This window comes from Streptomyces spinoverrucosus (assembly GCF_015712165.1).
Taxonomy (GTDB): Bacteria; Actinomycetota; Actinomycetes; order Streptomycetales; family Streptomycetaceae; genus Streptomyces; species Streptomyces spinoverrucosus_A.
In genome coordinates this window covers 7,259,131-7,487,093 of the sequence record NZ_JADPZX010000001.1, presented here as the reverse complement: position 1 = coordinate 7,487,093, position 227,963 = coordinate 7,259,131, and the positions used below count along the sequence as shown (strand labels likewise).

The 227,963-nt window shown below is 71.2% G+C and carries 203 protein-coding genes, 8 tRNA genes and 5 pseudogenes (2 of these 216 only partly in view); 60 read left to right on the top strand and 156 right to left on the bottom strand.

What is annotated here, in order from left to right:
* From carB to pyrR, 6 genes are all read right to left on the bottom strand, one after another.
* Positions 1-2,028, bottom strand: the 5' portion of a protein-coding gene (gene carB, locus I2W78_RS34055; RefSeq protein ID WP_196464089.1) for a carbamoyl-phosphate synthase large subunit. Its footprint begins 1,281 nt before the window's first position; only the first 2,028 of its 3,309 coding nucleotides appear in the window; it begins with the start codon at positions 2,026-2,028; its stop codon lies off the left edge, out of view.
* Positions 2,021-3,163: a glutamine-hydrolyzing carbamoyl-phosphate synthase small subunit gene (carA, locus tag I2W78_RS34050; protein ID WP_196464088.1), complete on the bottom strand. Its 1,143-nt coding sequence runs from the start codon at positions 3,161-3,163 to the stop codon at positions 2,021-2,023. The genes carB and carA overlap by 8 nt, the downstream gene beginning before the upstream one ends.
* Positions 3,160-3,729 (bottom strand): PH-like domain-containing protein, encoded by a 570-nt coding sequence (locus I2W78_RS34045; RefSeq protein WP_196464087.1) that lies wholly within the window; start codon positions 3,727-3,729, stop codon positions 3,160-3,162. The genes carA and I2W78_RS34045 overlap by 4 nt, the downstream gene beginning before the upstream one ends.
* Positions 3,726-5,012, bottom strand: a complete 1,287-nt coding sequence (locus I2W78_RS34040; protein WP_196464086.1) for a dihydroorotase — start codon at positions 5,010-5,012, stop codon at positions 3,726-3,728. The genes I2W78_RS34045 and I2W78_RS34040 overlap by 4 nt, the downstream gene beginning before the upstream one ends.
* Before the next feature lie 5 nt (positions 5,013-5,017).
* A complete protein-coding gene (locus tag I2W78_RS34035) occupies positions 5,018-5,995 on the bottom strand; it encodes an aspartate carbamoyltransferase catalytic subunit (RefSeq protein ID WP_196464085.1) in 978 nt (325 codons plus the stop codon).
* A gap of 104 nt (positions 5,996-6,099) precedes the next feature.
* Positions 6,100-6,660, bottom strand: coding sequence for a bifunctional pyr operon transcriptional regulator/uracil phosphoribosyltransferase PyrR (gene pyrR, locus I2W78_RS34030; RefSeq protein WP_196464084.1), 561 nt, complete (start codon positions 6,658-6,660; stop codon positions 6,100-6,102).
* 276 nt (positions 6,661-6,936) lie between these two features.
* On the opposite strand from pyrR, the gene bldD reads away from it, so the two are divergent.
* Positions 6,937-7,440, top strand: coding sequence for a transcriptional regulator BldD (gene bldD, locus I2W78_RS34025; RefSeq protein WP_004990661.1), 504 nt, complete (start codon positions 6,937-6,939; stop codon positions 7,438-7,440).
* A 180-nt stretch (positions 7,441-7,620) separates the two neighbouring features.
* On the opposite strand, the gene nusB is transcribed toward bldD, so the two are convergent.
* The 13 genes and pseudogenes from nusB to I2W78_RS33960 form a co-directional block, all read right to left on the bottom strand.
* Complete coding sequence (gene nusB / locus I2W78_RS34020) at positions 7,621-8,058, bottom strand: transcription antitermination factor NusB (protein ID WP_196464083.1); 438 nt, start codon at positions 8,056-8,058, stop codon at positions 7,621-7,623.
* 2 nt (positions 8,059-8,060) lie between these two features.
* The gene (gene efp / locus I2W78_RS34015; RefSeq protein ID WP_196464082.1) at positions 8,061-8,627 is read right to left on the bottom strand and encodes an elongation factor P; all 567 of its coding nucleotides are present in this window, start codon (positions 8,625-8,627) and stop codon (positions 8,061-8,063) included.
* Between the two features lie 51 nt (positions 8,628-8,678).
* The gene (locus I2W78_RS34010; RefSeq protein WP_196464081.1) at positions 8,679-9,785 is read right to left on the bottom strand and encodes an aminopeptidase P family protein; all 1,107 of its coding nucleotides are present in this window, start codon (positions 9,783-9,785) and stop codon (positions 8,679-8,681) included.
* A gap of 190 nt (positions 9,786-9,975) precedes the next feature.
* Positions 9,976-10,878, bottom strand: a complete 903-nt coding sequence (locus I2W78_RS34005) for a Pro-rich N-terminal domain-containing protein (RefSeq protein ID WP_196464080.1) — start codon at positions 10,876-10,878, stop codon at positions 9,976-9,978.
* A 190-nt stretch (positions 10,879-11,068) separates the two neighbouring features.
* Positions 11,069-12,160 carry a 3-dehydroquinate synthase gene (aroB, locus tag I2W78_RS34000; RefSeq protein WP_196464079.1) on the bottom strand — a complete coding sequence of 364 codons (1,092 nt, stop codon included), beginning with the start codon at positions 12,158-12,160 and terminating at the stop codon, positions 11,069-11,071.
* Positions 12,157-12,672, bottom strand: coding sequence for a shikimate kinase (locus I2W78_RS33995; protein ID WP_196464078.1), 516 nt, complete (start codon positions 12,670-12,672; stop codon positions 12,157-12,159). Before I2W78_RS33995 ends, aroB begins: the two co-directional genes overlap by 4 nt.
* A complete protein-coding gene (aroC, locus tag I2W78_RS33990; protein WP_196464077.1) occupies positions 12,669-13,853 on the bottom strand; it encodes a chorismate synthase in 1,185 nt (394 codons plus the stop codon). The genes I2W78_RS33995 and aroC overlap by 4 nt, the downstream gene beginning before the upstream one ends.
* Positions 13,854-14,029: 176 nt before the next feature.
* Entirely contained in the window at positions 14,030-14,869 is an 840-nt protein-coding gene (locus I2W78_RS33985) for a shikimate dehydrogenase (protein ID WP_196464076.1), read from the bottom strand.
* Positions 14,850-16,538: an endolytic transglycosylase MltG gene (gene mltG, locus I2W78_RS33980; protein WP_196464075.1), complete on the bottom strand. Its 1,689-nt coding sequence runs from the start codon at positions 16,536-16,538 to the stop codon at positions 14,850-14,852. Before mltG ends, I2W78_RS33985 begins: the two co-directional genes overlap by 20 nt.
* A 121-nt stretch (positions 16,539-16,659) precedes the next feature.
* Positions 16,660-17,124 (bottom strand): Holliday junction resolvase RuvX, encoded by a 465-nt coding sequence (ruvX, locus tag I2W78_RS33975; RefSeq protein WP_196464074.1) that lies wholly within the window; start codon positions 17,122-17,124, stop codon positions 16,660-16,662.
* Positions 17,124-19,795: pseudogene (alaS, locus tag I2W78_RS33970) on the bottom strand (alanine--tRNA ligase). Before alaS ends, ruvX begins: the two are co-directional and overlap by 1 nt.
* On the bottom strand, positions 19,795-20,145 hold the full coding sequence (locus tag I2W78_RS33965) for a hypothetical protein (RefSeq protein WP_196464073.1): 351 nt from the start codon (positions 20,143-20,145) through the stop codon (positions 19,795-19,797). The pseudogene alaS and the gene I2W78_RS33965 overlap by 1 nt, the downstream one beginning before the upstream one ends.
* An 8-nt stretch (positions 20,146-20,153) precedes the next feature.
* Entirely contained in the window at positions 20,154-20,588 is a 435-nt protein-coding gene (locus I2W78_RS33960; protein WP_196464072.1) for a DUF948 domain-containing protein, read from the bottom strand.
* 159 nt (positions 20,589-20,747) lie between these two features.
* On the opposite strand from I2W78_RS33960, the pseudogene I2W78_RS33955 reads away from it, so the two are divergent.
* Positions 20,748-22,906, top strand: a pseudogene (locus tag I2W78_RS33955) (ATP-binding protein).
* Between the two features lie 24 nt (positions 22,907-22,930).
* On the opposite strand, the gene rpsD reads toward I2W78_RS33955, so the two are convergent.
* The 5 genes from rpsD to I2W78_RS33930 form a co-directional block, all read right to left on the bottom strand.
* Positions 22,931-23,545, bottom strand: a complete 615-nt coding sequence (rpsD, locus tag I2W78_RS33950; protein WP_129796831.1) for a 30S ribosomal protein S4 — start codon at positions 23,543-23,545, stop codon at positions 22,931-22,933.
* 303 nt (positions 23,546-23,848) lie between these two features.
* Positions 23,849-25,204, bottom strand: a complete 1,356-nt coding sequence (locus tag I2W78_RS33945) for a replication-associated recombination protein A (protein ID WP_196464071.1) — start codon at positions 25,202-25,204, stop codon at positions 23,849-23,851.
* 47 nt (positions 25,205-25,251) lie between these two features.
* The gene (locus I2W78_RS33940; protein WP_196464070.1) at positions 25,252-25,920 is read right to left on the bottom strand and encodes a vitamin K epoxide reductase family protein; all 669 of its coding nucleotides are present in this window, start codon (positions 25,918-25,920) and stop codon (positions 25,252-25,254) included.
* Positions 25,921-26,095: 175 nt separating this feature from the next.
* Positions 26,096-27,358, bottom strand: a complete 1,263-nt coding sequence (hisS, locus tag I2W78_RS33935) for a histidine--tRNA ligase (protein ID WP_196464069.1) — start codon at positions 27,356-27,358, stop codon at positions 26,096-26,098.
* An 11-nt stretch (positions 27,359-27,369) separates the two neighbouring features.
* Positions 27,370-28,077 carry an MBL fold metallo-hydrolase gene (locus I2W78_RS33930; protein WP_196464068.1) on the bottom strand — a complete coding sequence of 236 codons (708 nt, stop codon included), beginning with the start codon at positions 28,075-28,077 and terminating at the stop codon, positions 27,370-27,372.
* A gap of 179 nt (positions 28,078-28,256) precedes the next feature.
* Here I2W78_RS33930 and I2W78_RS33925 point away from each other — a divergent pair, with 179 nt between their 5' ends.
* Together I2W78_RS33925 and I2W78_RS33920 are read left to right on the top strand one after the other, a co-directional pair.
* Positions 28,257-29,072: a peptidylprolyl isomerase gene (locus tag I2W78_RS33925; protein WP_196464067.1), complete on the top strand. Its 816-nt coding sequence runs from the start codon at positions 28,257-28,259 to the stop codon at positions 29,070-29,072.
* Between the two features lie 135 nt (positions 29,073-29,207).
* Entirely contained in the window at positions 29,208-30,437 is a 1,230-nt protein-coding gene (locus tag I2W78_RS33920; protein WP_196464066.1) for a DUF349 domain-containing protein, read from the top strand.
* A 64-nt stretch (positions 30,438-30,501) separates the two neighbouring features.
* On the opposite strand, the gene I2W78_RS33915 is transcribed toward I2W78_RS33920, so the two are convergent.
* The 15 genes from I2W78_RS33915 to pgsA all read right to left on the bottom strand — a co-directional run bounded on the left by I2W78_RS33915 (position 30,502) and on the right by pgsA (position 45,914).
* Positions 30,502-33,033, bottom strand: coding sequence for a RelA/SpoT family protein (locus tag I2W78_RS33915; RefSeq protein WP_196464065.1), 2,532 nt, complete (start codon positions 33,031-33,033; stop codon positions 30,502-30,504).
* A 299-nt stretch (positions 33,034-33,332) separates the two neighbouring features.
* Positions 33,333-33,872: an adenine phosphoribosyltransferase gene (locus I2W78_RS33910; protein WP_196464064.1), complete on the bottom strand. Its 540-nt coding sequence runs from the start codon at positions 33,870-33,872 to the stop codon at positions 33,333-33,335.
* On the bottom strand, positions 33,869-34,984 hold the full coding sequence (gene secF / locus I2W78_RS33905) for a protein translocase subunit SecF (protein ID WP_196464063.1): 1,116 nt from the start codon (positions 34,982-34,984) through the stop codon (positions 33,869-33,871). Before secF ends, I2W78_RS33910 begins: the two co-directional genes overlap by 4 nt.
* Position 34,985: 1 nt before the next feature.
* On the bottom strand, positions 34,986-36,746 hold the full coding sequence (gene secD, locus I2W78_RS33900) for a protein translocase subunit SecD (RefSeq protein ID WP_196464062.1): 1,761 nt from the start codon (positions 36,744-36,746) through the stop codon (positions 34,986-34,988).
* Positions 36,747-36,877: 131 nt separating this feature from the next.
* On the bottom strand, positions 36,878-37,369 hold the full coding sequence (gene yajC, locus I2W78_RS33895; RefSeq protein WP_307783905.1) for a preprotein translocase subunit YajC: 492 nt from the start codon (positions 37,367-37,369) through the stop codon (positions 36,878-36,880).
* A gap of 174 nt (positions 37,370-37,543) precedes the next feature.
* Positions 37,544-38,614 carry a Holliday junction branch migration DNA helicase RuvB gene (ruvB, locus tag I2W78_RS33890; protein ID WP_196464060.1) on the bottom strand — a complete coding sequence of 357 codons (1,071 nt, stop codon included), beginning with the start codon at positions 38,612-38,614 and terminating at the stop codon, positions 37,544-37,546.
* Positions 38,615-38,799: 185 nt separating this feature from the next.
* Positions 38,800-39,405, bottom strand: coding sequence for a Holliday junction branch migration protein RuvA (ruvA, locus tag I2W78_RS33885; RefSeq protein ID WP_196464059.1), 606 nt, complete (start codon positions 39,403-39,405; stop codon positions 38,800-38,802).
* Positions 39,402-39,947: a crossover junction endodeoxyribonuclease RuvC gene (gene ruvC / locus I2W78_RS33880; RefSeq protein WP_196464058.1), complete on the bottom strand. Its 546-nt coding sequence runs from the start codon at positions 39,945-39,947 to the stop codon at positions 39,402-39,404. Before ruvC ends, ruvA begins: the two co-directional genes overlap by 4 nt.
* Before the next feature lie 136 nt (positions 39,948-40,083).
* Positions 40,084-40,836, bottom strand: coding sequence for a YebC/PmpR family DNA-binding transcriptional regulator (locus tag I2W78_RS33875; protein ID WP_196464057.1), 753 nt, complete (start codon positions 40,834-40,836; stop codon positions 40,084-40,086).
* A gap of 49 nt (positions 40,837-40,885) precedes the next feature.
* On the bottom strand, positions 40,886-41,494 hold the full coding sequence (gene pdxT, locus I2W78_RS33870) for a pyridoxal 5'-phosphate synthase glutaminase subunit PdxT (protein ID WP_196464056.1): 609 nt from the start codon (positions 41,492-41,494) through the stop codon (positions 40,886-40,888).
* 5 nt (positions 41,495-41,499) lie between these two features.
* On the bottom strand, positions 41,500-42,411 hold the full coding sequence (gene pdxS, locus I2W78_RS33865) for a pyridoxal 5'-phosphate synthase lyase subunit PdxS (protein ID WP_196464055.1): 912 nt from the start codon (positions 42,409-42,411) through the stop codon (positions 41,500-41,502).
* Between the two features lie 114 nt (positions 42,412-42,525).
* A complete protein-coding gene (locus tag I2W78_RS33860; protein ID WP_196464054.1) occupies positions 42,526-43,068 on the bottom strand; it encodes a hypothetical protein in 543 nt (180 codons plus the stop codon).
* A 40-nt stretch (positions 43,069-43,108) separates the two neighbouring features.
* On the bottom strand, positions 43,109-44,272 hold the full coding sequence (locus I2W78_RS33855; protein ID WP_196464053.1) for a glycosyltransferase family 4 protein: 1,164 nt from the start codon (positions 44,270-44,272) through the stop codon (positions 43,109-43,111).
* Entirely contained in the window at positions 44,269-45,177 is a 909-nt protein-coding gene (locus I2W78_RS33850; protein WP_196464052.1) for a phosphatidylinositol mannoside acyltransferase, read from the bottom strand. Before I2W78_RS33850 ends, I2W78_RS33855 begins: the two co-directional genes overlap by 4 nt.
* Positions 45,174-45,914 (bottom strand): phosphatidylinositol phosphate synthase, encoded by a 741-nt coding sequence (gene pgsA / locus I2W78_RS33845; RefSeq protein WP_196464051.1) that lies wholly within the window; start codon positions 45,912-45,914, stop codon positions 45,174-45,176. Before pgsA ends, I2W78_RS33850 begins: the two co-directional genes overlap by 4 nt.
* A gap of 225 nt (positions 45,915-46,139) precedes the next feature.
* On the opposite strand from pgsA, the gene I2W78_RS33840 reads away from it, so the two are divergent.
* Both I2W78_RS33840 and I2W78_RS33835 read left to right on the top strand, forming a co-directional pair.
* Positions 46,140-48,338 carry an elongation factor G-like protein EF-G2 gene (locus I2W78_RS33840; protein WP_196464050.1) on the top strand — a complete coding sequence of 733 codons (2,199 nt, stop codon included), beginning with the start codon at positions 46,140-46,142 and terminating at the stop codon, positions 48,336-48,338.
* A 215-nt stretch (positions 48,339-48,553) separates the two neighbouring features.
* A complete protein-coding gene (locus I2W78_RS33835; protein WP_196464049.1) occupies positions 48,554-50,215 on the top strand; it encodes a hypothetical protein in 1,662 nt (553 codons plus the stop codon).
* Positions 50,216-50,254: 39 nt separating this feature from the next.
* On the opposite strand, the gene I2W78_RS33830 is transcribed toward I2W78_RS33835, so the two are convergent.
* Positions 50,255-50,815: an HIT family protein gene (locus I2W78_RS33830; protein ID WP_196464048.1), complete on the bottom strand. Its 561-nt coding sequence runs from the start codon at positions 50,813-50,815 to the stop codon at positions 50,255-50,257.
* 67 nt (positions 50,816-50,882) lie between these two features.
* Here I2W78_RS33830 and I2W78_RS33825 point away from each other — a divergent pair, with 67 nt between their 5' ends.
* Positions 50,883-51,539: a potassium channel family protein gene (locus I2W78_RS33825; RefSeq protein WP_196464047.1), complete on the top strand. Its 657-nt coding sequence runs from the start codon at positions 50,883-50,885 to the stop codon at positions 51,537-51,539.
* A gap of 29 nt (positions 51,540-51,568) precedes the next feature.
* Here I2W78_RS33825 and thrS read toward each other — a convergent pair whose 3' ends face one another.
* The 3 genes from thrS to I2W78_RS33810 all read right to left on the bottom strand — a co-directional run bounded on the left by thrS (position 51,569) and on the right by I2W78_RS33810 (position 55,424).
* Entirely contained in the window at positions 51,569-53,545 is a 1,977-nt protein-coding gene (thrS, locus tag I2W78_RS33820; RefSeq protein WP_196464046.1) for a threonine--tRNA ligase, read from the bottom strand.
* Between the two features lie 98 nt (positions 53,546-53,643).
* A complete protein-coding gene (locus I2W78_RS33815) occupies positions 53,644-54,861 on the bottom strand; it encodes a hypothetical protein (RefSeq protein WP_196464045.1) in 1,218 nt (405 codons plus the stop codon).
* Positions 54,858-55,424 (bottom strand): DUF4365 domain-containing protein, encoded by a 567-nt coding sequence (locus I2W78_RS33810; protein ID WP_196464044.1) that lies wholly within the window; start codon positions 55,422-55,424, stop codon positions 54,858-54,860. Before I2W78_RS33810 ends, I2W78_RS33815 begins: the two co-directional genes overlap by 4 nt.
* 188 nt (positions 55,425-55,612) lie before the next feature.
* Here I2W78_RS33810 and I2W78_RS33805 point away from each other — a divergent pair, with 188 nt between their 5' ends.
* Entirely contained in the window at positions 55,613-56,338 is a 726-nt protein-coding gene (locus tag I2W78_RS33805; protein WP_196464043.1) for a 3'-5' exonuclease, read from the top strand.
* Positions 56,339-56,383: 45 nt separating this feature from the next.
* On the opposite strand, the gene I2W78_RS33800 is transcribed toward I2W78_RS33805, so the two are convergent.
* The 9 genes and pseudogenes from I2W78_RS33800 to I2W78_RS33760 form a co-directional block, all read right to left on the bottom strand.
* Positions 56,384-56,455 (bottom strand) — tRNA-Val (locus I2W78_RS33800).
* A 39-nt stretch (positions 56,456-56,494) separates the two neighbouring features.
* Complete coding sequence (locus I2W78_RS33795; protein ID WP_196464042.1) at positions 56,495-56,953, bottom strand: SRPBCC family protein; 459 nt, start codon at positions 56,951-56,953, stop codon at positions 56,495-56,497.
* A gap of 145 nt (positions 56,954-57,098) precedes the next feature.
* A complete protein-coding gene (locus I2W78_RS33790) occupies positions 57,099-59,837 on the bottom strand; it encodes an exo-rhamnogalacturonan lyase family protein (protein WP_196464041.1) in 2,739 nt (912 codons plus the stop codon).
* A gap of 94 nt (positions 59,838-59,931) precedes the next feature.
* A complete protein-coding gene (locus I2W78_RS33785) occupies positions 59,932-60,522 on the bottom strand; it encodes a hypothetical protein (RefSeq protein ID WP_196464040.1) in 591 nt (196 codons plus the stop codon).
* A gap of 7 nt (positions 60,523-60,529) precedes the next feature.
* Positions 60,530-61,399: a carbohydrate ABC transporter permease gene (locus I2W78_RS33780; RefSeq protein WP_196464039.1), complete on the bottom strand. Its 870-nt coding sequence runs from the start codon at positions 61,397-61,399 to the stop codon at positions 60,530-60,532.
* Positions 61,396-62,366, bottom strand: a pseudogene (locus I2W78_RS33775) (carbohydrate ABC transporter permease). Before I2W78_RS33775 ends, I2W78_RS33780 begins: the two are co-directional and overlap by 4 nt.
* Positions 62,366-63,652, bottom strand: a complete 1,287-nt coding sequence (locus I2W78_RS33770) for an extracellular solute-binding protein (RefSeq protein ID WP_196464038.1) — start codon at positions 63,650-63,652, stop codon at positions 62,366-62,368. Before I2W78_RS33770 ends, I2W78_RS33775 begins: the two are co-directional and overlap by 1 nt.
* A gap of 529 nt (positions 63,653-64,181) precedes the next feature.
* Positions 64,182-64,253: transfer RNA gene (locus I2W78_RS33765), tRNA-Val, on the bottom strand.
* 76 nt (positions 64,254-64,329) lie between these two features.
* On the bottom strand, positions 64,330-64,782 hold the full coding sequence (locus I2W78_RS33760; protein WP_196464037.1) for a TIGR02611 family protein: 453 nt from the start codon (positions 64,780-64,782) through the stop codon (positions 64,330-64,332).
* 191 nt (positions 64,783-64,973) lie between these two features.
* On the opposite strand from I2W78_RS33760, the gene I2W78_RS33755 reads away from it, so the two are divergent.
* The gene (locus I2W78_RS33755) at positions 64,974-65,387 is read left to right on the top strand and encodes an SsgA family sporulation/cell division regulator (RefSeq protein WP_004002642.1); all 414 of its coding nucleotides are present in this window, start codon (positions 64,974-64,976) and stop codon (positions 65,385-65,387) included.
* Between the two features lie 400 nt (positions 65,388-65,787).
* Positions 65,788-66,348 carry a CGNR zinc finger domain-containing protein gene (locus I2W78_RS33750; RefSeq protein ID WP_196464036.1) on the top strand — a complete coding sequence of 187 codons (561 nt, stop codon included), beginning with the start codon at positions 65,788-65,790 and terminating at the stop codon, positions 66,346-66,348.
* An 88-nt stretch (positions 66,349-66,436) separates the two neighbouring features.
* On the opposite strand, the gene I2W78_RS33745 is transcribed toward I2W78_RS33750, so the two are convergent.
* Positions 66,437-66,589: a hypothetical protein gene (locus tag I2W78_RS33745; protein ID WP_196464035.1), complete on the bottom strand. Its 153-nt coding sequence runs from the start codon at positions 66,587-66,589 to the stop codon at positions 66,437-66,439.
* A 160-nt stretch (positions 66,590-66,749) separates the two neighbouring features.
* Positions 66,750-67,196 carry a hypothetical protein gene (locus I2W78_RS33740; protein ID WP_196464034.1) on the bottom strand — a complete coding sequence of 149 codons (447 nt, stop codon included), beginning with the start codon at positions 67,194-67,196 and terminating at the stop codon, positions 66,750-66,752.
* A 204-nt stretch (positions 67,197-67,400) separates the two neighbouring features.
* Here I2W78_RS33740 and I2W78_RS33735 point away from each other — a divergent pair, with 204 nt between their 5' ends.
* Positions 67,401-67,919 (top strand): DsbA family protein, encoded by a 519-nt coding sequence (locus I2W78_RS33735; protein WP_196464033.1) that lies wholly within the window; start codon positions 67,401-67,403, stop codon positions 67,917-67,919.
* A 12-nt stretch (positions 67,920-67,931) separates the two neighbouring features.
* Here I2W78_RS33735 and I2W78_RS33730 read toward each other — a convergent pair whose 3' ends face one another.
* Genes I2W78_RS33730 through I2W78_RS33720 form a run of 3 tightly spaced genes read right to left on the bottom strand, consistent with a single transcriptional unit; the run spans position 67,932 to position 70,694 of the window.
* The gene (locus I2W78_RS33730; RefSeq protein WP_196464032.1) at positions 67,932-68,756 is read right to left on the bottom strand and encodes a GNAT family N-acetyltransferase; all 825 of its coding nucleotides are present in this window, start codon (positions 68,754-68,756) and stop codon (positions 67,932-67,934) included.
* A 55-nt stretch (positions 68,757-68,811) separates the two neighbouring features.
* Complete coding sequence (locus I2W78_RS33725; protein ID WP_196464031.1) at positions 68,812-69,633, bottom strand: aminotransferase class IV; 822 nt, start codon at positions 69,631-69,633, stop codon at positions 68,812-68,814.
* Positions 69,630-70,694 carry a chorismate-binding protein gene (locus I2W78_RS33720; RefSeq protein ID WP_196464030.1) on the bottom strand — a complete coding sequence of 355 codons (1,065 nt, stop codon included), beginning with the start codon at positions 70,692-70,694 and terminating at the stop codon, positions 69,630-69,632. The genes I2W78_RS33725 and I2W78_RS33720 overlap by 4 nt, the downstream gene beginning before the upstream one ends.
* A gap of 178 nt (positions 70,695-70,872) precedes the next feature.
* Between I2W78_RS33720 and I2W78_RS33715 the strand changes: the two genes are divergently transcribed.
* The 5 genes from I2W78_RS33715 (at position 70,873) to I2W78_RS33695 (ending at position 71,360) form a co-directional block, all read left to right on the top strand.
* A tRNA-Gly gene (locus I2W78_RS33715) sits at positions 70,873-70,945 on the top strand.
* Positions 70,946-70,983: 38 nt separating this feature from the next.
* Positions 70,984-71,057 (top strand) — tRNA-Cys (locus I2W78_RS33710).
* A 1-nt stretch (position 71,058) separates the two neighbouring features.
* A tRNA-Val gene (locus tag I2W78_RS33705) sits at positions 71,059-71,130 on the top strand.
* A 40-nt stretch (positions 71,131-71,170) separates the two neighbouring features.
* Positions 71,171-71,242: transfer RNA gene (locus I2W78_RS33700), tRNA-Val, on the top strand.
* 46 nt (positions 71,243-71,288) lie between these two features.
* Positions 71,289-71,360 (top strand) — tRNA-Val (locus tag I2W78_RS33695).
* 97 nt (positions 71,361-71,457) lie between these two features.
* Here the strand turns inward: I2W78_RS33695 and I2W78_RS33690 are convergent.
* The 4 genes from I2W78_RS33690 to I2W78_RS33675 form a co-directional block, all read right to left on the bottom strand.
* The gene (locus tag I2W78_RS33690; RefSeq protein ID WP_196464029.1) at positions 71,458-71,748 is read right to left on the bottom strand and encodes a TFIIB-type zinc ribbon-containing protein; all 291 of its coding nucleotides are present in this window, start codon (positions 71,746-71,748) and stop codon (positions 71,458-71,460) included.
* A gap of 80 nt (positions 71,749-71,828) precedes the next feature.
* Positions 71,829-72,764, bottom strand: a complete 936-nt coding sequence (locus I2W78_RS33685; RefSeq protein WP_196464028.1) for a phosphotransferase family protein — start codon at positions 72,762-72,764, stop codon at positions 71,829-71,831.
* Positions 72,765-73,855: 1,091 nt separating this feature from the next.
* Positions 73,856-74,062, bottom strand: a complete 207-nt coding sequence (locus tag I2W78_RS33680) for a hypothetical protein (RefSeq protein ID WP_196464027.1) — start codon at positions 74,060-74,062, stop codon at positions 73,856-73,858.
* Positions 74,063-74,267: 205 nt separating this feature from the next.
* On the bottom strand, positions 74,268-74,537 hold the full coding sequence (locus tag I2W78_RS33675) for a hypothetical protein (protein ID WP_196464026.1): 270 nt from the start codon (positions 74,535-74,537) through the stop codon (positions 74,268-74,270).
* Between the two features lie 196 nt (positions 74,538-74,733).
* Here I2W78_RS33675 and I2W78_RS33670 point away from each other — a divergent pair, with 196 nt between their 5' ends.
* Positions 74,734-76,131: a serine/threonine-protein kinase gene (locus I2W78_RS33670; protein WP_196464817.1), complete on the top strand. Its 1,398-nt coding sequence runs from the start codon at positions 74,734-74,736 to the stop codon at positions 76,129-76,131.
* Between the two features lie 22 nt (positions 76,132-76,153).
* Here I2W78_RS33670 and I2W78_RS33665 read toward each other — a convergent pair whose 3' ends face one another.
* The 9 genes from I2W78_RS33665 to I2W78_RS33625 all read right to left on the bottom strand — a co-directional run bounded on the left by I2W78_RS33665 (position 76,154) and on the right by I2W78_RS33625 (position 88,214).
* Positions 76,154-76,972 (bottom strand): TrmH family RNA methyltransferase, encoded by an 819-nt coding sequence (locus I2W78_RS33665; protein WP_196464025.1) that lies wholly within the window; start codon positions 76,970-76,972, stop codon positions 76,154-76,156.
* A gap of 64 nt (positions 76,973-77,036) precedes the next feature.
* Positions 77,037-78,269: a uroporphyrinogen-III C-methyltransferase gene (cobA, locus tag I2W78_RS33660; RefSeq protein WP_196464024.1), complete on the bottom strand. Its 1,233-nt coding sequence runs from the start codon at positions 78,267-78,269 to the stop codon at positions 77,037-77,039.
* A gap of 146 nt (positions 78,270-78,415) precedes the next feature.
* Positions 78,416-82,117: a nicotinate-nucleotide--dimethylbenzimidazole phosphoribosyltransferase gene (gene cobT / locus I2W78_RS33655; RefSeq protein WP_196464023.1), complete on the bottom strand. Its 3,702-nt coding sequence runs from the start codon at positions 82,115-82,117 to the stop codon at positions 78,416-78,418.
* A gap of 365 nt (positions 82,118-82,482) precedes the next feature.
* A complete protein-coding gene (cbiE, locus tag I2W78_RS33650) occupies positions 82,483-83,694 on the bottom strand; it encodes a precorrin-6y C5,15-methyltransferase (decarboxylating) subunit CbiE (RefSeq protein ID WP_196464022.1) in 1,212 nt (403 codons plus the stop codon).
* 115 nt (positions 83,695-83,809) lie between these two features.
* Positions 83,810-84,448 carry a GNAT family N-acetyltransferase gene (locus I2W78_RS33645; RefSeq protein WP_196464021.1) on the bottom strand — a complete coding sequence of 213 codons (639 nt, stop codon included), beginning with the start codon at positions 84,446-84,448 and terminating at the stop codon, positions 83,810-83,812.
* Between the two features lie 134 nt (positions 84,449-84,582).
* The gene (locus tag I2W78_RS33640; protein ID WP_196464020.1) at positions 84,583-85,410 is read right to left on the bottom strand and encodes a MetQ/NlpA family ABC transporter substrate-binding protein; all 828 of its coding nucleotides are present in this window, start codon (positions 85,408-85,410) and stop codon (positions 84,583-84,585) included.
* A gap of 65 nt (positions 85,411-85,475) precedes the next feature.
* Entirely contained in the window at positions 85,476-86,213 is a 738-nt protein-coding gene (locus I2W78_RS33635; RefSeq protein ID WP_196464019.1) for a methionine ABC transporter permease, read from the bottom strand.
* Entirely contained in the window at positions 86,210-87,244 is a 1,035-nt protein-coding gene (locus tag I2W78_RS33630) for a methionine ABC transporter ATP-binding protein (RefSeq protein WP_196464018.1), read from the bottom strand. The genes I2W78_RS33635 and I2W78_RS33630 overlap by 4 nt, the downstream gene beginning before the upstream one ends.
* A gap of 319 nt (positions 87,245-87,563) precedes the next feature.
* Positions 87,564-88,214: an HAD family hydrolase gene (locus tag I2W78_RS33625; protein WP_196464017.1), complete on the bottom strand. Its 651-nt coding sequence runs from the start codon at positions 88,212-88,214 to the stop codon at positions 87,564-87,566.
* Positions 88,215-88,283: 69 nt separating this feature from the next.
* On the opposite strand from I2W78_RS33625, the gene I2W78_RS33620 reads away from it, so the two are divergent.
* Positions 88,284-88,643, top strand: coding sequence for a hypothetical protein (locus tag I2W78_RS33620; protein ID WP_196464016.1), 360 nt, complete (start codon positions 88,284-88,286; stop codon positions 88,641-88,643).
* Positions 88,624-89,067 (top strand): hypothetical protein, encoded by a 444-nt coding sequence (locus I2W78_RS33615; RefSeq protein ID WP_196464015.1) that lies wholly within the window; start codon positions 88,624-88,626, stop codon positions 89,065-89,067. The genes I2W78_RS33620 and I2W78_RS33615 overlap by 20 nt, the downstream gene beginning before the upstream one ends.
* A 69-nt stretch (positions 89,068-89,136) precedes the next feature.
* On the opposite strand, the gene I2W78_RS33610 is transcribed toward I2W78_RS33615, so the two are convergent.
* From I2W78_RS33610 to I2W78_RS33600, 3 genes are all read right to left on the bottom strand, one after another.
* The gene (locus I2W78_RS33610; RefSeq protein ID WP_196464014.1) at positions 89,137-89,634 is read right to left on the bottom strand and encodes a GNAT family N-acetyltransferase; all 498 of its coding nucleotides are present in this window, start codon (positions 89,632-89,634) and stop codon (positions 89,137-89,139) included.
* Positions 89,635-89,678: 44 nt separating this feature from the next.
* Complete coding sequence (locus I2W78_RS33605; protein ID WP_196464013.1) at positions 89,679-90,185, bottom strand: RNA polymerase sigma factor; 507 nt, start codon at positions 90,183-90,185, stop codon at positions 89,679-89,681.
* 75 nt (positions 90,186-90,260) lie between these two features.
* Entirely contained in the window at positions 90,261-91,433 is a 1,173-nt protein-coding gene (locus tag I2W78_RS33600) for a glycerophosphodiester phosphodiesterase (protein ID WP_196464012.1), read from the bottom strand.
* A gap of 385 nt (positions 91,434-91,818) precedes the next feature.
* Here I2W78_RS33600 and I2W78_RS33595 point away from each other — a divergent pair, with 385 nt between their 5' ends.
* Positions 91,819-92,493, top strand: coding sequence for a lysophospholipid acyltransferase family protein (locus I2W78_RS33595; RefSeq protein ID WP_196464011.1), 675 nt, complete (start codon positions 91,819-91,821; stop codon positions 92,491-92,493).
* Between the two features lie 134 nt (positions 92,494-92,627).
* On the opposite strand, the gene I2W78_RS33590 is transcribed toward I2W78_RS33595, so the two are convergent.
* From I2W78_RS33590 to I2W78_RS33570, 5 genes are all read right to left on the bottom strand, one after another.
* Positions 92,628-94,157, bottom strand: a complete 1,530-nt coding sequence (locus I2W78_RS33590) for an MFS transporter (RefSeq protein WP_196464010.1) — start codon at positions 94,155-94,157, stop codon at positions 92,628-92,630.
* Complete coding sequence (locus I2W78_RS33585) at positions 94,154-94,705, bottom strand: TetR/AcrR family transcriptional regulator (RefSeq protein WP_196464009.1); 552 nt, start codon at positions 94,703-94,705, stop codon at positions 94,154-94,156. The genes I2W78_RS33590 and I2W78_RS33585 overlap by 4 nt, the downstream gene beginning before the upstream one ends.
* A gap of 89 nt (positions 94,706-94,794) precedes the next feature.
* Positions 94,795-95,766 (bottom strand): aldo/keto reductase, encoded by a 972-nt coding sequence (locus I2W78_RS33580; RefSeq protein WP_196464008.1) that lies wholly within the window; start codon positions 95,764-95,766, stop codon positions 94,795-94,797.
* A 153-nt stretch (positions 95,767-95,919) separates the two neighbouring features.
* Positions 95,920-97,347, bottom strand: coding sequence for an argininosuccinate lyase (gene argH / locus I2W78_RS33575; RefSeq protein WP_196464007.1), 1,428 nt, complete (start codon positions 97,345-97,347; stop codon positions 95,920-95,922).
* A 112-nt stretch (positions 97,348-97,459) separates the two neighbouring features.
* The gene (locus I2W78_RS33570) at positions 97,460-98,653 is read right to left on the bottom strand and encodes an argininosuccinate synthase (protein ID WP_196464006.1); all 1,194 of its coding nucleotides are present in this window, start codon (positions 98,651-98,653) and stop codon (positions 97,460-97,462) included.
* 174 nt (positions 98,654-98,827) lie between these two features.
* Between I2W78_RS33570 and I2W78_RS33565 the strand changes: the two genes are divergently transcribed.
* From I2W78_RS33565 to I2W78_RS33535, 7 genes are all read left to right on the top strand, one after another.
* Positions 98,828-99,682, top strand: coding sequence for a hypothetical protein (locus I2W78_RS33565; protein WP_196464005.1), 855 nt, complete (start codon positions 98,828-98,830; stop codon positions 99,680-99,682).
* 112 nt (positions 99,683-99,794) lie between these two features.
* Entirely contained in the window at positions 99,795-100,397 is a 603-nt protein-coding gene (locus tag I2W78_RS33560; RefSeq protein ID WP_196464004.1) for a pyridoxamine 5'-phosphate oxidase family protein, read from the top strand.
* 129 nt (positions 100,398-100,526) lie between these two features.
* Positions 100,527-102,206 carry a peroxidase family protein gene (locus I2W78_RS33555; RefSeq protein WP_196464003.1) on the top strand — a complete coding sequence of 560 codons (1,680 nt, stop codon included), beginning with the start codon at positions 100,527-100,529 and terminating at the stop codon, positions 102,204-102,206.
* A 65-nt stretch (positions 102,207-102,271) separates the two neighbouring features.
* Positions 102,272-102,973 (top strand): L,D-transpeptidase family protein, encoded by a 702-nt coding sequence (locus I2W78_RS33550; protein WP_196464002.1) that lies wholly within the window; start codon positions 102,272-102,274, stop codon positions 102,971-102,973.
* An 80-nt stretch (positions 102,974-103,053) separates the two neighbouring features.
* Positions 103,054-104,436 carry a ferredoxin reductase family protein gene (locus tag I2W78_RS33545; RefSeq protein WP_196464001.1) on the top strand — a complete coding sequence of 461 codons (1,383 nt, stop codon included), beginning with the start codon at positions 103,054-103,056 and terminating at the stop codon, positions 104,434-104,436.
* Between the two features lie 27 nt (positions 104,437-104,463).
* A complete protein-coding gene (locus I2W78_RS33540) occupies positions 104,464-105,228 on the top strand; it encodes an FMN-binding protein (RefSeq protein WP_196464000.1) in 765 nt (254 codons plus the stop codon).
* A gap of 55 nt (positions 105,229-105,283) precedes the next feature.
* On the top strand, positions 105,284-106,021 hold the full coding sequence (locus tag I2W78_RS33535) for an FAD:protein FMN transferase (RefSeq protein WP_230885677.1): 738 nt from the start codon (positions 105,284-105,286) through the stop codon (positions 106,019-106,021).
* Positions 106,022-106,075: 54 nt separating this feature from the next.
* On the opposite strand, the gene I2W78_RS33530 is transcribed toward I2W78_RS33535, so the two are convergent.
* Complete coding sequence (locus I2W78_RS33530; RefSeq protein ID WP_196463999.1) at positions 106,076-106,912, bottom strand: class I SAM-dependent methyltransferase; 837 nt, start codon at positions 106,910-106,912, stop codon at positions 106,076-106,078.
* A gap of 75 nt (positions 106,913-106,987) precedes the next feature.
* Here I2W78_RS33530 and I2W78_RS33525 point away from each other — a divergent pair, with 75 nt between their 5' ends.
* Entirely contained in the window at positions 106,988-107,491 is a 504-nt protein-coding gene (locus I2W78_RS33525; RefSeq protein WP_307783901.1) for a helix-turn-helix domain-containing protein, read from the top strand.
* On the opposite strand, the gene I2W78_RS33520 is transcribed toward I2W78_RS33525, so the two are convergent.
* The 6 genes from I2W78_RS33520 to I2W78_RS33495 form a co-directional block, all read right to left on the bottom strand.
* The gene (locus I2W78_RS33520) at positions 107,421-107,966 is read right to left on the bottom strand and encodes an arginine repressor (protein ID WP_196463998.1); all 546 of its coding nucleotides are present in this window, start codon (positions 107,964-107,966) and stop codon (positions 107,421-107,423) included. The two genes, I2W78_RS33525 and I2W78_RS33520, sit on opposite strands and share 71 nt — an antisense overlap.
* 7 nt (positions 107,967-107,973) lie before the next feature.
* Entirely contained in the window at positions 107,974-109,173 is a 1,200-nt protein-coding gene (locus I2W78_RS33515; RefSeq protein ID WP_196463997.1) for an acetylornithine transaminase, read from the bottom strand.
* On the bottom strand, positions 109,170-110,078 hold the full coding sequence (gene argB / locus I2W78_RS33510; protein ID WP_196463996.1) for an acetylglutamate kinase: 909 nt from the start codon (positions 110,076-110,078) through the stop codon (positions 109,170-109,172). Before argB ends, I2W78_RS33515 begins: the two co-directional genes overlap by 4 nt.
* Entirely contained in the window at positions 110,075-111,226 is a 1,152-nt protein-coding gene (gene argJ / locus I2W78_RS33505) for a bifunctional glutamate N-acetyltransferase/amino-acid acetyltransferase ArgJ (protein WP_196463995.1), read from the bottom strand. Before argJ ends, argB begins: the two co-directional genes overlap by 4 nt.
* Positions 111,223-112,251, bottom strand: coding sequence for an N-acetyl-gamma-glutamyl-phosphate reductase (gene argC / locus I2W78_RS33500; RefSeq protein ID WP_196463994.1), 1,029 nt, complete (start codon positions 112,249-112,251; stop codon positions 111,223-111,225). The genes argJ and argC overlap by 4 nt, the downstream gene beginning before the upstream one ends.
* A 210-nt stretch (positions 112,252-112,461) precedes the next feature.
* Complete coding sequence (locus I2W78_RS33495; protein ID WP_196463993.1) at positions 112,462-114,936, bottom strand: alpha-L-arabinofuranosidase C-terminal domain-containing protein; 2,475 nt, start codon at positions 114,934-114,936, stop codon at positions 112,462-112,464.
* Between the two features lie 164 nt (positions 114,937-115,100).
* On the opposite strand from I2W78_RS33495, the gene I2W78_RS33490 reads away from it, so the two are divergent.
* Positions 115,101-115,565: a DUF6314 family protein gene (locus tag I2W78_RS33490; protein ID WP_196463992.1), complete on the top strand. Its 465-nt coding sequence runs from the start codon at positions 115,101-115,103 to the stop codon at positions 115,563-115,565.
* On the opposite strand, the gene I2W78_RS33485 is transcribed toward I2W78_RS33490, so the two are convergent.
* The 3 genes from I2W78_RS33485 to I2W78_RS33475 all read right to left on the bottom strand — a co-directional run bounded on the left by I2W78_RS33485 (position 115,547) and on the right by I2W78_RS33475 (position 118,159).
* The gene (locus tag I2W78_RS33485; protein ID WP_196463991.1) at positions 115,547-116,140 is read right to left on the bottom strand and encodes a histidine phosphatase family protein; all 594 of its coding nucleotides are present in this window, start codon (positions 116,138-116,140) and stop codon (positions 115,547-115,549) included. The two genes, I2W78_RS33490 and I2W78_RS33485, sit on opposite strands and share 19 nt — an antisense overlap.
* A 103-nt stretch (positions 116,141-116,243) precedes the next feature.
* Positions 116,244-116,681 (bottom strand): GNAT family N-acetyltransferase, encoded by a 438-nt coding sequence (locus I2W78_RS33480; protein ID WP_196463990.1) that lies wholly within the window; start codon positions 116,679-116,681, stop codon positions 116,244-116,246.
* A 41-nt stretch (positions 116,682-116,722) separates the two neighbouring features.
* Positions 116,723-118,159 carry an aminotransferase-like domain-containing protein gene (locus I2W78_RS33475; RefSeq protein ID WP_196463989.1) on the bottom strand — a complete coding sequence of 479 codons (1,437 nt, stop codon included), beginning with the start codon at positions 118,157-118,159 and terminating at the stop codon, positions 116,723-116,725.
* Between I2W78_RS33475 and I2W78_RS33470 the strand changes: the two genes are divergently transcribed.
* The gene (locus tag I2W78_RS33470) at positions 118,158-119,072 is read left to right on the top strand and encodes a DMT family transporter (RefSeq protein ID WP_196463988.1); all 915 of its coding nucleotides are present in this window, start codon (positions 118,158-118,160) and stop codon (positions 119,070-119,072) included. The two genes, I2W78_RS33475 and I2W78_RS33470, sit on opposite strands and share 2 nt — an antisense overlap.
* Before the next feature lie 89 nt (positions 119,073-119,161).
* Entirely contained in the window at positions 119,162-119,362 is a 201-nt protein-coding gene (locus I2W78_RS33465) for a DUF1918 domain-containing protein (protein WP_141309290.1), read from the top strand.
* A gap of 1 nt (position 119,363) precedes the next feature.
* Here I2W78_RS33465 and I2W78_RS33460 read toward each other — a convergent pair whose 3' ends face one another.
* A complete protein-coding gene (locus I2W78_RS33460; protein ID WP_196463987.1) occupies positions 119,364-120,587 on the bottom strand; it encodes a glycoside hydrolase family 10 protein in 1,224 nt (407 codons plus the stop codon).
* Between the two features lie 172 nt (positions 120,588-120,759).
* Here I2W78_RS33460 and I2W78_RS33455 point away from each other — a divergent pair, with 172 nt between their 5' ends.
* Entirely contained in the window at positions 120,760-121,635 is an 876-nt protein-coding gene (locus I2W78_RS33455; RefSeq protein ID WP_307783900.1) for a 3-hydroxybutyryl-CoA dehydrogenase, read from the top strand.
* Between the two features lie 193 nt (positions 121,636-121,828).
* Positions 121,829-122,086 carry a hypothetical protein gene (locus I2W78_RS33450; RefSeq protein WP_196463986.1) on the top strand — a complete coding sequence of 86 codons (258 nt, stop codon included), beginning with the start codon at positions 121,829-121,831 and terminating at the stop codon, positions 122,084-122,086.
* Here I2W78_RS33450 and I2W78_RS33445 read toward each other — a convergent pair.
* The 10 genes and pseudogenes from I2W78_RS33445 to infC all read right to left on the bottom strand — a co-directional run bounded on the left by I2W78_RS33445 (position 122,083) and on the right by infC (position 132,709).
* Entirely contained in the window at positions 122,083-122,640 is a 558-nt protein-coding gene (locus I2W78_RS33445; protein ID WP_196463985.1) for an NUDIX hydrolase, read from the bottom strand. The two genes, I2W78_RS33450 and I2W78_RS33445, sit on opposite strands and share 4 nt — an antisense overlap.
* Before the next feature lie 70 nt (positions 122,641-122,710).
* Positions 122,711-124,051, bottom strand: a complete 1,341-nt coding sequence (locus I2W78_RS33440) for a transcriptional regulator (RefSeq protein WP_196463984.1) — start codon at positions 124,049-124,051, stop codon at positions 122,711-122,713.
* Positions 124,052-124,249: 198 nt separating this feature from the next.
* Positions 124,250-125,119: pseudogene (locus I2W78_RS33435) on the bottom strand (PP2C family protein-serine/threonine phosphatase); the annotation flags it as partial.
* A gap of 174 nt (positions 125,120-125,293) precedes the next feature.
* Complete coding sequence (gene pheT / locus I2W78_RS33430) at positions 125,294-127,807, bottom strand: phenylalanine--tRNA ligase subunit beta (RefSeq protein ID WP_196463982.1); 2,514 nt, start codon at positions 127,805-127,807, stop codon at positions 125,294-125,296.
* Entirely contained in the window at positions 127,807-128,928 is a 1,122-nt protein-coding gene (pheS, locus tag I2W78_RS33425) for a phenylalanine--tRNA ligase subunit alpha (RefSeq protein ID WP_196463981.1), read from the bottom strand. Before pheS ends, pheT begins: the two co-directional genes overlap by 1 nt.
* A 128-nt stretch (positions 128,929-129,056) precedes the next feature.
* Positions 129,057-130,193 carry a sensor histidine kinase gene (locus tag I2W78_RS33420; protein WP_196463980.1) on the bottom strand — a complete coding sequence of 379 codons (1,137 nt, stop codon included), beginning with the start codon at positions 130,191-130,193 and terminating at the stop codon, positions 129,057-129,059.
* A gap of 53 nt (positions 130,194-130,246) precedes the next feature.
* Positions 130,247-131,095 (bottom strand): TrmH family RNA methyltransferase, encoded by an 849-nt coding sequence (locus I2W78_RS33415; protein WP_196463979.1) that lies wholly within the window; start codon positions 131,093-131,095, stop codon positions 130,247-130,249.
* Positions 131,096-131,257: 162 nt separating this feature from the next.
* On the bottom strand, positions 131,258-131,641 hold the full coding sequence (rplT, locus tag I2W78_RS33410) for a 50S ribosomal protein L20 (protein ID WP_196463978.1): 384 nt from the start codon (positions 131,639-131,641) through the stop codon (positions 131,258-131,260).
* A 101-nt stretch (positions 131,642-131,742) separates the two neighbouring features.
* A complete protein-coding gene (rpmI, locus tag I2W78_RS33405) occupies positions 131,743-131,937 on the bottom strand; it encodes a 50S ribosomal protein L35 (protein WP_007829094.1) in 195 nt (64 codons plus the stop codon).
* Positions 131,938-132,046: 109 nt separating this feature from the next.
* A complete protein-coding gene (infC, locus tag I2W78_RS33400) occupies positions 132,047-132,709 on the bottom strand; it encodes a translation initiation factor IF-3 (RefSeq protein WP_189699607.1) in 663 nt (220 codons plus the stop codon).
* A gap of 363 nt (positions 132,710-133,072) precedes the next feature.
* Between infC and I2W78_RS33395 the strand changes: the two genes are divergently transcribed.
* Positions 133,073-133,420, top strand: a complete 348-nt coding sequence (locus tag I2W78_RS33395; RefSeq protein WP_230885675.1) for a DUF1844 domain-containing protein — start codon at positions 133,073-133,075, stop codon at positions 133,418-133,420.
* Here I2W78_RS33395 and I2W78_RS33390 read toward each other — a convergent pair.
* Positions 133,417-134,160 (bottom strand): SseB family protein, encoded by a 744-nt coding sequence (locus I2W78_RS33390; protein WP_196463976.1) that lies wholly within the window; start codon positions 134,158-134,160, stop codon positions 133,417-133,419. The two genes, I2W78_RS33395 and I2W78_RS33390, sit on opposite strands and share 4 nt — an antisense overlap.
* Positions 134,161-134,309: 149 nt before the next feature.
* Here I2W78_RS33390 and I2W78_RS33385 point away from each other — a divergent pair, with 149 nt between their 5' ends.
* Positions 134,310-135,266, top strand: coding sequence for a serine hydrolase (locus I2W78_RS33385; RefSeq protein WP_196463975.1), 957 nt, complete (start codon positions 134,310-134,312; stop codon positions 135,264-135,266).
* Between the two features lie 213 nt (positions 135,267-135,479).
* Here the strand turns inward: I2W78_RS33385 and mycP are convergent, their stop codons facing one another.
* Positions 135,480-136,652, bottom strand: coding sequence for a type VII secretion-associated serine protease mycosin (mycP, locus tag I2W78_RS33380; protein WP_196463974.1), 1,173 nt, complete (start codon positions 136,650-136,652; stop codon positions 135,480-135,482).
* Positions 136,649-137,656, bottom strand: a complete 1,008-nt coding sequence (locus I2W78_RS33375) for a hypothetical protein (RefSeq protein WP_307783899.1) — start codon at positions 137,654-137,656, stop codon at positions 136,649-136,651. The genes mycP and I2W78_RS33375 overlap by 4 nt, the downstream gene beginning before the upstream one ends.
* Positions 137,657-138,571: 915 nt before the next feature.
* On the opposite strand from I2W78_RS33375, the gene I2W78_RS33370 reads away from it, so the two are divergent.
* Complete coding sequence (locus tag I2W78_RS33370) at positions 138,572-139,774, top strand: amino acid deaminase/aldolase (protein ID WP_196463973.1); 1,203 nt, start codon at positions 138,572-138,574, stop codon at positions 139,772-139,774.
* Positions 139,775-139,785: 11 nt separating this feature from the next.
* Here I2W78_RS33370 and I2W78_RS33365 read toward each other — a convergent pair whose 3' ends face one another.
* Genes I2W78_RS33365 through I2W78_RS33350 form a run of 4 tightly spaced genes read right to left on the bottom strand, consistent with a single transcriptional unit; the run spans position 139,786 to position 144,250 of the window.
* Positions 139,786-140,682, bottom strand: coding sequence for a DUF2510 domain-containing protein (locus tag I2W78_RS33365; RefSeq protein ID WP_196464812.1), 897 nt, complete (start codon positions 140,680-140,682; stop codon positions 139,786-139,788).
* A 27-nt stretch (positions 140,683-140,709) separates the two neighbouring features.
* Entirely contained in the window at positions 140,710-141,501 is a 792-nt protein-coding gene (locus tag I2W78_RS33360; RefSeq protein ID WP_196463972.1) for a 3-oxoacyl-ACP reductase, read from the bottom strand.
* Positions 141,498-142,883 (bottom strand): aldehyde dehydrogenase family protein, encoded by a 1,386-nt coding sequence (locus tag I2W78_RS33355; protein WP_230885673.1) that lies wholly within the window; start codon positions 142,881-142,883, stop codon positions 141,498-141,500. The genes I2W78_RS33360 and I2W78_RS33355 overlap by 4 nt, the downstream gene beginning before the upstream one ends.
* Positions 142,884-142,891: 8 nt before the next feature.
* Complete coding sequence (locus I2W78_RS33350; RefSeq protein WP_196463970.1) at positions 142,892-144,250, bottom strand: glutamine synthetase family protein; 1,359 nt, start codon at positions 144,248-144,250, stop codon at positions 142,892-142,894.
* A gap of 98 nt (positions 144,251-144,348) precedes the next feature.
* Here I2W78_RS33350 and I2W78_RS33345 point away from each other — a divergent pair, with 98 nt between their 5' ends.
* A complete protein-coding gene (locus I2W78_RS33345; protein ID WP_196463969.1) occupies positions 144,349-145,083 on the top strand; it encodes a FadR/GntR family transcriptional regulator in 735 nt (244 codons plus the stop codon).
* Positions 145,084-145,156: 73 nt separating this feature from the next.
* Positions 145,157-145,840 (top strand): gamma-glutamyl-gamma-aminobutyrate hydrolase family protein, encoded by a 684-nt coding sequence (locus tag I2W78_RS33340; protein ID WP_196463968.1) that lies wholly within the window; start codon positions 145,157-145,159, stop codon positions 145,838-145,840.
* Between the two features lie 122 nt (positions 145,841-145,962).
* On the opposite strand, the gene I2W78_RS33335 is transcribed toward I2W78_RS33340, so the two are convergent.
* A complete protein-coding gene (locus I2W78_RS33335; RefSeq protein WP_196463967.1) occupies positions 145,963-146,916 on the bottom strand; it encodes a LysR family transcriptional regulator in 954 nt (317 codons plus the stop codon).
* A gap of 70 nt (positions 146,917-146,986) precedes the next feature.
* Between I2W78_RS33335 and I2W78_RS33330 the strand changes: the two genes are divergently transcribed.
* On the top strand, positions 146,987-148,126 hold the full coding sequence (locus I2W78_RS33330; protein ID WP_196463966.1) for a TDT family transporter: 1,140 nt from the start codon (positions 146,987-146,989) through the stop codon (positions 148,124-148,126).
* On the opposite strand, the gene I2W78_RS33325 is transcribed toward I2W78_RS33330, so the two are convergent.
* From I2W78_RS33325 to I2W78_RS33310, 4 genes are all read right to left on the bottom strand, one after another.
* Positions 148,038-148,757: a helical backbone metal receptor gene (locus tag I2W78_RS33325; protein ID WP_196463965.1), complete on the bottom strand. Its 720-nt coding sequence runs from the start codon at positions 148,755-148,757 to the stop codon at positions 148,038-148,040. The two genes, I2W78_RS33330 and I2W78_RS33325, sit on opposite strands and share 89 nt — an antisense overlap.
* Before the next feature lie 2 nt (positions 148,758-148,759).
* A complete protein-coding gene (locus I2W78_RS33320; RefSeq protein WP_196463964.1) occupies positions 148,760-149,326 on the bottom strand; it encodes a helix-turn-helix domain-containing protein in 567 nt (188 codons plus the stop codon).
* Between the two features lie 580 nt (positions 149,327-149,906).
* Positions 149,907-151,727: an ABC transporter permease/substrate binding protein gene (locus tag I2W78_RS33315; protein ID WP_196463963.1), complete on the bottom strand. Its 1,821-nt coding sequence runs from the start codon at positions 151,725-151,727 to the stop codon at positions 149,907-149,909.
* The gene (locus I2W78_RS33310) at positions 151,720-152,796 is read right to left on the bottom strand and encodes a quaternary amine ABC transporter ATP-binding protein (RefSeq protein WP_196463962.1); all 1,077 of its coding nucleotides are present in this window, start codon (positions 152,794-152,796) and stop codon (positions 151,720-151,722) included. Before I2W78_RS33310 ends, I2W78_RS33315 begins: the two co-directional genes overlap by 8 nt.
* Before the next feature lie 176 nt (positions 152,797-152,972).
* On the opposite strand from I2W78_RS33310, the gene I2W78_RS33305 reads away from it, so the two are divergent.
* The 4 genes from I2W78_RS33305 (at position 152,973) to I2W78_RS33290 (ending at position 156,312) form a co-directional block, all read left to right on the top strand.
* Entirely contained in the window at positions 152,973-153,917 is a 945-nt protein-coding gene (locus I2W78_RS33305; protein ID WP_196464811.1) for a 5'-3' exonuclease, read from the top strand.
* A gap of 125 nt (positions 153,918-154,042) precedes the next feature.
* Positions 154,043-154,945, top strand: a complete 903-nt coding sequence (locus tag I2W78_RS33300) for a siderophore-interacting protein (protein WP_196463961.1) — start codon at positions 154,043-154,045, stop codon at positions 154,943-154,945.
* A 126-nt stretch (positions 154,946-155,071) separates the two neighbouring features.
* On the top strand, positions 155,072-155,293 hold the full coding sequence (locus tag I2W78_RS33295; protein WP_196463960.1) for a hypothetical protein: 222 nt from the start codon (positions 155,072-155,074) through the stop codon (positions 155,291-155,293).
* Positions 155,294-155,364: 71 nt separating this feature from the next.
* Positions 155,365-156,312 carry an RluA family pseudouridine synthase gene (locus I2W78_RS33290; protein ID WP_196463959.1) on the top strand — a complete coding sequence of 316 codons (948 nt, stop codon included), beginning with the start codon at positions 155,365-155,367 and terminating at the stop codon, positions 156,310-156,312.
* On the opposite strand, the gene I2W78_RS33285 is transcribed toward I2W78_RS33290, so the two are convergent.
* From I2W78_RS33285 to I2W78_RS33205, 17 genes are all read right to left on the bottom strand, one after another.
* A complete protein-coding gene (locus I2W78_RS33285) occupies positions 156,306-157,835 on the bottom strand; it encodes a cytochrome P450 (protein ID WP_196463958.1) in 1,530 nt (509 codons plus the stop codon). The genes I2W78_RS33290 and I2W78_RS33285 overlap by 7 nt on opposite strands.
* A gap of 70 nt (positions 157,836-157,905) precedes the next feature.
* A complete protein-coding gene (locus I2W78_RS33280; RefSeq protein ID WP_196463957.1) occupies positions 157,906-158,526 on the bottom strand; it encodes a GTP-binding protein in 621 nt (206 codons plus the stop codon).
* Complete coding sequence (locus tag I2W78_RS33275; RefSeq protein ID WP_196463956.1) at positions 158,507-158,956, bottom strand: DUF742 domain-containing protein; 450 nt, start codon at positions 158,954-158,956, stop codon at positions 158,507-158,509. The genes I2W78_RS33280 and I2W78_RS33275 overlap by 20 nt, the downstream gene beginning before the upstream one ends.
* A complete protein-coding gene (locus I2W78_RS33270; RefSeq protein WP_141309447.1) occupies positions 158,953-159,360 on the bottom strand; it encodes a roadblock/LC7 domain-containing protein in 408 nt (135 codons plus the stop codon). Before I2W78_RS33270 ends, I2W78_RS33275 begins: the two co-directional genes overlap by 4 nt.
* Positions 159,357-160,958: a sensor histidine kinase gene (locus I2W78_RS33265; protein WP_196463955.1), complete on the bottom strand. Its 1,602-nt coding sequence runs from the start codon at positions 160,956-160,958 to the stop codon at positions 159,357-159,359. Before I2W78_RS33265 ends, I2W78_RS33270 begins: the two co-directional genes overlap by 4 nt.
* 416 nt (positions 160,959-161,374) lie before the next feature.
* The gene (locus I2W78_RS33260) at positions 161,375-164,224 is read right to left on the bottom strand and encodes a DEAD/DEAH box helicase (RefSeq protein WP_196463954.1); all 2,850 of its coding nucleotides are present in this window, start codon (positions 164,222-164,224) and stop codon (positions 161,375-161,377) included.
* A gap of 40 nt (positions 164,225-164,264) precedes the next feature.
* Positions 164,265-165,278 carry a diacylglycerol kinase gene (locus I2W78_RS33255; protein WP_307783897.1) on the bottom strand — a complete coding sequence of 338 codons (1,014 nt, stop codon included), beginning with the start codon at positions 165,276-165,278 and terminating at the stop codon, positions 164,265-164,267.
* 58 nt (positions 165,279-165,336) lie between these two features.
* Positions 165,337-166,299: a twin-arginine translocase subunit TatC gene (gene tatC / locus I2W78_RS33250; protein WP_196463953.1), complete on the bottom strand. Its 963-nt coding sequence runs from the start codon at positions 166,297-166,299 to the stop codon at positions 165,337-165,339.
* Positions 166,300-166,346: 47 nt separating this feature from the next.
* A complete protein-coding gene (gene tatA, locus I2W78_RS33245; protein WP_196463952.1) occupies positions 166,347-166,634 on the bottom strand; it encodes a Sec-independent protein translocase subunit TatA in 288 nt (95 codons plus the stop codon).
* 260 nt (positions 166,635-166,894) lie between these two features.
* Positions 166,895-167,089, bottom strand: coding sequence for a hypothetical protein (locus I2W78_RS33240; RefSeq protein WP_196463951.1), 195 nt, complete (start codon positions 167,087-167,089; stop codon positions 166,895-166,897).
* Positions 167,090-167,165: 76 nt separating this feature from the next.
* Complete coding sequence (locus I2W78_RS33235) at positions 167,166-167,456, bottom strand: hypothetical protein (protein WP_196463950.1); 291 nt, start codon at positions 167,454-167,456, stop codon at positions 167,166-167,168.
* Complete coding sequence (locus I2W78_RS33230) at positions 167,453-168,502, bottom strand: helix-turn-helix transcriptional regulator (protein ID WP_196463949.1); 1,050 nt, start codon at positions 168,500-168,502, stop codon at positions 167,453-167,455. Before I2W78_RS33230 ends, I2W78_RS33235 begins: the two co-directional genes overlap by 4 nt.
* A 19-nt stretch (positions 168,503-168,521) precedes the next feature.
* Positions 168,522-169,475 carry a helix-turn-helix transcriptional regulator gene (locus I2W78_RS33225; protein ID WP_196463948.1) on the bottom strand — a complete coding sequence of 318 codons (954 nt, stop codon included), beginning with the start codon at positions 169,473-169,475 and terminating at the stop codon, positions 168,522-168,524.
* A gap of 129 nt (positions 169,476-169,604) precedes the next feature.
* On the bottom strand, positions 169,605-169,976 hold the full coding sequence (locus I2W78_RS33220) for an FKBP-type peptidyl-prolyl cis-trans isomerase (protein WP_196463947.1): 372 nt from the start codon (positions 169,974-169,976) through the stop codon (positions 169,605-169,607).
* A gap of 61 nt (positions 169,977-170,037) precedes the next feature.
* Positions 170,038-171,039, bottom strand: coding sequence for an FKBP-type peptidyl-prolyl cis-trans isomerase (locus tag I2W78_RS33215; RefSeq protein WP_196463946.1), 1,002 nt, complete (start codon positions 171,037-171,039; stop codon positions 170,038-170,040).
* A gap of 126 nt (positions 171,040-171,165) precedes the next feature.
* On the bottom strand, positions 171,166-172,527 hold the full coding sequence (gene pafA / locus I2W78_RS33210) for a Pup--protein ligase (protein WP_196463945.1): 1,362 nt from the start codon (positions 172,525-172,527) through the stop codon (positions 171,166-171,168).
* Between the two features lie 9 nt (positions 172,528-172,536).
* On the bottom strand, positions 172,537-173,796 hold the full coding sequence (locus tag I2W78_RS33205; RefSeq protein ID WP_196463944.1) for an MFS transporter: 1,260 nt from the start codon (positions 173,794-173,796) through the stop codon (positions 172,537-172,539).
* A gap of 118 nt (positions 173,797-173,914) precedes the next feature.
* Between I2W78_RS33205 and I2W78_RS33200 the strand changes: the two genes are divergently transcribed.
* Entirely contained in the window at positions 173,915-174,925 is a 1,011-nt protein-coding gene (locus I2W78_RS33200; RefSeq protein WP_196463943.1) for a LacI family DNA-binding transcriptional regulator, read from the top strand.
* 57 nt (positions 174,926-174,982) lie between these two features.
* On the opposite strand, the gene prcA is transcribed toward I2W78_RS33200, so the two are convergent.
* From prcA to arc, 6 genes and pseudogenes are all read right to left on the bottom strand, one after another.
* Positions 174,983-175,732 (bottom strand): proteasome subunit alpha, encoded by a 750-nt coding sequence (prcA, locus tag I2W78_RS33195; protein ID WP_196463942.1) that lies wholly within the window; start codon positions 175,730-175,732, stop codon positions 174,983-174,985.
* Between the two features lie 61 nt (positions 175,733-175,793).
* Positions 175,794-176,639 (bottom strand): proteasome subunit beta, encoded by an 846-nt coding sequence (prcB, locus tag I2W78_RS33190; RefSeq protein WP_196463941.1) that lies wholly within the window; start codon positions 176,637-176,639, stop codon positions 175,794-175,796.
* Positions 176,591-176,794: pseudogene (locus tag I2W78_RS33185) on the bottom strand (endonuclease domain-containing protein); the annotation flags it as partial. The gene prcB and the pseudogene I2W78_RS33185, both read right to left, overlap by 49 nt.
* A 124-nt stretch (positions 176,795-176,918) precedes the next feature.
* Positions 176,919-177,137 carry a ubiquitin-like protein Pup gene (locus I2W78_RS33180; RefSeq protein WP_141309446.1) on the bottom strand — a complete coding sequence of 73 codons (219 nt, stop codon included), beginning with the start codon at positions 177,135-177,137 and terminating at the stop codon, positions 176,919-176,921.
* Positions 177,138-177,306: 169 nt separating this feature from the next.
* Positions 177,307-178,818: a depupylase/deamidase Dop gene (gene dop / locus I2W78_RS33175; protein ID WP_374222712.1), complete on the bottom strand. Its 1,512-nt coding sequence runs from the start codon at positions 178,816-178,818 to the stop codon at positions 177,307-177,309.
* Positions 178,819-179,052: 234 nt separating this feature from the next.
* Positions 179,053-180,819, bottom strand: coding sequence for a proteasome ATPase (arc, locus tag I2W78_RS33170; RefSeq protein WP_196463940.1), 1,767 nt, complete (start codon positions 180,817-180,819; stop codon positions 179,053-179,055).
* Positions 180,820-181,062: 243 nt separating this feature from the next.
* Between arc and I2W78_RS33165 the strand changes: the two genes are divergently transcribed.
* On the top strand, positions 181,063-181,368 hold the full coding sequence (locus I2W78_RS33165; protein ID WP_196463939.1) for a ferredoxin: 306 nt from the start codon (positions 181,063-181,065) through the stop codon (positions 181,366-181,368).
* A gap of 58 nt (positions 181,369-181,426) precedes the next feature.
* On the opposite strand, the gene I2W78_RS33160 is transcribed toward I2W78_RS33165, so the two are convergent.
* The 3 genes from I2W78_RS33160 to I2W78_RS33150 form a co-directional block, all read right to left on the bottom strand.
* A complete protein-coding gene (locus tag I2W78_RS33160) occupies positions 181,427-181,996 on the bottom strand; it encodes a hypothetical protein (protein WP_196463938.1) in 570 nt (189 codons plus the stop codon).
* A gap of 204 nt (positions 181,997-182,200) precedes the next feature.
* Positions 182,201-183,103 (bottom strand): tRNA (adenine-N1)-methyltransferase, encoded by a 903-nt coding sequence (locus tag I2W78_RS33155; RefSeq protein ID WP_196463937.1) that lies wholly within the window; start codon positions 183,101-183,103, stop codon positions 182,201-182,203.
* A 38-nt stretch (positions 183,104-183,141) separates the two neighbouring features.
* Complete coding sequence (locus I2W78_RS33150) at positions 183,142-184,596, bottom strand: site-2 protease family protein (protein WP_196463936.1); 1,455 nt, start codon at positions 184,594-184,596, stop codon at positions 183,142-183,144.
* A 172-nt stretch (positions 184,597-184,768) separates the two neighbouring features.
* Between I2W78_RS33150 and I2W78_RS33145 the strand changes: the two genes are divergently transcribed.
* A complete protein-coding gene (locus I2W78_RS33145; protein WP_196463935.1) occupies positions 184,769-185,845 on the top strand; it encodes a RecB family exonuclease in 1,077 nt (358 codons plus the stop codon).
* A gap of 52 nt (positions 185,846-185,897) precedes the next feature.
* Positions 185,898-186,569, top strand: coding sequence for a response regulator (locus I2W78_RS33140; protein WP_196463934.1), 672 nt, complete (start codon positions 185,898-185,900; stop codon positions 186,567-186,569).
* An 89-nt stretch (positions 186,570-186,658) separates the two neighbouring features.
* Here I2W78_RS33140 and I2W78_RS33135 read toward each other — a convergent pair whose 3' ends face one another.
* The 4 genes from I2W78_RS33135 to metH form a co-directional block, all read right to left on the bottom strand.
* Complete coding sequence (locus I2W78_RS33135) at positions 186,659-188,239, bottom strand: ABC transporter substrate-binding protein (RefSeq protein WP_196463933.1); 1,581 nt, start codon at positions 188,237-188,239, stop codon at positions 186,659-186,661.
* 69 nt (positions 188,240-188,308) lie between these two features.
* Entirely contained in the window at positions 188,309-189,907 is a 1,599-nt protein-coding gene (locus tag I2W78_RS33130) for an ABC transporter substrate-binding protein (protein WP_196463932.1), read from the bottom strand.
* A gap of 428 nt (positions 189,908-190,335) precedes the next feature.
* A complete protein-coding gene (locus tag I2W78_RS33125; protein ID WP_196463931.1) occupies positions 190,336-191,028 on the bottom strand; it encodes an HAD family hydrolase in 693 nt (230 codons plus the stop codon).
* 129 nt (positions 191,029-191,157) lie between these two features.
* Complete coding sequence (metH, locus tag I2W78_RS33120; RefSeq protein WP_196463930.1) at positions 191,158-194,670, bottom strand: methionine synthase; 3,513 nt, start codon at positions 194,668-194,670, stop codon at positions 191,158-191,160.
* 329 nt (positions 194,671-194,999) lie between these two features.
* Here metH and I2W78_RS33115 point away from each other — a divergent pair, with 329 nt between their 5' ends.
* The 6 genes from I2W78_RS33115 (at position 195,000) to I2W78_RS33090 (ending at position 202,166) form a co-directional block, all read left to right on the top strand.
* Complete coding sequence (locus tag I2W78_RS33115; protein ID WP_196463929.1) at positions 195,000-195,764, top strand: IclR family transcriptional regulator; 765 nt, start codon at positions 195,000-195,002, stop codon at positions 195,762-195,764.
* A 321-nt stretch (positions 195,765-196,085) separates the two neighbouring features.
* The gene (locus I2W78_RS33110) at positions 196,086-196,871 is read left to right on the top strand and encodes an MIP/aquaporin family protein (protein ID WP_196463928.1); all 786 of its coding nucleotides are present in this window, start codon (positions 196,086-196,088) and stop codon (positions 196,869-196,871) included.
* 78 nt (positions 196,872-196,949) lie between these two features.
* Positions 196,950-198,491 carry a glycerol kinase GlpK gene (glpK, locus tag I2W78_RS33105; protein ID WP_196463927.1) on the top strand — a complete coding sequence of 514 codons (1,542 nt, stop codon included), beginning with the start codon at positions 196,950-196,952 and terminating at the stop codon, positions 198,489-198,491.
* 49 nt (positions 198,492-198,540) lie between these two features.
* Positions 198,541-200,157, top strand: coding sequence for a glycerol-3-phosphate dehydrogenase/oxidase (locus I2W78_RS33100; protein WP_196463926.1), 1,617 nt, complete (start codon positions 198,541-198,543; stop codon positions 200,155-200,157).
* Positions 200,158-200,343: 186 nt separating this feature from the next.
* A complete protein-coding gene (locus I2W78_RS33095; RefSeq protein WP_196463925.1) occupies positions 200,344-201,015 on the top strand; it encodes a FadR/GntR family transcriptional regulator in 672 nt (223 codons plus the stop codon).
* 176 nt (positions 201,016-201,191) lie between these two features.
* On the top strand, positions 201,192-202,166 hold the full coding sequence (locus tag I2W78_RS33090) for a PAC2 family protein (protein ID WP_196463924.1): 975 nt from the start codon (positions 201,192-201,194) through the stop codon (positions 202,164-202,166).
* Positions 202,167-202,233: 67 nt separating this feature from the next.
* On the opposite strand, the gene mshC is transcribed toward I2W78_RS33090, so the two are convergent.
* From mshC to I2W78_RS33070, 4 genes are all read right to left on the bottom strand, one after another.
* On the bottom strand, positions 202,234-203,463 hold the full coding sequence (mshC, locus tag I2W78_RS33085) for a cysteine--1-D-myo-inosityl 2-amino-2-deoxy-alpha-D-glucopyranoside ligase (RefSeq protein WP_196463923.1): 1,230 nt from the start codon (positions 203,461-203,463) through the stop codon (positions 202,234-202,236).
* Positions 203,464-203,558: 95 nt separating this feature from the next.
* A complete protein-coding gene (locus tag I2W78_RS33080) occupies positions 203,559-204,377 on the bottom strand; it encodes an SCO1664 family protein (RefSeq protein ID WP_196463922.1) in 819 nt (272 codons plus the stop codon).
* Positions 204,341-204,931 carry a DUF3090 domain-containing protein gene (locus tag I2W78_RS33075; protein ID WP_196463921.1) on the bottom strand — a complete coding sequence of 197 codons (591 nt, stop codon included), beginning with the start codon at positions 204,929-204,931 and terminating at the stop codon, positions 204,341-204,343. Before I2W78_RS33075 ends, I2W78_RS33080 begins: the two co-directional genes overlap by 37 nt.
* Before the next feature lie 121 nt (positions 204,932-205,052).
* A complete protein-coding gene (locus tag I2W78_RS33070; RefSeq protein ID WP_196463920.1) occupies positions 205,053-205,739 on the bottom strand; it encodes a histidine phosphatase family protein in 687 nt (228 codons plus the stop codon).
* 62 nt (positions 205,740-205,801) lie between these two features.
* Here I2W78_RS33070 and corA point away from each other — a divergent pair, with 62 nt between their 5' ends.
* Positions 205,802-206,797: a magnesium/cobalt transporter CorA gene (gene corA, locus I2W78_RS33065; RefSeq protein WP_196463919.1), complete on the top strand. Its 996-nt coding sequence runs from the start codon at positions 205,802-205,804 to the stop codon at positions 206,795-206,797.
* A gap of 12 nt (positions 206,798-206,809) precedes the next feature.
* On the opposite strand, the gene I2W78_RS33060 is transcribed toward corA, so the two are convergent.
* A complete protein-coding gene (locus I2W78_RS33060; RefSeq protein WP_196463918.1) occupies positions 206,810-207,598 on the bottom strand; it encodes a ferritin-like domain-containing protein in 789 nt (262 codons plus the stop codon).
* 228 nt (positions 207,599-207,826) lie between these two features.
* Positions 207,827-208,882, bottom strand: a complete 1,056-nt coding sequence (locus I2W78_RS33055; RefSeq protein WP_196463917.1) for an LLM class F420-dependent oxidoreductase — start codon at positions 208,880-208,882, stop codon at positions 207,827-207,829.
* Positions 208,883-209,098: 216 nt separating this feature from the next.
* Between I2W78_RS33055 and I2W78_RS33050 the strand changes: the two genes are divergently transcribed.
* Together I2W78_RS33050 and I2W78_RS33045 are read left to right on the top strand one after the other, a co-directional pair.
* Entirely contained in the window at positions 209,099-210,085 is a 987-nt protein-coding gene (locus tag I2W78_RS33050) for an aldo/keto reductase (protein WP_196463916.1), read from the top strand.
* Positions 210,082-212,292 (top strand): helix-hairpin-helix domain-containing protein, encoded by a 2,211-nt coding sequence (locus I2W78_RS33045; RefSeq protein WP_307783895.1) that lies wholly within the window; start codon positions 210,082-210,084, stop codon positions 212,290-212,292. Before I2W78_RS33050 ends, I2W78_RS33045 begins: the two co-directional genes overlap by 4 nt.
* Before the next feature lie 428 nt (positions 212,293-212,720).
* Here I2W78_RS33045 and I2W78_RS33040 read toward each other — a convergent pair whose 3' ends face one another.
* Complete coding sequence (locus I2W78_RS33040; protein WP_196463915.1) at positions 212,721-213,431, bottom strand: hypothetical protein; 711 nt, start codon at positions 213,429-213,431, stop codon at positions 212,721-212,723.
* Between the two features lie 47 nt (positions 213,432-213,478).
* On the opposite strand from I2W78_RS33040, the gene I2W78_RS33035 reads away from it, so the two are divergent.
* Positions 213,479-213,667 (top strand): DUF5703 family protein, encoded by a 189-nt coding sequence (locus I2W78_RS33035; protein ID WP_043499282.1) that lies wholly within the window; start codon positions 213,479-213,481, stop codon positions 213,665-213,667.
* A gap of 102 nt (positions 213,668-213,769) precedes the next feature.
* On the opposite strand, the gene I2W78_RS41500 is transcribed toward I2W78_RS33035, so the two are convergent.
* The 3 genes from I2W78_RS41500 to I2W78_RS33020 all read right to left on the bottom strand — a co-directional run bounded on the left by I2W78_RS41500 (position 213,770) and on the right by I2W78_RS33020 (position 216,444).
* The gene (locus I2W78_RS41500) at positions 213,770-214,615 is read right to left on the bottom strand and encodes a chaplin (RefSeq protein WP_196463914.1); all 846 of its coding nucleotides are present in this window, start codon (positions 214,613-214,615) and stop codon (positions 213,770-213,772) included.
* Positions 214,616-214,727: 112 nt separating this feature from the next.
* Positions 214,728-214,961 (bottom strand): chaplin ChpH, encoded by a 234-nt coding sequence (gene chpH / locus I2W78_RS33025; RefSeq protein WP_196463913.1) that lies wholly within the window; start codon positions 214,959-214,961, stop codon positions 214,728-214,730.
* Positions 214,962-215,118: 157 nt separating this feature from the next.
* Positions 215,119-216,444, bottom strand: coding sequence for a M20/M25/M40 family metallo-hydrolase (locus I2W78_RS33020; protein WP_196463912.1), 1,326 nt, complete (start codon positions 216,442-216,444; stop codon positions 215,119-215,121).
* A 203-nt stretch (positions 216,445-216,647) separates the two neighbouring features.
* Here I2W78_RS33020 and I2W78_RS33015 point away from each other — a divergent pair.
* The 3 genes from I2W78_RS33015 to I2W78_RS33005 all read left to right on the top strand — a co-directional run bounded on the left by I2W78_RS33015 (position 216,648) and on the right by I2W78_RS33005 (position 222,499).
* Positions 216,648-216,735: transfer RNA gene (locus I2W78_RS33015), tRNA-Leu, on the top strand.
* Between the two features lie 467 nt (positions 216,736-217,202).
* Positions 217,203-221,069: a Pls/PosA family non-ribosomal peptide synthetase gene (locus I2W78_RS33010; protein WP_196463911.1), complete on the top strand. Its 3,867-nt coding sequence runs from the start codon at positions 217,203-217,205 to the stop codon at positions 221,067-221,069.
* Between the two features lie 59 nt (positions 221,070-221,128).
* Positions 221,129-222,499, top strand: a complete 1,371-nt coding sequence (locus I2W78_RS33005; RefSeq protein WP_196463910.1) for a M1 family metallopeptidase — start codon at positions 221,129-221,131, stop codon at positions 222,497-222,499.
* 11 nt (positions 222,500-222,510) lie between these two features.
* On the opposite strand, the gene I2W78_RS33000 is transcribed toward I2W78_RS33005, so the two are convergent.
* From I2W78_RS33000 to I2W78_RS32980, 5 genes are all read right to left on the bottom strand, one after another.
* Positions 222,511-223,122: a TetR/AcrR family transcriptional regulator gene (locus I2W78_RS33000; RefSeq protein WP_196463909.1), complete on the bottom strand. Its 612-nt coding sequence runs from the start codon at positions 223,120-223,122 to the stop codon at positions 222,511-222,513.
* 124 nt (positions 223,123-223,246) lie between these two features.
* Complete coding sequence (locus I2W78_RS32995) at positions 223,247-224,131, bottom strand: peptidoglycan-binding protein (protein ID WP_196463908.1); 885 nt, start codon at positions 224,129-224,131, stop codon at positions 223,247-223,249.
* The gene (locus I2W78_RS32990) at positions 224,131-225,660 is read right to left on the bottom strand and encodes a DUF6519 domain-containing protein (protein ID WP_196463907.1); all 1,530 of its coding nucleotides are present in this window, start codon (positions 225,658-225,660) and stop codon (positions 224,131-224,133) included. The genes I2W78_RS32995 and I2W78_RS32990 overlap by 1 nt, the downstream gene beginning before the upstream one ends.
* Positions 225,661-225,714: 54 nt before the next feature.
* Positions 225,715-227,961 (bottom strand): hypothetical protein, encoded by a 2,247-nt coding sequence (locus tag I2W78_RS32985; RefSeq protein WP_196463906.1) that lies wholly within the window; start codon positions 227,959-227,961, stop codon positions 225,715-225,717.
* Positions 227,961-227,963, bottom strand: partial view of a putative baseplate assembly protein gene (locus I2W78_RS32980; RefSeq protein ID WP_196463905.1) — the end only. The gene runs 3,828 nt beyond the window's last position; 3 of the gene's 3,831 nt are visible here — the last part of the coding sequence; its start codon lies beyond the right edge, outside the window — the gene reads right to left on this strand; it ends in the stop codon at positions 227,961-227,963. Before I2W78_RS32980 ends, I2W78_RS32985 begins: the two co-directional genes overlap by 1 nt.

Here is a 227,963-nt window from a genome sequence, read left to right as displayed (position 1 = left end):
CTCGGCGGCGTGGATGGCCTCCGGGGACGTACCGACGATCGGTACGCCGTTGTCCTTCAGCGCCTGCGCCAGGCCCAGCGGGGTCTGGCCGCCGAGCTGCACGACGACTCCCGCGATCGGGCCGGCCTGCTGCTCGGCGTGCACGATCTCCAGCACGTCCTCCAGCGTCAGCGGCTCGAAGTACAGGCGGTCGGACGTGTCGTAGTCCGTGGAGACCGTCTCCGGGTTGCAGTTGACCATCACGGTCTCGAACCCGGCGTCGCTCAGCGCGAAGGAAGCGTGGACGCAGGAGTAGTCGAACTCGATGCCCTGGCCGATGCGGTTGGGGCCGGAGCCCAGGATGATGACGGCCGGCTTCTCGCGCGGGGCGACCTCGGTCTCCTCGTCGTAGGAGGAGTAGAAGTACGGCGTCTTCGCGGCGAACTCGGCGGCGCAGGTGTCGACCGTCTTGTACACCGGGCGGAGGCCGAGTGCGTGCCGCACCTCGCGGACGACGTCCTCGCGCAGGCCGCGGATCTCACCGATCTGCTGGTCGGAGAAGCCGTGCCGCTTGGCCTCGGCGAGCAGGTCGGCGGTCAGCTCGGGCGCCTGGGCCAGCTCGTCGGCGATCTCCTTGATGAGGAAGAGCTGGTCGACGAACCAGGGGTCGATCTTCGTGTACTCGAAGACCTCCTCGGGCGTGGCGCCCGCGCGGATGGCCCGCATGACGGTGTTGATCCGGCCGTCGGTCGGGCGGACGGCCGCGCGCAGCAGCTCGGCCTTGTCGCCGGGCTCGCCCACGAACGTGAACTGGCTGCCCTTCTTCTCCAGCGAGCGCAGCGCCTTCTGGAAGGCCTCGGTGAAGTTGCGGCCGATGGCCATGGCCTCGCCGACCGACTTCATGGTGGTGGTCAGCGTGGAGTCGGCCTGCGGGAACTTCTCGAAGGCGAAGCGGGGCGCCTTGACGACGACGTAGTCCAGGGTCGGCTCGAAGGACGCCGGGGTCTCCTGGGTGATGTCGTTGGGGATCTCGTCCAGGGTGTAGCCGACGGCGAGCTTGGCGGCGATCTTCGCGATCGGGAAGCCGGTCGCCTTGGAGGCGAGCGCCGAGGACCGCGACACGCGCGGGTTCATCTCGATGACGATCACCCGGCCGTCCACCGGGTTCACCGCGAACTGGATGTTGCAGCCGCCGGTGTCGACGCCGACCTCGCGGATCACGGCGATGCCGATGTCCCGCAAAACCTGGTACTCGCGGTCGGTGAGCGTCATGGCGGGCGCGACCGTGATCGAGTCGCCGGTGTGCACACCCATCGGGTCGAAGTTCTCGATGGAGCAGACGACCACGACGTTGTCGTGCTTGTCGCGCATCAGCTCCAGCTCGTACTCCTTCCAGCCGAGGATGGACTCCTCCAGGAGCACCTCGGTGGTCGGGGAGAGCGTCAGGCCCTGGCCGGCGATGCGGCGCAGCTCCTCCTCGTTGTGCGCGAAGCCGGAGCCGGCGCCGCCCATGGTGAAGGAGGGGCGGACGACGACCGGGTAGCCGCCGAGCTCCTCGACGCCTTTGAGGACGTCGTCCATGGAATGGCAGATGTAGGACCGGGCGGACTCGCCGTGGCCGATCTTCTTGCGGACCTCCTCCACGACCTCCTTGAACTGGTCGCGGTCCTCGCCCTTGTGGATCGCCGCCACGTTGGCGCCGATCAGCTCGACGCCGTACTTCTCCAGCACCCCGTTCTCGTGCAGTGAGATCGCGGTGTTGAGCGCCGTCTGGCCGCCCAGGGTGGGCAGCAGGGCGTTGGGCTGCTCCTTGGCGATGATCTTCTCGACGAACTCGGGGGTGATCGGCTCGACGTAGGTGGCGTCGGCGATCTCCGGGTCGGTCATGATCGTCGCAGGGTTGGAGTTCACGAGGACGACCCGGAGGCCCTCGGACTTCAGGACGCGGCACGCCTGGGTGCCGGAGTAGTCGAACTCGGCGGCCTGGCCGATGACGATCGGGCCGGAGCCGATGACCAGGACGGACTGGATATCGGTGCGCTTAGGCACGCTGGCCCTCCATCAGGGAAACGAAGCGGTCGAACAGGTAGGCGGCGTCGTGCGGGCCCGCTGCCGCTTCAGGGTGGTACTGGACGCTGAAGGCCGGCCTGTCGAGGAGCTGGAGGCCTTCCACCACGTTGTCGTTGAGGCAGACGTGGGAGACCTCGGCGCGGCCGAAGGGGGTCTCGGAGACCTTGTCGAGGGGGGCGTCGACGGCGAAGCCGTGGTTGTGCGCGGTGACCTCGACCTTGCCGGTCGTACGGTCCTGCACCGGCTGGTTGATGCCCCGGTGGCCGTACTTCAGCTTGTAGGTGCCGAAGCCGAGGGCGCGGCCGAGGATCTGGTTGCCGAAGCAGATGCCGAACAGCGGCGTGCCGCGCTCCAGCACGCCCTGCATGACCGAGACGGCGTGGTCGGCGGTGGCGGGGTCGCCGGGGCCGTTGGAGAAGAACACGCCGTCCGGGTTCACGGCGTACACATCGTCGACGCTCGCCGTGGCGGGCAGCACGTGCACCTCGATGCCGCGCTCGGCCATCCGGTGCGGGGTCATGCCCTTGATGCCGAGGTCGACGGCGGCGACGGTGAACTTCTTCGCACCGATCGCGGGCACGACGTACGGCTCGGTGGTGGCGACCTCGGCGGAGAGGTTCGCGCCCTTCATCTCGGGGGCCTGGCGCACCTCGGCGAGCATGGTGCCCTCGTCCGGCAGCGCGTTGCCGGAGAAGATGCCGACGCGCATGGCGCCCCGCTCACGCAGGTGCCGCGTCAGCGCGCGGGTGTCGATGCCGGAGATGCCGACGACGCCCTGCTTGCGCAGTTCCTCGTCCAGCGAGCGCCGGGAGCGCCAGTTGGAGGGCACGCGCGCGGGGTCGCGTACGACGTAGCCCGCGACCCAGATCTTCTTGGACTCGGGGTCCTCGTCGTTGACGCCGGTGTTGCCGACGTGCGGGGCGGTCATCACGACGACCTGGCGGTGGTACGACGGGTCGGTGAGGGTCTCCTGGTAGCCGGTCATGCCGGTGGAGAACACGGCTTCGCCGAAGGTCTCCCCCACCGCCCCGTAGGCTCGGCCGCGGAAGATCCGGCCGTCCTCCAGGACGAGTACGGCGGGGACCTTCGTGGTTACCCCTGTGGAGGTCGTCATCGTTCGGCGCCTTCCGTGGTGCTGGTCTTGATCATGGAGTTGATTGCTTCGACCCACTCGTTGTGCTCGGCCGCGCGGTCGGAGCGGAAACCGGAGTCGATCAGCCGTTCGCCGTGCGCCCAGGTCACGACGAGCAGTCCGCCCTCGGTGAGGACCTTGCCGGCGATGCCCTTGTCGAGCCGCGCCTCGCGCAGGACCGCCGCGGGGACGAAGAAGTCGCTCGCTCCGGGGCGTACGACGTCCAGTCCCGCGTCCGTCAGGGTGAGCTCGACCCGGCTGCGGGTACCCAGGCCGTGCGCCACGATGCGGTCCAGCCACTGACCGGCGGTGGTGGAGCCGTGGTAGCGACCGGTCATCGTCAGTTTCGCCGCGCCGGGCTCGTCCGGCGCGCTGGGCAGCTCCGGGAGGTCGCCCTGGAGGGTGCCGCGCCACTTCCAGCCCTCGCGCATCAGCCAGTAGACGAGCGCGACGAACAGGGCGAGGCCGACGACCCAGCCGATGCGGGCGGCCCAGTCGGTCACTTCCGCCGATTCCTTATCGGCGGCCAGCAGGATTACAGGTGTCACGTGAGCTTCCCGTCGACGAGCGTGGCCTTGCCCCGGAGCCACGTGTGCGTGACACGGCCCGGCAGCTCACGACCCTCGTACGGGGTGTTGCGGCTGCGCGAGGCGAAGCCCGCGGGGTCCACGGGCCCACGGTATGCCGTGTCGACGAGGGTGAGGTTGGCGGGCTCACCTGCCGAGACGGGCCGTCCGTGCCCCGTGGCCTGCCCGATCCGGGCCGGCGCGAAGGACATACGGTCCGCCACGTCGGCCCAGCCGAGCAGCCCTGTGTCGACCATGGTCTCCTGGACCACTGACAACGCGGTCTCCAGGCCGACCATCCCCATCGCGGCGGCGGCCCACTCGCAGTCCTTGTCCTCGTGCGGGTGCGGGGCGTGGTCGGTGGCGACGATGTCGATCGTGCCGTCGGCGAGCGCCTCGCGCAGCGCCAGCACGTCCCGCTCGGTGCGCAGCGGCGGGTTCACCTTGTAGACCGGGTTGTACGTCCGTACCAGCTCGTCGGTGAGGAGGAGGTGGTGCGGGGTGACCTCGGCGGTGACCCGGATGCCGCGGGACTTGGCCCAGCGCACGATCTCCACGGACCCGGCGGTCGACAGATGGCAGATGTGCACGCGGGAGCCGACGTGCTCGGCGAGCAGCACGTCCCGGGCGATGATCGACTCCTCGGCCACCGCGGGCCAGCCGCCGAGGCCCAGCTCCGCGGAGACGACGCCCTCGTTCATCTGGGCGCCCTCGGTCAGCCGCGGCTCCTGCGCGTGCTGGGCGACGACCCCGCCGAAGGCCTTCACGTACTCCAGCGCCCGGCGCATGATCACGGCGTCGTCGACGCACTTGCCGTCGTCGGAGAAGACGGTGACGCCGGCCGCCGACTCGTGCATGGCGCCCAGCTCGGCGAGCTTCCTGCCCTCCAGGCCCACGGTGACGGCGCCGATCGGCTGCACATCGCAGTAGCCGTGCTCCCGGCCCAGTCGCCAGACCTGTTCGACGACACCGGCGGTGTCCGCGACCGGGAAGGTGTTGGCCATGGCGAACACGGCGGTGTAGCCGCCGGAGGCGGCCGCGCGCGTGCCGGTGAGTACGGTCTCGGAGTCCTCGCGGCCGGGCTCGCGCAGATGGGTGTGCAGGTCGACCAGGCCCGGGAGCAGCACCTTGCCGCCCGCCTCGACGACCTCGGCGCCCTCGTCCGGCAGGCCGTGGCCCACGGCGGCGATGCGGGAGCTCTCGATCAGCACGTCCTGCGGCTCGCCGCCGAGCACCTTCGCACCACGGATCAGGATCTTGCTCATCTGTCTTACTTCTCCTCGGTACGGGTGTTCGTGACGGCGGGTTCGTTTCCACCGAGCAGCAGATACAGAACGGCCATCCGGATGGAGACTCCGTTTGCGACCTGCTCGATGGCGGTGCAGCGTTCGGAGTCGGCGACCTCGGCGGTGATCTCCATGCCGCGGACCATCGGGCCGGGGTGCATCACGATGGCGTGCTCGGGCATCTTCGCCATCCGGTCGCCGTCCAGGCCGTAGCGCCGCGAGTACTCGCGCTCGGTCGGGAAGAACGCGGCGTTCATGCGCTCGCGCTGCACGCGCAGCATCATCACCGCGTCGGACTTGGTCAGCGTGCTGTCGAGGTCGTACGACACCTCGCAGGGCCAGGTCCCGACGCCGACCGGCAGCAGGGTGGGCGGGGCGACGAGGGTGACCTCGGCGCCGAGGGTGTGCAGCAGGTCGACGTTGGAGCGGGCGACCCGGCTGTGCAGGACGTCGCCGACGATGGTGACGCGCTTGCCGGACAGGTCGTGGCCGAGCCCGGCGTCCCGGCCGACGAGGCGGCGGCGCATGGTGAACGCGTCGAGCAGTGCCTGGGTGGGGTGCTGGTGGGTGCCGTCGCCGGCGTTGATGACGGCCGCGTCGATCCAGCCGGAGTTGGCGAGCCGGTACGGGGCTCCGGAGGCGCCGTGCCGGATGACGACGGCGTCGACGCCCATGGCTTCCAGGGTCTGGGCGGTGTCCTTCAGGGACTCGCCCTTGGACACCGAAGACCCCTTCGCGGAGAAGTTGATGACATCCGCGGACAGCCGCTTCTCGGCGGCCTCGAAGGAGATCCGGGTGCGGGTCGAGTCCTCGAAGAAGAGGTTCACCACGGTGCGGCCGCGCAGGGTCGGCAGCTTCTTGATCGGCCGGTCGGCGACCCGGGACATCTCCTCGGCGGTGTCGAGGATCAGGACGGCGTCGTCGCGGGTGAGGTCGGCGGCCGAGATGAGATGGCGCTGCATCTTTCAGGCTCCGTAAGGCAGTTCATTCGGGAGATTTCGGGCAACCGTGCGCGTGCTGGAACGCGCCGAGCCGGCGCACGGCAGCGGCCGTACGCCTTCGGTTGCTACTGGGCGGTCTGCTTCACACCGAGCAGCACGGTGTCGCGACCGTCCTCCTCGGCGAGCTGGACCTTGACCGTCTCCCGCAGCGACGTGGGGAGGTTCTTGCCGACGTAGTCGGCGCGGATGGGCAGTTCGCGGTGGCCGCGGTCGACGAGGACCGCGAGCTGGACCGCGCGCGGGCGCCCGATGTCGTTCAGGGCGTCGAGGGCGGCGCGGATGGTGCGGCCGGAGAAGAGGACATCGTCGACGAGGACGACGAGCCTGCCGTCGATGCCGTCACCGGGGATCTCGGTGCGGGCCAGCGCACGCGGCGGGTGCATGCGCAGGTCGTCGCGGTACATCGTGATGTCCAGCGAACCGCACGGGACTTTGCGCTCGGTGATCTGCTCGAGCTTGACGGCGAGCCGCTGGGCGAGGAAGACGCCTCGGGTCGGAATGCCGAGGAGCACCACGTCGTCGGCGCCCTTGGCGCGCTCGACGATCTCGTGGGCGATGCGGGTCAGAACCCGCGCGATGTCGGGGCCCTCGAGAACGGGCCTCGCATCGGACGCTTGTGTGTCCATACGAAACGGACCTCCTTCTCCGCCTCACGGGACGGACCTTAAAGGACGTCGGGATTGCGCCATCCACCGTAGCAGGCCGCCACGACACCCCGGATCACCCCCCTCGGGGTCACTGGATCACCCGCTCGGCGTAGTCGGCGGCCGATACCACGGAAGAGTCGGTGCGGACCATTCGGCTTGACGCGGGAGAGTAACGCTGCGTAACCTCACAGTGAGTTACCAGCCGCGCGGCGTGGAACCACTCCAGTCGCGTCGACACAGTGTCCGGGGAGCCATATGTCCAGCGAATACGCCAAACAGCTCGGGGCCAAGCTCCGGGCCATCCGCACCCAGCAGGGCCTTTCCCTCCACGGTGTCGAGGAGAAGTCCCAGGGACGCTGGAAGGCGGTCGTGGTCGGGTCGTACGAGCGCGGCGACCGCGCCGTGACCGTGCAGCGCCTTGCCGAGCTGGCGGACTTCTACGGCGTTCCCGTGCAGGAGCTCCTTCCGGGCACCACCCCGGGCGGCGCCGCCGAGCCGCCGCCGAAGCTGGTCCTGGACCTGGAGCGGCTGGCCACGGTGCCGGCCGAGAAGGCCGGCCCCCTGCAGCGGTACGCGGCGACGATCCAGTCGCAGCGCGGTGACTACAACGGCAAGGTGCTCTCGATCCGCCAGGACGACCTGCGCACGCTCGCCGTCATCTACGACCAGTCGCCCTCGGTCCTCACCGAGCAGCTGATCAGCTGGGGCGTGCTGGACGCGGACGCGCGCCGCGCGGTGGCCTCGCACGAGGAGAGCTGAGCACTCCACCACCTCAGCAGAAACGTGCCGCCGGGGTGGCCGGAACTTCACGGTTCCGGCCACCCCGGCGGCTTTGTGAGCGCCTCCGGCGCCACGCACGTATCCGAGGGCGCCACGGGACGCGAGAACGCCGGAGGGCCGCAGCACGCACGCTGCGGCCCTCCGGCGTTCTCGGGTGTCTCAGTCCTCGGTGGTCCGTCGCAGCGAGGGCTTCAGGTCCTTGAGCCGGCCGAGCAGACCGTTGACGAACGAGGGCGACTCGTCCGTGGAGAACTCCTTCGCCAGCTGCACCATCTCGTCCAGCACGACGGCGTCCGGGGTCTCGTCGACCCAGATCAGCTCGTAGGCGCCGAGACGCAGGATGTTGCGGTCGACGACCGGCATCCGGTCGAGCGTCCAACCGACCGAGTACTGGGCGATCAGCTCGTCGATCCGCGTCGCGTGCTCCGCGTAGCCCTCGACGAGCTGCATCGTGTACTCGCTCACCGGCGGCTGCCGGGTGTCGGTCCGCGAGAGCCGGATCCAGTCCGCGAGGACCGTCAGGACGTCGGCGCCGCGCTGGTCGCCCTCGAAGAGGATCTGGAAGGCGCGCTTGCGGGCCGTGTTACGGGCAGCCACGGTTAGCTGCTCACCCGGCCGAGGTAGTCGCTGGTGCGCGTGTCGACCTTGATCTTCTCACCGGTGGTGATGAAGAGCGGGACCTGGATCTGGTGACCGGTCTCCAGCGTGGCGGGCTTGGTGCCGCCGGTGGAGCGGTCGCCCTGGACGCCCGGCTCGGTCTCCTGGATGGTCAGCTCGACGGCGGCGGGCAGCTCGACGAAGAGCACCTCGCCCTCGTGCTGGGCGACGGTGGCCATGAAGCCCTCGATGAGGAAGTTCGCGGCGTCGCCGACGGCCTTGCGGTCGACCATGAGCTGGTCGTAGGTCTCCATGTCCATGAAGACGAAGTACTCGCCGTCCATGTAGGAGAACTGCATGTCCCGCTTGTCGACGGTGGCCGTCTCGACCTTCACGCCGGCGTTGAAGGTCTTGTCGACGACCTTCCCGGAGAGCACGTTCTTGAGCTTGGTGCGCACGAAGGCCGGGCCCTTGCCGGGCTTGACGTGCTGGAACTCGACGACGGACCAGAGCTGGCCGCCTTCGAGCTTGAGCACCATGCCGTTCTTGAGGTCGTTCGTGGAAGCCACGGTTGCGGAATCTCCTGGACTGACGTGGACGACCCCGGCGCGCGCACCTGCCTAGAGGGCGAGCAGCTCCTTGGTCGTGATGGTGAGTAGCTCGGGTCCGCCGTCCGCCTCGGGGCGTACGACGAGCGTGTCATCGATCCGGACACCGCCCCGGCCCGGGAGGTGGACCCCCGGTTCGACGGTGACCGGCACGCAAGCGTCCAGTTTACCCATGGCCGTGGGGGCCAGCTGAGGGTCCTCGTCGATTTCTAGTCCCACACCGTGGCCGATGAGCCCCGGGAGGCCCTCGCCGTACCCGGCGGAGTCCAGCACGTGGCGTGCGGCGCGGTCCACGTCGCGGTAGGCGGCACCGGGGGCGAGCATCTCGCGGCCGGCCCGCTGGGCCGCGAAGACCAGGTCGTACAGCTCGATCTGCCAGTCCGCGGGTGAGGTGCCGATGACGAAGGTACGGCCGATCTCGCAGCGGTAGCCGCGGTAGGAGGCACCCAGGCAGACGGACAGGAAGTCGCCCTCCTCGACGCGGCGGTCGGTGGGGCGGTGTCCGCGTCTGCCGGCGTTCGCCCCGGTGGCGACGGACGTGGGGAAGGCGGGGCCGTCGGCGCCGTGGTCGACGAGGCGGCGTTCGAGTTCCAGGGCGAGGTGGCGCTCGGTGCGGCCCACCAGGATGGACTCCAGGAGCTCACCGAGGGCCTGGTCGGCGATCTCGGCGCCGATGCGCAGGCAGGAGATCTCCTCCTCGTCCTTGACGACTCTGAGCTGCTCGACCGCGTTGCCGAGGTCGGCGAGGCGGAGGGCGGGGGTGACGGAGCCGATGGCTCGGTGGCGGGAGACGGTGAGGTGGTGTTCCTCGACGGCGAGGGAGTCGGCGCCCTGGGCCGTGGCGAGGTCGGCTGCGGCGACGGCGGGGTCGCCGCCGGGGGTGGGGAGGGTGTGCAGGCGCAGGGTCTCGTCGGGGCGGCCCTCGGTGGGGCGGTCGTCCGGTGGACCGGCACAGACCAGCAGGTCCTCGCGCTTGCCCAGCAGCAGTACGGCACCGTGGGGCGCCGCGCCCGCGAGGTAGCGCACGTTGGCGGGCCGGGAGATCAGCGCCGCCGCGCTGCCGCCCGCGTTGCAGCGCTCCCGTAGCCGGGTTCGGCGGGTCGCGTACACCTCTGACATGTGCCGAGCGTACGAGCTTCGCTGGGTTTGTGCCGGTTGAGGGGGGCTGAGTGGGCGTTGTCTGGATTGTGAGGGTGGGGAGGGTGCCCGTTTTGGGGGGTGCCACCGGTTGTTGTGTGCCGTCTGCGGGTCTGTGGGGGCTTGGCGCGCAGTTCCTCGCGCCCCATTGGGGTTGGGTCAGCCCCCTGCGTTACCAGTTCGGGGGGCTTGCTATCGACCTTGCCAGGACCTCGTCCAGGACTCGGGCCGTGCCGGGGACGTCGAGCTGGGAGTTGTCGATGATGGGCAGGCCCGAGCCGTACCAGCCGGCCATGCGGCCGTGGATGCGGGCCACCTCCTCGTCGGTGAGGCGGCGGTTGCCCGTGCGTTCCGCGTTGCGTTCCAGGACGATGTCGAGGCCGGGGAGGAGGACGACGGGCAGGAGGCCGGGGCCCACGTGGCGCTTCCAGCCGCCGAGGCCCACGACGGGACGGTCGGGGAAGACCGCGTCGTCGAGGATGCACGAGATGCCGTTGGCCAGGAAGTTGCGGGCGGCGAAGCCGCAGGTGCGGCGGGCCAGGCGGTACTGGGCCTCGGAGTTGTCGTTCCAGCCGGACTGGGGGTCGGCGAAGCCCGAGCGGACCCATTCACGTACGTCGTCGAGGCTGATGTGGGCCGTGGGGACCCTGCGATGGTCCGCCCAGTACTTCGCCACGCTGGTCTTGCCCGCGCCCGCCGGGCCGATGAGCAGCACCGCGAGGGTGGTGGTCGCCGGGTCGGGGGCGGTGGTGGTGGCGGGTGCGGGGGGCATCGTCACCGGGCCGCCGGGTGGCAGTGGGACGTGGCCCGTGGTGTCCGGGGGCGGCGGGGGTGTCATCGGGGCGTGGCGCGGGGCCGATGGCGGGGCTCCGGTGAAGCCCGGGGGCGGCGGCACAGGGGCGGAGCCCTGCGGCACGGGCGGCGGGGGCACGGGGGCGGAACCCTGGGGCACGGGCGGGGGTCCCTGGTGGTGCGGACCCGGACCCGGGTGGTGTGCGGCCGGCGACCAGCCGGCGGCCGGTCCGTGCCCCGGCTGGTGGGGCGGCGGCAGCGGAGACCCCACTGCGTGCTGCATCCGGTGCCACTCCGTCTCGTCTTACTCGGCAGGCAATTGGCGCTGGCAGCGGGCGCGACCCGCTGCTACCGAACGGTACCGTCCCCCGCCGCCGTTTGGTGAACGGCGGGGGACGGCCCGAAGTGCCCGGCGGAGCACGGGGAATCGGACGGAAAGGACCTCGGGGAACGTACCGGGCCCCCGATGGGACCTACTGCCCGACCTCGCCGTACGCCGCCAGCAGCATCGCCGGGTCGGGTCCCTCCAGGACCGTCGGCTTGGCCAGGCCGTCCAGGACGATGAAGCGCAGCATGTCGCCGCGGGACTTCTTGTCGACCTTCATCGTCTGCAGCAGCTTGGGCCACTGGTCGTAGCGGTAGTGCAGCGGCAGCCCGACCGACTCCAGGATCGTGCGGTGGCGGTCGGCCGTGACGTCGTCCAACCGTCCGGCCAGGCGGCCGAGTTCGGCGGCGAAGTGCATCCCCACGGCGACCGCCGCGCCGTGCCGCCACTTGTAGCGCTCGTTCTTCTCGATGGCGTGGCCGAGGGTGTGGCCGTAGTTGAGGATCTCCCGCAGACCCGACTCCTTGAGGTCGGAGGAGACCACCTCGGCCTTGACGCGGATGGAGCGCTCGATGAGCTCGGCCGTGTGCGGGCCCGCCGGGGTGCGCGCGGCCTGCGGGTCGGACTCGATGAGCTCCAGGATCACCGGGTCGGCGATGAAGCCGGCCTTGATGACCTCGGCGAGCCCCGAGACGTAGTCGTTGACCGGGAGCGAGTCCAGCGCGGCGAGGTCGCACAGGACGCCCGCGGGCGGGTGGAAGGCGCCCACCAGGTTCTTGCCCTCGGCCGTGTTGATGCCGGTCTTGCCGCCGACGGCCGCGTCGACCATGGCCAGGACGGTGGTGGGAATCGCGATCCAGCGCACCCCGCGCAGCCAGGTCGCCGCCACGAAGCCCGCGAGGTCGGTGGTCGCGCCGCCACCGACGCCCACCACCACGTCGGTGCGGGTGAAGCCGGACTGGCCGAGCGCCTTCCAGCAGTACGCGGCGACCTCGGCCGTCTTGGCCTCCTCCGCGTTGGGCACCTGGATGGCGACCGCCTCGTAGCCCTGCTCGGCCAGGTCGGCACGGAGCGCCTCGCCGGTCTCGGCGAGCGCCTCGGGGTGGATGACGGCGACCCGCCTGGCCTTGTCGCCCACCAGAGCGCCGAGTTCCCCGAGCAGTTGACGGCCGACCAGGACCTCGTACGGCTCACTGCCCGCGGTGCCGCCGACCTGGATCCGCGTCACTGACTCGCTCATGCTTCCTTCAACTCCACAGCGTTCAGGACCTCTTGGGTGACCTCTTCGGGCGTACGGTCGTCGGTGGCCACGACCGAGCGGGCCACCTCGACGTACAGGTGCCGTCGGGCCTCCATCAGCTCCCGCCACTGCTTGCGCGGGTTGATGGCGAGCAGCGGCCGGGCGGTGTTCAGGCCGGTGCGCCGGGCCGCCTCGTCGACGTCCATGGACAGGTACACGACGTGGTGCCCGGCGAGCAGCCCACGGGTGTCGGCGTCGAGGATCGCGCCGCCGCCGAGCGCCAGCACCCCGGTGTGCTCGGCCAGCGCCGTGTGCACCGCCTGCTTCTCGATCGCACGGAAGGCGGACTCGCCGTCCTCCACGAAGATGTCGGCGATGGTGCGGCCCTGTTCGGCCACGATGTCCTCGTCGGTGTCCCGGAAGCCGACGCCGAGCCGCTCGGCGAGCAGCCGGCCCACGGTGGACTTGCCGACCCCCATGGGGCCGACCAGCACGACCAGGGGCCCGCTCATCGGATCGCCAGGTTGTCGAGGTAGGACCGCACGTTGCGGGCGGTCTCGGTCACGCTGTCGCCGCCGAACTTCTCCGCGACCGCGTCCGCGAGGACCAGCGCGACCATCGCCTCGGCGACGATGCCGGCGGCCGGCACGGCACACACGTCGGAGCGCTGGTGGTGGGCCTGGGCGGCCTCACCGGTGGACACGTCGACCGTCTGCAGCGCGCGCGGCACGGTCGCGATCGGCTTCATCGCCGCCCGCACCCGCAGCAGCTCACCGGTGGTCAGTCCGCCCTCGGTGCCGCCGGAGCGGCCGGTGGCGCGCCGGATGCCCTCGTCGGTGGTGACGATCTCGTCGTGCGCCTTCGAGCCCGGCACCCGCGCCAGCTCGAAGCCGTCGCCGACCTCGACGCCCTTGATCGCCTGGATGCCCATCAGGGCGGCGGCCAGCCGGGCGTCCAGCCGGCGGTCCCAGTGCACGTGCGAGCCGAGGCCGACCGGCACGCCGTACGCGAGCACCTCGACCACGCCGCCGAGCGTGTCACCGTCCTTGTGGGCCTGGTCGATCTCCGCGACCATCGCCTTCGACGCGTCGGCATCCAGGCAGCGCACGGGGTCGGCGTCGAGCTTCTCCACGTCGGCCGGGGTCGGGTAGACGCCGTAGGGGGCCTTCGCCGCCGCCAGCTCCACGACATGGCTGACGATCTCGATGCCGGCGGTCTCCTTCAGGTACGACCGCGCCACCGCGCCCAGTGCCACGCGGGCCGCGGTCTCCCGCGCGGAGGCCCGCTCCAGGATCGGTCGGGCCTCGTCGAAGCCGTACTTCTGCATGCCCGCGAGGTCGGCGTGACCGGGCCGGGGCCGGGTCAGCGGCGCGTTGCGGGCCAGCTCGGCCAGCTCGGCCGGGTCGACGGGGTCGGCCGCCATGACCTTCTCCCACTTCGGCCACTCGGTGTTGCCGACCATGATGGCGACCGGCGAGCCGAGGGTCAGCCCGTGCCGGACACCGCCGAGGAAGGTGACCTGGTCCTGCTCGAACTTCATGCGCGCACCGCGTCCATAGCCGAGCCGCCGCCTCGCCAGGTGGTCCGCCACCATCTCCGTGGTGATCGGCACGCCGGCGGGAAGGCCCTCCAGCGTCGCGACGAGTGCGGGACCGTGGGACTCCCCCGCGGTCAGCCAGCGCAACCTGCTCAACGGTGCTCCTCAGTGCTCGCGCCCCGGTACTGCCCTGCCGACGCGCGTCCTCGCGTACGGCGGCGGCGCGACCGGGGTGCGCGGCCCTGGCCCGCCATGTCCGATCCTCCCACGTTCCGACCGCTGGTCAGCCCGCCGGTCCAGCAGGCGGACGCCGCCGTGGGCCGGACAGGGGCCTAATGACCGGCGAGGGCGTGCTCCCCGGCCTTGCGCATCGCGTCCAGCGGCGCGGGCGCGCGGCCCGTCATCTGTTCCACCTGGAGCACGGCCTGATGCACCAGCAGGTCGAGCCCGCTGACGACGGCCCCGCCGTACGCCGACCAGCGCGCCGCGAGCGTGGTGGGCCACGGGTCGTACAGCACGTCGAAGAGCGTCGCGGGCCGCTCCGGTACGGCGGAGGCGAGCGCGTCGGTCGTCCCCGCCGGGGTGGTGGCGACGACCAGCGGGTGGCGCAGCGCCTCGGCCGCGTCCGTCCAGTCCGCGATCCGTACGTCGACGTCCAGCCGCTCGCCCCACTGACGCATCTCGGCGGCCCGGGCCGCGCTGCGGACGTACACGACGATCTCGCCGGTGCAGATCCGGGCCAGCGCGGCGAGCGCCGAGGACGCGGTGGCGCCGGCGCCGAGGATCGCGGCCGAGTCGGCCTGCTCGATGCCGTGCTCGCGCAGGGCCGCGACCATGCCGGGGATGTCGGTGTTGTCGCCGACGCGGCGGCCGTCGTCGGCGCAGACGACCGTGTTGACCGCCTCGACCGAGGCGGCGGTGTCGCTGATCTCGTCCAGCAGCGGGATCACGGCCCGCTTCAGGGGCATGGTCAGCGACAGCCCGGCCCACTCCGGGCCGAGCTTCGCGAAGAAGCCCGGCAGCCCCGCCTCGTCGACCTCGAAGCGGTCGTACGTCCAGCCCGTCAGCCCCAGTTCCTGGTACGCCGCCCGGTGCAGCACCGGGGACAGGGAGTGGGCGATGGGCGAACCGAGCACGGCGGCCCGGCGGGCTTCAGTTGCCCGAGCTTTCATTGAACTTGGCCTTCAGATCGAGGAATTCGTCGTGCGTCCGGGCGAACTCGGTCTTGTTGCGGCCGTCGGTCGCCACGAAGTACAGCCAGCCCTCGTCAGTCGGGTTCAGCGCCGCCTTCAGCGCCTCCGCACCGGGGTTGCCGATCGGTCCGGGCGGCAGACCCTTCTGGGTGTACGTGTTGTAGGGGTCCTGGTTGCTGTTGATCTCGTCTTCGCTGATGTTGATGTTGCTCTCGCCCTTCAGGTAGTTGAAGGTCGAGTCGAACTGGAGCAGCTGGTAGGTCTCCGTGTTGTCGGGCGCGAGACGGTTGTAGACCACCTCGGCCATCTTGCGGAAGTCGTCCTCCGTCTTGCCCTCGGCCTGGACGAGGCTGGCGACCGTGATGACCTGCAGCGGGTTCTTCAGGTCCAGCGCCTCGGCCTTGGCGGCGAGGTCGTACTGGCCGTACTGCCGGTTGGCCTGCGTGACCATTTCCTTGAGGACCGCCTCGGGCTTCATGCCCTTGGCCGCGGGATAGGTGCCCGGGAAGAGGAACCCTTCCAGCGGGTCCTTGATGTCGCCGTTGTTGTTCGCCCAGCTGGGCAGGCCGAGGCTCTTGTACTTCTTCTCGGCGACGTCCTCGGTGGTGCCGGCTTCCAGGCCCAGCTTCTCGTCGATGGCGTTGTAGACCCGCACGTTGCGCTGGCCAGGGGTGACCATCACGTTGTTCTGGCTCTTCGGGTCGAGCATCATCTCGACCGCGCTCGCCGCGGACATCTGCTTCTTCAGCAGATAGGCGCCGGCCTGGATCGAGTCCCCGTCGGGGTTCTGCGACTGCGCGGCCACGAACGCGTCGACGCTCTTGACGACGCCGGCCGCCTTCAGCCGTCGGCCGATCTCGGCCCCGCTGGCGCCCTTGGGGACCTCGACGGTCACCTGCTCGCTCGTGCCCTCGCCCGCGAAGTCCGGGGCCACGCCGAAACGATCCTGGTAGAACTGGTAGCCGAAGTAGCCGACCCCGGCCAGACCGCCGCCGAAGACCAGGGCCACCACCAGGCAGGCGCAGCCGTTGCGGCTCTTCTTGCTCTTGCCGCCGCGGCCGCGCCGCTCGCCGCGCCCGCGCCGGTCCCCCGGCTCGTCGTCGTCATCGTCCCCGCCCGAGAAGAAGGCCTGCTCGCCCTGGTCGGGTCCGGGATCCCAGTCGGTCTTCGGCTCCGGCTCGGCGCGCCGGCGGCTGGGCGGCTCGGGCGGCGGATAGGCGTCGGGCGTGCCGTAGAGGTCGGGCTGATCCCCGCCGAAGGCCGCCGCCTGCTGCGGGTACGGGTCCGTCGGGTCGCCGGTGTACGGCAGCTGCGGCTGTGCACCGGTGGCCCAGGTGCCGGTGTCGTACTGCTGCTGGGCGTCGTACTGCTGCTGGGCGTCGTACGGCTGCTGCGCCTGACCGGCGTACTGCTGCTGGTCGTACTGCTGCTGGTACTGCTGCTGCGCCTGACCGTATCCGGGCTGCTCGCCGGTGCCCCAGTCGCCGTAGTGCGGCTGCTGCGGCTGCTCTGGATAGTGCTGCGGCTGGCCGCCGTAGGGGGACTGCTGACCCGTCTGGGCCTGCTGTCCTCCCCATCCGCCGTCCCCGTACAACGGGTCCTCCGGATGCCACGGTTCGGAGCCTTGGCCCCGGCCATACTCAGTCATCGATCCCCTAGAGCCGCGAGGCGGCGGTCGCGTGGCTTCCGGCTCTGCTCCCGTCCCACCTCTTGCTGTGCGGCGGCTGTTCGAATGCCGCCGCATCGCGCGGAACGTTACCGTATCGCGATCAGATGACCACTTCGACGCCCTCGCCCGGGGCTTTACCTGACACCCGTTCGGATTCCAGTGCCTGCTGCAGGATGATGACAGCGGCGGCCTGATCGATGACCGAGCGGCCCTTCTTGGATTTCATCCCCGAGGCGCGAAGGCCTTGTCCGGCGGTCACGGTCGTCATCCGTTCGTCCACGAGCCGGACCGGGACCGGGGCGATGCCTCTGGCCAGCTCCTGGGCGAAGCCGCGGACCTTGACCGCGGCCGGGCCCTCGCCCCCCTTGAGGGAGCGAGGGAGACCGACGACGACCTCGATCGGTTCGTACTCCTCGACCAGTTGCTTCAGCCTGCGCTGGGCGGCGGGGACGTCCCGGCCGGGCACGGTCTCCACCGGCGTGGCGAGGATGCCGTCGGGGTCGCAGGACGCGACCCCGATGCGGGCGTCCCCGACGTCGATGGCCAGCCGACGTCCTGTGCGCATTACTTGGCCGTCTCCGCGACCAGGCGCTCGACGGCGTCCACGGCCTCACCGATGGCGGCCGGGTTCTGGCCGCCGCCCTGGGCGACGTCCGGCTTGCCGCCACCGCCGCCGCCGAGCGTCTTGGCGGCCGTACGGACCAGGTCACCGGCCTTCAGACCGCGCTCGCGGGCGGCCTCGTTGGTGGCGATGACCGTGAGCGGCTTGCCGCCCACCGTGGTGAACAGGGCCACGACGGCGGCCCGGCCGCCCTGGATGCGGCCGCGCACGTCGAGCACCAGCTTGCGCAGGTCGTCGGCGGTCGTGCCGTCCGGGACCTGGCCGGTGACGAGCGCCACACCGCGTACGTCCTTGGCGGACTCGGCGAGACCGGCGGCGGCCTGCAGCACCTTCTCGGCGCGGAACTTCTCGATCTCCTTCTCGGCGTCCTTCAGCTTGGCGAGCATGCCGGCGACCTTCTCCGGCAGCTCGTGCGAACGGCCCTTGAGCAGTTCGGTCAGCTGGTTGACGACCGTGTGCTCGCGGGCGAGGAAGTTGTAGGCGTCCACGCCGACCAGGGCCTCGATACGGCGCACACCGGAGCCGATGGAGGACTCGCCGAGCAGCTTCACCAGGCCCAGCTGGGCGGTGTTGTGCACGTGGGTGCCGCCGCACAGCTCCTTGGAGAAGTCGCCGATGGTGACCACGCGCACCCGGTCGCCGTACTTCTCGCCGAACTCGGCGATGGCGCCCTGCTTCCTGGCCTCGTCGATGCCCATGACCTCGGCGTGCACGTCGAGGTCGCGGGCCAGCACCTCGTTGATCTTCTGCTCGACGTCGGTCATCACGGCCGTCGGGACGGCGGACGGCGAGCCGAAGTCGAAGCGGAAGCGGCCGGGCTGGTTCTCGGAACCGGCCTGGGCGGCCGTCGGGCCGAGGGCGTCGCGCAGGGCCTGGTGGGTGAGGTGGGTGGCCGAGTGGGCGCGGGCGATGGCCGTGCGGCGGCGGGCGTCGATCGAGGCATGGGCCTTGGCGCCGACCGTCACCTCGCCGACCTGGACGACGCCCTTGTGCACGTACACGCCCGGGACCGGCTTCTGGCAGTCGCGGATCTCGATGACGGCGCCGGTGTCGACCTTGATGCGGCCGGTGTCGCCGATCTGGCCGCCGCCCTCGGCGTAGAACGGGGTGCGGTCCAGGACGATCTCGACCTCGTCGCCCTCGGTGGCGGCGGGCGACGAGACACCGTCGACGAGGATGCCGACGACCGTGGTCTCGCCCTCGGTGTCGGTGTACCCGATGAAGTCGGTGGCCCCGGCCCGGTCGGCGATCTCGCGGTAGGCGCCCATGTCGGCGTGGCCGGTCTTCTTGGCCTGGGCGTCGGCCTTGGCGCGCTCCCGCTGCTCCTTCATCAGGCGCCGGAAGCCGTCCTCGTCCACGGACAGGCCCTGCTCGGCGGCCATCTCCAGGGTGAGGTCGATCGGGAAGCCCCAGGTGTCGTGGAGCAGGAAGGCCTTGTCGCCGGGCAGCACGGTGGAGCCCGCGGCCTTGGTGTCGCTGACGGCCGTGTCCAGAATGTTGGTGCCGGCCTTCAGCGTCTTGAGGAAGGCGTTCTCCTCGGCGAGGGCAACCTTCTCGATGCGCTCGCGGTCGGTGATGAGCTCGGGGTACTGCTGGCCCATCATGCCGATCACGACGTCGATGAGGTCCTTGACGACCGGGCCGGTGGCGCCGAGCAGGCGCATGTTGCGGATGGCGCGGCGCATGATGCGGCGCAGCACGTAGCCGCGGCCCTCGTTGCCCGGGGTGACACCGTCGCCGATGAGCATCACGGACGTGCGCATGTGGTCGGTGACCACGCGAAGGGAGACGTCCGAGGCGTGGGCGTCGCCGTAGCGGACGCCGGTCAGCTCGGTGGCCTTGTTGATGACGGCCATCGAGGTGTCGATCTCGTACATGTTCTGCACGCCCTGCAGAATCATGGCGAGCCGCTCGAGGCCGAGGCCGGTGTCGATGTTCTTGCTGGGCAGGTCGCCGAGGATCTCGAAGTTGTCCTTGCCGGTGCCCTCGCCGCGCTCGTACTGCATGAAGACGAGGTTCCAGATCTCCACGTACCGCTCGTCGTTGACGGCGGGGCCGCCCTCGACGCCGAACTCGGGGCCGCGGTCGTAGTTGATCTCGGAGCAGGGGCCGCACGGGCCGGGGACGCCCATGGACCAGTAGTTGTCCTTCATGCCGAGGCGCTGGATGCGCTCCTTGGGCACGCCGACGACCTCGTGCCAGATGCGCTCGGCCTCGTCGTCGTCCTTGTAGACGGTGATCCAGAGCTTCTCCGGCTCCAGGCCGTAACCGCCCTTGTCCTGGGGGCTGGTGAGCAGCTCCCAGGCGAGCTTGATGGCGCCTTCCTTGAAGTAGTCGCCGAAGGAGAAGTTGCCGCACATCTGGAAGAACGTGCCGTGCCGGGTGGTCTTGCCGACCTCCTCGATGTCCGGCGTGCGCACGCACTTCTGCACGCTGGTGGCGCGGGCGAACGGCGGCTTCACCTCGCCCAGGAAGTAGGGCTTGAAGGGACCATGCCGGCCGGGACGAGGAGCAGAGTCGGGTCGTCCGCGATGAGCGACGCCGAAGGGACGACGGTGTGCCCGCGCTCCTCGAAGAAGCTCAGCCAGCGACGGCGAATCTCAGCCGACTCCATCAGTGGTCCTCATTCCGGTTGTACGAGTACGTCGTGTTGTCGATGACGTACGTCTTGGGCTTGTTGCGGTTGTCGATGGCGGCGTAACGCCGCGCGGGGGGCAGTTCCGGGTCCGCGTGCAGGCCCAGCGCGTCCTCGAGTTCGGCCTCCCGCTGGGCCATGTTGGCGCGGACGTCGAGGGCGAAGCCCACCGCCCGGTCCTTGACCCGGTGGCCCGCCTCGATCGCCTTGTTCGCCGCCGTGGCGGCGAGGCTCTCGGGGGTCAGCTGCTTCAGCTTGCGGTTGACCTTGGTGGTGGCCCACACGCCGGCGGCGACGCCCGTGGTGAACCAGAACGTACGGCGGAACATCGCTGGTCTCAGTCCTTCTTCCGCTTGGCCCGCCGCGCGGCCGGGACGGTCCGGCCCACGATCACGGTACGCCTCGACGACTTCGCGGGCACGTCGTCCTTTCGGCCGCCGAGGGCGCGGCGCACGCCGTACCCGAAGGCGGCGACCTTGACCAGCGGGCCGCCGAAGGTGGAGGCGACGGTCGTGGACAGCGCCGACGCGTTCGACGTGACCTCCTGGACGTCCGAGGCGATGGCGTCGACCCGGTCGATCTGGGTCTGCGCGGAGCGCACCGCCGCGGAGGCGTCCGCCAGCAGCGGGACGGCCTGGTCGGTCACGTCCGCCACGAGCTTGGTGGTCGCCCTGAGCGTCTGGGCCAGCCTCGCCAGGGCCACGGCGAGGAAGGAGACCAGGATCGCCCAGAAGACGGCCACCAGGATCCCGGCCACCTCTCCACCGGACACTGCGCACCCGCTCCCTAAACGTGCCTGAACATCGAAAAAGTCGTGCACCGAGCCTATCGCGCCGGGGCTTGCGCTCCGTACCGGATTACGGCGCGGCCGGGGCGGAGATACGGGAAGCGATTGTACGGACTGAACACGGTTCAGTACGCTCCGTGTCCCATGCGACCACCTCAGCGCGACGGCGGGCCCACGCACGGCAACCTTCCTCTGGAGCTGGACGCGTTCGTGGGGCGGGCGGCCGAACTGGCCGGGCTGAACCGGGCGCTGGGCGCCTGTCGGCTGGTGACCGTGACGGGGACCGGCGGGGTCGGCAAGTCGCGGCTCGCGGCGCGGGCGGCCGCCCGGTCCGTGCCGCCGGGCGGGGTGTGGTCGGTGGATCTGGCGCCGGTGCGCGATCCGGATTTCGTCGACTACGCCGTCGTGGAGGCCCTGGGGCTGACCGACCACACCACGCGGCTGCCGCGTGAGACGCTCCTCGCCCATCTCGCCGACCGCCAACTGCTGCTGCTCCTCGACGGGTTCGAGCATCTGGTGGACGCGGGTGCCGCGCTGGTGACCGACCTGCTGCGGCGGTTGCCGGGGCTGCGGGTGCTCGCGGTGGGGCGCAGGCCGCTGGGGTGGCGGGTGAGCGACTGTTCCCGCTGGCTCCGCTGGGCGAGGACGAGGCGGCCGAGCTGTTCGCCGACCGCGCCGCTCAGCAGGGGGTGGTGTGCGGTGACGACCGGACGGTACGGGAGCTGTGCCGGCGTCTGGACGGGATTCCGCTGGCGATCGAACTGGCGGCGGGGCGGCTACGGGCACTGTCCCCCGAGCAGTTGCTGGAGCGGCTCGACGACCGGTTCCAGTTGCTGACCGGCGGCGGGCGCGAGGCGCCGCACCGGCATCAGACGCTGCGCACGGCCATCGGCTGGAGCCACGAGCTGTGCACTCCCGAGGAACGGCTGCTGTGGGCGCGGCTGTCGGTGTTCGCCGGCGCGTTCGACCTGGAGGCCGCCGAGTATGTGTGCAGCGGCCGCGGACTGCCCGCCGACGACATCCTCGACGTCCTGACCGAGCTGATCGCGCAGTCCGTGGTGGCCCGCGAGGAGACCCCGGCCGGCCTGCGCTACCGCATGCTCGACACGGTCCGGGCGTACGGCGCCGACTGGCTGGCGGCGGCCGGGGACGCGGCCCGGCTGCGCAGGCGGCACCGTGACTGGTACGTGGGCCTGGCGACCTGGTGCGAGCTGGACTGGTTCTCGCCGCGCCAGGGCGAGGTGGCGGCGCGTATCGAGGCTGAGCTGCCGAATCTGCGCAGCGCCCTGGACTACTGCCTGACCGAGCCGGACGAGGCGCATCTGGGTCAGTACCTCGCGGGCTCGCTGTGGTTCTACTGGGTCGGCTGCGGGCGGCTGTCGGAGGGGCGGCACTGGCTGGAGCGGGGCCTGCACCTCGACTCCGGCAACGAGCAGTCCCGGCTGAAGGCCCTGTGGGTGCTCGGTTACGTCGCCGTCCTCCAGGGCGACGCGGTCCCGGCGCTGGCCGCGCTCCAGGAGTGCCGGGAGGAGGCCGAGCGGTCCCACAGCGCCACGGCGCTGGCGTACGCGGAGCACCGCACCGGCTGTCTGGCGCTGGTCACGGACGACATGCCGCGTGCAGAAACGCTGCTGCGCTCGGCGCTGGACCGCTACCGGGAGATCGGCGAGCTGAACAGCAACGTCCTGATGGGCCAGGTCGAGCTGGCGATGACGCGGGCGTTCCAGGGCGATCTGGCGGACGCGGTGAAGCTGTGCGAGGACGTGCGCCGGGTGTGCGAGGACCACGGCGAGCGCTGGGCCCGCGGCTACGCGCTGTTCGTCCTGGCGTACGCCGCCTGGACCGAGGGCGACCCGGCCCGCGCCCGCGCTCTGCTCACCGACTGCCTGTCCGGCGCGCACGCCTTCCACGATCTGCTCGGCTCGGTGCTGGCGATCGAGCTGCTGGCCCTGGTGACCACGGCGGACGGCGATCCGGCCGAGGCGGCGGTGCTGCAGGGGGCGGCGAGGCGGATGTGGCCCTCGGTGGGCCTGCCGCTGTTCGGCTCGGCGTACTACAACACCCCGCACGAGCTGTGCGAGGCGACGGCCCGGCAGCTGCTGGGCGACGAACGGTACGAGGAGTGCGTACGGCAGGGCGCGCGGCTCGGCCGGGAGGAGGCGGTGGGGCTGGCGCTCGGCCGGTCGGGGTCGGTGGCGGCGCTGCCGGAGCCGCGCGGGCCGGTGCGGCGGGGGCGGGGCGTCGCGCACATGCGGAAGCCCGCCGCCTCGCCCACCCGGAAGGGCGGGGAGACGACGGGCTGATGCGCTGGTGAGGCTACGTCCGGGTCAGCGGGCGTAGTACTCGACGACGAGCTGCTCGTCGCAGATCACCGGGATCTCCTTGCGGTTCGGCTCGCGGTCCAGGCGGAACGCCAGGGCCTTGAGGTTCACCTGGAGGTAGCGCGGGGTCTCGCCGTCGGGGGCGAAACCGCCCTCGCGGGCGATCGAGAACAGCGTCTTCTCACGGCTGCGCTCGCGGACCATCACGACGTCGTCCGGGCGGACGCGGAAGGACGGCTTGTCGACCTTCTGGCCGTTGACCTCGATGTGGCCGTGGACGACCATCTGGCGGGCCTGGTAGATCGTGCGGGCGATGCCCGAACGCAGGACCAGGGCGTCGAGACGACGCTCCAGCTCGATGATCAGGGCCTCACCGGTCTTGCCCTGGACCTTGGAGGCACGCTCGTAGGCGCGGACGAGCTGGCGCTCGGACACGTCGTACTGCGCGCGCAGACGCTGCTTCTCCAGCAGACGGACCTTGTAGTCCGAGTTCTGCTTGCGGCCACGGCCGTGCTCACCCGGCGGGTACGGACGGGCCTCGAAGTACTTGACGGCCTTCGGGGTCAGCGCGATGCCGAGGGCACGCGACTTCTTGACCTTGGGGCGGGACTGGTTCGCCACTTGTCTCTCATTTCCTGGTTTCGGCTTGTCAGCGTGTTGAGGGAGGTCGCATCCGCAGCCGGGGAATCCCGCCTCGTCCCTGCGGACGGGGTGGGCAGCCGCTCCCCTGGTCTGGGCACATACGTGCAGCACGCGAGTGGCCCACCGACCGTTCCCGGGATTCCGAGTGGTGGTGGGCTGCCCGCGACACCTTTCGACGGTGCGCGACGCTCCTGGAGCCACCCCACGAAGGAGTGGATCTCCGACTGGCTGTCCCGCTCTGACTGCACGGGACTCAGCACTTCTGCGAAGTCTACAGGGTGTTCAGGACCGCCTACGACCGAGGTGTTTCCTGGTCCACTCGACGGCGTCCGCGTACCGCGCCTCGGCGCCGTGCCGGGTCGGGGTGTAGTACTCGCGGTCCTTGAGGGCGTCCGGCGCGTACCGCTGCTCGGCGATGCCCTCGGGCAGGTCGTGCGGGTAGACGTACCCCTGTCCGTGACCGAGCTTGCCCGCGCCTTTGTAGTGGGAGTCGCGCAGGTGCGCCGGCACCGGCCCGGCCAGCCCCTTGCGTACGTCGTCCAGGGCCGCGCCGATCGCGGTCGTCGCGGCGTTGGACTTCGGTGCCAGGGCGAGGGCGATGGTGGCGTGGCTGAGGGTGAGGGCGGCCTCGGGGAAGCCGATCATGGCGACGGCCTGGGCGGCGGCGACCGCGATGGGCAGGGCGTTCGGGTCGGCGAGGCCGATGTCCTCGCTGGCGGAGATCATCAGGCGGCGGGCGATGAAGCGAGGGTCCTCGCCGGCCTCGATCATCCGGGCCAGATAGTGCAGGGCGGCGTCGACGTCGGAGCCGCGGATCGACTTGATGAGAGCGCTGGCCACGTCGTAGTGCTGGTCGCCGTCGCGGTCGTACTTCACGGCGGCGCGGTCGACGGTCTCTTCGAGTGTGGTGAGGCCGATCTCGGTCTCGCCCTTGTCCAGGGCGGCGCCCGCGGCGGCCTCCAGGGCGGTCAGGGCGCGGCGGGCGTCGCCGCCGGCGATCCGCAGGAGGTGGGCCTCGGTGTTCTCGGGGAGGGCGACGGCGCTGTTCAGGCCGCGTTCGTCGGTGAGGGCGCGCTGGATCAGGCCGCGCACGTCGTCGTCGGTGAGGGGCTCGAGGGTCAGCAGCAGGGAGCGGGAGAGCAACGGCGAGATCACCGAGAAGTACGGGTTCTCGGTGGTCGCCGCGATCAGCGTGACCCAGCGGTTCTCGACGGCGGGCAGGAGGGAGTCCTGCTGGGCCTTGCTGAAGCGGTGGATCTCGTCGAGGAAGAGGACGGTCTCCTTGCCGAAGCCGCCGGTGGCGCGGCGGGCGCCGTCGATGACCGCGCGGACCTCCTTGACGCCGGCGGTGATCGCGGACAGCTCCACGAACCGCTTGTTGGTCGCCTTGGAGACGACGTACGCCAGGGTCGTCTTGCCGGTGCCGGGCGGGCCCCAGAGGATCACCGAGGACGGGCCCGCCGGTCCCCCGGCGCCCTCGCCGACCAGTCGGCGCAGGGGTGAGCCGGGCTTCAGCAGGTGCTGCTGGCCCACCACCTCGTCGAGGGTGCGTGGGCGCATCCGCACCGCCAGGGGACTCGCGGTCGGGTCCTTCTCCTGGCGTTCTTCTGCGGCGGCGGTGAACAGGTCGGGCTCCACGCAAGAAACCCTAAATCACGGCACTGACAACGCCGCCGGGCCCTGGCTCAGGCCCAGAGCTGGCTGCCCCAGCGGGTCAGGATCAGCATGACGATGATGCCGATGTGCGTGACCGGCAGCACCCAGGTGAACTCGGCGAAGAACCGCTTGAGCCCGGCCGGCGCGGGCAGGAAGCCGTTGCGGATGTTGAACGAGGTCACGTACCAGAACATGACGATGGTGGCGACCCAGGCCAGCGAGCACCACAGGCACAGCGCGTTGATCCGGTACAGCGACTGGAACATCAGCCAGGCGCAGAAGACGACGCCGAAGAGCGTGCCGGCGTTGAAGGTGAGCCAGTACCAGCGGGGGAAGCGGGCCCGGGCGAGCAGGCTCATGCCGACGCAGATCACGATGCCGTAGGTGACCAGGCCGAGCATCGGGTTGGGGAACCCGAAGGCGGAGGCCTGGGCGCTCTCCATGACGCTGCCGCAGGAGACGATCGGGTTGAGGCTGCAGCTCGGCGTGAACGTCTCGCCCCGGGCCTTGGCTTCGAGGATCTTGAACTTGTCGAGCGTGATGACCCAGGCGGCGAGCAGTCCTGCCGCGCCCGTGATCACCAGCAGCAGGGCGAAGGCCCGGCTGCCGCCGACCGTGCGGGGCTCGGCGACCGCGCTCTGCGGCTCGGGCTCGGGCTCGGGCTCGGTGGAGACGTCCATGACTGTCGTCTTGCTCATCACGCCGATTCCGTCACTTGAGGGGAGACCTGCTTCCGGCAGGGGACATTGTGCCGCACGCGCGCGTAAGTCCACCGTTCGCTGCGCATAAGGACGTACGGCCCGCCGATCGGTTCCGGACATGCGTGAGGGCGCCGGATGCCCCGTGGGACCTCCGGCGCCCTCACGGACGTGATCAGCCCAGCCGGGCTTCGAGTTCGGCCACGATCTCGTTGACGCCGACGGCCGTCTGCTCGCCGGACTCCATGTCCTTGAGCTGGACCACGCCCTCGGCGAGGTCCCGTTCGCCGGCCACGATCGTGTAGCGGGCGCCGCTGCGGTTGGCGTTCTTCATGGCGCCCTTGAGGCCCTTGACGCCGTAGGAGAAGTCCGCGGCGACCCCGAGCTTGCGCAGCTCCGTGATCTTGGCGAACAGCACACGGCGGGCCTCCTCGCCGAGCGGCACCGCGAACACGCTGGTGGCCGCCGGGAGTTCGAGCTCGACGCCCTCCGCCTCCAGGGCGAGCACCGTGCGGTCGACGCCGAGGGCCCAGCCGACGGACGGCAGCGCGGGGCCGCCGATCATCTCGGACAGGCCGTCGTAGCGGCCGCCGCCGCCCACCGCGGACTGCGAGCCGAGGCCGTCGTGGACGAACTCGAAGGTGGTCCGCGTGTAGTAGTCCAGGCCGCGCACCAGCTTCGGGTCGTCCTCGAAGGCGACGCCCGCCGCGGTGATCAGCTCGCGGACCTCCTCGTGGTACGCCTTGCAGGCGTCGCAGAGGTAGTCGCGGAGCAGGGGGGCACCGGTCAGCTGCTTCTGGACCGACTCGCGCTTGTCGTCGAGGACGCGCAGCGGGTTGATCTCGGACCGGCGCAGGGTGTCCTCGTCGAGGTCCAGGCCCCGCAGGAAGTCCTGGAGCGCGGCCCGGTAGACGGGACGGCACTCCTTGTCGCCCAGGCTGTTGAGCAGGATGCGGAAGTTGCTCAGGCCCAGCGAGCGGTACGCCTGGTCGGCCAGGATGATCAACTCGGCGTCGAGGGCGGGGTCCTCCGCGCCGATCGCCTCGGCGCCGACCTGGGAGAAGTGACGGTAACGGCCCTTCTGGGGGCGCTCGTAGCGGTAGTACGAGCCCGAGTACCAGAGCTTGACCGGCAGGTTGCCCGCCTTGTGCAGGTTGGCCTCCAGCGCCGCGCGCAGCACGGACGCCGTGCCCTCGGGGCGCAGGGCGAGCCGGTCGCCGCCCTTGGTCTCGAAGGCGTACATCTCCTTGGTGACGATGTCGGTGGACTCGCCGACGCCGCGCGCGAACAGTTCGACGTTCTCGAAGCCGGGCGTCTCGATGTAGCCGTAGCCGGAGTTGCGCAGCGGGGCCGCGATCGCCTCGCGGACGGCCAGGTACTTGGCGCTGTCCGGCGGGATCAGGTCGTACGTGCCCTTGGGGGCCTTGAAGGTGCTCACGGAAGTTCTCGTCACATTCCTCGTCGGGGAGCCTCCTGGGCTCCCAGGCCGGCGGCCACCTGCCGCAGATAGGGGTTGGTGGCGCGCTCCTGGCCGATGGTGGTCTGGGGGCCGTGGCCGGACAGCACCACGGTCGAGTCGTCGAGCGGCAGGCACACGCGGGCCAGCGAGTCGAGCATCTCGGCCATGTCACCGCCGGGCAGGTCGGTGCGTCCGATGGAGCCGGCGAAGAGCAGATCCCCGGAGAAGAACACGGACGGGATGTCCGCGGCCTCGGGCATCCGGAAGGTCACCGACCCCTTGGTATGGCCCGGCGCGTGCGCGACGGAGAACTCCAGCCCCGCCAGTTCCAGCCCGACCCCGTCGGCCAGCTCCTTGACGTCGTCGGGCTCCCCCACGGTGAGCTCGCCCATGAGCGGCATCCCGATGGACCGCCCGAGGGCCTTCTCCGGGTCGCTCAGCATGTACCGGTCCTCGGGGTGGATCCAGGCCGGCACGTCGTGCGCTCCGCAGACCGGGACGACCGAGGCCACGTGGTCGATGTGGCCGTGGGTGAGGACGACGGCGACGGGCTTGAGCCGATGCTTCTTCAGCGTTTCCTCGACTCCTGGGGCCGCCTGGTGGCCCGGGTCGATGATCACGCACTCCTCACCGGCGGCGGGGGCGACGAGATAACAGTTCGTCCCCCAGGCCCCGGCGGGGAACCCGGCAATGAGCACGATCGTCCTTCGTTGTGTCGATACGGGCGGCCTCGGCGACGGCTGCGCCTGACGCCAAGAGCCTACCGGCGCTGCCGATTCCTCAGCGAACCCATATACGGTACGGGGCACACGCAGGCGGTCGGTCACGGGGCGCACGCGTACCGGTGGATGTTCGAGACGCATGAGGAGTAAATCCGGTGGTCAGCCAGGAACAGCGGCGGCGTCAGCTCGCCCGGGAGAAGTTCTTGCGGCAGCAGCAGCGGCGCACCGACGCCCGGCGCAAGGCGCGCACGCGCAACGCCGTGATCGCTTCGGCGCTCGGCGTGGTCCTGATCGGCAGCCTCGCGCTGTACACGACCGGCGTGCTCAAGGACGACGACAAGACCAACGCCGGCGCGGAAGTCACGGAGAGCGCCTCCCCGTCCAAGGCCCCGGACCCGTGCGACAAGCCGGCCGCCGGCAAGGTCGAGTCGCAGACCTGGAAGAAGGAGCCGGCGATGACCATCGACAAGTCGGCCGACTACACGATGAAGCTGGCGACGACCTGCGGTGACATAGACATCGCGCTGAAGACGTCGGCGGCCCCGCACACGGTGAACTCGTTCGACTTCCTGGCCGGCAAGGGCTACTTCGACCACACCAAGTGCCACCGGCTGACCACCAACGGCATCTACGTGCTCCAGTGCGGCGACCCGACGGGCAGCGGCAGCGGCGGTCCCGGCTACACGATTCCGGACGAGAACCTGAAGGACAAGAGCCTCAAGGACAACATCTACCCCGCGGGCACCGTCGCGATGGCGAACACCGGACAGCCGAACTCCGGCGGCAGCCAGTTCTTCCTCGTCTACCAGGACAGTCAGCTGCCGCCCAGCTACACACCGTTCGGTACCGTGTCCGAGTCCGGTATGACGGTGCTGAAGAAGATCGCCGACGCGGGTGAGAGCACGGGAGCCGGTGACGGGGCGCCCAACGCGACGGTCGTCATCAACAAGGCGACCGTCTCGAAATCCTGACCCCCAACTGCGAAATTTCGGTCGCGCGGGATGCGGACAGGCCACCCGCCGGTCGCCTATGTTGGCCGTGACGAAACTGTGGACGATGCCCGGGGGAGCTGAGGCCCCCCGCAGGCATCATGTGGAGGAGGCGCTGTGAGCAGCGACCCGTGGGGCCGCGTCGACGAGACGGGGACCGTGTACGTGCGTACGGCCGACGGCGAGCAGGTCGTCGGTTCCTGGCAGGCCGGCTCCCCCGAGGAAGCGTTGGCCTACTTCGAGCGCAAGTACGAGGGCCTGGTTGTCGAGATCGGCCTCCTCGAGAAGCGAGTGCAGACCACCGACCTGTCGGCGAAGGACGCGACGGCGGCCATCGACCATCTGCGCGAGCAGGTCGACGCGCACCACGCGGTCGGGGATCTGGACGCGCTGCGCGGCCGGCTGGACAAGCTCGTCCAGACCGTCGAGGCGCGCCGCGAGGAGCGCAAGGCGCAGCGGGCGCGGCAGACCGACGAGGCCCGGCACGCCAAGGAGGCGCTGGTCGCGGAGGCGGAGGAGCTGGCGCAGTCCGACCAGTGGCGGGCGGCCGGTGAGCGGCTGCGGGCCCTGGTGGACACCTGGAAGGGGCTGCCGCGGCTGGACCGCAAGTCGGACGACGAGCTGTGGCACCGCTTCTCGCACGCCCGTTCGGCGTTCTCCAAGCGCCGCAAGGCGCACTTCGCGCAGCTGGACGCGCAGCGCGAGGAGGCCCGCAAGACCAAGGAGCGGCTGGTCGCCGAGGCCGAGGAGCTGTCGAGCTCGACGGACTGGGGCCCGACGGCCGCGCGCTACCGCGAGCTGATGTCCGAGTGGAAGGCGGCCGGCCGCGCCCAGCGCGAGCACGAGGACGACCTGTGGAACCGCTTCCGCGGCGCCCAGGACGTCTTCTTCGCCGCCCGCAGCTCGGTCTTCGCCGAGCGGGACGCGGAGCAGGCGGAGAACCTCAAGCTCAAGGAGGAGCTGGCCGAGGAGGCCGAGAAGATCCTCCCGGTCACCGACCTGAAGGCGGCGCGTGCCGCCTTCCGCTCGGTCAACGAGCGCTGGGAGGCCATCGGCCATGTGCCGCGCGACGCCCGGCCGAAGGTCGAGGGCCGGATGCACGCCGTGGAGCGGGCCATCCAGGAGGCCGAGGAGGCCGAGTGGCGTCGGACGAACCCGGAGGCACGCGCGCGTGCCGAGGGTCTGACCGGTCAGCTCCAGGCCGCCGTGGACAAGCTCCAGAAGCAGATCGAGCAGGCGCGCACCCAGGGCAACACCGCCAAGGCCGACAAGCTGGAGCGTGAGCTGGAAGGCCGCCAGGCGCTGCTTGACCAGGCGCTGAAGGGCCTCCAGGAGTTCGGCGGCTGACCCCCGTCGGCCACACACGAAGGGGCTCCCGTGAGGGAGCCCCTTTTTCGTATCCGTACGGCCGTTACGACCGGCTGCGCGCCGACGTCACCCGGTACACGTCGTAGACGCCCTCGACGCCCCGGACCGCCTTCAGGACGTGGCCGAGGTGCTTCGGGTCGCCCATCTCGAAGGTGAAGCGGGAGGTGGCGACCCGGTCGCGGGAGGTCTGGACGGCCGCGGAGAGGATGTTGACGTGCTGGTCGGACAGCACACGCGTGACGTCCGACAGCAGCCGGGAGCGGTCCAGGGCCTCGACCTGGATGGCGACCAGGAAGACCGAGGACTGAGTGGGCGCCCACTCGACGTCGAGGATGCGCTCGGGCTCACGGGACAGTGACTCCACGTTCACACAGTCGCTGCGGTGAACCGATACGCCACTACCGCGCGTGACGAAACCGATGATCGGGTCGCCCGGGACCGGCGTACAGCAGCGGGCCAGCTTCACCCAGACGTCGTCGACGCCCTTGACGACCACGCCGGGGTCGGCGCTGGTCCGGCGTTTGCGGCCGCGTCCGCGCGCCGGCGGGACGCTCTCGTCGATCTCCTCGGTGGCCGCCTCCTCGCCGCCGAAGGCCTGGACGAGCTTCTGGACGACGTTCTGCGCGGAGACATGGCCCTCGCCGATCGCCGCGTACAGCGCGGAGATGTCCGGGTAGCGCATCTCGTGCGCGAGGGTGACGAGGGAGTCGCCGGTGAGGATGCGCTGGATCGGCAGGTTCTGCTTGCGCATCGCGCGGACGATCGCGTCCTTGCCCTGCTCGATCGCCTCGTCGCGGCGCTCCTTGGAGAACCACGCCCGGATCTTGTTGCGGGCGCGCGGCGACTTCACGAAGCCGAGCCAGTCGCGGGACGGGCCGGCGCCGGCGGCCTTGGAGGTGAAGACCTCCACCAGGTCGCCGTTGTCCAGGGTGGATTCGAGCGGTACGAGACGACCGTTGACCCGCGCCCCTATGGTGCGGTGACCGACCTCGGTGTGCACGGCGTACGCGAAGTCCACGGGCGTCGCCCCCGCCGGGAGCGCTATGACGTCGCCCTTCGGGGTGAAGACGAAGACCTCGTTGCGGGACAGGTCGAAGCGCAGCGACTCCAGGAACTCGCTGGGGTCCTCGGTCTCCTTCTGCCAGTCCAAAAGCTGCCGCAGCCACGCCATGTCGTTGATGGCGTCCTTGTCCTTGCCGGACGCCTTGGGTACGTCCGTGCGCACCTTGGAGGCACCGGCCACGGCCTCCTGCTTGTACTTCCAGTGCGCGGCGATGCCGTACTCGGCGCGGCGGTGCATGTCGAACGTACGGATCTGGAGTTCGACCGGCTTGCCGTTGGGGCCGATCACCGTCGTGTGCAGCGACTGGTACATGTTGAACTTGGGCATCGCGATGTAGTCCTTGAACCGGCCGGGGACCGGATTCCATCGCGCGTGCACGGTGCCGAGGGCGGCGTAACAGTCGCGGACCGTGTCGACAAGTACACGAATCCCCACCAGGTCGTAGATCTCCGCGAAGTCACGGCCGCGGACGATCATCTTCTGGTAGACGCTGTAGTAGTGCTTCGGGCGGCCGGTGACCGTCGCCTTGATGCGGGCGGCGCGCAGGTCCTGCTGCACCTCGTCGGTCACTATGGCCAGGTACTCGTCACGCTTCGGTGCCCGCTCGGCCACCAGCCGTACGATCTCGTCGTACATCTTGGGGTAGAGGATCGCGAAGGCGAGGTCCTCCAGTTCCCACTTGATGGTGTTCATGCCGAGGCGGTGGGCGAGCGGCGCGTAGATCTCCAGGGTCTCGCGCGCCTTCTTCTCCTGCTTCTCGCGCTTGAGGTAGCGCATGGTGCGCATGTTGTGCAGGCGGTCGGCGAGCTTGATGACCAGGACGCGCGGGTCCTTGGCCATGGCGACGACCATCTTGCGCACGGTCTCGGCCTGCGCGGCCTCGCCGAACTTGACCTTGTCCAGTTTGGTGACACCGTCGACGAGCAGGGCCACCACGTCGCCGAAGTCGCGGCGCAGGTCCTCCAGCCCGTACTCGGTGTCCTCGACCGTGTCGTGCAGCAGGCCCGCCATGAGGGTGGCCGGATCCATGCCCAGCTCGGCGAGGATCGTGGTCACCGCGAGGGGGTGCGTGATGTACGGGTCACCGCTCTTGCGCTTCTGCCCGCGGTGCCAGCGCTCGGCGACCTGGTAGGCCTTCTCGATCTGGCGCAGCGTCGACGTCTCGATCTTGGGGTCGTTGCTGCGGACTATCCGGAGCAGGGGCTCCAGGACCGGGTTGTACGGGTTGGCGCGCTGGACGCCGAGACGGGCCAGACGGGCGCGGACCCGGTTGGAGGAGCCGGACCGCGGCGTCTGGGGCGTGGCGGCGGGACGGATCGGGGCCGTGGACGCGGGGCGCTCGGGAGGGGCGGGCTTGGGGCGCGACTGCTCGGCGGCCTTCGCGACGGGCGCGGACTGGGCGTGCTCGACCGACCCGCGCGTGTCCTTCTTCGCGTGCTGCGCGGGCTGGGCCGCGGAGTCCGAGGCGCGCTCGGGCTTGGCGGCGGTCAGGTGCTGGGCCTCGTCTGGCAAGAGGGCTCCTCGTGCGCGATCCGGGTCCCCCGGTCAGGCTCCGGAGACCCCATGGTAGCGATCCTGAGCTCCAGGATCGCCTTCAGGCCGATGTGAGGGCCGTGTACCCGAGCAACGCCTGAGACGGGCACCGGATTCCTCCGCCCCCACTTCTACGGTGTCACACACTTTGCGCACACCTTGCCTGCGCCTTTCGCGCGGCTTGCGGGCGCCCTGGCGACGCCCCGCCGACGCCCTGAAAAGCAGCGAAGGCGCCCCTCGGACAGTGAGGGGCGCCTCCACAGGCAGGGTGCTGTCCGTCAGACGGTGAGCAGGGCCTCCAGCGGGGCTCCGGCCAGGGCCGGCTCCAGACGGGCGCGGCCGTTGAGGAAGGCCAGTTCCATCAGGACGGCCACGCCCGCGACCTCCGCTCCGGCCCGGCGGATGAGCTCCAGGGAGGCCTCCGCCGTGCCGCCGGTGGCGAGGACGTCGTCGACGACCAGGACGCGGTCGCCGCCGGTCAGGTCCTCGGCGTGCACCTCGATCTCCGCCGAGCCGTACTCCAGGTCGTACGCCTGGCGCAGCGTCGCTCCGGGGAGCTTGCCCGCCTTGCGGACGGGGATGAAGCCGACGCCGGCCCGCACGGCGACCGGGGCGCCGAGGATGAAGCCGCGGGCCTCCAGGCCGACGACCTTCGTGGCGCCGGTGCGCTCCACGATCTCGGCCAGCGCGTCCGTCAGCGCGGTGAACGCCGCCGGGTCCGCCAGGAGCGGGGTGATGTCCTTGAACATCACGCCCGGCTCCGGGTAGTCGGCCACGTCACGGATGCGGCTGAGGAGCAGCTCCTTGATGTCGGTCATCGACGCTTCCCCGAGGGTCGGCCGCGGCCGCGAGTGCGGGACGCGGGCTGGTTGCGCGGGCCGACCCCCGCGGGAGCGGCGTCCTCCGGCTCGTCGGCGAGCGGTTCGTCGGGGCCGTCGACGGCCACCGTCTCGCCCTGGTCGGCGCTCTGGGCCCGCTTGGCGAGGACCCGCTTCTTCAGTGCCTTCAGCTGCGGCTCGCGCTCCTTGAGGTCGGCGACGAGCGGTGTGGCGATGAAGATCGAGGAGTACGCACCGGCCGCGAGGCCGACGAACAACGACAGCGAGATGTCGTTGAGCATGCCGGCGCCGAGGACACCGCCACCGATGAACAGCAGGCCCGCCACGGGCAGCAGCGCGACCACCGTGGTGTTGATCGAGCGCACCAGGGTGCTGTTGATCGACCGGTTGGCGATGTCGCTGTAGGTCCAGCGGGTCTGTTTGGTGATGTCCTTCGTCTGTTCCTTGAGGCTGTCGAAGACGACGACCGTGTCGTACAAGGAGTAACCGAGGATCGTCAGCAGACCGATCACCGTGCCCGGTGTGACCTCGAAGCCCACGAGGGCGTAGATGCCGACCGTGATGGTGATGTCGTGGATCAGGGCGACGAACGCGGCGACCGCCATGCGCCATTCGAAGGCGATCGCCAGATAGATCACGACGAGGACCAGGAAGATCCCGAGGCCCTGCCAGGCCTTGTTGGCGATCTGCTCACCCCAGCTGGGGCCGACCAGTTCGGCGTTGATCTTCTCGGCGTCGACCTTCAGGTCCTCGGCCAGCGCCTCGTTGATCCGGTCAGACTGGCCCGTGTCGATGCCCGCGATCTGGATGCGGAGGCTGCCGTTGCCGAGCTGCTGGACGATCGCGTCGTGGCCGGAGGCCTCCTCCGCGTACTCCTCGGCCTGGGAGACCGAGACGGACGTCTTCGGCGTGGTGAAGACGGCTCCGCCCTGGAACTCGATGCCCATGTTCAGGCCGCGCACCGCCAGGCCGACGATGGCCGTGATGGTGATCAGGATGGAGATGCCGTACCAGATCTTGCGGTTGCCGACGAAGTCGTAACCGACCTCGCCTCGGTGCAGTCGGGCGCCGAGGTTGCCGAGCTTCGACATCTCACGCCTCCTTCGGTTCGACGGGGGCGGCGGGACGGCGGGTGCGGCGCAGCGGCGGACGGGCGCCGAGGCGCTTGGGGTCGAGGCCGGACCACGGGTGACCGCTGGCGAAGAACTTCCGGCGGGCCATGATCGTCAGCAGCGGCTTGGTGAAGAGGAAGACGACCACGACGTCGAGCAGGGTGGTCAGACCGAGCGTGAACGCGAAGCCCTGGACCTTGCCGACGGTGACGATGAAGAGCACCGCGGCGGCGAGGAACGACACGAAGTCGGAGACCAGGATGGTGCGCCGGGCGCGCGGCCAGGCCCGCTCGACGGCGGGCCGCAGCGAGCGGCCCTCGCGGATCTCGTCCCGGACCCGTTCGAAGTACACAATGAACGAGTCCGCCGTGATACCGATGGCGACGATGGCACCACAGACGGCCGGCAGGTTCAGCGCGAAGCCGATGGCCGGGCCGAGCAGCGACATGAGCACGTAGGTGAGGGCGGCGGAGACGAGCAGCGACAGGATCGCGATGAACGACAGGCCGCGGTAGTAGACCAGCAGGTAGATCACGACCAGGGCGAGACCGATGGCGCCCGCGATCAGACCGGCCTGCAGCTGGTCCCCGCCGAGCGCCGCGGTCACCGTGGTGACGCTCTCCTCGCGGAACGTCAGAGGCAGCGCGCCGTACGACAGCATGTTGGCGAGGCCCTGGGCCTCCTCCTGCGTGAAGCTGCCGGAGATCTCGGCGTTGCCGCCGCTGATCGACTGGTTGACGTACGGGCTGGAGACGACCTCGCCGTCGAGGACGATGCCGAACTGGTTCTGCGGGGACTGGTTCTGCGCGAGCCGGCCGGTGATGTCGGCGAACTTCTTGGCACCGGCGTTGGTGAAGTCCATCTGGACCTTCCAGCCGGCGCCGCTCTGCGTGTCGTAGACGGCCTGGGCGTTGTCGACCTCGGTGCCGTCGACGGCGGCCGGGCCGAGCAGGTACTTGTACCAGACGCCCTGGATCTCGCCGCAGCCCACGGTGGAGTCGGTGGGCTTGGCGCCCTCACCGGTGGTGGCGCGGACCGACTCCTTGCTGCAGTCCAGCGCCGCGTACTTGGCCTGGAGCTCGCTGTCGTCGCCGGTGGCGCTGCCGCTCGGGGAGGCGCTGGGAGAGGTGGAGCCGGACGGCGACGGGGTGGCGTCGGCCTTCAGGGCGTCCGTGACGGCGCGGCCCTGGGTGGTGGCGGTGGCCGAAGGGGTCGCGCTCTGGCTGGCGGAATCCGAGGCGGCGGGGCTCTGAGAGCCGGTGGCCTTGTCCTTGTCACCGGAGGGCGCGCTGGAGGAGGCGCTCGGCGAGGGGGTCGGCGCGGCGTTGCCGCCGGAGGGCTCGGTGGCCAGGACCGGGCGGAAGTAGAGCTTGGCGGTGGTGCCGACCTGTTCCCGGGCCTGCTGTGAGTTGGTGCCCTTGGGAATGTTGACGATGATGTTGCGATCGCCCTGCGTCTGGACCTCGGCCTCCGAGACACCCAGACCGTTGACGCGGCGCTCCATGATGTCGACCGCGGTGTTCATGTTGGTCGGGTTGATCGCGGACTCGTTGCCGTCCTCGGGCACAGCCCCGAGCGTGATGCTCGTACCACCGGCCAGGTCGATGCCGAGACGCGGAGTGGTGTGTCCGGAGGCGAACATTCCCCCGGTGAGCGCCACGATGGCGATCAGGATCAGGGCCAGCGAGCGCCATGGCTTGCTCTGGGCGCTCGAGCTCCGGCCCTTTTTAGGTGCTGCCACCTTCTCGTACTCCCTCTCGGGCCGCCTCACTCCGGGTCAGCGGGCGGGCGGCCATGACATGGTGTCGGGATCCCGTGCGGGATGCGTATGTCCCGGGCACGCGAGCCCGGCCCGCGCACTCCGGGACATGACTACTTCGCGTCGGCGTCGCCGTCGGTCTTCCTCGGCTCCTCGTCCCGCTTCGCCTCGGCGGCGTCGGCGGGCTCCTCGTCCGCGTCCTTCTTGCCGAGGTCGACGGACTTCTCGTCGGAGGGGGCGGCGTCGACGGGCTCGTCGGTCTCGGTGAGGGAGGAGGCGTCGTCCGGGACGGTGTCCGCGTCGGCCTTCAGGTCGTGCTCGATGCCGTGCACGATGCGGTTGTACTCGTCGTCGGAGAGCACGGCACCGATGGAGTTCTTGGCGAAGAGGAGGTCGACGCCCGGGCCGGCGTCGAGGAGGACCGTGTCCTCGTTGACTTCCTTGACCGTTGCGTACATGCCCCCGATGGTGCGGACTCCGGAACCGGGCTGCATCTGGTTCCGCATGTCAACGGCCTGCTGCTGCTTCTTCTTGGCCGAGCGGGTCATCAGGATCATGGCCCCGATGAGCACGATGAACGGGAGGAGGGTCACGAGGCTATTCACGGGACAGATTCCTTCGCACGACCGCGCAGATGGGCGGCCTGTTGGATGGGGGTATGTCAGCCGCCGGGAAAGGCGGCATCGGCGGAGTCTAAGCGAGTCCGCGCGCATGGAACAACGCTCAGCATGGCACCCGGGTTCCTGGTCCGGCCAATGCCCTCGCCGTCACGCCCGCCGTCACGCCCCGAACAAGTCCTGTTGTCCGTTTCCCACGCCGCCCGAGCGGGGCGGGGTGAGGCCGAGATGCGCCCAGGCGGCAGGCGTGGCGACCCGACCGCGCGGGGTGCGGGCCAGCAGGCCCTCCCGTACGAGGAACGGCTCGGCGACCTCCTCGACGGTCTCGCGCTCCTCCCCCACCGCCACGGCGAGCGTGGACAGGCCGACCGGTCCGCCGCCGAACAGCTTCAGCAGCGCTTCGAGCACGCCGCGGTCGAGGCGGTCCAGGCCACGGGCGTCGACCTCGTAGACCTCCAGCGCCGCCGCCGCGATCTCGCGCGTGATGATCCCGTCGGCCTTGACCTGCGCGTAGTCCCGGACGCGGCGCAGCAGCCGGTTGGCGATCCGGGGCGTGCCCCGGGAGCGGCCGGCGATCTCGGCGGCTCCGGCCGAGTCGATCTCGACGTCCAGCAGGTTGGCCGAGCGGTGGATGACGCGTTCCAGTTCGGCGGGTTCGTAGAACTCCATGTGCGCGGTGAAGCCGAAGCGGTCGCGCAGCGGGGGCGGCAGCAGGCCCGCGCGCGTGGTGGCGCCGACCAGGGTGAACGGGGGCAGCTCCAGGGGGATGGCCGTGGCGCCGGGGCCCTTGCCGACGATGACGTCGACCCGGAAGTCCTCCATCGCCATGTACAGCATCTCCTCGGCGGGCCTCGACATGCGGTGGATCTCGTCGAGGAAGAGGACCTCGCCCTCCTGAAGGGAGGACAGGATCGCGGCGAGGTCGCCGGCGTGCTGGATGGCGGGGCCGGAGGTGATGCGGATCGGGGCGCCCATCTCGGCCGCGATGATCATGGAGAGGGTGGTCTTGCCGAGGCCGGGGGCGCCGGAGAGCAGCACGTGGTCGGCGGTGGCGCCCCGCGCGCGTGCGGCGCGCAGGACGAGGTCGAGCTGTTCGCGGACCTTCTCCTGGCCGATGAACTCGCCCAGGTCCTTGGGCCGCAGCGCGGCCTCGACGGCCTGGTCCTCACGGTCGGCGGACGCGCCGACGAGCCGCTCGGGGGCGGAGGTGTCGGTCGAGTCGTCCCAGTTCATGGAGTGTGCCTCGGGTCGTGTCGCGGTCGGGTGTCGTATGAGGGTGGGGGCGCCCCTTTTCGAGGGTCGTTCCCGGCTCTCGGAGGGTGTTTCCCGCGTTCGGAGGGGTCGTTCCCGGCTTTCGGAGGGGTCGTTCCCGGCTTTCGGAGGTCGTTTTCCGGCCGTTCCGTGCCGGGTGCCCGGCGTCAGCGCGCTCTGTTGAGAGTCTGCAGGGCCGCCTTCAGCAACTGGCCCACCTGGGGTGTGCCCTCGGCGGCCTCGGCCTGGGGCGCGACCGCGGCGACCGCCTCGTCGGCCTCGCGGGTCGCGTACCCCAGGCCGATCAGGGCGGCGTGCAACTGGTCGCGCCAGCCGGTGCTGACCGGTGCGCCGACCGCGGGGGCGCCGATCGGCTCGCCCAGGCGGTCCCTCAGCTCCAGCAGCAGCTTCTGGGCGCCCTTCTTGCCGATGCCGGGGACGGCGGTGAGCGCCTTCTCGTCGCCCGTCGCCACGGCACGGCGCAGCGCGTCCGGGGTGTGCACGGCGAGCATGGCCTGGGCGAGCCGGGGGCCGACCCCGCTCGCGGTCTGGAGCAGCTCGAAGACCTGCCGCTCGTCGTCGTCCGCGAAGCCGTACAGCGTCAGGGAGTCCTCGCGTACGACGAGGGAGGTGGCGAGCTTGGCGGGCCGGCCGACGCGGAGCGTCGACAGTGTGTTGGGCGTGCACTGGACGGCCATGCCGACGCCGCCGACCTCGACCACCGCGGCGTCGGGAGCGAGGGCGGCGACCGTGCCGCTGACGAAGGCGATCATGCCGTACGGCCTTTCGATGCGGTTGCTCTTGCGGTGTGCAGGGCGACGGCCTGCTGGAGGCGGTTCTGGGCGGGGGCGCGCCAGATGTGGCAGATGGCGAGCGCGAGGGCGTCGGCGGCGTCGGCCGGTTTCGGCGGTGCGTCGAGCCGCAGCAGCCGGGTGACCATGGCGCCGACCTGCGCCTTGTCGGCGCGTCCGGTGCCGGTGACGGCGGCCTTGACCTCGCTGGGCGTGTGCAGGGCGACGGGGATGCCGCGGCGGGCCGCACAGAGCATGGCGACGGCGCTGGCCTGGGCCGTGCCCATCACCGTGCGCACGTTGTGCTGGCTGAACACCCGCTCCACGGCGACGAATTCGGGCCGGTGCTCGTCGAGCCACTGCTCGATGCCCTGCTCGATCGCGACCAGGCGATGGCCGAGGTCCGCGTCGACGGGCGTACGCACGACGCCGACGCCGAGCATCGTGAGCGGCCGCCCCGCGACCCCCTCCACGACGCCGACACCGCACCGGGTCAGTCCCGGGTCCACCCCCAGTACGCGCACCGGCCCCTCCCTTCGATCGCCAGTTTGTGCAGGCTATCGGGTGCCACCGACAACGCCTCGCACCAACGCCCGGCAAAGCGACGGGCCGACGGGATGTCCCGTCGGCCCGTGGAGCACGCTTGAGCCCGCGGCAGCGTTACGCCTCGACCTTCTCCATGATCTCGTCGGACACGTCGAAGTTGGCGAAGACGTTCTGCACGTCGTCGCTGTCCTCCAGCGCGTCGATCAGCTTGAAGATCTTCTTGGCGCCCTCCTCGTCGAGCTCGACCTGGACGGACGGCACGAAGCTGGAGTCGGCGGAGTCGTAGTCGATGCCGGCCTCCTGGAGGGCGGTGCGGACCGCGACCAGGTCGGTGGCCTCGCTGATGACCTCGAAGGACTCGCCAAGGTCGTTGACCTCCTCGGCACCGGCGTCCAGGACGGCGGTCAGGACGTCATCCTCGGTCAGCTCGCCCTTGGGGACGATGACGACGCCCTTGCGGCTGAACATGTATGACACCGAGCCCGGGTCGGCCATGGAGCCGCCGTTGCGGGTCATGGCGACGCGGACGTCGGAGGCGGCACGGTTGCGGTTGTCCGTGAGGCACTCGATGAGCACGGCAACGCCGTTGGGGCCGTAGCCCTCGTACATGATCGTCTCGTAGTCGGCGCCACCGGCTTCGAGGCCGCCACCGCGCTTGATCGCGGAGTCGATGTTCTTGTTCGGGACCGACTGCTTCTTGGCCTTCTGGACGGCGTCGTAGAGCGTCGGGTTGCCTTCGAGGTCCACGCCGCCCATCCGCGCCGCGACCTCGATGTTCTTGATCAGCTTCGCGAAGAGCTTGCCGCGCTTGGCATCGATCACGGCCTTCTTGTGCTTCGTCGTGGCCCATTTAGAGTGGCCGGACATCTGCCTGTCTCCTTCGCGTAACCCATCTCTGCAACGAACGCCAGAGATCCTACAAGGACTCCGCTGTCCGGTTGGCGCGCACCATGTCCACGAACAGGCCGTGCATGCGGTGGTCGCCGGTCAGTTCCGGGTGGAACGACGTGGCGAGCGCGTTGCCCTGGCGGACCGCGACGATGTGGCCGTCGTGCTCGGCGAGCACCTCGGCCTGGGCACCGACGGACTCGACCCAGGGGGCGCGGATGAAGACGCCCTCCACAGGATCGCCCGGGACGCCCTTGACGTCGACCGCCGCTTCGAAGGACTCGTTCTGACGCCCGAAGGCGTTGCGGCGCACGATCATGTCGATGCCGCCGACAGTCTCCTGGCCCGAACGCGGGTCGAGGATCTTGTCGGCCAGCATGATCATGCCCGCGCAGGTGCCGTAGACGGGCATGCCGTCCCGCACGCGCGCGCGGAGGGGCTCCATCACGCCGAACAGGATGGCCAGCTTGGAGATGGTGGTGGACTCGCCGCCGGGGATGACCAGGCCGTCGACCTCGGCGAGCTCCTCGAGGCGCCGCACCGGCCTGGCCACGGCGTCGGCCGCGGCCAGGGCGACGAGGTGCTCCCGTACGTCGCCCTGGAGGGCCAGGACGCCGATCACAGGTGCTTCCGTCATGGTGGTTACCAGCCGCGGTTGGCGTAGCGCTCGGTCTCGGGGAGGGTGTCGCAGTTGATGCCGACCATGGCCTCGCCGAGGTTGCGGGACGCGTCCGCGATGATCTTCGGGTCGTCGTAGAAGGTGGTGGCCTTCACGATGGCGGCGGCACGCTTGGCCGGGTCGCCGGACTTGAAGATGCCCGAGCCGACGAAGACGCCCTCGGCGCCGAGCTGGCGCATCAGCGCGGCGTCGGCCGGGGTGGCCACACCACCGGCGGAGAACAGCACGACCGGCAGCTTGCCGAGCTCGGCGACCTCCTTGACCAGCTCGTACGGGGCGCGCAGCTCCTTGGCGGCGGCGTACAGCTCGTGGTTGTCGTAGCCGCGCAGGCGGGCGATCTCGTTCTTGATCTGGCGCAGGTGGCGGACGGCCTCGACGACGTTGCCGGTGCCGGCCTCGCCCTTGGAGCGGATCATGGCCGCGCCCTCGGCGATCCGGCGCAGGGCCTCACCGAGGTTGGTGGCGCCGCAGACGAACGGGGTGGTGAAGGCCCACTTGTCGGAGTGGTTGACCTCGTCGGCCGGGGTGAGGACCTCGGACTCGTCGATGTAGTCGACGCCGAGCGACTGCAGGACCTGGGCCTCGACGAAGTGGCCGATGCGGGACTTGGCCATGACCGGGATCGAGACGGCCTCGATGATGCCCTCGATCATGTCCGGGTCGGACATCCGGGCCACGCCGCCGTCCTTGCGGATGTCGGCCGGGACCCGCTCCAGGGCCATGACGGCGACGGCGCCCGCGTCCTCGGCGATCTTGGCCTGTTCCGGCGTGACGACATCCATGATCACGCCACCCTTGAGCTGCTCGGCCATGCCGCGCTTCACGCGGGCGGTGCCGGTCTCGGGGGCCTGGTTCTCGGAGAGCGTGCTGGACACGGGTGACCTCACTGAAGTGAAAGAGGGTTTCTGCAAACACCGAGGAAACGGGAGGTGTGCAGGCCACAGCAAGGGCCAATGTGGAGCCGGTGGATCGTTTTCCGGTACGAGGGTCTACGCGGCCCGGTCCACCAGGGCCGTCGGTGGCTCGTCGTCCATCTCGAAGGCCAGGGGGAACGGGGCGTGGCCGGCCAGCCGGAACCAGCGCACCTTGCGGTGTTCGCGCAGCCTGCGGGCCGCCCCCACCGCGTCGTTGTGGAAGCGCCGGGCCATCGGCACCCGGCGCACCGCCTCGGTCAGCTCCCGGGCCGCCGCCTCTCCCCCGGGCGCCTCCCGGACCGCCTCGACCTGCTGCGGCTCGGCGAACACCGCGCGCAGGGCCTGGCTCAGCTCGCTCTCGGCGACCTCCCGCTGCTCCTCCTCGGCCTGCCGGGCCGCGTGCGCCGCCTCGTACAGCACGATCGAGGCCGCCGGGTCCAGCACCCCGGAGGTGGCCAGTTCCTGCGCCACGGAGGCGCGGCGCAGCAGCTGGGCGTCCAGGGCGGCACGGGTGGCGTCGATCCGGGCGTGCAGCCGGTCCAGACGGCCCGCCGTCCAGCTCAGGTACACGCCGATGGCGATGAGGGCGACGAGGATCCAGATGAGGGTTGCGGTCACGGGCGGCAAGGCTACCGGGGTGTCCCTCGGGCGTGATCAGTCAGTCGCGGGCCAGCCCGAACCGCCCCCACAGTCCCAGGGGACGGTCGTCGGCGGCGACCGCGGCGGTGCCGTCCGTCACCGTCTCGTACACCGACAGGATGTCCGCGCCGACGGTCGACCAGTCGAACCGGCGCACATGCGCGCTGCCGCGCTCGCGCAGCTTCTCCCGGCGCACCGGGTCGTCCAGCAGCCGCAGCGCCGCCTCGGCGAGCGCGTCCGCGTCCTCGTTGGCGAACAGCTCCCCCGCCGCGCCCTGGTCGAGTACCTGCGCGAAGGCGTCCAGGTCCGAGGCCAGCACCGGCGCGCCCGCCGACATCGCCTCGACCAGGATGATCCCGAAGCTCTCGCCGCCGGTGTTGGGTGCCACGTACACGTCGACGCTGCGCAGGAAGCGGGCCTTGTCCTCGTCGCTCACCATGCCGAGGAACTCCACCCTGGAGCGCAGCTCGGCGGGCAGCGACTCGACGGCCTGCTGTTCGTCCCCGCGGCCCGCGACCAGCAGCCGCGTCTGCGGCCGCTCGGCGAGGATCCTGGGCAGCGCCCGCATCAGCACCGGCAGGCCCTTGCGGGGCTCGTCGATCCGGCCGACGAAGCCGATGGTGTCGCCCTGCCAGTCGGGGTTGGGCTCGGCCCTGGCGAAGAAGTCGACGTCGACGCCGTTGGGGATCACCACGGCGTCCCCGCCGAGGTGCTCGACCAGGGTGCGGCGGGCGTACTCGCTGACCGCGATCCGGGCGCTGATCTTCTCCAGCGCGGCCTGGAGGATCGCGTACGCGGCGATCATCGCGCGCGAGCGGGGGTTGGAGGTGTGGAAGGTGGCGACGATCGGGCCCTGCGCGGCCCAGCAGGCCAGCAGGCCCAGGGACGGGGACGCCGGTTCGTGGATGTGGATCACGTCGAAGGCGCCGTCGTGCAGCCAGCGGCGTACCCGGGCCGCCGACAGGAAGCCGAAGTTCAGCCGGGCCACCGAGCCGTTGTACGGCACCGGCACCGCGCGGCCCGCCGAGACGACGTACGGCGGGAGCGGGGTGTCGTCGTCGGCGGGGGCGAGGACGGACACCTCGTGCCCGAGGCGGATGAAGTACTCGGCCAGGTCCCGGATGTGGAATTGGACGCCACCTGGCACATCCCAGGAGTACGGGCAGACGATGCCGATCCTCACGGGGTCCCCTTCGCGGGGTCGAGGTCCTTGAGCCACAACCGCTGCAGCATGTGCCAGTCCTCCGGATGGTCGGCGATCCCCGAGGCGAAGGCGTCCGCCAGGGCCTGTGTCATGACAGACGTCTTCTCGGCCCGGGTACCTGACTGGGGTACCTCGATCGGGGGGTGCACCCGGCCGCGCATGACGGGTGAGTCGTCGTACCAGAGCGTCACCGGCAGCAGCAGCGCGCCGGTCTGCTGGGCCAGCAGGGCCGGTCCGGCCGGCATCCGCGCGGTGTCGCCGAAGAACCGCACCTCGACGCCGGAGGCGGACAGGTCGCGGTCGGCGACCAGGCAGACCAGGCCGCCGTCGCGCAGCCGCCGGGCCAGGGTGCCGAAGGCGGAGCCGCCGTTGTGCGGGAGGACCTCCATGCCGAGGCCCGCGCGGTAGGCGACGAAACGGTCGTAGAGCGTCTCCGGCTTCAGGCGCTCGGCGACCGTGGTGAAGGGGATGCCCAGTTTGGTGGTGACCCAGGCGCCGGCCAGATCCCAGTTGGCCAGGTGCGGCAGCGCCAGGACGACGCCCTTGCCGGCGGCCAGGCCGTCGGTGAGGAAGTGCAGGTCCTTGGGGTCGAAGCCGCTCCTGACGCGCTCGGCGCTCCAGGCGGGGAGCCGGAAGGACTCCATCCAGTAGCGCAGATACGAGCGCATGCCCGCGCGCGAGAGCTCGGCGAGCCGCTCCGGGGTGGCGTCGGGCACCACGCGCGCGTAGTTGCTCTCCAGCCGCTGTACCCCCTTGCCGCGCTGTTTCCAGGACAGATCGGCCACGGTGTTCCCGAGCCGTGCGGCCACCGGCTCGGGGAGCTTCTTCACCGTGCTCCAGCCGAGCCCGTACAGGGCGTCCGTCAGCGTGTCCCGAGCGCTCATTTCGCCGTCTCCCTCCCCTGAGAGGCATTGTCGGCGTTCGGGCGCTCCGCCGCCTCCGCCTCGGCGGACTCCCGGCGGACCGTGACGACCCGCTGGATCAGCGTGATCAGGCTGCCCACGGCGACCAGCCACAGGGCGATCGGCAGCAGCACGTCGATGCCCGGCACGCCGAACGCGTGCAGCCCCGCGAGCCCCGCGGCGACCAGCGAGATCACCAGGCGCTCGGCGCGCTCGACGAGCCCGTTGACCGCGACCGGCAGTCCGATCGACTCGCCGCGCGCCTTGGTGTACGACACCACCTGGCCGCTGGCCAGGCAGAAGATCGAGACGGCGCACAGCACGAGGTCGTCCCCGCCACCGGCGTACCAGAGGGCGAACCCGCCGAAGATGGCGCCGTCGGCGACCCGGTCCAGGGTGGAGTCCAGGAAGGCGCCCCAGCGGCTCGTGCGGCCCAGCTGGCGGGCCATGTTGCCGTCGACGAGGTCGGAGAAGACGAACAGGGTGATGACGACCGTGCCCCAGAAGAACTCGCCCCGGGGGTAGAAGACCAGCGCGCCCGCCATCACGCCCGCGGTGCCGATCAGCGTGACCGTGTCCGGGCTCACGCCCCGGCGGATGAGAAACGCGGCGAACGGTGTGAGGACACGCGTGAAGAATGCACGCGCGTACTTGTTCAGCATGGCCTTCCCGAGGGTCGCTGGCGCCGCGCGGCCCCTGCTGGCCGTCGGCTGGCCCATCGTAGCCACGCACGCGTGCGGGCGACCGCCCGGCACCCGCGCCTGACCGCGGTCCGGCGCACGGCTTGCAACCGACGCCGGTTGGCGCCTTCGCGTCCTTTGTATGGACGCACCGTGACGAGAGTGGAAAGCTCGAAGAATCGCGGGCGTCGCCGGAGCCGCCCAGCACGCGGGTCCCGCGTGTCCGCGCCCACAGTGACCTCACCGTGCACGGGAGGCAGGATCATGGGCGACAAGACCAACGCACACCCCGGAGCCGCCGGCAGGGCAGTGGCGGCCGACCACCCCACGTCCGTACGGAATGTGGTGCTGGTCGGCCACTCCGGAGCGGGGAAGACAACACTGGTGGAAGCCCTCGCACTGACCGCTGGGGCGGTGAACCGGGCGGGCCGTGTGGAAGACGGCGGCACCGTCTCCGACTACGACGAGATCGAGCACCGGCAGCAGCGCTCGGTGCAGCTCTCCCTGGTGCCGGTCGAGTGGAACGGCATCAAGGTCAACGTTCTCGACACCCCCGGCTACGCGGACTTCGTCGGGGAACTGCGGGCCGGTCTGCGAGCGGCGGACGCGGCCCTCTTCGTCGTCTCGGCCTCGGACGGCGTGGACGGCTCGACTCGCATGGTGTGGGAGGAGTGCGCGGCCGTCGGCATGCCGCGCGCCATCGTCGTGACGCACCTGGAGGCCGCCCGCGCGGACTTCGAGGAGATGACGCGGGTCTGCGCGGAGGCCTTCGGCGCCGACGACCCCGACGCCGTCCTGCCGCTGTATCTGCCGCTGCACGGCCCGCAGGCGCCGGACGGGCACGCCCCCGTGACCGGGCTGATCGGGCTGCTGTCGCAGAAGCTGTTCGACTACTCGACCGGCGAGCGCAAGGAGTCCGAGCCGGGCGAGGACCAGCTGCCGCTGATCGAGGAGGCCCGCAACCGGCTGATCGAGGGGATCATCGCGGAGAGCGAGGACGAGACCCTCATGGACCGCTATCTCGGCGGGGAGCAGATCGACGTCAAGACGCTCGTGGACGACCTGGAGCGGGCTGTCGCGCGCGGGACGTTCTTCCCCGTCCTGGCCGCCGCCCCCGCCGCCGACGGCGCCCGGCAGGGCATCGGCACGGTCGAGCTGCTGGAGCTGGTCACCGGAGGGTTCCCGACCCCGCTGGAGCATGCCCAGCCCCAGGTCACCACCATCGACGGCAGGGCGCGGGAACTGAAACCCTGCGACCCCGACGGACCGCTGGTCGCGGAGGTCGTGCGGACCTCGTCCGACCCGTACGTCGGCCGTGTCTCGCTCGTGCGCGTCTTCTCCGGGACCCTGCGCCCGGACGAGACCGTCCATGTCTCCGGGCACGGACTGGCGGACCGGGGCCACGAGGACCACGACGTCGACGAACGCATCGGTGCCGTGTCCACGCCGTTCGGAAAGCAACAGCGTCCGGTGTCGCACTGCGTCGCGGGTGACCTCGCCTGCGTGGCGAAGCTGAACCGCGCGGAGACCGGCGACACCCTCTCCGCCAAGGACGACCCGCTCCTGATGGAGCCCTGGGACATGCCCGACCCACTGCTGCCGCTCGCCATCCAGGCGCACAGCAAACCGGACGAGGACAAGCTCTCCCAGGGCCTGGCCCGGCTGGTCGCCGAGGACCCGACCATGCGGCTGGAGCAGAACCAGGACACCCACCAGGTGGTCCTGTGGTGCCTGGGCGAGGCCCACGCGGACGTCGCCCTCGAACGGCTGCGCAGCCGGTACGGCGTCCAGGTCGACGTCGTTCCGCACAAGGTCTCCCTGCGGGAGACGTTCGCGACCAGGGCCGGCGGGCGCGGCCGGCATGTGAAGCAGTCCGGCGGGCACGGGCAGTACGCCATCTGCGAGATCGAGGTGGAGCCGCTGCCCGGCGGCTCGGGCATCGAGTTCGTCGACAAGGTCGTCGGCGGCGCGGTGCCACGGCAGTTCATCCCGTCGGTGGAGAAGGGCGTCCGCGCGCAGGCCGCGAAGGGAGTCGCCGCGGGGCACGCGCTGGTCGACGTGCGGGTCACGCTGCTGGACGGCAAGGCGCACTCCGTGGACTCCTCGGACGCCGCGTTCCAGACGGCGGGCGCGCTCGCGCTGCGGGAGGCCGCCGCCGACGCGAAGATCCATCTGCTGGAGCCGGTGGCCGAGGTGAGCGTGCTGGTCGGCGACGACTACGTGGGCGCGGTGATGAGCGACCTGTCGGGGCGGCGCGGCCGGGTGCTGGGCACCGAGCAGACGGCCGGCGGGCGCACCCTCGTACGCGCCGAGGTGCCCGAGATCGAGATCGGGCGGTACGCCGTCGATCTGCGCTCGCTGTCGCACGGGACGGCACGGTTCAACCGGCGCTACGCACGGCACGAGCCGATGCCCCCTCAAGTCGCCGAGCGCCTGAGGAAACAGGAGCAGGAGGCTTCCTGACAGGCGCACAAGAGGCGTGCGGCGCCCGGCAGTTGCGATCGGGCGCACGCATGTGGCTTGTGCGCGGCGGCTCCCTCCGGGTCGGCGGGCGGCTTCGACCGTCCGCCGACGCATGTCGGTGCCTGGGGATACGCTGATGACCTGATCAACAGGTGTGCGGAGCACGGAAGTCGGGAAGGCCGCAGGAGCGACAGTGGCGGCGATCGGGGGCGGGAATGACCGTTGACAGCGGTTACGCGGACATCTTCGGGCCACAGGTGCCGCGCACGGGCGACGAGGGGCAGACGGCGACGTTCGCGCTCGCCTCGGCGGCCTACCGGGACAACGAGGTCGAGGAGATACTCAAGGCCAACAACGAGTGGCACGAGTCGACCGTGAAGCCCGGTCAGAAGTGGGCGAAGATCTTCCGGCCCAACCTCGGGGAGGCGTTCTCCCGGGCGGTGGTCGACCGCATGCTCGGCGCCGGCCGGGCACCGCTGATCCAGTCGTTCGGCACGGAGCCGCAGGTCGTCGTCGAGCACTGCCTCGCGGCCCACCGGATCCGCCGGGAGCGCGACAACCTGCTCACGATCGTCATGGTCCTGTGCGGGCTGCTCTTCCTGCCCGGGCTGCTGGTGTGGCTGATGGTGTTCACGATCCGCACCACCATCGCCCGGCGCGAGGACAAGCGGGCCTCGACGCTCGCCACCACGCTGCTCGTCGCGGTCGGGGCGCTGGCCGTGATCTTCCTGATCCAGATGCCGTTCACCGGCTTCTGGGCCTGGTACGCGCGCGCGGCGGTCGTCATGCCGGTGATCGGCTGGTTCTGGGCCAAGCAGATCTGCGAGCGCACGGCGAAGGACCTGCGGGAGCGCTGGGACAGCCTGCTCTCCGGCAGCAGCGTCGGCGCGAAGGTGCCCGAGGCGGTGCCGAGCAGCCCCGGCGAGACCGCCGCCGAGCAGCTCCGCCAGTCCCTGGCCCGGCTCAGCGCGGAGCAGCAGTCCAACTCGGTCTTCTACGCCGGGCCCAAGGGCATACTCGGCATGGGCACCCGCTGGGGCAGCTGGCAGCTCGCGGAGGACCTCGCCCCGGCCGATCCCGACCGGGAGATCCACCCGTTCCGCAGCTGGGACGTCATACGGTCCATCCACGACCAGCTGCGCATGCTGGAGCGCGGCCCGCTGAACACGGGCGGCTTCACCAAGCCGTCGATACGGCACTGGATCGTGACGCCGATCGGCGAGAACGCCACGGCGGTGTCCCGGCCGGAGGGCACGGACGTCGAGGCGTACCAGGTCAAGTCGCACGCCATACAGGACATCTGCAACAAGCAGCAGTTCGGCGGCGGCGACCGGCACTACCTGGGCGTGCAGTGGACGCTCTGGGAGGGTCAGCTCGTGATCACCATGCTGATCACCGTGACCGTGCTCTACGAGACGCTGCGCATCGAGGTCACCGGCCACGCCCTGGGGCCCGTGCACCCGCTCTTCACCACCAAACCGGCGGCGAAGGAGAAGTCGGTGCAGAAGTCCCTGAAGCGGTGGGAGACGCGGACGGTGAAGCTTCCGCTGGTCGACACCGACGAGGTGGTACGACTGGCCGCCCGGGCCCCGCTGACCTGGTACCCGCCGCTGCTGAACTGGCTCGGCGGCTCACTGGCCCTGCCCGAGCCGTTCGGCCTGCGGCACGCCTGGGCCGCGAAGCCCTGGCGGCACCGGTTCATGGCCGACGACGCCCTGCGCGCCGCCACCCCGGTGCTCCGGGTGGTCCACTCGGCGGCGATCCGGGTGCTGGAGGAGAACGGCGTGGACACCGAGAAGTTCGGCAACCGCTCGGCGTTCCTCAGCACGGCGGTACAGGACCCCACGCCCCGCAAGGCGGACCTGTACGACGCGTAGGCCCACGGCGGCGGGCGGGGCGGCGGGAACGCCGCGCCGTCACGCCGTCGGCCAGGCCTCCGCGAGCATCTTGCGCGTGTCGGCCAGCAGCTGCGGCAGCACACGCGTGTGCCCCACGACCGGCATGAAGTTCGTGTCGCCGCCCCAGCGCGGCACGATGTGCTGGTGCAGGTGCGCGGCGATGCCCGCGCCGGCGACCGAGCCCTGGTTCATGCCGATGTTGAACCCATGGGCGCCCGACGCGGTGCGCAGTGCCGTCATCGCCTGCTTGGTCAGCGCGGCCAGCTCCGCGGTCTCGGGCTCGGTGAGGTCCGTGTAGTCGGCGACATGGCGGTAGGGCACGACCATGAGGTGGCCGCCGTTGTACGGATACAGGTTCAGCACCGCGTACACCTGCGCACCGCGCTGGACGACCAGTCCGTCCTCGTCGGACTTCGCCGGGATCGAGCAGAAGGGGCAGCCGTCGTCGGCCCCCGGACCGGTCGGCTTGTTCTCGCCCTGGATGTACGCCATCCGGTGGGGCGTCCACAGGCGCTGGAACGCGTCCTGCGTCCCCACTCCGATCTGCTGCTCCGGCTCACTCGTCATGCAAGGCAGCATATGGCTTCGCCCGTTCGCGGCGTGTCGCCGGGGCTCGTCGAAAAGCACCCGGGGACAAGCTGGGCCGATGGACGACGACAGCCTCCAGGCCCGCTGGGAGCGCCACACCGAGCTTCCCCTGACGCTCGCGTCACTGCTGTTCCTCGCCGCCTACGCGGTCCGCGTCCTCGGCCACCCGCTCCCCGCCGTCTGGTCCGACCTGTGCCTCGTCGTGCTGCTCGCCGCCTGGGCATTCTTCGCCGTCGACTACGCGGTCCGCTGGCGACTCAGCGGGCGCGGCCCGAGCTTCGTGCCGACGCACTGGCTCGACACCGTGGTCCTCGTCTTCCCGCTGCTGCGGCCGTTGCGGATCGTCAAGCTGTACGAGGCCGTGCGGCGGCGGGCCGGCCAGGCGCGGCTGACGCTGCACGCGCGCGTGATCTTCTACGCCGGGATGTCCTCCGTGCTGCTCGGCTTCACCGGGGCCCTCTCCGTCTATCACCACGAGCGCGGGGCGCCCGGCGCCACCATGCGGACCTTCGGGGACGCCGTGTGGTGGACCTGCTCGACCCTCGCGACGGTCGGCTACGGCGACATCGCACCGGTGACACCGATGGGCCGCCTGATCGCCGTCGGGGTCATGGTCTGCGGGCTGGCACTGCTGGGCGCGGTCACCGGGTCGTTCGCGTCGTGGCTGGTCCAGGTGTTCTCCCAGGAGGAGGACGAAAGGCCCCCGGGAGGCTGATCAGCCTCCCGGGGGCCTTTCTCGGTGCGTCAGACCTGCACCCGCTCCTCGACGACCTTCGCGATCTTGGCGATGGCCTCGTCGACGGGGATGCCGTTCTCCTGGGAGCCGTCGCGGTAGCGGAAGGAGACGGCGCCGTTGGCCATGTCCTCGTCGCCCGCGATGACCATGAAGGGGACCTTCTGCTTCTGGGCGTTGCGGATCTTCTTCTGCATCCGGTCGGAGGACGCGTCGACCTCGACCCGCAGACCCTTCTTCCTCGCCGCCGCGGCGAACTTCTCCAGGAACTCGACGTGCGCGTCACCGATCGGGATGCCGATCGCCTGGACGGGCGCGAGCCACGCCGGGAAGGCGCCCGCGTAGTGCTCCAGCAGCACGGCGAAGAACCGCTCGATCGAGCCGAACAGCGCGCGGTGGATCATGACCGGCCGCTGCTTGGAGCCGTCCGCCGATGTGTACTCCAGGTCGAACCGCTCCGGCAGGTTGAAGTCGAGCTGGATGGTCGACATCTGCCAGGTACGGCCGATGGCGTCCTTGGCCTGCACGGAGATCTTCGGCCCGTAGAAGGCGGCACCGCCGGGGTCGGGCACGAGGGGCAGCCCCTGCTTCTCGGCGACCTGGCGAAGGGTCTGAGTGGCCTCCTCCCAGGCCTCGTCCGAGCCGACGAACTTCTCCGGGTCCTTGGTGGACAGCTCAAGGTAGAAGTCGGTCAGGCCGTAGTCGCGCAGCAGGCCGAGGACGAAGGTGAGCGTCTTGTCCAGCTCCTCGGACATCTGCTCACGCGTGCAGTAGATGTGCGCGTCGTCCTGCGTGAAGCCGCGCGCTCGGGTCAGGCCGTGCACGACGCCCGACTTCTCGTACCGGTACACGGTCCCGAACTCGAACAGGCGCAGCGGCAGTTCACGGTAGGACCGGCCGCGCGCGTCGAAGATCAGGTTGTGCATCGGGCAGTTCATGGGCTTGAGGTAGTAGTCCACGCCCTCGTCGAGCTGCATGGGCGGGTACATGCCCTCGGCGTACCAGTCCAGGTGGCCCGACGTCTCGAAGAGCTTCCCCTTCGTCGCGTGCGGGGTGTAGACGAACTCGTAGCCCTCCTCCTCGTGGCGGCGCCGCGAGTAGTCCTCCATGACCCGGCGGATGATGCCGCCCTTGGGGTGGAAGACGGCGAGGCCGGAGCCGATCTGCTCCGGGATGGAGAACAGGTCGAGCTCGGAGCCCAGCTTGCGGTGGTCGCGCTTCTCGGCCTCGGCGAGGAAGTCCAGGTACGCCTTCAGCTCGTCCTTGGACGGCCAGGCGGTGCCGTAGATGCGCTGGAGCATCGGGTTCTTCTCGCTGCCGCGCCAGTAGGCGGCCGCGTTGCGCATCAGCTTGAACGCCGGGATGAGCCGGGTGGACGGCAGGTGCGGACCCCGGCAGAGGTCCTTCCAGCACAGCTCGCCGGTCTTGGCGTCCAGGTTGTCGTAGATCGTCAGCTCACCGGCGCCGACCTCGACGTCCGCGCCGTCCTCGGACGAGGCCGAGCCCTTGAGGCCGATCAGCTCCAGCTTGTACGGCTCGTTCGCCAGCTCCTCGCGGGCGGCCTCGTCGGTCACCGCACGGCGGGAGAACTTCTGCCCCCGCTTCTGGATCTCCTGCATCTTCTTCTCGATGGCCTTGAGATCCTCGGGCGTGAACGGCTTCTCGACGTCGAAGTCGTAGTAGAAGCCGTCCTTGACCGGCGGGCCGATGCCCAGCTTGGCCTCGGGGAACAGCTCCTGCACGGCCTGCGCCATGACGTGCGCGGTGGAGTGGCGCAGGATGTTCAGGCCGTCCTCGGAGGAGATCTCCACCGGCTCGACCTCGTCACCCTCGGCCACCGAGTACGCGAGGTCCTTGAGCTCGCCGCCCACGCGCGCGGCGATGATCGAGCGCTCGCCGGCGAAGAGGTCGGCGGCCGTAGTGCCCGTCGTCACCGTGCGCTCTTCCCGCTCGGAATCGCGTTGGATGATCACACGGACGTCTGACACCGGTCTCTCCTGACTGAAGGTGGGTGCGGCGCCATACCGAGAGCGCGCGCAATAAGGGATCGTACCGACCCCGGACCACCCCAGGCGAAATCGGACCCTCAGTCCTCCCCGCTGCACGCCTCCTCGAAGAAGTCGAGGTTTTCCTGCAGCGACTTCATCAGCTGATCCCGCTCCGCCTCGTCCACCTGCACCGGTACGACCCCGGAGGCGCCGGTCAGCCGCCGGAAGCCGCTCCGGCTCTCCAGCCTCCCGTGCACCCGCACCGGCAGCCCGACGAGGTGGGCCTGCCCGGCGATGCGGTAGTCCTCCTCGTCCAGCGTGAGCCGCACGTGCGGTATCTCGGCGCCGGCCAGCACCCGCAGCCGTACGGTGCCCTCGCCGCGCCGCTCCGACCTGCGCATCCGGACCACCTCGCCGGTGATCCGCACCGGCACGGACGGCTCCTCGCGCAGATAGCGGGCCCCGGCCTCACGCAGCACGGGCAGATCACCCGGCGAGAACTCGACCGCCTCGTCGCGGGCGGCCCCGCCCTCGGGCGGACCGGCGCCGGGCGCCCACTCGACGGCGATGCGCGCGCCCTCCGTACCCCGGACCAGGCAAATGAGGGCCTCGGTCAGCTCGCGGCTCACGCCCGCTTCCACGGCCCCGTCGAAGGCGTCCATGCCGCCGGTGGCGCGTTGGTAGTCGATGGCCTCGCGGACGGCGTACAGCGCCTGGTGGAGGCGGAGGGCGAGCGGGCGGGCCGGGGCGACGGGCACGAAGGCCGTGAGGCCGCGGCCGCCGGTCGCGGCGCCGACCAGGACGCTCTCCAGCATCACGGCGGCGGCGCGCTTGTGCCGGGCACCGTAGTAGCCCGCACGCGCGCGTGTGGCGAGCGCCCCGGCGAGCAGCATCTGCCGGGCGGCGGTGCGCAGCTGTTCCTCGACGGTCCAGGACGCCGCCCCGGCCGGCCCGGTGGGTACGTCCCGCCACCAGCGGATCTCGTCGCTGGGCACGCTCAACCCGACCAGCACCTCGCGCGCGGACGGTGTGGCGCTGCGGGAGAGGGCGACGAGCGCCTCGCCGAGCAGGTCGTCACTGTCGGGGAAGGCCCGGCTCTCCGGCACGAGCAGGCTGGTGCCGTTCGCCCCCGGCCCGGGGGGCGTCCAGCGGCCGTAGCGCCCGGCGGCGCCGCCGCGCCGCTGCCAGCCGTGCCGGTGCAGCAGCGCGCCGAGCACGGCGGGGTCGACCTGGCCGGGCTCGGGCGGCTGGTCCCAGGGAACCTCCGGGTGCGGCCGTACGGGCCTCAGGGGCTCGTCGAGCGGGCGGTGCGTCATGGTCTGCCTCCCGTCCCGACCCGCGTCATGATCTCGCACAGCGCCCGGTCGTCGAAGATGCGTGAGGTCGGTATGCGGACGTTGGTCCGGTGCCGGCCGGTGATCGCGTGACCGGCGAGGTTGACCCAGTAGCAGCAGTGCCTGAGGTCGAGCCGGTCGTGGCTGGCGCGCAGCCAGTCGTCCTGCGACCGCGGGACGAGCATCACGACGAGGATCTTGTGCACCGAGACCGGGGTGCGGGCGAGTTTCGCCAGGTGGTCGTTGTCGAGCGTGAAGGAGAAGAAGCGCCCGGGCGGTTTGGGCGCTATCTGGTACGTCGCCTTGAGCTGCACCTTGATGGTGACCTCGTCGTCGACCGTGTGCCCGGGCGCGCTGTGGCTGACGTGCCAGTCGATGCCGTTGTCCGGGAAGGGCTGGGAGAGCGAGCAGCCGGCGGCCGCCGCTACGGCGTGCAGATATCCCACCTGCAGTGTCTCCATGCAGGCGGTGGTGGCGAGTGAACCGCGATGGGGGCCCGTGCGTTCGGGCAGCAGCCCGCCCCGCTCGGGCTGCGCTATCGCCATGACCAACAGCCTTCCAGGCAAAGTGAATTTCCCCGCGCCGGACCGCGCACGCCGAACATGCCGCTGAACTGCGCGGACCCGTACTTCTGTTGTCTCCCTCCGGCGTACGGCGCAAACGGCCCGGGTATCACCAAACGGGCAGAAGACGGTGCGTCAGCTGCCGTGGGTGAACGAGGAGTTGTGTACGTATGACGTGCTGGTACGAGGGGCCTCTGGCGGCATTCGACACGGAGACAACAGGCGTGGACGTCGAGACCGACCGGATCGTGTCGGCCGCCCTCGTCGTCCAGGACGCCCCTGGCACGCGCCCCCGGGTGCACCACTGGCTGGTGAACCCGGGCGTGCCCGTGCCCGCCGAGGCGACGGCGGTGCACGGACTGACGGAGGATCACCTGGCGCGCAACGGCCGCTGGCCGGCGCCGGTGATGCACGAGATAGCCACCGAGCTGGCCGAACAGGCGTCGGCCGGGCGCCCGTTGGTGGTGATGAACGCACCGTTCGACCTGACGCTGTTGGACCGCGAGCTGCGGCGGCATCGCGCCTCGTCGCTGGGTCACTGGTTCGAGTCGGTGCCGCTGCTCGTCCTGGACCCGCGGGTCCTGGACAAGCATCTGGACCGCTACCGCAAGGGCCGCCGTACGCTCACCGACCTGTGCGCGCACTACGGCGTCCCGCTCGACGGCGCGCATGACGCGTCCGCGGACGCGATGGCCTCCCTGGAGGTCGTACGGGCCATAGGGCGTCGTTTCGCGTCCCGGCTGGAGCGCCTCTCCCCCGCCGAGTTGCACACGCTGCAGGCGGTGTGGCACGCGGCACAGGCGCGCGGTCTGCAGGCGTGGTTCGCGCGCAGCGGCAGCGAGGAGGCGGTGGACCCGGCGTGGCCCCTGCGTCCGGGGCTGCCCGCGGCGGCGTAGAGCATGCAAAAAGCCGGTCCGCTGCGGCGGACCGGCCTTTCCCGGTGGGCGATACTGGGTTCGAACCAGTGACCTCTTCGGTGTGAACGAAGCGCTCTCCCACTGAGCTAATCGCCCGGGAACGCACTGAACAATACAGGGGCCCCCGCGTTTCCTTCAAACCGCTTCGGAGAGACGCCCAAGGTACGCGAGCAGGCCCCGCCGCCCGGCCCGCATCATCAGCCAGTGGTTGACCCGGAAGACCGGCCGCCCCGGGACGGCGAACCGCCGCAGCAGCGGCTTGCGCACGTCCACCACCTGGTCGTAGCGGGCCAGGCACCCGGCCCCCACCGGTGTGACCGTCCAGCGCGCCCAGCCCTCGATGTCGCCGGACATCGCGACCTCCAGCACGCCGGCGCCCGGATCCCGGCGCACCTCACGCGCGGTGAACGTCACGTCGTACGGGAGCAGCGAGCGGATCCGGATCACGCCGGTGGTGTCGTCCCGCCGCTCGACCTCGCGCACCTGTCGCCACCAGCGCGGATACTCCTCGGGCCGCTCCAGCACGCCGTACACGGTGGCGGGCGGGGCGGGCAGGGGCCACAGGCTGCGGAAGCGGTAGTGGGTCCAGTCCATGGGCTGAGTCTGCCCATAGGGGGACATTCTCGTGCCGGATCTGAGTACGTTCTGAGTACGCGTACTCATGGGCGTACGACATGGCCTGGACCACACTCCACAAGGAGCGCCGCCGCCCGTGCGGCGGCGCTCTTCCCACGCCTGACTACGAGGGCATCCTGTCACCGAGCAGTGCCAGGTTCTCGATCGCGGCGAGCCCGTAGAGGGCGGTGTCGTTCGTCGACACCCACGCGGCCTCGCTGCCCGGCACCAGCGTGACCGGGCCGCTCAGCTTCTCCGTCTTCCAGGGCGAGGACTCCTTGTAGCCGTCGGAGTCGTAGAACTTGCTCCACGCGCGCGTGGCGAGCTTCTCGTCGCCGGTCTGGACGGCGGCGTAGGCGTCCAGCCGCGAGTGCCCCTGGAACAGCAGCAGGCTGCCGAAGTTGACGCCGTAGCGTGCCGCCTGTTCGGTCTTGGTGGCGTTGAAGTAGCGGCAGTAGTCGAGGTACGCCTCCTTGAACTTCGGCATGTCGACCAGGTCGATCAGCTCGGCGCACAGTTCGTTGAGGCCGAAGACGGCGGACAGGTGCGAGACGCCGACGACCGGCTTGTCGGCGATCGCGAAGCGGCCGGTGTCCAGGTCGTACAGCCCGCTGCCCTGGACGAACCCGTTGGGCTGGGCGGCGATCGTCTCCATGGTCGACAGCACGCGCGCCTTGGCCTTCTCCCACTTGGGGCCCTTGCGCTCCCACTCGGTCAGCCAGGCCGAGACCAGCCCGCTCCAGTCGGTGCCGAAGCCGATCGACAGGGCGTTCCGGTCGGGTGTGTACGGCTCGGTGCGGATCTTGCGGATGGGGTCGAGGACGAGGAAGGTCTCGTCGGAGTCGACGTTGGCGTGCATGAGGTCGCCGACGCGTTCGTCGGCGGTGAGGAAGTAGTAGTAGCGCCGGTAGGTGGTGTTGGCGATGCGTTGCTGCTTGGCGCTGTCGGCGTAGTGCTGCACGCCGTGCCGGGTGCCGAGGCCGGCCCACTGGCCGAGGTGGTAGACGTCGACCTCGCCGGTGTGCCGGGTCATCGCCTCGGCGAAGCGGAAGATGTCGGCGCGGCCGCTTCTGAGATACGCGTACCAGAGCCACAGGTCGGGCGAGAGCTCGGAGTTGTCCCAGGCGTAGCCGCCGACGTCGTACCGCCACTGGTGCCGGGCCGTGTCGTACGAGTGCATGATGTCGCCGTAGTCCCAGAAGCCGTACCAACGGCGCATCTCCACCTGGTCCTTGTAGTAGGTGAAGAGGAAGTCCAAGTGGTCCTCGATCTTCGCCTTGGCGGGCGTGGAGCGGTCGGGCTCGGAGTACAGGCCGGGGCCGAAGACCTGCGCCGTGATGAGCTGCTTGGGCGGGGCGGCGAGCTGGGGCAGCACGCGGACGGCCTGGATCTGCTCGGCGAGCTGCTCGGCGCCGGGTGTCGACTCGTTGGCCCAGAAGAGCAGTTCGGAGGTACGGGCGATCCCGTAGGGGGTGCCGAAGCCGGGCTCGTAGTCCTCGTAGGTGATGTTGAGGCCTTCGAGCTGTTCGGGGTAGGTGTCCTGGCCCATGCCGTCGTGGTAGAAGCGCAGGTCCATCGGCTGTGCCTCGGGCGACCAGAGCCACAGGGTGACCTCGGCCTCGTCGGTGTGGGCGTCGCGGATGTCGAGCTGGGCGGGGAACTTCTCCCAGAAGTCCCGCAGACCGAAGGAGAGTCCGCCGCTGACGCCACCGACGTAACCGAACCCGGAGGCGCGCCGACCACCGCCGGCGCCGATCCAGCCGTACCCCTTCTTGGTGCGCTTGCGCAGGGTGAAGCCGTCGGCGGAGAGCTGGGAGAGCGTGTAGTCGCCCCACTCGGGGATGTACTGCAGGCGGGTGGTCACCCGCTGGTCCCAGGTGGACGGGTCGGGCAGCTTCTCCCCCGCGAACTGCGCCGCCTGCACGGCCGCCCCCGGGTCGCGGCGCAGCCCGGTGATGCCCTTGACGGCCTCGCGGAGCATGCCGGTGCCCTCGCCGCCGATGCGGATGTGCCGGTCGTAGGCGGCGTCGCGCATCGGCACGGTGAAGCGGACGCCGATGCCGCGGATGAAGTCGCCGCCGGCCTTGCCCGGCTCCTGCTTGCCGTCGTACGTGATGGTGTGCACCATGCGGAAGGAGTCGGCGCCTGCGTAGAAGTACAGCCGGATGGAGAACGGCAGCCGGCTGCGGCCGCCCTTGCGGTGCTTGCCGTCGATGCGGACGACCGCGCGGACGGGTCCGTCCTGCTCGACGGTGACCTCGGCGATGGCGCTCTCGAAGCGCTCGTACTTCACGGTGCCCTGGTCGTCGTCCTCGACCTCGGGCTGGCGGAGCAGGACGAGCCGGCCGTTCCTGGCGATCTCCGTCGAGCCACGGGTGACCGACTTGACGAGGGTGGAGCCCGACTTGCCGATCTTCGCGGTGATGACGCCGGTCGATATGTCGATGGTGCCGCCCCTGCTGTCGACGGTGACCTTGTGGGCGGGCGCGGCGGGATCCGCGCCGGGGGTCAGGGTGAGCCTGCCGGAGCCGACGGAACCGACGGCGTGCGCGGTCCACTTGAGGGAGCCGTCCGGCCAGTAGGCGAGCGGCCAGGACTGCACGGGCACGGCCGTGCCGCTCTCGTCCGTGAGCGCGAAGGTCTGGTCCTCCTGGTGCACGCCCTTGGGCCAGGGGACGCCGACGGTGGAGCCGGGGGCGGCGCCCAGGCCGCCGTCCTCCAGCCAGTTCAGGGACACGGGGTCGTCCGCTCTCGGCGCGGCCGGTGCGGCCTGCGCGGTCGATCCGAGCGCCCAGCTGAACTGCGCGGCGGCTCCGGCGACGGCGGCCGCCTTGAGGAGGGACCTGCGGGGGATGGGGGACATGGCCTTTCCTTTCCGTGCTGGTAGCTGTTCGGATGGTCAGGGGCATGACAGAGAGGGGTACGGCGCCGAGGCGCCGGACCCGATGCACCGCCGCTCAGCGCTGCCGGTGCCGCTCCTCCACGGCGACGGCGGCCGCCGCGACGGCACCCAGCACGGGCACCGCCAGCGGCGGGACGAACCAGCCGGAACACCCGACGACGGCCAGACCGCCGACGAGCAGGAAGGACCCGGCGGGATCGCGCAGGGTGCGCCGACCGGCGACGGCGAGCAGCGCCCGCCAGGAGGCCCCCGGCGCCCAGGCCGCCGCCGCCCGCAACCCGGCGACGGCGACCCCGATCAGCGCACACAGCCCGACGGTGCCGACGAACGGCCCGCCGGGAATCCCGGCGCGCGCGGCCTGTACGTCCACCCAGACCGCGACCGCCGCGCCCCACCCGGCAACCCCGACGAGCCACCCGCGCCGCACGGCCGCCCGGAAGTCGGCGACGAACTCCCGCCCGCCACCGCCCTCATGAGCAGTACGGCGGCGCAGGTGCCGGGCGCCCGCGGCGAAGGCGGCCGGGTAGGTGACGACGCCGAGCGAAGCGACGGCAATCCAGACGCCGGTGAGCAGACACTCGGCGAACACCGCGAACCGCTCCGCGAGGACGGACTCCCCGCGGGCCTTCACACGCGCTGAGGCCATGGCCGTATCAACCCTTCAGACCCGAGGTCGCCATGCCGTCGATGAGGTAGCGCTGGAAGGCGAGGAAGAACAGGAGGACCGGGAGCAGGGCGACCAGCGACATCGCGATCATGCCGCCGTAGTTGGCGACGCCCTCCTGGTCGCGGAACATCATCATGCCGAGGGAGACGGTGTACTTGCCGGGCTCGTTGAGGTAGATCAGCGGGCCCATGAAGTCGTTCCAGGCGTTGATGAAGGTGAAGATCGCGCTGGTGATGAGGGTGGGCCGGCACAGCGGCAGCACGATCGACCAGTAGATCCGCAGATGCCCGCACCCGTCGATGCGGGCGGCCTCGTCCAGTTCCTTCGGCAGGTTCCGCATGAACTGCACCATCAGGAAGACGAAGAACGCCTCGGTGGCCAGGAACTTGCCGATCAGCAGCGGCACATAGGTGTTGATCAGCTCCATCTTCTGGAACATCACGTACTGCGGGATCAGCAGCACGTGATACGGCAGCAGCAGGGTGCCGATCATCAGGGAGAACATCAGGTTCCGCCCGGCGAACCTGATCCGGGCGAAGGCGTAGGCGGTCAGCGAGCAGGAGATCAGGATGCCCGCGACCGAGCCGAGGGCGTAGAGGAGGGAGTTCTGGAAGAAGGTCGCGATGGAGATGTCGGCGATGCCGTCGGCGAGCCCCCTGAAGTTGTCGAGGATGGGGCTCGTCGGGAACAGGTCCAGGCTGGCGATGATCTCCCGGCTGGGCTTGAAGGAGGCACCGATGACCCAGACGACCGGATAGAGCACGACCGCGAGGACGAGCAGGGCGCCGAGATGCCAGACGAGGGAGCCGGTGCGTTTGCGACCGAAGAAGACGGGTCTGGTGGTGGTCGTGCTCATCGGGCGGCCTCCTCGTAGTGCACCCACCGCTTCTGGGACCAGAAGAGGACCGCCGTCACCAACGCCACGGCGAGCAGCAGCATCCAGGCCATCGCGGAGGCGAAGCCCATCTGGGCCTCCTTGAAGCCCTTCTGGTACAGGTAACAGGTGTAGACCAGCGTGGCGTCCGCCGGTCCGCAGGTGGCGTTGGAGACGACGTACGCCGAGCCGAAGATCTGGAAGGAGTGGATGGTCTCCAGCAGCACGTTGAAGAACAGCACCGGGGAGATCATCGGGAGCGTGATGCTCCAGAACCGCCTCAGCGGTCCGGCCCCGTCCACCTCGGCGGCCTCGTAGAGTTCGCGCGGCACCTGCTTGAGTCCGGCGAGGAAGATGACCATGGGCGCGCCGAACTGCCAGACGGTGAGCGCGACCAGGCAGTAGAGGATCCAGTCCGCGTCACCGACCCAGCCACCGACGTCCATGCCGAACAACGACTGGGTCCGGTCCACGATGGCGTCGTCGGAGAAGAGCGCGCGCCACACGAAGCCGACCGAGACGCTCGCGCCGATCAGCGAGGGCGCGTAGAACGCGGCACGGTAGAAACCCTGTCCGCGCCGGCTCTGCGCGAGCAGCAGCGCGACACCCAGCGCCAGCAGCAGTTTCAGCGGGGTGCCGACGACGACGTACTTGGCCGTCACCTCCACCGATTTCTGCCAGCGGGGGTCCTCGAACATCTTGGTGAAGTTGTCGAGGCCGACCCACTTGGGAGACGTGAAGAGGTTGTAGTCCGTGAACGCGAAATACAGCGAGGCGACCATCGGCCCGCGGTCAGCAGCAGAAATCCGGCGATCCACGGGGACATGAAGAGGTAGCCGACGAGACTCTCCCGGCGGCCCCGCCGCCTGGCGTCGGCGGGGGTGGCGGGGCGCTGCTCAGGCGCCTGCGGAGGGGAGTCCTTGACGAGCGTCGTCACTGCGGTTCCCATCAGGCGGCGAGGGCGGTCTCGGCCTCGGAGAAGAACTGCTTCACCGCGTCGGAGACCTTGGTCTTGCCCTGGGCCATGTCGCCCGCGATGCGCAGGAAGGCGGCCTCGACGGTGTCGGCGCCGGCCGGGTGCGGGGTGATGGGACCGAGCACGCCCGCCTCGGCGACGTCCTTCTCGTACTGGGCGATCGCCTTCTGCGGGGCGTCGGTCGGCTGGTAGGCCTCGAACTGCTCGGTGGTGGCCAGGATTCCGCGGTCGTAGCCCATGATCTTGCCGACCTCGGGGTCGTGCACCATGAAGTCGATGAACTGCGCGACCTCCTTGGGGTGCTTGGTCCGCGCGGAAGCGCTCAGCATCAGCGACGAGAGGTACTGGCCGGTCTCCTTGCCGTCGGTGGTGGGGATCGGGGCGAGCCCGTAGGTGCTGTCGCCCTCCGTGGTGTAGCGGACGGTGAAGTTGTCCCAGGTGAACTCGGAGGCGCCGTCACCGGCGGCCAGTGACGACTTGGGCTTGTTCTGCTCGACCTTCTTCGGGTCGGTGACGGCACCTGCCTTCACGCGGTTGAACCCGTCCGTCCACCACTCGGTCAGATCGGCCTCGTCGAAGCCGAGTCCGTCCTCCGTGAAGAACGCCTTGCCGTTCTGCCGCAGATAGAGGTCGTACAGGTACATGATCCCGAAGTAGCCGGTGTCGCCCGCGACCTTCTGGGTGTTGCGGATCTTCTCCAGGGCGGCGAAGTACTCGTCCCAGGTCCAGCCCTGCTCGGCCTTGATGCCGGCCTTCTCAAAGACCTTCTCGTCAATGACAAGTGACATCGTGTTGGATCCGACCGGAACGCCGAGCAGCTTTCCGTCCACCTCGCCGACCTTCTCGACACCGGCCCGGAAGTTCTCCATGCTCAGATTTCCGGCGTCCACCTGGGACTTGAGGTCGAGGAGCACGCCCCTCTTGTCGTACTTCCGAAGAAACGCGACGGAGTTCTGGAAAACGTCCGGCGGATTTCCACCGGCCGCCTGGGTCTGGAACTTCTCCCAAAAGGCGACGTAATCCTGGAAGTCCGTCTCCACCTTGATCTTCGGGTACTTCTTCTCGAAGAGGGCGATGCTCTTGTTGATTCGCTTGGTCCGCTCCTCCGCACCCCACCAGGCGTAACGGATCGTGACCGTCCCGTCGCCGGCGCCGCCGTTGCCGCCTCCGCAGCCGGCTGCCGTCAGCCCCAGCGCGGCCAGCGACGCACCGGCCGCCTTGAGTACCGTCCGCCGCTCCATGTTCCCGCCGCCATGCATCGCAGGGCCCTCCCCGACCGTTCGTGAATCGTTTCAAGTAAGCGCTTGCTGGCACAAGGTACGAAGGGGCCGGGGGTGCGTCAATGATTCGGACAGGAATTTCTTGCGCGCACGACCGGGGGCCGGGCGGGGTGCGGAAGCCGGGCGGCCGGAGAGGCGGGGCGATGCCGCAGGTGGGCGGGGCACGGCCGTCAGGCCGAACGCGGGGCGGGCTGTCGTACCGAGGTCCCGCCCGGCCGAAAATCGCCGGGGGGCGGTGCGGTCGGACGACGCGAGGGCAGCCCGCCGGTCAGCGGGGCGCGGCGGCGACCCACAGTGAGGACGGCTACCTGCCGGTCAGCGGGGCGCGGCAGCGACCCACAGTGACGGCGGCAAACGGCCGGTCAGCGGGCGCGGCAGCGACCCACAGTGACGACGGCTACCGGCCGGTCAGCGGGCGCGGCAGCGACCCACAGTGACGACGGCGCCCGGAGGCGGCGGGCACGACAACGGCCCACCTGCTGTCTCGCAGATGGGCCGCGTCTCCGGGTGGGCGATACTGGGTTCGAACCAGTGACCTCTTCGGTGTGAACGAAGCGCTCTCCCACTGAGCTAATCGCCCGGACGCAGGAAGAACATTACCCCATGTCAGGGGGTGCGGGTGACCACGGTTGGCCCGCCCCGCACCCCGCCGCGGATCACTGGTCCTTGATCTTCCACGGCATCACAAGGCCGAACTTCCAGACGTAGAAACCGACGATCGCGGCCGCGATCACACAGCCGATCACCGTCAGGATGATGTTGCGTCGGCGCACCTTGGGGTCGAGGGCGCGCTGCGCCGCCTCGGTGACCTTGCGCTTGGTCCAGCGCAGCACCAGCTGGGCCCAGACGAACTCGGTCGCCCAGATCGCCATGCCGCCGAAGATGATCACCCAGCCCGGGCCGGGCAACGGCAGCAGGATGATGCCGGTGATCACCACCCCGAGTCCGACGAGGAAGACGCCCACCTGCCAGCTGACGTGGAGCAGGCGACGCGCCTTGATGAATTCCGGCGCCCTCGACCCGAGCTCCCGCTCGCCCTGCACCGCGTCGGTCCCCGTCTCGTCCGCAGCCATGGCAACCTCGCCAGGCTTGCTACTCCCCGTATTCATACGGCCAAACCCTACCTGAATGATTCCAGTCACCGGAATGGGCGCATCGGACGAACAGGTTCTCGGCCGGAAGAGTTACGTAAAGACACGCAAAACCCTCAGAGGGGTTTACAACGGCACCGTAGGTGGCATGTCGATTTCGCCGACGTGCGAATCCCCGAGCGCACACTGAGCGAAAGGCCCTGGCGCTTATGAACACCACGGTCAGCTGCGAGCTGCACCTGCGCCTCGTTGTGTCGAGCGAGTCCTCCCTGCCTGTCCCCGCAGGCCTGCGGTACGACACGGCCGACCCCTACGCCGTGCACGCCACCTTCCACACCGGAGCCGAGGAGACCGTCGAGTGGGTGTTCGCCCGCGACCTCCTCGCCGAGGGGCTTCACCGGCCCACAGGAACCGGCGACGTCCGTGTCTGGCCGTCGCGCAGCCATGGTCAGGGCGTCGTCTGCATCGCCCTGAGCTCTCCCGAGGGGGAGGCGCTGCTGGAGGCCCCGGCGCGGGCCCTGGAGTCGTTCCTGAAGCGAACCGACGCCGCCGTGCCGCCGGGCACGGAGCACCGGCATTTCGACCTTGACCAGGAGCTCTCGCACATCTTGGCGGAAAGCTAGGGCGAGACCACACCAAGCTGCCCGGCCGTCCACTCGGGGAGACGGCCCGGGCCTGCCCGGCGGATCAGGCCGGAGACAGGCGACGGCACTGATCGTCCGACGTGAAGTGCGCCAGGCCTGTCTCCGGCAGGGTCCTCCGGACAGGTCCCGAGGCGCCCAGGACAACCGCATACGGCACACACCGGCGCCGCCACCGCGCACTCACGCGGAGGCGGCGCCGGTATGCGTGTGCCGGTTCAGAAGCCTCTCTGCGGCCGCCGGGAACCGCGGCACGCCCCGTCGCGTTCTACGGGCAGGCGTGGGCCGGGTGCGGCCGGAGGCGATGGTACGGCGGCGGGAGCCATTACCATCGGCCAGCATCGGCGGGCGCCCGCCCGACCCCCAGGCCAGGGAGCGAAACGTGCTGATCACCCACGACACCCGGTGCGCGCTCGACACCGTGGTCGATCTGGTGAACACCGCACCGGAGGACGAGACGACACCGGACGGGCTGCCGGACGTCGCGGCTCTCGCGGATTTCGTACGAACGCACGCCATCAGCGATGTCGGAGTGCTCTCGGAGTTCGACCTCTCGGCGGTGCTCAAGGTGCGCGGCCGGTTCGCCGGGATCTTCGCGGCTCCCGACGTCCGCACGGCAGCAGGGATGATCAACGAGCTGGTCGCCGCCGCCGGCACCACGCCCCGCCTCACGGACCACGACGGCTACGACTGGCACGTGCACTACTTCGCGCCCGGCGCCTCCATCGCCGACCACCTGGCCGCCGACTGCGGGATGGCGCTGGCCTTCTTCGTGGTCGCCGGCGAGCGTGAGCGACTGCGGCGCTGCGAGGCACCCGACTGCCGCCGCGCCTTCGTCGACCTCTCCCGCAACCGCTCGCGGCGTTACTGCGACAGCCGCACCTGCGGAAACCGTCTGCACGTGGCCGCCTACCGGGCGCGCCGCAAGGAGGCGACGGGCTGACGCCGGACACCACGCCCCTGGGCTGATCGGCGGGACGTCGATGCCGACGCGGTTCCCGGCGGGTGGCGCCGGGGACCGCGCGTACGGCTCACAGCAGGAACAGATCGTGCAACGCAGCCATGAGCAGCAGACACCCGATCACCGCAAGGAAGATCATCAGCGGTGGCTGGGAAAGGGCGAAGAGGCACCCGCGCGGCTCGTCCTTCGGCTGCGCGGCATCGCTCTGTGTCGTGTCCAGCATCTCGCGGCGATGATGGCGCAGGGAGCACCCCTGGCGCGATCAAGACGCTCGAAGATGCGGGAGTTCGCCGAATTCCGTGATCACCTGCACGTCTGTGGCGCGAGCCGGACAGCTTCCGATCATCCGGGGAGTTGGGTCGTTTCAGTCCGCCATGCGGACGTCATATCCCGTGCTTCTTGAGGATGGCCTCGATGTCGCTGAAGTCGTCCGTGGCATCCGAGCGGGACGCTGCCTGGGGCTTGGTCCGGGGCTTGGCGGCCGGGCGGGACGCCGGGCCGAGGGAGGGCGCCGAGGCCTGCGGGGCCACCGGGTCCTGCCGGGCCGCCGCACCCACCGCGCTCCCCTTGCGGCCGCGTCGCCGCTCCACCGCCCGCGTGCCGGCGAACAGCAGCCAGGCGCCACCGAGCACGCCGAAGCCCGCCCAGGCCACCGGGCTGAAGGCGGTGTCCGCGGCCCACTGCACGACACCGGTCATCACCAGGCCGAGGGGGACCAGCGCATAGGCCGCGATACGGGTGGCCGTGAGGAAACGCTTGCGGAACGCCGTCACCGCAGCGATGCCCAGGCCGGCCGCGGCAACGGCGGAACACACGGTCTCGGCAATCATCCGGTCCTCCAGGCAGGCTCAGGCGGGCGGGGCGCGTCGCCTCTTCCATCCTGCACCCCCCGAACCCCGACAGGCCATGCCCCGCCCGGACATCAGGGACATCTCCGGGTCGGCTCCTCCGCAGGTGCCGGTGGGGGCGTATGCCCCGAGGGCGGGTGTCGGTGCCGATTGGGTCCGCCGGGCCGGTGCTGGGAGACTGGGCCCATGAACCACTCCTCCGCCGCCCGACCCGCGCCCGTCCTCGACGTCTGGTGCGAACTCCAGTGCCCGGACTGCCGCAGCGCCCTGGACGACCTCCGTGCCCTGCGTGCCCGTTACGGCGACCGGCTCGAACTGCGGCTGCGGCACTTCCCGCTGGAGAAGCACAAGCACGCCTTCGCCGCCGCGCAGGCCGCCGAGGAGGCCGCCGAGCAGGGGCAGGGGTGGCCGTATGTCGAGGCTGTGCTGGCCCGGGTCGAGGAGCTGGACCGTAAGGGAGAGCCCTTCCTGGTCGAGGTGGCCCGGGAACTCGGCCTGGACGCCGAGGAGTTCGACACCGCGCTGATCGACGGCCGGCACATCCTGATCGTGGACGCCGACCAGGCCGAGGGCAAGGCGATCGGCGTGACGGGCACGCCGACGTACGTCATCGGCGGCGAGCGGCTGGACGGCGGCAAGAGCCAGGAGGGGCTGCGCGAGCGCATCGAGGAGATCGCCGACCGGCTGCTGGCCGAGCAGGAGTGACGTCCTGGGCCTTCAGAGCAGGTCCTTGTAGAGGGTGTGACGCGTCGTCGTGTAGCCGAGTGACTCGTAGAGCCGCTCCGCCGGGGTGTTCCCCGCGAACACGTTGAGGCCGAGGACGCGTCGGCCCGCCTCGATCGTCTGACGCTCGGCCAGCAGCATGAGCGTCCGGCCGTGTCCGCGACCTCGGTGGTCCGCCTCGGTCTCGACGTCGAAGACGTACGCCTTGTCCTCCTGCAGCGCCACCCACAGGGTGCCCACCCGCGTCCCGTCCTGTTCCAGGACGCTGAACAGCATCTCGACGGTGCCCAAGCCGTCCGGCAGGAGCTGCTCGTGGTCCCTTCGCGCCTTGGCGAACGCCTCGGCCTCGGGCACGCCCCGTTCGATCCAGGTGCGCGCGTACCGCTCCGACTCGTGCTCGAGCCATGCGGCGAACTCGGCCTCGGTCATGGGCCGCGCCCGGCTGCCGGCGGGCAGTTCGGGCGGGGTGTCGCCGAGGTGCTTCTCCATGCCGCGGTTGCGCAGGACGTAACCGAGCGCCGTCATGAGGCGGAGCGCCGCCTCGGCGTCGCCGGGCACGGCCGCCTCGATCTGCCGACAGCCCCAGCCGCGTGCCACCTCCTCCGCGGCGAGCGCCGCGACCGTGCCACGGCCGCGCCGGCGGTCCGGCTCTTCGATGCGCAGGTCGACGATCCGCGCCACCGAGTCGCCGAAGGCGGGTGACGTGCCGAGGTGTATCGCGCCGACGGGACGGCTGTTCACGCACACCTGGTAGTGGCGGGAGCGCGTCCCGTCGGCCGCGCGCTGAAGCGGCTCGGTCGGCCGCAGGGTGGTGGTCATCAGGGGTGTTTCTACCCGGTCCGGACCGCCAGGTCTGCCCAATATCCTGGGCGTTTTACGGGTCGAGGTCGTCGCCCGACCGCTCCACGAAGATCCGCATGGCCTTCGCGGTCACCGGGCCGGGGGCGCCCGGCAGTTCGCGCTCGTCGACGCGGTGGACGGCCTGGACGTCCCGCAGGGTGGAGGTCAGAAAGACCTCGTCGGCCCGGTCCAGCACGTCCAGCGGCAGGTCGGTCTCCTTGGCGCCGGTCCACTCGACCGTCAGCGCGCGGGTGATGCCCGCGAGGCAGCCGGAGGCGAGCGGCGGGGTGTGGATCTCGCCGTCGAGGACGACGAAGACGTTCGAGCCGGTGCCCTCGCAGAGCTGTCCGACGGTGTTGGCGAACAGCGCCTCGGAGGCGCCGTGTTCGTGGGCGCGGGCCAGGGCGACGACGTTCTCGGCGTACGAGGTGGTCTTCAGGCCGGTGAGGGCGCCGCGCTCGTTGCGGGTCCAGGGGACCGTGATCACGGCGGTGGAGTCGGGGCGGCGCCGGGTCTCGCCGAGGGCGACGACCAGGGTCGGGCCGTGCTCGCCGCGGTCGGAGCCGAGCGGGCCGTGTCCCCCGGTGTACGTGATGCGCAGCCGGCCCAGCGGCATGGGGTTGGCGTCCAGTACGGCGGCGCAGGCGCGCCGGGCCTCGTCGTGGTCGGGGTCGGGCAGGCCCAGGCCGCGGGCCGAGCGGGTCAGCCGGTCGAGGTGCCGGGTCAGCGCGAACGGACGGCCGTCCACCGCCTTCACCGTCTCGAAGATGCCGTCGCCCACGGTCAGACCGTGGTCGAAGACGGAGACACGGGCGGACTCGATGTCCTGGAGCCCGCCGTCGAGCCAGACCTTCACTGGTCCCCACCTCGCATATCGTGCAGTTCCTCGCCACTCACCTCGTACGCTCCCGACGCTACCGCGAGCAGCCGGGCGGCCTTCAGTTCGGTCTCCCGCCACTCCCCCTCGGGGTCCGACCCCCAGGTGATTCCCGCGCCCGTGCCGAAGCGCAGCACGCCCTCGGCCCGGTCGAACCAGAAGGTGCGGATACCGACGGCCAGCTCGCCCACTCCCCGGTCGGCGTCGACCCAGCCGATGCCGCCGCAGTACGGCCCCCTGGGTGCCGTCTCCAGGGCGTCGATGATCCGCAGGGCGCTCGACTTGGGCGCGCCGGTGACCGAGCCGGGCGGGAAGGCGGCGGCGAGCAGCTCCGGCCAGCCGGCGTCGGGACGCAGCTCACCGCGCACGGTGGACACGAGGTGGACCAGCCCCGGGTGCTTCTCCACGGCGCACAGATCGGGGACCGTCACCGTGCCGGAGGCGCAGACGCGGCCGAGGTCGTTGCGGACCAGGTCCACGATCATGACGTTCTCGGCGTAGTCCTTCTCCAACAGGTCCGCCTCGGTGCGGCCGGTGCCCTTGATCGGGCCGGACTCGACGATCCGGCCCGCGCGGCGCAGGAACAGCTCGGGGGACGCGCTGGCTATCTCCACCCGGTGGCCGGGCAGGCGGATCGTTCCGGCGTACGGCGCCGGGTTGCCGCGGGCCAGCAGCGCGGTGAGGGCGTCGGGGTCGGCGTCCGGGGCGACGGGCGCGGACAGGACGCGGCAGAGGTTCGCCTGGTAGACCTCGCCGGCCGCGATGTGCTGCCGTATCCGGCGCACTCCCTCCGTGTACGCGGCGCGGTCGAGGGACGACGTCCAGTCGTCGACGGCCGGTCCGCGCCAGCCGCCCGGTGCGGGGGCGGGCACTGGTTCCTCTCGGACGTCCGCGAAGCGCGCGCAGGTCAGGCGGCCCTCGAAGTCGGCGGCGACGGCCCAGAAACCGGTGGAGTCCAGGGCCGTGGGGTCGCTCGTGACATCGATGAGGCCGGTGGCGACTCGGTCGCCGAAGCGGGCGAGAGGAGGGAGATCGAGCACGCTGTCGAGTCTATGGCGGGTGTCCCGCAGGTGGCCCTGTCATGTCCTTTCAGGTGGTCCGACCACGTCCGTGACCAGGTGCAGCGCAGCACGCTGCACAAACGCGTTTTTGTGCTGGCCCCGGAATCCGCTAGAGTTCAACACGTCGCCGGGACGCGCAAGCGAACCGAAACGACAGGCGGACGTAGCTCAGTTGGTAGAGCGCAACCTTGCCAAGGTTGAGGTCGCGAGTTCGAGCCTCGTCGTCCGCTCGAAGGAAGAGGGGATCCTCCCGGTCCCCTACACTCCTGGTGGAGTGGCCGAGAGGCGAGGCAACGGCCTGCAAAGCCGTCTACACGGGTTCAAATCCCGTCTCCACCTCCAAGGACGATTAGCTCAGCGGGAGAGCGCTTCCCTGACACGGAAGAGGTCACTGGTTCAATCCCAGTATCGTCCACTGGATCTTCGGATCCTGGATCTTCTCGAAGATCCCGCCCGCGCGATTAGCTCAGCGGGAGAGCGCTTCCCTGACACGGAAGAGGTCACTGGTTCAATCCCAGTATCGCGCACGCAGTGCCTGCGATCGGCTCCATGGAGTGACGATCGTGGTCTCGAGGACGATTAGCTCAGCGGGAGAGCGCTTCCCTGACACGGAAGAGGTCACTGGTTCAATCCCAGTATCGTCCACGCGTTTCGAAGCCCCCGGCCGTCTCGTACGGCCGGGGGCTTCGTCGTGGGTGCGTGTCGCTGAGCGTTTCGCTCAGCGTTTCGCTCAGCGTTTCGCTCAGCTGGAGAACAGCATGTGGCCGAAGCTCTTGTGGCGGCGGTGGCCGTGGTGGCCGCCGTGGTGCCCGCCGTGCGGGGCGCCCCAGGCCGGGGCGGGCGGGGCCGCCGGGTACGTCTGCGCGGCGGGCGGGGGCGGCGGGCCCGGCTGGGACCACTGGGACTCCAGGCGGGTCAGGGCCTCCAGTTCGCCGTAGTCCAGGAAGATTCCTCGGCAGTTGGCGCACTGCTCGATCTGGACGCCGTTGCGGTTGTACGTGTGCATGGGCGCGCGACACTTCGGACACTGCATGGTCGGCTCAACTCCTCGCCGGTCGGTCCTGCTTCGCGTATCGCCAGGACAGACTCTGTCCGGCTGCGGTCGGTTGCACCCTACTTCGCGGTGTTCCGGGGCAACTGGGCAGGGACGGAAGCCATTCGGGCACAGGCGTCGACGAGGGACCGCTCCACGTCGTCCAGGGGCCGGTCCGCCGCGACGGCCTTGGTCACGGCCCGGGCGGCGGTCTGGACGGTGAGGGCGCGGGCCGGGACGTCCAGGGCGGGCCAGGGGTCGCCGTGCGGCGGTACGGCGGGGCCGCCGGCCGCCCGGTAGGCGGCGAGGAAACGGGTCCACTCGTCGGGCGGGAGCAGGCCGCAGGCGTACCAGGCGGCCGGGCGGGCGAGGTCCCAGGCCGCGGGGCCCACGCCGAGGTCGTCGACGTCGATCAGCAGCCAGGGGCCGGTGGCGGCGGGGTGGCGGACGAGTTGGCCGAGGTGGAGGTCGCCGTGGCAGAGGGTGCCGGTGTCCGGGAGGGGGTGCTCGTCGCGGGCCCAGGCGGGGAGGGTGGCCCAGGCGCGGAGTACGGGCGAGGTGGCGGGGTGCGGGGCGGCGGCGCGGAGCCGGGCGATGGCGTGGGCGGCCTTCGCGGGGCCGCGCATGGGAGGGAGGGGCGCGGACGGTGGGGTGCGGTGGAGGCGGGCGAGGAGGGTGGCGGCGGCTTCCCAGGGGGCGGCGTCCGGGGTGTCGGGGTCGACCGGGGTGCCGTACGGCCAGAGGGTAACGAGCCTGCCGTGCAAGGTGACGGGCGTCGGGGTGAGTGGGGGGAGCAGGACGTCGGGTATGCGGGCGGCCGTAGTGAGGCGGGCGGTGAGTTCGGTGGGGTCGGTGTCCGGGGCGTGGGCCTTGGCGACGGTGTCGGCGTGCCGGACGACCGTGGCGTCGACGCGATCGGCGAGGGTGAGCACCGCTCCGCAGGAACAGGCGTCGGTGTGCGCGTGGGCTGCGGTCCTGGCCCGGGCGGCCAGGTCGGAGAGGAGGGGTGTGGTCACGGGGGTTCCTCGGAGCGGGGTGGGTGTTGGGAGGGTACGTCGGTGGGGGCGGGGCGTGTTTGCGGGGCGTGTCGGTGGGGGGCGGGCCGTGCTTGTGGGGCCGCGTCGGTGAGGGGCGGGCCGTGCTTGTGGGGCCGCGTCGGTGAGGGGCGGGCCGTGTTTACGGGGCCGCGTCGGTGAGGGGCGGGCCGTGTTGGTGTAGGCCGGGCCATGTTCGTGGGTTCGCGGCGTCGTGGCCGGGGCGGGGGGAGTCGCGCGGCCCGGCGCTGACGGGGTGCCGCCCGCGCCCACCCGTGCCGCCCCAGCGGCACGACTGCCCGCGGCTGGGCGGAGGGTGGGGTGGCTGGGGCTCGCGGCGGTTGGCTGGGGCCGCGTGTGGAGTTGGCTGGGTCCGTGGAGGGGTGGCCCGGTCCGCGTGTGGGGTGGCTGGGTTCACGTCGGAGGTTGCCGGGTCCGCGTCCGGGGTGCCAGGTCCGCACGCGCCATGCGCGGGGCCGACTGCGGGCGACTGGGCCGCGCGCCGGTCGGCCAGGTCCGCACGCGCCATGCGCAGGTCCGACTGCGGGCGACTGGGCCGCGCGCCGGTCGGCCAGGTCCGCACGCGCCGTGCGCGGGTCCGACTGCGGGGGACTGGGCCGCGCGCCGATTGGCCAGGTCCGCACGCGCCATGCGCAGGGCCGACTGCGGGGGACTGGGCCGCGCGCCGGTCGGCCAGGTCCGCACGCGCCGTGCGCGGGTCCGACTGTGGGTGGCTGGGGTGCGCGGCGGTTGGCCAGGGTCGTGTGCGTGGGTGGGTGCGTATGGGGGAGGTGGGTCTGCGCGCTGGGAAGTGGCTGGGGCGCGTGCGGGAGTGGCTGGGGCGCGGGCTGAGGTGCCCGGGTCCGTGTGCGCGGGCGGCTGAGGGTGGGGCCCGTTGCCCCTAGGCCGCACGTCGTGCGTCAGTTGTCCTCTCTCCCTCTCCCCCGGGCAAAGCAATGCCGGCGCAGCTCCCCAGCTGCGCCGGCATTTTGCCGTCCGCCGCACCCCCGTCCCCACGGGGTTATGGGTGGATGTCCCCGCCCGGACCGCTCTTCCGGGCCTGGGGTCGCCGCTCAGCGCCCCAGCATCACGCCCACGGACGACGCCTGTGTGGCCACTGTCTCCCAGCCGTCGAAGACGACGAGGAGCAGGACCGCCAGAGGAAGGGCCATGGCCGTTGCCACCAGGGGGTGGCGGCGGCCCGTGCGGCGCGGGCGGAACGCGGCGTGCGCCTTGCGTCCCTGCTCGCGGATCAGTGTCCGCGGTGCCGTGTGGGCCATGGTCCCTCTCCTGACCGTTCTCAGTTGTCATTGGCAGCGGCGGGTGTCTGACCTCGGGGGACGAGTGCTGCACCCGCCGCTTGACCTCAAATCTAGGTGCGCGAGAGGGTGCCGGGCGTCATGCCCTCGTACCGATTGGCGGGCCTCCCGGAGGATGAGCCATGCGAGGACGAGTACTCCCCTGGGTGGAGAAACGGTCCTAGGTCTAGGGGTCTTCCCGGAGGGGACGCCCGGTGTGTCCGGTGTTTTCCGAGCTGTCCTCGCGGGGCACCGGCTGCTCGACCAGAGCCAGCACCCTGTTCGCCATGAACCGCGCCGTACGGACCACAACGCCGGTTCGCGTGACTTCGCTCACTTCCACGACACCTCGCCGTACCGCCGTCTCCACCCGGCGGCCCGCCCTGCTCGCCACCACCTCGTACGTCCGTGTCGTGTCCCCGGCGTCCACGACTATCTCCACTCGGTCACCCTTCATGGGCCCAATCCCCCTTCTGCGACGGGCGGTTGGAAGCGCGCAAGGCGCAAAGGCGCCCTGACGGCACACTCCCTGACCACCCCTCAAGTCTCGCACCCGGCACTGACAATCCATCGGGCCGAGAGGGCGCGGCCTCTGCGCGCAGGCGGCCACGGAAACGTAAGCTGTGCCACGTCACACGGACCGGGCAGCGGGGATGAACATGGCGATGATGCGCCTGAGGCGCGAGGACCCGCGCGTCGTCGGCTCGTTCAGGCTGCACAGACGGCTCGGCGCGGGCGGGATGGGCGTGGTCTACCTGGGCTCCGACAAGAAGGGGCAGCGGGTCGCCCTGAAGGTGATCCGCCCGGACCTGGCGGAGGATCAGGAGTTCCGGTCGCGGTTCGCCCGTGAGGTCTCCGCGGCGCGGCGGATCCGTGGCGGCTGCACCGCGCGGCTCGTCGCGGCGGACCTGGAGGCGGACCGGCCGTGGTTCGCCACCCAGTACGTGCCCGGGCCCTCCCTGCACGACAAGGTCGCCGACGAGGGGGCGCTCGCCGCCGCCGATGTCGCCGCGGTCGGGGCCGCCCTGTCGGAGGGGCTGGTCGCGGTGCACGAGGCCGGGGTCGTCCACCGGGACCTGAAGCCGTCCAACATCCTGCTCTCCCCCAAGGGCCCCCGGATCATCGACTTCGGCATCGCCTGGGCGACCGGGGCCTCCACGCTCACCCACGTCGGCACGGCCGTCGGCTCGCCCGGCTTCCTCGCGCCCGAGCAGGTGCGCGGTGCCGCGGTCACACCGGCCACGGACGTGTTCTCGCTCGGCGCGACCCTGGCGTACGCCTCCACTGGCGACTCGCCCTTCGGGCACGGCAGTTCCGAGGTCATGCTGTACCGGGTCGTCCACGAGGAACCCCAGCTGCAGGGCGTACCGGACGCGCTGGCTCCGCTCGTCCGGGCCTGTCTGGCGAAGGACCCCGAGGAGCGGCCGAGCACGTTGGAGCTGTCGCTGCGGCTGAAGGAGATCGCCGCTCGTGAGGCGCACGGCCTGATCGAGGGGCGGCCGCCCGCGCCGCGCTCCGGCGAGGCGGACCGTCCCACCGGGCGGCTCGCCGACACCTACCCCGACCGCGCCCCGCGGCGGCAGCAGGGCGGGCCGGTGACTCCGGCGCCCCGGAGCGGCGGCAGCTCGCGCGGTCCCGCCCCGGCGCGGGGCGGAACTCCGGCCCGGGCCGGCGGTGCCGCCGCCCGGAACGGCGCCACTCCGTCGCGGTCCGGGGCGCGGAACACCCCCGCCTCGCGGAACACGCCGGCGCGCAACACGCCCCGATCCGGCGGCGGCAGCGGCGGCCGTACGACACCGCGCGGCGCCGGTCGTCCCTCGCCGCGGCCCACCGGGACCGGACGGCGGCCGGCCAATCCGCGGTTGCTGCGGCAGCGGCTGTTCGTGTTCGTGGTCGTGACGCTGCTCGTGGCGCTCGGCATCGGTGTGGTGCAGGGCTGCCAGGGGTCGGCGCGTGGGCTCGGCGACCAGCGAGGCGGCGCGGGCGAGCGGCAGGAGCATGTGCTGCCGGACCACCGGCCGCTCGACAAGGGGGCGCTGAGGAGGTCGTAGCGGTACGTCTCCCCGTAGGCCGTTACGGCTGCGGGCGGCCCGTCGCGACCGCGTAGAACGCGACCGCGGCCGCCGCGCCCACGTTGAGGGAGTCGACGCCGTGGGACATCGGGATGCGGACCCATTCGTCGGCGGCGACCAGGGCCTGGGTGGACAGGCCGTCGCCCTCGGCGCCGAGCATGAGCGCGACGCGGTCCATCCGGTGCGGGGCGGCCTCGTCGAGGGGCCTGGCCTTCTCGTCGGGGGTGAGGGCGAGCAGCGTGAAACCGGCCTCGCGGACCGAGTCCAGGCCCTTGGGCCAGGTGTCCAGGCGGGCGTAGGGCACGGAGAAGACCGCACCCATCGACACCTTGACGCTGCGGCGGTACAGCGGGTCGGCGCAGTCCGGTGACAGCAGGACCGCGTCCATGCCGAGGGCCGCGGCCGAGCGGAAGATCGCGCCGATGTTGGTGTGATCGTTGACCGACTCCATGATCACGACGCGGCGGGCGGTCCGGAGCAGCTCGGCGGCCGTGGGCAGGGGCTTGCGCTGCATGGAGGCGAGGGCGCCGCGGTGCACGTGGTAGCCGGTGACCTGTTCGGCGAGTTCCGGGCTGACCGCGTAGACGGGGGCCGGGAGTTCGTCGATGACGTCGCGCATGACGTCGACCCACTTGGCGGACAGCAGCATCGACCGCATCTCGTAGCCCGCGTCCTTCGCCCGCCGGATGACCTTCTCGCCCTCGGCGATGAACAGGCCCTCGGCGGGTTCGCGCTTGCGGCGCAGTTCGACGTCGGTCAGGCCCGTGTAGTCGCGCAGGCGCGGGTCGTCGGGATCCTCGACGGTGATGAGATCGGCCACAGGGTGATACTGCCTTGTCGTGCGTACGGTGCCAACGGCTCGGGACGGGTTGTGTTACCCGGGGTTACGCGGAGGTCTGCGGGCCTACCTTGACGACCTCGCCGATGACGATGACCGCCGGCGGCTTGACCTCCTGCTCAAGCACCGTCTCGGCGACCGTCGCCAGGGTCGCGTCGACGCGGCGCTGGGCCGCGGTCGTGCCCTCCTGGACCAGCGCGACGGGCGTGTCGGCCGGCTTGCCGTGGGCGACGAGGGTCTCGGCGATCCGGCCGATCTTGTCGACGCCCATCAGGATCACCAGCGTGCCGGTGAGCTTGGCGAGGGACGGCCAGTCCACGAGGGAGCGCTCGTCGTCGGGGGCGACATGGCCGCTGACCACGGTGAACTCGTGCGCGACCCCACGGTGGGTGACCGGGATGCCGGCCGCCCCCGGGACCGAGATGGAGCTGGAGATGCCGGGGACGACCGTGCACGGGATGCCGGCCTCGGCGAGGGCCTGGGCCTCCTCCATGCCACGGCCGAAGACGAAGGGGTCGCCGCCCTTGAGGCGTACGACGGACTTGCCCTGCTTGGCGTGTTCGATCAGGGCGTTGTTGATGGCCTCCTGGGCCATGTAGCGGCCGTACGGGATCTTCGCCGCGTCGATCACCTCGACGTGCGGCGGCAGTTCGGCGAGCAGGTCGCGGGGGCCGAGGCGGTCGGCGATGACGACGTCGGCCTCGGCGAGCAGGCGGCGGCCGCGCACCGTGATCAGGTCCGGGTCGCCGGGGCCGCCGCCGACCAGGGCGACGCCGGGGGTGCGGGTGCGGTGGTGGGGGGCAACGAGGGTGCCGTCGCGCAGGCCCTCGACGACCGCGTCGCGGATGGCGGCGGTGTGGCGGGGGTCGCGGGACTTGGTGTCGGTCGTGAGGATCGCGACGGTGACGCCCTCGCTGTGGCCGGTGGCCGGGGTCCAGGCGGTGGCCGCGTCGGCGTCGTCGGAGCGGACGCACCAGACCCGGTGGCGTTCCGCTTCCGCCGAGGCGCGGGTGTTGGCCTCGTGGTCGCTGGTGGCGATCAGGGCGTACCAGGCGTCGGCGAGGTCGCCTTCGGCGTAGGGCCGTTTCTCCCAGGTGATCTCGCCCGCGTCCGCCATGGCTTCCACCGACGGGGTGGCGTCCGGGGACACGAGGAGGATGTCCGCGCCGGCCGCGATCAGGGCGGGGAGGCGGCGCTGGGCGACCTGACCGCCGCCGAGGACGACCACTCGGCGGCCGGTGAGGCGGAGACCTACGGGGTAGGCGGGGTGTTCGGCCATGAGGGTGCGGCTCCTCGTGCGGGCGTGCGATGGGCGCTACGGCTCTGGAGCAGCCCTGACGTGCGGATTTTAGACGTGGGTTCAGGGTACGGCGGGGGTGGGGTGGGGGCGACGGAGCGCCTGCCCACCCCACCGGCGGCCGGGGGCTACTTCTCGGTGACGCCCGCCGAGTCGAACGTCGCCACCTCGTGCATCGCGCGCGCCGTGCTCTGTACCAGCGGCAGCGCGAGCAGCGCGCCCGTGCCCTCGCCGAGGCGGAGGTCGAGGTCGACCAGGGGGCGCAGGCCCAGCTTGTTCAACGCCGCCACATGGCCCGGTTCGGCGCTGCGGTGGCCCGCGACGCAGGCCGCGAGGACCTCGGGGGCGATGGCGCGGGCCACGAGGGCCGCGGCGCCGGCGCTGACGCCGTCCAGGATCACCGGCGTACGCAGGGACGCGCCGCCGAGGAGGAGGCCGACGATGGCGGCGTGTTCGAGGCCGCCGATCGCCGCGAGGACGCCGATGGGGTCGGCCGGGTCCGGCTGGTGGAGTTCGAGGGCACGACGGACGACCTCGGTCTTGCGGGCGAGGGTCTCGTCGTTGATGCCGGTGCCCCGGCCCGTGACCTCCGCCGGGTCCGCGCCCGTGAAGACCGAGATCAGGGCGGCGGACGCGGTGGTGTTGGCGATGCCCATCTCACCGGTGAGCAGGGCCTTGTTGCCGGCCGCCACCAGGTCGCGGGCCGTCTCGATGCCCACCTCGATGGCCTGCTTGGCCTCCTCGCGGGTCATCGCGGGGCCCGTCGTCATGTCGGCCGTGCCCGGGCGGACCTTGCGGGGCAGCAGACCCGGCGTGGAGGGGAGCTCCGCGGCGACGCCCACGTCGACGATGCAGACCTCTGCGCCGACCTGGTTGGCGAAGGCGTTGCACACCGCTCCGCCGCCGAGGAAGTTGGCCACCATCTGGCCGGTGACCTCCTGCGGCCAGGGGGTGACGCCCTGGGCGTGCACACCGTGGTCGCCGGCGAAGATCGCGACGGCCGCGGGTTCCGGGATCGGCGGCGGGCACTGGCGGGACAGGCCGGACAGCTGGGCGGAGATGATCTCCAGCATGCCGAGCGCGCCGGCCGGCTTGGTCATCCGCTTCTGCCGCTCCCAGGCCTCGCCGAGCGCCTTGGCGTCCAGCGGGCGGATCTGCGCGACGGTCTCGGCGAGGAGGTCGTGCGGCTCCTCGCCGGGCAGCGCGCGGCGGCCGTACGTCTCCTCGTGCACGACCCACGACAGCGGGCGGCGCTTGGACCAGCCCGCCTGCATCAGCTCGGGCTCCTCCGGGAACTCGTCGACGTACCCGACGCACAGGTACGCCACGACCTCCAGGTGCTCGGGCAGGCCGAGGGCGCGGACCATCTCGCGCTCGTCGAAGAAGCTGACCCAGCCGACGCCGAGGCCCTCGGCGCGGGCGGCGAGCCAGAGGTTCTCGACGGCGAGCGCGGAGGAGTACGGGGCCATCTGCGGCTGCGTGTGGCGGCCGAGGGTGTGGCGACCGCCGCGGGTCGGGTCGGCGGTGACGACGATGTTCACCGGGGTGTCGAGGATCGCCTCGATCTTCAGTTCCTTGAACTGCTTCGCCCGGCCCTTCGGAAGCGATTTCGCGTACGCCTCGCGCTGACGCATCGCCAGTTCGTGCATCGTGTGCCGGGTCTCGGCAGAGCGGATGACGACGAAGTCCCAGGGTTGCGAGTGGCCGACCGAGGGCGCGGTGTGGGCGGCCTCCAGGACGCGGAGCAGCACCTCGTGCGGGATGGGGTCGCTGCGGAAGCCGTTGCGGATGTCACGCCGCTCGCGCATGACCTTCAGTACGGCCTCGCGCTCGGCGTCGTCGTAGGCGGGTGCGGCCGAGCCGGTGGACTGTCGTGCTTCTGCCACGGGGGCCGTGCTCATTTCTTGGGGGTCTTGCGGGTCTTGCAGTTCTTGCAGTTCTTGTGGGTCTTGTGGGTCTTGCTGGTTCAGCTGAACCTGCTGATCTTGCTGGTCTTCCTGGTCGGCGGCCCGGGTTTCCAGGTCCTCCGCGTTCTGTACCAGTTGTACGGGTTCGGGGGCCGGCATCTCTTCGGGCGTGGCCGGGGCGGGCGTGGGGTCGGCCTCGCGGGGGGCCGGGACCGTGGCCACCGCTTCCGGCTGCGCCGGCGGCTCGGGCGCCTGGTCCTGGGTGGGGAGGACGATCGGGTGCGGCGGGGTGGGCGCGAGGTGCGGGGTGGTCGGCACCGAGCCCTCCACCGGGACGAACTGGCCCACCGGCGGCTCCGGCTGGGGCGCCGGGGTGACGCCGGACGCGGTGTCCTGCGGCTGCTCCTCGGCGGCGGCGACGGGTTCCTGGGCGGGCTCGGTGTACTCGGGGTGCGGGACGGGCTGCGTCAGGGGCTCGTCCGTGGCCGGGGCCGCGCCCTGAGCCTCCCCGTCCACGGCAGCGGGCTGCTCGGGTTGCGGAGCGGGTTCGGGAGCGGGAGCCGGTACGACCGACTCGGGGGCGTTCGGCAGCTCGGGGGCCGGTGCCGGGGCGGGCTCGAGGGCGGGTTCGGGTTCGGCCACGGCTGCGTCCTGGGCCTGCACCACCTCAGGCTCCGCTTGCTGCGCGGGCTCGGGGGCGGGTACGGCGGCGGGGGGTTCCTCGCCACCGTGAGCAGGCTCGCTCTCCGGGACTTCGCGGGAGACCACAGGCGCCGCGGGCTCAGCGGCCTGTCCGGCATCGGGAACAGGTTCAGGGAGCTGCTCGGGTTCCGGAACAGACGTGGCCGGTGTGCCCGCAACCGCCGTGTCGTCGGCCGCCCCGGCGTCAGGGGCGAACGCCTGCTCGACAGTGGTCGCCGCGTCCACGGCGTAGGGCTCACCCTGCCCGGAACTCCCGGAAGCCACAGCCTCCGAGGCGATCCGCGCCACCGCGGCCTGCGCCGCACCCACCGGCTCAGCGGCGGCCTGCGCCTGCGCGTCGGCCTGTACGTGTGTCTCAGCCTGGGCCTGCATCACCGGTGCCTGCGCTTGTGCCGGTGCCTCCACCTGCGCGTGCACCTCTGCCTGCGCGTGCACCTCCGCCTGCGCCGGTGCCTGCGCTAGTACCGGTGCTTCCACCTGCGCGTGCACCTCCGCCTGCGCCGGTGCCTGCGCTAGTACCGGTGCCTCCACCTGCGCGTGCACCTCCGCCTGCGCCGGTGCCTCCACGTCGGCCTGCGCCAGCGCCTGCCCATGCGCCTGCCCATGCGCCTGCCCCGTCGGAACAACCGTTTCCGCAGGCGTCACCTCCGCGCCAACCGGCGTCGGCATCGCGGCAGGCTGCGTCGCGGCGGGCTGGGTACCACCCCACGGCACCGCGCCTTGCGGCACCGCCGCCTGCGGCGGCATCTCGCTCACGCGCGGGACGTCGAGGTACTCGGGCCCGGTGGCCTGCGGCACCGGCTGCCGTACCGGCGCGCCCGCCGGCCCGCGGTCGGCGAGGGAGCGGACCGGGCTGGCGGAGGTGTCGGGGATCGGCGGGCCCATGTGCAGCGGACGGCGCGGCGCCGGGGCGGGCGCGGGTGACGCCGGGGGCGGCGTCGGGCCCGGCAGGCGGACGCCGGTCAGGTCGACCGAGCCGCTGTCACGGCCGGACAGCTCGTGCGCGCCGGGTTCGTGGACGGCCTCGACGACCGGCTCGGGCGCGGGCGGGGCCACCTCGTTGCCCCACGCGCCCTGGGCGCCCGGCAGCAGCAGGTCTTCGTCCTCGGCGGGCGTCTCGGAGACGTAGGTGTACGCGCCGGGAACGGGAACGCCCGGCTGTTCCACCAGGCCTGCGTTCTCCGGCAGCCCCTCGCCCGGGACCTGGCCGGTGTCGGTCATGCGTACCCCTCGCCCATCGGTTGATGCTCCTACGACCAGCTCACCCGGAACGGCGCGTCGACCGCCCCGCTGTGAAGAACGAGCGCGCGTGCCCAGCGGCACGAACGACCCGCCGGAAAAGGCGACAAAGCCATTCAGTGGCATTGTCGCGGCCGTTCCGCCGTCACGTCAGCTTCATTCGCGACGGCCCGCTGTGGACTGCGCCACGTTGCGCGTCCTCGGGTTCTGCCGTACCACACCCAGCCCAAAACGGGCGGGTTTTCCGGACATTGACCGACGAAGCGCCGGGCGTCCGAGTGCGGTACAACGATCGGCCAGCCTACCGCGCGCGGTACGACAACCGGATCACGGGGACGTCAACGGGATCAGGACGCGCGGTCGGGCAGCACGCCGCTGAGCAGGAACGCGACGCTCCGTTCCTTCTCCGTCCAGGCCCGCGTGTCGAGTTCGACGGACTGCAGCAGGGCGCACTCGACGTCGTAGCCGTGCTCCGTGAGGTCACGGCCGATGAGTTCGGCCGCGTCGCGGGTGGCGGCGTGGGTGACGATGCGCTGCGGACGGCGGTCGGCGACCGCGGAGACCACGGCCGCTCCCCCGCCGCCGACCCGGACTACGTCGGGTTCGGGCAGGTTCTCCAGGACGTGCGGGGCGGTGCCGTGGACGATCTGGAGCTGGACCGCGAAGCGGCGTGCGGCGGCGTCGGTGCGGGCGCAGGCGCCCGGGTCCCGGTCGACGGCGATGACGGCGGCGCCGGCCCGGGCGGCCTCGGTGGCGAAGGCGCCGCTGCCGCAGCCGATGTCCCACACGAGGTCGCCGACGCGCGGTCCGAGCCGGGCGAGTTGGGCCGCGCGGAGCAGCTCGGTCTCGCCCTCGCCCAGTTCACCGACGTACGCCTCGGGGGGCAGGGTCCAGCCGCGGGGACCCGTTCCCGGGTCGCGGCCGGCGATCCAGCCGCCGCCCTCCTGCGCCCCGACCGGGCCGCCGATGACGATGACGACGTTCGGGTCGCGCCAGGTGTGGTCGGCCGCCTTGTCGGAGGTGACGACGGTGACCTGCTCGCGGTCGGTGCCGAGTTCCTCGCAGATGACGAACGTGCGGTGGACGCCGTCGAGGAGCAGCCCGAGTTCGGCGGGGCCTGCGCCGGGTGAGGTGAGGACCGCGACCTTGGTGTGGGCGCGGCATACGTTCACCGCGCGTCGCAGGGTGCGGGGGTGTGCGACGACCACGTGGGCGTCGTCCCAGGGCATGCCCGCGCGCGCGAAGGCGGCGGCGACGGAGGAGACGGCGGGGACGACCTCGACCTCCAGGCCGAACTCGGGTGCGCGCAGGGTCCGTACGACTCCGAAGAAGCCGGGGTCGCCGTCGGCGAGCACCACCGCGGTGCCGCGATGGGCGGCGATCCGGCGGGCGGCGAGGGCGAGACTGCCGAGGCGGACGCGCTCGGCGGTGGGCGGCACCTCGGGCAGTGCCAGGTGGTGGGCGGCACCGGCCACCAGGGTGGCGGCGCCCAGGGCGGCGCGTGCCGCGGCGGTCAACGGAGAGCCGTCCCAGCCGATCACCGTGACCCGGTCGGCCATCGTCGTCAGTCTCCAGGGGGTTTGCGCAGGTCGTCGGGGGCAGCCCGCGGGCGGGCAGGCTCCGTGAGAGTACCTGGTGCCGCTCGGACGCGCTCGGGCGGCGTCCCCGGTGCCCTCAGTTCCAGTCCGAGTACGAGGTGAAGCCGTCCGTGTCGGCCAGCTGGTCTCCCGCACCCTCGATGTCCTCGGGCAGCAGGCTCCAGACGATGTAGTCGGTGCGCACCTCGGCCCAGGCACCGTCGTCGGTGCGGGTGCGCGCTATGCAGGCGCCCCGCAGGACTCCCTCGCTGATGCACCCGATCTTCTGGGCGACCTGCTGGGAGGCCGTGTTGTCGGCGGCCGTGCGCAGCTCGATGCGCTCGAGTTTCTGGTCGCCGAACAGCCACTGCGCGGTGGCCAGCGCGGCCTCGGAGGCGTAACCCTCGCCGCGGGCCCAGGGGGCGATGATGTACGACATCTCGGTGGAGCGCACATGCCAGTTCGTCCTGCCGAGCTGGATGATGCCGACCAGGCGCTGTGTGAGGAACTCGGTGACGGCGAGGTCGAGGCCTCGGCCCGCGGCACGCTCGGTGGGGGCGTACTCGGTGATCCAGGTGCGGGCGCCGTCCTCGGTGAAGGGCTGCTGTACGTCGGTCCAGGCGACGACCTGCTCGTCGTTCATCATCTCGGCGAGGGCGGGAACGTCGTCCTCGTCGAGCGGACGCAGCACCAACCGCTCCGTGCTGATGGAGATGGTGGGGAAGGTGCTCGTCATGAAGCCGCTCCGTAACCTTCGAACCGTCAGGACCTGCTGAACTGCCCAGCATGCAGCATGAAAGCACTGAACCACACACCCGGGGTCCACTCCCCGTGATGGAGTGAACCCCGGGTGCGCGGACGGGCTGTGGCTCAGGAGGAGGGGATCACCGAGCCGTTGTACTCGTCCTCGATGAACTTCTTGACCTCGGCGGAGGTGAGGAGCTTCGCGAGCTTCCGCACGCGCGGGTCGTCCTCGTTGCCTTCCTTGACGACGAGGAGGTTGACGTTCGGGTTGTTCTCGGGGGACTCCAGGACGAGGGCGTCCTCGGCCGGCTTGAGGTCGGCCTCCAGGGCGTAGTTGCCGTTGATGACGGCCGCGTCGACGTCCTTCAGGGAGCGGGGGGTCAGGGCCGCCTCCAGCTCCTTGAACTTGAGGTTCCTGGGGTTCTTGGTGATGTCGGCGGTGGTGGCCGTGGTGCCGACGCCGTCCTTGAGGGTGATCAGTCCGTTGGCGGCGAGCAGCTGGAGGGCGCGCGCCTCGGTGACGGTGTCGTTGGGGACGGCGATGGTCGCGCCGTTCTTCAGGCCGCCGACCTTGTCGGTCTTCTCGGAGTAGAGGCCGAGCGGCTCCAGGTGCACCGAGGCGACGGACACCAGGTGGGTGCCGTTCTTCTTGTTGAAGTCCTCGAGGTAGGGCTCGGTCTGGAAGTAGTTGGCGCCCACCGAGCCGTCCTCCGTCGCCGTGTTCGGCGTGACGTAGTCGGTGAACTCCTTGATCTCGAGGTCCAGACCGGCCTTCTGGGCCAGGTTGTCCTTGACGTAGGTCAGGACCTGGGCGTGCGGGACGGGCGTCGCCGCGACGACCAGCGGTCCGGAGGTGTCGGAGGCGGCGTCCTGGCCCGAGCCGCAGGCGGTGAGCCCGAGGGTGAGGGCTCCGGCGGCGAGGGCAGCGGTGGTGAACTTGGCGGTGTTACGCACGAAAAGTGCCTTTCCTTATGGGTGGAGCGACCCCGCGATGGTGTGCGGGGAGTTCTGGGGTGGGGCTACGCGACCTTGCTGACGTCGGCCGCGGCGGGCTCCTTCGCCTTCAGCAGGCGGAGCTTGGGAGCCGCGCCCGAGCGGCCGCCGCGGCGGTGCAGGGACCGGGCCGCGTAGTCGCCGGCGAACTGGATGAGGGAGATGACGACGGCGAGGACGGCCACGGTGATCCACATCAGGCCGGTCTCGAAGCGCTGGTAGCCGTAGCGGACGGCGAGGTCGCCGAGGCCGCCGCCGCCGACCGTGCCGGCCATGGCGGAGTAGCCGATCAGGGCGATGATCGTGGTCGTCGTGGAGGCGATCAGGGAGGGCAGCGCCTCGGGGACGAGGACCTTGCGGACGATGGTCCAGGTGTTGCCGCCCATCGACTGGACGGCCTCGACGAGCCCGTGGTCCACCTCGCGGACGGCCGTCTCGACGAGGCGGGCGAAGAACGGGATGCCGCCGATGGCCAGCGGCACGATCGCGGCCTCACTGCCGATGGTGGTGCCGGTGACCCAGCGGGTGAAGCTCATCAGCGCGACCATCAGGATGATGAACGGCATCGAGCGGCCGACGTTCACGATCTGCCCGATGACCTTGTTCACCACGGTGTTCTGCAGCAGGCCGCCCTTGTCGGTGAGGACGAGCAGAACGCCGATGGGAAGCCCGGCGACGACGGCGATCAGGGTGGACCAGCCGACCATGACCAGCGTCTCGGTACAGGCCTGCTCCAGCAGAGGCTGCATTTCGGACCAGGTCACTTGGCACCTTCCTTCACCAGTACCGGCTCGGCGCCGACGACATCGATCTGCAGGCCCTGCTCGCGCAGGAACCCGATGGGCACGACGTTGTCCTCGTAGCGGCCGGGCAGTTCGAGGCGCATCCGGCCGACCTGGAGGCCGCCGACGGTGTCGATGGCGGCGCCGAGGATGGAGATGTCGATGTTGTAGGTGCGGGCCAGCTGGGAGATGACGGGCTGGGTGGCGGCCTCGCCGTGGAAGGTGACGTCGAGGACGGTGCGGTCGTCGGCGGAGGCCTCGCCGCCCACCGGGAAGAGCGCGGCGGCCAGCTCCGAGCCCGGGGTGGCGAGCAGTTCGCTGACGGTGCCGGACTCGACGATGCGGCCCCGGTCCATCAGGGCGGCCGAGTCGCAGATCGACTTCACGACGTCCATCTCGTGCGTGATGAGCAGGACGGTGAGGCCCAGCTGCTGGTTCAGGTCGCGCAGCAGCCTCAGGATCGAGCGGGTCGTCTCCGGGTCGAGGGCGCTGGTGGCCTCGTCGGAGAGCAGCACCTTGGGGTCGCCGGCCAGGGCGCGGGCGATGCCGACGCGTTGCTTCTGGCCGCCGGAGAGCTGGGCGGGGTAGGCCTTGGCCTTGTCGGCGAGGCCGACGAGGTCGAGCAGTTCGAGCGCCTTGCGGGAACGTTCCTTCCCCGACTTGCCGAGGATTTCCAGCGGCAGCTCGACGTTGTCCTGGACGGTCCGGGAGGACAGCAGGTTGAAGTGCTGGAAGACCATGCCGATACGGCTGCGCGCGCGGCGGAGTTCCCGGCCCGCGCGCGGGCCCCGCCCGGCGAGCGCGGTGAGGTCCTGGCCGGCGACGGTGACCGTGCCGGAGGTGGGGCGCTCCAGGAGGTTGACGCAGCGGATGAGCGAGGACTTGCCGGCGCCGGACTGGCCGATGACGCCGTAGACCTCGCCTTCGCGGACGTGCAGGTCGACGCCGTCGAGGGCGGTGACCTCGCGGCCGCGTGAGCGGTAGACCTTGGTCAGGCCCGAGGTGGTGATCACGTGGGTTTCCGTCACTGTCGAGTACGCGGGCGTGGGTGTGCCCTGGTACGGGAGGGAAGAGGTGCGCGGGGCTGGTCGGTCACGTACGGCGGAGGAGGTACGGACATGCCACGGCGGCTCGCTTCGGGGCGCGAGGCTCAGGGGGTGCGGGGGCCCTCTAGAAGGCGCACATTCGACGACACATACAGCGAGCACCGGGCGTCGTGGTCGCCTCGGTCGCAGGGATGCGGCTGCTCGTCGTGGTCATGCGATCAGTAAAGCAGACGTATGAAGGCGACCAGGAACCGCTGTCCGCATTGCGGACAGCGGTGGACAGGCGTCAGTCGCGGACGGCGATCTCCACGCCGTCGGCGGTGACCAGCGCGGACAGGGCCGACAGGTCCTCGACCACCAGGTCGGCGGTCAGTTCGTGGGCGGGGTGGGTTGTGGCCAAGGCCACGGTGGACATCCCGGCGGCGCGGCCCGCCCGCAGTCCGGCGGGGGCGTCCTCGAACACCACGCAGTCGGCCGGGTCGACGCCCATTTCGCGGGCCGCCAGCAGGTAGGGCTCGGGGTCGGGCTTGCCGCGGGTGACGTCGTCGGCGGCGACCAGGTTCTTGGGGAGGATGCCGACGGCGTCCAGGCGGGCCTCGGCCAGGCGGCGGGTCGCGGAGGTGACGACGGCCCAGCGGTCGGCGGGGAGGGAGGAGAGGAAGTCGTGCGTGCCGGGGAGCAGACGCACACCACCGTTGGGTACGTCCTCCACCTCCAGCGTCTCGATCCGTGCGACGGCCTCCGGGACGATCTCGGGCGGCAGCAGGTCGGCGGCTATCTCGGCGGCGGTCCGGCCGTGCAGTTCGACCTGCGCGAAGCGCTCGGCGGTGATGCCGAACTCGCCCGCCCAGCGGGTCCAGCAGCGGTGTACGGATTCGAGGGAGGAGACGAGGGTGCCGTCGTTGTCGAACAGGAGGGCTTGCGCGTGGATCTTCATGGGCTCGACCCTACGGGGCACCCCGGGGGCGACCGCATCAGGCCTTTTGGCCCGTAATAGGGTCGCTGCATGCTTGATGCCCTGACGGTGGCGACCGCGGTCGCCGCGCTGTTGCTCGGCGCGTGGTGCGGCTGGGCCGCGTACCGCGATCAGCCGACGAAAGACTGGCACTTCATCGGGATGGCCGTGGTGTCGGTGCTGGCGTTGGTCCAGCTGGTGGTCGGGGTGGTGCAGCTGGCGCGCGGTGAGCGGCCGGAGCAGGGGACGACCATCTTCGTGGCGTATCTGGTCGGGGCGTTCGCGTGTATTCCGGCCGCGGGGTTCATGTCGCTGGCCGAGCGCTCGAAGTGGGGTTCGGTGACGGTTGCCGCCGGCGGTGTGGTGCTCGCTGTCCTGGAGGTGCGGCTCTATGACATCTGGGGAGGCTGAGGTGGCCACGTCGGGCGGGACGCGGCGGACGCGGCTGATCCGTGGGCCCGGGGTGCTGCTCGTCTGGCTGTACGGGGTGATGGTGGTGGGGGCCGTGTCGCGGTCCGTGTACCAGATCGCCACGGAGTTCGACCGGGCGCCGCTCGCCTATTCGTTGTCCGCGGTGGCGGGTGTCGTGTACGGGTTCATCACGTACACGCTGGTGCGGGGTGGGGAAACGGCCCGCAGGGCGGCGCAAGTGTGCTGCGCCGCCGAGCTGGTGGGGGTGCTGGTGGTTGGCACGTGGACGCTGGTCGAGCCGTCCGCGTTTCCGGATGCGACCGTGTGGTCCGACTTCGGGATGGGGTATTTGTTCATTCCGGTTTTGTTGCCGGTCTCCGCTTTGTGGTGGTTGCGGAGGGCGCGCAGCGAGCAGCCGGGGTGAGCGTCGGCGGCGGGTGCGGGTTCGCTGTGGTTGCTCGCGCAGTTCCCCGCGCCCCCTAAGGGCGGCACCTCACGCCGTTGTGGCGTACGGGCCCGCCTGCTTTTCCAGGACGACCATGGGGACGCCGTCCGTGCCTTCCGACGTGCCCACCGTCTCGTAGCCCACCTTGCGGTACAGGCGGAGGTTGCCCTCGCTGCGGTGGCCCGTGTGGAGGCGGAACTTCTTGGCGCCGCGCTGCTGTGCGAGGGCCAACTCGGCCGCGCGGAGGAGGCGGGCGCCGATGCCGTGGCCCTGGAGGCGGGGGTGGACGCACAGGCGGCTGATGGAGGCCGCGCCGTCCTCGGTGACCGCGCCGCGTACCGAGCCGACCACCTCGTCGCCGAGCCGGGCCACGAAGACGCAGTCCTCGGCGACTTCCCGCCGGACCGAGTCGAGGGGCTGGACGAGCGGGTCGATGCGGTAGTTGCCGTACAGGGCGGCCTCGCTCTGGAAGCACAGGTACTGCAGCTTGAGGATCTGCTCGACGTCCTGGTCGGTCGCCTCGGAGATGGTCACGCTCATGCCCATGTGTGCACGCCTCCCGCTCACCTGTCGCCTGTTGTCCCTCACTCCTATCCCCGTGCTCCGCGAGCCGCAACCTCCGAGGCAAGCACTCGCCGCAGACATGCCAGACATCTGGAACGTTCCGGCCCGAGACTCCCCTGTGAGATACCCAACTCCCCCGCGATCTCCCGGTATGTGAGGTCCTTGGGGGACATCAGGGCTTCCAGGAGTGCGGGGCAACGGCCGGGCAGTCGGCGGATCGCCGCGCGCAGGGCGCGGGCGCGGGCCGCGGTGACGGCGAGCTGTTCGGGGGTGTGCGCGACCTCGTCGGCGGGTTCGGTGTCGTACGGCTGTTCGCGCCGGGTCGTACGACGGGAGCGGCGGGCCTCGAAGCGGACGGCGCGGCGCAGCCAGCGCTCGGGGTCGCGGGGCGGGCCGTCGGCGTCGAGGAGTTCGAGGAGGCGGAGCCAGACCGCCTGTTCCAGGTCGCCGGGCTCGGTGCCGGCGGCGTGCGCCTCGGCGGAGGCCTCGGCGGCGAGCAGGGGGCGCAGTGAGGTGAGCAGGTCGTGCGTCATATGCGGCACGACGCGGCCGCCCGGGCGGCGGGTTGCCCGGGCGGCCGACTGTCACCCCGACCGGGGTGGGACGGTTCAGTTGTTGACGAAGGCCTCGCGGGCCAGCAGTCCGGTGTCCGGGTGGTCGGTGAAGATGCCGTCGATGCCGGTGGCGAAGTACGCCTTGTAGGCGCCGAAGACATCGCCGTAGGCGTCCGCGTCGGTGCCCTTGCGGAAGTTCGCCGGCAGGAACGGGTTCTCGTTGCGCAGGGTCCAGGGGTGCAGCTTGAGGCCGACCTTGTGGGCGTCTGCGACGAGGGTGGTCGGCCGGGTGAGGTTGCCGGCGCTGTCCTTCGGGATGATCAGGTCGAGGGTGGGGCCGATGCCCTGGGCGTAGGAGGCGATCTCGCGCAGGCCGGCCGGCTTGATCAGGTCGGCGACGGTGCGCGGGTCACCGTTCTCGACGAAGTCCCAGGGGCGGGTGCTCGCGCCGGACAGGAGCACGACGAGGGGGTTGTCGACGAGCTTGTGCAGGCGCTGGATGCTGGTCGGCTCGAAGGACTGCAGGATGACCGGCGAGTTCCAGCGGTCCCTGCGGTACTTGCGCAGCAGCTTGGCGACCCGTTCCTCCAGGGGCAGGCCGAGCTTACGGAAGTAGGTGGGGTGCTTGAGCTCCGGGTAGATCCAGACCTGCTTGCCGCGCTTGCGGGTCTGCTCGTCCTGCCACTGGAGCACCTCTTCGAAGGTGGGGATCTCCCAGCGGCCGTTGTAGAGGGTGTTGTGCGGGCGGTTGGCCGGGATGCGCTCGGTGGCGCGCAGGGTCTTCAGCTCGGCGAGGGTGAAGTCCTCGGTGAACCAGCCCGTGGTGGGCACGCCGTCGAGCGTCTTGGTCTTCTTGCGGTCGGCGAACTCGGGGTGGTCGGCGACGTCCGTGGTGCCGCCGATCTCCGGCTCGTGCCGGCAGACGAGGTGACCGTCCTTGGTGGGCACCAGGTCGCCGGCCTCGACGATGTCGGCGCCCATGTCGAGGGCCAGCTGGTACGAGCCGAGGGTGTGCTCGGGACGGTAGCCGCTGGCGCCGCGGTGGGCGACGATCGTCGGCACGGGCAGGCTCTTCATTCCTCGGCCTCCATGACGCGCATCGGCTCTCGCCGTGCCGGACAGACCGAGGACGGCTCCGCCCGCGCCGAGCACGGCAGCACCGAGGAGCGCCCGTCGCCCGGTGTGCGCCTGATCCTGCGGCTGCTCGTTCGACTTCTGGGTTCCCATCAGCGGCCTCCCTGCCGTGCATCTCGATGGTGCTCGCAGATGGTAGGGGTGTCGACGTGTCAGCCGGGAGGCCTCATTTCGAACGCATGGCTGACGACGGATGTCGTATGAGAACCGTAGGTCGGGCCGATATGACGAGCCGTCGGCTTCGGCGGCGCGCCGCGGGGTAGCCGGTCGACATCGCCTCCGCGCGATGTCGGTCACATCGTCGCCGCCGGGTTACGCGTAGGCTGCGGCGGGCCACCGCAGGTAAACGTGCGTCAACAGTGCGTAAGACCTCGGTGAACCCGATGTCCCCGATGTGCGCTTGCCCGGGGGCCGCGAGTATCGTCCTCACCTGCACAGACTCATAACGAATCCGAATCCGTCGACTCCGGAGGGCCCGTTGTCCCGCTTCGCGCTCATCAAGGCAGTGCTCGGTCCGATCATGCGCCTGATGTTCCGCCCCCGGGTGGAGGGTGTGGAGCACATTCCGGGCGACGGCCCGGTGATCCTGGCCGGCAACCACCTCACGTTCATCGACTCGATGATCCTGCCGCTGGTCTGCGACCGTCAGGTGTTCTTCATCGGCAAGGACGAGTACGTCACCGGCAGGGGCCTCAAGGGGCGGCTGATGGCGTGGTTCTTCACCGGCGTCGGCATGATCCCGGTCGACCGCGACGGCGGCAAGGGCGGGGTCGCGGCGCTGATGACGGGGCGCCGGATCCTGGAGGAGGGCAGGGTCTTCGGCATCTACCCCGAGGGCACGAGGTCTCCCGACGGGCGGCTGTACCGAGGGCGCACCGGTATCGCGCGGCTCACCCTGATGACGGGCGCGCCCGTCGTGCCGTTCGCGATGATCGGCACGGACCGGATCCAGCCGGGCGGGGCGGGGTTTCCGCGGCCGGCCCGGGTGACCGTTCGCTTCGGTGAGGCGATGGAGTTCTCCCGGTACGAGGGGATGGACCGGGATCGGTATGTGCTGCGGGCCGTGACCGATTCCGTGATGGCTGAGGTCATGCGGCTGTCCGGGCAGGAGTACGTGGACATGTATGCGACGAAGGCGAAAGAGGCCGCGTAAGGGGCGGCGCGGGGATTCGCCGGGTGCGGGTGGTTTGTTGTTGCCCGCGCAGTTCCCCGCGCCCCTGGAACAGCGCCCCTGAAGGGGCGCGTTCTCCAGGCGAAGCCGAACACGGACTTGAAGCCGTACGGCCGTCAGTGCTCGACCGTCCCCTCCAGCTTCTGTCCCCGCAGCAGGAACCACGCGGCCGCCGCCGCCGTGAGCAGCACCGCCGCGCCCACACCCGACGCGATCGTCAGGCCCTCGACGAAGGACTCCCGGGCCGCGTCCAGCAGCTCGGCGGACGTGTGGGCGGGCAGGCCCGCGGCCACCTCGACCGCACCGCCCAGTGACTCGTGCGCGGCCTCAGGGGTGCCCGCCGGCGCGGCGAAGCCCTTGTACACGCCGGTCACGATCGAGCCGAGCAGGGCGATACCGAGGGCGGCGCCGAGTTCGTACGCCGTCTCGGACACGGCAGAAGCGGCGCCCGCCTGCTCCTTGGGCACGGAGGCGAGGATCACGTCGGCGGTCACCGTGAACGAGAACCCGGCGCCCACGCCGACGACCAGCAGGGCGGTCCCGAGCAGCGGGTACCCGGTGTGCCGGCCGATCAGGGTCAGTGCGCCCAGCGCCAGGCCGACGGCGGCGAGTCCGCCCGCCACCACGACCCGCACCGAGTACCGGCGGGCGGCCCGCCCGGCGACCAGACCGGCCGCCACCGCACCGATCGCGGCGGGCAGTTCGGCCAGGCCCGCCTCGAACGGGCGCCGGTCCTGCACCAGTTGCAGGAACTGCGAGAGGAAGAAGACCAGGCCGGACATGCCGAGGATGGTCAGCAGGTCGGCGAGGACCGCCCCGCTGAAGCCGCGGTTGCGGAACAGCCGCATGTCCAGCAGCGGGGCCGGGAGGGTGAGCTGGCGCCGGACGAAGCCGTAGAGCGCGGCGGCGCCCAGCAGGCCCGCGGCGAGCGTCTCCCAGGCGAGCCCGTGCGTGGCGGCCTCCTTGATCGCGTACACCACACTGATCATGCCGATCAGCGACAGCAGGACGCTGAGCAGGTCCCAGGGACCGGGGCCGGCGTTCTTCGACTCGGGCAGCAGCCTGCTGCCGACGAGGACGAGGACCGCCATCACGGGCAGGTTGATCAGGAAGACCGAGCCCCACCAGAAGTGCTCCAGCAGGAAACCGCCGACGATCGGACCGACCGCCGTACCGGCGGACGCGGTGGCGCCCCAGATGCCGATGGCGAGGCTGCGCTCGCGCGGGTCGTGGAAGAGGTTGCGGATCAGGGCGAGCGTGGCCGGCATCAGGGTCGCGCCCGCGACACCGAGCAGGGCCCGCGCCACGATCAGCATCTCCGGCGTCGTCGCGTAGGCGTTGAGCACGGAGACCGCGCCGAACGCCGTGGCGCCGACCAGCAGGATCCGCTTGCGGCCGATGCGGTCGCCGAGGCTGCCCATGGAGACGAGCAGACCGGCGATCACGAAGGAGTAGACGTCACCGATCCACAGCAACTGGGTGCCGGACGGGCGCAGGTCCTCCGATATGAAGGGGGTCGCGAGGCCGAGCACGGTGGCGTCGACGGCCACCAGCAGCACGGCGAGCACGAGCACGGACAGCGCGAGCCAGCGGCCGGGGCGCTTCACCGCCTCGTTCACGTTCGCCGGCCGCAGGGTGCTGGTCATGATTCCTCTCTCCGTGTCGCGCCGCCGAGCAGGAGCTCGGCGATCATGTGGGTGAAGTCGTTGGCGGCGACCCGGCCCTCCTGCACGGCCCAGGCGCCCGAGGCCATCAGTCCGTACAGCGCCTCGGTCAGCCACACCGGGGTCAGGTCGATACGGAACTCGCCGCGCGCCTGGCCGCGCCGGAACAGGGCGGCGATCCGGGCGTCCAGCCTGGCCCAGCCCGCGTTCTGCTCCTCGCCCTCGAACAGCTGGTTCTCGGTGTAGAGGAACGCGAGGAGGCCGGCCGCGGACTCGATCTCGCGCACCAGCCGGCGTACGGCGTCGCTCGCGCTGCCCTCGTCCAGCCGGGCCGCCTCCAGCGCGGCCTCGCACTCGGCGATGCCGAGCGCCTCCAGCGCCCGGACCAGCGCGTCGCGCCCGGCGAAGTGGCGGTGCAGCGTGGCCCGGCTGATCCCGGCGGCCTTGGCGACCTCGTCCATGGTCGCGGTGGACTTGCGGGTCAGCAGGGCTGCGGCACTGCGCAGTACGTGCTCTCTGTCGACGGCCATGAGACAACCGTAGCCCATGTGAGACAACTTTGTCTCACGGTGGGCGTGAGTGTCTCACCTACGAGGGGCGACGGGGGCCTTCCGGATTCTCAGTGCCAGGGCAGCTGCCCGCGCCGCTCCCAGTACGCCTGCGGTTCCTCGACGAGCTCGGCGAGCCGCGCCAGCTGGTCGTCGTCGAGGTCCACGACGGCGGCGTGCAGGTTGGAGGCGAGCTGGACGGTGGTCGCGGCGCCGGAGAGGACGACGCCGGCCCACGGTTGGCGCAGGATCAGCGCCAGGGCGACGGCATCGCAGCCCAGGGCGGTCTCCGCCGCCACGGCCTTCAGCGCGTCCGGCGCGTACGGCTCCGCGAGCCGCCCGTTGGCCATGCCCTCCTTGACGATCACCGTGAGCCCGGCGTCGTGCGCCTCGGCGAGGGCGGGGGCGGCCGAGGTCTCCAGGGCGTTGTAGGTGGACTGGACGGTACGGAAGAGCCGCTCGCCGTCGACGGTCACCTCCAGCGCGGCCCGGATCGCGTCGGCCTGCGCGGGTCCGCTGGTGGAGAAGCCGATGGTCAGGCCCTGGGCGGCGGCCTCGGCGAGCCTGGCGTGCAGGTCCTTGTCGGTGAGGGCGGGGCTGTCGGGGGTCACCGAGTGGATCTGGTAGAGGTCGAGCCGGTCGCCGAGCAGTTCGGTGCTCTCGGCGCGCTGCCGTTCGAAGGTGGCGAGGCTGTGGTCCTTGACCTCGTGCTGCTCGGCGTCGGTGGACCAGTCGGCGGTGTAGGTGTAGCCCCACTTGCTGCCGACGACGATGTCGTCGATCTCGGGGTGGGCGTTCAGCCAGTCGGCGAGGAACTCCTCGGAGCGGCCGTAGGAGCGGGCGACGTCGAAGTAGCGCACGCCCTGGGCGTAGGCGGCGTCCAGGAGGGCGTGGGTGCGGGTGCGCAGCGTCTCGACGCTGCGGTCCTCTCCGAGGTCGTGGTCTCGGCCGAGGTTGATGTAGCCGGGGCGGCCGACGGCGGCGAGGCCGAGTCCGATGTGGCAGGTGGGGGTCGTTGCTGTTGCCAGTCGGGCGAAGGGCATCGCGGGCTCCGGTCGGTCGGTTCCGGTACGGCTCTCGACCAACGTAACCCGCGACGACCTTCGCTTCAGAGCTCGGTTCGCGCCGTGGTTCGGCGGGTGCGGGGGTGTTGTGGCTGGTCGCGCAGTTCCCCGCGCCCCTGAAGGGCGTTCCCCTTACCGCTTCTCATTGGCCCACGAGTGCTGGGCGGCCACGTCTGCCTTCACCTCTGCCAGTTGGATCGCGACCGCACTGGGTGCCGTGCCCCCGCGGCCGTTGCGGGAGGCCAGGGCGCCCGGCACGTTGAGGACCGAGCGGACCTCCGGTGTCAGGTGGGTGGAGATCTTCGCGAACTGCTCGTCGGTCAGCTCGTCGAGCTCCTTGCCCTCGGCCTCGGCGACCTTGACGCACTCGCCGGCCACCTCGTGCGCGACCCGGAAGGGCACCCCCTGCTTGACCAGCCACTCGGCGATGTCGGTGGCGAGGGAGAAGCCCGCCGGGGCCAGCTCCTCCATGCGCTCGCGGTGCACGGTGAGGGTGGCCATCATGCCGGTGAAGGCGGGGAGCAGGACCTCCAGCTGGTCGATGGAGTCGAAGACCGGCTCCTTGTCCTCCTGCAGGTCGCGGTTGTACGCGAGGGGGAGGGCCTTGAGGGTGGCCATCAGGCCGGTCAGGTTGCCGATCAGGCGGCCGGACTTGCCGCGCGCCAGCTCCGCGATGTCGGGGTTCTTCTTCTGCGGCATGATCGACGAGCCGGTGGAGAAGGCGTCGTGCAGGGTCACGAAGGAGAACTCCTTCGTATTCCAGATGATGACCTCCTCGGCGATCCGGGAGAGGTTGACGCCGATCATCGCGGTGATGAAGGCGAACTCGGCGACGAAGTCGCGGGAGGCCGTGCCGTCGATGGAGTTGGCGGCGCTGCCGTGCTCGAAGCCGAGGTCCTTGGCGACCGCCTCCGGGTCCAGACCGAGGCTGCTGCCCGCGAGGGCGCCCGAGCCGTACGGCGACACGGCCGTCCGCTCGTCCCACTGGCGCAGGCGTTCGGCGTCCCGGGACAGCGACTGCACATGCGCGAGGACGTGGTGGGCGAAGAGCACCGGCTGGGCGTGCTGGAGGTGGGTGCGGCCGGGCATCGCCACGTCCGGGTGGGCCTCGGCGAGGCCGATCAGTGCGTCCTGGAGGTCGGCGATCAGGCCGCCGATGGTGCGGGCGTGGTCGCGCAGGTACATCCGGAAGAGGGTCGCGACCTGGTCGTTCCTCGACCGTCCCGCGCGCAGCTTGCCGCCGAGGTCGGGGCCGAGACGCTCCAGCAGGCCGCGCTCCAGGGCGGTGTGGACGTCCTCGTCGGCGATGGTGCCGGTGAAGGAGCCGTCGGCCACGTCCGCTTCGAGCTGGTCCAGCCCGGCGATCATGCGCTGAAGCTCGTCCTCGGTGAGCAGCCCCGCCTTGTGCAGCACGCGCGCGTGCGCACGCGAACCGGCGATGTCGTAGGGCGCGAGCCGCCAGTCGAAGTGGACGGACGCGGACAGCTTCGCCAGGGCCTCGGCGGGACCGTCGGCGAAACGGCCACCCCACAGCCGTACGTCACCGCTGTTACTGCTCACTACGTGCACTCCTCGAGATTTGGGTGATGAAAACGCCCTCAAAGGGGCGCGGGGAACTGCGCGACCAGCCACAACGGGCCCGCAGCTCCCCTCCCACAGCAACCAGCCCGAATCAGCCCAGATCCCGCTTCGCCGCGATCTTCGACGACAGGCTGTAGATGTCGATGAAGCCCTTCGCCGCGGACTGGTCGAACGTGTCGCCCGTGTCGTAGGTCGCGAGGTTGAAGTCGTACAGCGACGCCTCGGAGCGCCGGCCGGTGACGACCGCGCGGCCGCCGTGCAGGGTCATCCGGATGTCGCCGGAGACGTGCTGGTTGGCCTCGTTGATGAAGCCGTCCAGGGCGCGCTTGAGGGGGGAGAACCACAGGCCGTCGTAGACCAGCTCGCCCCAGCGCTGCTCGACCTGCCGCTTGTAGCGGGCGAGCTCACGCTCGACGGTGACGTTCTCCAGCTCCTGGTGGGCGGTGATCAGCGCGATGGCGCCCGGGGCCTCGTACACCTCGCGGGACTTGATGCCCACGAGCCGGTCCTCGACCATGTCGATCCGGCCGATGCCCTGGGCGCCGGCGCGCTCGTTGAGCTGCTGGATGGCCTGCAGGACGGTGACGGGCTTGCCGTCGATGGCGACCGGGACGCCCTCCTTGAAGGTGATGATCACCTCGTCGGCGTCGCGCGGCGCGGCCGGGTTCTGGGTGTACTCGTAGATGTCCTCGATCGGGGCGTTCCAGATGTCCTCCAGGAAGCCCGTCTCGACGGCACGGCCGAAGACGTTCTGGTCGATGGAGTACGGGGACTTCTTGGTGGTCGCGATCGGGAGGTTCTTCTCCTCGCAGAAGGCGATGGCCTTGTCGCGCGTCATCGCGTAGTCCCGGACCGGGGCGATGCACTTCAGGTCGGGGGCGAGGGCGACGATGCCGGCCTCGAAGCGGACCTGGTCGTTGCCCTTGCCGGTGCAGCCGTGGGCGACCGTGGTGGCGCCGTGCTTCTTGGCGGCGGCGACGAGGTGCTTGACGATCGTCGGCCGGGAAAGGGCGGAGACCAGCGGGTAGCGGTCCATGTAGAGGGCGTTGGCCTTGATCGCCGGGAGGCAGTACTCCTCGGCGAACTCGTCCTTGGCGTCCGCGACCTCGGCCTCGACGGCACCGCAGGCGAGCGCGCGCTTGCGGATGACGTCCAGGTCCTCGCCGCCCTGGCCGACGTCCACGGCAACGGCGATGACCTCGGCGCCGGTCTCCTCGGCGATCCAGCCGATGGCGACGGAGGTGTCCAGACCGCCGGAGTAGGCGAGTACGACGCGCTCGGTCACGGGTTTCTCCTCACACTGCATTCGCTGACATGCATGAGTATGCAGGAGCCTGCATGGTTCGTCAATCGGGCATGAAATTTCCGCACGGCCTGAACATCCGAAACCGCTTTCCCGTACTCCTCATCGAACGCCGGCACCCCATCAGTCACAGAACACCCCTAGTGAGGCTTCCGCATGTCCAGGGCTCTTCCGAAGTACCACAAGCGTCGTATCGCGATGATCGGCGGCGCTTCCGCGGTGGTGTTGTCCGGGGCGGTGATCGCCGGCTCCGCCTTGGCCGGGGAGACGTCCAAGAACAACGCGGCGCAGGCGTCGACGAAGGCGGCGGCCGGCACCATCAGCTGCCCGGCGGTGGCGCCCAGCCTCCCGGCGGTCCCGGCGTCCGCGAAGGCCGAGGTCGACCGCAACCTCGCCCTGCTCAACACCCAGATCGCCGAGGCCGACAAGCGCCTGCGGGAGACCGTCGGCCAGGGCGGACCCAACTTCGTCCAGAACGCCATCCTCGGCCCGCTGAAGGACAAGCGGGTCGCCACCATCAACCGCATCGCCACCGCGATCGGCCGCACCGCCGCCCGGCCGCAGGGCCTGGACTCGCTCGCCACCTGCACGCTCGGCGCGGCCGGCGCGACGAACAATGCGGGTGGCGCGACGAACAACGCGGGTGGCGCCGCCGGCAACGCCGGTGCCGCCACGCCCAGCGCGCCCGCCTCCCAAGGCGGGGGCGGCAACACGGGCGCGGGCACGATCTCCTGCCCCGACGTGGCGTCCCGCCTCCCCGCGGTCCCCGCGTCCGCGAAGGCCGAGGTCGACCGCAACCTCGCCCTGCTCAACACCCAGATCGCCGAGGCCGACAAGCGCCTGCGGGAGACCGTCGGCCAGGGCGGACCCAACTTCGTCCAGAACGCCATCCTCGGCCCGCTCGCCTCCAAGCGGACGGCGGCCATCGACCGGATCGCCATCTCCATCGGCCGCACGGCCGCCAAGCCCCAGGGACTCAACTCCCTGGCCGCCTGCACGCTCACCAAGTGACGTGACAGGCACCGAGGCCGCCCCGTTGGAGCGCCGGCCGGGGCGGCCTCGGTGAAACAGCCCTGGCAAATCCTTTAGGCAGGCGAACTAACTTCGTGGATAATCACTTGCCATGGGAAAGACGTACGAGCGCATCGACGGCAGACTCCGTTCGTTCATCGAGGAGCAGCCCCTCTTCTTCACCGCGACCGCCCCGCTCTCCGGCGACGGCACGGTCAACCTCTCCCCCAAGGGCCTCAAGGGCTCGTTCGTCGTGCTCGACGAACTCACCGTGGCCTACCTGGACTTCGCCGGCTCCACGGCCGAGACGGTCGCGCATCTGCGGGAGAACGGGCGGATCACCCTCATGTGGTGCGCGTTCCAGGGCCCGCCGAACATCGTCCGGGTGCACGGCCGGGGCGAGCCGGTGTTCCGTGACGATCCGCGCTTCGGGGAACTGCTCGCCCACTTCCCGGACATCGACGCGAGCGCGCACGGGCTGCGCGCGATCGTCGTCGTGACGGCCGAACTCATCCGGGACAGCTGTGGTTTCGCGGTGCCGTTCATGACGTACGACGGCGATCGCGAGCTGCATGCCCGGCGCTTCGCGCGTGAGGACACCGCATCGCTGAGCGCCTACTTCGCGGGCAAGGACCACATCGCCACGAGCCTGGACGGGCTGCCCGGGGTGCCACTGCCGCTGGCTCCCGTCACGCACGACGGCCGTCCGATTTGATCCGTTTATTGAATGAACACCGTCACATCCCTGTTCGGGATATTTGACGGAATTCTTCCATCCGCCGCTTTCCCCCACCTAGCCTGGGCGGCAGACCACAGCAACGGATCAGGAACAGATGGGGGATTGATGTTCCGACCGGCACGCGAACCGCAGACCAAACGCCATGTCCGCAGCTCGTTCTACGTCGTCGGCGAGGGCGTGCTCGCCGACTCCGGCGACGACCGCCCTGCGCGGGCGCAGACACCGTCCACCGTCGCCGCGCTGCGCAGGTTCCGCTTCTCCCGCCTGGGACCCCAGGCCCGGGAGAACCAGCTGCTCGACCGGGCCGCCCGGGCGGAGCTCGCCCGGGCGATGACCGACCCGGAGCGCCCGCAGCCCGACTCCGGCAACCCGAAGGTGCCGGCGGGCTTCACCTACCTCGGCCAGCTCGTGGACCACGACCTCACCCTGGACGCCACGGCGGTCCAACTGGAGGACGACATCACGGTCCGCCAACTGCTTCAGGGCCGCTCGCCCGCCCTGGACCTCGACTGCCTCTACGGGCTGGGGCCCGGCCACCGCTTCGACCGCCGCTTCTACGACGACGACGGCATCCGGCTGAAGACCGGCACCACCCAGGGCGTGCCGGGCGGCGACCCGGTCACCGGTCTGCCCCTCGGCGGCTTCGACCTGCCCCGGGTGGGCACCGGCTCGCTGAAGTCGGAGCGGCGGCGTCCGCTGATCCCGGATCCGCGCAACGACGAGAACCTCGTGGTCGCCCAGCTGCACTGCGCCTTCATCCGCTTCCACAACCGGTTCGCGATGGAGCTCGCCGGTCAGGGCGTGTCCAGCGCGGTGCTGTTCGAGTCGGCCCGTGAGGCGGTCGTCAAGCACTACCAGTGGATGCTGCGGCACGACTTCCTGCCCCGGATCGTAGACGAGTCGGTCCTCGACGAGGTCTTCACCAAGGGCCGCCGGTTCTTCGAGCCGTCGCCCGGCGAGTACGACCACCCGACGATGCCGGTCGAGTTCTCGGTGGCCGCCTACCGACTGGGCCACAGCATGGTGCGCGGCGCCTACAACTGGAACCGCGTCTTCGACAACGGCGCGGGCACCCTGCCGCTGCTCTTCCAGTTCACCGGCACCAGCGGCATCCTCTCCCCGCCGCCGGCCGACCCGGCGGACCCGGAGGCGGGCGACTTCGAACGCCTGCCGACCAACTGGATCGCCGACTTCCGGCGCCTGTTCGACTTCCGGGAGGCGGGCCGCGACGACCTGGGCGTGCCCGGCGAGCAGTTCAACCTGACCAAGCGCATCGACACGCTGCTGGTCAACCCGCTGGCCGACCTCCCACTCGGCTCGTTCGGCGGACGCGGCCGGCCGCCGGCCGATCCCATCGAGCTGAACCTCGCCTTCCGCAACCTCACCCGGGCGAACATGATGCGGCTCGCCACCGGTCAGCAGATGGCCCGTCACCTCGGCGTCAAACCGCTGCTGGCGTCCGACTTCGACAACCGCGACGGGGCGCGGCTGAGCGACGGGCTGCGCAGGCAGCTGGCCGACAACTGCCCGCTGTGGTTCTACGTGCTGCGCGAGGCCGAGGTGAACGGCGGCGGCCGGCTGACCGGCGTCGGCGGGCGCATCGTCGCCGAGGTGTTCCACCGCGCGATGGAGGGCAGCCGGCACTCCATCGTCCGTGACCCCTTCTGGCGGCCCTTCCTCAGCCCCGTCCAGGACCGCAGGGCCAAGGGCGTGTTCGAGATGACCGACCTGCTGCTGTACGCCTTCGAGGAGCGGGCGGATCTGCTCAACCCGCTCGGGCCGTGACCGTTCCGGGCCCGAACGGACCATCCGAACTGCCGGTGCGCAAAGCCCCCGTTAGCGTCGGGGGCATGCGCACCGCCGTCGCCGCCACCGTGTCCGTCCTCGTCTGCGCCTGCCTCCTCGGCGCCGCCCCCGCCGAGCGGCCCGCGCTGCCCGACCGCATGGCCGACACCGGCCCCGGCACTCAGCTGATCACCGCCGTGGCTCCCGAGGCGGGTTCGACGACGGGGACGGTGACGTGGTGGGACCGGCGGGACGGACGCTGGGTCGGCGCCGGTTCGGCGCCGGCCCGGTTCGGGGCCAAGGGGCTCGTCGAGGGGAAGGCGCGCAAGCAGGGCACGAACACCACACCGACAGGCCTGTTCACCCTGCCGTACGCCTTCGGGATCAAGGCGGCGCCGAGCGGGACGACGTACAGGTACCGGCCGGTGCGCGCGGGCTCCTGGTGGTGTCAGGACAACGACTCGCGCTCCTACAACCGCTGGACCGAGCCCCGCCCCGCCCACTGCCGGGCGAAGGAGGCCGAGCACCTGATGTCGTACGGGCCGCTGTACGCGCATGCGCTGGTCGTCGGCTTCAACTACCACAAGCCGGTGCGCGGGCGCGGGGCCGGGATCTTTCTGCACGTCAGGGGGAAGGGAGCGACGGCCGGTTGTGTGTCGGTGCCGGAGGACGCCATGCGGCGGATCCTGCTGTGGGCCAAGGCCCGGGGCAGGCCGCACCTCGCGGTGGGGACGGAGAGCGGGCCCACCGCGATCACCCGGTACTGACCTGAACACACGGCCGCCCGCACACGTATCTCTGGGCCAAGGGACCACGACAATCCGTTGCCCCCGTCCCCGGAGGAACCGTGACCACCACGCTCGCGGGCGGCCGCGCCGCCCGGCGTCAGACCATGCGCCGCATCCGCCCGCGCCGCTCCCCCGCCGTCCCGCTGCTGATCGCCGTGTGGGCCGGTGCGGCCGCGGTGCTGTGGCTGTGGTGGCAGAACACCCCGTCCGTCGCCGACACCACCGGCCGGATCCTGGGCGCGGGCCGGATCACCGGGCTGCTCGCCGGATATCTGATGGCGCTGGTGGTGCTCCAGATGGCCCGGGTGCCCGCGCTGGAGCGGCGGGTGGGCTCCGACCGGGTCGCGCGCTGGCACGCGATGACCGGCCGCTACACCCTCAGCCTGGTCATCGCGCACGTCTTCCTCACGATGTGGGGCTACGCGTTGCAGGCCGGCAAGACCCTCGGTGACGTCGTCCAGCAGACGATCGACTCCGTCAATCAGCTGCCGGACATGGGCAAGGCCGCCATCGGCACCGGTCTGCTGGTGCTCATCGGCTTCGTCTCGATCGGCCCGGTCCGCCGCAGGATGCCGTACGACACCTGGTACCACGTCCATCTGATGACGTACGCGGCGGTGTACCTGACGTTCTGGCACCAGATCAGCACCGGCAACGAGTTCGCCGTCGAGCCCGCCGCGAAGACGTTCTGGTACGGGCTGTACGGGGCGGTCACCGCGCTGGTGGTGTGGTTCCGGATCATCGCCCCGATCAGGCTGAACCTGAAGCACCGGATGCGGGTCGAGGCGGTCATCGAGGAGACGCCCGGAATCGTGTCGGTGCTGATCGGCGGGCGGAAGCTGCACCGGATGGGCGCGGAGGCGGGGCAGTTCTTCCGCTGGCGGTTCCTGGCTCCGGGCATGCGGTTCAGCTCCCACCCGTACTCGCTGTCGGCGGCGCCCCGCCCGGACATGCTGCGGATCACGGTGAAGGCGATCGGTGACCACAGCACCCGGCTGCGGGAGCTGCGGCCCGGCACCCGGGTGTGGGCCGAGGGGCCGTACGGCGCGCTGACCGCCCAGCGCCGCAGCCGCGGCAAGGTGCTGCTGGTCGCGGGCGGCGTCGGGATCACGCCGATGCGGGCGCTGTTCGAGACGCTGCCGGGCGCGGCGGGTGACATCACCCTGCTGTACCGGGCCAACAGCACCCAGGACCTGGCCCTGTGGGACGAGCTGGCGAAGATCGCCGACGAGCGGGGCGCCCGGCTGATGTACGCGGTCAACAGCCCGGACGGGGCACGTCCGGACATCTCCGCGGAGTCGCTGCAGCGCAAGATCGGGGACATCGACCGCCACGACGTCTTCCTGTGCGGGCCGCCCGGCTTCGCACAGTCCGTCTACGAGGCACTGCGCGGTGCGGGGGTCCCCGCCCGCCGTATCCATCACGAGTCGTTCGAGATGTGAGCGACGGGTCATCAGGAGACCGGCAACATGAAGAAGAGCCACCCCATCCGGCGTGCCGTGCTGGCCACCGCCGCCACCGTGTCCGGCATCGTGCTGCTGCTGTCGCTGAAGCCGGCGACCGACCCCGGCTCCGCCGCGGCGGGCGGCGCGGCACCCCCCGCGGGGGCGGCGGCGCCCCAGGGCGGAGCACAGGCCGCCGGCACCGCCACGGTCTCCGGCGCCGTGGCCGAGACGCAGTACGGTCCCGTGCAGGTCCGGCTGACCGTGAGCAACGGCAAGATCACCCAGGCGGAGGCGGTGCAGGCGCCGAGCGGCGGCCAGAGCAGCCAGATCACCGCCAACGCCGTGCCCCAGCTCAACCAGGCCGCCGTCGCGGCGCAGAGCGCGGAGATCGACGCGGTGTCCGGGGCGACGTACACCAGCGCCGGCTACAAGGAGTCCCTGCAGTCGGCCCTGGACCAGGTCCGGGCGAGCGGCGGCGGTTCCGCCGAACAGGGCTCCGGTGGCGGCGCCCAGGCCGCGCGGACGGTCACCGGGGACGTGGCCCAGACCCAGTACGGACCCGTCCAGGTCCGGATCACCGTCAGCGGCGGGAAGATCACCCAGGCCGAGGCGGTGCAGGCGCCCAGCGGCGGCCAGAGCAGCCAGATCACCGCCAACGCCGTACCCCAGCTCAACCAGGCCGCCGTCGCGGCGGGCAGCGCCGACATCGACGCCGTGTCCGGAGCCACATACACCAGCGGTGGGTACCGGCAGTCGCTGCAGTCGGCGCTGGACCAGGCCGGTGGCTGAGCCGGTGGCGGAACCCGCACAGGCTCCCGCCGCGGAACGCCGAGCGGAGGAGGTGATGGGGACCGTCTTCTCCTTCGACGTCCGCGGCGGGGATCCCACCGCCGTGCGAGCGGCCCTCGACGAGGCCGTCGCCGGACTGCACCGGGTCGACGCGGTGTTCAGCACCTACCGCGAGGACAGCCAGATCTCGCGGCTGGGCCGCGGGGAGGTGACCGTCGGGGAGTGCGATCCCGAGGTCGCCGAGGTGCTGGAGCTGGCCGCCGAGGCGGAGCGGGTCAGCGAGGGCTGGTTCAGCACGACGTACGAGGGCCGGCTGGACCCGACCGGGATCGTCAAGGGCTGGGCCGTCGAACGGGCGGCGCGGCTGCTGTCGGCGGCGGGGGCGAGCGGGGTCAGCGTCAACGGCGGCGGGGACGTGCAGCTGCTGGGCGTGCCCGGCGCGGAGCGGCCCTGGCGGGTCGGCGTGTCGGACCCGCTGCGGCCCGGTGGGCTGGCGGCGGTCGTCTCGGCGGCCCGCGCCGACGAACTGGCCGTGGCCACCTCCGGCACGGCCGAACGCGGCGCCCACATCGTCGACCCGCGCACCGGCAAGTCGGCGGTGACTGACCTGCTCGCGGTGACGGTCGTCGCCCCCCGCCTGACCTGGGCGGACTGCTGGGCGACGGCCGCCTTCGCGATGGGCGCGCGGGACGGCCTGGCCTGGCTGGAGTCCCTGCCGGAGGTGGAGGCGCTGCTGATCACGGCGGGGGACGAGGTGTGGTGCACGGGTGGGCTGGCCGGGTGGCTGGGGTGAGTGGGCGGTCATGCCGAGGCCCAAACCTGCCGAGGTGCGGCGGCGCTACCGGCCTCACGCCGTGGCCCGGACCAGCCAGCACGCGGCCGTGAACCTGACCTCCGTCCCGTGCACGTATGAGGCGAAGGCGGTGTGGAGCGTCTCGACGACCCGCGCCCGCGTCGGCTCGTCCACCTCGTGCAGCACCCGGCCCACGGGGCCGAGCAGCGTGAAGTAGCGCTCCAGGTCCTTCTCCGGCATGGCGCACGGCACGTCGAGCGGCTCGACGGCGACCCCCGTCCAGCCGCTCTCCTCCAGAACGCCCCGTACCCGCTCCGCCGGCGCCAGGGCGAACTGGCCGGGCGCGTCCGGGTCACGGGGCGGCAGGTTCGGCAGCAGCGGTCCAGCGGCCCGCTCGGCCGTCGTCATGAACGGGTTCTCCTCGGGGCCGCGCCACACGATGAGCCGGAGTCCCCCGCCGGGCCGCGCGGCGCGCCGCAGGTTGGCGAAGGCGCCGGCGAAGTCGTCGAAGAACATCACGCCGAACCGCGAGATCACCAGGTCGAAGGCGGCCGGTTCGAAGGCGTGGGTCGCGGCGTCGGCCTGGATGAAACGGGCCGGCACACCCTCCCGCTCGGCGCGCGCCCGGGCGGCCTCGACCATCGGCTCGGCGATGTCGACACCGACGCAGCTGCCCTCCGGGCCGGCACGCCGTGCCGCGGCGACCGTCGTGGCGCCCGTGCCGCAGCCGACGTCGAGGAGGCGCGCACCGGGTCCGACCGGCTCGGCGAGCAGCGGCTCGAACGGTTTGAACAGCCTGTCGAGCAGGTCCTGCGCCGCGACCCAGTTGCGCCCCGCGGCCCCGCCCCACAGCGCCTTCAGTGCCTGAGCGTCCCGGCGTTCGGCGGTCATGACCGGCTCCCTTCGCTTGCCCTGGAAAATCCGTAGTCGTACGGTGCCAGTTCAAGTCAACTTGAGGTCAAGGGCATGGGCGATCCGGACCCTATGGGTCATCCGGACATAGCGGAAGTGGCACGGCGTTCCGGCGTGCCCGCGTCGACCCTCCGCTTCTACGAGGAGAAGGGCCTGATCGTCTCGACCGGCAGACGGGCCGGTCGGCGTGTCTTCGATCCGGGCGTGACGCAGCGGCTGGCGCTGATCGCGATGGGCCGCGCCGCCGGTTTCTCACTCGACGAGATCGCGCTGATGTTCGCGCCGGACGGCCGGCCCCGGATCGACCGGGGGACGCTGACGGCGAAGGCGGACGAGCTGGACGAGACGATCCGCCGGCTGACCGCCATGCGCGACGGACTGCGGCACGCGGCGGACTGCCCCGCGCCCAGCCATATGGAATGCCCGACCTTCCGCCGCCTGCTGCGGGCGGCGGAGTCGGGTGGGATGCGCGCGCGAAAGGACCGGCTCAGTGGCCGTTCTGCGCCAGCCGCAGCAGATGGTCGGCGAGGGCCTGTCCCCCGTCCGGCTGACGGCTGATCAGCAGCAGCGTGTCGTCGCCGGCGATGGTGCCCAGGATGTCGTGCAGTTCGGCCTGGTCGATCGCCGAGGCGAGGAACTGGGCGGCACCCGGCGGGGTGCGCAGGACCACGAGGTTGGCGGACGCCTCGGCGGAGATCAGCAGCTCCTGGGACAGGCGCCGCATCCGCTCCTCCTTCGCCGACTCCCCCAGCGGCGCGCGCGGCGTGCGGAAACCGCCCTCGCTGGGCACCGCGTAGATGAGGTCGCCGTCGTTGTTGCGGATCTTCACCGCGTTCAGCTCGTCCAGGTCCCGGGAGAGCGTCGCCTGCGTGACGGTCAGCCCGTCGTCGGCGAGCAGCTTCGCCAACTGGCTCTGGGAGCGCACCGGTTGCCGGTTGAGGATGTCCACGATCCGGCGGTGGCGTGCGGTGCGGGTCTGCGGCACGGCAGGCCCGTTGACCCCCGTCTGCCCGTGGTCCTGCGCGTGGCTCATCGTCGTCTCATTCTCCGGCTCGTCCGTCCCCGTGACTTGCGTCGAGGACACCGGGCAGCGCCCGGAGCAGCGCCTCCACCTCGTCGTCGCCGAGGTTCAGCGGCGGCATGAGCCGTACGACATCGGGGGCGGGCGCGTTCACCAGGAATCCGGCGTCCTGAGCCGCCTGCTGCACCTGCGGCGCGAGCGGCTTGGTGAGCACGATACCCAGGAGGAGGCCCGCACCCCGGACATGGTCGATCAATCCATGGTTCAGAGACTCGATTCCGTCCCGCAACTTCTCGCTCTGCCGCTTGACGTTCTCCAGCAGTCCCTCGTTCGCGATGGCGTCGAGAACGGCGAGTCCGGCGGCGCAGGCGACGGGGTTGCCGCCGAAGGTCGTGCCGTGCTGACCGGGCTGGAGCAGCTCGGCCGCCCGCCCGAAGGCCACCGTGGCGCCCAGCGGCAGCCCGCCGCCGAGGCCCTTGGCGAGTGTGACGACGTCCGGCAGGACGCCCTCGTGCGCCTGGTACTCGAACCAGTGTCCGGTCCGCCCGACGCCGGTCTGCACCTCGTCGAGGACCAGCAGAGATCCGGTCGCGGCCGTGATGGCCCGGGCCGCCTTCAGATAGCCGGCGGGCGGGACGACGACCCCGTTCTCGCCCTGGATCGGCTCGATGACGACCAGGGCCGTCTCCTCGGTGACCGCCGCGGCCAGCGCCTGGGCATCGCCGTACGGGACGTGCGTGACGTCACCGGGCAGCGGCAGGAAGGGCTGCTGCTTGGCGGGCTGGCCGGTGAGCGCGAGGGCGCCCATGGTACGGCCGTGGAAGCCGCCCTCGGTGGCGACCATGTGGGTCCGCCCGGTCAGCCGACCGATCTTGAAGGCGCCCTCGTTGGCCTCGGCTCCGGAGTTGCAGAAGAAGACCTTGCCGTCCCGGCCGAACAGCTGAAGGAGCCGCTCGGCGAGCGCGACGGGCGGCTCGGCGACGAACAGGTTGGAGATGTGGCCCAGGGAGGCGATCTGCCTGCTGACCGCCTCGACGACCGCGGGGTGCGCGTGTCCGAGCGCGTTGACGGCGATACCGCCGACGAAGTCGACGTACTCCTTGCCGTCGGCGTCCCACACGCGCGCGCCCGCGCCGCGTACGAGCGGCAGTCGCGGGGTGCCGTAGTTGTTCATGAGCGCGCCCTGCCACCGGGCGGTCAGTTCCTGGTTGGCGCTCATCCGGCGTCCCCCTCATGCGCGTCCGGCACGACCATCGTGCCGATGCCCTCGTCGGTGAAGATCTCCAGCAGGATCGAGTGCTGGACCCGGCCGTCGATGACGCGGGCATTGCGCACCCCGTTGCGTACGGCGTGCAGACAGCCCTCCATCTTCGGCACCATGCCGGACGACAGCTCCGGCAGCAGCTTCTCCAGCTGGGAAGCGGTGAGGCGGCTGATCACCTCGTCGCTGTTGGGCCAGTCCTCGTAGAGGCCCTCGACGTCCGTGAGGACCATGAGGGTCTCGGCGCCCAGAGCAGCAGCGAGTGCCGCAGCCGCCGTATCAGCATTGACGTTGTAGACATGTCCGTCGTCCTGGGAACGGGCGATCGACGACACGACCGGGATCCGGCCGTCCGCGAGCAGTGCCTCGATCGCGCCCGTGTCGATCTCGGTGATCTCGCCGACCCGCCCGATGTCGACGAGCTCGCCGTCGATCCGGGGCTGGTGCTTGGTGGCGGTCATGGTGTGCGCGTCCTCGCCGGTGAGACCGACGGCGAGCGGCCCATGCTGGTTGAGCAGCCCGACCAGCTCCCGCTGCACCTGCCCGGCCAGCACCATGCGTACGACGTCCATGGCGTCCTCGGTGGTGACGCGCAGGCCCGCCTTGAACTCGCTGACGATGCCGTGTTTGTCGAGCGCCCGACTGATCTGCGGGCCGCCGCCGTGCACGACGACCGGCTTGAGGCCGGCGTGCCGCAGGAAGACGACGTCCTGCGCGAAGGCGGCCTTCAGCTCCTCGTTCACCATGGCGTTGCCGCCGAACTTGATGACGACCGTCTTGCCGTGGTGCCGGGTCAGCCAGGGCAGCGCCTCGATGAGGATCTGCGCCTTGGGCAGCGCGGTGTGTTTGCGGGTCGTGGTCATGAGGAGTAGGCGCTGTTCTCGTGGACGTAGTCGGCGGTGAGGTCGTTGGTCCAGATCGTGGCGGTCTCGGACCCGGCGGCGAGGTCGGCGACGATGTGCACCTCGCGGTAGCGCATGTCGACCTTCTCGCGGTCCTCGCCGACCCCGCCGTTCTTGCAGACCCAGACGCCGTTGATGGCGACGTTGAGCTGGTCGGGCTCGAAGGCGGCGGACGTGGTGCCGATCGCGGAGAGGACGCGGCCCCAGTTGGGGTCCTCGCCGTGGATGGCGCACTTGAGGAGGTTGTTGCGGGCGATGGAACGGCCCACCTCGACGGCGTCGTCCTCGGTCGCGGCGTTGATCACCTCGACCTTGATGTCCTTGCTGGCGCCCTCGGCGTCCCGGATCAGCTGCTGCCCGAGGTCGTCGCAGACCTGCCGCACGGCGTCGGCGAACTCCGCGTACTCCGGGGTGATCCCGGACGTGCCGGAGGCGAGGAGCAGGACGGTGTCGTTGGTGGACATGCAGCCGTCGGAGTCGACGCGGTCGAAGGTGACCCGGGTGGCCGCGCGCAGGGCCTTGTCCAGCGTGGCGTTGTCCAGGTCGGCGTCCGTGGTGAGGACGACGAGCATGGTGGCGAGGCCGGGGGCGAGCATGCCGGCGCCCTTGGCCATGCCGCCGACGGTCCAGCCGTCCTTGGTCACGACGGACGTCTTGTGCACGGTGTCGGTGGTCTTGATGGCGATGGCGGCCTTCTCGCCGCCGTGCTCGGAGAGCTGGGCGGCGGCGGTCTCCACGCCGGGGAGCAGCTTGTCCATCGGGAGCAGTACGCCGATGAGGCCGGTGGAGCAGACGGCGACCTCGATGGCGCCCCGGCCGAGCTCCTCGGCGACCTTCTCGGCGGTGGCGTGCGTGTCCTGGAAGCCCTTCGGTCCGGTGCAGGCGTTGGCGCCGCCGGAGTTGAGGACGACGGCGGAGACCTGGCCGCTCTTGAGCACCTGCTCCGACCACAGCACGGGCGCGGCCTTGACGCGGTTGGAGGTGAAGACGCCCGCGGCGGCGCGGCGGGGCCCGTTGTTGACCACGAGGGCCAGGTCCGGGTTGCCGTTCTCCTTGATCCCGGCGGCGATACCGGCCGCCGTGAATCCCTTTGCTGCCGTGACACTCACGGTGCGACTCCGATCGTGGAAAGTCCCGTGTCCTCGGGGAGGCCGAGGGCGAGGTTCATGCTCTGGACGGCACCGCCCGCGGTGCCCTTGGTCAGGTTGTCGATGGCGCTGATCGCGATGATGCGGTTCGCGGCCTCGTCGTACGCGACCTGCACCTGAACGGCGTTCGAACCGTGGACGGACGCGGTGGCGGGCCACTGGCCCTCGGGGAGCAGGTGGACGAAGGGCTCGTCGGCGAAGGCCTTGTCGTAGGCGGCGCGCAGGGCCTCGCCGGTGACGCCGTCCTTCGCGGAGGCGCTGCAGGTGGCGAGGATGCCGCGGGGCATCGGGGCGAGGGTCGGTGTGAAGGAGACCCGCACGGTCTCCCCGGCGGCCGCGGAGAGGTTCTGGATCATCTCGGGCGTGTGCCGGTGCGCTCCGCCGACGCCGTACGGCGACATGGAGCCCATGACCTCGGAGCCGAGCAGGTGCGGCTTGGGCGTCTTGCCCGCGCCCGAGGTGCCGGACGCGGCGACGATCACGGCCTCGGGCTCGGCCAGCCCCGCGCCGTACGCCGGGAACAGCGCGAGGGAGACGGCCGTGGGGTAGCAACCGGGCACCGCGATGCGCTTGGACCCCTCCAGCGCGGCGCGGCAGCCCGGCAGTTCGGGGAGGCCGTAGGGCCAGGTCCCGGCGTGCGGGGAGCCGTAGAACTTCTCCCAGTCGCCGGCGTCCTTCAGCCGGAAGTCGGCGCCCATGTCGACGACGAGCACCTCCGGGCCGAGCTGCTCGGCGACGGCGGCGGACTGCCCGTGCGGCAGCGCGAGGAACACCACGTCGTGCCCGGCGAGCACCTCGGCCGAGGTCTCGCTCAGCACCCGGTCGGCCAGCGGCAGCAGATGCGGCTGGAGCGCGCCGAGCCGCTGGCCGGCGTTGGAGTTGCCGGTCAGGGCGCCTATCTCGATCTCGGGGTGCGTCAGGAGCAGACGCAGCAGCTCTCCGCCCGCGTATCCGCTCGCTCCGGCCACAGCCGCACGTACCGTCATGGACCCTCCTCCTGGATGGCATGACTATACGTTTCGCTGCACGTTTATGCAATACCGCCCGTCAGCCCACGCAATCGGACCGCACCATCCAGCCGCCCTCCCCCGACGCCGATGACGGCAAGGGGACGAGCAGCCGAATCTTTGCCAAAGGAGGCCACGCGAGCCGGGCGGCCCGGGCGCACATCGGCGTCGCCCGAGCCGCCCGGCGGGTCACCGCTGCTTGATCCGCAGGAACGTGACGGAGTTCGCGGGGAAGGTGTACGTGAACTTGTCCGCGACCCCCGAGAAGGTGGACCTCGCCGGGCTGACCGGCGTGTCCGTCTCGGTGTTCACGTCCTCCGGCGCGGCGGCCAGCGTGGTCACCCGGGCCCGGGACGCGACCTTGGCGCCGCCCAGGTCGATGGCCGTGCGGGCGGCCGAGGACTGGGCGTTGACGACCTTGACGATCAGGTCACCGGTGCGGTCGTCCTCGGTGACGACCTGGCGGAAGGGCTCGGCCGGCTTGTTGTCGGTGAAGCTGCTCCACAGCTGTCCGTCCAGGTAGAGGCTCACCTGTCGGCCGCGCACCTTGATGTCGAGGTCGTACGCCCGGCCCGTCTCGATCGACCCGGCCTTGGACACGACGGTCGTCTTGCCGCCGTCCACGGCCTTCTCGACGGCGGACTGGGTGTTGTTCCAGCCGCCCAGGTTCCACCAGTAGTAGTTGCCGGTGTCCTTGACGCCGAAGGCGACCAGGAAGCCCTCCTTGCCGGACTTCTTGGTGGCCTTCACATGCAGGTCGTAGTCCTGCCACGCCGGGTCGCCGGCGGTGACCATGGTGTTCTCGGCGGCGGCGTCGGTCTGCACGTACGCCCCGTCCTGGATGCTCCAGCTGCCGCCCCCGGTGTGCTGCCACCGCGAGGCGTCACCGGAGAAGTCGTCGCTGAGCAGCGTGGTGCCGTCGGCGGCGGTGACCTTCACGTCGTCGTACGCCGCGCTGGTCGCCCACGTCGACAGGCCGACGGCGCCGGAGATGGGGCTGCTGACGTCCGGTGTGGTGGTCGCCGTGGAGGGCACGACCCGGTCGCCGACGTTCGTCATGAACAGTCTCTGGACCTCGTAGTTGGCCGAGGCCCAGGAGGCGTGGTTGTTGAACCAGATCATGTCCGGGCGCCACTGCACGTAGTCCTCGTTGGCGAGCAGCGGCGCGTACGAGGCGAGCTTGACGATGTCCGCGTTGCGCTCCAGGCCGGTCATGTACGCGGCCTCGGCGAGGGCGTTGTGCCAGGCGTTGCCCTGGGAGGCGTACTCGCCGAGGAACACCTTGGGGCCCTGGCGGTCGTAGCTGTCGTAGCGGTCGTTGTTCTGCAGGAACCACTGCGGGCTGTTGTAGTAGTGCTCGTCGACCATGTCGACCTTGCCCTCGCGGTTGAGCTTCCAGGCGGTGTCGAAGGTCGTGCCCGTGTCGTCCGGGCCGGAGTTGGAGACGACCGTGATGTCGGGGTACTTGGCCTCGATCGCGGCGCGGAACTTCTGGAAGCGGGCGAAGAACTCGACCGGCAGGTTCTCCTCGTTGCCGACGCCGATGTGGGTGAGGTGGAAGGGCCTGGGGTGGCCCATCTCGGCGCGCTTCCTGCCCCAGGTGCTGGTCACGGGACCGTTGGCGAACTCGATGAGGTCGAGGGTGTCCTGGATGTGCCGCTGGAGGAGCGCCTCGTCGTCGGTGGCGCGGTTCTGGCCGCAGCCGGTGACCAGGGCGGGGACGACGGGCAGCGGCATGGCGCCGATGTCCTCGGAGAAGCGGAAGTACTCGTAGTAGCCGAGGCCGTAGCTCTGGTTGTAGCCCCAGAAGTTGGCGTTCGTGGCGCGCTGCTCGACCGGGCCGATGGTGTCCTTCCACTGGTACGACCGCTTGCGCTGCCAGCCGGACGCCTCGCTGTAGTCCTGCATGGAGCCGGTGTTGACCAGGCAGCCGCCGGGGAAGCGGACGAAGGCGGGGTCGAGTGCCTCGATCTTCTCGGCGAGGTCCTTGCGCAGGCCGCCCGGCTGGTTCTTGTAGGTGTCGCGGGGGAACAGCGACACCATGTCGAGGGCGGCGGCCTCGGTGGCGGCGACGGTGAGGCGGCCGCGGTTGCTGGTGCGGGTCGCGGTGAAGGTGGCGGTGTATTTCTTCCAGGCACCCTTCGCGGCCACCTGGCGGGCACTGGCCAGCTCGCCGGCGGCGTCCTTGAGGGAGACGGTGAGGGTGGTGCCGGACGTGGCGCGGGCCCACACCGAGAAGTCGTACTTCTTGCCCTTGTCGACCCGGATGCCGGTGTTGTAGCCGACGTTGGTCACGGCGGAGGCGGCGCCCAGGGAGAGGTAGTTGCGGTTGCGCTCGTTGAGCCGTCCGTCGTCGTCGACCACCTGCCCCGTGCCGTCGACCGCCCAGGAGGTCAGCGGGGTGTAGGAGCCGTTGTCGGCGGTGGAGTACTCGAAGGAGCGGTTCTGCACGAGCTCGGCGTACAGACCGCCGTCGGCGGCCCGGTTGATGTCCTCGAAGAAGACGCCGTACATCGTGTCGTCGATCGTCGCGCCTGTCGCCGTCGGGTCGAGGGTGATCTCGTAGTCGCTGACGGCCTCGGCGTGCGCGGGGGCGGGGACTACGGCGGCGGCCACCAGACAGGCGGTGACCGTCAGGCCGAGTCTCCAGCGGGTGCGTGACATGGATACTCCGCGGCTCGGTGGGAGTTGCCCGGACAGAGAGCTGATAGAGCAGTCGTTGTTCGATATATCGGACGTTGGTCAGCACTTCGAACGGCAAGATAGGGAGGGGGCGGAGGCGCGTCAATGGGTCGCGCAACAACGGACGGGACGGAGAGCGGATCGTGATGGGCGAGTTCTGGCCGGTGCCGGATGTGCTGGCGTATCTCGCCGGGCGCTGGCGGGTGGAGCGGTCCGTGCGGGATCTCGCGAGCGGGGACGAGGGGCGGTTCGAGGGGACGACGGTCTTCGGGCCGCTGGAGGGCGACAGCGGCCTGCTGGAGTGCGGCGGTCTGCTGCACGAGGAGTCCGGCAGTTTCGTCTGGCAGGGCGTGGCCCGGCCGGCCGAGCGGACGCTCCGCTACCTGCCCGGCCCCGCGCACGGCACGGCGCGGGTCCGCTTCGCCGACGGCCGCCCCTTCCACGACCTCGACCTGACCACCGGCCGGCACCTCACCGACCATCCCTGCTCGGCCGACCTCTACCGGGGCGAGTTCACCGTCCGGGACGCGGACCACTGGCGGACGGTGTGGCGGGTGCGCGGCCCGGCCAAGGACCTCGTACTGACGACGGACTACGCGCGTACGGCCTGAGTCGGGCCGCCTTCGAACCGCAGGTTCCAGCGCCCGGCGCGGCCGGTGACGGTGGTCGCGGACAGGGAGCAGACGTCGAGGTTCCAGAACGTCGCGGGCGGTGCCTTCAGGGCGTACACCAGGGCGGCGCGGATCACCGAGGGCTCGGCCACGGCGACGATTCTGCCCCCGTCCTCGACGGGCCTGGTGTCCAGCCAGTGGCCGACGCGGGCGATGAAGCCGAGCAGGGACTCACCGCCGTGCGGTGTGGAGCGGGGGTCGGCGAGCCAGGCGTCCACCGCCTCCGGCTCCCGGGCCATCGCCTCCCCCAGCGTGAGCCCGCGCCAGCGGCCCATGTCGCAGTCACGCAGGGCGAGTTGTGCCAGCGGGGCGTAACCGAGGGCGTCGCCGGTGGCCCGGCTGCGGGGTGTGGGTGAGCAGTAGCGCAGCTCCGCCGCCGCGAGCGGCACCAGGTCGCGGGCGACGCGCTGCACCTCGTCCCAGCCCGCCTGGTCCAGCGGCCGGTCGTCCTCGAAGCGTTCCGCGAGCAGCGGGGCGCTGCGCGCGGCGGCGACGAACGTGACCCGAAGTGCCATGCGGGGATCGTGTGCCCGGAGAGTGGGCAGGTCAAGAGGTGTTACACGTGAGTTATGGAGGCGCCGCGAAACCTTACCGGAAGGTCAGGATCAGCCGGACAACTCACTCGAAATACAGCGCCATCCACTCGTCCGGCCGCGCCAGCGGCTCGAATCCGACCTTCTCGTACACACCGTGCGCATCGTGCGTGGCCAGCAGTATGCGGCGCAGCCCGTGCGGCCGCAGATGCTCCCGCACCGCCTCGACCAGCGCCGTACCGATGCCCTTGCCCCGCACCGACGGGTCGACATACACATCGCACAACCACGCGAAGGTCGCCATGTCGGTGATGATCCGCGCATACGCGACCTGCTGCCCCGAAACGGTCTCGTACACCCCGAAGTTGAGCGACCCGGCGACGGCCCGATCCTGCTGCTCCCGCGACCGCCCGATCGCCCAGTACGCGTCGGTCGACAGCCACCGGTGCACCCGCTCGGCGTCGATCCGCCCGGTTTCGGTGGAGATCTCGTATCCCTCGGCAAGATTCGGTACGTGGCTCATGCCGGGAAGATTCGCAGGTCGGGCGCGCGGGCGTCGACCGGTTATCCCAGGACCTCGTCACAGGCGGTACGCAGCCGCCGTACCCCCTCGGTGATCTCCCCCGTCCCGGCCACCGCCGCGAAGCTCAGACGGACGTGGCCCGCCGGGGGTTCGGCGCTGAAGTAGGGGCGGCCGGGGGCGAGGGCCACGCCGGCCCGAAGGGCGGCCGCGGTGAAGGCGGGTTCGTCGGTGCCGTCGGGGAGGCGGAGCCAGAGGTGGTAGCCGCCCGAGGGGATGTGCGGGAGGGCGAGTTCGGGCAGGTGCACCGCGAGCGCCGCCGTCATCGCGTCCCGGCGGGCCTTCAGTTCCGTCGAGACCGTGCGCAGATGGCGGGGCCAGGCGGGCGAGCCGACCAGTTCCAGGGCCGCCTCCTGGAGGGGCCGGGGCACGAAGAAGGTGTCGACCACCTGGATGGCGCGCAGCCGCTCCAGCACCGGCCCGCGCGCGGCCAGGGCGCTCACCCGGAAGCTCGGCGAGGTCACCTTGGTGAGCGAGCAGACGTGCACCACCACACCGTCCTGGTCGTCGGCGGCCAGCGGACGCGGCAGCGGTCCGGCGTCCGCGTGCACCAGCCGTCGTACGAAGTCGTCCTCGACCACGAACGCCCCGGCCTCCCGCGCGATCCGCAGCACCTCACCGCGCCGCTGAGGGGCGAGGACCGCGCCGGTGGGGTTCTGGAACAGCGGCTGGCAGACGAAGACCCGCGCCCCGGTCGCCCGGAACGCGTCGGCGAGCAGCGCGGGCCTGACCCCGTCCGCGTCCACCGGGACCGGCACGGGGCGCAGGCCCGCCGCGCGGGCGATCGCCAGCATGCCCGGGTACGTCGGCGACTCCACCAGCACCGGCGCCCCGGGCGGGGCCAGGGCGCGCAGGGCCGTCGTCAGCGCCGACTGACCGCCCGACGTGATCAGCACCTCGGCGGCCGTGACCGTGTCGCCGATGCTGCGCGCGAACCACTCGCGCAGCTCCGGCAGTCCCTCCAGCGGCGGCCGCCCCCACGCGCCGGGACGCCGGCCGGCCCGGGACAGCGCCGCCGCCATGGCCTTCTCCGGCTGGAGCGACGGATGCAGATAGCCGCCGTTGAACTCGATCACCCCGGGCGGCGGCACGGCTAGCGAGACGGTGACGCCGGAGGCGTCCACCGTGCGCGGTACGAGTTCGGCGGCGGCGTCCGCGCTGAGTGTCACCTCCTGCCACGAGGTGTCGCCCACGGGGGCGGGGCCGGTGCGCGGTCGCGCGCGGAACGCGCCGGCCCCGGGCCGGGTCACGACCAGCCCCTCGGCGGCGAGCTGGGCAAGGGCCCGGGAGACGGTCACCGGGCTCACCCGGAACCGTTCCACGAGGGCCCGGCTGGACGGGAGCTTTCCGCCGGGAGAGTAGTGGTCGAGCTCCCGCCGCAGTTGGTTTGCCAGTTCACCGACACTGCTACTCTGCTGCATGAGAACAGAGAGTAGCGCTATCGCACCGGCCCGGATAGCAGTGAGCGGTCGGCCGAAGGCCGGCTTCGGCGCCCTTCAGGCCGCCCTCGGCGTCATCGCCTTCTCACTCACCTTCCCGGCCACCGCCTGGGGCCTGGAGGGCTTCGGTCCCTGGTCGCTGGTCGCCGTGCGAAGCGTGCTGGCGGCGCTGATCGCGGGCGCCTGCCTGCTGGCCCTGCGCGTGCCGCTGCCCGCCCGGGAGCACTGGGCGGGCCTCGCGGTCGTCGCCGGCGGTGTCGTCCTGGGTTTCCCGCTGCTCACCACGCTCGCCCTGCAGACGTCGACCACCGCCCACGCCGCCGTCGTGGTCGGCCTGCTGCCGCTGACGACCGCGCTGCTGTCCGCCCTGCGCGTCGGCGCCCGCCCCTCCCGCACCTTCTGGGCGGCGGCGCTCGCCGGGGCGGCCGCGGTGCTGGCGTTCACGGTCCAGCAGAGCGGCGGCGCCCTGTCCACCGCCGACCTGTATCTCTTCGGGGCACTGCTGGTCTGCGCCGCCGGCTACACCGAGGGCGGTCGGCTGGCGCGGGTCATGCCGGGCTGGCAGGTGGTCGGCTGGGCGGTGGTGCTGTGTCTGCCGCTCACCGTGCCCGCCACCGCACTGGCGCTGTCGTACGAGCCCGTGCACCTCACCTTTCACAGCGTGACCGGGGTGCTGTGGGTCGCGGCGGGCTCGCAGTTCCTGGGTCTGGTCGTCTGGTACCGGGGCATGGCGGCCATCGGCATCCCCAAGGCCAGCCAGTTGCAGTTGGCCCAGCCGCTGCTCACACTGGTGTGGTCGGTGCTGCTGCTGGGCGAGCACCTGACAGTGGCCGCCCCGTTGACGGCCGCGGCCGTGCTCGTCTGCATCGCCGTCACGCAACGGGCGCGAGGCTGAGCGGCGTTCGCGTCGGTACCGACCGGCGCTGTCCGCCGTAGACTCAAAGCCACGGACCGCTGCTCCCGCACATCGTGAGGAGGCCCCAGATGCGCGCAAGCGTGGGCGACCAGCTTGTCCAGCACGGCAGGGTGGTCGGACAGCACGACAAGGTCGGCGAGATCGTCGAAGTGCTGGGTCAGAAGGGCGAACCCCCGTACCGCGTCCGCTTCCAGGACGGGCACGAGGGCCTGTGCTCACCGGGCCCCGACACCGAGATCCGGCACAGGGAAACCACCACCGGGCAGTGATTCAGCGCGGGGGTGTCGCCGGCTGCTGGTAGTGGTCGGCGACCACCCGCGCCATTGCCCCTTGAGCGTCCACCGTCATCTCCCGGGCGGCGAAGAAGACGTGCCCGCGCACCTCCGGGAAGTCCCGGGCGTACGTCAGGTGCCGGGACAGCTCCGCCGCGTCCTGCCAGGCCGCGGACTGCGCCGGGTCACCGGCCTTGTACAGCGCCTCCCCCAGGTACAGCTGTGTCCCGGTGCCCCGCGCCACCGCCGCCCACCAGGGCACGAGCTTGGCGTAGTCGGCGGACGCGTTGCCGATGTGCCAGTACAGCTGCGGGCAGATGTAGTCGATCCAGTTCTCCCGCACCCACTTGCGGGTGTCCGCGTAGATGTCGTCGTACGACTGCAGCGCCCGCGTGTCCGAGCCGAGCGGGTCGGTGGAGGCGTTGCGCCACACCCCGAAGGGGCTGATCCCGAACCGGGTGCCGGGGCGGATCTCCTTGATGCGGGCCGCGGTGTCCCGCACCAGCCGGTCGATGTTGTCCCGCCGCCAGGCGGCGCGGCTGGAGAAGCCGCCGCCGTGGGTGTCGTAGGCCTCGTCGTCGTCGAAGGTCTGGCCGGCGACCGGATACGGGTAGAAGTAGTCGTCGAAGTGGACGGCGTCGACCGGGTACTTCGCCACCGCGTCCAGCATCGCGTCCCGCACGAAGGTGCGGACCTGAGGCAGTCCCGGGTTGTAGTAGAGCTTCCCGCCGTACGGCACCACCCAGTCGGGGTGCCGCCGGGCCGGGTGGGAGGCGACCAGGCGGCTCGGGTCGGTGTGCACGGCGACGCGCAGCGGGTTGAACCAGGCGTGCAGCTGAAGCCCCCGGGCGTGCGCCTCGGCGACGGCCGTGCCGAGCGGGTCCCAGCCGGGGTCCCGGCCCTGGGTGCCGGTGAGGTACTGCGACCACGGCTCGTACGGCGACGGCCACAGCGCGTCGGCCGTCGGCCGCACCTGGAGGATCACCGTGTTCAGGCGGCGCCGGGCCGCCGTGTCGAGGTGGGCGAGGAGTTCGGCGCGCTGCTGTGCGGCGGTCAGGCCCGCGCGCGACGGCCAGTCCCGGTTGGTCACGGTGGCCAGCCACACGCCCCGCATCTCGGAGGCGGCGTGCGGTCGTCGCGCGGGCGCGGCGCTCGCGTCGCCCGCCATCGCCAGCGTCGACAGTGCCGCCAGCGCGAACGCCCGACGTGACAGCCGTCCCATGGACAAACACCCCTATACACTGCGGATTCGCTCGGTCACGGAAAGTCTCCGCGGCACAGCATGCCCGGCCCCCGTCGATCGATCATCGATACTTACGGGTAACGTGCACGAACGGAGCAGGCCCCGAAACCCGGCGGACCTGCCGGAGCCGTAGATCAGCGAAGGGGACGATGTGACGGACACCCTGGCGGGAGACATCGCGCGCGTCGGAGTGGTGGGCTGCGGCCAGATGGGAGCGGGCATCGCCGAGGTGTGCGCCCGCGCCGGACTGGACGTGAAGGTCGCCGAGACCACCGGCGAGGCCCTGGAGATCGGCCGTACCCGGCTGTTCAACTCCCTCGCCAAGGCCGCCGAGCGCGGCAAGATCAGCGAGGAGGAGCGGGACACCACGCAGGCGCGACTGTCCTTCACCACCGACCTCGGCGAGTTCGCCGACCGCGACCTGGTGATCGAGGCCGTCGTCGAGAACGAGCAGGTCAAGACCGAGATCTTCCAGGTGCTCGACCAGGTGGTGACCCGCCCGGACGCGATCCTCGCCTCCAACACCTCCTCGATCCCGCTGGTGAAGCTGGCGGTCGCCACCTCGCGCCCCGACCAGGTCATCGGCATCCACTTCTTCAACCCGGCCCCGGTGCAGCAGCTGGTCGAGCTGATCCCGGCGCTGACCACCTCCGAGGGCACGCTCGGCCGGGCCCAGCTGTTCGCCGAGAAGACGCTGGGCAAGCACAGCATCCGCGCCCAGGACCGCTCCGGCTTCGTGGTCAACGCGCTGCTGATCCCCTACCTGCTCTCCGCGATCCGGATGTTCGAGTCGGGCATCGCCAGCCGCGAGGACATCGACAACGGCATGGAGATGGGCTGCGCCCACCCGATGGGCCCGCTGAAGCTGTCCGACCTGATCGGCCTCGACACGGTGGCCTCGGTGGCGCAGAGCATGTACGAGGAGTACAAGGAGCCGCTGTACGCCGCTCCCCCGCTGCTCCAGCGGATGGTCGACGCGGGGCGGCTGGGCCGCAAGAGCGGTTCGGGCTTCTACACCTACGACTGATTACGCACCGTAGGTTTTCGGCCAGGCACGGGCCCGGCACCGGTCTTCCGGTGCCGGGCCCGTGGCATTCACACACCGTGTGCACGCCGGGCACGCATATGCCCCTCGCACACTCTCCCCACGCGCCCACCAGGCGAGTTGACTCATGGTGCGCATGCAAGGGATGTGATTCGACTACGGAAAGGAGCGGTTCGTGACCGCCGATCCCGAGCATTCGGTAACCCTGGGTGAGCTCGCGGAGTTACGCCGCCGACTCGACGTGGCGTATGCCCGCGTCGAGGGTGGACTGGCCCTGCTGAACCACCGCACCGAGGAGACCGCCAAGGAACTCGACGAGCTGAACAGCCGGCTCGTCACCCTGGAACACGCCCGCTGGCCGCTGCCCTCGGTCGCGGCCGTCACGGCCGTGGGCGCCCTGGTCGTGTCCCTCTGGCAGGCACTGGGACGCTAGGCCCGGTCGGCCTGGGGCGCGTCCTGGCCGAGCCTGAGGTGGTGCAGTAACAGCAGCGCGGCGGCCATGTTGGCGGCCGGGACCTCGCCGCGGGCGACCAGGTCGGGGACGACCTTGAGGGGGACCCACTCCCTGCGGTCCGACTCGAAGTCGTCCACCGGGTGCCCGACGTACTCGCCCTCGTCGGCCCAGTAGATGTGGTGCCGGGCGTCGGTGAGCCCGTTGGACGGCTCCACGCTCATCAGGTGCCGCAGGGGTCCAGGCCGCCAACCGGTCTCCTCCTCCAGCTCCCGGGCGGCGGCGACCGCGATGTCCTCGCCGTCCTCGACGACGCCCGCCGCGAGTTCCCACCCCCAGCTGTCGGTGATGAAGCGGTGGCGCCACAGGAGCAGGACCTCGTTCGCCTCGTTCACCACCGTGGCCACGGCGACCGGCCGCAGCCGTATCAGGAAGTGGTCGAGGTGCCGGCCGTCCGGCAGCTCCACGTCTGCGAGGTTGACGCTGAACCAGCGGTTTTCATACACAGTTTGTTCGTTCTGTTTCGTCCACTGCACGGTTCTGCCACCTTCCGTCGAGTAAGTGGCAATATCGCAGCAGGGACTCGGCGGTAGGGAACAGGAACGCCTACAGCGGTACGCGCAGGGCGCCGTCGATGAGTTCGGCGGCCTCGGCCGTGCCCGCGCCGCCGCTGCGCGCCAGGTGCTCGCGTACCGCCCGGAGTCTGTCGCGCAGCCGCTGGGACTCCATCCCACGGGCCTGCTCGGCCATCCGCACGGCGGTCGCCACCGCCTTCTCGGCGTTGCCCTGGCGCAGTTCGACGGTGCTGAGCATGGCGAGCCGGTGCACCCGGCCCCGGTCGTGCGCCGGGGTGTCCACGGCGGCCGCGGCGTGCTCCCCGGCGGCGGCCAGCTCGCCGAGGCTGAGCAGCGCCTCCGCCACCTGGACGTTGACCAGGCCCGGCTGGACATAGCCGGTCTCGTCGGGTTCGTAGCCGCGCCGGATGCGTTCGGCGGCCTGCTCGGCCCGCCGGATGCAGGACAGGGCACTCCTGCCGTCGCCGAGGTGGGCGTAGGCCTTCGCCTGCATCGCGTACAGATCGGAGGCGAGGGCCGGGGTGATCTGCTTGCCGGCGGCGCGCAGCGCGGCCTCGGCGAAGGCGACGGCCTGGCGGTACTCCTTCATGAACAGCGACTGGTTGACCAGCAGCGCGATCACATACGCCCCGAGTCCCCGGTCGCCGCTGGCCTTGGCGAGCCGGAGCGCCTGGTGGAAGTAGCGCTGGGCGAGGCCGTGTGCGTCGGAGTCGTATGCGCAGATCCCGGCGATCGCGACCAACCCGCCGGTGGCGCGGTGGAGTTGGCGGCCGGTGGCGTCGGTGTAGCTGCCGCGCAGCAGCGGCGCGGCCTCGGCGTTGAGGAAGCCGACGATCCGGGCGCGGGTCGCGACGCCGCCGGCCTTGCGGTACATCTGCTCGTAGTGGGCACGGGCGGCGCGCAGCATGTCGAGGTCGGCCGGGGTGACCCGGTGCCGGCCGCCGCGGGAGACGTCCACGTCCTCGGGCGGGTTCTCCCACTCCCACACCGGCATCACGGCGGGCGTCCCGGTCACCGCGGGCGCGCCGAGGACGTGCGGGCGCTGTTGTTCGTCGGAGCGCCACAGGGCGGTGGCGCGTTCGACGAACCCGGACAGCGAAGTGGCGTGCGCGGTGGCGGGCCGGCCCGGGACGCCGAGGCCGATGTCGTCGAGGGTGACGGGCCGGTGCAGCCGGGCGGCGAGCACCTCGCAGATCAGGTCGGGCACCTGCCCACGTGGCCGCTGGCCCTTCAACCACCGCGCCACGGCCGTGTGTTCGTAGCGGAGCGCGAGCCCGCGCGCGCGTCCGGCCTGGTTGACATGGGCCGCGAGACCGGCGTGCGAGATCCCCGCCTCGTCCAGGATCGCGTCGAGCAGAGTGTTGGGCTGCATGGGAGGCCCCCGGGTGGCTCGGTGTCGACAGCGTAGTGAATTCGGCTTCACACGGGGTGTGAACGGAATGCGCGAATCCGCACTGTGTGCGCGCTGTTGCGGAGAGTTTCCAACCGGTTGACTGAAATGCCTCGAAAGAGGCCGACCGGGCCGCCGGCTCCCCCTCATACAGTGCGGCGGCCCGGCCGGGGCTGAGTGTCAACGGCGCGTTGTCGGATGCGGGTTCTTCGTGGCTGGTCGCGCCGTTCCCCCTGAGGGGCGACGGAGGTGGCGTTCGTTGCGGAGGACCAGGAGGGCCACGTCGTCGGGTGGACTGCCGCCGGAGTGGCGTAACAGGCGCGTGAAGACGGTGTCCAGGATGGCCTGTGAGGAGATATCGCCGCTCACGGCCTCCCTCAGCACGTCCGGCAGGGGAAAGAACCGGCCATGTGCGTCCCGGGCGTCCTCCGCGCCGTCCGTGTACAGGAACAGGGCCTCGCCGGGGCGCAGTTCGCCATATCGTACGGCGGGCAGGTCGGCCGGCAGCGGGAACGGGCCGAGCGGCGGCAGCGGTTCGGCCAGGGCAAGGGGCTCGACGCCGGTTTCGCGCAGGCGGTACGGCCAGGGGTGCCCGCAGTTGAGCGCCCGTACCTCGCCGTCCCCGCCGATCTCCAGCAACAGGATGGTGACGAACTCCTCGGCCTGCTCCACGCGCGGGCGCTCGCGCAGATGGCGGGCGAGGGCGCGCTCGAGTCCGTGCAACACCCGGCCGAGTTCCGGCTCGTCGTGCACGGCTTCCCGGAAGCCGCCCAGCACGGCGGCGACCGTCCCGGTCGCGCCGAGCCCGTGCCCCCGCACATCGCCCATCACGACCCGCACACCGTGCTCCGTGGCGACGACTTCGTACAGATCACCGCCGACGGAGGAGCCACGGTCTGCGGACAGTTGGGCGGCGGCGACATTCAGTCCGTCGATGCGCGGGGGCAACGGCGTCGTGGGCGGCCCGAGGGCCCTGATACGGATCATGCCGGTGGCCCCCATGTAGGCCGTGACAGCGCGGACCGACCTCGAAAGGCCGGTCCGATTGTGTCCACGCCATGACCCGTCAGGACCAGATCACCGGAACAAGCCACCCAAACGAGTGAGGTGACTGCAACGCCCCAAAGGGGCGCGGGGCCGCATCAATGTGCGGCCCCGCCGCGTGGGCGCGCCCAGCCACGTACAACCCGCAGCCGAAAGCCGACCCGCAGCCCCCCGGCGCTCCTAGCTGCGCAACACGGCCCCCGTCCGCTCCGCCGCCAACGCCACCGCCGCATCCCGAGCAGCCGACGCCTCATCAACCGTCAGCGTGCGGTCACCCGCCCGGAACCGCAGCGCGTACGCCAGCGACTTCCGGCCCTCACCGAGCTGCTCCGCGTTCTCGTACACGTCGAACAGCCGGATGGACTCCAGCAGTTCGCCGGCGCCCTCGCGCAGCGCGGCCTCGACCTCGGCGTGCGGGACCGGCAGGTCGACGACGAGCGCGACGTCCTGCGTGGCCACCGGGAAGGCCGAGATGCTCGGCGCCTGCGGGGTGCCGTCACCGACCTGCTCCAGGGCGTCGAGGTTCAGCTCCATCGCGCAGGTGCGCGCGGGCAGTCCCAGCGCCTTCAGGACGCGCGGGTGCAGCTCGCCGGCGTGGCCCACGACCCGCTCGGTGTCGTCGGCGGCGACCACGAGCTCGGCGCAGCGGCCCGGGTGCCACGGCCCGTACTGGCCCTTGCGCACGACGAGCTCGGCACCCGCCTCGCGCGCGACCGTACGCGCCGCCTCGACGGCGTCGGCCCAGTCGCCCGGACGGCCCTTGCCCCACCAGCCGGCCTGCTCGCGGGCGCCCGCGAGGACGACGGCGACATGGCGCGGCTGCTCGGGCAGCGCGGCGTTGAGCGCGGCGATCTCCTCGTCGGTCGGACGGCGGTCGACCGGCAGATGCGCGCCGCCGACCCGCTCCTCACGCGGCAGGAACACCAGCCCGGTCTCGAACAGGGCCAGATCGTGCGAACCCCGCCCGTCATTGCGCCGCAGGGCAGCCAGCAGGCCCGGCAGCAGCGACGTACGAAGCGCGGGCTCCTCGTCGTTGAGCGGGTTGACCAGCCTGACCACGCGGCGGGCGGGGTCGGCGGCGTCGAGGCCGAGCTGGTCGAAGACCTGCTCGCTGACGAACGGGTAGTTCGGCGCCTCGACATAACCGGCCCCGGCCAGCGCCCGCCCGACCCGGCGGTGCAGCCGCTGCCGGTGGGTGAGGCCGCGCTGGGACGGGGGCTTGGGCAGCGTGGAGGGCAGGTTCTCGTAGCCCTCCAGGCGGATGACCTCTTCGGCCAGGTCGTTCTGCTCCAGCAGGTCGGGACGCCAGGACGGCACGGTGACGATGAGCTCGTCCTGCCCGTACACGTCGCAGCCGACCTGCTGGAGGCGGCGTACGACGGTCTCGCGGCCGTACTCGACGCCGGCGACCTGGTCCGGGTGGTCGGCGGCGACCGTGATGGTGTGCGGCGCGGACGGCGCGATGACCTCGGTGACGCCGGCCTCGGCGGTGCCGCCGGCGAGCAGCACCAGCAGGTCGACCGTGCGCTGGGCGGCGGCGGGCGCGGCCTGCGGGTCGACACCGCGCTCGAAGCGCCGGGACGCCTCGGAGGACAGCTTGTGGCGGCGGGCCGTGCGCGCGATGGAGACGGCGTCGAAGTGGGCCGCCTCGATCACCACGTCGGTGGTCGCGCCTTCGACGTCCTCGTGGTCGGCGATCTCGGTGTCGGCGCCGCCCATGACGCCCGCGAGGCCGATCGGGCCACGGTCGTCGGTGATGACCAGGTCCTCGGCGTGCAGCTTCCGCTCGACGCCGTCGAGGGTGACGATCTTCTCGCCCTCCTCGGCCCGGCGGACGCCGATGGTGCCCCGGACCAGCTGACGGTCGTAGGCGTGCAGCGGCTGGCCGAGCTCCATCATCACGTAGTTGGTGACGTCGACGGCGAGTGAGATCGGGCGCATGCCGACCTTCTGCAGCCGGCGCTTCAGCCAGATCGGGGAGCGGGCCTCGGGGCGCAGACCGGAGACCGTGCGGGCGGTGAAGCGGTCGCAGCCCATCGGCTCGGAGACCTTCACCGGGTAGCCGTAGGCGTTCGGCGCGGGTACGTCGAGCAGGGCCGGGTCGCGCAGCGGCAGGCCGTAGGCGATGGCGGCCTCGCGGGCGACGCCGCGGATGGACAGGCAGTCGCCGCGGTTGGCGGTGACGGCGATGTCCAGCACCTCGTCGACCAGCTCAAGCAGCTCGATCGCGTCCTTGCCGACCTCGGTCTCGGGCGGCAGCACGATGATGCCGTGCGTGCCGTCGTCGCCCATGCCCAGCTCACTGCTGGAGCAGATCATGCCGTGGGACGTCTTGCCGTAGGTCTTGCGGGCGCTGATCGCGAAGCCGCCGGGCAGCACGGCGCCCGGGAGGACCACGACGACCTTGTCGCCGACGGCGAAGTTGCGGGCGCCGCAGATGAGCTCCTGGGGCTCGCCGGTGCCGTTGGCGGTGCCGACGTCGACGGTGCAGAAGCGGATCGGCTTCTTGAACTCCGTCAGCTCCTCGATGGTGAGCACCTGGCCGACGACCAGGGGGCCCTTGAGGCCGTCGCCGAGCTGCTCGACGGTCTCGACCTCCAGACCGGCCGAAATGAGCTTGGCCTGCACGTCACGACCGGTCTCCGTCTCCGGCAGGTCGACGTATTCCCGCAGCCAAGAAAGCGGGACCCGCATCAGATCTCCATCCCGAACGGCCGGGTGAACCGGACGTCACCCTCGACCATGTCTCGCATGTCCTCGACGTTGTGGCGGAACATCAGCATCCGCTCGATGCCGAACCCGAAGGCGAAACCGCTGTACTTCTCCGGGTCGACACCGCAGGCGGTGAGCACCCGCGGGTTGACCATGCCGCAGCCGCCGAGCTCGATCCAGCCCTCGCTGGAGCAGGTGCGGCAGGGCCGGTCGGGGTTGCCGACGGACTCGCCGCGGCAGACGTAGCACACCATGTCCATCTCGGCGGACGGCTCGGTGAACGGGAAGAAGTTCGGCCTGAGCCGGGTCTTCATGCCCTCGCCGAACAGCGACTGGACCATGTGGTCCAGGGTGCCCTTGAGGTCGGCCATGGTCAGGCCCTCGTCGACCGCGAGCAGCTCGACCTGGTGGAAGACCGGGGTGTGGGTGGCGTCCAGCTCGTCGGTGCGGTACACGCGGCCGGGGCAGATCACGTAGACCGGCAGCTCACGGTCGAGCAGGGAGCGGATCTGCACGGGCGAGGTGTGGGTGCGCAGCACGACACCGGAGTCGGCACTGCCGTCCGGGCCCTCGACGAAGAAGGTGTCCTGCTCGCCGCGGGCCGGGTGGTCCGGGCCGATGTTCAGGGCGTCGAAGTTGAACCACTCGGCCTCGACCTGCGGGCCCTCGGCGACCTCGTAGCCCATGGCCACGAAGATGTCCTCGATGCGCTCGGAGAGCGTGGTGAGGGGGTGGCGGGCGCCGGACGGTACGCGGTCGTAGGGCAGCGTGACGTCCACGGCCTCCTCGACCAGCACCCGCTGGTCGCGCTCGGCCTCCAGTTCGGCCTGGCGGGCGGCGAGGGCCTTGTTGACGGCGCCACGGGCCTGGCCGACGCGCTTGCCGGCATCGGCCTTGGCGTGCGGGGGCAGGGCGCCGATCTCGCGGTTGGCCAGCGCCAGCGGGGAGGTGCCGCCGGTGTGGGCGACCTTGGCCTCCTGGAGCGCGTCGAGGGAGTCCGCGGCGGCGAAGGCGGCGAGCGCCTCGTCCCGCATGCGCTCGATCTCTTCCGGTTTCAACGCCTCGACCTCGACAGGGTCGTACGACTTATTGGGTGCCGACATCTCTTCCCGTGCTTCCGATTGGCTGGCGGATGGTCCCCGTCATCGACTCTCAGGTCCGTACGCAGGACACAAAGGTGCCAAAGGCCGAGTCTAACGGGGTGGAGGTGTACGAATGCGCCCGTGGGCCACTAGGCGAGATACGCCGGGGCCGCCACGGGCAACGTAAATCGGAACTCGGCGCCGCCGCCGGGGGCGCGGCCGACCGTGATGGTGCCGCCGTGGGCCTCGACGATGCCCTTGACGATGTACAGCCCGAGGCCCGTGCCGCCGCGCTTGCTGCCCCGCCAGAAGCGGGTGAAGACGCGGTTCATGGACTCCTCCGGGATGCCGGTGCCCTCGTCGCTCACGGTGACCGACGTGCCGGTGTCCTCTCCTTCACGGGGGGACGCGGCGGGCGTGACGTCAATGGTGACGGTTCCCTCGCCGTGCCGCACGGCATTTTCGATGAGGTTGCTGAGCACCTGGTCGATCTTGTCGGGGTCGGCCCACAGCGCGGGCAGCGGCTGCTCGACGCGGAGCAGGAACCGGTCGGCGCGCAGGCCCGCGGCGACGTACGCCTGGATGTGCCGGCCGACGGCGGCACCGATGTCGACGGGCTGGCGGCGCACCTCCAGCCGGCCCGAGTCGATCCGCGAGATGTCCAGCAGCTCGGCGATCAGCCGGGTGACCCGGTCGGCGTCGGCGTCGACGGTCTCCAGCATCAGCCGTTTCTGGTCGTCGGTGAACCGCTCCCACTTGGCCAGCAGCGTGGCCGTGAACCCCTTGACGGAGGTGAGCGGCGAGCGCAGCTCGTGGGCGACGGTGGCGATCAGCTCGGCGTGAGAGCGCTCGGTGCGGCGGCGGGCCTCGGTGTCCCGCAGCGAGACGACGACGCGGTGGACGGGGCCGGTGGGTTCGGTACGGACGTAGCGCGCCGAGACGAGCACCTCACGCCCGCCCGGCAGCAGCAGGTTCCGCTCGGGCTGCCGTACCCGGGTGGCGAGGCCGCCGTAGGGGTCGGTCAGCTGCCACCAGCGCCTGCCCTCCAGGTCCTCTAACGGCAGCGCCTTGTCGAGCCGCTGACCGAGGGCGTCGGTGGCGGCGACGGCGGTGATGCGTTCGGCTGCGGCGTTGAAGCAGATCACGTGCCCGTGCTCGTCGGCGACGACGAGGCCGTCGGGCAGTTCGTCGGGGTCGATGCCGAGCTCGGCGAGATCGCCGTACCGGGACGCGGCCGGGCGCGTCACGTCCCGTCCCCCCGGAGCGCTGCTCGTGCCGACGCTCATCCGCGTACCCCACCTCTCAGACGGCGCAGGAGGCCCCCGAGCTGGTCACCCTACTAGCCTTCGGTGACGGAGCGGCAGCCTCCGGGGGCGCGCTGTGCACGGGCCGACGCATAGAGGCATACGGCCGCGGCGGTCGCGAGGTTCAGGCTCTCGGCCTTTCCGTGGATCGGGACGCGGACGACGGCGTCCGCGAGCGCGCGGGTCTCCTCGGGCAGGCCCCACGCCTCGTTGCCGAACACCCAGGCGGTCGGCCCGCCCATGGTCCCCTTGTCGAGCTCGTCGTCGAGGTCCTGCTTCCCGGCCCCGTCGGCGGCGAGGATCCGCACCCCGGCCTCCTTCAGCCCCGCCACGGCCCGCTCGACGGGCACCCCCACGGCGACCGGCAGATGGAACAGCGACCCGACGGAGGCGCGGACGGCCTTGGGGTTGTACAGGTCGACGGAGGCGTCGGTCAGGACGACGGCCTCGGCACCGGCGGCGTCCGCGCAGCGCAGCACGGTCCCGGCGTTCCCCGGGTCCCGCACGTGCGCGAGCACGGCGACGAGCCGCGGCCGGGCGGCGAGGATCTCCTCGAACGGCGTGTCCAGGAACCGGCAGACCCCGACCAGCCCCTGCGGGGTCACGGTCGTGGAGATGTCGGCGATGACCTGCTCGGAGGCGAGATGCAGCCGGGCGCCGGTGTCCCGGGCCTCACCGATGATGTCGGCGTACCGCTCGGCCGCCTCGACGGTCGCGAACAGTTCCACGAGCGTCCCCCGCTGCGCCCCCGCCTCCCGCACGGCCTGCGGCCCCTCCGCGAGAAACAGCCGCTCCTTCCCCCGGAAGTTCCGCTTGGCCAGCCGCCGCGCGGCGGCGACCCGGGGGGAACGGGGGGAGATCAGCTCGGGAGTGGCGGGGGACATGTCAGCTCACCTTCACAACAACTTCTCCGCCGCAACGGCGCTCGACCACGACGGCGCGGTCCGGCGGTGCCGAACCGGCCGCTTTTCACAGAACAACGGACCCGCAGGCAAACCCACGGGTCCGTTCAGTCACGTCGGCTTTGGCTCAGGCCGAGCGCAGCGTCACGCGGCCTTCGGCGCGTTGACGTCCGCCGGCAGCGCCTTCTGCGCGGCCTCGACGAGCGCGGCGAACGCGGTGGCGTCGTTCACGGCGAGCTCGGCCAGGATCTTGCGGTCGACCTCGATGTTCGCGGCCTTCAGACCCTGGATGAAGCGGTTGTACGTGATGCCGTTGGCGCGGGCAGCGGCGTTGATGCGCTGGATCCACAGCTGGCGGAAGTCACCCTTGCGCTTCTTGCGGTCGTTGTAGTTGTAGACCAGCGAGTGGGTGACCTGCTCCTTGGCCTTGCGGTACAGGCGCGAACGCTGACCGCGGTAGCCGGAGGCCTGCTCGAGGATCGCCCGGCGCTTCTTGTGGGCGTTGACTGCCCGCTTGACGCGTGCCACTTGTTAACTCCTTGTAGCGGGGCCGCGGTTGTCCTCACACGGCCCGGTATCGATTGGGTCCCGGTCCAGACGTAGGGCGCTCAAGCGAAGCGCCGCGTACGTCACTTGCCGAGAAGCTTCTTGATCTTCTTGGCGTCGCCCGGGGCCATCTCGGCGTTGCCGGTGAGGCGACGCGTCAGACGGGACGACTTGTGCTCGAGCAGGTGGCGCTTGCCGGCGCGCTCACGGAGCACCTTGCCGGAGCCGGTGACCTTGAAGCGCTTGCTGGCACCGCTGTGCGACTTGTTCTTCGGCATAGCGCCGTTCTCTCCTCGTCGGTGGCGCTCCGATGCCCGGTCACGAAAACCGGGCACGGTGGAGCGTCGCTCTTGTTTCGGTTACGTCCTGGGACTGTCGTCCCGGGGATCACGCCTCGGCGGGCTCCTCGGCGGGCGCCTCTGCATCGGCGGGGTTCTGCGAGCGACCGGGGTTGGCCTTCGCGGACGCCTTACGGGCCTCCTGCGCCTGGCGAGCCTCGGCCATCGCCTCGGTCTTCTTCTTGTGCGGACCGAGGACCATGATCATGTTGCGGCCGTCCTGCTTCGGGTTCGACTCCACGAAACCGAGGTCCTGGACATCCTCCGCGAGCCGCTGCAGCAGTCGGTAGCCCAGCTCGGGCCGGGACTGCTCGCGACCACGGAACATGATCGTGATCTTGACCTTGTCGCCCTGCTTGAGGAACCGGACGACGTGACCCTTCTTGGTGTCATAGTCGTGCGGGTCGATCTTCGGCCGGAGCTTCATCTCCTTGATGACCGTGTGCGCCTGGTTCTTGCGCGCCTCACGGGCCTTCATGGCCGACTCGTACTTGAACTTCCCGTAGTCCATGAGCTTGCACACGGGCGGACGGGCGTTCGCCGCGACCTCGACCAGGTCGAGGTCGTACTCCTGAGCAAGCTCCAGTGCCTTCGCGAGCGGCACGATGCCGACCTGCTCGCCACTGGGACCGACAAGTCGCACCTCGGGAACGCGAATCCGGTCGTTGATGCGGGGCTCGGCGCTGATGGATCCTCCTCGGTAGCACCACACGGCGGTCTGGCGGACAGCCGCGTAACGTCTGTATTCGTTAGACCTAACCGCGCCGAAGCAGAAAAAATGCCCCGGACGATCACAGGCGGGGCTCCTCGAACTACCGGAGCGACCGCCGCGGTGACCGCGGGGCGCACTTTTCGGGCGGGTGCCGCCGCTGGGGACGGGGCCGCCTGACCGGTGACCCGCCGCCCCGCAGGGCGGCCAGGTGGGAGTTCGAAAGCCTCCACTTGTGGGTCGGACTCGCGAGCTGTGAGGCATACGTGTCCGACCGGTCGTTACACAAGGTTAGCAGCTCGGCCCCGGAACGGCTAACCGAGGGCAACTGGGGCCCGCCGCCGCTCTGCCCCTATGGTGAACGGCATGAGTGAAGAGACGCCCGACTTCAACGCCATGACCCGCGACATCGCCGAGGTCCCCGCGGTCGAGGTGATCGTGACGGTCGCCGTCAACCTGATGAGCGCGGCCGCGGTGAAGCTCGGTCTGACCGAGGAGGGCGAGAAGCACAAGGACCTGGACGAGGCCCGCAAGCTGATCCACGCCCTCGCGGGTCTGCTGGACGCGAGCGCGACCGAGATCAGCTCGTTCCACGCGGCCCCGCTTCGGGACGGCCTGAAGTCCCTGCAGCTGGCGTTCCGCGAGGCGTCCCTCGTCCCCGACGAACCGGGGCAGGGCCCGGGCGAGAAGTACACGGGCCCGGTCTACGGCTAGTTTCCGCGTACTTCACGTACGTACAGGGGCTCGCCCGGTGGTGTGGTCCCGGCCGGCAGCAGTGCCAGGTCGAGGCCGCGCACCAGGCGGGCCCTCAGTGTTTCGTCGGCGGCCATGCGCCGCGCCACCGCGCGGGCGGCCTCGGCGGGAGCTGCGGCCGGGTCGAGGACGAGGGCCAGGGTGCCGTCCGCCTGGCCGGGCCCGAGGTGGGCGCGGAGCACGGCGGGCTCGGCGGCCACGGCGGCCCGTACGGCCGCGACGACCGCGGGGTCGGCGAGCGGGTCGATGCTCGTCCGCCCCTCCGCCAGCGCCAGCAGCGCGGGCCCGGTCAGCTCGAACGGCACGGGCCCGGCCAGGTCCAGCACGACCGTGTCCGCCTTCTCGTGCGCGGCGGCCTGCAGGGCCTGGTGCAGCGGTACGGCCACGGGGCGGGCCTGTGGGTCCCAGCGGGCCAGCGCGTCGGTGGAGGTGAAGGCGGGCAGGGCGGTGCGGCCGCCGGCCTTCAGGGTGGGTACGGCCATGTCGCTGGTCTTCTCGCGGCGCAGCCCGTTCTCGTCCTCCTCGACCTCGCCGAGCACGGCGACCACGGGGACGAGCAGCCGGGCGCCCTTCAGCGCGGCCAGCACGGGCCCCACGGCGGTGCGGTCGTCGGCCCAGGCCGCGAGCGCCGCGCTCAGCCGGGGGTCGGCGGAGCCGTCGTCGTCGGAGAAGCCGGGGTCGGGAATGTTCTTGTTCGCCACGGTCATCGACCCTATAGGGGGGATCCTGCTGGGCTTGTGCGGGCCCGGTAACGCGGCCGTGACCCCGCTCACCGGTTTCTCAGCCATCCCTGACACACATCTAACGTCCGTCTAACGGCCCGCACAGACGGCGGCGCCAGCATCGTGACATGGAGTCCGCGAGAGCCCGCCGTGCCCTGGTCTGCGCCGCCGTCACCTCCGCCGTCGCCCTGGGCGGTACGGCGGCGGGGGCGGCGTATGTGAAGGCGCGGGCGCAGCCCGTGGTGCGGGCCGTATCGTCGGCCGGGACACCGTCGGCGGCGGCGAGCGGGGAGGCAGCGGTGGAACCTGTGGCACGGCCGGCGGTGGACCGTGACGCGCTGCTGGCCGACTCCATGGGGGACGTGCCGGTCGAGGACGGCGCCGAGGTGTCGGTGGCGGTGGCGGTGGTGGAGCCGGACTCCGGGGAGAGCGCCACGTACGGCGAACGTCGCTTCGACACCGCGAGCGTCGTGAAGGTGGACATCCTGGCGGCGCTGCTGCTCCAGGCGCAGGACGCGGGCCGGGAACTGACGGCGACGGAGAAGTCGTACGCCACCGCGATGATCGAGAGCAGCGACAACGACTCGGCGTCGGCCCTGTGGCGGACGATCGGCCGGGCGGAAGGGCTGGACGCGGCGAACGAGCGGTTCGGGCTGACCGGGACGGAGGGCGGCGACGGCATGCTGTGGGGGCTGACGCAGACCACGGCGGCCGACCAACTCGCCCTGCTGCGGCAGGTGTTCGGCGAGGACTCGGAGCTGAGCGCGGTCTCGCGGTCGTATCTCCAGGGGCTGATGGGGCGGATCGCCGTCGGTCAGCGGTGGGGGGTGTTGGCGGCCGGGGACGCTTCGGGGTGGGCGCTGAAGAACGGTTGGCTGCCACGGACCGCGACCGGCCTGTGGGACGTCAACAGCGTCGGCCGGGTGACCGTCGACGGCCGTGACTTCCTGGTGGCCGTGCTGTCGGACGGGAACACGACGAAGGAGAAGGGCATCGCGCTGGTCGAGGCGGCGGCACGGGTGGCCGTTTCGGTGTTCACGGGAGAAGCCCCGGCCCCGGCCACGAAGTCCGCGACGGTCGGTTAGCTGCCCCACCGGGGGGCGGGGCACGCGACGACCGTCGGGCTAGGGCCTGTTGCGAAAGTGGCCTCGTCGCCCGGAGGGCGGCCGCGCGGCGTCCGGTGCGTGCTCTCGGCGTGCCGCCCGGAAGCCCTCGTACTGGGGTACTCGGGCTTTCGGGCGGTGCGCCGAGAGTGCGCGCCGGGCGTCGCGCGGCAGAGGCCACTTTCGCAACAGGCCCTAGAAGCGGTCGTACTCCCGGCGTGCCCGCCACAGCACCACCGCCGCCACGAGCAGTACGCCGCCCACGCTGCCGGCGAGGGGGGCCGCCCAGCTCGCGGTGTCGTCGTCGGAGCCGGCGGCGTCGGGGCCGGGGCCGAAGTACTTCTCGCCGTACGACGCCGAGCGCAGGCCCTCGGGCTTCAGGCGCCCGGCCTCCTCGATGGCGGCCGCCGGGTCGACGAAGCCGAAGCCGCGGGAGTCGTCGCGGCCGTCGGCCGGGGCGTCGCGGGCGGTGTCCTCCAGGAGCCGTTTGATCTGGGCCGGGGTCAGGCCGGGGTGGGCGGCCTTGACGAGGGCGACGGCGCCGGAGACGAAGGCGGCCGCCGCGCTGGTGCCCCAGCCCTCGTAGTACTTGCGGTCGGGGTCGGCGATGACGACGTCGACGCCGGGGGCGCTGACCGTGGCGTACCAGCGGCGGGTGGAGAAGGAGGCGCGGGTGCCGAACTTGTCGACGGCGGTCGCGGCGATGACGCCCGGGTAGGCGGCCGGGTAGGAGATGTGGTCGCCCTTCTCGCCGCCGTTGCCGGCCGAGGCGACGACGACGGAGCCCTTCCTCAGGGCGTACTGCACGGCCTCGTCCTCGGCGGGCTCGGGGTGCGCGGAGGCGGAGTCGTCGCCGAGAGAGAGGTTGATGACGTCGGCGCCCTGGTCGGCGGCCCAGCGGATGCCGTCGGCCAGGGCGTTGCCGCGGGTCTTGCGGGCCTTGCCGCGGGCGGGGTCGCCGTCCTCGAGGATGACGCGGACGGGGAGGATCTTCGCCTCGGGGGCGATGCCCATGACGCCGTCGGCGTTGCCGGCGCCGTGGCCGTGACCGGCGATGATGCCGGCCATGGCGGTGCCGTGCCGGGCCCACGCCCGGTCTCCGCGTCCGGCGCCGAAGCCGACCATGTCCTTGGTGGGCAGGACGTTGCCGGCCAGGTCGGGATGCTCGTCGTCCACGCCGGTGTCCAGGACGGCGACGGTGATGCCCGCGCCCTTGGTGGTCTGCCAGACCTCCTCGGTGTGCATGGCCTGGAGCGACCACTGCTTGGCCCGGATGCCGTCGGCGTGCGCGGCGGTGGGCGGGACCAGGGCGACGGAGGCGGCGAGCAGGACGCCGAGCAGTCCCGCTCTGCGGGTCGTGGGTTTCATGAGGGCTGTTCCGAGGACGACGTGACGGACTTGCGCAAGCCGCGCTCCACGCGGTCGGCGAGGCCCTTGGCCTCGTGGCCGAGGCCCGCCTGGGCGACGGCGGTGGTGGCACCCGAGCGCATCGCCTCGGCGGCGGGCTGCGGCTCGTCGACGGTGCGGCCGTCGGCCCAGCCGGAGACGGCGTACACGACGACCGGGGCGTCGGTGAGCACGGAGACCGTCCAGGAGGCGCGCTGCTCGTCCCCGAAGCCCGCGGCGACGGTGTCCTTCGCGGCGTACGGGCGGGGCATCAGGTCGGTACGCCGGCCCAGGCGCTCCTTCTCGAAACGGGCGTCCAGCGAGCGCATAGCGGTGGCGTCGGCCTTGGTGAAGAGCAAGCCGACGGTGGTGACGTAGCTCTGGGTGGCGTCGGTGTAGGTGGCGCGCAGCAGGCGCTGGCAGCCGACCGGGGTGAGCACCTTGCGCAGCAGCGGGTCGAAGGCGTCGGCGCAGCCGCTGTCCGGGGCGACGGCGATACGCGTCCAGGTCCGGTCGGCGTCGCCGGGACCCGCGCCACGGCCCTGCACGGTGGGCGGGAACAGCTGGTCGACCGGCACGCTGTGCCACAGACTTCCGGCGGCCGCGAAGGTCCCGCGCTCACCGGCCTCCCCGGATCCGCCGACCAGCCAACTCCCGGTCACGGCACCGCCGATGAGCCCGATCCCCAGGACGAGACAGACGGCCGCCGCGAGGGTGCGCCGCCGGACCAGCGCGCCGGACAGGCCGACCCGCGCGTCGTCGTCGAACGCCTCGGGCTCACCGAAGCTGACCACGGGCCGCCCCGAGCCGAACGTCCCACCGGAGGTGTACGGGGCGCTCCAGGAGTGGGCCGGGTTCGGGGTCACGGGGGTGGGGGACTCCAGCGAGGCGGACGTGGGAGCACGCCGGGTCTCCGCCGCGACGGGGCGCAGGCGCCGGGTGGTCTCCGCCGGGTTCTCGGCGGGCGCGGCAGCGGGACGCGGCACTGGGGCGGGGCGGTGACTCGGACGCGGGGGTACGGCGCGCTGGGCGGGCGTCTCCTGAGCCGTGGCAGGGCGTGCCGACGGCGTCGGACGCGGGGGTACCGCGCGGTGGGCGGGCGTCTCCTGAGCCGTGGCAGGGCGTGCCGACGGCGTCGGACGCGGGGGTACCGCGCGGTGGGCGGGCGTCTCCTGAGCCGTCGCAGGGCGTGCCGACGGCGTCGGACGCGGGGGTACCGCGCCCTGGGCGCGGTTCTCCGCGGGCGCCGCCGCAGGACGCGCAGGCGGGGCGGGGTGGCCCGGACGCGGAGGTACGACGCGCTGCGCGGACGTCTCCTGAGCCGTCGCAGGGCGTGCCGACGGCATCGGACGCGGGGGTACCGCGCCCTGGGCGCGGTTCTCCGCGGGCGCCGCCGCAGGACGCGCCGGCGGGGCGGGGTGGCTCGGACGCGGAGGTACGACGCGCTGCGCGGACGTCTCCTGAGCCGTCGCGGGGCGTGCCGGTGGCGTCGGACGCGGGGGTACGACGCGATGGGCGGGCGTCTCCTGGGGCGTCGCGGGGCGTGTGGGCGGTGTTGGGCGGTGGGCCGGAGGTGGTGGGGTGTCCGGGAAGCGCGCTGAGGCGGGGGGCGGGGGTGGGGTGACCTGTGAGGGCCGGTCGCTGTCGCCGTGCCCCTTCGTGGGCTTCGGCGGCTGCGCTGGACGGGGAGGGATCGGGGCGTGTTGCGCTTCCGTGCTCATGCACCCCCCGTTTCCTCGCGCCCGTGCCCGTCTCCTCGTACGCGGGCGCCGTCGTTCCTCCGTGCGTGCGCGTCACTCTACGGGTTGCCCCCGCCGATGCGGGAACCAGTCCACGAGCGCGGGGCATCTGCCCGGAACATCCCCCTACCCTGCGGTAATCCTGTCTGGCAGGCTTCGTTCATGACTGCGCGCGCCGCCGACCGGGCCCGTTACGACCGGGCCACCGCCCATCTTGACGCCCCCGTCGCGATCGTGGACCTGGACGCCTTCGACGCCAACGCGGACGACCTGGTCCGCCGCGCGGGCGGGAAGCCGATCCGCGTCGCCAGCAAGTCCGTACGCTGCCGTGCCCTGCTCGAACGCGTCCTGGCCAGGGACGGCTTCGCGGGGATCATGTCGTTCACGCTCGCCGAGTCGCTGTGGCTGGCCCGCTCCGGTTTCGAGGACGTCCTCCTCGCCTATCCGTCGGCCGACCGCGCCGGCTTCGCCGAACTCACCTCCGACCCCAAGCTCGCCGCCGCGGTCACGGTGATGGTCGACGACCCCGCCCAGCCGGCCCTCATCGACGAGGCGCGGGACGGCGGTCGCGAAGTCGTGCGGGTGTGCCTGGAGTTGGACACCTCCCTGCAGCTGTTCGGCGGTCGGGTGCGGGTCGGGGCCCGCCGCTCGCCGCTGCACTCCCCCGCCGACGTCGCCGACCTGGCCCGGGCGGTGGTCCGGCGGCCGGGGTTCGAGGTCGTGGGGATCATGGCGTACGAGGGGCACATCGCCGGTGTCGGGGACGCGATCTCGGGACGGCCGGTGCGCTCGCGGGCGGTGCGGCTGATGCAGGCGGCGGCCCGGCGGGAGCTGGCGGAGCGGCGTGCGGCGGTGGTGCGCGCGGTGCGGGCCGTGGTGCCGGGGCTTCAGTTCGTCAACGGCGGCGGTACGGGCAGTGTGCAGCACACCGCCGCCGAGGACGCGGTCACGGAGATCGGCGCCGGGTCGGGGCTGTACGTGCCACGGCTGTTCGACAACTACACGTCGTTCAGCGGCCGTCCGGCGGCGCTGTTCGCCCAGCCGGTGGTGCGCAGGCCCGGCGTCGGCGTGGTGACCGTCCTCGGCGGTGGCTATCCGGCGTCCGGCGCGGCCGGGACGGACCGGCTGCCGGTGCCGTATCTGCCGGAGGGGTTGCGGTACGACCCCCAGGAGGGCGCCGGTGAGGTGCAGACGCCGCTGCTGGGCTCGCCGGCCGACGACCTGCTGATCGGCGACAAGGTGTGGTTCCGGCACGCCAAGGCCGGTGAGCTGTGCGAGCGGTTCGACGCGCTGCATCTGGTCGAGGGCGACCGGGTGACGGCGACCGTGCCGACGTATCGCGGGGAGGGCCGCACGTTCCTCTGACGGGTGACGGGTCAGCCGGTCGGGCTGATGCCGGCGCCCACCCCGCCGCCGGTGTCCGCGTCGCCGACCGGCCGGATGCCCTCGGTGATCCGGTCCATGTCGGCCAGCGGCGGACCGTCCGGACCGGCGTCGAACACATACCGCACGATGACCGGTGCCTCCGTGCCCACGCTGGACTGGAAGGCGAGGGACTGCACGTAACCGCCGGGCCCCTCGGCGGTGGTGACCCGCCAGCGCACGAAGTACCCGGCGCGGCCCGCCACCGCGACCGGCCCGGACTTGACGACCTGGTGCGACTCGATGCCGCCGTAGGGGCGCCGGCCGACGAGGTCACGGTCGTAGGCCTCGTCGGCCGCGTCCGCGATGTCGGCCTTGGCCAGCACCTCGGGGGACGTCTCGTCGGCGTCGTCGGCCGTGCGGGAGATGACCAGGCCGTGCCGGCAGATTCCGCCGTCGCCCGGGCAGTCGTACGTCCCGTTGGTGGTCATCATGACGTTGTCCACGCTGATGTTCTCCGGCCGGACCCAGCCGTCCAGCAACGGCAGGGTGATGCCGTTGAGTTCGTCGACGACGACCGTCGGGTCGTCGGGCGAGGGTTCCGGGGAGGTGGTGGGCGGTGCTGTGGTCGTGGTGTTCGGCGGGGCGGTGTTCGCCTGCGCGCCGCCGCCGTTGTCGTCGCCGGCGCCGAGGACGACCGCGCCCGTGACGAGCGCGGCCACCAGGAGCGCCCCGGCGGCGGTGAGGGCCACGGTCCTCGCGCGGGGGGACGACGCGGCACGGCCGCCGGCCGGGGTCGGCGGGCCTGGGGGCCCGGGCGGGCGCCGGTGCTCTGTCCAGGCCGTGCCGTCCCACCAGCGGTCGGCGTGCGGGGCCGACGGATCGCGGTACCAGCCGGGCGGGGGTGTCATGCTCACCCCCGCACTGTAGGCCGACTTCTACAGCGGCGTGACGTACGCCCCGGAGATGCCCCCGTCCACCAGGAAGTCGGTGGCGTTGACGAAGGAGGAGTCGTCGCTGGCCAGGAACGCGACGGCGGCGGCGATCTCGTCGGCCTCGGCGAACCGGCCGAGCGGGATGTGCACCAGGCGGCGCGCGGCGCGCTCCGGGTCCTTGGCGAACAGCTCCTGCAGCAGCGGGGTGTTGACCGGGCCGGGGCAGAGGGCGTTGACGCGAATGCCCTCGCGGGCGAACTGCACGCCCAGTTCGCGGGACATGGCGAGGACGCCGCCCTTGGAGGCCGTGTAGGAGATCTGGCTGGTGGCCGCGCCCATCCGGGCCACGAAGGACGCGGTGTTGATGATGGAACCCTTGCCCTGCCGGCGCATGTAGGGAATCGCGGCCTTGCAGCACAGGTAGACGGAGGTGAGGTTGACCTCCTGGACGCGCTTCCAGGCCTCCAGGCCGGTCTCCAGGATGGAGTCGTCGTCGGGCGGGGAGATCCCGGCGTTGTTGAAGGCGACGTCGACGCTGCCGTACGTCTCGTACGCCGTCCGGAACAGCGCCTCGACCTGCTCGGGGTCGGTGACGTCGACGTTCACGAAGATCCCGCCGACCTCCTCGGCGGCCGCCTTGCCGCGCGCCTCGTCGACGTCGCCACAGACGACGTGCGCGCCCTCGGAGGCGAGCCGGCGGGCGGCGGCGAGACCGATGCCGCTGCCGGCTCCGGTGACGACGGCGGTACGGCCGACCAGTCGGCGACAGACGATGTCGGTGGTCTCAGAGGTCACTGTGCGAGGCCTTCCGTACGGGATTCGCTGCTGATGAAGACGTTCTTGGTCTCGGTGAACGCGGCGAGCGCGTCCGGGCCCAGTTCACGGCCGATACCGGACTGCTTGAAGCCGCCGAACGGGGTCCAGTAGCGCACGCTGGAGTGGGAGTTGACGGACAGGTTGCCCGCCCGGACCGCCTGCGAGACGCGCAGGGCGCGGCCGACGTCCCGGGTCCAGATGGAGCCGGAGAGACCGTAGTCGGTGGCGTTGGCGAGGCGGATCGCGTCGGCCTCGTCGTCGAAGGGCAGGACGACGGCGACGGGGCCGAAGACCTCCTCGACGGCCACGCGCGCCACCGGGCTGACGCCGGTGAGGACGGTGGGCGGGAACCAGAAGCCGGGGCCCTCGGGGGCCTTGCCGCGGATGCCGGGCGCGTCCGGGTCGACGTACGAGCGCACGCGGTCCAGCTGGGACCTGGAGATCAGCGGCCCCATGTCCGTGGTCGCGTCGGCCGGGTCGCCGACCGCGACCGCCTCGACGGCGGGGGCGAGGAGGTCGAGGAAGCGGTCGTACGCGCTGCGCTGGACGAGGATGCGGGTGCGGGCGCAGCAGTCCTGGCCGGAGTTGTCGAGGAAGGACATGGGGGCGGCGGCCGCGGCGGCTTCGAGGTCGGCGTCGGCGAAGACGATGTTGGGGCTCTTGCCGCCGAGTTCGAGGGTGACGCGCTTGAGGAGATCCGAACCCTTCACCAACACCCGTTTGCCCACGGCCGTTGACCCAGTGAAGACGATCTTCGCCACGCCCGGATGCTCGACCAGCGCGTTGCCCGCGACCGGGCCACGGCCGGGCAGCACTTGGAACAGCCCCTCGGGCATACCCGCCTCCAGGGCGAGTTCGGCCAGCCGCACGGCGGTCAGCGGAGTCGTCTCGGCGGGCTTGAGGAGCACCGCGTTGCCCGCCGCGAGCGCCGGAGCCGTGCCCCACGCCGCGATCGGCATCGGGAAGTTCCAGGGCGCGATGACGCCGACGACGCCGAGCGGCTCCAGGATCGTGACGTCGAGGCCGCCGGGGACCGGGATCTGGCGGCCGGTCAGCCGCTCCACTCCCCCGGCCGCGTAGTCGAGCAGATCGCGGACGTTGCCCGCCTCCCAGCGGGCGTTGCCGACCGTGTGCCCGGCCTCACGGACCTCCAACTGGGCGAGTTCTTCGCGGTGTTCGTCGACGGTGACCGCGAACCGGCGCAGCAGCCGGGCGCGGTCGGCGGGGGCGAGGGCGGCCCAGCCGGCCTGCGCGCGAGTGGCCCGTACGACCGCCGCGTGGACGTCGGCCTCGGTCGCCGCCGGGATCGTGGCGAGGACCTCCTCGGTCGCCGGATTCAGTACCTGGAGCTGGTCGGACAAGAGGGGCCTCACATACGTTCGAAGGAGCGGCGCAGCTCCCAGTCGGTCACCGCGGCGTCGAACGCCTCCAGCTCGACGCGCGCCATGTTGCGGTAGTGGGCGACGACCTCGTCACCGAAGGCGGCCTTGGCGATCGGGCTGTTCTCCCAGAGCTCGGCGGCCTCGCGGAGCGTGGTGGGCACGTGCGCGTACTCACCGGTGTACGCGTTCCCGGGGCACTGCTCGGGCAGCTCCAGCTTCTGCTCGATCCCGTACAGGCCCGCCGCCACCATGCCCGCCACCGCGAGGTGCGGGTTGACGTCACCGCCGGGCAGCCGGTTCTCGAAGCGCAACGACCGTCCGTGCCCGACGACCCGCAGCGCACACGTGCGGTTGTCGTGGCCCCAGGCGACGGCGGTCGGCGCGAAGGATCCCGGCTGGAACCGCTTGTACGAGTTGATGTGCGGCGCGTAGAGCAGCGAGAAGTCCCGCAGCGCGGCGAGCTGCCCGGCGAGGAAGTGCCGCATGACCTCGGACATGCCGTCGTCGCCGGGCATCACGCTGTGGCCCTTGTCGTCGGCCAGCGACAGATGGATGTGGCAGGAGTTGCCCTCGCGCTCGTTGTACTTGGCCATGAAGGTGACCGACATGCCCTCCTGGGCGGCGATCTCCTTGGCGCCGGTCTTGTAGATCGCGTGCTGGTCGCAGGTGACCAGGGCCTCGTCGTAGCGGAAGGCGATCTCGTGCTGGCCGGGGTTGCACTCGCCCTTGGCGGACTCGACGGTCATGCCGGCGCCGGCCATCTCGTTGCGGATGCGGCGCAGCAGGGGCTCGATGCGGCCGGTGCCGAGGACGGAGTAGTCGATGTTGTACTGGTTGGCGGGGGTGAGGCCCCGATAGCCGGCGTCCCAGGCCTGCTCGTAGGTGTCCTTGAAGACGATGAACTCCAGCTCGGTGCCGACCTGCGCGGTGAGGCCGAGCTCGGCGAGGCGCTGAAGCTGGCGGCGCAGGATCTGCCGGGGCGCGGCCACGACCGGGGAGCCGTCGGCCCAGGCGAGGTCGGCGACGACCATGGCGGTGGCCTCGTTCCACGGGACGCGGCGCAGGGTGCTCAGGTCGGGGTGCATGGCGAAGTCGCCGTAGCCGCGGTCCCAGGAGGACATCTCATAGCCGTCGACGGTGTTCATCTCGGTGTCGACGGCGAGGAGGTAGTTGCAGCCCTCCGTGCCGTGCTCCAGCACCTCGTCGAGGAAGAAACGCGCGGCGAACCGCTTGCCCTGCAACCGCCCCTGCATGTCCGGGAAGGCCAGGACGACGGTGTCGATCTCACCGCCCGCGACGAGGGCGTGCAGCTCCTCGACGCCGAGCGGGGCTGTGCGGTCTGCCACGGGAAGGGCCTCCTTCGGGCTTCTGCGCGCTGTGTCGGCCGGGCCGAGAGACATAAGGTATTGGGGAGAACCATTGCTTGGGAAGGGGGCACGGCCAGATGTCGGTGGATCCGGTGAGCGACGCGGACGACCCGCTGACGCCGGTGCTGCGGCCGGTCCGGGCCGGCAACGGCTTCGAGGAGGCGCTGGAGCAGATCCTCCAGGTGCTGCGGCTCGGCCTGGTGCCCGGTGGTGAGCGGCTGCCCGCCGAGCGGGAGCTGGCGGAGCGGCTCGGCGTCAGCCGGGTGACGCTGCGCGAGGTGCTGAAGGTGCTCCAGGACCAGGGTCTGGTTCAGGCACGGCGCGGACGGTACGGCGGAACGTTCGTGCTGCCCCGCGCGGACGGCGGCGGCCAGGACGAGCTGCGCCGCCGGGTCGCCGGGGTCGACATCGAGGACGTCCTGCGCTTCCGGGAGGTGCTGGAGGTGGGCGCGGCCGGCCTGTGCGCGGCGCACGGGCTCACCGGCGAGCAGGCGGCGCGGCTGCGGGAGGCGCTGGCGCGCACCCATGACGCACCGCTCGCGGAGTACCGGCGCCTGGACACCCTGCTCCATCTCACGCTGGCCGAACTGTGCGGCTCACCGACGCTGACCGCGCAGTACGCGGCGGTACGGGCCACGGTGAACGACCTGCTGGACTGCATCCCGCTGCTGGTGCGCAACCTGGAGCACTCCCAGCGCCAGCACACGGCGCTGGTGGAGGCGGTGCTCGACGGGGACACGGACGGGGCACGGGAGATCATGCGGGAGCACTGCGCGGGGACGGCGGCGTTGTTGCGGGGATTTCTGACGTGAGAGCCTGGTAAAGGTTCGCCTGTGAGCCATTGTGTGAGCAAGTGTGTGAGCCATTGGCGGGATGGGAGGGCCCATGACGGACAGGCCGTTGATCGGCGTCAGTACGTATCTGGAGGCCAGGACGCGGTGGGGCGTGTGGGAACTGGAGGCGGCTCTGCTGCCGGCCGGGTATCCGCGGCTGGTGCAGCGGGCCGGCGGACTGGCCGCGATGCTGCCACCGGATGTGCCCGAGCGGGCGGCTGCGGCCGTGGCCCGGTTGGACGGGCTGGCGATCGCGGGCGGGCCTGATGTGGAGCCGGCGCGGTACGGCGCGGAGCGCGACGCCCGTACCGGGCCGCCGGCGCGGGAGCGGGACGCCTGGGAGCTCGCCCTGATCGACGCGGCGTTGGCGGCGCGGGTGCCGCTGCTGGGCATCTGCCGGGGGATGCAGTTGCTCAACGTCGCCCTGGGCGGGACGCTCGTGCAGCATCTCGACGGGCATGCGGAGGTGGTCGGGGTCTTCGGGCGTCACGCCGTCAAGCCGGTGCCGGGGACTTTGTACGCCGGTCTCGTGCCGGAGGAGACGTCTGTGCCGACGTACCACCATCAGTCCGTGGACCGGCTCGGTACGGGGCTGGTGGTCTCGGCGCATGCGGCGGACGGGACTGTGGAGGCCGTTGAACTGCCGGGAGAGCACTGGGTGTTGGGGGTGCAGTGGCATCCGGAGATGGGGGAGGACGTGCGGGTGATGCGGGGGCTGGTGGAGGCTGCCGGGTAGCTGGGGTGCGCCTGGAGAACTCGGCTGCTTCTGTGGAATGGCGGGTGCGGCCATTCGGTGGCTGGTCGCGCCCACGCGGCGGAGCCGCGTATCAAATAAGGCCTCGCGCCCCTTGGGGGCGTTCATCTCCCCTTGGGAGATTTTCGCGTCAATCCCAGCAGCTCCCTCGCCGGCCCCGCCGGCCGATGCCCCGTGCGCCACACCGCTCGCAGGTCGCGTCGCAGGCGTACGCCGTCCACGGGGACGCTCACCAGGCGCCGGGTCGCCAGTTCCTCGCCCACCGCCAGTTCGCTGAGCACCGCCGGGCCCGCTCCCCCGACCGCCGACGCCTTCACGGCCGTGGTCGAGGACAGCTCGATCAGGGGGCGGGCGAGGCCGCCGAGCGCCGCGTCCAGGACCTGGCGGGTGCCCGAGCCCGTCTCGCGCAGGACCAGCGGGGTCGCCGCCAGTTCGTCCGCCGACAGCGGGCGGCGCCGACGGGCCCAGGGGTGGCCGGGTGCCGTCACGACGACGAGGTGGTCGTGGGCGACGACCACCGAGTCCAGTCCCGTCGGGACCGTCAGCCCCTCCACGAAGCCCAGGTCGGCCTCGTCGGACAGCAGCCGCTCGGCGACGGCGGCCGAGTTGCCCGCGAGCAGCGACACCGCCGTGTCGGGTCGCCCCGCGCGCAGCGCCAGCAGCCAGCCCGGCAGCAGGTACTCGGCGATGGTCATGCTCGCCGCGACCCGCAGCCGCGAGTCCCGCCGGTCCCGCAGCGCCTGCGCCCCCACGTCGAAGGCCTCGGCCGCCTCCACGACCCGCCGCGCCCAGTCCGTCACCAGCACCCCGGTGTCGGTCAGCCGGGAGCCGCGCGGCGAGCGGTCCACCAGCGCCACCCCCAACTGCCGTTCCATGGAACGGATCCGGCTGCTCGCCGCCGGCTGGGTGATGCCGACCTCCCGGGCCGCCGCGCCGAGACTCCCCAGCCGCGCCACGGCCAGCAGCAGCTCCAGCGCCCCGAGATCCGGCACCCGGTGTGCCAGCGAACCCGCCCCCGGGGACGTCCGCCCGTTCTCCTGTCCCTCCGACCTGCTCATAACCCCACCTTATGCCCCCATAGAGACGTGGTCTCTGGCGACGGCCTCGAACCGGCGGGACGGTGAGCCCATGGTCACCGCCGCCCACCCCGTGTCACGCCCCACCCGGCGTGTTCTCGCCGTCCGTCACCTCGGACCGAACTGGTACGCCTCCGTCATGGGCACCGCCGTCGTCGCCACCGCCGGCGCCGCGCTCCCCGTGCATGTCCCGGGCCTGCGCACCGCCTGCACCGCCGTCTGGGCCCTGTCCCTGGCCCTCCTGGCGGTTCTGCTGGCCGCGCGTGCCCTGCACTGGACCCACCACCGCGACCAGGCGCGCGCCCACCTCCTGGACCCGGCGACGGCCCCCTTCTACGGCTGCCTGGCCATGGCCCTGCTGGCCGTCGGCGGCGGCACGATCACCGTCGGGCGGGACTGGATCGGCATCGAGGCGGCGGTGGCGCTCGACGCCGTGCTGTTCACGGCCGGTACGGCCGTCGGGCTGGCGGCCGCCGTCGCCGTCCCGTACCTGATGGCCGTACACCACCGGCCGGAGCCACGGCAGGCCACTCCCGTCTGGCTGCTGCCGCTGGTGGCGCCGATGGTGTCCGCGGCCCTCGGGCCGCTCCTCGTGCCGTACCTGCCGCCCGGGCAGGCCCGGGAGACGCTGCTGCTCGCCTGCGTGGCGCTGTTCGGCCTGAGTCTGGTCGCCACCCTGCTCCTGCTGCCGGTGCTCTTCGCCCGCCTGCTCACCGCGGGGCCGCTGCCGCTCGCCCTCACCCCGACGCTGTTCCTGGTGCTGGGCCCGCTGGGGCAGTCCACGACGGCGGTCGGCAATGTCGCGGACGCGGCGCCCTACGGCGAGAGCCTCCTCGTCGTGGTGTACGGGGTGCCCGTGATGGGCTTCGCGCTGCTGTGGTTCACGCTGGCGACCGCGCTGGTGCTCAGGGCCCGTCGCCAAGGGATGGGCTTCGCGATGACGTGGTGGGCGTTCACCTTCCCCGTCGGCACCTGCGTGACCGGCGCCGAGGCCCTGGGACGGCACACCGGACTCGTGGCCTTCGACTGGCTCGCCATCGGCCTGTACGGCGTCCTGGTGGCCGCCTGGGCCGTCGTCGCCGTACGGACGGCGCGCGGGCTGCTCAGCGGAGAGCTGCTCGCAGGGCCTCGGCCAGCACCCCTGGCGCCTCGGCCAGTGACGGTCCGTACCACGTCAGGTGCCGGCCGCTGACCAGCGCGCAGGGCAGCCCCTCGAAGGACTCCGGGCCGTCGCCGGCGGAGAAGCGGTAGGGCTCGTCCGGCAGGACGACCACGTCGGGGGCGGCGGCGCGCAGTTCGTCGAGCGGGATCCTCGGGTAGCGGTCCGGGTGGCCGGCGTAGCGGTGGTCGACGCCGAGGCGGGCCAGGACGTCGCCCGCGAAGGTGTCGCGGCCCAGCACCATCCAGGGCCGCCGCCAGATCGGCACGACGGCCGTTCTGCGCGGGTCCAGGACGGGTGGCCGCGCCCAGGCCGCCTCGGCGTCCCGCAGCCACGCCGGGCGCGGATCCGCCCCGCAGGCGTCCAGCACGCGCGCCAGCTCCCGGAAGGCCCGCGGCACGTCGCGTACCTCGGTCACCAGCACCTCGACGCCGGCCGTGCGCAGGGCGTCGAGGTCGGGGGCGCGGTTCTCCTCCTCGTTGGCGATCACCAGGTCGGGGGCGAGCGCGAGGACCCGGTCGACCTTGGGGTTCTTGGTGCCACCGACGCGGGTGACGTCGAGGTCCGCCGGATGGGTGCACCAGTCCGTGGCGCCGACCAGGACGCCGGGGGCGGACACCGCCACGGCCTCCGTGAGCGAGGGCACCAGCGACACGACGCGCACGGCTAGCGGTGCCGGTCCTGAACGGCCTCGATGTGCTCGGCGACGGCCACCACGATCACGCGCGTGTCCGGCACGGTCGCCCGCCAGCGGTGCCGGACGCCGCCCGTGAGGTACAGCGTGTCGCCGCGGCCCAGGCGGTAGGCGCGGCCCTCCGCCTCGATCTCGACGGCGCCGTCCGCGACGTACATCAACTGGTCGTTGCGGTACTGGATTTCACGGCCCGCCTCGTGGTCGCCGACGAACTCCGAGGCGTGCATCTGGTGGTGACCGCGTACCAGGGACCGCACCTGCGGGGTCGGGCCCGGCTCGGCGGTGTCGGCGCGCACCACGTCGACGCTGCACGCCGGGTCGGCGGCGGCGAGGAGTTCGACGGCCGTGGTGCGCAGGGCGTCGGCGACCTTCTCCAGGGAGGTCTGGCTGGGCCGTGCGCGGTCGTTCTCGACCTGGCTCAGGAACGGGACCGACAGGCCGCTGCGCTCGGCCACGACGGCGAGGGTGAGCTCCAGGGCGCGACGGCGGCGCCGCACGGCCGCGCCCACCCGAAGGGGCTGCTCTTTGTGGTCGCCCATCGCTCCGGCTCCCTCCTTCGCTCGTCGGTCGGTCCTCGTACGCCGCTGTCCGGGCGCACTCCTTTCTGATGAGTTCTCTGCACCCTACGCATGTTCGGCAAACCGTTTCATGCGCCCGTCACATCACCGTCACCCAGCGTGGCCCGCGACCTCACAGTTCGCGCCACCGGATCAGCCTCCCGGCGGTCCCGGCCGCGGACTCCTCCTTCGGGGCGAACGGCCTGAACAGCGGGCCGGAAACCTCCTCGGCCGTGGGTCGCGCCAATTTGCCCGCGACCCTGACCATCGATCAGTACGAGCCTCTCGCTGTTCGGTTCAATGCGCGAGCGGCGCCCGATGTTCCCACCGCGCGGCCCCAGCCGACCAGGTGGTCGGGCGCCGCGCAAGTGGGGGTGCGTTCCGCGAAGTTGATGTCCGGGTTCTGGTGGTGGCGTAGCGCTGCGTGGTTGTCCGGATCCTTTTCGTACGGACGGTGCATCGGGAGGTGGCCGCAATGCCACGAGGGGTGGGCGCAGCCGTACACACCCGCGCGTGTGTACGCCGCTGCCCACCCCTCACCCCGGCGGCCGGGCCGGTCAGGTCACCCGGCCGCCTGGCTCTGCCCCTCGCCCACCGGAGCCCACTCGTCGACCAGCCCGGGGTACTGCTTGAGCCAGGTGCGCACGGCGTCCTGCTCCTTGCCCTTGCCGGCCTTCTGGATCTGCGCCTCCAGACCGGTGAGCTGCCCCTCCGTCATGGAGAAGTTCCGCAGCCACTCACCGACCTCGGGGTTGTCCTCGGCGAAGCCCTTGCGGGAGAGCGTGTGCACACCGTCGCCCTTGCCCCAGGCGCCCTTGGGGTCCTTGAGCTTCTTCAGGTCGTAGTCGCTGTACGCCCAGTGCGGCGACCAGAGCGTGACGACGATCGGCTGCTTCTTGGCGTACGCCCGCTTGAGCTCGGCGAGCATCGCGGGCGTGGAGCCGTCCACGACCTGGTACGAGTTCTCCAGCCCGTACTCCTTGAGCACCTTGTCCTTGAGCATGCCCATCATTCCGGCGCTCGGCTCGATGCCGACGATCTTGCCGTCGAGGTCGGAGGCGTGGTTCTTCAGGTCCTCCAGGGAGTTCACGTCCTCCATGTACGACGGGACGGTCAGCTCCAGGGAGGTCGGGCCGTACCACGAGCCGAGGTCGTCGAGCTGCGCGCCGTACTTCTTCCAGTACTCGGCGTGCGTGGTCGGCAGCCAGGAGTCGGTCTGGAAGTCGATCTGGCCGGTGGCGAGGCCGGTGTAGAGCGGGCCGGCGGCGTACTGCGTGGTGGTGACGTCGAAGCCGCGCTGCTCCAGGATCTCCTTCCACAGGTACGTCGAGGCGATGCCCTCGTCCCAGGGGATGTAGCCGAGCTTGATCTCCTTGCCCTTGCCGACGTTGGTGGCGGAGGCCTCGGCGGTGCCCGTGGACGAGCCGAAGACGCCCATGCCGCCCGCGACCAGGGCCAGGACGACCGCGCCGACGACCGCGACGACCGGGCGGGGACGGTAGTTCCACACCCGGCGTGCGCCCGCGGCGCGGGCCCGGGCGGCGGCGCGGCGGCCGAGCGGGGAGATCTGCTCGCCGAGGGCGCCGGTGATGCGGTCCAGGTAGATGGCGAGGACGACGATGCCGAGGCCCGCCTCGAAGCCGAGGCCGATGTCGAGCTGGCCGATCGCCTCGTTGACGGCGCCGCCGAGACCGCCGGTGCCGACCATGCCGGCGATGACGACCATCGACAGGCCGAGCATGATGACCTGGTTGATGCCCGCCATGATGGTCGGCAGGGCGAGCGGCAGCTGCACGCGCAGCAGGGTGTCGCGCGGCGTGGTGCCGAACGCCTCGGCGGCCTCGACGAGTTCGGCGTCGACCTGACGGATGCCCAGCTCGGTCATCCGGACGCCGGGCGCGAGCGCGAAGATCAGCGTGGCGATCACACCGGCCGGGACGCCCATGCCGAAGAACAGGATCGCCGGGATCAGCAGGACCATCGACGGCATCGTCTGGAGCAGGTCCAGGACCGGCCGGACGAGCGCGCTGACGGTCTTGGAGCGGGCGGCCCAGATGCCCAGCGGGATGGAGATCACCAGGGCGATCACGGTCGCGACGATCACCAGGGACAGGGTCGACATCGCCCGGTCCCACAGATCGAGCGAGTCGATCAGGGCGAAACCGGCGAAGGCCAGGACACCGCCCAGCAGGCCGCGCAGCCACCAGGCGAGCACCGCGAGGATGCCGGCCAGGAGCAGCGGCTCGGGGGCGGTGAGGACGTCGCTGATGCCGTTGTACATGCCCTCGACGACGGCCTTGACCGCGTCGAAGAGCCAGGAGAGGTGGTTGACGAGCCAGTCGACGCCGGAGTCGACCCAGTCGCCCAGTCGCAGCCTAGGCATGGGCGATCACCTTCCCGTCCGGGTTGTCGCAGGGCGCGGGGTCGGCCGTCTCCTCGCCGAGGAAGCCGACCAGGCGCTGGCGCGGCACGACGCCGACGACCCGGTTGTCCTCGTCCACGACCGAGACGCGGTGCGACAGCCGGGCGCTGATCGCGCACAGCTCCGTGAACGGCGTCTCACGGGTGGCGGTCTCGCAGGCGCACAGCGGGGCCTCGGCGGTGACCGAGGTGTCCATGAGGGCGCTTGCGGTCAGCACGCGGGAGCGGTCGACGTCCTGGATGAAGGAGGCGACGTAGTCGTTCGCCGGGCGCAGGAGGATGTCCTCCGCCGTTCCGGTCTGGACGATGCGTCCGTCGCGCATGACGGCGATCCGGTCGCCCAGGCGCATGGCCTCGTTCAGGTCGTGGGTGATGAAGACGATGGTCTTCTTCAGGGTGCGCTGCAGCTCCAGCAGCTGGTCCTGCATGTCACGGCGGATCAGCGGGTCGAGCGCGCTGAAGGACTCGTCCATCAGGAGCAGGTCGGCGTCGGTGGCGAGGGCACGGGCGAGGCCCACGCGCTGCTGCATGCCGCCGGACAGCTCGTCGGGCCAGGACTTCTCCCAGCCGGCCAGTCCGCACAGGGCCAGCGCCTCGCCGGCGCGCTTCTCGCGCTCGGCGCGGGGCACGCCCTGCACGGCCAGACCATAGGCGGCGTTCTCCAGGACGCTGCGGTGCGGGAACAGTGCGAAGTGCTGGAAGACCATGCTGATCTTCTTGGCGCGGACCTCACGCAGCTCGCGGTCGGAGAGTGCGGTCAGGTCCTGGCCGTCGAAGCGGACGTGACCCGCGGTCGGCTCCAGGAGTCCGTTGAGCATGCGCAGCAGGGTGGACTTGCCGGATCCGGACAGGCCCATGACGACGAAGATCTGGCCCGGTTCCACGGTGAAGGAGGCGTCGATCACGGCGGCGGTGGTGCCGTCGGCGCGCAGTTCCTCCCGGTCTGCTCCCTGGCGGAGCCGGTCGACAGCCTCGTCCGGTCGTCTGCCGAACACTTTGTAAAGACGTTCGGCCTCAAGCCTGGATGACACGGGTACCTCTTGTCTCGACGGCAAATGAACAGAGCGACGGGCGCAAGGTTGAATGCGCAAGCGACGCCGCTCCGAAGCCGCGCCTGCCCTGGTTCGCCGAGCACAAACGCGCAAGTGGTCCAGTCCACACCGCATGCGCAGACCGCAACTCGTTGCGCAGCGTAAGGCCGCTGTCAGTGCCGTACGGCATGATGCGGGACGTGACCGGACGACTGATGCTCCTCGACACCGCCTCGCTCTACTTCCGCGCCTACTTCGGCGTCCCGGACTCCGTGAAGGCCCCGGACGGCACTCCGGTGAACGCCGTGCGCGGACTGCTCGACTTCATCGACCGGCTGGTCCGCGACCACCACCCCGAGCATCTGGTGGCCTGCATGGACGCCGACTGGCGCCCGAAGTGGCGGGTCGAGCTGATCCCGTCGTACAAGGCGCACCGGGTCGCCGAGGAGCACGAGGTCGGGCCGGACGAGGAGGAGGTGCCGGACACGCTGTCGCCGCAGGTGCCGGTCATCGAGGCGGTCCTCGACGCGCTGGGCATCGCGCGCGTGGGGGTCGAGGGGTACGAGGCGGACGACGTCATCGGCACCTTCACCGCGCGGGCCACGGGCCCGGTCGACATCGTCACCGGCGACCGGGACCTGTACCAGCTGGTGGACGACGCACGCGGCGTGCGGGTGCTGTACCCGCTGAAGGGCGTGGGCACCCTGCAGCTCACGGACGAGGCGTGGCTGCGCGAGAAGTACGGCGTCGACGGCAGTGGGTACGCGGATCTGGCCCTGCTGCGCGGCGACCCCAGCGACGGCCTGCCGGGGGTGCCGGGCATCGGCGAGAAGACGGCCGCGAAGCTGCTCGCGGAGTTCGGCGACCTGGCCGGGATCCTGGCCGCCGTCGACGACCGCACGGCGAAGCTGACGCCGACCCAGCGCAAGCGGCTGGACGAGGCGCGGCCCTACCTGGCGGTGGCGCCGACGGTCGTCCGGGTGGCGCCCGACGTGCCGCTGCCGGACGTCGACACGACCCTGCCGCGAACGCCGCGCGACCCGGCGGCGCTGGAGGCGTTGTCGGGGCGCTGGGGGCTCGGCGGCGCGCTGCAGCGCTTGCTCACCACACTCGAAGCGTGACAATTCCGGCGACTCGCCTCCTACACTTGAACACCGGCGAGACGCACTTGAACAGCTAAGAGGCATCGGCGGGGCGGAAGTGCTAGCTTAGGTAAGCCTAAGTTACTCGGATCAGGGAGGCCGCCATGGCAGAACGTCCGGCCCGCCAGCCGCGCAGGGCTCACTCCGCTCAGGTCGTCCGCACCGAGCGGCTGACCCCGCACATGCAGCGCGTGGTGCTCGGCGGCGACGGCCTCGCCGAGTTCACGGCGGGCACCTGCACCGACCACTATGTGAAGCTGCTGTTCCCCCCGGCCGAGGGCGTGATCTACCCGGAGCCCTTCGATGTGCAGCGGATCCGCGAGGAGTTCCCGCGCGACCAGTGGCCGGTCACCCGGACGTACACCGTGCGCGCCTGGGACCCCGAACTGCGCGAGCTCACCCTGGACTTCGTGCTGCACGGCGACGAGGGCCTGGCCGGCCCCTGGGCGATGCGCGCCCAGCCGGGAGACACCCTGCGCTTCATGGGCCCGGGCGGCGCCTACGCCCCCGACGCGAGCGCCGACTGGCATCTGCTCGTCGGTGACGAGAGCGCGCTGCCCGCGATCGCGACCGCCCTGGAGTCGCTGCCCGACGGCGCCGAGGTCCGGGCCTTCGTGGAGGTCGCCGGGGCCGAGGAGGAGCAGAAGATCGACTCCGACGCGGAGGTCGTCTGGCTGCACCGTGGCGACCGGCCCGTCGGTGAGGCGCTGGTCGAGGCGGTCCGCGCGCTTCGGTTCCCCGAGGGCCGGGTGCACGCGTTCGTGCACGGCGAGGCGGCGTTCGTGAAGGAGCTGCGCGCGCTGCTGCGCGTGGAGCGCCAGCTCCCGCGCGAGGACCTGTCCATCTCCGGCTACTGGCGGCTCGGCCACAACGAGGACGGCTGGCAGGCGTCCAAGCGGGAGTGGAACGCCCGGATCGAGGCGGAGCAGGAGACCGGGGCGACGGCCGCGGAGCAGGAGACCGGGGCGACGGCCGCGGAGCAGGAGACCGGGGCGACGGCCGCGTAGCCGTATCCGGGGTGTCCCGGGCTTTTCGGGCCGCCACCCGTATCCGCGGTGTCCCGGGCTTCCGGACCGTTCGTGCGACTGGGTGACCTGCGTTTCCCCACGGTGCGGCGCGTCGTTGTGCCGAGCATGATCAAGAAACTCGCTTGTGTCTCCGTCCTGGCCACCGCCCTGCTGGCGTCGGCGCCTGCCGCTCAGGCCCTCCCTCTCCCCGACCCGGCCGCGCCGGTGCCGGGGGGCCGTCTCCTGAGCGGCCTCCTCGGCTCGCTGGAGATCGGCCACCCGGTCACCTCCCTCAACACACTCCTGCCCGAAGGCCTCGCTGCCGAGGAAGGGCCCCGCACCGCGTAGTACCGCCACGGCGGACAAACCGGCGCAGGCCCCCGCAGCCGCCCCCGCGTGAGCGCTTACGCTGGACGGCGATGAGACGCAGGACCCGGATTCCGCCCTCCCCGTTGCCGCAGCGTGACGGGGTCGATCCGGTGCGGGTGCGGCTGCCCTTCCAGGGGACGTGGACGACGGTGCGGGAACATCTGGTGGATCGGCTGACCGGGGCCGGCGCCGGAGTCGTCGACGGGATGTTCGAGGCGGGGCAGGTCGTCGGGGCCGACGGGACGGCGGTGGCGCCGGACGCGGCCTATGTGCCGGGGATGTTCGTGTGGTTCCACCGGGAGCTGCCCGACGAGGTGCCGGTGCCGTTCCCGCTGGAGGTCGTGCACCGCGACGAGCACATCGTCGTCGTCGACAAGCCGCACTTCCTGGCCACCACCCCGCGCGGCAGCCATGTCACCCAGACCGCCCTCGCCCGGCTCCGCCGCGAGCTGGGCATTCCCACGCTGAGCGCCGCGCACCGGCTGGACCGGCTCACCGCCGGGCTGGTGCTGTTCACGGTGCGGCCCGAGGAGCGGGGCGCGTACCAGACGCTGTTCCGGGACCGGCGGGTACACAAGGTGTACGAGGCGGTCGCGCCGTACGACCCGGCGCTCGCCCTGCCCCGGACCGTGCGCAGCCGGATCGTGAAGGAGCGCGGGACGCTGACCGCCCGCGAGGTCGAGGGCAAGCCGAACGCGGTGAGCCGCATCGAGCTGATCGAGCACCGCGCGGACCTGGCCCGGTACCGGCTGGTGCCCGGCACCGGACAGACCCATCAACTACGGGTGCACATGAACGCGCTGGGCGTGCCCATCCTCGGCGATCCGCTGTATCCGGTGGTGACCGGCCCCGTGCCGGCCGGTGACTTCCGGCGCCCGCTGCAACTGCTGGCGCGGGAGCTGGAGTTCACCGACCCGGTCACGGGGCTGGCGCATGTCTTCCGTAGTGGGCGGAGGCTGACGGCCTGGTCCCGGGATCCGGAGTGGGCCGGTCAGTAACCCCGCCACCAGCGCAGGAACCGCTTCCAGGCGCTCGGCCTGCGGGTGCCGCCCGCTTCGGCGTCGGGCTGCCGGGGCGCCTCGGGGCCGGTGCCCCGCTGTTCGGGCGAGGGCGAGGGCGAGGGCGAGGGCGTGGCCGTGGCCTCGGGGGCGGGCGCCGGCTCGGGTGCCGTGGTGCTGAGCTGCCAGGTGCCGCGCTGCCGGGGCACCGGCTGGAGGCCGGGCTTCTCCATCACGTCCTGCGGCGGCTTGGGGCCGAACCGCACGGGCAGCTCCACCAGGTGGCGTGAGGAGATCGACTCGGACCAGCTCAGGTCCTCCTCGTCGCAGTCGAGTTCGACGTCCGGCAGCCTCATCAGCAGCGCGTCCACACCGATGTCGGCGATGGCACGGCCGATGTCCTGACCGGGGCACTCGTGCGGCCCGCCGCCGAAGGCGAGGTGGGAGCGGTTGCCCTGCATGTTGGCGGTCAGGTCGGGCCGTACCTTCGGGTCGACGTTGCCCGGCGCGGGCGCGAACAGCAGCCCGTCCCCCTTGCGGATCCGCTGCCCGCCCAGCTCCGTCTCCTGCTTGGCGAAGTAGGCGAAGACCGCGCTGAACGGCGGCTCGTCCCACAGGGACTGCTCGACCGCCTCGGGCACGGTCATCTGGCCGCCGTTGAGCTGGGCCCGGAAGCGCGGGTCGGTGAGGACCGTGCGCAGCACGTTGGCGAGGAGGTTGGCGGTGGCCTCGTAGGCGGCGATGAGCACGACCCGCAGGTGTTCGCGGACCTCGTCGTCGGTGAGGCCGGCCGGGTGGGTGACGAGGTGGCTGGTGAAGTCGTCCTCGGGCTGGGCGCGGCGCTGGGCGGCGAGCCGTCCGAGGGCGTCCACGATGTACTGGTTGCTGGCGATCGCGGTCTCGGTGCCCTTGAGCATGTCGCGGGCGGCGTGCACGATCCGGTCGCCGTACTCGTCGGGCATGCCGAGGATCTCGCACATCACGGCCATCGGCAGGTGGTCGGCGTACTGGCTGACGAGGTCGGCCTCGCCCGCCTCGCAGAACCGGTTGACGAGGATCTGGGTGTAGCGGGTGATGTGCCGGCGCAGGCTGCGGAAGTCGATGGTGGTCACGGCTCCGGTGACCGCGCCGCGCAGCCTGAGGTGCTCGTCGCCCTCGGCGTGCGAGCAGATGGGCTGCCAGGCGATGTGCGGCATGAGGGGGTGGTCGGGCTTGACCATGCCCTCCTGCAGCGGGCTCCAGGTGCGGCTGTCCCGGGTGAACTGCGCGGGCGAGCGGACCATGTGCAGGTTCTCGGCGTGGCCGAGGACCACCCACATCGGTACGTCGTCGTGGAGCAGCACGGGCGCGACGGCACCGTGCTCGGTACGCAGTTTCTCGTACAGGGCGCCCAGGTCCTGTGCGTCGGGGCCGTAGAGCCGGTGCAGTCCGCCGGGGCCGACGTCGTTGTGGGCGGGGCAGCCGGGGGGCGGGCTGATGGAGAGGTCGTCCGTGCCGGTCGTGGAGTGGGATTCAGGCGTCACAGCAAGTCGCTTTCGGGAACTGTGGGGGGAACCGTTGTCTGGGCAGTGGGACTGCGGCGGTACGGGCGGGTCAGGTGAGCTGGCCCGTCATGGCGAGGGAGTGCAGGAAACGCATCAGCGTCATGAGGACCTCCTTGCTGGAGGCGCGGCGGCGGGCGTCGCACTCCAGGATCGGGATCTCCTCGGACAGGTCGAGCGCCGTGCGCAGGTCGGGGATCGGGTAACGGGGGCCGTCCGGAAAGGTGTTGACGGCGACCACGAAGGGCACGCCGCACTCCTCCAGCCGGCCCATGACGTCGAAGCTGACCTCCAGCCGCCGGGTGTCGACCAGGACCACCGCGCCCAGCGCGCCCTCGAACAGCCCGTTCCACAGGAACCAGAAGCGTTCCTGGCCGGGCGTGCCGAAGAGGTACAGCACGAGCTGGTCGGTGATGCTGATGCGGCCGAAGTCCATCGCCACGGTGGTGGCGGTCTTGGAGTCGGAGCCGTAGTTGTCGTCGACACCGACGCCGGCCTGCGTCATGGTCTCCTCGGTGGTCAGCGGTTTGATCTCGCTGACCGAGCCGACCATGGTGGTCTTGCCGACCCCGAAGCCGCCCACGATGACGATCTTCACCGCGGCCTGTGCCGTGTGCGGCAGATGGTCCTCGGTGCGTGGGCCCGGGATGGTGTCAGAGCTTTTGAAGTCCATGCATCACCGCTTCGAGGATGGAACGGTCCGGGAGCGCCTGGCGGACGACTGGGGCGCGTGCCTGCACGAGTTCGGCCGTCAGCATCTCGGTGAGCAGGACGGTGATCACGCTGAACGGCAGACTGAGGTAGGCCGACAACTCGGCCACGGAGAGCGGGGCGGCACACAGCCGGAGTACCGCCGCCTGTTCCGGGCTGGTGGACGGCTTGGGCTCGGCGCGCGCCACGACTAACGTGACCAGGTCGAGCTCCGCGCGGTCCCCGTCCGCCTCACCGATCACGAACAGGCGCTCGGGGTTGGAGGGCTTGCCGTCCTTGCCCTGCGTGCCGTCCGTGCTGTCGTTGCCCGCGCCGCCCTCCTGGGGAGCCGGCTGCGGCTGGGGTGGTGGCTCCGGCCTGGCGGAGCGCCGTTTGCGTTGCGGAGGAGTCATACGGCCTTCCCGTTGCGCCTCGGCGGACTGGTCAGGTGGGGACCGATCCGGTCGACGAGGTCGCGCATCTGGGCGCTCATCAGGCCCGGTTCGGCGACGATGTTGGAGAGCACCGCGAGATAGGCGTTGGGCCCCGCGGCCATCAGGTAGAAGTAGCCGCCGTTGACCTCGATGAGGATCATCCGCATCTGGCCGTCGCTGGTCGGGATCTCGTCGGCCACGGCGCTCGCCAGGCTCTGCAGTCCGGCGCAGGCCGCGGCGACCCGGTCGGCGGTGTCCGGATCGCCGCCGTGGCGGGCGATGCGCAGTCCGTCGGCGGAGAGCACCACGATCATCTGGATGCCAGGTACGCCCTTGGCGAGGTCCTGGAGCATCCAGTCGAAGTTCGCTCGGTACGCCATCAGTTGGGGTCCCTCTCGTCGTCGGCCTGGGCACGGGCCGGCTCGTTGGTCGGCTGGGTGGACGAGGTCGGCTTCGGTCGCTTGAGCCCCTCCATGAACGCCTCGACCCACATTCCGGGCGGGGGCTGGTCCTTGTTCTCGGCCTTGGGTTCGGGGGCGCCCCAGACGGACCGGGGTTCACGCCCCTCCCGTTCGGCGGCCTCCTTCTCGGCGCGTTCGGCGGCGTACTGCTCGCGGATCCGCTGGCTGAGCGGGGTCTTCACGCGGCTGCGGCGCTGCGGCAGGCCGTTCGCGGTCCACTCGGTGACGACCGGGACGTCGTCCTCCGGGGAGACCGAGGCGGGGATCTTCGGGCTGGTCGGACGGCGCCGCTTCGGCGGGCGCTTGGGGCCCTCCAGCGCGTCGGGCGAGACGGTCGGCACAGAGGTGGCGCCGATGCCGTGCGCGAGTCCGACACCGGGCTCGTCGGTCAGCATGTTGCTCGGCACGATGACCACGGCCCGGACCCCGCCGTACGCCGAGGAGCGCAGCGCGACCTGCATGTTGTACGCCCGGCACAGGCGGCCCACGACGGCGAGGCCGAGGCGCGGGGCGTCTCCGAGGTCCTGGAGGTCGACGCCGGCCTTGGCGCGCTCCAGCATGCCCTCGATCCGGGCGCGGGCCTCCTCGCTGAAGCTGACGCCGGCGTCCTCGATCTCGATGGCGACGCCGGTCTGCACCTGGACCGCGGTGACGTGCACCTTGGTGCTCGGCGGCGAGTAGCGGGTGGCGTTGTCGAAGAGTTCGGCGCAGGCGTGGATGACCGGCTCGACGTAGATGCCCTTGACACTGATGCGGGCGATGTTGTCGAGCTTGATGCGCCGGTACTCCAGGATCCGCGACATGGCGCCGCGCAGCGTGCTGTACAGCGACACCGGCAGGGGCCACTGACGGCCGGGGCGGCCGCCGCCGAGGACGGAGATGGAGTCGGCGAGGCGGCCGATCAGCGCGTTGCCGTGGTCGATGCGCAGCAGGTCGTCGAAGACCTCGGGGTTGCGGCCGTGGTCCTCCTCCATCTCCCGCAGTTCGTTGGCCTGTTGGTGGACGATCGCCTGGACGCGCCGGGCGATGGTGACGAAGGAGCGCGCGGCGGAGTCGCGCAGGGCTTCCTCGTGGTCCACGATGCGCATCAGCTTCTTCAGCAGCTGGCGCTGGGGGTCGGGCATGTCCCGGAAGGCTGGATCGACCAGGCTCAGCTGGCGGATCACCTCCACGGCGGAAACACCGCCGGCCATCCGTCGCAGCGCGGTGGGCACGATCTCCTCGCCGAAGCGGACCCAGTCCTCGTGATGGGCGGCGATGCGCCCCTCCAGATACGCGCTGTGACGGGCGTGCTCGGCCTGCGCGCCCCGCAGCGCACGGCCGCGGCGCACCGCCTCGGCCGCGGCGGCGATCACCAGGAGCGTGGCGACGGCACCGCACAGGCCGACCGCGGTCCGGGCCGAGGGCGCCACCAGGGCGACGGCGGTTCCGGTCGCCGCGGCCATCAGTATCGCCGGGAGCAACAGCACGCGCGCATAGGGAAGTTCACGGCGTGCGGGTGGGGATTGAACACTCACCATGTGGGCCCTCTGAAAGCAGTCGGCGGGGAGTCGGGGGAGCTTGCGGGGGTATACGTCATGGGACTGTTGGGATCATCAGGATTTTTGGGAACAGGCGCACGAATACACCGCAACTCGGTGCGCTGCGGGCGAGCTTAGTCCGACCGGATCATCGCCGTGTCATATTCAGCAACCGCCTGAAACGCCCCCCGTAACAGGAGTACGCTCGACCCCATTTACACGCAGAGATCACATTCGAACACAGCGCGTGACGACATACGGGCATACGAAAACGACTCACCGTGATGAGTGAAATGGACGGTCAGATCTGAATCGCCGGAGCGGCAACGCCGGTTAGGGGCGCGGGGCTGTGTCGATATGCGGCTCCGCCGCGTGGGCGCGACCAGCCACAGCCACGCCCGCACCGCCCGACAAGATCACCCCACTGACGAGTAGGCGACAACCCCCCGCAGCAACCCGTCAACGGCCTTCCGCGCGTTCTTCACAACGCTCGACCCCTCAGGCGCCGCAGCCGCAATCTGCCCCAGCACGTCAATGACCTGCTTGCACCACCGCACAAAGTCCCCCGCCGGCATCTCCGCCTCGCGCAGCACCTCGTCGAGCCCCTTGCCCGAGGCCCACATGTACGCGGCCCAGGCAAACCCGAGATCGGGCTCCCGCTGCCCAACCCCCTCGGTCTGCGTGATCCGGAACTCCTCCTCCAGGGCGTCCAGCCGCCCCCAGATCCGCACCATCTCACCGAGCGCGGCCTTCGCCTTGCCCGACGGCAGCTTCGGCGCCAGCGCGTCGTCACCGACCCGCGCCTCGAACACCAACGCCGAGACACACGCCGCGAGTTCCGCCGGCGCCAGCCCTTCCCAGACACCCGCGCGCAGACACTCGCTGGCCAGCAGATCCAACTCGCCGTACAGCCGCGCCAGCCGCTTGCCGTGCTCGGTGACCTCGTCGTCGCGCAGATAGTCCAGCTCGGTCAGCAGGGCGACGATCCGGTCGAACGTACGGGCAATCGTGTTCGTACGCCCCTCGATCCGCCGCTCCAGCTGCGAGGTGTCCCGCATCAGCCGGTGGTACCGCTCGGCCCAACGGGCGTGGTCCTCACGGTCGTTGCACCCATGGCAGGGATGCGCGCGGAGCGCCTTGCGCAGCCGGGCGATCTCGCGGTCGTCGGCCGCCTCGGAGCGCCGCTTGCGCTGCCGCTCGGGCGCGATGTGCCCGGCCTTGCTGCGCAGCGCCGACGCCAGGTCCCGCCGTGACTGCGGCGAGCGCGGATTGAAGGACTTGGGGATCCGCATCCGCTCCAGCGCCTCCACCGGCACCGGGAAGTCGATCGACGCCAGCCGCTTGACCTGCCGCTCCGCGGTCAGCACCAGCGGCCGCGGCCCGTCGTGCTGCTCGAACCCCCGGTGCCCGTTGGACCGCCCGGCCGGCAGCCCCGGATCCAGCACCAGCGCCAGCCCGGCGTACTTCCCGGTCGGCACATGGATGACGTCGCCGGGTCGCAGCCTCTCCAGTGCGACAGCGGCCTCGGCCCGCCGCTGTGCCGCCCCCTGCCGGGCCAACTCGGTCTCGCGGTCCTTCAGTTCGCGTCGCAGCCGCGCGTACTCCTCGAAGTCCCCGAGGTGGCAGGTCATGGACTCCTTGTAACCGGCGAGCCCCTCCTCGTTGCGCTGGACCTGGCGCGAGATCCCCACGACCGACTTGTCGGCCTGGAACTGCGCGAACGAGGTCTCCAGCAGCTCCCGCGACCGATGCCGCCCGAACTGCGCGACCAGGTTGACCGCCATGTTGTACGACGGCTTGAAGCTGGACCGCAGCGGGTACGTCCGCGTCCCGGCCAGTCCCGCCAGGTGCTCGGGGTTCATCCCCCGCTGCCACAGCACCACGGCGTGACCCTCGACGTCGATGCCGCGCCGCCCCGCCCGCCCCGTCAACTGCGTGTACTCGCCCGGGGTGATGTCGGCGTGCTGCTCGCCGTTCCACTTGACGAGCTTCTCCAGCACCACCGACCGGGCGGGCATGTTGATGCCCAGGGCCAGCGTCTCGGTGGCGAAGACCGCCTTCACCAGACCCCGGACGAACAGCTCCTCGACGACCTCCTTGAAGGTCGGCAGCATGCCCGCGTGGTGGGCGGCGATTCCGCGCTCCAGGCCCTCCAGCCACTCGTAGTACCCGAGCACGTGCAGGTCCTCGGTGGGGATCGAGGCCGTGCGCTCCTCCACGAGCGCGCGGACCCGCTCCCGGGCCTCCTCGTCGTTCAGCCGCAGCCCGGCGTACAGGCACTGCTGCACGGCGGCCTCGCAGGCGGCCCGGCTGAAGATGAACGTGATCGCGGGCAGCAGGCCTTCCGCGTCCAGCCGTTCTATGACCTCGGGCCGGCTCGGCGTCCACACCCGCGACCGCTGCCGCCGCTCCCGCTCCCGGTCGGCCTCGCGCATCGCGCGGCCTCGTCTGCGGTCCTGGTACGACGGTCGGCTGGCCTCCATGCGGGCCATGCGCGTCAGGTCGGGGTTGACGGCCTTCCGGTGGCCCTCGCCCTCCTCGAACAGGTCGTACATCCGGCGCCCGGCGAGCACATGCTGGAACAGCGGCACGGGCCGGTGCTCGGCGACGATCACCTCTGTGTCGCCGCGGACGGTGTCGAGCCAGTCGCCGAACTCCTCGGCGTTGGACACGGTCGCCGACAGTGACACCAGGGTCACCGACTCGGGCAGGTGGATGATCACTTCCTCCCACACGGCGCCGCGGAAGCGGTCGGAGAGGTAGTGCACCTCGTCCATGACCACATGGCCGAGGCCGAGGAGGGTCTGCGAGCCCGCGTACAGCATGTTCCGCAGCACCTCGGTGGTCATCACGACCACCGGGGCGTCGGAGTTGACGCTGTTGTCGCCGGTGAGCAGGCCGACCTTCGCGGTGCCGTAGCGCCGGCACAGGTCGTTGTACTTCTGGTTGGACAGCGCCTTGATGGGTGTCGTGTAGAAGCACTTCCTGCCCTGTTGCAGGGCGAGGTGGACGGCGAACTCGCCCACGATCGTCTTGCCGGAGCCGGTGGGCGCCGCGACCAGCACGCCCTTCCCGGCCTCGAGCGCCTCGCAGGCCTCGATCTGGAAGGGGTCGAGGCCGAAGTCGTACATCTCGCGGAAGGACGCGAGCGCGGTGGCCTGCTCGGCGGCGCGCTGACGCGCCGCCACGTACCGCTCGGCCGGTGAGAGGTCCTCAGTCATCGTGCTTTCGAGCGTACCGGGCCGCACTGACAACAGGACGATCATTATCCGGATCCGCTGCTGTGAATCCGGCGATACCCGCAGCTCAGCGGCCCACGACCCGCACCGCTCCGGGCACGCATCGCACGCTCACCGGCAGCGGCCCGAGCGGCTCCCCGTCGGCGTATCCGGTGATGCCGTCCGCCGCGATCTCGACCCGCGCCGCCCGGTGCACGGTGACCTTGGGATGGTCCACGTGTCGGCCCCGGTACACCGTCGGGAACACCCGCAGCAGGGTCGTACGGCTGCAGTCGCCGACCACCGTGATGTCGAACAGCCCGTCGGTGAGGTCGGCGCCCGGGCATATGCGCATGCCGCCGCCGTACGACGATCCGTTGCCGACCGCCACGAGGGTCGCCTCGATCTCCCTGACCTCGCCTCCGTCCAACGTGATCCGGTACGGGAACGGGCGGAACGCGGCCAGTTCGGCGATCATCGCCAGGTCGTACTTGAAACGGCCGGACGGCCATCGCATCCGGTTGCCCCGGTCGTTGACGCGCGAGTCGAAGCCGGAGGCGAGGACCGTGCCGAACCAGCGGTCGCCGACCCGGCCGAGGTCGATGGCTCGCACCCCGTCGCCCTTCAGCCCCTCCGCGATCAACCGGCCCGCCCGCGCCGGGTCGTGCACGGGCAGGCCGAGGGCGCGGGCGAAGTCGTTGCCGGTGCCGACGGCGACCAGGCCGAGCGGGGTGTCCGTACCGGCGACCGCCTGGAGGGCGAGATGGGCGATGCCGTCCCCGCCGACGGCGACGAGCGCTCCGGTGCCCTCGGCGACGGCGGCGCGGGCACGTGCCAGTGCGTCATCGGGGTCCCGCCCGACGACCGTGCGGACGGAGAATCCGGCCGCCCGCAACGCCGAAGCGGCCGGCTGCGCCCCGTGGGCGCCCCATTTCTGGCTCGTTCGCCTACGGGGCGCCTCAGCCGGTGTCGAGAGCCCGACCGTGCTCAGCCCTTCGGGCCTGCGCGCGCTCGGCCTCTCGACACCGGCGCGCCCCTTCGGCTCTCTCGCGCGGCCGCGGCCCGCGGTGGGGTTGACGAAGAGGGTGATCTCGCTGGTCACGCGAGCGACCCTACGAGTTGCCCGGCGATCTTGGGATCACGCGGCGATAACCGTTGCCTCAGGTCACGTCGTCGTACCCGTTGACCCGGTCCTTGCCCGACTGCTCGGGCAGGGCGCGGCTCGCGCTGACGGCCTCCACCTCGCCGATGTCCTCCGGGGTGAGGTCCAGCTCGGAGGCCTCGTCGTCGTCGGGGCCCAGGGCCTCACGGCGGCGCCTGCGCCGGTCGTTGACGAGGGAGACGGCCACCGCGCCGAAGTACAGGATCCAGATCGGTCCGGCCAGCGCCAGCATGGTCAGCGGGTCGGTGCTGGGCGTGGCGATCGCCGCGAACACCGTGATGCCCATGATCATCGCCCGCCACCAGCCGAGCATCCGCCTGCCCGAGATGGCGCCGGTGAAGTTGAGCATGACCAGCAGCAGCGGCAGCTCGAAGGAGAGGCCGAAGACGATCACCATGCGGGTGACCAGGTCGAGCAGGTCGTCGAGCGGCAGCAGGTTGTCGACACCGAACGGCGTGAACTCGATCAGCACGTTCGCCGTGGTGGGCAGCACCCGGTAGGCGAAGTAGGCACCGCCGAGGAAGAGCGGGAAGCCGGTGGCGACGAACGCGTAGGCGTACTTCTTCTCGTGCCTGTGCAGACCGGGGGCGACGAAGGCCCACAGCTGGTAGAGCCAGACCGGCGAGGCCAGCACGACGCCGGCCATCAGGGAGACCCTCAGCGCCAGCGTGAACGGCGCGAGCAGACCGTTGATCGTGATCTGGGCGCACGGCTCGGTGTTCCGGGCGTTGTCGGCGGACGCGCGGGCCAGCTCTTCGAACGACTGCGAGCAACCGACCGAATCGAGGATCGGCTCGGTGAAGAAGTTGATGATGTCGTTGTAGAAGAAGGCGGCGACGATCGTGACCAGGACGATCGCCAGCAGGGCCTTCGCGAGCCGGTTGCGGAGCTCACGAAGGTGTTCCGCGAGGGGCATCCGCCCCTCGGGATCCTTCTCCTGCTTGCGGGCAGACTTCAGCAACCCACGTTCCCATCTCGTGCGGCGGGCCGGGAGTCACCGGCCCTGCGTCAGCGCTTGGTCGTGTCCGTCGGCTCGTTGACCGGGCGGGAGCTGGACACGTCGCCGGGCGCGGCCTGGATGATGCGCTGACCGGGGGCCTGCTGCTCGTCGGTGTGCGGCGGGTCGGCAGGGGCGGAGGACTTGTTGTCGTCCTTCATCGCCTTCGCCTCGCTCTTGAGGATGCGCGCGGACTTGCCGAGCGAGCGGGCCATGTCCGGAAGCTTCTTCGCGCCGAACAGCAGGATGATGACGACGAGGATGAGAATGATCTCGGGGGCTCCGAGCCTTCCGAACATAAGTCTTTACCTTCTCACCGAGGCGGGTGGCTGGGGTGCTGTCCGACCGGTCGGACAAGTGTCCGAACGACCGTGCTGGCAGCGATCGTAGCGCTCAGGGGTGAACGCGAGGCAATCCCCGTGCGTACTCCCGGTCCACGGCCCGGGCCTCGTTTTCCGGGCCGCGACCAGCAGCGTACCTTCCGCATGGGGGAAGTTGACAGGGCGAAGCGACCCAAAGGCGCACCAAGCGCAGGAATCACAGGGCGGCCCAGGACGGCTCACAGGGCGTCCACGGACCGGGCCGTGCTCACCGCCGCCCGCTCCAGATCCTCCGCGGCCCGGTTGATGCGGCGCGCGGACTCCGACACCTGCCTGCTGAGGCGCTGAGCCTCCACGAACACCCGGACGGCGAGCACCCCGAGAACCACGATCCCCAGGAAACCCACAGCTACCGCGAACATCGGCCAGAACATGCCTCTGAGCCTAGGCCCTGCGGGGTGGCTCGTACGCACAGGGTGAGCGGCGGGGCCGAGCGGCTGGCCGGTCGGGCTACAGCGTGGAGTGCAGCCGCAGGGTGCGCACCCCGCCCCCGGTGAGCAGCTCGACGATCCGCTCGCCGGCCGGCTTGCGGACGGACGCGCCGCACTCGGGGCAGGTGAAGGAGTAGAAGGTCGTACGGCTCGTGGCGCCGATGGCCAGGCGCAGGGCGCTCGCGGCGAGCTCGAAGCGGCCACGGCAGTCCGGGCAGCCCGCCTTGAACACCACGGGGGTCACGCTTCTCATCCCCGCGAACGCGGACGCCACCGTCATCTCCCGCACCCCGGACGCCGACTCGCTCACAGTCCCTGCTCCTGCCTGTCGTGTCCCGTGTGGCCCGGGGGAAGGGTCCCGGGAGTCTCCGCCTCGATCCCGTCGTACGCCGCCAGCGCCTCACGGGCCGCCTGCCGGGCGCTGTCGGCCAGCTCCCGTGGGGCGACGATCCGCCCGTCCCGGCCGAGGCGCAGGGCGAGGCGGCGCAGCGACGCCGGGTCGGGCGTGCGCAGGGTGATACGGAGCCCGCCGTCGGCGAGCTCATCCGCGCTGTCGTGCGGGTAGTACTCGGCGACCCAGCGGCCGCCGGGGCCGACCTCGACCACGACCTCCGGGTCCTCGGCCGCGGGCTGCACCAGCCCCTCGGACAGGTCCCGCAGCTCGATCTCGGGCGGGGCGGACGGCTCGTCGAGGACCCGGATCTCGGCGACCCGGTCCAGGCGGAAGGTGCGGCGCGCCTCGGAGCGGTAGCACCAGCCCTCGACGTAGGTGTGGCCGACGCTGACCAGGCGGATCGGGTCGACCTCGCGCTCGGTGACCTCGTCGCGGGCCGGTGAGTAGTAGCGGATCCACAGTCGGCGGCGCTCCGAGATCGCCCGGTCGACGTCGGCGAAGACGCCGCCCTCGGACTCGAAGGTCACCGACAGCCGGGAGCTGGCGCCGGCCTGCTCACCGGCGGCGGCCTCCACCTTGGCGGTGGCCCGCAGCAGCGCCTGCCGGTCGCTCTCGCGCAGCCCCGGCAGCGTGGCCACGGCCCGCGCGGCCACCAGCAGCGCGGTGGCCTCGTCGGCGGCCAGCCGCAGCGGCTCGGCCGCTTCCGCCCCGAGGGCGGCGGGGTTGTGCCACCAGATGCGCTCGCCGTCGGTGTCGATGTCGAGCAGATCGCCGCCGCGGAAGCTCGTGCCGCACATGGGCAGCACATCGAGGTCGGAGACCAGCTCGTCCTCGGTGATGCCGAAGGCGCGGGCGACGTCCTCGACCCTGGCTCCGGGGCGCTCCTTCAGATACGTGACCAGGGAGAGCATCCGCCGGGTCTGGTCGATGGCGTTCGTGGGCCTGATCGGTTTGCCGGCCACTGTCTTCTTCCGCTCCCCCTCAGCCCTTGGCCACGGCACGCAGCCGGTCCACCACGTCGGCCCGCAGCTCGGCGGGCTCCAGGACCACCACGTCCGGCCCGAACTCCACCAGCCAGGCGTCCAGCCCGTGGCCGTACGGAATCTCCAACTCGTCCCAACCGTCGCCGAGTTCCCGCACCGCCGTGGCCTTCGCCCGCAGGGGGTACCCGGCGCCGGAGCGCAGCCGGATCCGGGCGCTGCGGTCGGCAATCTCGCCGGCCCAGCCGGCGACGGTCTCGCGCACGGTGACGACGTCCGGGACGGGCGCGGTGTACCGGCCGCTGCGGCTGCGCACCCTGCCGGTGATCCGGGACAGCCGGAAGACCCGCTCGGCCCCGCGGTCCCGGTCCCAGCCCGCGAGGTACCAGTGGCCGCGCCAGCACTCCAGGGCCCACGGCTCCACCTGGCGGGTCTCGGGGTGGGCGGCGGTGGCCTTGCGGTACTCGAACGCGACCGGGCGGCGGTCGCGGCAGGCCAGCATCAGCGGCTCGAACGCGGCCTCGTGCACCGGGATGCGCGGCTCCAGGGCGCCGTGCGCCTCGTACGGGTCGACGTCCTCGGGGAGTCCGGCGGCGCGCAGCTTCTGCAGGGCTCCGCTGGCCGCGCCGGCGAGCCGCGCCTGCTGCCAGACCTTGGCGGCCAGGCCCAGAGCGGCGGCCTCCTCGGCGTCGAGGGTGATGGGCGGCAGCCGGTTGCTGTCGCGGCGGGCGAGGTAGCCGACCTCGCCGTCGAGGTTCTCGACGGTCTCGATGACCAGGCCCAGCTCGCGCAGGTCGTCCTTGTCCCGCTCGAACATCCGGTTGAAGGAGTCGTCGCTGCCCGCTTCGAGATAGGCCTCGATGGACTCTCGAAGCTCGCGCTTGCTGAGCGGCCGCCGTGTTCCCAGCAGACACAGCGCCAGGTTCATCAGCCGCTCGGCCTTGGCAATGGCCATCGACGCCCTTCGCCTTCCCTATGGTGCTTCCGACCGATGACCGTACCGGTCCGGAGGGCCGTGGCAAAAGCCGAGGGCCCATGCCCGAACAGGCATGGGCCCAAGGTGATCGGCTCCGGTCGGTCCTGCTCAGACGCCGAGCAGGTCGACCACGAAGATCAGGGTCTCGCCGGGCTTGATCGCCGGGGTCGGGCTCTGGTTGCCGTAGGCCAGGTGGGCGGGGATGGTCAGCTGGCGGCGGCCGCCGACCTTCATGCCCTGCACGCCCTGGTCCCAGCCCGCGATGACACGGCCGGCGCCCAGCGGGAAGCGGAACGGCGTGCCGCGGTTCCAGCTGGCGTCGAACTCCTCGCCCGTGCTGAAGGCGACACCGACGTAGTGCACGGTGACCGTCTGGCCGGCCTGCGCCACGGGGCCGTCGCCTTCCCAGATCTCCTTGATCTCGAGGTCCGCCGGGGGCTCGCCGCCCGGGAAGTCGATCTCGGGCTTGTCGATGCTCACGTCTTCAGCTCCTGCTTGTCTGTGGAATGGCGAACACGCACAGTCTTACATTCCCGAAGGATCACATCTTCGCCAGGATGTCGACCGAGAAGACCAGCGTGGAGTCCTTCTCGATGCCGCTGCCCTGCGGCGGGTTGTCCCCGTACCCCAGCTTCGGCGGGATGACGATCAGGACGCGGCTGCCGACCTTCTTGCCGGTCAGGCCCTGCGCCCAGCCCTTGACGACCTGCTGGAGGGAGAAGGAGGTCAGCGCCTTGCGGCTGTACGACGAGTCGAACTCCTTGCCGGTGTCCCAGAGCACGCCCTTGTACTGCACGAGCACGGTGCTCTCGGCGGCGACCTCCTCGCCGTCGCCCTCGATGACGTAGTTCGCCACCAGCTCGGTCGGCGCGTCGGCCTTGGGGACCTCGATGGAGGGCGCCTTGCCGTCGGTGTTGGTGCCGACCTTGGGCAGGTCCACGTTGTCCTGCGCGACGTCGGTGCCCTTGGCGGAGCTGCTCGCGTTGTAGCTGCCCTCGATGTCGACGACGAAGACGAGCGTGTCGGTGCCCTTGATGCCCGCCTGGGGGTTGCCCTGTTCGCCGTAACCCAAGGTGGGCGGCACGGCCATCTGGACGCGGCTGCCGGCCTTCTTGCCGGTCAGCGCGTAGCGCCAGCCGTCGATGATGCTGCCCTGGGCGAGCTGGATGATCAGCGGGGTCTTGCGGTCGTAGGAGTTGTCGAAGACCTTCGCGCTGTCCCAGATCTGGCCGAGGTAGTTGGCCACGACGTAGTCGTTCTCCGCGACCGTACGGCCGCCGCCCGCGATCAGGGTCTTCACGGCGAGGTCCGTCGACGGCGTGCCGCTGCCCTTGGCCACCGTGGGCTTCTCGCCGAACTTCGCGCCCGCGGTGATCGCCGGCAGCGGGCCGTCGACGATCTTCGGCGTCGGCGCGGCGGAGGTCGCCGGGTCCGAGGGCGACGCGGTGTCGCTGGCCTTGCCGGAGTCGGACCCTTCGTCGCCGCAGGCGGCAAGCGTGACCAGTCCAGCGGGAACGGCGATGAGAAGTGAGCGTCGGCGCACGGTGGGGGCCTCGTAATCGGTCGATCTTGCTTGATGGCGTGCGCGCAACTCTACGGTGTGAGAAGGGCGCCGTACGAGAAACGTACGGCGCCCGTGTGGCGTTCCGCTGTACCGCGAACGCGTGGCTCACATACCGGCGATCAGCTTCTCCACCCGGTCGTCCACCGCACGGAACGGGTCCTTGCACAACACCGTGCGCTGAGCCTGGTCATTGAGCTTGAGGTGGACCCAGTCGACGGTGAAGTCCCGGCGCTGTTCCTGCGCCCGCCGGATGAAGTCGCCGCGCAGCCGGGCCCGAGTGGTCTGCGGCGGAACCGACTTGCCCTCGAAGATCTTCAAGTCGTTGCAGATCCGGGCGGCTTGGCCCTTTTTCTCCAGCAGGTAGTACAGACCACGACGGCGGTGGATGTCGTGGTAGGCGAGGTCTATCTGGGCGACCCGCGGATGCGACATGGTCATGTTGTGCTTCGCCCGGTACCGCTCGAGGAGCTTGTACTTCATGACCCAGTCGATCTCGGTGTCGATCCGGTCCAGGTCCTCGGCCTCGATCGCCTCGAGCGTACGGCCCCACAGCTCCAGCACCTGCTCGACGATGCCCGTGCGGATGCCGCGCCGCTCGCAGAAGTCGACGGCCTTCTCGTAGTACTCGCGCTGCACCTCCAGCGCCGAGGCCTCCCGGCCGCTGGCCAGGCGCACCTTGCGCCGGCCCGTTATGTCGTGGCTGACCTCGCGGATCGCCCGGATCGGGTTCTCCAGGGTGAGGTCGCGCATCACCGTGCCCGCCTCGATCATGCGCAGCACCAGGTCGGTGGCGCCGACCTTGAGCAGCATGGTCGTCTCGGACATGTTGGAGTCGCCCACGATGACGTGGAGGCGACGGTAGCGCTCGGCGTCGGCGTGCGGTTCGTCGCGTGTGTTGATGATGGGCCGGGAGCGGGTCGTCGCCGAGGAGACGCCCTCCCAGATGTGCTCGGCCCGCTGGCTGACGCAGTACACGGCACCGCGCGGGGTCTGCAGCACCTTGCCGGCGCCGCACAGCAGCTGCCGGGTGACGAGGAACGGAATGAGGATGTCCGCGAGGCGGGAGAACTCCCCGTGCCGGGCCACCAGATAGTTCTCGTGGCAGCCGTAGGAGTTGCCGGCGGAGTCGGTGTTGTTCTTGAAGAGGTAGACGTCGCCCGCGATTCCCTCCTCGTGCAGGCGTCGTTCGGCGTCCACCAGCAGTCCTTCGAGAATGCGCTCGCCGGCCTTGTCGTGGGTGACGAGTTCGATCACGTTGTCACATTCGGGTGTCGCGTATTCCGGATGCGAGCCCACGTCGAGATAGAGGCGGGCGCCGTTCCGCAGAAACACATTGCTGCTGCGGCCCCATGACACGACACGGCGGAAGAGGTACCGCGCCACCTCGTCAGGCGACAGACGGCGCTGTCCCCTGAACGTGCACGTGACGCCGTACTCGTTCTCCAGCCCGAAAATGCGGCGGTCCATGACTGAACATTACGCCCGATCCCCTGAACTGAAACGGGGTTCGGCAGCACGATTTGGATCATTTTCCGATGAAGCCGCAACAACCGCCGTTCTGACGGGAGCTGCGAGTACCCGCCCCGTGGCCAGCAGAACCAGCAACGACACGGCCCCCGCCGCACTCGGCACGGCGAAGCCCCACAGCGCCCCGCCCGCCTCGACGACCGGACCCGCCAGGCCCGTTCCGAGCGAGTGACCGACCGTGAACGTCGTCACCAGCCACGAGAACGCCTCCGTCACCGTCCCCCGCGGCGCGTGCCGGTCCACGATGACGAAGGCACACGCGATGGCGGGCGCCAGGAACACCCCCGCCAGCGCCGTGAGCGCCACCATGGCGACCACGCCCGGCATCAGCATCAGCGGCAGGTAACACACCGCCAGAAACGCCACCAGGACGCGCAGCCGCCGCTCGGGCATCCCCGGCCACGGCCGCGCGCCGTAGACGACGCCGCCCACGAGCGCCCCCAGACCCAGCGCGGCCAACAGCCACCCGTACACCGTGTCACCGCCGTGCTCGTCCGCGTACGGCACCGAGGCGACCGTGATGGAGCCCAGGGCGATGCCCACGAACAGGAAGGCGGCGAGCAGCACGAGCAGTCCCGGCGAACGCAGCGCCCCCAGCCAGTGCGCCTCGCGCGGCGCCGAGCGCCACGCGCGCGAGGGCGCCGACACGACCACCGACAACGCCCCGAGCACCCCGACGACGTTCAGGACGAGCAGCGCGGCCTGCTCCGACCACAGCGACACGCACAGCGTCACCAGCAGCGGGCCGACCGTGAACATCACCTCCTGCGCCACCGCGTCCATGGCGTACGCCGTGTGCACCTGGTCCTCCCGGCGCAGCACACTCGGCCACAGGGCCCGCAGTCCGCCCTCCAAGGGCGGAGTGAACAGACCGGCGGCCGCCACCGCGGCGTACGCCAGCGGCAGCGGGTCGGTACCGGCGAACGCGAACACCGCCATCGCCAGGGCCGACGCGAACGCGGCGGGCAACTGGACGCGCGGCTGACCGTGCAGGTCCACAAGACGTCCGAGCAGGGGCTGGCCGACGGCGTTCGCGACGCCGTAGACGGCCGCCAGCGCGCCCGCGAGGCTGTAGGTGCCGCCCTCGGCGCGCACGAACAGCACGATCGCGATCGCGGCGGTCGCGTTGGGCAGCCGCCCGATCAGCGTGCCGGCCAGCAGCCTCGCGGCGTGTTTCGCTCTGAGGATCTCCAGGTATCCCGCGGCCACGTCCCCGCCCTCCGGCCTAGGTTTTACGTATAACGTCCTTCGTCATACGTACCATGAGCGCTGTCCAAGCGTCCAGGCCGGAGCCCGGACCCATGGCCCGACGAAGGAGCAGGCAGAGGTGGCACGAGCCGGCACCCGCCCCACCAGCCGGGACGTCGCCGAGGTCGCCGGGGTCTCCCAGGCCGCCGTCTCGCTGGTGCTGGGCGAGAAGTGGCGCGGCCGCGTCTCGGAGGCAACCGCCGAACGGGTCCGCGAAGCCGCCCGCGACCTCGGCTACCGGCCCAATCTGGCCGCCCGCAACCTGCGCCTCGGCCGCACCCGCACCGTGCTGCTGGTGGTCCCCGCACTCACCACCGAGTTCTTCGCGGGCGTCTACACCGGCGCCGCCCGCGTCGCCGCCGAACACGGCTTCGGCGTCGTCCTCTACCCCTCGCCCGAGGGCATCGGTCCCGCCCGAGACCCCTTCGCGTCCGCCCAGGCCGCGCTGGACGGCGTCATCGCCTCCTCGATGGCCGCCGACGCCCTCACCGCCATCCGTGGCGACCAGCTGCCCCTGGTGATGCTCGACAGCGACCCGGCGGGCAGCCTGGGCGCCGCCACGGTCAACCTCGACATCGCCGACGGCGTCCGCCAGGTCACCGAGCACCTGCTGGGCCTCGGCCACCGCCGCTTCCTGCACCTGGCGGCAGACGTGCCGTCGTGGACCTTCGAAGTACGCGCCCGCGAGCTCGCCACGCGCGTGGGCGCCGTCCCCGGGACGACCGTGCACACGGCCCGCGCGCCCATCTCCATCGGCGGCGCCCTGACCGCCGCCGAAAGCGCGCTCCGCGGCCATCGCGTCACCGCGGTCGTCTGCGACGACGACAAACTGGCGGCCGGCGCCTACAAGGCCGTCCGGCGGCTCGGCCTGCGCATCCCCGACGACATCTCCGTCACCGGCCTCGACGACCTCGCCCTGGCCACCGCGATCGACCCGGAGCTGACGACCGTACGCCTGGACGCCGAGCTGTTCGGCGAACGCGGCATGCGGGCCCTCCTGGCGGTCCTGGAGGGCCGGGAACCCGATCGCGGTGACATCCCGGTCGAGCTGGTCGTCCGAGGCTCCACAGCGCCGCCACCGGCGCCCTGAACGACGGATGCCCCGGCCGTCGACGACCGGGGCATCCGAAGCGGGATGAGGTGGGGCCTACTCCTCCTCGGCGGACTCGTCCTCGGCGTCCGTCGCGGAGGCCGCGCCCTCCCCCTCCAACAGCCGGGCGAGCTGCCGGCCGGTGATGCGCTTGAACTTGCGCTTCTGCGGACGCGTCCGGTCCAGCACCGCCACCTCCAGGCGCTCGGCGGGAATCTCCCGCTGGCTGCCGTTGGTGTCGCGGGACAGGGCCTGCACGGCCAGGTTCAGCGCCTCGGCGAGGGTCATGCCGTCCTGGTGGCGCTGGTCCAGGTAGCTGCTGATCTGCTCGGCGTTGCCCCCGACCGCGACCGAGCCGTGCTCGTCCACGATCGAACCGTCGTGCGGCAGCCGGTAGATCTGGTCGCCCTCCGGTGTCTCCCCCACCTCGGCGACGACCAGCTCCACCTCGTACGGCTTCTCGGCCGCGCTGGAGAAGATCGTGCCCAGCGTCTGCGCGTAGACGTTGGCGAGGCCGCGGGCGGTCACGTCGTCACGGTCGTAGGTGTAACCCCGCAGGTCGGCGTAGCGGACGCCGCCGATGCGGAGGTTCTCGTACTCGTTGTACTTGCCGGCGGCGGCGAAGCCGATCCGGTCGTAGATCTCGCTGAACTTGTGCAGCGCGCGGGACGGGTTCTCACCGACGAACACGATGCCGTCGGCGTACTGCAGCACGACCAGGCTGCGGCCCCGGGCGATGCCCTTGCGGGCGTACTCCGCCCGGTCGGCCATGGCCTGCTGAGGTGAGACATAGAACGGCGTCGACACCGGTTATCCGTCCCTTTCTGTCGAAGTCACTGGATCACCCTGGAACAACAACGGCCGCCGGCTACAGCAGCGCGGCCCGCGGGCCGTCGGGCTGCTCCAGCCGCCGTTCGAGGATCGAGCGGGCGATCTCGGAGGCCTCGTCGTCGGTGAGCCGGCGGAAGCCGTCCTCGGTGATCACGGTGACGATCGGGTAGATCCGGCGGGCGACATCGGGACCACCGGTCGCCGAGTCGTCGTCTGCCGCGTCGTACAGGGCCTGGACCACGAGTGTGGTGGCCTGGTCCTCGGTCAGGTCCTCACGGAAGAGCTTCTTCATGGCGCCGCGCGCGAAGATCGAGCCGGAGCCGGTGGCCGCGAAGCCCTGCTCCTCGGAACGGCCACCCGTCACGTCGTAGGAGAAGATGCGGCCCTTGTCGCGGTCCAGGTCAAAACCGGCGAACAACGGCACCACGGCCAGGCCCTGCATGGCCATGCCGAGGTTGGAGCGGATCATCGTCGACAGCCGGTTCGCCTTGCCCTCCAGGGACAGCTGGGCGCCCTCGACCTTCTCGAAGTGCTCCAGCTCCAGCTGGAAAAGCTTGACCATCTCGACGGCCAGACCGGCGGTGCCGGCGATGCCGACGGCCGAGTACTCGTCCGCCGGGAAGACCTTCTCGATGTCCCGCTGCGCGATGACGTTGCCCATGGTGGCCCGGCGGTCACCGGCGAGCACCACGCCGCCCGGGAACGTCACGGCCACGATCGTGGTGCCGTGCGGCGCCTCGACCACGCCCTGGGTGGGCGGCAGTTGCCGGTTGCCGGGCAGCAGCTCTGGCTGGTGCTCGCCCAGGAAGTCCATGAAGGAGGAGGACCCAGGCGTCAGGAAGGCAGCTGGTAGACGCCCGGTGCTACGAGTGTTGGCTTCCACGCGTTTCCTTCCAGGTAGTCGGCAGCTCGGTACGCAGCTTCGGGATCGTCCCTCAACAGGCCGAGGCCGGAATCGCAGTTGAAGCAAGGTACGCCACGGACCCTACCCGTCTCATGGCAGTGATCCACATGAACGGCGGAAGCCTTCGGGCAGATCCCGCGTCAGGTGCCGGAGAAGGCTGCGCGCGGCTCGGACTCACCGCACCGCGCGCAGCGCTTCAACAGCTCGGCCCCGGACACCCACACCCCCGCCGACCTTCGATTCGCAGGTAGAACGAGCCTACTGCCCGCCCTTTTGCACGAAGGAGCGCACGAAGTCCTCGGCGTTCTCCTCAAGGACGTCGTCGATCTCGTCCAGAACCGAGTCCACGTCGTCGCTCAGCTTCTCGTGCCGCTCCTTGAGGTCCTCCGCGGCCTGCGTTTCCGCAGCCTGCTCCTCGACCTCCTCGGTCGACCGGGTGGCCTTCTGCTGTCCGCCGCCGGTGTCCTTGGTCGCCATCACCCTCACCCCGCTCGGTTCGCCCGACACAGTTGCTCGGTCAAGATCAGACCCTACTCGCCGGGTCTGACAATGGCCCCGCAGTTTCTCCAACGTACGGGGGCCACCTCGATGATTCCCGGGCGCCGGGATTTCCACCCTGTGCGCCCGGCCCCGCCCGAGTACCCGCTCAGCCGCCGCTGAGGACCCTGACCAGGTCTTCCGCGGTACGGCAGCGGTCCAGGAGCTCCTTGACGTGATTACGCGTTCCGCGAAGCGGTTCCAGGGTTGGGACGCGCTGGAGCGAGTCCCGGCCCGGGAGGTCGAAGATCACGGAGTCCCAGGAGGCCGCCGCCACGTCGTCGGCGTACTGCTCCAGGCAGCGCCCGCGGAAGTACGCGCGCGTGTCCTCCGGCGGCTTGGACTTCGCCCGCTCGACGTCCTGCTCGGTCAGCAGCCGCTTCATCCGGCCGCGCGAGACCAGGCGGTTGTACAGGCCCTTCTCGGGGCGTACGTCGGCGTACTGGAGGTCTACCAGGTGCAGCCGGGCGGCGTCCCAGTCGAGGCCGTCGCGGCGCCGGTAGCCCTCCATCAGCTCGCGCTTGGCGACCCAGTCCAGCTCGCCGGCCAGGCTCATCGGGTCGTGCTCCAGCCGGTTGAGGGTGTCCTCCCAGCGCTGCAGGACGTCCTTGGTCTGCGCGTCGGCGTCTGCCCCGAAGCGCTCCTCGACGTACTTGCGGGACAGCTCGTAGTACTCCATCTGCAACTGGACCGCGGTGAGGGTCCGGCCGCTGCGGAGCGTGACGAGGCGCTTGAGTGAGGGGTCGTGCGAGACCTGGTGCAGGGTGCGGACCGGCTGGTCCACCGCCAGGTCCACCGCGATGAAGCCGTCCTCGATCATGGACAGGACCAGCGAGGTCGTGCCCAGCTTGAGGTACGTGGAGATCTCGGAGAGGTTCGCGTCGCCGATGATCACGTGCAGTCGGCGGTACTTCTCGGCGTCGGCGTGCGGCTCGTCGCGAGTGTTGATGATCGGGCGCTTCAGCGTCGTCTCCAGGCCCACCTCGACCTCGAAGTAGTCCGCGCGCTGGCTGAGCTGGAAGCCGTGCTCGTGCCCGTCCTGGCCGATGCCGACGCGGCCCGCTCCGGCGAAGACCTGTCGGGAGACGAAGAACGGCGTCAGGTGGCGCACGATGTCCGAGAAGGGGGTCTCCCGCTTCATCAGGTAGTTCTCGTGCGTGCCGTAGGAGGCGCCCTTGTTGTCGGTGTTGTTCTTGTAGAGGTGGATCGGCTGGGCGCCCGGCAGCTGGGCGGCCCGCTCGGCGGCCTCGGCCATGATCCGCTCGCCGGCCTTGTCCCACAGGACGGCGTCGCGGGGGTTGGTCACCTCGGGGGCGCTGTACTCGGGGTGGGCATGGTCGACGTAGAGACGGGCGCCGTTGGTCAGGATGACGTTGGCGAGGCCGATGTCCTCGTCGGTGAGCTGGCTGGCGTCGGCGGCCTCACGGGCGAGGTCGAAGCCTCGGGCGTCCCGCAGGGGGTTCTCCTCCTCGAAGTCCCAGCGGGCCCGGCGGGCCCGGTGCATCGCCGCCGCGTAGGCGTTGACGATCTGGGACGAGGTGAGCATGGCATTGGCGTTCGGGTGGCCGGGGACGGAGATCCCGTACTCCGTCTCGATGCCCATTACTCGCCGTACGGTCATGCGGCCCTCCTTGCCCGGCGAAGCCCTCGGTCGTGGGCCCCGCTCAGATACCGCCGGCGCTCGGTTGCGTGTGCGGTGCCCGTCCCCGCACTGCGCGACTCGGCGGTACGGAAGAGCCTAGAACGCCTTTGCGCTGGTGGGGAGATCATTTGCGTCATTGCTGTGCTCCAGCCGTGGCCCGAAAAACAGTCGGCTGCGGGTACCCGCTGAGGGCACCCGCAGCCGCCCTGCCTTTTACAGGTACTGACCGGTGTTCGCCACCGTGTCGATGGAGCGTCCGGTGTCCGCGCCCTGCTTTCCGGTGATGAGCGTACGGATGTAAACGATCCGTTCGCCCTTCTTGCCGGAGATGCGAGCCCAGTCGTCCGGGTTGGTGGTGTTGGGCAGGTCCTCGTTCTCCTTGAACTCGTCCACGCAGGCCTGGAGGAGGTGGGAGACGCGCAGGCCCTTCTGGTTGTGCTCCAGGAAGTCCTTGATCGCCATCTTCTTGGCGCGTCCGACGATGTTCTCGATCATGGCGCCGGAATTGAAGTCCTTGAAGTAGAGGACTTCCTTGTCACCATTGGCGTAGGTCACCTCAAGGAAGCGGTTCTCCTCCGATTCGGTGTACATGTGTTCCACAGCGGTCTGGATCATGCTCTGGACCGTCATGCCCTTGTCGCCGCCGTGCTCGGTGACGTCGTCGGTGTGCAGCGGCAGGCGCTCGGTGAGGTACTTGCCGAAGATGTCCTTGGCCGCCTCGGCGTCCGGACGCTCGATCTTGATCTTCACATCGAGCCGGCCGGGCCGCAGGATCGCGGGGTCGATCATGTCCTCACGGTTGGAGGCGCCGATCACGACCACGTTCTGCAGGCCTTCCACGCCGTCGATCTCGGCGAGCAGCTGCGGAACGATGGTGTTCTCCACGTCCGAGCTGACGCCGGAGCCGCGGGTGCGGAAGAGGGACTCCATCTCGTCGAAGAAGACGATGACGGGGGTGCCCTCGCTGGCCTTCTCCCGGGCCCGCTGGAAGACGAGGCGGATCTGCCGCTCCGTCTCACCGACGTACTTGTTCAGCAGCTCGGGGCCCTTGATGTTGAGGAAGAAGCTCTTGCCGGCGGCCTGGCCGGTGACCTCGGCGACCTTCTTGGCCAGCGAGTTGGCGACGGCCTTGGCGATGAGCGTCTTGCCGCATCCGGGCGGACCGTAGAGCAGGACGCCCTTGGGCGGGCGCAGTTCGTGCTCCTTGAACAGGTCCGGGTAGAGGTACGGGAGCTCGACGGCGTCCCGGATGGCCTCGATCTGGTTGCCGAGGCCGCCGATGGCCTCGTAGCCGATGTCGGGGACCTCTTCGAGGACGAGTTCCTCGACCTCGCTCTTGGGCACGACCTCGTAGACGTAGCCGGAGCGGGGTTCGAGCAGGAGGGCGTCGCCGGGGCGGATGGTGACGTCCAGCAGCGGCTCGGCGAGCCGTACCACCCGTTCCTCGTCGGTGTGCCCGAGCACCAGGGCGCGCTCGCCGTCCTCCAGGATCTCCTTGAGGGTGACGATGTCCCCGACGCGCTCGAACTCCATGGCCTCGACCACGTTGAGCGCTTCGTTGAGCATTACTTCCTGGCCGCGCCGCAGGTCCTCGAGTTCGACACTGGGGCTGACGTTCACGCGGAGCTTGCGGCCTCCGGTGAAGATGTCGGCGGTGCCGTCCTCGTTCGCCTGCAGGAAGACTCCGAAGCCGGCCGGTGGCTGTGCGAGCCGGTCGACCTCTTCCTTGAGGGCCACGATCTGGTCGCGGGCCTCACGGAGCGTGTTGGCGAGTCGCTCGTTCTGTGCGGACACGCCGGCCAGGTTGGTCTGCAGCTCGACGATCCGCTCTTCGAGAATCCTCGTGTGTCGCGGAGAGTCGGCGAGCTTGCGTCGCAGGACGGCGATCTCCTGCTCAAGGTAGGCGATCTGCCCGGCCGGGTCGTCGGACCCGCGTCCCGGGCGGATGCCGCGGTTCATGTCGTCGTCGTGGGCTGCCACGGTCCTCACCTCCTCCAAGGGGAGCTGGACGCTTCCAGACCCTACCTGGGTGGGTGTCGATTGAAACCCCTAGATCACAAAGACTGTCGAGGTGTGTCCGATCTTCACCCTTGCGCTCTCCCTCACGCCAGGGGGATACCCAGCGAACGCGATACGAAAGCGAGCGAAGGTAGGGTCGAAGCGTTCAACACCCGTCAGAGCTGGCCGGATTCCCGTCGGCCGGGCGGACAAACGGCAGGAGAGGTGACCGTGCAGCAGGAGGCCGGAGTCGACGGCGAGGCACTGGAGGTCTGGATCGATCAGGATCTCTGTACCGGCGACGGCATCTGCGCCCAGTACGCGCCCGAGGTGTTCGAGCTGGACATCGACGGCCTGGCCTATGTGAAGAGCACGGACGACGAGTTGTTGCAGGACAGCGGAGCCACAACGCCCGTACCCCTGCCGCTCCTCACGGATGTGATCGACTCGGCGAAGGAGTGTCCGGGCGAGTGCATTCACGTGCGTCGAATTTCGGACAGGGTCGAGGTCTACGGTCCGGACGCAGAGTGACCGGAACTTTACGCCCTGTTACGACTGTCTGATTTCTCACACGCGCCGGTTGCGGGCTTCAGACGCTCCGGGCGTCGGCGGGTGACGAGCGGACGAACGCACCGTTCTTCCACTGCCACTTCGCGTCCTCCTCCACGTCCGGACAGCAGGTCGGGACGTCGGAGGAGGAGTAGCCGAGCAGAGTTGTCAGGACGGCTCCGTCCCGGACGGCGAAGTCACTGACGGTGAACCGGTCCTTGGGGTCGACGAGCGTGGCCACCACTCGGGGTTCGGTCGCGTCGTCGCCCTGAGTGAGGACGTACACGCCGTCGGGTGGCGTGCTGATGCCGGCGTCGCAGTGCACGACGGCGACCGTTTCCGGCCGCCCGTCGCCGTCGAGGTCTCCGGACGCCTTCTGCTCCACCACGGCCTGCACGGGCCCGCATTCGAGGGGGAAGTCGACGCCTTCGGTGGCGGGCGGCGCGGCGGCCGGGCGGAGCTCGCGGCCCGGCGTCTGGGCGGCGGTCGCCGAGTCCGGCTGCAGCAGGGAGGACAGCGCCACGACACCGGCGACAGCCGTCGCGGTGGCGACCCAGTGGATGGGGCGGGTGTGCGTGTGTGCCAGTTCCGGAACGGCGGATTGCTGCACTAGGAGTGTCTCCCGTGAGGGCTGTGCCGGTGGGGGTGGCCAGCATGGTGCCACACGTCACACAGTTGGGGAACGGCGGGGTCGGCCCTTGTGCGGTGGGCATCCGGCGGCACCTGAACGCAGCGGCGCCGTGGCCGAGTTCCCGGTGTTCTGCGGGAACTCGGCCACGGCGCCGTGACGTTGTACGCGGTACGGGGCCGCGCCTCAGCGGCCGGGGCCTCCGTCGGCGTTGGGGCCCGAGTAGTCCTCGCCGTAGGCGCCCTTGGCGGGGCGGCGGCGGCGCATGGGCGGCTCGACGCCGTCGGCGAGACGGCGGGCGGTGAGCAGGAAGCCGGTGTGGCCGATCATCCGGTGGTCCGGGCGGACGGCCAGGCCCTCGATGTGCCAGTTGCGGATCATCGTCTCCCAGGCGGTCGGCTCGTTGAAGCTGCCGATCTCGCGGATGGACTCGACGGTCCGGGCGAGCTGGGTGGTGGTCGCGACGTAGCAGCACAGGATGCCGCCGGGCACGAGCGCCTTGGAGACGGCCTCCAGGCACTCCCAGGGGGCGAGCATGTCGAGGATGACGCGGTCGACGTCGGTGTCGGAGAGGTTGTCCTGGAGGTCGCCGACGGTGAGCTGCCAGGCGGGGTGGGGGCCGCCGAAGTAGCGCTCCACATTCGCCTGCGCGATCTCGGCGAAGTCCTCGCGGCGCTCGTAGGAGTGCAGCATGCCCTGGTCGCCGATGGCCCGCAGCAGGAAGCTGCTGAGCGAGCCGGAGCCGACGCCGGCCTCCACGACGCGCGCGCCGGGGAAGATGTCGGCGAAGGCCAGGATCTGCCCCGCGTCCTTGGGGTAGACGACGGCTGCCCCGCGGGGCATGGACAGGACGTAGTCGGGGAGCAGGGGGCGCAGCGCGAGGTAGGCGACGTTTCCGGTGGTGCGGACAACGCTGCCCTCGGGAGCGCCGATCAGTTCGTCGTGCGGGAAGGAACCCTTGTGGGTGTGGAAGTTCTTCCCGGCCTCGAGCGTGAACGTGTAGTGGCGGCCCTTGGGGTCGGTCAGCTGTACCTGGTCCCCGACCTTGAAGGGCCCGCGCCTGCGGGCGGCACCGGTCGGTTCGGACATGTGACCAGCCTACCGGCGTTTGTGAGGGCCCCGGACCACTAGGAGGGGCGGGCCATCGCCTTCACGAAGGCCCGCTCGACGTCGGCGGCGGACAGGACGCCGTAGATCTCGCCGGTCTCCTCGACCACCAGGTACTCGGTCGCGGGTGTGGCTCGGAGCACCTCCAGGAGGTCCTCGCCGGCCAGTTCGACGGAGACGCGCATGCCGTCGGTGAGCTCCTGGGCGAGACCGCTGACCGCGACCCAGGGGCGGCGGTGTTCCGGTACGCCGACGATGGCGGCCTCGCGGACCAGCGAGACGGGGGTGCCCTCGGCGTCGACGACGACCAGGGCGCGGGCGCCGGCGGCGTTGGCGCGGCGCAGGGCCTCCGAGAGGGGGGTGTCGCTCGGGACGGGGACCGCGCGCCGGGTGAGGGTGCGGGCGCGCAGTTCGGGGAGGTGCTCGCGCAGCCGGGCGACGCGCAGGCTGTTGCCGGCGCCGGTCCAGATGATCGCGGCGAGGATGGCGGCCAGCAGGGCGTCCATGACGGTGTCCATGCCGACGTTGTCCACGGCGTCCCTGCCGAGCGCGCCGGACTGGGTGAGCAGCGGGAGCCCGATCAGGACGGAGACGGCGAGGGCGCGGCCGACCCAGGCGGCGGCGACCGTGCCGCTCATGGGCTTGCCGGTGATCTTCCAGACGACGGCGCGGAGCATGCGGCCGCCGTCGAGGGGGAGGCCGGGCAGGAGGTTGAAGGCGGCCACGATGAGGTTGGAGATCATCAGGCCGGCCAGCAGGACGCCGGGGACCGTGCCGGGCTCGACGGGCTGCATGGCGAGGTAGAAGAGGCCGGCGAGCACGAGGGAGAGCAGCGGGCCGACGAACGCGAGGACGAACTCGCGGCCCGGTGTCTCGGCCTCCTTCTCGATCTCGGAGACCCCGCCGAAGAACTGGAGCTGGATACGGCGGACCGGGAGCTTGTAGCGCAGGGCGGCCACGGTGTGGGCCAGCTCGTGCACCAGCACGGAGGCGTAGAAGGCGACGGCGAAGAAGAGGGAGACCAGGTAGCGGGCGGCGCCCAGCTCGGGCAGCACCCGCTCCAGCTGGCCGCCGAACACCCAGGTGATCAGCGCGGCGACGAGGAACCAGCTGGGGGCGACGTAGACCGGCACACCGAAGATGCGCCCCATCAGCAGCCCGCCGCGCGGCTCCGGGGAGCGCTGCGGGGTGGTGCCCTTGTCGGGGGTGGAGTGGGCGAGGGTGCGGTGGGGCTGGTGGGGGGTCTGCTCGCCGCCGACCCCACTGGCGGGGTCGGGGTCGGAGCCGGTCGCGTCGGCAGGTGTGTGGTCCGGCGTCTGTGTCCCGGCCTCGGGTGGTTCGGCTGACGCCGTGGGTTTCGGCCGGGGCGGGTCCGGGCGTGCGGGGTCCGTGGCCGGGGCCGTACGGCCTGGTTGGTGCCGGTCCGCCTCGTCGGTGCCCGGCCGCGGCTGTCCGCTCCCGCCGCTCTCGTCCACGGTGTCCCCTCGTTCGCAGCGTCTTCCGCCCGCCGGGCGGAAGTTCTCGGGTCGATGGTATGCGTCCGTGGGGACGCGTTCCGCCCCGGCACCCCCTCTGTTTCCCCTGTCGTCGCACCTGTCCCGACCGCGGCTGGGTCACTGTCAGTGGCGGCCCGTATGGTCTGTGGGCATGGACACCAGCACCGAGGGCGCGGCGGAGCCCGACAGCGGCGGCAGGGCCGAGGCGGCGGATCCGGATCCGTCCGCCATGGTCGAGCCTACGACTAAGAGCGCGATGACAGCGGTGACGGCGGCAGCCGAGGCCACCGCCACGACCGCGGTCACCGAGCCCGTCGTCATACCGCCCACGTCGCTCTCGCCCTCACGTGCCGGCGACTTCATGCAGTGCCCCTTGCTGTACCGGTTCCGGGTGATCGACCGGCTGCCCGAGAAGCCGAGCACGGCGGCGACCCGGGGCACCCTGGTGCACTCGGTCCTGGAGCGCCTCTTCGACGCACCCGCGGCGGAGCGCACTGCGCCGCGCGCGAAATCCCTGATCCCGGGCCAGTGGCAGCGGCTGCGCGAGGCCAAGCCGGAGGTCGAGGAGCTGTTCGCCGACGATCCGGAGGGCGAGCGGCTGGCGAGCTGGCTGGCGGAGGCGGAGCGGCTCGTCGAGCGCTGGTTCACGCTGGAGGACCCGAGCCGTCTGGAGCCCGCCGAGCGTGAGCTGTTCGTCGAGGCGGAGCTGGACTCGGGGCTGCGGCTGCGCGGCATCATCGACCGGGTCGACGTGGCACCGACCGGCGAGGTCCGGATCGTCGACTACAAGACGGGCAAGGCACCCCGGCCCGAGTACGCCGAGGGCGCGCTGTTCCAGATGAAGTTCTACGCGCTCGTCGTCTGGCGGCTGAAGAAGGTGGTCCCGCGTCGTCTCCAGCTCGTCTATCTCGGCAGCGGTGACGTACTGACGTACGACCCGGTCCCGGCCGACCTGGAGCGGGTGGAGCGGAAGCTGCTGGCGCTGTGGGAGGCGATCAGCCAGGCCACCGAGACGGGCGACTGGCGGCCCCGGCCGACCAAGCTGTGCGGCTGGTGCGACCACCAGGCGCACTGCCCGGAGTTCGGCGGCACTCCCCCGCCGTATCCGCTGCCGGTGCGCGCAACCGGCAGCGCCGGGGACACCGGGCCCGCGTCCGTGAGGGCGGTCGATTCCGGCGATACGACGCAGGGCAGAATGGGGCCGGACCAGGGCCTGTCGTCCGCATGATGCCGCGGGCGCGGGGCCTGTCACCGCACCTGCCGAGGCGAAGGAGACTCACGTGGCCATCCGCGTCCTACTGGTCGACGACCAGCCGCTGCTGCGTACGGGCTTCCGCATGATCCTGGAGGCCGAGCAGGACATCGCGGTCGTCGGCGAGGCCGGAGACGGCCTCCAGGCACTCGACCAGGTGCGGGCCCTGCAGCCCGACGTGGTGCTGATGGACATCCGCATGCCGCGGATGGACGGCGTGGAGGCGACCCGGCAGATCACCGGACCGGGCCGGGACGGCCCGGCGAAGGTGCTGGTGCTGACCACCTTCGACCTCGACGAGTACGTGGTGGAGGCGCTGAAGGCCGGCGCCAGCGGCTTCCTGCTGAAGGACGCGCCCGCGGGTGAGCTGGTGCAGGCGATCCGGGTGGTGGCGGCCGGCGAGGCGATGCTCGCGCCGAGCATCACGCGCCGCCTGCTCGACAAGTACGCCACGCATCTGCCGTCCGGCGAGGAGCCGGTGCCCGACACCCTGGGCACGCTCACCGAGCGCGAGGTCGAGGTGCTGAAGCTGGTCGCGCGCGGCCTGTCGAACGCCGAGATCGCCGCCGACCTCTTCGTCAGCGAGACGACGGTCAAGACCCACGTGGGACACGTCCTCACCAAACTGGGGCTGCGCGACCGGGTGCAGGCCGCCGTGTACGCGTACGAGAGCGGCCTGGTGCGCCCCGGCGCACAGTGACCCGCCCCTTAGTCGCCCCACCAGTGGTACGACGCCGAGGGCGCCCCTTCCGAAGAAGCGGGCGCCCTCGGCGTCGGCGTATCCGGGGCTCAGCCCTTGCTGATCTCCCAGAACCGGAAGACGGTCGAGGCGTCGAGGCAGTACTCCAGGCCGTAGACCTCCTCGCGGACGACCGCGTACTGCTTGGCCTGCCAGATCGGCAGCATGGGGAGTTCCTCGGCGACGATGTTCTGCAGCTCGCCGTACTCGTCGTCGGTGGCGGCGCGGTCGCTCTGCGCGGCCGTGCGCGGGATGAGCGTGCCGGTGATCGCGCTGTTGCTGTAGTTGTTCTCCAGCACGTTGCCCTCACCGAAGAACGGGGCCGTGAAGTTGTCGGCGTCCGGGTAGTCGGGCACCCAGCCCTTGACGTACACGCCGTACTTGCCGTCGGCGATGTCCTGCTCGTACTGGTCGAAGGGGATGGACTTCACGTCGGCGGCGAACAGGCCGCTGGCGTTGAGCTGGGCCGCTATGGCCTTCAACTCCTCGTCGGTGGCGGGGCCGTAGCGGGCGGGGGTGGACCACAGGGTGAGCTTCACCTTGTCGGTGATGCCGTCGGCGCGCAGCGCGGCCTCGGCCTTGGCCTTGGAGGGGCGGGCGCCGTAGGTGTCGAAGTAGGCGGTGTTGTGGCCCGCGATGCCGGCCGGGATGATCGAGTACAGCGGGGTCGCGGTGCCCTGGTAGACGTCCTCGATGAGGGCGTCGCGGTCGATCAGGTGGGCGATGGCCTGGCGGACGGAGAGCTTTCCGGCGACCGGGTCGTCCATGTTGAAGACCAGGTGCTGGACCTCGGCGCTGCTGCCCTCGATGACCTTGACGCCCGAGTCGGCGTCGGCGTTCTCGATGTCGGCGATGTCGGCCGCGCTCAGGCCTCGGTAGGCGATGTCGATGTCGCCGGCGAGCAGGGCCTTCTTCAGTTCGGCGCGGTCGCCGTTGAAGAACTTCAGGGTGACGCCGGAGTTCTGTACGTCGGCGGTGCCCTTGTAGTTCGTGTTGACCGAGAAGACGGCCTCGTTCTCGGAGAACGAGTCGAGCTTGTAGGGGCCGGAGCCGACCGCCTGGCCGTCCTTGCGCAGCTGGTCGGCGTCGTACTCGCGGTGGTTGACGATGGAGCCCGCGCCGGAGGCGACCTTGCTCGGGAAGGTGGCGTCGGCGACCTTCAGGTTGAACACGACCGTCTTCTCGTCCGGCGTCTGGACCGAGTCGAGCATGGAGAACATGACCGCCGGACCGTCGGCGTCGTTGATCTTCAGCATGCGGTCGAAGGAGAACTTGACGTCCTCGGAGGTGAGCGGGTCACCGTTGCTGAACTTCAGCCCGTCCTTCAGGGTGCACTTGTAGACCCTCGTCGAGGTGTCCGCGAAGCTGCACCCCTGGGCCAGCTCCGGCTGCGGCTCGGTGCCGCCCTTGGGGAAGCTGAGCAGCGACTGGAAGACGTTGTTGAACAACAGCCAGGAGCCGGGGTCGTAGCCGGACGCCGGGTCGGTGGCCAGGACGTCGTCGGACATCCCCATGACCACGTTGGAGCCGTTCTCCCCGGTGTCGCCGGACTCGGAACCGCATCCGGTCAGCAGGCCGGAGGCCAGACCGGCCACGATCGGCAGGACCGGCCACTGGTTGCGAATGTTCACGTGCGTGCCTTACGTCGTTCTCGAAGTTCCCGGGGCCGCCGTCCAGGACCCGGGCGCGTGCTGGGAGTGTCAGCCGCTCACACCGCGGCCGAGCTCCCACAGCTGGAGGGTCGCGGAGGAGTTGAGCGCGTAGGCGACACCGGTGATGTCGTCACGCGCCGCGACGTACTGTTTGCCCTGCCACAGGGGCAGCACGGGTACGTCCTCGGCCACGATGTCCTGAATTCTGTTCAGGGTCTCGGAGGCGGCGAGACGGTCGGCCTCGCGTCGGGACTCCGGGATCAGGGTGTTGCGGATCTCGCTGTTGGCATACGGCGACTTGAGGAAGTTGTCCTTGTCCAGGAACGGGGCGACGAAGCTGTCGGCGTCCGGGAAGTCGGGGAACCAGCCCATCCCGAAGACGTCGTACTCACCGTTGCGTTCGGCCGGGACGAAGGTGTCCCAGGGCGTGCCCTCGATACCGACGTCGAACAGGCCGCTGTCGTTGAGCTGCCCCCGCAGCACCTCGAACTCCTTCTGGGTGGCGGCGCCGTAGTGGTCGGTCGTGTAATGCAGGGTCAGCTTCACCGGGGTGGTGACGCCGGCGTCGGCGAGCAGGGCCTTGGCCTTGGCGACGCTGGGGTCGCCGTACTTGTTGAAGAACGCGTTGGAGTGGCCGGTGACGGAGGCCGGGACGAGCGAGTACAGGGGCTCGGCCTGGGAGCCGTAGACCTCGGAGACGAGTTTTTCGCGGCTGATGAGCTGCGCCATGGCCTGGCGTACGGCCTTGTCCTTCACCGTCGGGGCGTCGGTGTTGAAGGCCAGGTAGCGGATCTCCAGGCCGGGCACGTCGACCAGGTCGACATCGCCGTCGGCGGCGGCCAGCTTGTCGATCTGCTCCGGCGTCATGGTGCGGGTCATCACGTCGATGTCGCCCTCGTCGAGGGCGGCGCCCATGGCTTCGGCGTCCTGGTAGGAGATCATGTCGATCTCCTCGTTGTGCACCTTCAACGCCCCCTGGTAGTGGGGGTTTCTGGTGAAGACGGCCTTGGCCAGCTCGCCGTCCTTCTCCTCCGCCTTGAGCACGTACGGGCCGGAGCCGTCGACCTGGAAGCCGTCGCGCAGCTTGTTCTTCTCGTAGTTGTCGGGGTTCACGATGCCCGCGACCGGGGTCGACAGCTTGTACGGGAAAGTGGCGTCGGCGGTCTTGAGGTGGAAGATGACCTCGTTGTCGCCCTTGGTCTCGACGGTGTCGACGGTGGACAGCAGGGCGAAGACACCGCTGTCCGCCTTGAGGGCGAGGGCCCGGTCGATGGAGAACTTCACGTCGCCCGCGGTGACGGGGTCGCCGTTCGCGAACTTCAGGTCCGGGCGCAGCTTGCAGGCATAGCGCTCGTTGCCGGAGTCGGTGAAGCCACAGCTCTCGGCGGCCTCGGGGACGGGGGCGCCCTCGCCGCGCGGCTGGACCATCAGGGTCTGCACGGTCTGGCGCAGCACGTTCCAGGTGCCGACGTCGTAGGCGTACGCCGGGTCCAGGGGCGCGGGGGCGTCATCGGTGGCAACGAACCGGTCCGTGGTGCCGACGACGATCGGGCTGCCGCCGTCGCCGCTGTCCGACCCGCCGCAAGCTGCGAGCGCGGGTGCCAGCAGACCGACCACCGCCGGCAGCACCAAGGTCTTGCGGTTCATGCTCGGAAATCTCCACAGCTGTCAGGTCCGTGTATCCGGCATGCAGGGGTGGCGCGGCGGATCACGGGGGCGGGGGTGAGGTTCTCGCGATGAGATTAGTGCGCGCCCGTGACGGGGTTCACGGCCACCGGAGTTGAGCGGCCATCACGCTGCGAAACCGGGTGTGGACGCACTGAAAACCCGACAGGGGAAGGATTAGTGCAGCGTCCCATGAATCGGGACACAAAGGCGGGGCAACCGGCCCGTTATGGGGCCGGGCGGCACACATGCGCCACCCTGTCGACCCCTTCCGGAGTGGTGAACGTCACACATTCAACTGGGTGCGAGCCAACCGGAATTCGGCCATCCGCGCGATTCGAATTCCTCGTCGATGAATTGCTGTTCCCGCGCCGCCGCACGGTGCGTGAACGCTCCGCGCATTTGTGTCATCAGTTCAGCAGAGCCCGCAGAAATGCCAGATCGACCACTTCGAGGGAGTCCACCACGGTACGCCGGGCGGCCGGGGCGATCGGGGCCACCGAGGGCACGGCCACCACATGGCAGCCCGCCGCCTCGGCGGCGGCCACGCCGGTCGCGGTGTCCTCGACGACCGCGCATCTGGAGGGGTCCGCGCCCAGTCCGGCGGCGGCGAGCAGGTACGGGTCCGGGTGCGGCTTGGTGCGGGCGACCTCGTCGCCGGCCACGGTCAGGGCGAAGTACTGGGGCCCGAGAGAATCGAGGACGCGGTCGATGATGCGCCGGTGGGAGGCCGAGACCAGGGCCGTGGGAATCTCGTGCGTGGCGAGCTCGGCCAGCAGCCGGGCGGCTCCCGGCATCAGCGGCAGCGCCCGGTCGATCCGGTCCTCGAACCCCTCGTTGAGCAGGACGGTGAGCTCGGCGAGGGTGATGTCGGCGCCGGTGGCCTCGATCAGGAACCCCGCGCTGCGGCTCATCGGGCCGCCGACCACGACATGGCGCCAGGAGTCGTCGAGGGTGTGTCCGAGACCGGCGAAGATCTCGCACTCCACGTCCCACCAGAAACCCTCGGTGTCCACCAGGGTGCCGTCCATGTCGAGGAGCACGGCCTGCAGGGTGGAGCCTTCGGCCGTACGGGTGCCGATTGCGGGGACCGTCGTCGTCATCCGGCGTACCTCCTGGAGGGACGAGCAGGCCGGTTCCCGGGTCGGGAACCGGCCTTCAGTGGACCGACCAGTGTACGACTATTCCGATCAGCTTGCCGTGAGGAGTGTCACGGGGCGTCGTATCGGACGTCACCGAGCGTTGAAGTACTTCGCCTCCGGGTGGTGGATCACGATGGCGTCCGTGGACTGCTCGGGGTGCAGCTGGAACTCCTCGGACAGCTGCACGCCGATCCGCTCCGGCTCCAGGAGGTCGGCGATCTTCGCCCGGTCCTCCAGGTCGGGGCAGGCCCCGTAGCCCAGCGAGAAGCGGGCGCCGCGGTACTTCAGCGCGAACATGTCCTCGATGTCGGCCGGGTCCTCGCCGGCGAAGCCGAGTTCGGCGCGCACGCGCGCGTGCCAGTACTCGGCGAGCGCCTCGGCCAACTGCACGGACAGACCGTGCAGTTCCAGGTAGTCGCGGTAGGAGTCGGACTCGAACAGCCGGGCGGTCTCCTCGCCGATCCGGGAGCCGACGGTGACGACCTGAAGGCCGACGACGTCCGTCTCGCCGGACTCCTCCGGGCGGAAGAAGTCGGCCAGGCACAGCCGGCGGCCGCGGCGCTGGCGCGGGAAGGTGAAGCGGGTGCGCTCGTTGCCCGCGTCGTCGAGGATGATCAGGTCGTCGTCCTTGGAGACGCACGGGAAGTAGCCGTAGACGACGGCCGCCTCCAGCAGGTTCTCCGTCTGGAGCCGGTCCAGCAGCCCGCGCAGCCGGGGCCGGCCCTCGGTCTCGACCAGTTCCTCGTACGACGGTCCCTCACCGGTGCGGGCCTGCTTCAGGCCCCACTGGCCCTTGAACAGCGCGCCCTCGTCCAGCCAGGAGGCGTACTCCTTGAGCTGGATGCCCTTGATGACCCGGGTGCCCCAGAACGGCGGCTCGGGGATCGGGTTGTCGGTGGCGACGTCGGAGCGGACGTGGCCCTCCTCCGGGCGCTCCTCGACCTCGACGGTGGCCGCCCGCACCCGGCGTTGCCTGAGCTCCGGCAGCTTCGCCCCCGGCACGCCCCGCTTGACGCCGATCAGCGCGTCCATCAGGCGCAGGCCCTCGAACGCGTCCCGGGCGTAGCGGACCTCGCCCTCGTAGATCTCGTGCAGGTCCTGCTCGACGTATGCCCTGGTGAGCGCGGCGCCGCCGAGGATGACCGGGTAGCTGGCGGCCAGGCCCCGGGCGTTGAGCTCCTCCAGGTTCTCCTTCATGATCACCGTGGACTTCACCAGGAGGCCGGACATGCCGATGACATCGGCCCGGTGCTCCTCGGCGGCTTCCAGGATGGCGGAGACGGGCTGCTTGATGCCCAGGTTGACGACGTTGTAGCCGTTGTTGGACAGGATGATGTCGACCAGGTTCTTGCCGATGTCGTGCACGTCGCCGCGCACGGTGGCCAGCACGATCGTGCCCTTGCCGTCGTCGTCCGTCTTCTCCATGTGCGGTTCGAGGTAGGCGACGGCGGCCTTCATCACCTCGGCGGACTGGAGCACGAACGGCAGCTGCATCTGGCCGGAGCCGAACAGCTCGCCGACGACCTTCATGCCCTCCAGGAGGGTGTCGTTGACGATGTCCAGGGCGGGACGGTCCTGGAGGGCCTCGTCCAGGTCCTGTTCCAGGCCGTTGCGCTCGCCGTCGATGATGCGCCGCTGCAGGCGCTCCTCCAGGGGCAGCGCGGCCAGTTCCTCGGCCTTGCCCGCCTTCAGCGACTTCGCCGTGGCGCCCTCGAACAGCTGCATGAGCTTCTGCAGCGGGTCGTAGCCCTCGCGGCGGCGGTCGTAGATGAGGTCGAGGGCGGTGTTCACCTGCTCCTCGTCGAAGCGGGCGATCGGCAGGATCTTCGACGCGTGCACGATCGCCGAGTCCAGGCCCGCCTTGACGCACTCGTCGAGGAAGACGGAGTTGAGCAGGATGCGGGCGGCCGGGTTCAGGCCGAAGGAGATGTTCGACAGGCCGAGCGTGGTCTGCACGTCCGGGTGACGGCGCTTCAGCTCGCGGATCGCCTCGATGGTGGCGATGCCGTCCTTTCGGGACTCCTCCTGGCCGGTGCAGATCGTGAAGGTGAGGCAGTCGATGAGGATGTCCTCCTCGCGGATGCCCCAGTTGCCGGTCAGGTCGTCGATGAGCCGTTCGGCGATCTCGACCTTCTTCTCGGCCGTGCGGGCCTGGCCCTCCTCGTCGATGGTGAGGGCGATCAGCGCGGCGCCGTGCTCCTGGGCCAGCTCGGTGACCTTGGCGAAGCGGGACTCGGGGCCGTCGCCGTCCTCGTAGTTGACGGAGTTGATCACCGCGCGGCCGCCGAGCTTCTCCAGGCCTGCCCGGATGACGTCGACCTCGGTGGAGTCCAGGACGATCGGCAGCGTGGAGGCGGTGGCGAAGCGGCCGGCCAGTTCCTTCATGTCGGCGACGCCGTCCCGGCCGACGTAGTCCACGCACAGGTCGAGCAGGTGCGCCCCCTCGCGGATCTGCTCGCGGGCCATCTCCACGCAGTCGTCCCAGCGGCCGGCCAGCATGGCCTCGCGGAACTTCTTCGAGCCGTTGGCGTTGGTGCGCTCGCCGATCGCCAGGTACGAGGTGTCCTGGCGGAACGGCACCGACTGGTACAGGGAGGCGGCGCCCGGCTCCGGGCGCGGGGCGCGCTCGGTCGGGGTGAGGTCGCGGACCCGCTCGACGACCTGGCGCAGGTGCTCCGGCGTCGTACCGCAGCAGCCGCCGACCAGGGAGAGTCCGTAGTCGCGGACGAAGTTCTCCTGGGCGTCGGCCAGTTCCGGCGCGGTCAGCGGGTAGTGGGCGCCGGCCGCGGTCAGTACGGGCAGACCGGCGTTCGGCATGCACGACAGCCGGATACGGGAGTGGCGGGCCAGGAAGCGCAGGTGCTCGCTCATCTCGGCGGGGCCGGTCGCGCAGTTCAGGCCGATCATGTCGATGCCGAGCGGCTCCAGCGCGGTCAGCGCGGCGCCGATCTCGGAGCCGAGGAGCATGGTGCCGGTGGTCTCCACGGTCACCGAGACGATCAGCGGTACGTCGTACCCGGCCGTCTCCATCGCCCGGCGGGCGGCGACGACCGAGGCCTTGGTCTGGAGCAGGTCCTGGGTGGTCTCCACGAGCAGCGCGTCGGCGCCGCCCGCGAGCAGGCCCTCGGCGTTCTGCTGGTACGCGTCGCGGATCGCGCCGAAGGTGGTGTGGCCGAGGGTCGGCAGCTTGGTGCCGGGGCCCATGGAGCCCAGCACCCAGCGCTGCTGTCCGGTGCGCCGCGTGTAGTCGTCGGCCGTCTCGCGGGCGATGCGGGCGCCTGCCTCGGACAGCTCGGTGATCCGGTGGGCGATGTCGTACTCGCCGAGGGCGGAGAGGTTCGCGCCGAAGGTGTTGGTCTCCACGCAGTCCACGCCCGCGTCGAAGTACTCGGAGTGCACGGAACGGACGATGTCCGGGCGGGTGACGTTCAGGACCTCGTTGCAGCCCTCGAGGTTCTCGAAGTCCTCGAGCGTGGGGTCCTGCGCCTGGAGCATGGTGCCCATCGCCCCGTCGGCGACGACCACACGGGTGGCGAGCGCGTCACGGAGGGCGGACGCACGGGTCCGGCTGTCGGTGGAAGGGGACTGCGGCGACGAGGCCATTTACGGGGCTCCCTGGAGTGCGACGGCTGTCGGCTTTGCGGCTTCCCCAGGAGGCTCGTCCGGAACGACCGGGGAAGGGCGCACGCGGCCAGGGTAGCCGGGACCGGCCGCCTATGGTCAGGGGCGTCCACGAGGCGGACCGGAGTGGCGTCCAGGTCACTCCTGGGGGACGCCTGGGGGACGCGGGACACAACAACTGCCGACCACCCATTGGCGGTAGGTCGGCATGGACCGGTAGTGTTCGGCATTGCCGAACAGTGGACATTGCCGTACGGCGGCAGCAGCGACGTCGCAGCTCGACGGTCGAAGGGGACGGAGGCAGGACGGCGATGGCACGGAACATCCAGTCGCTCGAACGGGCGGCCGCGATGCTGCGCCTGCTCGCGGGCGGCGAGCGGAGGCTGGGCCTGTCGGACATCGCCTCCTCACTGGGCCTCGCCAAGGGCACCGCCCATGGCATCCTGCGCACCCTGCAGCAGGAGGGCTTCGTCGAGCAGGACGAGGCCTCCGGCCGCTACCAGCTGGGCGCCGAGCTGCTGCGCCTGGGCACCACCTACCTCGACGTGCACGAGCTGCGCGCGCGTGCCCTGGTATGGACGGACGACCTGGCCCGCTCCAGCGGCGAGAGCGTCTACCTGGGGGTGCTGCACCAGCAGGGCGTGCTGATCGTGCACCACGTCTTCCGGCCCGACGACAGCCGTCAAGTGCTGGAGATCGGCGCCATGCAGCCGCTGCACTCCACGGCCCTGGGCAAGGTCCTGTCGGCCTACGACCCGGTCGCGCACAGCGAGGCGCTGGAGTCCGACCGCAAGGCCTTCACGGACCGCACGGTGTGCGACCTGAGCGACTTCGAGCAGATCCTGGACCTGACCCGCGCGCGCGGGTACGCCGCGGACGTCGAGGAGACCTGGGAGGGCGTGTCCTCCATCGCCGCGCCCATCCACGACCGGCGGCGCATGCCGGTCGGCGCGGTCGGCATCACCGGGGCGGTCGAGCGGCTGTACCGGGACGGGGAGCTGCGGCCCGAGCTGATCGCCGCGGTACGGGACTGCGCCCGCGCGGTGTCGCGCGATCTGGGCGCCGGGCGGTTCTGAGCGGCACGCAGGGCCTTTGACGATCACCGGGACGCCGTTCGGCGTTCCGGCTCTCGGCCTACCCTAAAACAGGCATATATGGAATATCTGGATCTGTGTGATCCATGGACCCAGAACCCAACACAATCAATCACCATCGCGCTTTCGATGAGAGAACTCTTGACGTGTGCGTAACGCCAAAGCAAGACTCCCGTCCATCGGTCGGCATTGTCGAACAGCTACCGGCAATACGCGCTAGAGTGTGACAACGCCACGGGCCGACGGACCCCGGAAAGGGACGCGGGGTTCAGCTCCCCTGGACGAAGGACAAAGGAGTCGCGGGTGTCCAGCTCCGACATCTTCATCGGCGAGACCATCGGTACCGCCATACTCATCCTCCTCGGCGGAGGCGTGGTCGCCGCCGTGGTTCTCAAGGCCTCCAAGGCCCGCAACGCCGGCTGGCTCGCCATCACCTTCGGGTGGGGTTTCGCGGTGCTCACGGCCGTCTATGTCTCGGCGCCGCTGTCCGGCGCCCACCTCAACCCGGCCGTCACCCTCGGCATCGCGATCAAGGACGGCGACTGGAGCAACGTCCCCCTCTACTGGGGCGGACAGCTGCTGGGCGCCATGATCGGTGCGGCCCTGGTCTGGGTCGCCTACTACGGCCAGTTCCACGCACACCTCACCGACAAGGAGATCGTCGGCACCCCTGACGATCAGCCCAAGGCGATCGAGGCGCGTGAGAAGGGCGCCGGCCCGGTGCTCGGCATCTTCTCCACCGGACCGGAGATCCGAAACGTGGCGATGAACCTCGCCACCGAGATCATCGGTACGTTCGTGCTGGTCATCGCCGTACTCACGCAGGGCCTGAACGACAACGGCAACGGCCTCGGCACCGTCGGCGGTCTGATGGTCGCCCTCGTCGTGGTCGGCATCGGCCTCTCCCTCGGCGGCCCGACCGGCTACGCCATCAACCCGGCCCGTGACCTCGGTCCGCGTATCGTGCACGCCCTTCTGCCCCTGCCCAACAAGGGTGGCTCCGACTGGGGCTACGCCTGGATCCCGGTGGTCGGCCCGCTGATCGGCGCCGCCCTCGCGGCAGGCCTCTACAACGTCGCATTTGCTTAGAACGGGTCCGCCCGCTTTCGCAGCCGCAAGCATTACGCCGTAACAGCCCCAGACCACACGGACTTCCAGGAGCACACAGTGACCGACGCCCACACCGCCGGCCCCTTCATCGCAGCCATCGACCAAGGCACGACCTCCAGCCGCTGCATCGTCTTCGACCGGGACGGCCGGATCGTCTCCGTCGACCAGAAGGAGCACGAGCAGATCTTCCCCAAGCCGGGCTGGGTCGAGCACAACGCCACCGAGATCTGGACCAACGTCCAGGAGGTCGTCGCCGGAGCCGTCGAGAAGGCCGGCATCACCCGTGACGACATCAAGGCCATCGGTATCACCAACCAGCGCGAGACCACCGTGCTGTGGGACAAGAACACCGGTGAGCCCGTCCACAACGCCATCGTCTGGCAGGACACCCGCACCGACGCCCTGTGCCGCGAGCTCGGCCGCAACGTGGGCCAGGACCGCTTCCGCCGCGAGACGGGGCTCCCCCTCGCCTCCTACTTCGCCGGCCCCAAGGCTCGCTGGCTGCTCGACAACGTCGAGGGCCTCAAGGAACGCGCCGAGGCGGGCGACATCCTCTTCGGCACCATGGACACCTGGGTCATCTGGAACCTGACCGGCGGGGTCAACGGCGGCCACCACGTCACCGACGTCACCAACGCCTCGCGCACCATGCTCATGAACCTGCACACCATGCAGTGGGACGAGAAGATCGCCGAGTCCATCGGTGTCCCGCTGGCGATGCTGCCCGAGATCCGGTCCTCCGCCGAGGTCTACGGCGAGATCACCGGCGGCAAGCTGGGCGACCTGCTCGGCGGCATCCCCGTCGCCTCCGCGCTCGGTGACCAGCAGGCGGCCCTGTTCGGCCAGACCTGCTTCTCCGAGGGCGAGACCAAGTCGACGTACGGCACCGGCACCTTCATGGTGATGAACACCGGTGACAAGATCATCAACTCCTACAGCGGGCTGCTGACCACCGTCGGCTACCAGATCGGCGGGCAGCAGCCGGTCTACGCCCTGGAGGGCTCGATCGCCGTCACCGGTGCGCTGGTGCAGTGGATGCGCGACCAGATGGGCCTGATCTCCACCGCCGCCGAGATCGAGACCCTCGCGCTCTCGGTCGAGGACAACGGCGGCGCCTACTTCGTGCCGGCCTTCTCCGGCCTGTTCGCCCCGTACTGGCGCTCCGACGCCCGCGGTGTGATCGCCGGTCTCACCCGATACGTCACCAAGGCGCACATGGCGCGCGCCGTGCTGGAGGCCACCGCCTGGCAGACGCGGGAGATCGCCGACGCCATGACGAAGGACTCCGGTGTCGAACTGACCGCCCTCAAGGTCGACGGCGGTATGACCTCCAACAACCTGCTGATGCAGACCCTCTCGGACTTCCTGGACGCCCCGGTGGTGCGCCCGATGGTCGCCGAGACCACCTGCCTCGGCGCCGCCTACGCCGCCGGTCTCGCCGTCGGCTTCTGGAACAGCACCGACGACCTGCGCGCCAACTGGCGGCGGGCCGCCGAGTGGACCCCCCGCATGGACGCGGACACCCGCGACCGTGAGTACAAGAACTGGCTCAAGGCCGTCGAACGGACCATGGGCTGGCTCGACGAAGACGAGAGCTGATTCGACGAGAGCTGACGCACAGTCGGCTGACGAGGAGTAAGAACCCGACATGACCAGCCAGTCCACCCTGCAGTCCGTGCCTGCCCTGGGCACGCGCCCGGCCTCCGGCGTAGGCCCGAGCCGCGCCGAGACCCGGGAGCAGCTCGCCAAGGCGTCGTACGACCTTCTCGTGATCGGCGGCGGCATCCTGGGCATCTCCACCGCCTGGCACGCCGCGCAGTCCGGCCTCAGGGTGGCGCTGGTCGACGCCGGCGACTTCGCCGGCGCCACCTCCTCCGCCTCCTCCAAGCTGCTCCACGGCGGTCTGCGTTACCTGCAGACCGGCGCGGTGAAGCTGGTGGCGGAGAACCACTTCGAACGCCGTGCGGTCTCCCGCCAGGTGGCCCCCCACCTGGCGAACCCGCTCACCTTCTACCTCCCCGTGTACAAGGGGGGCCCGCACGGCGCCGCGAAGCTCGGCGCGGGCGTGTTCGCGTACTCGATGCTGTCCGCGTTCGGCGACGGAGTCGGCCACCTGCTCTCGCCCGCCAAGGCGCAGGCGGACGTGCCCGAGCTGCGCACCGAGAACCTCAAGGCCGTGGCCGTGTACGGCGACGACCAGATGAACGACTCCCGGATGGCCCTGATGACGGTCCGCGCGGCCGTCGAGTCGGGCGCGGTCGTCCTCAACCACGCCGAGGTCACCGGCCTGCGCTTCACCCAGGGCCGGGTGACCGGCGCCGAGCTGAAGGACCGGCTGTCCGGCGACGAGTTCGGCGTGAGCGCCCGGCTGGTACTGAACGCGACCGGCCCCTGGGTCGATCACCTGCGCAAGATGGAGGACCCCAATGCCGCGCCGTCCATCCGGCTGTCGAAGGGCGCGCATCTGGTCCTGAAGCGCACCTCCCCGTGGAAGGCCGCGCTCGCCACCCCGATCGACAAGTACCGCATCACCTTCGCCCTCCCCTGGGAGGACATGCTGCTGCTCGGCACCACCGACGAGGTGTACGAGGGCGACCCGGCCGACGTGGCGGTCAACGACAAGGACATAGCCCAGATCCTCGACGAGGCCGCGTTCTCCATCCGCGACCAGCAGCTCGACCGGGACCTGATCACGTACGCCTTCGCGGGTCTGCGGGTGCTGCCGGGCGGCCCCGGCGACACCGCCAAGGCCAAGCGCGAGACCGTGGTCACCGAGGGCCGGGGCGGGATGCTGTCCGTCGCGGGCGGCAAGTGGACGACCTTCCGCCACATCGGCCGTACGATCATGAAGAAGCTGGAGTCGCTGCCGGGCCGCCCGCTCGGCGAGGACTTCGAGCCGATCGCCTCGCTGCCGAAGAAGCTGCCGCTGCCGGGGGTCGCCAACCCGCGCGCGGTCGCCCACCGTCTGCTGACCGACCGCCCGGCGCCGGGCCCGCGCATGGCGGCGGACACCGCCAAGCACCTGGCCACGCACTACGGTTCGCTGGCCTTCGACATCGCCCGCCTGGCCAACGAGAACGCCGAGCTCGCCGAGCGCGTCCACCCGGACGCCCCGGAGATCTGGGCGCAGGTCGTCTGGGCCCGCGACCACGAGTGGGCCGAGACCGCGGACGACGTGCTGCGCCGCCGTACGACCCTGACGATCCGCGGCCTGGCCACGGACGACGTGCGGACGAAGGTCCAGGACCTGCTCGACAAGAAGTAGCCGGTACGAGGACAGAGGGACAAGGGGCAGGGGGGACAGGGGACAGGGGCGGCTCCACGCCGACGGAGCCGCCCCTGTTCGCTGCCCGCCTGGCACACATCCCGACCTCGCAGCGGCCCGTTCCCCCTGGTGAGCCCGCATAATGTAGCTGAGACGTCGGAGGTCTGGACGACTGGGAGGCCGGTCATGGCAGTGACGGACGAGGCGATCGAGAAGATCAAGGGCATGATCGTCTCCGGTGCGCTGCGGCCCGGCGACCGGCTGCCCAAGGAGAGCGAACTCGCCGCCGACCTGGGCCTGTCCCGCAACTCCCTGCGGGAGGCCGTACGCGCGTTGTCGCTGATCAGGATCCTGGACGTACGGCAGGGCGACGGCACGTACGTCACCAGCCTGGACCCGCAACTGCTGCTTGAGGCGCTGAGCTTCGTCGTGGACTTCCACCGTGACGACACCGTGCTGGAGTTCCTTGCCGTACGCCGCATCCTGGAGCCGGCCGCCACGGCGATGGCGGCCGTGCACATCGGCGAGCGGGAACTGGACACGCTCACGGCCGAGTTGGAGGCGCTCGGCGCGCAGCCCTCGGTCGAGGAACTCGTCGCCTGCGATCTGGAGTTCCACCGGCGCATCGTGCGGGCGTCCGGCAACTCGGTGCTGTGTTCCCTGCTCGACGGCCTGTCCGGGCCGACCACCCGGGCCCGGATCTGGCGCGGGCTGACCCAGGAGGACGCGGTTAGCCGCACCCTGCACGAGCACCGGGCGATCCTCACCGCCCTGCGCGCCCGGGACGCGGAGGCGGCCCGCTCCTGGGCCACGGTGCACATCGCGAGCGTGGAGCAGTGGCTGCGCAGTTCGCTGTGACCAGCCATGGGCAAGGGTGTGCGAAGCGGTGACAGCTCGGATGAATCCGGGGTGTTCCGGGGTGACGAACGGGGCAGTGATCCGTTCACTCCCCCGTGCAAGGGGGCTGCGGGCGCCCCTGCCGCACGCCGTAAGGTTGGGGCGTCAAGCGAGGGCACGTCGGAAGGAGGCACTGGGTGATCGAGCTCGAGGGGGTTCCCGAGCTGATCGACCCGGTCATGGTGGCCGCGTTCGAGGGCTGGAACGATGCCGGCGACGCCGCCTCCACCGCGGTCGCGCATCTGGAGAGGGAGTGGAAGGGCGAGGTGTTCGCGGCGCTCGACGCCGAGGACTACTACGACTTCCAGGTGAACCGCCCCACGGTGTGGATGGACGCCGGCGTCCGCAAGATCACTTGGCCGACGACAAGGTTGTCGGTGGTGCGGGTCGGCGGCGAGAAGCCGCGTGACCTGGTGCTGGTCCGCGGCATCGAACCGTCCATGCGCTGGCGCTCGTTCTGCAACGAACTGCTCGGCTTCGCGCACGAGCTGGGCGTGGAGCTGGTGGTGATCCTCGGCGCTCTGCTCGGCGACACCCCGCACACGCGTCCGGTCCCGATCAGCGGGACCACGTCCGACCCGGACCTGGCCCGCCGGATGGACCTGGAGGAGACCAAGTACGAGGGCCCGACGGGCATCGTCGGCGTCCTCCAGGAGGCCTGTACGCACGCGGGCGTACCGGCGGTGTCGCTCTGGGCGGCCGTACCGCACTACGTGTCGCAGCCACCCAACCCGAAGGCGACGCTGGCGCTGCTCAACCGCCTGGAAGACCTGATCGACGTCCGTATCCCGCTGGGCGAGCTGCCCGAGGACGCGCGCGCCTGGCAGGTGGGTGTGGACCAGCTGGCCGCCGAGGACAGCGAGGTCGCGGAGTACGTGCAGACGCTGGAGGAGGCCCGGGACACCGCGGAGCTGCCGGAGGCGTCGGGCGAGGCGATCGCCCGTGAGTTCGAGCGGTATCTGCGGCGCCGGGACGGCGGCAGCCCGCCCACGCCCGGCGGGCACGCGACGGCGGACGGCGGCGACATCCCGCCGTTCCTGCGGGACAACCCGAGCGGTCGGCCTCGTCCGCCGAAGCCGGGCAACGACGACGAGGACTCGTCCGAGGAGTGATCGCAACACTGTGGGCCGCCGCCTCCGCAGGGAGGCAGCGGCCCACAGGCGTTTCGTGAACAGGCGGCTAGAGAGCCACGCCCAACAGCGCGTCCACGGCACGGGTTACGACGCCCGGGGCGCCCATGTCCGTACCGCCTCGCTCCTGCTGCTGAACCGCCCAGCGGTCCACCGCGGCGAGCGCGGCCGGGGCGTTGATGTCGTCGGCGAGGGCCTCGCGGATCTCCTCGACCAGCGTCTCGGCGCTCGGCCCGTCGGGCCGGGAGACGGCGGAGCGCCAGCGGTCGAGCCGGTCCACGGCGTCCTGGAGCACCCGGTCGGTCCACTCCCAGTCGGCCCGGTAGTGGTGGGCGAGCAGGGCGAGCCGGATCGCGGCCGGGTCGACGCCCTCGCGGCGCAGCTGGGAGACGAAGACCAGGTTGCCCTTGGACTTGGACATCTTCTCGCCGTCGAGGGCGACCATGCCGGCGTGCACATACGCCTTCGCCATGGGGAACTCGCCGGTCAGCACCTGGGCGTGGGAGGCGCCCATCTCGTGGTGCGGGAAGGCTAGGTCGGAGCCGCCGCCCTGGACGTCGAAGCCCATCCCGAGGTGGTCCAGGGCGATGGCGACGCACTCGATGTGCCAGCCGGGCCGTCCGCGGCCGAGTGTGCCGCCGTCCCAGCTGGGCTCGCCGTCGCGGGCCGCCATCCACAGCATCGGGTCGAGCGGGTTCTTCTTGCCGGGCCGGTCCGGGTCGCCGCCGCGCTCGGCGGACAGCAGCCGCATGGCGGCGGCGTCCAGGCGGGACACCTTGCCGAAGTTGGGGTCGGCTTCGACGGAGAAGTACGTGTCGCCTTCGAGTTCGTAGGCCGCGCCCATGTCGCGCAGCCGCTCCACCAGCGGCACGATGCCGGGTATCGCCTCGACGGCGCCGATGTAGTGCTGCGGGGGCAGCATCCGCAGGGCGGTCATGTCCTCACGGAACAGGGCGGTCTCCCGCTCGGCGAGGGCGACCCAGTCGATGCTGTCGCGCTCCGCCCGCTCAAGGAGGGGATCGTCGACGTCGGTGACGTTTTGCACGTACTGAACCTGCCGCTTGGTGTCGAGCCACACGCGCTGCACGAGGTCGAACGCGTTGTAGGTCGCCGCGTGACCCATGTGGGTCGCGTCGTACGGGGTGATCCCGCAGACGTAGATACGGGCGACGGGACCGGGGTCGAGGGTGACGAGGCCACCGGTCGCGGTGTCGTGGATCCTCAGGTCGCGGCCCTTGCCAGGCAGGGCGGGGACCTCGGAAGCGGGCCAGGCATGCATGCCTTGAGCCTAACCGGACTGGAGTTCCGTATACGAACCGGACCTGGCCGGTTGGCCGGAGAGGCACCCTTGCGGGATCTCCCCGGGTGTGCCTGTCACACCGGCGGCCACGGAATCGCCGGCCACTCACCGCTCGGCTCCGGGTGTGTCCCGCCGGCGAGCAGCACGTCGACACGCGCGCGCGTGGCGTCGATCTCGGCGTCGGTGATCAGCGCGCCCAGCCGCTCGGCGAGGGGGCCGCTGTCCTTCAGCTCCGTCTGCAGCCGCTGGAGGACCTCCACGGCCTCCGCGGTGAGCGGCTCGCCGGCCCAGCCCCACAGGAGCGTGCGCAGCTTGTTGTCGACGTTGAAGGTGACCCCGTGGTCGATGCCGTACAGCCGCCCGTCCCCGGTCGGCAGCAGGTGGCCGCCCTTGCGGTCGGCGTTGTTGATCACGGCGTCGAGCACGGCGAGCCGCCGCAGCCGCTCGTCGTCGGCGTGCACCAGCAGCGCGGTCTTTCCGTCGCCGACCTCGGCGAAGCCGATCGCCTTCCAGCCGGGTTCCGGCTCCTCGGCGTCGACGAGGGCGAGCAGCTCGGCGTCCGGCAGCGCCTCGATCCACAGCTGGCACATGCCCTCGCCGTACGGCCCGTCGCGCAGCACGGTGGGCGGGACCAGGCCCCAGCCGGTCGCCTCGGAGACCTCGTAGGCGGCGACCTCGCGCTGGGCGAGGGTCCCGTCGGGGAAGTCCCACAGGGGCCGCTCCCCCGCGACGGGCTTGTAGACGCAGGTGGCCTCCTGGCCGTCCTGGCTGACCGTGCAGTACAGCGCCGCGTTGGAGGCGTCACGGATGCGTCCGCGGACGGTCAGTTCGCCGGTGGCGAGCAGTTCCTCGGAGGTCATGCTCCGCGGCGGTATCCGTTCTGGCGCGGACATACGTGTCCTTCCGGGTCGAGCGGCAGACTGCACAGCGGGCACGGGGGCCGGCCGGCGTTGACGACGTCGAGGGCCCGCTTGGCGAAGGCGCGGGCCTGCGCGCCGGTGAGCCGGACCCGCAGCATCGGGGGCCCGTTCTCCTCGTCCTGGAGGAGCCGCTCCTCGGCCTCGGCGAGATCCTCCTCGGTGTCGGCGTCGAGCTCCACCAGCGCCTGCGCCTCGACGATCATGCGCTGTTCCTCGCCGTCCCAGGCGAGGGCCATGGTGCCGACCCGGAACTCCTCCTCGATGGGGGTCTCCAGCGGGGCGGTGTCGGAGATCTCGGCGGGCGCCATCGCCGGCACGGCGGCGTTGCCGCCGCTGCGCCGCACGACCTCGTCGAGCAGTTCGTCCATGCGCTCGGCGAGCGCTGCGACCTGAGTCTTCTCCAGGGCCACGCTGGTCACCCGGGAGCCGGCGGTGGCTTGGAGGAAGAAGGTACGGCGCCCGGGCAGTCCGACCGTACCGGCCACGAAGCGGTCCGGGGGGTCGTAGAGGAACACCTGACGGGACACGTCCTGTCTCCATTGATCGTGGGTCGACTTCGGCTTCGGGACCGACCGGCCGCCGTGCGGACGCTCGGCTGCGGACAAGTACGGCGTTACTGCGACCGCTTCACCCTACTGCGGCCGACGATCACGGTGCGCCCGCACCGCCCCCGACGGGTGCGTCCCCGCCGGGCGGTTCCTCGCGCGGCGCCAGGGACGCGAAGTCGCCGGTGTCCCCGAGCCGCACGAGAAACGGCCTGAGACGGGTGTAGCGGATGGCGGTGATGGAACACGGTTCTACGGAAATCCGCTGGAAGAGGTCGAGATGAAGTCCGAGTGCGTCGGCGACGAGGGCCTTGATGATGTCCCCGTGCGAGCACATGAGGTACACGGCGTCGGCGCCGTGATCGCGCTCCACGCGCGCGTTCCACTCCCGTACCGCCTCCGCGGCCCGGTGCTGCATCGCCCGCATCGACTCGCCGCCCGGGAAGACGGCCGCGGTCGGATGCGCCTGCACCACCTCCATCAGGGGCTCGTCCTTGAGCTCGGCGAGCTTGCGCCCGGACCAGTCGCCGTAGTGGCACTCCCCGATCCGGTCGTCGGTGTGCGCGCGCAGCTCGGGGCGGGCGTCGAGCAGCGGCCGGAGGGTCTCCTGGCAGCGCTGCAGCGGGCTGGTGACGACTTCGGCGATCGGCAGCTCGGCGAGCCGCCCGGGCAGTGCGGCGGCCTGCGCGGCGCCGCGCTCGTCGAGGGCGACGCCGGGCGTCCAGCCGGCGAGCAGTCCCTCGGTGTTGGCGGTGGAACGTCCGTGCCGGACGAGGATCAGCGTGGGCATGCGGCCCAGGGTAGGCGCAGGTCCGGGTGCGACGTCCGGGCGGTGACGGGAGAATACGCTCCGTGATCGTCGACTGTGCCATCTACCGCGAGGGACACCGGGTGGAGGGCCCGGAGGATCTCTCGGACGCCCTGGCCGAGGCGCGTGCGGTCGGCGGGTTCGTGTGGATCGGGCTGCACCAGCCCAGCGAGCGGGAGTTCGATCTGGTCACCGAGGAGTTCGCGCTGCATCCGCTGGCCGTCGAGGACGCCCTGAAGGCGCACCAGCGGCCCAAGCTGGAGGTCTACGACGACTCGCTGTTCATGGTGCTGAAGCCGGTCCTGTACGAACCGGAGAGCGACGTCGTCTCCACCGGTGAGGTCATGATCTTCCTGGGTGACGCCTTCGTGGTGACCGTCCGTCACGGGGTGTGCTCCCCGCTGGCCGCCGTGCGCCGGCGGCTGGAGCAGGAGCCGGAGCTGCTCGGAAAGGGCCCCACCTCCGTGCTGTACGCGATCGCCGACACGACCGTGGACCACTACCTGGACGTGGCGGCGGAGTTGCAGACCGACCTGGAGGAGCTGGAGGCGGAGGTGTTCTCGCCGGACCGCGGCGGCTCACGGCACTCCGCGTCGCGGATCTACGCCTTCAAGCGGCAGATCCTGGAGTTCCGGCGGGCCACCGGGCCGCTGAGCGTGCCGCTGACCCGGCTCGCGGGCATGGGCACGTTCGGCGGCGCGGTGCCCTTCGTCGACGAGAAGGCGCGGCCGTTCTTCCGCGACGTGAACGACCACCTCACGCGCGTGAACGAGTCCGTGGAGGGCCTGGACCGGCTGGTGTCGGACATCCTGTCGGCGCATCTGGCGCAGATGAGCGTCCGGCAGAACGACGACATGCGGAAGATCTCCGCGTGGGCGGCCATGGCGGCGGTCCCCACGATGATCGCCGGGATCTACGGCATGAACTTCGACCACATGCCGGAGCTGCACTGGGTGTGGGCCTATCCGGCGGTGATCGCGCTCATGGCCGCCCTGGAGGTCCTGCTCTACCGGACGTTCAAGCGGCGCGGCTGGATGTGAGCGCCCCGGCGCTCAGGCGAACTCGGGGGCGGCGGTGGCCGGGCCGCCGAGGGCGTCGCGGCGGTCGGGCATCTTCAGGCTCACCATGCGCCGCCAGCCGCCGAGCCGCTCGTACCCGTACACGGCGTGGATGCCGAACGCGAGCACCGCGGCCTTCGGCCGGGACCAGCCGAGGATGCGGCCCATGCGGGCCATGACCGCGAGGCTGACGTCCCGGTAGACGCGGATCTCGGCGAGTGCGGTCTCGCGCAGGGTGCGCTGGATGTGGCGGCCATGTCCGGCGGCGGCGAAGCGCAGCAGTTCCTCGTGCGTGTAAGCGAGGTGGTTGTCCTCGTCGTTGGAGATCATCCGGACCGCCTTGCCGACCACCGCGTGGTCCTGGAAGTTCTTCTTGAGCATCACCATCTGTTCGGCGGCGCGCTGTTCGGTGACGCGGCTGTGGGCGAGGTACGTGATGATGTCCTGAACGGTGAGCGGCTTGTCCGCCTTGAGCTTCTCGTGCGCGAGGCCGATGCCCTGCTTCTCCAGGAGCATCGTGTAGTCGGTGTCCGGCGGGACCTCGACGGGTTCGAGGCCGCGCTTCTTCAGCAGCGCGTTGAAGATCCGCCCGTGCTTGTCCTCGTCCGCGCCATGGCGGGTGATCTTGGGAGCGAGGTCGCGCTCGCTCGCGGGCACGAGCGCGGCGATGCGGGCGTTCTCCCAGCCGCCCTGTGCCTCACCGCTGGCGGCGATGGAGCAGAACAGCCGGAACGACTGGTCGTTGTCGAGGATCTCCTGGAACAGACTCTTGGCCGAAAGCATCTGAGAGCACCTCTCTGCAGAATTCCGCAAAGAACGAGTCAAATGCTCGCGCAGGCCCAGGGCAACAGTCGCGTCGGACAACTCCACCGAAAGATGGACCGACGGGGGCGCGTCGGAAGCGTAACCGCGCGCGGGTCGGCGCGTTGTTCCGCGTGACGGCCGTGGCGGGGAAGACCCCCGAGCCCCCACCACGGCCGTAGAGACTCCTCCGGCGGCGGGTACGACGCGTTACGCGAGCCCGGCCCGCTCCAGCGCCTCGGAACCCGCCCGCAGTGAGGCGAGCCGCTCGTCCAGCGTGAAGCCGGCGGGCGCCAGCGACAGCGTCGTGACCCCGGCCGCCGCGTAGGCCTTCATCCGGTCGGCGATGCGCTCCACGGAGCCGAGCAGCGTGGTCTGGTCGATCAGTTCGTGCGGTACGGCGGCCGCGGCGCCCTCCTTGTCGCCGGAGAGGTACTTGTCCTGGATCTCGGCGGCCTGCTGCTCGTAGCCCATGCGCCGGGCGAGCTGGTTGTAGAAGTTCTGCTTGGGGCTGCCCATGCCGCCGACGTACAGGGCGGTGTAGGGGCGGAAGGTGTCGGCGAGGGCGGTCACGTCCTTGTCGTCGCCGACGGCCAGCGGCAGGGTCGGGCAGACGTCGAAGCCGTCCATGGTCTTGCCGGCCTTCTCCCGGCCCGCCCGCAGGTGCTGGATCGCGGTGTCCTCCAGGTGCTCGGCGGACGGGAAGATCAGCAGGGCGCCGTCGGCGATCTCGCCGGTCTGCTCCAGGTTCTTGGGGCCGATCGCGGCGATGTACAGCGGGATGTGCTCGCGCTGCGGGTGGACGGTCAGCTTGATCGGCTTGCCGGGGCCGCCGGGGAGGGGAAGCGTCCAGTGCTCGCCGTCGTAGGTGAGCCGTTCGCGGGTCATGGCCTTGCGGACGATCTCGACGTACTCGCGCGTGCGGGCCAGCGGCTTGTCGAACTTGACGCCGTACCAGCCCTCGGAGACCTGCGGGCCGGAGACGCCGAGGCCGAGGCGGAAGCGGCCGCCGGACAGCGAGTCCAGGGTGGCGGCGGTCATCGCGGTCATCGCGGGCTGGCGCGCCGGGATCTGGAAGATGGCCGAGCCGACGTCGATGCGTTCCGTCTGGGCGGCGACCCAGCTGAGCACGGTGGCGGCGTCGGAGCCGTAGGCCTCGGCGGCCCAGCAGACGGCGTACCCGAGGCGGTCGGCCTCCTGGGCCACGGCGAGATTGTCCGCGTCCATTCCGGCGCCCCAGTAGCCGAGGTTGATCCCGAGCTGCATGGCCTTCCCCTTACTGATCAGTAACGTCCCTTGTGGCGTCGACCTTAGCGTGGGCGTGGTGGATCGCCCAGGTTGCGGGCGGGCAGGGGCGAGCCGGGGGCCGGGGCCGGGCCGGAACGTCCGCCCGGATCAGGGGAATCGCTTCTCCACAGGCAACGGAAATCCGTTGTCCACAGGCACCCACGGCACCAGTTCTGGCCAGTAATCTCGGCGGACATGGAGCAGAGGCATCTCGGCCGTACCGGCCTGCGTGTGTCCCGGATCGGACTCGGCACCCTGACCTGGGGGCGGGACACCGACGAGCATGATGCCGCGGACCTGCTGAAGACGTTCTGGGAAGCGGGCGGGACGCTGGTGGACACCGCGGACGTCTACGGGGACGGCGAGGCCGAGTACCTGCTCGGGAGGCTCATAGAAGGGCTCGTGCCGCGACGGGACCTGGTGCTGTCGACCAAGGCCGGGAGCGTGCCGGACCCCGACCGGCGCTTCGACGGATCGCGCGGGCATCTGCTGGCCGCGCTCGACGACTCGCTCGCCCGGCTCGGCACGGACTACGTGGACCTGTGGCACATCCACGCCTTCGACCCGGACACCCCGCTGGAGGAGACGCTCCAGGCGCTGGACCTGGCGGTGAGCAGCGGGCGGGCGCGGTACGCCGGGGTCTCCAACTTCTGCGGCTGGCAGCTCGCGAAGGCGGCGACGTGGCAGCTGGCGGCGCCGGGGATGCGGACCCGGCTGGCCAGTACGCAGATGGAGTACTCGCTGCTGCAGCGCGGTGTCGAGCGCGAGGTGCTGCCGGCCGCGCTGGACATGGGCATCGGGCTGTTGCCGTCCTCGCCGCTGGGCCGGGGGGTGCTGACCGGCAAGTACCGGGGAGGCGCGCTGCCGCCGGACTCGCGGGGGGCCTCGGAGCATCTGGCGCCCTTCGTCGAGCCGTACCTCGACGACACCGCGAGCCGCATCGTGGACGCCGTGACGACGGCGGCGGACGGGCTGGCGGTCAGCCCTCTCCAGGTGGCCCTCGCGTGGGTGCGGGACCGGCCCGGCGTGGCGGCGCCGATCGTCGGTGCGCGCACCGCGCAGCAGCTCACGGCGGCGTTGTCAGTGGAGGCGCTTAGTCTTCCTGACGAGATCTGCCGGGCGCTCGACGATGTGTCGGCGCCTGTGCACCGCTATCCCGATCACGACTGGAGCACGCTGTGAGCACGGAGCCGGAGACCACCGGGGACACCGAGCCGAGGAAGCCGGACGCCGCGGAGACCGGGGCTGCGGGGACCGGGGCTACGGAGGCCGAGGCTGCGGACATCGGGGCTGCGGAGACCGAGGCTGGGGGCACCGGGGCTGCGGACATCGGGGCTACAGAGACCGAGGCTGCGGGCACCGGGGGCGGTGAGGTTTCGGAGGCGGCGGACGGCGAGGGGCGTGAGCTGTCGGAGGCCGAGGCGGAGCTGGCGGCTCAGCGGGTGGAGCGGGAGCGGATCGCGCGGCGCAAGGCGGAGAGGCAGGGGCCCGTCGCGGCCGGTGCGAAGCTCAGCGGGAAGGCCGCCGAACTGCTCGCGGCCGTGCGTGCGGTGGAGGGCGGGGAGAAGCCGCCCGCGACCGTGTTCGAGGAGCCGCCGCCCAGGCGGCAGGCCCCGGAGCCGGTACGGCGGACGCAGCCCGTGGTGCCGGTCGTGGTGGGCGCGCCCGCGCCCGAGGCCGTCGAGGGCGTGCGGCGGGTGCTGAGCGCCGGAGGTGCTCCCGAGACGCTGGCCGTGCAGGTCGCGGCGGTGCTGGGTGAGGGGGCACAGGAGCGGCTGCGGGCCGATCCCTGGCAGTTGCTGAGGGTCGGTGGGGTGCGGCCGGAGCAGGCCGACGGGTTCGCGCGGGCGCTGCTGGGGGCGGAGTGCGGGCCCGACGACGAGCGGCGGGGGCGGGCGGTCACCGTGTGGCTGCTGGAGCAGGCGGCGCTCGCGGGGCACACCGCGCTGGAGATGCCGGCGCTGACCGCCGCGCTGGCGCAGCGGGGGGTGCCGGATCCGGAGGCGGCCGTGCAGGGGGCGCTCGCCGAGGGGGACGCCCTGGCTTTCCAGGACGGATTGGAGGAGGGCGCGGACGAGGGCGAGGGCGATGACGAGGAGCGTCCTGTCCGGGTCCTCGTCGGGCTGGAGCGGTACGCGCTCGCCGAGGAGAGCCTGGCCGACGGTCTGGCCCGGTTGATCAACTCTGCGCCGAAGGAGGACGGTTCGGGCGAGGCGTGGGAGCGGGCGGCGGGCGGTGCCCAGGGGGCGGCCGCCGAGTTGATCCGGGCGGTCGCCGGGCACGGGCTGGTGCTGCACACCGGCGGGGAGGCGTCCCTCGCCGAAGCGGCGGAGCTGGTGGCCGCGGCGCGGGGGCTCGGGCTGCGGGTCTGGGCCGCCACGCACAGTCCCGTCGGCCGGGCGCGGTTCGCGGCGCTGCTGGGTGGGCCGGAGGCCGGGGCGACGACCGTCGCCGGGCTGCTGTCAGGGGCGGAGGGGCCGGGGCGGGACGCCGACGGCGCGCTCGACCTCGATCTGCTGGTTGTACTCGACGCGCCCCAGCTCGACGTGGAGACGGCGGCGCTGCTCGTCGAGTCGCTGCCGGACGGGGCGCGGCTGGTGCTGGCCGGGGATCCGGCGGTGCTGTGGTCCGTCGGCCCAGGGCGGGTCTTCGCGGATCTGCTGGCGGTGCGCAAGTGCCCCCACGTCGCCTCGCGGCGGCCGGATCCCGGCCCGCTGGGCGAGCTGGTGTCCGGCATCGGCGTGGGCGAGCTGCTCCAGGTCGAGGCGCCCGGCAAGGAGGTCGTGATCGTGCCGGTGCGCGACGCGGGCGAGGCGGTGCACCGGACCGTGCAGCTCGTCGTCGACTCGGTGCCGCGGGCGATCGGCGTGCCCCCGGAGCAGACGGTGGTCATCACGCCGGGGCACGGTGGCGCGGCGGGGACGCGGGCGCTGAACGCCGCGCTGAAGGAGCGGCTCAACCCCGGCCCGGGCCGCTTCGGCGGCTTCGACCCGGGGGACCGGGTGGCCTACTCCCCCGCGCCGGGCCGTACGCTCCCGGGCCACGTGGTCAAGGCCGACGCCGAGGGGCTGCACCTGTCGTGTGCCGGGGAGGCCGTGGTCGTACCGAAGGAGCGGGTGGAGCAGTCCGTACGCCACGGCTGGGCCCTGACCGCGCACCAGGCGGCGGCGACCCGCTGGCCCGCGGTGGTCGCGGTCCTGCCCGGTGATGCCGCGCAGGCCCTGAGCCGCCCCTGGGTGTACACGGCGTTCGGCCGCGCGGAACGCCACCTGTCCGTGGTGCACGGCGTGGAAGCGGCACTACCGAAGGCGGTCGCGGAGACCACGGCGAAGCCTCGGACAACCCGACTGCCGCAGCTGCTGGAGGCACAGGTGCCGACGGCGGGCTGACGGGGGCAGACCGTGCGGGTGCCGACAGCAGCTGACTGCGGGCAAGCCGCGCAGGTGCCGACAGCAGCTGACTGCGGGCAAGCCGCGCAGGTGCCGACAGCAGCTGAGTGCGGGCAAGCCGCGCGGGTGCCGACAGCAGCTGACTGCGGGCAAGCCGCGCCGGTGCCGACAGCGAGCAGGTCACGCAGGTGCCGGTGGGCGGCTGCTTGCGGGACGCGCAGCGCCGCGGGGCGGCGATCCGGCCCGCACCGCCGCGTCAGGCCGGCTGCCGGGGCCGTACGGGCCGGGCCGTGGCCGGCATGTGGCTCCATGAGCGGGACCGCCGGCGGACCGCCGGCGGTGACCCGTGAGCCGGGGCCCGGGGGCAGAAGTCGGCGGCCACGAGGACATCCCCCGTGGCCGCCTGCCACAGCTCACCGCGTGTCTGGTCAGCGGCGGTCCGCGTCCAGGGGTTCCAGATCCTCGTCCTCGTCCAGATCCAGGTCGTCCTCAAGATCGTCGGGGTCGTCCTCGTCCGGCTCGTCCTCGTCGTCCGGCTCCTCGTCGAAGACGGCGCTGACGTCGAAGCGGCAGACCACACTCTGCGGGTCGACGTTCTCGAACGGGGCCTCCAGCCACTCGCCGGGGTCGGCCGGTTCCTCCGCGGCTGTGACCCACAGCGTGGAGTCGCCCTCCTCCAGGCCGAACTCCTTGTGCCGGGAGGCGATCTCATCCGGTTCGAACTCCCCGAAGAGGATGCCCAAGGCCCCGTGGATCGTGCTCGCGGCCTCCTCGTCCGTACTGTCCTCGTCCGCGGCCTCGATCCGCTGGGCCTGCGCCAGCAGTCGCTGTGGTTCCGCCACCGCGTAGTCGCGGCGGATCAGCACACTCAGGGCGTTCGGTTCCTCGGGCCCGGTGTACGGCGGCAGCGTGTCCTCCGCACCGGGGATCTCGAAGGGCGTGACCTCGTCGTAACGGTCGTAGAGCAGCTCGTCGTACGCCTCTGCGGCCGCGGCCAGCTGGTTGAACGCCTCGTAGACGGCCGGGTCGTCCTCACCCGACCTGCGTTCGACCGCCGCGAGATGACGGTCGAGCGCGGTCTTGACCGCCTCGGCGGCGGCGCGTACCTCGGCAGCGGTGGGCTGCGCAGCATCAGACATAGAGCAGACGCTATCCGTACTGGGCCGTTGCCCGCACAATAGATGCGATGCCGGAATACGAATTTGTCGACGTGTACGTACCGCGCGGGGTCTCCCGCAAGGACGCCACACGCCTGCTGACGGACCATGCAGAGTACGGACACTGGGAGTTGCACCGCCTGAGCCTGCTGCGCGACGGCAGCCGCAGGGTGCGGCTGCGCCGACGGATCATCCGCCAGGTGCGGGCCACGTGGTGAGCTGAGGCGACGGAAACGGGACGGAGCGGGCCCCGCCGGGTGCGGGGCCCGCTCCGTATCCCGGTGACGGTGGCGGTGGCGGGTGCGCCGCCGCCGGACGCGCTACGCCGAGGCGCGCGCCCTGCGGTAGAGCACGGCGCCCGCCAGCAGCGTCCCCACGCCCAGCGACGCGGCCGCGCCCATCGGCAGCCCGCTGCCGGTGTCGGCGAGCTGGGAGTCGCCGCCGAACTGGGTGACGGCCGAGGCGCCGGGGCGGTCGCCGTTCCCGGAGCCGGTGTCGTTCCCGGTGCCGGTGCCGGAGCCGCTGTCGTCCCTGGAGCCGGAGTCGGCGTCGACGCCGGTGTCGGGGCCGGCGCCGTCGTCGCCCGGCTTGCCGGGCTGCTCGGGGTTGCCCGGGTTACCGGGGTTGTCCGGCGTCTCCGGCGGGGTCGTGTCGCCGCCGCCCCCGGGCGGCGTGGTGTGACCGCCCCCGGCGTCGCCGCCGTTCACGCAGTCATTGCCCACGGCCGCGTTGCCGACGCCGATGACGTTGACGCTGTTGCCGCAGACGTTGACCGGCACGTGCACCGGCGCCTGGATGTGGTTGCCGGAGCCGATGCCGGGTGAGCCGTCGGCGTGCCCGTCCGCGTGCGCCCCGGAGGAGCCGTGGTCACCGGAGCCGCCGTAGCCGTCGTCGCCGTAGCCGCCGGGCGAGCCCTTGCCCCCGCCCTGGTTGGCGCAGGAGTTGCCGACCGCCGGGTTGAGAATGCCGACGACGCTGATGGTGTTGCCGCAGACGTTGACCGGCACGTGCACCGGCGCCTGCACGGTGTTGCCGGACAGCACGCCCGGCGAGTTCGAACTGGAGCCGCTCGCGCCCGAGTCGGCGTGGGCGTGGCCGCTCGCGGCGGCGATCACGCCGGTCGCCGCCGCCACGGTCATCAGTCCCTTGCGGGTGCCCTGTCGCATTGCTGAATTCCTGCCTTCCCCCTCTTGACCTACGTGAAAAGACCGGTCGGTCCCGAAGCGCATGGCGTGCGCTCCGGGACCGACGGCGTGGACGAACCTCAGAAAGGCAACGTCACTTGTTGATGCAGGTGTTGCCGAAGGCGGGGTTCAGCAGCCCGATGACATTGATCGTGTTGCCGCAGACGTTCACGGGGACGTGAATCGGCGCCTGAATCACGTTGCCGGACACGATGCCCGGGGACCCCACGGCGGCACCCTGGGCACCGGAGTCGGCGACGGCGAGGCCCGCGCCCGCGAGAACCAGCCCACCGGTGGCAGCCGCAGCAGCGACGACCTTCTTGATCATTATTCCTCCTTGTTGGCAATGCGATCACAAGTAGCTGATCGCATCACCAGTAACGAGGAGGAACTAATAGGGCTACGACCTTATGAGCGCATTCACTCCCCACGGTCACGCCGGGCACATACGGGCGAATACTGCAGTGTCGTTTCAGTGGCCCAATTCAGGACGCATCGATGAACCGGTCGAGCACCCGCACGCCGAACTTCAGCCCGTCCACCGGCACCCGCTCGTCGACACCGTGGAACATCCCGGCGAAGTCCAGCTCCGGCGGCAGCTTCAGCGGCGCGAAGCCGAAGCACCGGATGCCGAGATCGTCGAAGGACTTGGCGTCGGTGCCGCCGGAGAGCATGTACGGCACGGCCCGGGCGATCGGGTCCTCGGCGCTGAGCGCGCTCTGCATGGCGTCGACGAGCTTGCCGTCGAAGTCGGTCTCCAGCGCCTTGTCGGCGTGCACGTCCTCGCGCCGCACGCGGGGGCCGAGCAGCCGGTCGAGGTCGGCGAGGAACTCCTCCTCGTATCCGGGCAGGAACCGCCCGTCGACGTGCGCGGTGGCCTGGCCGGGGATGACGTTGACCTTGTAGCCGGCGCCGAGCATGGTGGGCGCGGCCGAGTTGCGCAGGGTCGCGCCGATCATCTTGGCGATGCCGCCGAGCTTGGCGAGGGTCTCGTCCATGTTCTCGGGGTCGAGTTCGACGCCGAGCGCGTCGGAGAGCTCGTCGAGGAAGGACCGTACGGTCTTGGTGACCCGCACCGGCCACGTGTGCCGGCCGACCCGCCCCACGGCCTCGCACAGCTCGGTGATCGCGTTGTCGTGGTTGGTCATCGAGCCGTGACCGGCCGTGCCGTCCACGGTGAGCCGCATCCAGTGCATGCCCTTCTGGGCGGTCTCGACCAGGTAGAGCCGCAGTTGCTCGTTGACGGTGAAGGAGAACCCGCCGACCTCGCCGATCCCCTCGGTCACGCCCTCGAACAGCTCGGGGTGCTTGTCGACCAGGTACCGCGCGCCCCACGTGCCGCCGGCCTCCTCGTCGGCGAGGAAGGCGAGCACGATGTCGCGCGGGGGCTTGCGTCCGCTGCGCAGCCGGTCGCGGACGACCGCGAGGGTCATCGCGTCCATGTCCTTCATGTCGACGGCCCCGCGACCCCACACGCAGCCGTCCGCGATCTCGCCGGAGAAGGGGTGGTGGGTCCAGTCGGCCGCGTTGGCCGGGACGACGTCGAGGTGGCCGTGGATGAGCAGCGCGGGCCGGGACGGGTCCTCGCCCTCGATGCGGGCCACCGTGGAGGCGCGGCCCTTGTGGGACTCGATGATCCGCGGGTCGAGGCCTACCTCGGCGAGCTTCGCGGCGACGTACTCGGCCGCCTTGCGCTCCCCCGGCCCCGAGTGGTCGCCGTAGTTGCTGGTGTCGATCTGGATCAGCTCGCGGCAGAGGTCCACGACCTCGTCCTCGCCGGTGACGCCTTCGGCCGTGCCCGTGTCGCTCACGCCGCTTCCTTCCGCAGTCGCCGCTGGTGGTCCCCCTCATCCTCCCCCTACCCCGGCCCGACCCCAAGACCGCTCCCGGCCCGTCACGCGCTGTCTACACCGGACCGGGCGGCGGGCGGGGCGGGGGTGTGATCAGCCACCCCCGGAAGCCTGGTAATGTTTACGTCGTCGCCGCGGGGGAAACCCAGCGCGACAGACACCTTGTCCGGGTGGCGGAATGGCAGACGCGCTAGCTTGAGGTGCTAGTGCCCTTTATCGGGCGTGGGGGTTCAAGTCCCCCCTCGGACACCAGCTAGGACCCCTGTTCACCAGGGGTCCTTTTGCTGTGCCCGACGGGCTTTTCGGCCCTTTCCGGCCCTGTGTGGGCGATCTCTCCCCCGCCGGGAAGATCCCGAGGTCACGGCCCCCAACACCCCCTGCGGCAGGGCCCGAACGGCCTCCTCCAGGTGGCTGCTGAGCAACGACGAACTTAACGTCGTACTAAAATTTCCGGCTTGTTACGGAGCTGGAGCCGGACAACCCCAGGCAGACCTGCGGGCCCGCTGGGACCTGGCGCCACACTCCCGTCGTCCGCCCGAAGGGCGGGCCATGCGGCGTCAGGTGCGTGCTCTCGGCGTGCCGGGCCCAGGCCCACGTACTGGATGTACGTGGGCCTGGGCCCGGTGCGGCGAGAGTGCGTGCATGGCGTCGCATGGCAGACGGGAGTGTGGCGCCAGGTCCCGGCGCCGGAGGTTCCGGGATCGAGACGCGAGGACCCGATGGCAGCCATACACGAGAGCAGTGCTCTCGGCCTGCTCGACGAAGAGATCCGTGAGCGGTTCGGTGACAGGGCACGTCTCTCCGGGGGGCCGGCCGCCTCCCCGCGCACGCTGGTCGACGTCTTCGAGGCGTCCGTGCGGGCGTATCCGGACGAACTCGCCCTGGACGACGGGGCGGTCCGGCTCACGTACCGGGCGCTCGCCGTGGAGGTGGAGCGGCTGCGGGCGCGGCTCGCCGCGGCCGGGGTCGGCCTCGGCGACCGGGTGGGGGTCCGGGTTCCGTCGGGGACCAATGATCTGTACGTCGCGATTCTCGCCGTACTCGCGGCCGGGGCCGCCTATGTGCCGGTGGATGCCGAGGACCCGGACGAGCGGGCCGAGCTGGTGTTCGGGGAGGCGGGGGTACGGGCCGTCGTCGGGGCCGGGCGCGAGCTGACCGTCAACGGGCGGTCCGAGGCTCCGGCCGGGCGGCCCGGTGTCGAGCATGACGCCTGGATCATCTTCACCTCCGGGTCCACCGGGAAGCCCAAGGGCGTCGCCGTCAGTCACCGCAGCGCCGCCGCCTTCGTGGACGCCGAGGCCGCGCTGTTCCTGACCGAGGAGCCGATCGGGCCCGGGGACCGGGTCATGGCCGGGCTGTCGGTCGCGTTCGACGCGTCCTGCGAGGAGATGTGGCTGGCCTGGCGGTACGGGGCCTGCCTGGTGCCGGTGCCGCGGGCGCAGGTGCGCAGCGGGGCCGATCTGGGGCCCTGGCTGGTCGAGCAGGAGATCACGGTCGTGTCGACCGTGCCCACGCTGGCCGCGCTGTGGGAGCCGGAGACACTCAACGACGTACGGCTGCTGATCTTCGGCGGTGAGGCCTGCCCGCCCGAGCTGGCGCAGCGGCTGGTGACCGAGGGGCGGGAGGTCTGGAACACGTACGGGCCGACCGAGGCGACCGTCGTGGCCTGTGCCGCGCTGATGACCGGCGAGGAGCCCGTCAGGATCGGTCTGCCGCTGCGCGGCTGGGAACTGGCCGTCGTCGACGAGGCCGGGGAGCCCGTGCCCATGGGCGGCAGTGGGCAGTTGGTGATCGGCGGGGTCGGGCTCGCCCGGTATCTCGACGCCGAGAAGGACGCGGAGAAGTACGCGCCTTTGGAGTCGCTCGGGTGGGAGCGGGCGTACCGCAGCGGTGATCTGGTGCGGGCCGAGCCCGAGGGGCTGGTCTTCCTCGGGCGGGCCGACGAGCAGATCAAGCTCGGTGGGCGGCGGATCGAGCTGGGCGAGGTGGACGCCGCTTTGCAGGCGCTCCCCGGTGTCGCGGGTGCGGCAGCCGCCGTACGGACCGCGCGGAGCGGCAATCAGCTGCTCGTCGGGTATGTCGTCACCCAGGACGGGTGGGACGCGGGGGCGGCGGTGGAGCGGCTGCGGGCCGAACTGCCCGCGGCGCTGGTGCCGCTGCTCGCGCCGGTCGACGAGCTGCCGACCCGCACGTCCGGGAAGGTCGACCGCAACGCGCTGCCCTGGCCGCTGGAGGGGCTGGAAACCGGCGGCAGGGCCGAGCAGCTGTACGGCACCGAGGCCTGGCTCGCCGAGCAGTGGACCGAGGTGCTCGGGATTCCGGTCACGGCGGCCTCCGACGACTTCTTCGCGATCGGTGGGAGCAGTCTGGCCGCCGCTCAGCTGACCACGCGGCTGCGGACCCGCTATCCGAGTGCGGCCGTGCTGGACATCTACCAGCAGCCCACGCTGCGGAAGCTGGCGCGGCGGCTGGAGGAGTCGGCGCAGGACGACGGCTCGCGGCGGACGATCGCTCCGGTGCCCAGGCATGCCCAGGTGATTCAACTCCTGACCCTGGTGCCGCTGTTCGCGCTGGTCGGGCTGCGATGGATGGTGGTCCTGGCCGCCCTCGGGAATGTGCTGAGCGGGTACGCCTGGCTGCCGACCGCGCCCTGGTGGGCCGTCGGCGCCGGGGCCGTGTTGTTGTTCAGTCCGCCGGGGCGGCTCGCCGTCGCCGCCGGTGGGGCGCGGGTGTTGCTGCGGGGCGTGCGGGCCGGGCGGTATCCGCGCGGCGGGAGCGTGCATCTGCGGTTGTGGGCGGCGGAGCGGCTGGCCGAGGTGAGCGGGGCGACCTCGCTGACCGGGGCGTGGCTGCAGCGGTACGCGCGGGCGCTGGGCGCCAGGGTCGGGCAGGACGTCGACCTGCACTCGCTGCCGCCGGTCACCGGCATGCTCAAGCTGGGGCGGGGCGCGGCCGTGGAGTCCGAGGTCGATCTGTCCGGGTACTGGCTGGACGGGGACCGGCTGGTGATCGGGCCGGTGAAGGTCGGTGCGCATGCCGTGGTCGGGACGCGCGGCATGCTCTTCCCGGGGGCGCGGGTCGGCAAGCGGGCCGAGGTCGCGCCGGGGTCGGCCGTCGCCGGGCAGATTCCCACCGGGCAGCGGTGGGCGGGCGCGCCCGCGGTCAAGCTGGGCAAGGCCAAGCGGAACTGGCCCAAGGAGCGGCCGGGCCGGGGTGTGTTCTGGCGGGTGATGTACGGGGCCTGCGGGCTCGCGCTGTCGGCCCTGCCGGTGCTGGCCGCCGGGGCCGCGTTGCTGGTGGCGGGCCGGTTCGTCGCCCCGGGCGACGGGCTCGCGGAGGCTCTTCGCGGGGCCGTGTTCGCGCTGGTGCCGGCGACGCTCGCCTTCGGGGCGGTGTACGCGCTGCTGATCCTGGTCGGGGTGCGGCTGCTGAGTCTGGGGCTGCGGGAGGGGACGTATCCCACGCACAGCAGGGTCGGGTGGCAGGCGTGGACGGTCACGCAGCTGATGGACCGGGCCCGGGAGACGCTGTTCCCGCTGTACGCCGGGCTGGTCACGCCGGTGTGGCTGCGGCTGCTGGGGATGCGGATCGGGCGCGGGGCCGAGGTGTCGACCGTGCTCGCGCTGCCCGGTCTGACGACGGTGGGTGAGGGGGCGTTCCTCGCCGACGACACGTTGACCGCGCCGTACGAGCTCGGTGGCGGGTGGATGCGGGTCGGGCGTGCCGAGATCGGGCGGCGGGCGTTCCTCGGGAACTCCGGGATGACCGCGCCGGGGCGGAGCGTGCCCGACGGTGGGCTGGTCGGGGTGCTGTCGGCCACGCCGAAGAAGGCGAAGAAGGGCAGCTCGTATCTGGGGCTGCCGCCGGTGAAGCTGCCGCGCAGCGCGGCCGACGGGGATCAGAGCCGGACGTACGAGCCGCCGGCCCGGTTGCTGTGGGCGCGGGGGCTGGTGGAGCTGTGCCGGATCGTGCCGGTGTTCTGCTCGGCGGGGCTGGCCCTGGTGACGGTGGCCGCGCTGTCCGCGCTGGGCGGCTGGGCCTGGCTGCTGGGCGGGTTCGTGCTGCTCGCGGTGGGGGTGCTCGCGGGCCTCGGGTCCGTCGTGGCCAAGTGGGTGCTGGTGGGGCGGCACCGCAGCGGGGAGCATCCGCTGTGGAGCGGCTTCGTGTGGCGCAACGAGCTGGCGGACACCTTCGTCGAGGTGCTGGCCGTGCCGTGGCTGGCGGGCGCCGTGCCGGGTACGCCGGTGATGACCGCGTGGCTGCGCGGGCTCGGGGCGCGGATCGGCCGGGGCACGTGGGTGGAGAGCTACTGGCTGCCGGAGGCCGATCTGGTGACGCTTCAGGACGCGGCCACGGTGAACCGGGGCTGCGTACTGCAGACACACCTCTTCCACGACCGGATCTTGCGGACGGATACTGTGGTTCTCCGTGAGGGCGCGACGCTCGGTCCTGGCGGAATCGTCCTGCCCGGCAGCACGGTGGGGGCCCGTACCACGCTGGGTCCCGCGTCGCTCGTGATGGCGGCGGAGTCCGTCCCCGACGACACCCGGTGGCTGGGCAATCCGATCGAGGCATGGCGCCGGTAGGCGCGGCTCCCCGGTGGACGAGCGGTTGTACGAGCATGGCGCAGGGAGCAGACGCAGCAGTGGCGGTTCAGCAGGCGGCGGGTCCGGACCCGTATTTTCCGGCCAACGGTGATCACCGGTACCGGGTGCACCGCTACGAACTCGCGCTGGACTACCGGCCGGGGCCGAACCGGCTGGCGGGGACCGCGCGGATCAACGCGATAGCGGGGCGGGCGGCGCTGGCCGAGTTCCAGCTCAATCTCGCCGACTTCAAGGTCGGGCGGGTGCGGGTGGACGGCCGGCAGGCGCACTACACGCATCGGGGCGGGCGGCTGCGGGTGCGGCCCGGCAAGACGGTGCGGGCCGGGGCGGCGTTCACGGTCGAGGTGCACTGGTCGGGCAATCCCAAGCCGGTGAACAGCCCCTGGGGCGGGCTCGGCTGGGAGGAGCTGGTCGACGGGGCGCTGGTGGCGAGTCAGCCGGTCGGGGCGCCGTCGTGGTACCCGTGCAACGACCGGCCGGCCGACAAGGCGTCGTACCAGATCTCGATCACCACGCCGTCCGCGTACGCGGTGGTCGCCGGTGGGCGGCTGCTGACGCGTACGACGAAGGCCTCGACGACCACCTGGGTGTACGAGCAGCCGGCGCCGACGCCGAGTTATCTGGTGGGGCTCGCCATCGGGAAGTACCAGACCGTGCTGCTGGGCGATCCGGGTCCCGGCGGGGTGCCGCAGCACGGGCACATTCCGGCGCATCTGCTGCCGGAGTTCTCGCGGGACTTCGCGCGCCAGCCGCAGATGATGGACCTCTTCCAGGAGCTGTTCGGGCCGTACCCGTTCGAGGAGTACGCCGTCGTGGTGACGGAGGAGGAGCTCGACGTGCCCGTCGAGGCGCAGGGGTTGTCGCTGTTCGGCGCCAATCATGTGGACGGGGCCCGGGGCTGGGAGCGGCTGATCGCGCACGAGCTGGCGCACCAGTGGTTCGGGAACAGCGTGTCCATCGCGGACTGGCGGCACATCTGGCTGAACGAGGGGTTCGCGAAGTACGCCGAGTGGTTGTGGTCGGAGCGGTCGGGCGGGCCGACCGCGCAGCAGCACGCGGCAGCGGCGCATCGGCTGCTGTCGGGGCAGCCGCAGGATCTGAGACTGGCCGACCCGGGGCGCAAGTCGATGTTCGACGACCGGCTGTACCAGCGGGGTGGGCTCGTGGTGCACGCCGTGCGGTGTGCGTTGGGCGACGAGGCCTTCTTCCGGATGCTGCGGGGGTGGGCGGCGCTGCATCGGGGTGGTGCGGTGACCACGGCGGCCTTCACGGCGCATGCGGCCCGATACGCGACCGAGCCGCTGGACGAGTTGTTCCGGGCGTGGCTGGAGGAGCCGGCGCTGCCGCCGTTGCCCGAGCAGGAGGTGCGGATTCCCGTGCGGCCCTCGTTTCCGCCGAGCGGCGCCTGAAGGCGCTTCGGTCAGTGCGGTCGGCGTAGTCCTGCGATGAGGAGCTGGACCAGCGGGCGGGCGTCGTAGCGGGGGTCGCTGTCCGCGCCGATGCAGAGGTTGCCGACGCCGCGCATCAGCTCGTAGGCCGTGAGGTCGGATTGGATCTCGCCGGATTCGGCCGCCGCTTCGAGCAGTTGGGTGCACACGGGCACGAGGCGGTCCAGGAAGTAGGCGTGCAGGGCGTCGAAGCCCGCGTTGTCGGACTGGAGCACCGCGGCGAGGCCGTGTTTGGTGACCAGGAAGTCGACGAAGAGGTCGATCCACTGCGTCAGCGCGGCGTGCGGAGTCGCGCTGCTCGCCAGCAGGGTGGGTCCGGCCTCGGCGCAGGCGTCGACCTGATGCCGGTAGACGGCGATGATCAGATCCGCGCGGGTCGGGAAGTGGCGGTAGATCGTGCCCAGCCCGACGCCCGCCTTGGCCGCGATGTCGCGGACGGGCGCGTCCACGCCCGACGTGACGAAGACCGCGGCGGCCGCGTCGAGCAGTGCCTCCTTGTTGCGTCGGGCGTCCTTCCGCTTGGGCGTGGCCGCGTGCCCCGCGCTCTCGTCGCCGCCGTTCACCGCGCAGCTCCCTTTCGTCATCGACCCCGCAAAGCGGAACGCTGCCCCACATCACCGCCGGAACCAGGTTCCGCTTTGCCTATCATGCCACGGAGGAGCACGGCACCGCGGTGCCGCTGTCCCGAGGGGCCGACCACGTCGCTCGTCAGGAGTTGGGGACCTTGAGCTTGTCCCAGCTGAACTTGCCCGGGATGCCGTCCGCGTCCTTGCCCTTGAAGCCCAGCTTCTGCTGCCAGGCCTGGTAGGAGCGGCGGTCGGCCTCGGTCCACTCGGGGCTGGGGCCCTCCTCGTAGCGGCTGCAGCCCTCGGCGACCAGGCGGCGGCCCATCGCGGTGATGATCGGGGACTTCCGGCCGACGTGGAAGAAGCCGCTGCCGGGGAAGGGCTCGTACTTCGGCTTGGGCTGGGGCTGCGGCTTGGGGTCGGGCGGCTGGGGCCTGCCGCCGAGCCGGTCGCGTATGCGCCCCCGCATGCTGTCCATCGTGAAGCCGCGCGGGTCCACCTTGCCCGGCTGCCACTCCTTGTGGCCGATGACCGAGCGTTCCGACCAGCCGTGGTGGCGGCAGATCGCGGCCGACACCTTCTCGATGGCCTCCTTCTGCGCCTCCGGCCACGGGTCCTTGCCGTTGCCGAGGTTGACGCACTCGAAGCCGTAGAAGTGCCGGTTGCCGTCGGTGTCGGCCTCGTTGTCGGGCGGCAGCTTCGTCTCGTTGACGACAGCGCGCAGGACGTCGCTGTCACCCAGGCCCGCGTGGTTGGCACGGCCGTTGCCGACGAGGTGGACATGGCCCTGCTTGTCGATGACGCCGTGGCAGAGCGGGCCGGGAAGGCTGGAGTAGCCGTCGTAGCAGATGTCGACGGAGGCGGCGGTGCCGGAGGTGACGGTGTGGTGGATCATCACACCGTTGACGGGACCCCAGGGGCCCTTGCTGTTGCGGTTGTGGGTGCGCCAGTTGCGCACCTCGTGGACCGTCAGGCCCTCCGCACGGAGGATCTCCACCATCTTGGACGCGCTCAGTGGCTTGGCCATCAGTTGTCTCCTTCCACGGCTGCCTCCGCCTCGGCGGTCGTCTGCGACCGGCTCTCGGCCACCTGTTCCTCGCGGCGTGCCTGGTGCTCGGCCGCGAGCGTCGCCTCGTCGGCGGCGGGCATGCTGCCGGCCAGCGGGCCGAAGGCGAGGCGCAGATCGACCGCGCTGCCCTCGCCCTTGATCAGGGCCAGCGGGGCGTAGTGGCGGGCGATGCCGGACGGGGCCTGCAACAACGGCCGACGCGCCGGATCGGTCGGCCACTCGACGCTGCCGGTGGCGGTGCGGGCGGGGATGATCCAGTGGTCGCCGGTGCGGTAGGTGCCGCCCTTGGCGAAGTGGACCTCGACGCCGTCCTCCAGGGGCAGCCACTCCCCCTCGGTGACCGGGACGGCGCCGCCGCGCAGGGCGGTCGTACGGCCCTTGCGGCGGGGGCCCGCCTGGTGGTCCCAGCGGCGCAGGAAGGGGTGGAGGTGCGGGAGCCGGCCGACGCCCGGCGCGGGTTCGGCGGAGAGGCGGACGCGGCGGCCGGGCAGGTCGAGTTCCTCGACCCGCAGCAGCGGCAGGGGTTCGAGGCGGGAGGCGTGGGCGGTGTCGGTGAACTCGACGTGGTCGCCGACGTCCAGGTCGAGCTTGTCGTCGTGCCCGAGGGTCGCCAACTGCACCCAGGTGCCGTCGAGTTCGTCGACCGGGAAGACCACCGAGCCGTTCTCGCGGGACCACTTGAAGGTGGCGTCCTTCGCCTCGCCGCCGGCGTGCACCTCGACGCGGTAGAGCTGGTTCTCCGGACCCCGGTAGCGGGCGTCGGGCTTGACCAGGCAGGGGTCCTCGTCGGCGTGATCGGGGCGTTCGCTGCGGGCGGCGAGGCGGGCCGAGGGAGCGGACTGGCGCTGCGCCCAGCGGGCGAACGCGGCGCGGACGACCTCCTTGGACGGGTCCGCCTCCTCGATCTCCAGCGCGGCCAGCGACAGCGGCAGCACCTGCCAGACGACCTTGACGCGGGCGGCCGTGTCCGGCATCGCCGCGCCTAGGGCGACCTCGCGCAGCGCCGGGTCCTCGGCGGCGGTGACCGAACGCTCCCAGACGTGCAGGTAGGCCACGAACGGCGACTGCGCGGGCGAGGGCAGCCGGTCGCCGGGCTTCTCCGGGTCGCGGAAACCGTCGGGCTGGTCCCAGTACGTCCAGTGCCCGAGGGATTCCGGGGCCTCCTGGTCGTCCTCGTCGAGGACCGGGACGCCGGGTGCCGGGCGGGACGCGTCGCAGAGGATGCCGTCGACGTAGTAGCGGCCGCCGTGGATGTGCAGGGTGTCCAGGTCGTGCTTGCCGCCGACGTAATCGATGCGGAAGCCGGCCGCGTCGCGCGGGCCGCCGTGCGGGCCGATCAGGTCGGCGGCGAGGGTGCGGGCCTGGTGGAGCTGGATCGCCGTCTGCTCGTTGGTGTCGGCGTCGAGCTGGACGCGGCCCTGCTGGGCGACGACCGCGGAGTAGTGCCGTTCCGGGCGGAACGTGAGGCGGGAGAGGTCAGCGTGCATGAAGGGGGTCCCCCTGGTTCAGGAAGGTTCGGGCAGGTCGTGCGGGAGTGCCGCTCACGTCACGAAGAAGATCCCGGCGTCCGTGCCGGCCGGTGTGTACTCGGCGAGGCGGGCGCGCAGGCCGTCCTCGCGCTGCGGCCGGTACAGGTCGTGGAAGGAGCCCATCTCGGCGCCGTCGTCCGCGCCGCGCCGGAACTCCGGCGGGCAGCGGTCGGCGAGCAGGCCGTACCAGGGCGTTCCGTAGCGCTGGGAGACGAACAGCGGCCGCACCCCGGCGGACAGGTCCGGTTGGCAGCGGTACCTGCGCGGCGTACGCGATCCCGGAGGGACGTACGAGAAGCGCAGACAGCCGATGCCGCGGCGGGCCACGTGCAGTCGTCCGGTGAAGACGGAGTTCTCGGCGATGCGGACGGCGTGCGTGTGGATCTCGCCGATGACGGTGGTGCGGTGCAGATGGAGCACCGCGTGGGCGTGGCGGCAGTCCGGGGCGGACAGGGCCTCGCGGTCGTCGGCGGTGGCGTCCAGGACGCTGTCGCGCAGATGGATGTCGAGGGGCTCCTCGCCGACCTCGTCGCCTATGACCTCGATGGTGCCGAGGATGCTGTGCTCGACCTGAAGGCAGGCGGTGGTGCGGTCCAGGACGATGCTGGGCTCCTCGGGCGAGTGCGGGTCGCACTCGGGCTCCAGGGACCAGCCGGGGACGAGGGTGGAGTGCCGGACGACGACCGCGCCCATCGGCCCGGTGACGTTGATGCCGCGCCCGGCGACGAGGAGGCCGTCGAGGGTGACGCGCGGGCGTTCGTGCGGGGCGCAGTCCTCGGAGACGGCACGGATGTTGAGGGCGTCGGGGCGGTTGCTGTACCAGTCGAGCAGGCGGACGACCGGGCGGGTGCCCTCGGCGGCGCGCAGTTCGAGGCGGTCGCCGGGGTCGAGGTCGAAGTCGAGCTGCTCCTGGTAGGCGCCGCTGTGGGTGATCTCGATGATGCCCTCGGGGCCGGTACGGTCCGCCCGCCGGTCGTGCTGCCAGGCCCGGTAGGCGTCCATGATCTGCCGGTACGGCTGTCCCGGTCCGACCCGGTAGAACGTCGCGTCGGGGCGGGGTCCGCGGTCGTCGCGGGCGTACTCGCCGCCGCCCATGTCGGCGGCGGACGCGTAGTGGTAGTCCACCCAGACGCCCTGCCGGGGCGCGCTGCGCGAGCCGAAGGCGATCCGGCCCAGCTCGGGGTCGACGGCCACCTGGCCGCGCTTGGGGCGGTACCGCCAGTCGGACAGGTCGGCGACCACGATGTCGGACGGCGGGACGGGCTGGTCCTCGCCGTCGCGCCGGATGACGAAGCTCTTGCCGGGGCCGTAGTAGTCCAGCAGCCGGTCGTGGAGCTGACGGCGGCGGATGAACGCCGGGACGTTGTCGATGGTCGCGATGTGGGTGGGCGACGGCTCCGGGAACGGCTTGGTGACCAGCGGGGTGTCGTTGCCGAGGATCGAGAAGGTGTAGAGGTTGCGGGCCCGGTCGATGCAGTACGCCGGGGACGACGTCAGCGAGTGCGACTTCAGCCGCCAGACGAACAGCGCGACCCCGGCCGGGGTCCAACCGCCCTGCCGCCGCCCGGAGTCGGCCCGGCGGACGTCGACCGTGCGGGCCGTGGCGCCGAACGGGCCGCCCGCGAGGTCGAGTGCGGCGCCGTCGCGGAGGTCGGCGAGACGGCCGCGTTCGGCGCGGTGGGCGCCGGTGGTGCCTGTGGTGCTGATGGCGCCGGTGGTGCCGGTGGTGCCGGTGGTGCCGGTGGTGCCGTGCAGCTTGACCGGCTGGGTGTGCGCCACCAGCCGGGACAGCTCGACCGCGCGCGCCGGCCAGTCGGCGACCCGCTCGGAGAGTTCCTCCAGCAGGTGGAGCGTGCCCTTGCGGCGGCGGTTGGCGACGGTGGCGGCCACGTCGGCGCGCGGGGCGACCGCCTCGGCGAGGGCGGAGCGGCCGCCGTCGTGCAGGCCGGTGGTCAGGACGCTCCCCCAGCCTCCGGCCGGGGGTACCCCCATCTCGCTTCGCTCGTAGCCGGGCAGGGTGCGGTAGCCGACCAGGTCGCCGAGGTACGGCAGCACCCAGGGGTCCGCCGTCTCCACGAACAGGTCCTCATAGCCCTGCGCCACGCCGTCGCGGACGCGGTCGAGCTGCTCGGTGACGACGGCGAGCAGCGCGCGCAGCGGCTCGCCCTCCTCGGCGTCGCGCAGCCGGTGCCAGCGGGGCAGCAGCGCGGCGAGCGCGTCCGGATCGCGGGAGCTGTCGAACCGGTCGTCCCGGGACATCA

Excerpts from the sequence above, each read along its gene's own strand:
- I2W78_RS33485 (WP_196463991.1), bottom strand. The coding sequence starts at position 116,140 with ATGGCACTTCGGGTCACGTTCGTCGCCGCCGCGCGCAGCGCCCCGCTG.
- I2W78_RS33940 (WP_196464070.1), bottom strand. The coding sequence starts at position 25,920 with ATGAGCAAGACGACAGTCATGGACGTCTCCACCGAGCCCGAGCCCGAG.
- I2W78_RS33495 (WP_196463993.1), bottom strand. The coding sequence starts at position 114,936 with ATGTCACGCACCCGCTGGAGACTCGGCCTGACGGTCACCGCCTGTCTG.
- I2W78_RS33420 (WP_196463980.1), bottom strand. The coding sequence starts at position 130,193 with ATGAGCGTCGGCACGAGCAGCGCTCCGGGGGGACGGGACGTGACGCGC.
- I2W78_RS33740 (WP_196464034.1), bottom strand. The coding sequence starts at position 67,196 with ATGATTGCCGAGACCGTGTGTTCCGCCGTTGCCGCGGCCGGCCTGGGC.
- I2W78_RS33260 (WP_196463954.1), bottom strand. The coding sequence starts at position 164,224 with ATGATCGTCCTGTTGTCAGTGCGGCCCGGTACGCTCGAAAGCACGATG.
- I2W78_RS33155 (WP_196463937.1), bottom strand. The coding sequence starts at position 183,103 with ATGTCCGAACCGACCGGTGCCGCCCGCAGGCGCGGGCCCTTCAAGGTC.
- I2W78_RS33095 (WP_196463925.1), top strand. The coding sequence starts at position 200,344 with ATGGCAGTGACGGACGAGGCGATCGAGAAGATCAAGGGCATGATCGTC.
- I2W78_RS33315 (WP_196463963.1), bottom strand. The coding sequence starts at position 151,727 with ATGCCTAGGCTGCGACTGGGCGACTGGGTCGACTCCGGCGTCGACTGG.
- I2W78_RS33335 (WP_196463967.1), bottom strand. The coding sequence starts at position 146,916 with ATGAGCAGGTCGGAGGGACAGGAGAACGGGCGGACGTCCCCGGGGGCG.
- I2W78_RS33910 (WP_196464064.1), bottom strand. The coding sequence starts at position 33,872 with ATGACCGACATCAAGGAGCTGCTCCTCAGCCGCATCCGTGACGTGGCC.
- I2W78_RS33440 (WP_196463984.1), bottom strand. The coding sequence starts at position 124,051 with ATGCAGCCCAACACTCTGCTCGACGCGATCCTGGACGAGGCGGGGATC.
- I2W78_RS33785 (WP_196464040.1), bottom strand. The coding sequence starts at position 60,522 with ATGGCCTCAGCGCGTGTGAAGGCCCGCGGGGAGTCCGTCCTCGCGGAG.
- metH (WP_196463930.1), bottom strand. The coding sequence starts at position 194,670 with ATGGCCTCGTCGCCGCAGTCCCCTTCCACCGACAGCCGGACCCGTGCG.
- I2W78_RS33320 (WP_196463964.1), bottom strand. The coding sequence starts at position 149,326 with ATGGGCGACCACAAAGAGCAGCCCCTTCGGGTGGGCGCGGCCGTGCGG.
- I2W78_RS41500 (WP_196463914.1), bottom strand. The coding sequence starts at position 214,615 with ATGCGACAGGGCACCCGCAAGGGACTGATGACCGTGGCGGCGGCGACC.
- I2W78_RS33490 (WP_196463992.1), top strand. The coding sequence starts at position 115,101 with ATGGGCGAGTTCTGGCCGGTGCCGGATGTGCTGGCGTATCTCGCCGGG.
- I2W78_RS33330 (WP_196463966.1), top strand. The coding sequence starts at position 146,987 with ATGGTCACCGCCGCCCACCCCGTGTCACGCCCCACCCGGCGTGTTCTC.
- I2W78_RS33540 (WP_196464000.1), top strand. The coding sequence starts at position 104,464 with ATGAAGAAGAGCCACCCCATCCGGCGTGCCGTGCTGGCCACCGCCGCC.
- I2W78_RS33180 (WP_141309446.1), bottom strand. The coding sequence starts at position 177,137 with ATGGCGACCAAGGACACCGGCGGCGGACAGCAGAAGGCCACCCGGTCG.
- I2W78_RS33995 (WP_196464078.1), bottom strand. The coding sequence starts at position 12,672 with ATGAGCGGGCCCCTGGTCGTGCTGGTCGGCCCCATGGGGGTCGGCAAG.
- I2W78_RS33745 (WP_196464035.1), bottom strand. The coding sequence starts at position 66,589 with ATGCTGGACACGACACAGAGCGATGCCGCGCAGCCGAAGGACGAGCCG.
- I2W78_RS33625 (WP_196464017.1), bottom strand. The coding sequence starts at position 88,214 with ATGAAGATCCACGCGCAAGCCCTCCTGTTCGACAACGACGGCACCCTC.
- I2W78_RS33670 (WP_196464817.1), top strand. The coding sequence starts at position 74,734 with ATGAACATGGCGATGATGCGCCTGAGGCGCGAGGACCCGCGCGTCGTC.
- argB (WP_196463996.1), bottom strand. The coding sequence starts at position 110,078 with ATGACCACGACCCGCAAACACACCGCGCTGCCCAAGGCGCAGATCCTC.
- I2W78_RS33690 (WP_196464029.1), bottom strand. The coding sequence starts at position 71,748 with ATGCAGTGTCCGAAGTGTCGCGCGCCCATGCACACGTACAACCGCAAC.
- I2W78_RS33060 (WP_196463918.1), bottom strand. The coding sequence starts at position 207,598 with ATGCTTTCGGCCAAGAGTCTGTTCCAGGAGATCCTCGACAACGACCAG.
- I2W78_RS34005 (WP_196464080.1), bottom strand. The coding sequence starts at position 10,878 with ATGCAGCACGCAGTGGGGTCTCCGCTGCCGCCGCCCCACCAGCCGGGG.
- I2W78_RS33415 (WP_196463979.1), bottom strand. The coding sequence starts at position 131,095 with ATGTCCCCCGCCACTCCCGAGCTGATCTCCCCCCGTTCCCCCCGGGTC.
- I2W78_RS33555 (WP_196464003.1), top strand. The coding sequence starts at position 100,527 with ATGTTCCGACCGGCACGCGAACCGCAGACCAAACGCCATGTCCGCAGC.
- I2W78_RS33340 (WP_196463968.1), top strand. The coding sequence starts at position 145,157 with ATGACGGACAGGCCGTTGATCGGCGTCAGTACGTATCTGGAGGCCAGG.
- I2W78_RS33100 (WP_196463926.1), top strand. The coding sequence starts at position 198,541 with ATGACCAGCCAGTCCACCCTGCAGTCCGTGCCTGCCCTGGGCACGCGC.
- I2W78_RS33810 (WP_196464044.1), bottom strand. The coding sequence starts at position 55,424 with ATGGCGATAGCGCAGCCCGAGCGGGGCGGGCTGCTGCCCGAACGCACG.
- dop (WP_374222712.1), bottom strand. The coding sequence starts at position 178,818 with ATGACCGTACGGCGAGTAATGGGCATCGAGACGGAGTACGGGATCTCC.
- I2W78_RS33395 (WP_230885675.1), top strand. The coding sequence starts at position 133,073 with ATGAGTGAAGAGACGCCCGACTTCAACGCCATGACCCGCGACATCGCC.
- I2W78_RS33480 (WP_196463990.1), bottom strand. The coding sequence starts at position 116,681 with ATGAGCCACGTACCGAATCTTGCCGAGGGATACGAGATCTCCACCGAA.
- pheS (WP_196463981.1), bottom strand. The coding sequence starts at position 128,928 with ATGTCGGCACCCAATAAGTCGTACGACCCTGTCGAGGTCGAGGCGTTG.
- I2W78_RS34040 (WP_196464086.1), bottom strand. The coding sequence starts at position 5,012 with ATGAGCAAGATCCTGATCCGTGGTGCGAAGGTGCTCGGCGGCGAGCCG.
- I2W78_RS33850 (WP_196464052.1), bottom strand. The coding sequence starts at position 45,177 with ATGAGCGCTCGGGACACGCTGACGGACGCCCTGTACGGGCTCGGCTGG.
- I2W78_RS33825 (WP_196464047.1), top strand. The coding sequence starts at position 50,883 with ATGGACGACGACAGCCTCCAGGCCCGCTGGGAGCGCCACACCGAGCTT.
- I2W78_RS33805 (WP_196464043.1), top strand. The coding sequence starts at position 55,613 with ATGACGTGCTGGTACGAGGGGCCTCTGGCGGCATTCGACACGGAGACA.
- I2W78_RS33615 (WP_196464015.1), top strand. The coding sequence starts at position 88,624 with ATGACATCTGGGGAGGCTGAGGTGGCCACGTCGGGCGGGACGCGGCGG.
- I2W78_RS33370 (WP_196463973.1), top strand. The coding sequence starts at position 138,572 with ATGACTGCGCGCGCCGCCGACCGGGCCCGTTACGACCGGGCCACCGCC.
- I2W78_RS33840 (WP_196464050.1), top strand. The coding sequence starts at position 46,140 with ATGGGCGACAAGACCAACGCACACCCCGGAGCCGCCGGCAGGGCAGTG.
- I2W78_RS33815 (WP_196464045.1), bottom strand. The coding sequence starts at position 54,861 with ATGACGCACCGCCCGCTCGACGAGCCCCTGAGGCCCGTACGGCCGCAC.
- I2W78_RS33040 (WP_196463915.1), bottom strand. The coding sequence starts at position 213,431 with ATGTCTGATGCTGCGCAGCCCACCGCTGCCGAGGTACGCGCCGCCGCC.
- cbiE (WP_196464022.1), bottom strand. The coding sequence starts at position 83,694 with ATGGCCGACCGGGTCACGGTGATCGGCTGGGACGGCTCTCCGTTGACC.
- I2W78_RS33225 (WP_196463948.1), bottom strand. The coding sequence starts at position 169,475 with ATGGCCATTGCCAAGGCCGAGCGGCTGATGAACCTGGCGCTGTGTCTG.
- I2W78_RS32995 (WP_196463908.1), bottom strand. The coding sequence starts at position 224,131 with ATGGCCAAGCCACTGAGCGCGTCCAAGATGGTGGAGATCCTCCGTGCG.
- I2W78_RS33525 (WP_307783901.1), top strand. The coding sequence starts at position 106,988 with ATGGGCGATCCGGACCCTATGGGTCATCCGGACATAGCGGAAGTGGCA.
- I2W78_RS33035 (WP_043499282.1), top strand. The coding sequence starts at position 213,479 with ATGCCGGAATACGAATTTGTCGACGTGTACGTACCGCGCGGGGTCTCC.
- I2W78_RS33125 (WP_196463931.1), bottom strand. The coding sequence starts at position 191,028 with ATGACGACGACGGTCCCCGCAATCGGCACCCGTACGGCCGAAGGCTCC.
- rpmI (WP_007829094.1), bottom strand. The coding sequence starts at position 131,937 with ATGCCGAAGAACAAGTCGCACAGCGGTGCCAGCAAGCGCTTCAAGGTC.
- I2W78_RS33000 (WP_196463909.1), bottom strand. The coding sequence starts at position 223,122 with ATGACGAAAGGGAGCTGCGCGGTGAACGGCGGCGACGAGAGCGCGGGG.
- secF (WP_196464063.1), bottom strand. The coding sequence starts at position 34,984 with ATGTCGAAGCTCGGCAACCTCGGCGCCCGACTGCACCGAGGCGAGGTC.
- pheT (WP_196463982.1), bottom strand. The coding sequence starts at position 127,807 with ATGCGGGTCCCGCTTTCTTGGCTGCGGGAATACGTCGACCTGCCGGAG.
- I2W78_RS33590 (WP_196464010.1), bottom strand. The coding sequence starts at position 94,157 with ATGACCAGCACCCTGCGGCCGGCGAACGTGAACGAGGCGGTGAAGCGC.
- I2W78_RS33365 (WP_196464812.1), bottom strand. The coding sequence starts at position 140,682 with ATGACACCCCCGCCCGGCTGGTACCGCGATCCGTCGGCCCCGCACGCC.
- I2W78_RS33240 (WP_196463951.1), bottom strand. The coding sequence starts at position 167,089 with ATGTTCTGGCCGATGTTCGCGGTAGCTGTGGGTTTCCTGGGGATCGTG.
- I2W78_RS32990 (WP_196463907.1), bottom strand. The coding sequence starts at position 225,660 with ATGCACGCTGACCTCTCCCGCCTCACGTTCCGCCCGGAACGGCACTAC.
- tatA (WP_196463952.1), bottom strand. The coding sequence starts at position 166,634 with ATGTTCGGAAGGCTCGGAGCCCCCGAGATCATTCTCATCCTCGTCGTC.
- I2W78_RS33560 (WP_196464004.1), top strand. The coding sequence starts at position 99,795 with ATGGGAAAGACGTACGAGCGCATCGACGGCAGACTCCGTTCGTTCATC.
- I2W78_RS33965 (WP_196464073.1), bottom strand. The coding sequence starts at position 20,145 with ATGTTCCGCCGTACGTTCTGGTTCACCACGGGCGTCGCCGCCGGCGTG.
- mycP (WP_196463974.1), bottom strand. The coding sequence starts at position 136,652 with ATGAAACCCACGACCCGCAGAGCGGGACTGCTCGGCGTCCTGCTCGCC.
- argC (WP_196463994.1), bottom strand. The coding sequence starts at position 112,251 with ATGACGGTACGTGCGGCTGTGGCCGGAGCGAGCGGATACGCGGGCGGA.
- I2W78_RS33760 (WP_196464037.1), bottom strand. The coding sequence starts at position 64,782 with ATGAATACGGGGAGTAGCAAGCCTGGCGAGGTTGCCATGGCTGCGGAC.
- I2W78_RS33780 (WP_196464039.1), bottom strand. The coding sequence starts at position 61,399 with ATGAGCACGACCACCACCAGACCCGTCTTCTTCGGTCGCAAACGCACC.
- I2W78_RS33130 (WP_196463932.1), bottom strand. The coding sequence starts at position 189,907 with ATGAACCGCAAGACCTTGGTGCTGCCGGCGGTGGTCGGTCTGCTGGCA.
- I2W78_RS33265 (WP_196463955.1), bottom strand. The coding sequence starts at position 160,958 with ATGGTGAGTGTTCAATCCCCACCCGCACGCCGTGAACTTCCCTATGCG.
- aroB (WP_196464079.1), bottom strand. The coding sequence starts at position 12,160 with ATGAGCGAGTCAGTGACGCGGATCCAGGTCGGCGGCACCGCGGGCAGT.
- ruvA (WP_196464059.1), bottom strand. The coding sequence starts at position 39,405 with ATGATCGCCTTCGTCAGCGGCACGGTCGCCGCCCTCGCTCCCGACGCC.
- I2W78_RS33755 (WP_004002642.1), top strand. The coding sequence starts at position 64,974 with ATGAACACCACGGTCAGCTGCGAGCTGCACCTGCGCCTCGTTGTGTCG.
- I2W78_RS33565 (WP_196464005.1), top strand. The coding sequence starts at position 98,828 with ATGTCCAGGGCTCTTCCGAAGTACCACAAGCGTCGTATCGCGATGATC.
- I2W78_RS33680 (WP_196464027.1), bottom strand. The coding sequence starts at position 74,062 with ATGGCCCACACGGCACCGCGGACACTGATCCGCGAGCAGGGACGCAAG.
- bldD (WP_004990661.1), top strand. The coding sequence starts at position 6,937 with ATGTCCAGCGAATACGCCAAACAGCTCGGGGCCAAGCTCCGGGCCATC.
- I2W78_RS33790 (WP_196464041.1), bottom strand. The coding sequence starts at position 59,837 with ATGTCCCCCATCCCCCGCAGGTCCCTCCTCAAGGCGGCCGCCGTCGCC.
- I2W78_RS33295 (WP_196463960.1), top strand. The coding sequence starts at position 155,072 with ATGATCAAGAAACTCGCTTGTGTCTCCGTCCTGGCCACCGCCCTGCTG.
- I2W78_RS33300 (WP_196463961.1), top strand. The coding sequence starts at position 154,043 with ATGGCAGAACGTCCGGCCCGCCAGCCGCGCAGGGCTCACTCCGCTCAG.
- I2W78_RS33605 (WP_196464013.1), bottom strand. The coding sequence starts at position 90,185 with ATGACGCACGACCTGCTCACCTCACTGCGCCCCCTGCTCGCCGCCGAG.
- I2W78_RS33675 (WP_196464026.1), bottom strand. The coding sequence starts at position 74,537 with ATGAAGGGTGACCGAGTGGAGATAGTCGTGGACGCCGGGGACACGACA.
- pyrR (WP_196464084.1), bottom strand. The coding sequence starts at position 6,660 with ATGGACACACAAGCGTCCGATGCGAGGCCCGTTCTCGAGGGCCCCGAC.
- I2W78_RS33460 (WP_196463987.1), bottom strand. The coding sequence starts at position 120,587 with ATGGGACGGCTGTCACGTCGGGCGTTCGCGCTGGCGGCACTGTCGACG.
- I2W78_RS33620 (WP_196464016.1), top strand. The coding sequence starts at position 88,284 with ATGCTTGATGCCCTGACGGTGGCGACCGCGGTCGCCGCGCTGTTGCTC.
- pafA (WP_196463945.1), bottom strand. The coding sequence starts at position 172,527 with ATGGACCGCCGCATTTTCGGGCTGGAGAACGAGTACGGCGTCACGTGC.
- I2W78_RS33535 (WP_230885677.1), top strand. The coding sequence starts at position 105,284 with ATGGGGACCGTCTTCTCCTTCGACGTCCGCGGCGGGGATCCCACCGCC.
- chpH (WP_196463913.1), bottom strand. The coding sequence starts at position 214,961 with ATGATCAAGAAGGTCGTCGCTGCTGCGGCTGCCACCGGTGGGCTGGTT.
- I2W78_RS33875 (WP_196464057.1), bottom strand. The coding sequence starts at position 40,836 with ATGTCCGGCCACTCTAAATGGGCCACGACGAAGCACAAGAAGGCCGTG.
- pgsA (WP_196464051.1), bottom strand. The coding sequence starts at position 45,914 with ATGGGCCAGCCGACGGCCAGCAGGGGCCGCGCGGCGCCAGCGACCCTC.
- I2W78_RS33610 (WP_196464014.1), bottom strand. The coding sequence starts at position 89,634 with ATGGGCATGAGCGTGACCATCTCCGAGGCGACCGACCAGGACGTCGAG.
- pdxT (WP_196464056.1), bottom strand. The coding sequence starts at position 41,494 with ATGACGGAAGCACCTGTGATCGGCGTCCTGGCCCTCCAGGGCGACGTA.
- carA (WP_196464088.1), bottom strand. The coding sequence starts at position 3,163 with ATGACGACCTCCACAGGGGTAACCACGAAGGTCCCCGCCGTACTCGTC.
- cobA (WP_196464024.1), bottom strand. The coding sequence starts at position 78,269 with ATGGCCGAACACCCCGCCTACCCCGTAGGTCTCCGCCTCACCGGCCGC.
- I2W78_RS33280 (WP_196463957.1), bottom strand. The coding sequence starts at position 158,526 with ATGGACTTCAAAAGCTCTGACACCATCCCGGGCCCACGCACCGAGGAC.
- I2W78_RS33530 (WP_196463999.1), bottom strand. The coding sequence starts at position 106,912 with ATGACCGCCGAACGCCGGGACGCTCAGGCACTGAAGGCGCTGTGGGGC.
- I2W78_RS33465 (WP_141309290.1), top strand. The coding sequence starts at position 119,162 with ATGCGCGCAAGCGTGGGCGACCAGCTTGTCCAGCACGGCAGGGTGGTC.
- I2W78_RS33385 (WP_196463975.1), top strand. The coding sequence starts at position 134,310 with ATGGAGTCCGCGAGAGCCCGCCGTGCCCTGGTCTGCGCCGCCGTCACC.
- I2W78_RS33345 (WP_196463969.1), top strand. The coding sequence starts at position 144,349 with ATGTCGGTGGATCCGGTGAGCGACGCGGACGACCCGCTGACGCCGGTG.
- I2W78_RS33275 (WP_196463956.1), bottom strand. The coding sequence starts at position 158,956 with ATGACTCCTCCGCAACGCAAACGGCGCTCCGCCAGGCCGGAGCCACCA.
- I2W78_RS33070 (WP_196463920.1), bottom strand. The coding sequence starts at position 205,739 with ATGCCCACGCTGATCCTCGTCCGGCACGGACGTTCCACCGCCAACACC.
- I2W78_RS33115 (WP_196463929.1), top strand. The coding sequence starts at position 195,000 with ATGGCACGGAACATCCAGTCGCTCGAACGGGCGGCCGCGATGCTGCGC.
- ruvX (WP_196464074.1), bottom strand. The coding sequence starts at position 17,124 with ATGCGCACAGGACGTCGGCTGGCCATCGACGTCGGGGACGCCCGCATC.
- I2W78_RS33550 (WP_196464002.1), top strand. The coding sequence starts at position 102,272 with ATGCGCACCGCCGTCGCCGCCACCGTGTCCGTCCTCGTCTGCGCCTGC.
- I2W78_RS34010 (WP_196464081.1), bottom strand. The coding sequence starts at position 9,785 with ATGTCAGAGGTGTACGCGACCCGCCGAACCCGGCTACGGGAGCGCTGC.
- I2W78_RS33645 (WP_196464021.1), bottom strand. The coding sequence starts at position 84,448 with ATGACGAGCACCTTCCCCACCATCTCCATCAGCACGGAGCGGTTGGTG.
- I2W78_RS33515 (WP_196463997.1), bottom strand. The coding sequence starts at position 109,173 with ATGAGCGCCAACCAGGAACTGACCGCCCGGTGGCAGGGCGCGCTCATG.
- I2W78_RS33835 (WP_196464049.1), top strand. The coding sequence starts at position 48,554 with ATGACCGTTGACAGCGGTTACGCGGACATCTTCGGGCCACAGGTGCCG.
- I2W78_RS33475 (WP_196463989.1), bottom strand. The coding sequence starts at position 118,159 with ATGCAGCAGAGTAGCAGTGTCGGTGAACTGGCAAACCAACTGCGGCGG.
- I2W78_RS33730 (WP_196464032.1), bottom strand. The coding sequence starts at position 68,756 with ATGACCACCACCCTGCGGCCGACCGAGCCGCTTCAGCGCGCGGCCGAC.
- mshC (WP_196463923.1), bottom strand. The coding sequence starts at position 203,463 with ATGCATGCCTGGCCCGCTTCCGAGGTCCCCGCCCTGCCTGGCAAGGGC.
- I2W78_RS33010 (WP_196463911.1), top strand. The coding sequence starts at position 217,203 with ATGGCAGCCATACACGAGAGCAGTGCTCTCGGCCTGCTCGACGAAGAG.
- I2W78_RS34035 (WP_196464085.1), bottom strand. The coding sequence starts at position 5,995 with ATGCAGCGCCATCTCATCTCGGCCGCCGACCTCACCCGCGACGACGCC.
- I2W78_RS33520 (WP_196463998.1), bottom strand. The coding sequence starts at position 107,966 with ATGAGCCACGCGCAGGACCACGGGCAGACGGGGGTCAACGGGCCTGCC.
- I2W78_RS33055 (WP_196463917.1), bottom strand. The coding sequence starts at position 208,882 with ATGCAGCTCGGGATCAACCTCGGCTACTGGGGCGCCGGAATGGACGCG.
- I2W78_RS32985 (WP_196463906.1), bottom strand. The coding sequence starts at position 227,961 with ATGTCCCGGGACGACCGGTTCGACAGCTCCCGCGATCCGGACGCGCTC.
- I2W78_RS33580 (WP_196464008.1), bottom strand. The coding sequence starts at position 95,766 with ATGCCCTTCGCCCGACTGGCAACAGCAACGACCCCCACCTGCCACATC.
- cobT (WP_196464023.1), bottom strand. The coding sequence starts at position 82,117 with ATGACCGACACCGGCCAGGTCCCGGGCGAGGGGCTGCCGGAGAACGCA.
- ruvB (WP_196464060.1), bottom strand. The coding sequence starts at position 38,614 with ATGAACTGGGACGACTCGACCGACACCTCCGCCCCCGAGCGGCTCGTC.
- I2W78_RS33770 (WP_196464038.1), bottom strand. The coding sequence starts at position 63,652 with ATGCATGGCGGCGGGAACATGGAGCGGCGGACGGTACTCAAGGCGGCC.
- I2W78_RS33585 (WP_196464009.1), bottom strand. The coding sequence starts at position 94,705 with ATGGCCGTCGACAGAGAGCACGTACTGCGCAGTGCCGCAGCCCTGCTG.
- I2W78_RS33830 (WP_196464048.1), bottom strand. The coding sequence starts at position 50,815 with ATGCTGCCTTGCATGACGAGTGAGCCGGAGCAGCAGATCGGAGTGGGG.
- I2W78_RS33080 (WP_196463922.1), bottom strand. The coding sequence starts at position 204,377 with ATGTCCGCGCCAGAACGGATACCGCCGCGGAGCATGACCTCCGAGGAA.
- I2W78_RS33050 (WP_196463916.1), top strand. The coding sequence starts at position 209,099 with ATGGAGCAGAGGCATCTCGGCCGTACCGGCCTGCGTGTGTCCCGGATC.
- I2W78_RS33985 (WP_196464076.1), bottom strand. The coding sequence starts at position 14,869 with ATGAAAGCTCGGGCAACTGAAGCCCGCCGGGCCGCCGTGCTCGGTTCG.
- I2W78_RS33795 (WP_196464042.1), bottom strand. The coding sequence starts at position 56,953 with ATGGACTGGACCCACTACCGCTTCCGCAGCCTGTGGCCCCTGCCCGCC.
- I2W78_RS33600 (WP_196464012.1), bottom strand. The coding sequence starts at position 91,433 with ATGGGAACCCAGAAGTCGAACGAGCAGCCGCAGGATCAGGCGCACACC.
- I2W78_RS33290 (WP_196463959.1), top strand. The coding sequence starts at position 155,365 with ATGAGACGCAGGACCCGGATTCCGCCCTCCCCGTTGCCGCAGCGTGAC.
- I2W78_RS33735 (WP_196464033.1), top strand. The coding sequence starts at position 67,401 with ATGAACCACTCCTCCGCCGCCCGACCCGCGCCCGTCCTCGACGTCTGG.
- mltG (WP_196464075.1), bottom strand. The coding sequence starts at position 16,538 with ATGACTGAGTATGGCCGGGGCCAAGGCTCCGAACCGTGGCATCCGGAG.
- I2W78_RS33470 (WP_196463988.1), top strand. The coding sequence starts at position 118,158 with ATGAGAACAGAGAGTAGCGCTATCGCACCGGCCCGGATAGCAGTGAGC.
- I2W78_RS33145 (WP_196463935.1), top strand. The coding sequence starts at position 184,769 with ATGGACACCAGCACCGAGGGCGCGGCGGAGCCCGACAGCGGCGGCAGG.